This is a genomic window from [Pseudomonas] carboxydohydrogena (assembly GCF_029030725.1).
Taxonomy (GTDB): Bacteria; Pseudomonadota; Alphaproteobacteria; order Rhizobiales; family Xanthobacteraceae; genus Afipia; species Afipia carboxydohydrogena.
In genome coordinates this window covers 1,470,301-1,698,934 of the sequence record NZ_CP113162.1, presented here as the reverse complement: position 1 = coordinate 1,698,934, position 228,634 = coordinate 1,470,301, and the positions used below count along the sequence as shown (strand labels likewise).

Below are 228,634 nucleotides of genomic sequence, written 5' to 3'. Positions count from 1 at the left end.
ATTCTGCACGGTCTGGCCGATCTGCAACGTCGCCTGCCGTGTCGCCTCCGCAAGACTCTTCACTTCGTTGGCGACAACCGCAAAGCCGCGCCCGGCATCACCCGCGCGCGCCGCTTCGATGGTGGCATTGAGCGCGAGAAGATTGGTCTGCTTGGCGATGGTTTCGATAGTGCCCGACACCTTGCCGACCTGCGACAGGACCTGACTGATTGCGGCAAGCCTGTCCTCGATCCGGCTGACGGCGCTGACAAGCTCGGTAATGTTGCCGACCGCGCTGGTCACGACATCACGAGACTGCGTGATTTCGGCGGCGGCGTTGGCCGTGAACGACTGCACCGTCCGCGCCGCGCCGTCGATGTTGCGATTGGCAGCGACCATAGTGTCCGCGGTGACCTGCAAATGGCCGAACTGTTCGGACTGCCGCGAGACGCGGCTGGCGACATCGTGCAGGTTACCCAGCACATCGGCGAGTTCGACTCCGAGATTGCCGAGGCCATTGCCTAATTCATCGACCAGCTTTTCCGAGACAGTCGAGGCTTCCGGGGCAATCAGGGCTTGCGCATGAAGTGGCTGCGGATTTGTCATCTTGGATCAGGTCCATCAATACATTCGACGGTCGTGCAAATACGGAAGACGCACGAACTCGGGGCTACGAATCTCAAGCAGGATCGAAAACCTGTGGAACTGTATGCTAGACCGAAACGGTAAACATCTACTTGGCATGCATTTTAGCCCAATGGCCGATGCCCACGGCCAACCCTCCGTTCAAGACCTCGTTCTTCGAAGCGCTTCAAGGTGTTTAAACACCGCGAAACGTCAAAAGGCGGTCAATGGAGCACAGAGGTCCTTCGCTAAATCTCCTCGAACAGTACCGTCGAGAGATAGCGCTCCGCGAACGAGGGAATCACGGTGAGAATCGTCTTGCCTGCGTTTTCCGGCCGCTTGCCGAGTTCAAGCGCGGCAGCAACCGCCGCCCCCGAGGAGATTCCCCCCGCGATTCCCTCCATGCGCGCGAGAGAGCGCGACATTTCGATCGCCGCCGTGCTGTTCACGGCCACGACCTCATCGATCACCGAACGGTCGAGGATGTCCGGCACGAACCCCGCGCCGAGCCCCTGAATCTTGTGCGGCGAATGCTTGCCGCCCGACAGCACCGGGCTTTCCGCAGGCTCGACCGCGACAATCCGCAGCGATGGCTTGCGCGGTTTCAGCACCTGCCCGACGCCGGTGATCGTGCCGCCGGTGCCGACACCGGCCACGAAAATATCGAGGTTGCCGGCGGTGTCGTTCCAGATTTCCTCCGCTGTCGTCCGGCGATGCGCGGCCGGGTTGGCGGGGTTCTTGAACTGCTGCGGCATCACGGCGTTGGGCGTGGTGCGCACCAATTCCTCGGCGGTCGCGATCGCACCGTTCATGCCCTGCGCAGCCGGCGTGAGCACGATCTCCGCGCCAAGGAAAGCAAGCATCTTGCGCCGCTCGACCGACATCGAATCCGGCATCACGAGCTTGAGGCGATAGCCGCGCGAGGCCGCGACGAAGGCAAGCGCAATGCCGGTGTTGCCGGATGTCGGCTCGATCAGCACCGTGTCCTTGTTGATGGCCCCGGCCTCCTCCATGGCTTTCACCATCGCGGCTCCGATGCGATCCTTCACGCTGGTGGCCGGATTGAAATATTCAAGTTTGGCTAAAATCGTCGCCTTGACGCCGTGCTGCTCCGGCAGCCGCCGCAGCCGCACGATTGGCGTGCAACCCGCTGCATCGACGATGCTGTCATAGATTCCGCCCCGTCCGACATGGCAATGGGAAGCGGTCTTGTCCGGTGACGAATTCATGGCGCACTCCTGGCGAAATGAGTTTCAAAACAGGCGATCATTAAATCCGCCTTTTCGGGTTACGCAAAGTCTCCGAACACGCACCTGTGTGCATTGCGACAAAACAAATCGCAAAACAAACGCATTTGTGTTGCGTCTTTTTCAAATTGCCAGTGTATTTTTTCTCCCGTAGCGCCAATTGACGACGCCAAACTGAGGGAGGTCACGATGACGGCAACCGCTGAAATCCGCCCGACGCTCGCGCCGTTCTTTCCGCGCGGAGCCGAGCGCATGATTTGCGCGATCTGCGCCGACACGATGGTGGCGGCCGAGGCCTCGGCCTTTTCCGACAATGTCGTGAGCTATCTGTGGACCTGCGATACCTGCGGCCACGGTTTTGTGACCAAGCACGCGCTGAAGGATTGTCCGGACGCGCCGAAGCACGGCGATTTCTAGGCTCAATAATTTCTAGGCTTGGCAACCTTCAGCGGGGCGGAAGATCGCCCCCCGCCCAGCCTGCTTTGGTAGATGCGCGAAAATCCGCGAACGTCCCCTCCGCGATCGCCTGACGGACGCCATTCATCAGCGTCTGGAAATAGGCGATGTTGATCTCGGACAGCAGCATCGCGCCGAGCGCCTCGCCCGCCTTCACGAGATGATGCAGATAGGCGCGCGAATAGCTGCGCGCGGGCAGCCATGGGCTTTCCTCGTCCAGCGGTCGCGGATCGTCGGCATGGCGCGCGTTGCGCAGGTTGACGACGCCGCGCCGCGTGAAGGCATGACCGTGGCGACCGTTGCGGGTCGGCAGCACGCAATCGAACATATCGATGCCGCGCGCGATCGCCTCGATCATATCGTCCGGCGTGCCGACGCCCATCAGGTAACGCGGACGATCCTGCGGCAGCAATGGTGCAGACTCCTCGATCATCGAGAGCATCACTTCCTGCGGCTCGCCCACCGCGAGCCCGCCGATGGCATAACCATGGAAACCGATCTCACCGAGCGCCGCGGCGCTTTGCCGCCGCAATTGCGCGACGTCGCCGCCCTGCACGATGCCGAACAGCATATGACCGGAGGGCGCGCCCTCGAAGGCACACTTGCATCGCTCGGCCCAGCGCAAAGACAATTGCATCGCGCGCTCGACCTCGGCACCGGTCGCAGGCAGCCGCACGCACTCGTCGAGTTGCATGGCGATATCGGAGCCAAACAGGCGCTGTACTTCGATGGCGCGCTCTGGCGTGAGATCCAGCACAGCGCCGTCGATATGCGACTTGAAACGGACCCCCTCTTCCGTGACCTTGCGCAGTTTCGACAGCGACATCACCTGGAAGCCGCCGGAATCCGTGAGCATTGGCCCGTTCCAGCCGGTGAACTTTTGCAGGCCGCCAAGCGCCGCGATCCGCTCCGCAGTGGGTCGCAGCATCAGATGATAGGTGTTGCCGAGCACGATGTCGGCGCCAGTCTCGCGGATCTCGCGCCAGTGGATGCCCTTCATCGCGCCCGCGGTGCCGACCGGCATGAACGCGGGCGTGCGGACCTCACCGTGCAGCGTCGTCAGCACGCCGGTGCGCGCCTCACCGTCGCGGCCGAGCAGCTTGAAGTGATTGGCCACGCTCATGCGGCGTGGTCCGTATCAGCGAACAGCAGGCAGGCGTCGCCATAGGAATAGAAGCGATAGCCCTTCGCGATGGCGTGGGCGTAGGCCGCTTGCATCGTCTCCAGACCCGAAAAGGCAGAGACCAGCATGAACAGCGTCGAGCGCGGCAGATGGAAATTCGTCATCATCATATCGACCGCGCGAAACCGATAACCGGGCGTGATGAAGATCGCGGTTTCGCCCGTGAACGGCTGGATGGTGCCATTCTCCGTTGCCGCACTTTCGAGAAGCCGCATCGCCGTCGAGCCGACCGCGACGATGCGCCCACCCTTGGCACGCGCCTCATTCAGCGTGCGCGCCGTGTCCGCAGAAACGCTGCCCCACTCCGCATGCATCTTGTGGTCAGCGGTGTCGTCGGTCTTCACCGGCAGGAACGTGCCCGCGCCGACATGCAGCGTCAGGCGCTGGATGCCGATGCCGCGCTCTTGCAGAGTGGCCTCCAGCGCGGGCGTGAAGTGCAGGCCCGCCGTCGGAGCCGCGACCGCGCCTTCGTGTTTGGCGAACATGGTTTGATAGTCGCCGACATCCTTGTCGTCGGGCGCGCGGCGCGAGGCGATATAGGGCGGCAGCGGCGGCGCGCCGAGATCGGCGATGGCCTGATCGAGCACCGGCCCGTGAAACGCAAACGACAGTGTGATTTCGCCTGCGTCACCCTTGGCCTCGATTGTGGCATCGAGATTGCCGAGCAGACACACCCGTCCCTCGTTGCCGAAGCGCACGACATCGCCTTCGGACAATTTGCGTGCGGGCTTCACCAGCGCCTGCCAGCGCGAGCCGTCGATACGTTTGATGAGTGTTGCGTCGATACGCGGCTCGGTCGCCCCGCCAACCCTGCGCCCCGACAATTGCGCCGCGATCACCTTGGTGTCGTTGACGACAAGCTGGTCGCCCGCGCGCAGCATATCCGGCAGGTCGCGCACCGAGCGATCCTCAAGACCATCGCCGGGCCGAACCACCAGAAGCCGGGCGCTCTCGCGCGGCTCGACGGGACGCAAGGCGATGCTTTCGGGGGGAAGATCGAAATCGAACAGGTCGGTGCGCATGGTGGCCCGTTATGGCCCCACGGCCCCTGCCGGGCAACGGCTATGTTGGGGTAGCCCGGAAACAACCATGCCCGGCGCAAGGCCGGGCATGGAATACGCTAACTTCTTTGAAGGCCAGCGTTACGCGGCGTCGGCCGCCATGTGCGCCTTGACGATCTTGTCGGGGTTCTGCACCGGCTCGCCGCGCTTGATCTTGTCGACGTTTTCCATGCCGGAGGTCACCTTGCCCCAGACGGTGTACTGATTGTCGAGGAAGCGAGCGTCGTCGAAGCAGATGAAGAACTGGCTGTCGCCGGAATCCGGGTTGGCCGCGCGCGCCATCGATACCGTGCCGCGCACATGCGGCTCGGCGTTGAATTCGGCCTTCAGCTTCTGGCCGGAGCCGCCGGTGCCGGTGCCGTGCGGACAGCCGGTCTGCGCCATGAAGCCGTCGATCACGCGATGGAAAACGATGCCGTCGTAGAAACCTTCACGCACCAGTTCCTTGATGCGCGCGACATGGCCCGGCGCGAGGTCCGGACGCATTTCGATGACCACCTCGCCCTGCGTGGTGTCGAGGATCAGGGTGTTGTCGTTGTCTGCCATGGTTTTTCTTTCCTTTTGAATGGATGAAGGCGCCGCGCGCCATTCAGGAGGCGATTACTTGATGTCGGAGGCGACCTGCACCTTGAGCATCTTGTCGGGGTCCTGCACCGGCTCGCCGCGCTTGAGCTTGTCGACGACATCCATCCCCGACACGACATTGCCGATCACGGTGTATTTGCCGTTCAGCGAAGGATAGTCGTTGAACATGATGAAGAATTGCGAGTTCGCCGAATTCGGATCGGACGCGCGCGCCATGCCGACGACGCCGCGGGTGAACGGCACGTTGGAGAATTCGGCCTTCAGGTTCGGATATTTCGAACCGCCGGTGCCGTTGAAGTTCTTGCCGTCGCCAGTCTGCGCCATGAAGCCGTCGATGACGCGATGGAACGGCACGTTGTTGTAGTAGCCGTCGCGCGCGAGCTGCTTGATGCGCTCGGCGTGGCCCGGCGCGAGATCGGTGCGCAATTGCACCACGACGCGGCCCTTGGTGGTGTCGATGACAATGGCGTTGGCCTTGTCGAGGTTCGCGGGCAGCTTCTGGGCGAAGGCTGGCGCGGCCAGCATCAGGGCACCGAGAACGGCAAGCAGTCTGATCATGGAAACTCCGTTGGCGTTGGAAAAACGTAGAATGCAGGTCGCGCGAGAATGCGCTGATGACGGAAGCCGCAGCCGCGAAGGGCTACTGTGAGAATTTCGCCTTGAGACGGGTTGCAACCGCTTTCGGAACGAAAGCCGAAACATCGCCACCCATGCTGGCAATCTGGCGCACAAGCGTGGCGGTGATCGGGCGAACCGTGGGGGATGCCGGAATAAAGATGGTCTGCACGTCCGGCACCAGGGTCTGGTTCATGCCGGCGATCTGCATTTCATAATCCAGATCGGTGCCGTCACGCAGCCCGCGGATCAGGATCGAGGCACCGGCCTTCTGGGCCGCCGCAACGGTCAGATTGTCGAAAGTCACACATTCGATGCCGCAGCCCGAGGCGGCGGCCAGCGGCGCAAACACTTCGACGATCATGGCGCGGCGCTCCTCGACAGAGAACAAGGGGGACTTGCCGGGATGCACGCCAATGGCCACGATCAGCCGATCGACCAGGGTGCACGCCTGGCGCACCACATCGACGTGGCCGTTGGTGACGGGATCGAACGACCCCGGATAAAGCGCGACACGAGCCATGCCCTGTCCTAGCCCGCCCGGCGAGGGGCCGCAAGCGAGCCGGTTCCCTTACGGTTACCGATATTTTTCTGCTTTCCGCCTGAAAATCCCGCGAACCATTCCGGCCCGGCCGCGTCATCCCGCAGAGGCTGCAACGGCGGCGGGAGGAACGACATGATGCTGGAAGCAAAACTGGCGGACCCGCCGAAAATTCTGGGCGCAGCGGCTGTGGCTGGCTTCGCTGCCTTGGCTCTGATCCTTCTTCCGAGCCTTGCCCCGCAAGTGGAGGCCAGCGAGCCCGCGACCCTCGCCCGGGGCGATAAACTGGCGGTGGCGGGTGTGGATTGCGCCCGGCAGGACTGGCCGAACATTTCCGCCGTCTGCCTGCGGCGAGGGGATGCAACCCCTCGTCCCGTGCCGACCCATATCCGGATGGTGGCGACGCGCTAGGTTTACCCTTCCTGGCCCTCGCCCGAATGCTCACCTTCGTCGGTCAGATGTTCGACCGACACCACACGCTCTTCATCGGCGGTGTTGAAGACCGTGACGCCCTGCGTCGAGCGGCCCGCGATGCGGATGTCCTCGACCGGGCAACGAATGAGTTGGCCCTTGTCGGTCACCAACATGATCTGGTCGCTGTCCTCCACCGGGAATGAGGCCACGAGCTTGCCGTTACGACCGTTGACCGACATCGCGACGATGCCTTTGCCACCGCGTCCCGTGGTCCGGTACTCGTAGGATGAGGTGCGCTTGCCATAGCCGTTCTCGCTGATGGTCAGCACGAACTGCTCGTTGGCGGACATCTCGACATAGCGCTGCTCGCCGAGTTCGATCGCACCCGTCGCCTCCTCGCTGTCGGTGCCTGCCTCGTCTTCGACGCCGCCACGACGCACCGCATTGGCGCGGCGCAGATAGGCCGCGCGCTCGTCCGCGTTGACGTCCATGTGGCGCAGGATGGTGAGCGAGATCAGCTTGTCGCCGTCACCAAGGTTGATGCCACGCACGCCCATCGAGGTGCGGCCCTGGAACACGCGCACGTCCGTGACCGGGAAGCGGATGCACTGGCCGCCCGCCGCCGTGAGCAGCACATCGTCGTTTTCCTTGGCGATCTGCACGTCGACGATCGACTCGCCCTCATCGAGTTTCATCGCGATGATTCCCGAGCGGCGGACATCGACAAAATCCGACAGCTTGTTGCGCCGGACGTTGCCGCCGGTGGTCGCGAACATCACGTCGAGTTCGCTCCACGAGGATTCATCTTCCGGCAGCGGCATGATCGTGGTGATGCGCTCGCCCTGCTCCATCGGCAGGATGTTGATGAGCGCCTTGCCGCGCGCGTTCGGCGCCGCCATCGGCAGCCGCCAGACCTTTTCCTTGTAGACCTGACCGCGCGAGGAGAAGAACAGCACCGGCGTATGCGTCGAGGCGACGAACAGCCGCGAGACGAAATCCTCGTCGCGCGTCTGCATGCCGGAGCGGCCCTTGCCGCCGCGCTTCTGCGCGCGATAGGTCGAAAGCGGCACGCGCTTGACATAACCGGCGTGCGAGACGGTGACGACCATGTCCTCGCGCTGGATCAGGTCTTCGTCCTCGACCTCGCCTTCCTGGTCGACGATCACAGTGCGGCGCGGGGTCGCGAATTCGTTCTTCACGGCCGTCAGTTCATCGCGGACGATGCCCTGCACGCGGGCACGCGAACGCAGGATGTCGAGATAGTCGGCGATTTCGACCGCGAGCTTGTCGAGTTCGTCGGAGATTTCCTCGCGGCCCAGCGCGGTGAGGCGTTGCAGGCGCAGATCGAGGATGGCCTTGGCCTGCTCCATCGACAGCCGCGCGGTGCCGTCTTCGGCGATGCGATGGCGTGGATCGTCGATCAGCATCATCATGGTCTCGACATCGCGCGCGGGCCAGTCGCGCGACATCAGGGTGTCGCGCGCCGTCGCCGGGTCCGGCGAGGTGCGGATGACGCGGATGATCTCGTCGATGTTGGCGACCGCGATGGCGAGACCGACCAAAATGTGCGCGCGGTCGCGCGCCTTGTTGAGCAGGAATTTCGTGCGCCGCGAAACGACATTCTCGCGGAACGCGACGAACACCGTCAGCAGATCCTTGAGATTCATCACCTGCGGACGGCCGCCGTCGAGCGCCACCATGTTGGCGCCGAAGCTCGTCTGCAACGGCGTGAACTTGTAGAGCTGGTTCAGCACCACGTCCGGCACGGCATCGCGCTTCAGTTCAACGACAACGCGATAGCCATCGCGGTCGGATTCGTCGCGCAGGTCGGAGATACCTTCGATCTTCTTGTCGCGCACCAGTTCGGCGATGCGCTCCACCATTGTCGCCTTGTTCACCTGATAGGGAATTTCGGAAACGATGATCGCTTCGCGATCCTTGCGGATGGTCTCGATCGACACCTTGCCGCGCATCACGATGGAGCCGCGGCCGAGGTGATAGGCAGCGCGGATGCCCTGCTTGCCGAGAATGATGCCGCCGGTCGGAAAATCCGGCCCGGGCACGATATTGATGAGATCGTCGATGCCTAAACCGGGATTGTCGATCAGCGCGATGCAGGCGTCGATCACCTCGCCGAGATTGTGCGGCGGGATGTTGGTCGCCATGCCGACCGCGATGCCGCCCGCGCCGTTGACCAGCAGGTTCGGAAACTTCGCGGGAAGAACCTTCGGCTCGCGTTCGGAGGAATCGTAGTTCGGCTGGAAATCGACGGTGTCCTTGTCGATGTCGTCGAGCAACGAATGCGCGATCTTCTGCAAGCGCGACTCGGTGTAGCGCATCGCCGCGGGCATATCGCCGTCGACTGAACCGAAATTGCCCTGACCGTCGATCAGCGGCACGCGCATCGAAAAGTCCTGCGCCATGCGCACCAAGGCGTCGTAGACCGACTGGTCGCCGTGCGGATGATATTTACCGATGACGTCGCCGACCGTACGCGCAGACTTGCGGTACGGCTTGTTCCACTCGAAGCCGTTCTCGTACATGCCGTAGAGAATGCGCCGATGCACCGGCTTCAGGCCGTCGCGCGCATCAGGCAGCGCGCGCGACACGATCACGCTCATCGCGTAATCGAGATACGAACGCTTCATCTCATCGGAGATCGAAACAGGCTTGATATCGGCGGGACCAGAGCTGTCGTCCGCCGGATCTTTCGGGTCGGTCAAGTGAGCGAATCCTGAGGTGCGAAATGTACCGATTGTATAGGCGGAATCGCGTTTAAACGCCACTCCAATCGGGTTTTGGAGTGGGATAAATCACAAGCCGATTCAGCGGCTTATTGGAAGTTTTTGACCGTCTTCCATGGTACTGGCGCGGATCGGGAAAAAAGCCGCCCCGGCCACCCAGGAATGCCGCCGGCCCACTCCCGATGCCATCGAAAGCGGCCGGGTTCCGTCATGGACCCGGTGCACGTGCGTCGCCACAAAGTCTCAGAACGGAATATCGTCGTTCATGTCGTCGCGGCCGCCGGAGGCCGGAACCGAACGGCGCTGGGACGGTCCGCTGGAGCCAAAGGAGCTGCCACCGCCCTCGTCGCTGGCGAACGAACCGCCACCGCCGCCGCTGCGCCCGTCGAGCATGGTCAGCGTCGAGTTGAATCCTTGCAGCACGACCTCGGTGGAATATTTGTCCTTGCCGTCCTTGTCCTGCCACTTCCGGGTCTGGAGCGCGCCCTCGATGTAAACCTTGGCACCCTTCTTCAGATACTGCTCGGCGACCTTGCAGAGCCCTTCATTGAAAATGACGACGCGATGCCATTCGGTCTTTTCCTTGCGCTCGCCGGTGTTCTTGTCGCGCCATGTGTCGGATGTCGCGATGCTGAGATTGGCGATCGGCCGCCCGTCCTGGGTGCGCCGGATGTCGGGATCGGCCCCGAGATTGCCCACCAGAATGACCTTGTTGACGCTGCCTGCCATGACTTCAATCTCCACTGTGGCGCCAACCATGCGCCAGTCCGGCACCTAAGCCTACTCGCGCGCGCATCGAAACGCCGCGATGGAGCTTCCCTGCTCCGGGGACGCGCTTATCCACACCAATGCGGTGGGCGCTCTCGTCAGCATTTATACGTACCCGTTTTGTTCCCTGCAAGTCCTTGGACCAAAATAGCTTTTGACGCGTCGCAATAACTCACCTTTTTGTGATCAAAACCGATGGAACAAAAATACATGAATAATTAGCGTTTACAGATGCTTAAATGGAACTTTGGAACCCCAAAACATCGCGGCTGGGTGTGATATTTGCGACACGGCTTTTTCAGGGAATCCGGGTTATAGACTGGGGCAACGGAATTCACATTCCACCTGCGTGCCGCTAACCCCAGCGAACGCAATCTGGACACTTCGCGCTCTTGGGATGGACCCCTGGACGCGGTTTTTGGAGAAGAAAAAATGAAAAAGATCCTTCTTGCAGTCACCGTCGCGGCTCTGAGCTCGACCTCGGTGTTCGCTGCTGACCTCGCGGCCCGCCCCTATACGAAGGCGCCGGCTTACGTCGCTCCGATCTACAACTGGACCGGTTTCTACATCGGTGCGCACATTGGCGGCGCGTTCGGTGGCAGCAACAGCGTGACCGACTTCACCGGCACCGGCATTGCCAGCAACAACAAGAGCGCGTTCCTGGGTGGCGCGCAGATCGGTTACAACTACCAGTTCTCTCCGAACTGGGTGTTCGGCATTGAAGGTGACTTCAGCGGCCTGTCGAGCAACAACCGCACCTTCGTGACGGCCACGGATGTGTACACCGCCAAGAGCGACTGGCTGGCTTCGGTCACCGGCCGTCTCGGCTACACCTGGGGTCCTGGCATGATCTACGCCAAGGGCGGTGCGGCGTTCCGCGATAACAGCATGGCTGGAACCACTCCGTTCGTGACCACCCGCGACGACACCGGCTACACCGTCGGCGCCGGCCTTGAATACATGTTCGCTCCGGCCTGGTCGGCGAAGATCGAGTACCAGTACTACAACTTCGGCCACACCTCGGTGGCTGACGCCGTTGGTCCGGTCCTGCGCTACAGCGACGACCTTCACACTGTGAAGGCTGGTATCAACTACCACTTCAACTGGGGTGGCCCGGTTGTCGCCAAGTACTGAGATCTGAAGTACTGAGATCATCTGATCGCATCGCGATCCGACGAAAAGGCCGGCGAAAGCCGGCCTTTTTTGTTGTCCGCCTTGCGGCAGCAGGCACAGCAACTCTACCCGCCTCTCATGGATCAATCGGGGCCAAATGATTCCGGTGATCTGCCAAAGCCGACACTGGAAATTTCCATCCGTTCTTCCTACGTTCCAGTCACGGCCAACCTCTTATGCCTGACGCGCGATCCGGTTTTGCCCGGCACGGCGTTCTAGCTGTGCCCGGCCCGCTTGGAACCGATCATGGACGAAGTCATCAAGGCCAAACAACGCGGACAGGGGGCAAACGCCTCTCGCGCCATCACCATTCGCGGCGCGCGCGAGCACAACCTGAAGAACGTCGATCTCGAGGTGCCGCGCGACAAGCTCGTGGTGTTCACCGGCCTGTCCGGCTCTGGCAAATCCTCACTCGCTTTCGACACCATCTACGCGGAAGGCCAGCGCCGCTACGTGGAATCGCTGTCGGCCTATGCCCGCCAGTTCCTCGAAATGATGCAGAAGCCGGACGTCGATCAGATCGACGGTCTGTCGCCCGCCATTTCCATCGAACAGAAGACCACCTCGAAGAACCCGCGCTCGACGGTCGGCACCGTCACCGAGATCTACGACTACATGCGCCTGCTGTGGGCGCGCGTCGGCGTACCCTATTCGCCAGCGACAGGCTTGCCGATCGAGAGCCAGACCGTCTCGCAGATGGTGGATCGCGTGCTGGCGCTGCCGGAAGGCACCCGGCTCTATCTGCTCGCGCCGGTCGTGCGCGGCCGCAAGGGCGAGTACCGCAAGGAACTCGCGGAGTACCTCAAAAAGGGCTTCCAGCGCGTCAAGATCGACGGCACGTTTCATGAACTCGCCGAAGCTCCCGCGCTGGACAAGAAATTCCCGCACGACATCGACGTGGTGGTGGACCGCATCGTGGTGCGTCCCGACATGGCCCAGCGTCTCGCGGAATCGTTCGAAACCGCGCTGAAGCTCGCCGAGGGCCTCGCGGTCGTCGAATTCGCCGACAAACCCGCCGTCGCTGATGCCGAGAGCAAGAAGCCTGAAAAAAAGACCGCCAAAATCCACGACAAGAGCGGCCCCGAGCGGCTGCTGTTCTCGGAGAAATTCGCCTGTCCGGTGTCCGGATTCACGCTGCCCGAGATCGAGCCGCGGCTGTTCTCGTTCAACAACCCCTACGGCGCGTGTCCCGAATGCGGCGGCCTCGGCGTCGAGCAGCATATCGACCCCGAACTCATCATCCCGGACAAGGACCTGAGCCTGCGCAAGGGCGCGATCGCGCCGTGGGCAAAGTCGTCCTCGCCCTATTACATCCAGACGCTGCAAGCGCTCGGCAAGTTCTACAAGTTCACGCTCGACACCAAGTGGAAGGACCTGCCGAAAAAAACGCAGACCGCGCTGCTGTACGGCTCCGGCGAGGACGCCATCAAGTTCTCCTACGAGGACGGCACCCGCTCCTACGACACCAAAAAGCCGTTCGAGGGCATCATCACCAATATCGAGCGCCGCTTCGCGGAAACCGAAAGCGAATGGGCGCGCGAGGAGCTTGGCAAATACTTCGCCGACGTGCCCTGCGCGGGTTGTCACGGCTATCGGCTCAAACCCGAAGCGCTATGCGTCAAGGTCGGCGGCAAGCATATCGGCGAAATCTCGGAACTGTCGGTGAAGAAAGCCGGCGAATGGTTCGAGACCGTACCGGATCTGCTCAACAAGCAGCAGAACGAGATCGCGGTTCGCATCTTAAAGGAAATCCGCGAGCGCCTGTCGTTCCTGCTCGATGTCGGCCTGAATTATCTCACGCTGTCGCGCTCTTCCGGCACGCTATCCGGCGGCGAAAGCCAGCGCATCCGCCTCGCCTCGCAGATCGGCTCGGGCCTGACCGGCGTTCTCTATGTGCTAGACGAACCCTCCATCGGCCTGCACCAGCGCGATAACGCCCGTCTTCTCGATACGCTGAAACGCCTGCGCGATCTCGGCAATACCGTGATCGTCGTCGAGCATGACGAGGACGCCATCCGCCTCGCCGATCATGTCGTCGATGTCGGTCCGGGTGCAGGCATCAATGGCGGCCACATCGTGGCGCGGGGCACGCCGGCCGAGATCATGAAGAATCCGAAGTCTCTGACCGGCAAATACCTGACCGGCGAGAAGTTCGTGCCGATTCCCGAGCGCCGCCCGCCGAACCACCGGCGGACACTGAAAATCGTGAACGCGCGCGGCAACAATCTCAAGAACATCTCGGCGGAAATCCCGCTCGGCCTGTTCACCTGCGTCACCGGCGTGTCCGGCGGCGGCAAGTCGACACTGCTGCTCGACACGCTCTACAAGTCGATCGCGCGCAAGCTCAACGGTGCCGCCGACGCGCCCGCCCCGCACGACCGGATCGAGGGGCTGGAACATATCGACAAGATCATCGACATCGACCAGTCGCCGATCGGACGCACGCCGCGCTCCAATCCCGCGACCTACACCGGCGCGTTCACGCCGATCCGCGAATGGTTCGCGGGCCTTCCTGAATCCAAGGCGCGCGGCTACGAACCGGGCCGCTTCTCGTTCAACGTCAAGGGCGGACGCTGCGAGGCATGTCAGGGCGACGGCCTCATCAAGATCGAGATGCACTTCCTGCCGGACGTGTACGTCACCTGCGACACCTGCAAGGGCAAACGCTACAACCGCGAAACGCTCGAGGTGATGTTCAAGGGCAAGACCATCGCCGACGTACTCGACATGACAGTCGACGAGGCGGAGGAATTCTTCCGCGCGGTGCCGCGCATCCGCGAGACGTTCCGCACCCTTCAACGCGTCGGTCTCGGCTACATCCATGTCGGCCAGCAGGCGACGACGCTCTCCGGCGGCGAGGCGCAGCGCGTCAAGCTCGCCAAGGAGCTGTCGAAGCGCGCCACCGGACGCACGCTCTATATTCTCGACGAGCCGACCACCGGCCTGCACTTCCACGATGTCGCGAAACTGCTCGAAGTGCTGCACGAGCTGGTCGCTCAGGGCAACAGCGTGGTGGTGATCGAGCACAATCTCGAAGTCATCAAGACCGCCGACTGGGTGATCGACCTCGGCCCCGAGGGCGGTGACGGCGGCGGTGAGATCGTCGCATGGGGCCCGCCGGAAGACATCGTGCGCGCGCCGCGCAGCTACACCGGCAAATTCCTTGCGCCGGTGCTGGACAAGGGCCAGTCAGGCACTCTGCGCAAGAGCGACGAAGCGGCGGAATAAAATAAATCCGTTCAGGCGACCGGCAGGATCGGTCGCCTGAAGATCAAGCCCTCACCCTGTCATCCGGACAGGGTTTTATTGCCCGTGCCGGGCAAGCTCACGATCGGACAATTCCCAATCCTGCCAGAGTTTCAGCGTCGCGAGCAGGAATACGGCGCCGCCGAGGGCGGCATGCCAGAACCTCAACATGCCGTCGATCGAATATCCGAAGACGTAAGGCGACATGATCAGCCAGACGGCGAGCGCCATCTCGCAACCTTCCTCCCAGCGCCGCAAGGCGATGTATTCGAGTTGCGACAAGCCGATGATGAGGATGCCTACGACCGCGGTATTCATCAGGATCAATCCCGGATCGGACAGCAATCCGAGACCGTAGTTGCCCTCCCCGGTCATCCAGGGAGAAACGGCGATCAGGATACCGAGCAGCATCCCGACCCAGTCCTCCCACGTCCGATGAGTGCCGAAGAACCGAGCGCCAGACATGGAAACCTCCTGTTTAAAGAGGCATACGGCAGCGGCCAGAACGGGGCGGCTTCAACCATCACGACCGGTCGGCCGCAGGGTATGTCCACACAAAACCTATGAAACCCCCGAGCCTTTACAAGAGCCGCCCGCCCGGCTTTGTTGTCACAGGATGGCCTTATCCGGACCGCTCGAGGCACATTCAATCGATATGGGCCGGTCGGGAATAACCCGGAATCCGAGAATACAGATAGGTGACGCAATGGGTACGGTTCAGGACAATCCCGCGGAAAGCCGCTACGAATTGACCGTCGATGGTCATCTCGCGGGCGCCTATTACAAACTCGCGGACGGCGTCATCACCTTCGTCCACACCGAAGTGCCGAAGGAACTGGGTGGGCGCGGCATCGGTTCGCAACTGGTGAAAGGCGCGCTCGACGATGTGCGCGCGAGGCATCTCAAGGTTGTCGCGCAATGCCCGTTCGTGAAAGCCTATATCGACAAGCATGCGGATTACGCCGACCTGCTGAAGTAAGCTCACAACTGGCGACAGGAGCCCACCCATTCCAGCCGTTCGCGACAATACGGCGCTGAGCCGCTTCGAAATGGACGTGGATGGCGATGTCGCCTTCGCGCGCTACCGCCGCGAGGGTCGCACCATCGTCATTACCCATGTCGAGACGCCTGCCGCGCTGCGCGGGCACGGCATTGCGTCGCGCCTGATGGGCGGCGTTCTGGAAACGATCCGGCACGAGGAAGGAAAGGTGGGCGCGGCATGCAGCTTCGCCCGCGCCTTTCTCTCCGAACATCCCGAATATTCGGACCTGAAGCCCTGACGCTGCATAAAAAAAGCCCGCCATTGGCGGGCTTTTCTCGCTCATCAAAATCAGACGATCTTGATCGACATGTCCGGGAAGCCTGCGATCTTGGCGAGCAGCACGTCGCCCTTCACCACCGGCCCGACATTCTCCGGCGTGCCTGAATAGATGATGTCGCCGGCCTTCAACTCAAAAGCTTCAGACAGCTTGGAGATTTGTTCCGCGACGCTCCAGATCATCTTGCTCAGATCGGAATCCTGCCGGACGTTGCCGTTGACCGCGAGCGAGATCTCGCCCTTCACCGGGTGACCGACCTTGGCGGCGGGGTGGATCGGGCCGAGCACGGCGGCATGGTCGAAGCTCTTGCCGATTTCCCATGGCTTCTTCATCGCGGCCATCTCGTTCTGGAGGTCGCGGCGGGTCATGTCGAGACCGACGGTGTAGCCGAACACACAGTCCAGCGCCTTCTCCGGCGGGATGTTGGTGCCGCCCGATTTCAACGCGGCGACCAGTTCGACCTCGTGGTGGTAATTCTTGGTCAGCGACGGGTACGGATGGTCGGCGACTGTCCCCGGCTTCACGTTCTGGATCGCGTCGGTCGGCTTCTGGAAGAAAAACGGCGGCTCGCGCGTCGGGTCGGAGCCGCGCTCGATGGCGTGAGCGGCATAGTTGCGGCCGATGCAATAGATGCGGCGAACCGGAAACACCTCGCTCTGGCCTTCGATCGGAATCGTGATCTGCGCCACCTCGAACACCGTTTTAGCGCTCCCCTGCGCCGCCGCGGGAGTGGCCAGCGCCGTGCCCGCCAGCGCCACCGCGCCGCCGGCCATAACCGTGCGTCGATCAATGTTTGTCATTTGATTTTCCTTTTGTTTCCCAGCGGGCCGTTCGTCCGGCCTCGTTTGTATGCATTTCCATAGCGCGGCTGTCCGGCCGCCGTCATCTCAAAAAGCACGTTCAATCCGGGCAACCCGCCTACACATTTCCGTCAACCCGTTGCCCGGCCCACAAGCAAAAGGCCCGCCGCGCGAACGCGACGGGCCATAACCTTCCTGACATGACGTCCGTTACAGGACGTCCGTCAGATGCCGATCAATGCTTGATGTCGGCCGGCAGCTTGCCGCCATTCGCAGCGAGCTTGGTCATCACCTGCTTGTGGAGCCAGATGTTCATCGAAGCCGAATCATTGGTGTCGCCGGTGTAGTTCAACTCCTTGGCGAGTTCCTTGCGCGCGGCAAGGCTGGAGTCGATATCGAGCGCCTTCATCAGATCGACGATCGAGGTGCGCCATTCGAGCTTCTCGCCCTTGGCCTTCACGGCGGCGTCGAGGATCGGCGCCACATCGACGGTTTGCGCCGGGGCCCCGGCTGGAGCCGCACCTGCGCCTCCGGCAGGCTCCGCCGCCTGCGCACTGGTCGTGCCGAAAATAGCGCCCATGATCTTGGAAAAGATGCCCATGTCGAACTCCTTGCTTGCGATTTGAAACAAAATATCGGCGCCGCGAGCGTCACCTGATGCAAAGTCTGCCCTAAGGCGTGCAGCTTGCCAATACATCCGTCAACCTTCGACCATCATGTCAGATCGATGAAAGTTTGAAGACGGTATAAGGATGCGCCCCTTGTTTGGATTGGATTGGAACAAATTCACCGAAGCTTGAGTTTGTTCCTGTCAGGGAGGGTTTAGCCTCTCTTATCAGACGCGCGTTGCTTCCGCGTGGTCACGGTCGCGAACATCGCGTCAACCGCCATCGAACGGGAGCCTCTGTCATGTCTTCCACCTATCCCTCTTCCGGCAACACCCTGCCCGTCCCCGTCTCCCCGGCCAACGATTTGCCTGCGGTGCGGCGCATCCAGATGTCCGATCTGTCCGCCTGCCTGCGCAAAGGCTGGGACGATTTCGCCGCGTTGCCATCGCATGCGATCATCCTCGCTCTGATTTATCCGGTGATCGGCCTCATCGTCGCGCGGCTGATCCACGGCTATTCGGTATTGCCCCTGTTATTCCCGCTGGCTGCGGGTTTCACGCTGCTCGGGCCGTTCGCCGCCATCGGCCTTTACGAACTCAGCCGGCGCCGCGAGGCAGGGCAAAACCCGACGGCATCCGACGCGCTGCACGTGCTGTCATCTCCTTCGCTCGGAGCGATGCTGGCTTTGGGCCTGCTGCTGATGGTCCTGTTCGCGGCATGGGTTGCGACGGCACAAGCCATTTATATCGCCTGCTTCGGCTACGCTCCGGCCGCGCGGATTCCCGACTTCATCGGCATGGTGCTGACCACGCGGCAAGGCTGGACGCTTATCCTTCTCGGCTGCGGTGTGGGCCTCATGTTCGCGATCGTCGCCCTGTGCATCAGCGTCGTCGCGTTTCCGCTGATGCTGGACCGTCACGCCAGCGCGGGACAGGCCATGACAGTGTCGATGAAGGCGGTGGCGGAAAACCCGCAGGTAATGATGGCATGGGGACTTGTTGTCGCAGCCCTGCTGGTCATCGGATCTTTGCCGCTGTTCCTCGGACTTGCGATCGTCGTGCCCGTGCTCGGCCACGCGACATGGCATCTTTATCGCACGGTCGTCGAACCCGCGACGCAGCCCTACCGGGAGCCGTTACAACCGCCGAGAGAGAAGCGCTACGCAGCCGACTTTCCGGTCAACCTCATCTCCTGGCTGCGGTAACGGTTCAGGCCGGGAAATACGGAATGTTGCATGGCGCCATACGTTGACGGCGCGGCTGCCAGAAGCGGATGGCCCCATGCAACCGTATGTCCCCGGCACGCTGGCCCGCGAAAGCGGATCAGTTTTTCGGCGCACTCACTGCGCCAATTCCCCCGATCTGGAATGTGACTTTCAACGGTCCCGCCTTCTCGAAGTGCAGCGTGGCGTCGAACGACTGACCCTGTTCGAGCGGCTTCTTCAGGTCCATCAGCATCAGGTGATAGCCGGACGGGTTGAGAACGAGGTTTTTGCCGGGCTCGATCGTGATGCCGCCCCCCCAGCGGGCGCATGTGCATCACGCCGTCCTTCATCGACATCTCATGGATGTCCGCCTTGCCCGCAATGTCGGCCTCCACGCTGAGCAATCTGTCGGCTGTAGCACCGTTGTTCCGGACCGTCAGATAACCGGCTCCGATCTTCGCACCCTTGGGCGTCGCGCGACTCCATGGCGAGGTGACGACCAGATCGCCGGCCTTGAACTGCGCCCCGCTTGCCGCCGCAGCAGGCTGCATCGCCATAGCAGGCTTCATCGTCATCGAGGGACTCATGGTCATCGCGGGATGACTGGAATGATCCTGCGCCCAGATGGCGGAAGATGTTGCAAGCATGCCGAATACGGCTGCACCCACGAAGCTCGTTCGCAGCAGGGAGAAGCGGAGGGCCATCGGATTATCCTTGGGAATTGCCTGTAGTTCATCAGGCAGCGCTCATAGGGCACTCCTGAGTCGTGAGAGGTCTTTAGGCCGCATCATTTGGACAGCTTGAAGACGTCCGACTGTTCCCTGAAACCCAATCCAAAACAACGAGTAAAATCACATGGGTGCCCTTATGGGGTCATGAACTTGTATTCGGATGATGATTTCAGGTTCACTTGTTCATTCAAGGTTCATGCGAAATTCGCATGCATTTAAAAAGTATTGAGATGGGTCAAAAAGCGAACATACGGAACTTTTGTTTATGGAATCATAATAATTTAAAATAAGCAGGGGCTTTGGATCTTATATTTCAGTTTTAGATATGCGTAATCTGCTTAGCTGCATCGCAACATTTGCGCTGGTATGCCAGAGAAAAAGGATTATTACAGTGTTCATTCAGTCAGCAAAGACTGAATTCTAAATCAAAGGTGACTACCATGATCCTCTCTCTCGTTCGCATCATCAAGGCGTTCCGTGACTACAATCGCGCTTATCGCGAGCTTTCGGAGCTCAGCGAGCGCGAGCTGGCCGACATCGGCATTGATCGTGGCGACATCGAGCGCGTCGCTGCGGGTGCCTACCGCAAGGCCGCTTAAGACGCCTGAAACGTCAAATTCCGGAACTACGACGAACGCCCGCCTTTGAGCGGGCGTTTGTTGTTTCAGGGCTCATAAATCGCGCCTGTTCCGCCGTTGCGCTGGGGGCCTGCGGGCCTTAGTGCTGGGCCATGACCACTCCCCCTGTTGAACCCATTCACGTCATCGGCGGCGGCCTCGCCGGGTCCGAGGCCGCATGGCAAATCGCCGCGCGCGGACGCCGCGTCGTGCTCCATGAAATGCGCCCCGTTCGCACGACCGACGCCCATCGGACCGACAGCCTCGCCGAACTGGTCTGCTCGAATTCATTCCGCTCCGACGATGCCGCCAATAACGCCGTCGGCCTGCTCCACGCCGAATTGCGCAAGCTGAATTCGCTCATCATGGCCTCCGCCGATGCCCATCAGGTCCCGGCCGGTGGCGCGCTTGCGGTGGACCGCGAGGGCTTTTCGGGGGCCGTCAGTGCGGCGCTCTCCAGTCATCCGCTGATCGAGATCCGGCGCGAGGAAATCACGGGCCTGCCCCCCGCCGAATGGGGCAATGTCGTCATCGGGACCGGCCCCCTCACCTCGCCAGCGCTGGCTGATGCCGTCCGCGCGCTGAGCGGCGAGGATTCGCTGGCCTTTTTCGACGCCATCGCGCCGATCGTGCATCGCGACTCCATCGACATGTCGAAAGCCTGGTTCCAATCGCGCTACGACAAGGTCGGCCCCGGCGGCACCGGCGCGGATTACATCAACTGCCCGCTGTCGCGCGAGCAGTACGAGGCGTTCGTCGCGGCCCTGATCGCGGGCGAAAAAACCGACTTCAAGGAATGGGAAAGCAACACGCCGTATTTCGACGGCTGCCTGCCGATCGAGGTGATGGCCGAGCGCGGTCCCGAGACATTGCGCCATGGCCCGATGAAGCCGGTCGGCCTCACCAACGCGCACGAGCCCTCGGTGAAGCCCTACGCCATCGTGCAGCTTCGTCAGGACAACAAGCTCGGCACGCTCTACAACATCGTCGGCTTCCAGACGAAACTGAAATACGGCGCACAAACAAATGTGCTGCGTATGATCCCTGGCCTCGAGCAGGCCGAGTTCGCGCGTCTCGGCGGCCTGCATCGCAACACCTTCCTCAACTCCCCGAAGCTACTTGACGCGCAATTGCGTCTGCGTGTGCAGCCCCGGCTGCGCTTTGCGGGCCAGATGACCGGCTGCGAGGGATACGTGGAATCGGCGGGCATCGGCTTGCTCGCGGGCCTGTTCGCCGCGCACGAGGCGCTGGCGCGTCCGATCACGCCACCGCCGGCGACCACCGCACTTGGCGCGCTGCTCAACCACATCACCGGCGGGCATATCGAGGCGGTCGATGCGGGGCCGCGCTCGTTCCAGCCGATGAACATCAATTTCGGGCTGTTTCCGCCGCTCGCGCAGAACCCGACCAAAAAGCCGGACGGCACGCGGCTGCGCGGCAACGAAAAGACCATCGCCAAGAAGCAGGCGATGAGCGCGCGAGCGCTGGCCGATCTCGATACGTGGGTCGCGGAGACGTTGAAGGTTGCGGACGCGGCCTAGCCGCGAAACGCCCCCGACTTTGATGTCCGCCACAGCGTCCACAGCGTCCGCAGCCGTGAAGGCGGGATCGGCGCGAACGGATCGCCATTAGATTCAACGGAATCGAGGGCGCGCCGCACCAGCGCAAGCGGCAGGAAAATCCGCTTCGCGCCCGCCGGAACAGCGACCAGCAGTTCGCTCGCCTTGTCGAGATGACATCGCCCACTCGCCACCAGTTTTCCGATGACCACCTGCAACTGCGGCGTGGATCGCCCAGCGAAAATATCAGCTTCCCTCACGCCCGCTACGTTCAGCATGTCCCGTGGCAGATAAAGCTGCCTGCGCGCGGCATGCAGCGGCAGTCCTTCGATGGCCCTCAGAAGCCCCTGCGCGATACCCGCATGATGCGCCACATGCTCCACCATTCTGGACGTGCCGCCGAGAATACGCGCGCTGAGGCTGAACAATCGCGATGCCGTATCGTCGCAATAACGCTCCAGCATGTCGAGCGACAGCATCGGATCATCATAGAGATCGAACACCCGCGCATCGACCATCCGCGACAGTTCTGCCCTTGGCAGGTCGTGATTGGAGACCGCCGTCATCAGTTCGGCGGCAACGGGATTGGCCTCGACGCTGCCGCGCGCATCGCCGTCGATCAGGTCGCGCCACCATTGCAGCCTGATTTCGCCCGGCAGCGGCTGGCTGACGTGATCGCGAATCCGGCGCAGTTCGGTGTTGAAGGCGTAAAGCGCCAGCACCGGCCGGCGCGCACGCGGCGGCATGAACAGCGTTGCCGCGTAGCGCTCGAAATCATGATCGCGCACGAGTTGCGCGCAATAGGAAGCGTCGTCCGCACCGCTCACATCGGCCCCGCTCATACCGCGATCAGCGCCGCCGCCACACGGCGGCCTTCGCCCAGCATGATGTTGTAAGTGGTGATGGCCGATCCGGTCTGCATCGGGTCGAGCACGATTTGAACTGCGCGCAATGCGTCACGCAAGGCGGGATCTGGGCGCCAGACCTCGCGGCCCGTGCCCACGATGAGCGTATCAATCGCCCGCGCATTCTCGAACACGCGCACAAGCGAGGCTTCTTCGATCTCACTCGCCTGTGTCACGGACCATGCCCAGATGCCGTCCGGCAGGCATAAGAGCGAACCACGATGCGACATGTCAGCGAAACGGAACCCACCCTGCCCGTAACCATCGATCGGCGCGGGGCGCGGAAAGTGCGGAACCGCTGGCGCGGCTCGGCTCACGGCTTCGAAGGCTTGGACGGCGTGGCGGGCTTCTCGGATTTCTCGGGCTTTTCATCCGGCACGCCGGTGATGCCCATCCGGTGCGTGCCGACGCCGAGATAGATCAGCATCGGCGCGGCGATGAAGATCGACGTGTAGGTGCCGACCAGCACGACACCGAACATCATGGTCGCCGCGAACGAATGGATCGCCTTGCCGCCGAACAGCAGCAGCGCCAGCAACGCCAGCGTCACCGTGACGTGGGTGATGATCGAACGCGACAGCGTCGAGTTCACCGACTGGTTCAGCAAGTCTTCCATCGGCATCTTCTTGTAGCGCCGCAGCAGTTCGCGAATACGGTCATAGATCACGACCGTGTCGTTGAGCGAATAGCCGAGAATGGTGAGCAGCGCCGCAATCGAGGTCAGATCGAAGTCGATCTGCGTGATCGACATGAAGCCGATAGTCAGCACGATGTCGTGGACGTTGGCGACCATCGCGCCCAATGCGAACTGCCACTCGAACCGGAACCAGAGATACAGCAGGATGCCGACGATCGCGAGCATCAGGCCGATGGTGCCGTAGGCCAGCAGTTCGCCCGAGACGCGCGGACCGACCACTTCGACGCGGCGATATTCGACCTCATCTCCAAGCGCGCCGCGCACCTTTTGCACCGCCGCCTGCTGCGCGGCATCGCCGCCCGGCTGTTCGGCGATACGGATCAACACGTTCGATGGGCCACCGAACTGCTGCAACTGCACATCGCCGAGTTCGAGCTTGCCGAGATCGGTCCGTAGCTTGGCGATATCGGCCGGTCCGGATTTTTCCTGGATCTCGAGCAGCGTGCCGCCCTTGAAGTCGATGCCGAAATTCAGCCCATGGGTGAAGTACAGCGTGATCGCGAAAATCGACAGCACCGCCGAGATCGGAAAGCTGAAGCGCCGCAGATCCATGAAATGCAGCGTCGTGTCGTCCGGCACCACGCGCAGCGCGGGAATGACGCCGTAGACGCACAGCACCGTCAGGATGACGATAAAGGCCGCGAGGCCGAGAATGACGATATGAGGAATGGTCACAGCGATAATTCCCTCAAATCGGCACGGTCTGCGGCCGTTTCCATCGCACCCAGGTGGCGACGATCAGGCGCGTGACGGTGAATGCCGTGAACACGGTGGTGACGATGCCGATGCCGAGCGTCACGGCGAAGCCGCGGACCGGGCCCGTGCCGATGTAGAACAGCACGGCGGCAGCGATGAAGGTGGTGATGTTGGAGTCGAGAATGGTCGCGAGCGCGCGCGAGAAGCCCGCGTCGATCGCGGAGATCGCATTGCGGCCGTGGCGCACTTCTTCCCTGATGCGCTCATAGATCAGCACGTTGGAGTCCACCGCGATGCCGACCGTGAGCACGATGCCGGCGATGCCGGGCAGCGTCAGCGTGGCGTTGAGCAACGACAGGACGCCGAAGATCATCGCGACGTTGACCGCAACCGCGATATTGGCGAACAGGCCGAACAGGCGATAGGTCAGCGTCATGAACACGATGACGAGCACCGAGCCGACATAGGACGCAAGCTCGCCTGCCGCGATCGAGTCCTGCCCAAGGCCGGGACCGACGGTGCGCTCCTCGATGATCGTGAGCGGCGCAGGCAGCGCACCCGCGCGCAGCAGGATCGCGAGGTCGTTAGCCTGCTGCACCGTGAAGTTGCCTGAAATCTGGCCAGAGCCTCCGGTGATCGGCTCCTGAATGACAGGCGCGGAAATCACTTCATTGTCGAGAACGATCGCGAAAGGCTGCTTCACATTCTCGGTGGTCGCCTGCGCGAACTTGCGCGCGCCGCTACCGTTAAAGCGGAACGAGACGACCGGCTGGCCAGTGCGCTGATCGAAGCTCGGCTGAGCGTCGGTCAGGTCGGCGCCCGACACCAGCACCTGTTTCTTGATGACATAAGGAATATGCGGCGGCTCGCTGCCCTTCAGCACCTCGGAATCAGGCGGCACCCGGCCCTGAAGCGCCTGCTCGGGCGAGACGGTGGTGTCCACCATCCGGAAGTCCATCTTCGCGGTCTTGCCGAGAATTTCCTTGAGCCGTGTCGGGTCTTGCAGACCCGGCACCTGCACCAGCACGCGATCGACGCCCTGACGCTGGATCAGGGGCTCGACGGTGCCGAGTTCGTTGACGCGCTTCTCGATAATCTGGATCGACTGATCGACGGCCTGCCGGACGCGGTCGAGAATTGCGGCCTGTGGCACGGCGAGGCGGATCAGGCCCCCGCCCGCATCGGACACTTCGAGCGTCCGCTGGCCGCTGCTGCCGAGAATGCCGCCGATCGGCTGGGACAGTTCACGCAATTTCGTGAGCGCGGTCGGAAGATCGGCTTCCTTGACCCTGACCTCGACATTGTCGCCCTTGATGCTGAGGCCGGTATAGCCGAGCTTGGCCTCGCGCAATGTACGGCGCGCATCGTCGCGCACCTGATCGAGCTTGTCCTTCTTGACCGAATTGGCGTCGACTTCGAGCAGCAGATGCGAACCGCCCTGCAAATCGAGGCCGAGCACGAGGCGGCGCTGCGCCCAGGCCGGCCATGTCTTGACGGTCGCCTCCGGGAAGAAGTTCGGCACCGCGCACAGACATACGACCAGAGCCGTAAAAATGACCGCGAGGGCTTTCCATCGGGTAAAATAAAGCATTCGGTCAACCCGTCAGGTCACAGGAAGGCTTGCACCAGGCTTAGCTGGCGACGGCCTCTGAAGTCGGCTCGCCCTTCGAGCGGACGGCGGCGATCATCTGCCGCATCTGGCGAATGCGCACACCGTCGGACACTTCCATCTCGATCTGCTCGTCGTCGACCACCTTGGTCACCTTGCCGACGAGACCGCCATTGGTGACGACAGTGTCGCCGCGGCGGATGTTCTTCACCAGATTGGCATGCTCCTTGGCCTTGCGCTGCTGCGGGCGCAGGATCAGGAAGTACATGATCACGAAGATCATGGCGAACGGCAGCAGCGACATCAGCATAGAGTTGGTATCGCCGGCGGCACCGGCAGCCTGGGCGAAGGCAGGAGTGATGAACATACGCAGTATTCCTTGCTGGGGCTGACCGGCGGAAAGGCCGGGCGGAGGCCGTTCGGAGGGGTAAATTTGCGCGGACTATAGCGGCCAGCGCCCCAATTGCAACGCTGGCCACCCCGTCATTTCCGTGGGTTGCCGGGGCGAGGATCGCTCGCTTAGGGTGCCGCCACAATCAATGGAATCGACCGGAATCATGGCCAAAACCACGCGCAAAACGCTTCCCCGCAAAAACCGCCCGACCCCCAAGCGCGCTCCCGCCAAGAGCGGCGCGCGCAACAACAACCCGGTATTGGCCGCGGCAAAGCGCTCGGCGGCAAAACCGGAGGGAATCGAGGAGCGCATTGCCCGGGCTCTGGAGGCGATCGCGGCCGGCCTGCCGAAGTCGGCCGAGGCAGCCTCGACGCCGGAATCGCTGCGGGCGGCGGAAGCCTTCGTCTGGCAGCCGAACGGGCGCCTGTTGCCGGTCCCGAAGGTCAGCCGCGTCGACCTCGGCCTGCTGAAGGGAGTCGACCGGATGCGCGACATCCTGATCGAGAACACCGAGCGCTTCGCCCGGGGCCTGCCCGCCAACAACGCGCTGTTGTGGGGCGCGCGCGGCATGGGCAAGTCCTCGCTGGTGAAGGCCGCGCACGCGACCGTCAACAACATGGATGGCGTGCGCGGCACGCTGAAGCTGATCGAAATCCATCGCGAGGACATCGAGAGCCTGCCCGCGCTGATGGCGCTTTTGCGCCAGTCCGAATTCAACATCATCGTGTTCTGCGACGACCTGTCCTTCGACGGGCAGGACGCATCCTACAAGTCGCTCAAGGCTGTGCTGGAAGGCGGCATCGAGGGGCGGCCCGAGAACGTCATCCTCTACGCCACCTCCAACCGCCGCCATCTGCTCGCCCGCGAGATGATCGAGAACGAGCGCTCGACCGCCATCAACCCCGGTGAGGCCGTCGAGGAAAAGGTTTCGCTGTCGGACCGCTTTGGCCTCTGGCTCGGCTTCCACCGGTGCAGCCAGGATGAATACCTGGAGATGGTGAAGGGCTATTGCGCCCATTTCGGCGTGAAGCTGCCTCCGGACGAACTGGAACGCGAGGCGCTCGAATGGTCCACTACCCGCGGCTCCCGGTCGGGGCGCGTGGCATGGCAATTCGTGCAGGAACTGGCCGGACGCCATCGCGTCAAGCTGGCCAGGTAAGCTGAAACGAGTGATTTTTCGAGAGTGACGTTTACAGAGCCCGGAGCGGATCGCGCTCCGGGGCTGACAAATCAGAAGAAAGCCTGCCTCTACAGCAGGTCGCCGTTGCGGGCCTGGGTCGGCCCCATCGGCACGCAGGTGCGCTGGCGTTCCCGCCCCGCGATCGCGCCCCTGACACGCATCACCATGCCGGCACCGCACGTCTTGGTATCGACGAGTACCGAGACATAGGGCGGAAGAACCAGCGGTTCGCGTTTCAGAAAGGTCGGTTCAGCGGACGCAGGCGCGGCAAACGCCGCAGCCAGAATGAGCAAAGCCACGATACGCATGACATTTTCCTCAACCAACAGGCGCAACAAGCGCGCCTGCCGGAACTCGTTCCGAGCGGAGCGAAATAAATCCCAGACCGGGAAGATTGGCAACACTGTCGTTGAATCACGCCAGGCGCCGGCATCCCTCACCCCATTGCCGGGGCATGTCCGATGATGGCAGCCGATATACAGGCGGGCGGTGAAGAAAAGGTGACGCATCCGGAGGGTGCGTCACCTTTTCATGAAGTCGAGAAAGAACGGCGTCGATCAGGCGCCGTTGAGGAATTGAAGCGGGTCGACGGGTGAAGATCCTTTTCGGATCTCGAAGTGGAGCTGCGGAGACCCCACATCTCCCGTCTGACCGGATTTGGCAATCACCTGGCCGCGCTTGATGGTATCTCCGCGCTTGACCTCCAGCTCACTCGCGTGGGCATACGCGGTGACATAGCCGTTGGCGTGCCGCACCAGGACAAGATTGCCATATCCCTTGAGTTCGTTGCCCGCATAAGCGACGACCCCATCTTCCGCCGCCTTGACGGGTGTGCCCTCCGGCACCGCAACATTGATGCCGTCATTCTGCTTGCCGTTGGTCTTGGCGCCGTAGCCGGCGATCACACGGCCACGCACCGGCCAGCGGAAGGTCGGCAACGCATTGGTGGCCTCGGCGGTCTTCACCGGGGACTGGGCATGAGCCTGTTCGATTTCCTTGGTCTCGGTCGCCATCCGCGCCTTCTGCACCGGCTCGGCGGCGGCAGTTACCACGGGCTTCGTCGCGACGGGCGACGACTGCGGGGCCGCCGCCACGGCAGGACGAACAGCCTGCGGCGCCGGTTGCGCGACAGCCAGCGTCTTCGACGACGATGGAACGGTGATGCGATCGCCGATCTTGATCTGCGCCGTGACCGGGAGATTGTTCGCCCGCGCCAGTTCCTGGACCGAGATGTGATTGCGGCGCGAGATGTTCATCAACGTGTCGCCCGCAGCGGCGACGTGCACGCTCGATGGCATCGCGGCCGCGCGGGTCGCGGGCGCATGCGAGAGAGCCGGCGCTTCCGCGCGAGCGGCATGCCTCGGAATGATGAGCGACTGTCCGGGCGAAAGCGCCCGTGGGCCACGATAGCCGTTCGCGCGCATGATCTCGGCGGTCGAAACATTATAGCGGCGCGCGAGCCCTTCGATGGTGTCGCTGGTGCCGACGATGATCTTCATCCCGCCTTCACGCGGCGTCACGCTGCCGGTGTGTTCGATCGGGTTCGAGGCTGGCGGCGCATAGGACGACATCCCGCGTCCGCCGCCCGACGTACCCTGGGCCACCGGATACGACAGCGGGGCCGACACCACGGGGGCCGTCGCCGGGCGCGAATATTGCGGCAACTCGCGCTGGGCGTAATTGTTCTGGCGCACCGAACCGGTCGTTTCAGACCGCTGCGAGGCGAAAGGATTCTGTAAGGAGTTGTCCGAGAAGCGCGAGTCGTAATCCGCGCTACATCCGCCAAAGCTGACGGAGACCAGCGCCATCACCGCAAGAGACGGAGCGCGGCGCGCGCCTAACAAATCGAGAAGACGGGACATGGTTACTCACTGGTACGCAACTGGCACTAAATTGAGTAAACATCCGCGCAGTAAATAACCCTTTAAGCATCGCGCATGCCCTTGAACACAAAGGGGTAGCGGGAATTTATGGTTACTATTTTCGTAGCAAGCCGGGTTCCCGCCTCACAGCTCTTTCGCAAGTCCCCTGAGCGCGGGGACGAAGCGCACCGGGATCAGATCATCGCGCACGAGCCCCGCCTCGGTCTTGCGCAGCCGCACGAGTTGCTGCGCGCCATTCTGCGGACCGACCGGCGCGATCAGAATGCCGCCCGGCTCCAGCCGCTCCGTCAACGAGTCCGGAATGTCGTCCATCGCCGCCGTCACGAGGATGCGGTCGAAGGTGCCTTGCGTATCCGGCAGGTCATATCCATCGCCGAACACGACTTCGATATTGTCGTAGCCGAGCGAGGCGAAGCGGCGCCGTGCCGCATCCACCAGCGTGCGATAGCGTTCCATGGTCACGACGATCCGGCACAGGCGCGACAGCACCGCCGCCTGATAGCCGGAGCCGGTACCGATCTCGAGCGCCCGATGCCGCGGATGCGTCCGCAATTGCTCGGTCATATAGGCGACGACGTAGGGCTGGCTGATAGTCTGGCCGCAGGCGATGCCGAGCGCGGTGTCGGCATACGCATATTCCCTGTCGCGGGTATCCACGAAGAGATCGCGCGGCACCTCTTCAAGCGCCCGCAGCACCGTCTGGTCACTGATCCCGCGCCGCCGCAAGGTCAGTTGAAAATTGAGCTTTTCCCGCCCCGATTGCCCTGACGCTGCCATCATCTGCCATCCGATAAACATAGGTTATATCGGATTCTCTCGACTATTTGGTTTTGCCTGTTTTCCGTCCATTCACCGGGAACAAGAACAGGTGACGAACGCCTGAAACCCTCTTATGATCCAGCCCGCGGATCAAGCCTATCCGGCAGTTGGGGATCGAATGGCGAGCAACGGCGAACGGCGGCGATCGGTGTTCCTGGTCGAAGACGAGGTCATGATCAGGATGATGGTCTCCGACATGCTCGAGGAACTCGGCTATCATGTCGCCGCCGAGGCAGGCGATATCGATGAAGCCGTACGTCTCGTTCAGTGCACCAATTTCGACATCGCCATTCTCGACGTCAACGTCAACGGCAAGGTGATCTCCCCGGTCGCCGAAGCCGTGCAGATGCGCAATCGCCCATTCGTCTTCGCCACCGGCTACGGCGTGCAGGGATTGCCGGAAAAATTCCGCGACCGCCCCGCGCTTCAGAAGCCCTTCCAGATGGAAACGCTGGCGAAGATGATCGAGATCACGCTGCGCGGCGAAGCCGCGTAACTTCAGAACAACGTCTTCAATTCTTCCGAGAACGCAACGTCGGTGCGGTCGAGCCGCAGCGGCGTTACCGTGACGTAGTGGGCGTCGAGCGCGAACAGGTCCGTGCCCTCGGCCGGCGGATCGATTTTCTCGAACGCCTGAAAGCCGATCCAGTAATACGGATTGCCGCGACCGTCCTGACGCCCATCAATCCGCAGGAAGCCCTGATTGCGTTTGCCCTGGCGCGCCACGGCAATGCCGCGCACCTCGTCCGGCGCGCATGGCGGGAAGTTGATATTGATGACGGTGTCGCGCGGCACGCCGAGCTTCATCACCTTGCGGATGATGTCAGCGCCGAACTTCAACGCAACATCCCACGGCGGCCGCTCGCGGTTCTCGCCGCCCTCGAACGCCTGCGAGAGCGCGAACGAGGGCAGACCGAGAATGGTGCCTTCCAGCGCGCCCGCGATGGTGCCGGAATAGACGACATCCTCGGCGACGTTACGGCCCCGGTTGACACCTGAGATCACAAGGTCCGGCCAATGCGGCATAACATGGCGCGAGCCCATGATGACGCAATCGGTCGGCGTGCCGCGCACGGCGAAATGACGGTCATCAATCTCGCGCAGGCGCAAGGGATCGTTCAGAGACAGCGAATGCGACACGCCCGACTGATCGAGTTCGGGCGCCACGATCCAGACATCGTCCGACAATTGCCGCGCGATCTGCTCGTTGATCGCAATGCCCGGAGAATGGATGCCGTCGTCGTTGGTGCAGAGAATGCGCATCGTCTCAATTGTCCTTCGCGATCACTTTCAGACCGCCCATGTAAGGTTGCAGCACGTCCGGCACCGCGATCGAGCCATCCTCCTGCTGCCAGGTTTCCATCACCGCGATCAGCGCACGGCCGACCGCCGTGCCCGAACCATTCAGCGTGTGCACGAAGCGCGGCTTGTTGTCCGCGCCGCGATAGCGCGCATCCATGCGCCGGGCCTGAAAATCGCCGCATACCGAGCAGGACGAGATTTCGCGGAACATACCGCCCTCACCCTGCCCCGGCATCCACACTTCAATGTCGTAGGTCTTCTGCGAGGCGAAGCCCATGTCGCCGGTGCACAGCGTCATCACGCGATAATGCAGGCCGAGACGCTTCAGCACTTCTTCCGCGCACGCCAGCATGCGCTCGTGCTCGTTCTTCGATTCTTCGGGCGTGGTGATCGAGACCAGTTCAACCTTGGTAAACTGATGCTGGCGGATCATGCCGCGCGTATCGCGCCCCGCAGCTCCCGCTTCCGCGCGGAAACACGGCGTCAGCGCGGTGAGCCGCATCGGCAGTTCTTTTTCGTCGAGAATGGATTCGCGGACAAGGTTGGTCAGCGGCACCTCGGCGGTGGGGATGAGCCAATGAGTTTGCTCCGTCCTTAACTTACCAATCCGCTCATTGAACTCTGAAACTAAATGCTCTTTCCGCTGCCGCTTCTCTTCATCGGTCAACATTTGCAGATCTAGAAGAGATGTTTTTTCAAAGAAAAAACCGATCATTTCTTCTAGCTCAGGTTTCTTCTCTTCCAACGAAAGCTGTCTGGTCGCCTCGAACTGATCCTCCCGAAACTTCGGCAACTGTGCCGTGCCGAACATCGCATCGTCGCGCACCAAGAGCGGCGGATTGACTTCGGTGTAGCCATGCTCGCCGGTATGCACGTCGAGGAAGAACTGGCCGATGGCCCGTTCCAGCCGCGCCAGTCCCTTCTTCAAAACAACAAAGCGCGCGCCGGACAGTTTCGCCGCCGTCTCGAAATCCATGAAGCCGAGGCCTTCGCCAAGCGCGACATGCTCCTGCGGTTTGAAGGAATAGCTGCGCGCCGCGCCATAGATGTGATGCTGGACGTTGCCGTGTTCGTCGGCGCCATCGGGCACCTCGTCGAGCGGCAGGTTCGGAATCTGCGCGAGCGCGGTTTTCAGCTCGTCCTCGAAACCCTTGGCGGCAGCTTCCAGTTCCGGGAGTTTCGCCTTGAGGGTTGCAACCTCGGCCATCAGCGCGTCGGCGCGCGCGCTATCCTTGTTTTTCTTCGCCTCGCCGATTTCCTTGGAGGCTGCATTCCGCCGCGCCTGCGCCTGCTCGGATTCCTGAATGGCGCCGCGCCGCTTCTCGTCAATCGCGAGCAATGAGGCCGACAACGGCTCAAGGCCCCGGCGCTTCAGGGCCGCATCAAAGGCGGCGGGGTTGTCGCGAATGGATCGAATGTCATGCATGGCGGATATCCGTCGCGGGCCGGAAGTGGCCGCGGCTGTCAGAATACGGTGGGGTTAGAACAACTCGGCGGCGTGCGGAAGCCCGAATCGCAGGGGTTTCCGCAAGAATAGCAAAGCAGACAGGCCGGGTCTTATTCCGCCGGCGGCAGCGCTGGCGGCGTCTCGGACGGCGTTTCCGGCGGCGTCTGGGCCGCCTTTCGCTTCGCCGCGTTCTTCTCGACGATGGAGACCGCGATAATCGAGCCTTCGTAGAGGATCAGAAGCGGCAGCGCGAGCGAAGCCTGGCTGATGACGTCGGGGGGCGTCAGCACCGCCGCGATGATGAACGCGACGACGATGAAATACCGCCGCTTGCTCCGCAGTTGCGCCGCCGTCAGCACGCCGATCCGCCCGAGCAGCGTCAGCACCACCGGCAACTGGAACGCGACACCGAAGGCGAACACCAGCGACATCATCAGCGACAAATATTCGCCGACCTTGGGGAGGAGCGCGATCTGCGCCGTCTCCGCGCCGCCCATCTGCTGCATGCCGAGCGAGAAGCGGATCAGCATCGGCAGCACGAGGAAATAGACCAGCAGTGCGCCGAGTATGAAGAAGATCGGGGTCGCGATCAGGTATGGCAGGAACGCGCCGCGCTCGTGCTTGTAGAGACCGGGCGCGACGAATTTGTAAATCTGCGTCGCCACGATCGGAAACGAGATGAACCCCGCACCGAACAGCGCGAGCTTGAGCTGGGTGATGAAATATTCCAGCAGCGCGGTGTAGATGAACTTTGAATTCTCCGGCCCTGCGACCCACACGAACGGCCACACCAGCACGTTGTAGATCTGCTTGGCGAACACGAAGCACAGGATGAAAGCGAGGGCGAAGCCGAGCAGCGCCTTGATGAGCCGCGAACGCAGCTCGATCAGGTGCTCCATCAAAGGCGCCTTGCTGGCTTCGATCTCGTCGGCGCTCATGAGGCTTTGGATTCCGGCGCGGTGGGCGGCGCGTCTGGGGTCTCTTTCATCAGAGCGGATGCCTGTCCCTCAACAGGGGTCGCGGCAGGTTCGGAGGCGGAAGCCGTATCTATGGGCGGCATGTCCGCGGCAGGCGTATCGGAGGTGGCTTGCGCGGAGCGCTGCTCTTCCTGTTCGCGCTCGCGGGCGTGTTCTTCCAGCGAGGCCAGCAATTTCGTCGGGTGCAGGTCGCGCGACGCGGCGCTGATGTCGTCGAACGACTTCTTGATGTCGGCCATTTCGGCTTCGCGCATCGCCTCGTTGAACTGGCCCTGGAAGTCGGACGCCATGCGCCGGGCCTTGCCGACCCACTGCCCGATCATGCGCAATACGCCGGGCAGTTCTTTCGGACCGATGGCGATCAGCGCGACCACGCCGATGACGACCAGTTCACTCCACCCGATGTCGAACATGAATCATTCCGCTTCGCGTGAGCGCCGCTTCGCTGTCGCGATGTAAGTCCGGCGTCGCTCAGACGGCGTTGCTGCCGACATCGTGGCGCTGCGCGTTCGCCTGCGGCGTCGTGGTGCTGTCGATGGTCTTCACCGGCTCGGACTTCTCGGCCGGCTTGTCGTCGTCAGCCATGCCCTTCTTGAAGGCCTTGATGCCCTGCGCAACGTCGCCCATCAGGTCGGAAATCTTGCCGCGACCGAACAACAGAAGGACCACGCCGATGACGACGATCCAGTGCCAAATGCTCATCGAACCCATAGTGTCCTCCACCTGAACGCTTTGCCGGCTGAGCCGGCCAATTGGCTCCGAACCTAGGCGCTGGAGGGTCCGAAAACAAGGACTTAAGCCGGATTGCGACGTTCAGGCCGCGTTTCGGCGGCTCTCATTGCCCGGATCGTTAAAATCAGGACAGAAAAGGCGATTCCGCCTTCAACCAAAGGTGAAGGCAAAAGCCTGCACGCCGGGATCGAGGAACTGGATTTCAAAGGTCCGGTCGCGTACGTCGCCCTGCTGCCGGACCAACTGGTAAAGCCGTTGTCCTGTCACAGTTCCTTCGCCGTTGGCGTCGGTATCGATGCCATGATCCGCGCCGGGGCTCGCGCCATCGATCGTCACCTTGAAGCGGACAGGCTTGCCGTCCATTCCCGGCCCCAGCACGAGATGCAGGTCGCGGGCATGGAAGCGATAGCGGATCGCACCGCCCGCCGCATCGAGCGCGGCGTTTTCGGGATCGACGGTCCATCGTCCCGCGAGCGACCAGTCGTTTAGCTTCAGAACGCCCTCCGCATATTCGTGGCTCTCGTCGCGTGCCACGCCGCCCGGCGACATGAAGTTCTCCGCGCGGTCATAACCGAGATAGGTCTCGGGCGATTTGACGTTGGCCATGTCGGGCGCCGCTTCCGCGCCAGTGCCGCGCACATCCACCCGCTGCTCGGGAACATTCTTTCCCGCCTCGCGCAGCAATTGGCGGATCACCTCCTCGGATTTCGCGTACTCGCCCTCGCCGAAATGGTGATGACGGATACGGCCCTGCGCGTCGATGAAATAATGCGCGGGCCAGTACATGTTATTGAACGCGCGCCAGATGCTGTAATTGTTGTCGATCGCGACGGGATAACCGATCTTGAGATCGCCCAGCGCCTTTTTGACATTGGCAGGCTGCTTCTCGAAGGCGAATTCCGGCGTGTGCACGCCGATCACCACGAGACCGTCGTCCTTGTATTTCTCCGCCCAGGCGCGGACATAGGGAATCGTGCGCAGGCAGTTGATGCAGGAATAGGTCCAGAAATCGACCAGCACCACCTTGCCGCGCAAGGCTTCCGCCGTCAGCGGCTTCGAGTTCAACCATTCCACCGCGCCGTCGAGCGATGGAAGCTCACCTTCCACCGGCAATGCCCCGGCGCTTTCCTGCGGCGCATTCGCCTTCATCATCATGGATGGGTTTGGCTGCATCGTCCCGCCCGCGGGAGCCATCGCGGCGTTGTCCTGCCCGCGCAGTTTGTCGATCAGCGCCTGTTCGACGGCCGAAGTCTGCGCCAGCGAGACATTGGTGAGATAATTGGTGTCGACACCGAGCGCGATGGCGGCGACCGCCACCAGCACCAGCGCGCCGAGGCCGCGCCGCACCCATTCGCCCGCGCCGAGCGAACGCTTCATCGCCGTGAACACCCGCCCGCCGATCAGGAGCGCCAGCGCGAGAGATGTCGCCGCACCCGCCGCATAGGCCAGCAGCAGAAGCGTCGTCTGAACATTCGCGCCTTGCAGCGCCGCGCCGGTCAGGATCAATCCCAGCACCGGCCCCGCGCACGGCGCCCACAATAGCCCCGTCGCGACACCAAGCAGCAGCGACGGCAGAAAGCCGCCCGAGCCGTCCGCCGACTGCGACAGCCGTCCGCCGAGTGCGACCAGCGGCTGCGTTGCGCGATCCGCGATAGCGGGAAACAGCAGCGCGATGCCGAACAAAGCCAGCAGTACCAGGGCCGCGATACGGCCATACTCATTGGCGGCGACCGCCCATCCACCGGCCACGGCCGCCAGCGTCGCGACGGCGGCAAACGTCAGCGCCATCCCGATCAGCATCGGCAGGCCGCTCTTGAGGAACGGCCGGTCGGCGCGCGCAAACACAAACGGCAAAACGGGAAGAATGCAGGGGCTGATGATGGTCAGCACGCCGCCGAGATAGGCCAGGACGAAAAGAAGCATTTTCAGGACTCGCGTTCAGGGGCTTCGACAACTCTACGCAAAGCCACCCACGCGCGTTACGCGCGCGCCGATCACGCTCCCGTGGATTCCCCGGAATTGGGCTCCTCGGGGTCCGGGATCGGCGCCAGCGTCAGTTGCAGTTCGTCGCCCGATTCCAGGGGCTCCTCGTCGTCGCGCAGCGCCGGATCGTCGGACGGCGACGGCACGCTGAAGCCGGTCGGCAGGCGGGTATCGAGCAGACCCGACCCCTTCAGTTCGTCGAGACCGGGCAGATCGCCGAGTTGTTCGAGGCTGAACTGCGACAGGAATGCCTCGGTGGTGCCGAAGGTCAACGGGCGGCCCGGTGTCTTGCGACGACCGCGCGGACGAATCCAGCCCGTCTCCAGCAGCACGTCGAGCGTACCCTTCGAGGTGATGACGCCGCGAATTTCCTCGATCTCGGCGCGCGTCACCGGCTGGTGATAGGCGATGATCGCGAGCGTTTCGATGGCGGCGCGCGACAGGCGGCGCGTCTCGGTGCTCTCGCGCGTCATCAGCCACGACAGGTCGGCGGCGGTACGGAACGTCCACTTGTTGGCCACGCGCACGAGATTGACGCCGCGCATCGCGTAATCCGCCTGCAACTGTTCGAGCAGCGCCTTCACGTCCGCATCCTCCGGCAGACGCTTGGCGAGCGAAGCCACATCGAGCGGCTCGGTGGAGGCGAACAGCATCGCTTCGAGAAGACGCAATTCCTCGGGACGCGCAGCCGTCTCGGACGTGGATTCGGCCGTCTCGTGCGAGGGCGTGGTGTCCTCGACGTGCTTGGTAGCCAGATTGGTGGCCATGACGGGTTCTCCTTCTTCCACTTACTCGACCGGGGCTTGCGGCTGTGGCGCGCCCTGCCCGCCTGCCGCATGCTTACGAAAATAGATCGGCGCGAACGCATCCTTCTGGTGGATGTCCACCACGCCCTCGCGCACCAGTTCGAGCGCAGCCGCGAAGCTCGAAGCCATCACCGTGGCGCGCTGCGAGGGATCAATCACATAGGACACAAGGTATTCATCGAGCCTGCTCCAGTCCTCGGCGACGCCGACAAGCCGCTCCAGCGAAGCACGCGCTTCCGCGAGCGACCAGACCGTGCGCTTGGCCAGATGCACGCTCGCAAGTACGCGCTGCTGGCGCTGCGCGGCATAGGCCGACAGCAGATCGTAGAGCGTCGCATTCCATTGCGGATGCTTGATCTGCGCGATCTGCTCCGGCAGACCGCGCGGAAAGATGTCGCGGCGGAATTGCGGGCGCGTCATCAGGCGGTTGGCGGCTTCGCGAATTTGTTCGAGGCGGCGCAGGCGATTGGCGAGCGCGCTCGCCATGTCCTCGGCGCTCGGCCCGTCCGGCGTCGGCGGTTCGGGCAGCAACAGGCGCGATTTAAGGTACGCAAGCCACGCCGCCATCACCAGATAATCGGCGGCCAGTTCGAGCCGCAGCTTGCGCGCGGCCTCGATGAAAACGAGATACTGGTCGGCCAGCGCCAGAATGGAGATCTTGGCGAGATCCACCTTCTGCTGACGCGCGAGCGCAAGCAGAAGGTCGAGCGGACCTTCATAGCCCTCGACATCGACGACCAGCGCCGGCTCGTCCTGTGCGCGCTCGGCATTGACGGCGGGTTGCCCGGTCTCGAACGATAAAATCTCGGCGCTCATGCGATCCCCGCCTGTGCGATCAGTTCATCAAGCTCCGCGCGTCCGGCCTCGCGGTCGAACGGCTGCGGCGCCTTGCGTGCGGCCAGCGCACGTTCGGCCCGGTGCAGCGCCTCACCCGCGAGCACAGGCGCCTCGCTCGCCACCGCGCGCATCTCCTCCATCTGGCCGTTGCAGTGAAGCGCGACGTCGCATCCCGCCTTGAGGCTCGCGCGGGTGCGTTCGGCCAGCGTACCGCTCAGCGCATTCATCGAAACGTCATCGCTCATCAGCAAGCCTTGGAAATTCATCGCACCGCGAATCACCTGAGCAATGATTGTCGCAGAAGTGGTCGCCGGTTGGGCGGCATCGAGGGCGCTAAACACAACATGTGCGGTCATCGCCATCGGCAAGTCGGAAAGGCGCAAAAACGCCACGAAATCGGTGTGTTCCAGCTCCGCGCGAGGCGTATCGACGGTCGGCAGCCGCAGGTGGCTGTCGGCGGTGGCCCGGCCATGTCCGGGAATGTGTTTCAGGACAGGTAGGATACCACCATCCCGTAGCCCATCCGTCACCGCTCGCGCGATGGTGGCAACTTTCTCAGGGTTGGTGCCGTAGGCGCGATCGCCGATCACCGCGTCGGCACCCGCGACCGGCACGTCGGCCAGCGGCAGGCAATCGACGCTGATGCCCAATGCGGCGAGGTCGGCCGCGATCAGGCGGGACGACAGCCACGCCGCCCGCAGGCCCCTCTCCGGGGACTGGTCGTACAGCGCACCGAAGACCGCGCCGGCCGGATAGCGCGGCCAGTGCGGCGGCCCAAGCCGCTGCACGCGCCCGCCTTCCTGATCGATCAGTACAGGCGCATCGGGACGATCCACGGCTGCGCGCAACTCCGTAACGAGTGCCACGACTTGCGCCGGGTCCTCGACGTTCCGCTTGAACAGGATGAAGCCCCACGGCTGTTCCGCACGCAGGAATGCACGCTCCCCGTGGGTCAGGACGGGGCCGGAGACGCCGGTAATGAAAGCACGAACGGCCATAGGGGCGATTAGCCCGTGGCCGCCTCAAGGGTCAAGGAAAGTGCCGTTAATTCCTCTGGACGATGCACTTACCCCCTGCCGATTGCAGGTTCACGCAGAAATGGGTGGCCTCATCGGTCGAGGCGAACGGCCCCACGAGAGCGCGGTAGTAGACCCCCTTGGAGCCGAGATCCGCGCGGCGCACGGTCGGATGACGCGAGCCGAGGATACCCGGATATTTGCCCTGTAGCACCTTGTAGGAGGTCATCGCATCGGCTTCCGAACGCTGCGAGGAGACCTGAACGTAGGAGCCGGAGGCGGTGGGCACGCCCGCCGGGGCCGCCAGCGAAGCAACGCGGGAGCGCGTCTCTGCGGCCTGAGGGGCTGCCTGAGGCGAAAGAGCGAGCGGCGCGTTGGAAGGAACAACCGCCGGAGCCCTGGCCGGAGTCGATTGAACCGGCGCGGGCGCGGGCGGCGGGGCGGCATTCGTCTGCGAGGTCGCGTCCGTCTGGTCCGGGCGGATGCTGACGGTACGGATCCGGCGCGGGACTTCCCCGCTCAAGGTCCCGTTGGCGACCCCCGGCCCGGTGGGACGGGCCGCAGGCGAGACCGAAGCGCCGGACGGCGGCGATGGATTCTGGGTCAGCGGCGGAAACACCACGCGCGGACCGCCGGAACGGGCATCGACGTCCACCGGCTGCTCCTCGCGCGACACCATCCGCTCGCCGGACTTGTCGCCGACGCGATCGTAAATCTGCTTCTCGCCCGCCTGCTTTTCGGGAACGACCTTGTTCGGGCTGGCGTCGGCCTTGATGATCGGGGGCTCCCCGCTGCGCGGCGAACCCGCGATCGAGCGATAGGCATACGCCCCCGCCGTGCCGATCACGGCCAGCGCCAGCACGGCCGCGACCGTCATCATGCCGCCGCGGCGCTTCGGCTGCTCCTCGTCCGCATAGTGCTGATCATAGCCATCTTCGTCGTAGCCCTGATCGTAGGCGGCATAAGGCGCACTACCCTGCCGCTGACGAGGCTGCTCGCCGTACAGAATCTGATCGTAGCGGTCCTGCCCCTGACCGTACTGGCCCTGCTCATAAGCACCCTGCGCGTAGCCGCCCTGCTGGCCGTAAGCCGCCTGCCCGTAGGCATCCTGCCGGTAACCGCCATCGTCATACTGGCCGCTCTCCGCATAAGACGTTTCCTGCGCCTGGGACTCGTCAGAGCGGGAGACTTCGTAGCCAAGGCGATAGCCGGAATTGCGGTTGTAGGTGTGTTCGGGCGTTACGGCCGGATAATTGTAGTCGTCGCGCGCGGGCGCGGCCGGCGGCGCGGGATCGCGCGCGCGCATCCATGACGGCAGCGGCGGATCGTCGTGATGGGGATCGTAGCCCATATCGTCGTGCGGATCGGGCTGATCGTCATAGGCCGGCTCCGCATGAGCCGGTTGCGCCGCTGTCTGACGGCCAAAACTGGAATATGGATCGGTCTGGCCAATCAGGCGGGCCAGTTCGGCCAACGGGTCGTCCGCCCCCTGCTGAGGCGCACGGTTGTAATCCCGGTCATCGGGCGGAAAAGGCCTGTCACGATAACGATCAGACATGTGATCTCGCATCCCCTGCGGAGACGGCAGACTCACGCAACATAATCCAGTTTGCCGTTCCTGACTGCCTCCACGTTATCCCCGTGTGGAGGGACAGCCACCTTCATCGCATCTCGTTCGGAGCATGGACGCCGAGGACGGCGAGGCCGGATGCCAGGACCGAGACGACGCCTTGAACCAAGGCCAGTCGCGCGGTGGTAATTCCAGCATCATTCTCCATAATGAAGCGTAAATGAGGCGCATCGCGGCCCCTGGTCCAGAGCGCGTGAAACTCGCTTGCAAGATCATAGAGATAGAATGCGATGCGGTGCGGCTCATGGGCCAGAGCGGCGGATTCCAGCGTGCGTGGGAACAGAGCGAGCTGGCGGATCAGCGACAATTCCACCGGGTCGTTCAGCCGTTCCACCTCGGCCGAGCCGAGAAAAGCGCGCCGCTTGCCGTCATCCTCCGGCAGATCTGGAACCGTGGCACGGGCGTTCTTGAACACCGAATGGCCGCGTGCGTGGCCGTACTGCACATAGAACACCGGATTGTCCTTCGACTGTTCCAGCACCTTGGCGAGGTCGAAATCCAGCACCGCGTCGTTCTTGCGGAACAGCATCATGAAGCGCACGGCGTCGGAGCCGACTTCATCCACCACTTCACGCAGCGTCACGAAGTCACCGGCGCGCTTCGACATTTTCACCGGCTCGCCGTTGCGCAGCAGCCGCACGAGCTGGACGATCTTGACGTCGAGGTCGCCCTCGCCCGCCGTCACCGCCTTGATCGCCGCCTGCACGCGCTTGATGTAGCCGCCATGATCGGCGCCCCACACGTCCACCATGTTGCGGAAGCCGCGATCGAACTTGTTCTTGTGGTAGGCGATGTCGGAGGCGAAATACGTGTAGGAGCCGTCGGACTTTTTCAGCGGACGATCCACATCGTCGCCGAATGCGGTGGCGCGGAACAGCGTCTGTTCGCGGTCCTCGTAATCCTCGACCGGCGCGCCCTTCGGCGGCGGCAGGCGGCCTTCATAGACATCACCTTTCGCGCGCAGGCCCGCGATGGTTGCCCCGACCTGATCGGTGCCACCCGCAATAAGAGAGCGTTCCGAAAAGAATACGTCGTGCTTGATGTTCAGCGCCGCGAGATCGCCCCGGATCATCTCCATCATCATCGCGATGGATTTGTCGCGCACCAGCGGCAGCCACTCGGCCTCCGGTTGCTTTAGAATCTTGTCGCCATACTCTTTCGCGAGAGCCTCGCCGACCGGCTTCAGATAATCGCCGGGATAAAGTCCTTCCGGAATCTCACCAATGGCTTCGCCCCGCGCCTCGCGATAACGCAGAAACGCCGAGCGCGCGAGCACATCGACCTGCGCGCCTGCATCGTTGATGTAATATTCCTTGATGACGCCATAACCAGCAGACGAAAGCAGCGTCGCGAGCGCATCACCAAACACCGCGCCCCGGCAATGGCCGACATGCATCGGTCCGGTCGGATTGGCGGAGACGTATTCGACGTTGACCTTCTCGCCCGCGCCGATGTTTGAGCGGCCATATCCCTCGCCCGCGCGCAGCACCGTGCGCAGCGCCTCGAACCACGCCTCGTTCTTCAGCGTCAGATTGATGAATCCCGGACCCGCGACGCTCGCGGCCTGTACCAGCGGATCGGCGCGCAGCCTGTCGCTGATCTTGTCGGCAAGATCGCGAGGCTTCGCCCTGGCCTCTTTGGCGAGCACCATCGCGGCGTTGGTCGCCATGTCGCCATGAGTCGCGTCCTTCGGCGGCTCGACCACGATGCGCGACAGATCGATGCCGTCCGGCAGCACGCCTTCGGTGATCAGATCGCGGCAGACGCCATGAACCCGGCCCAGAATGTCCGCGAAAAGATGGGCTGGATGGGTCGGGACGGACAACGCGTTTCTCCTGTAATGGCGGCCATAATCGGCCAATTTCCCCTGCGCGCCTAACGCAATTCGAGGGTCGAGTCAAAGAGCCGCTGATGCTCGGTGATGGCATAGCCGTCGGTCATTCCGGCGATGAAATTGCCGATCCGCCGCGCGGCCTCCTCCTCGCCGTCCTCCTCGCCATGCGCCCAGTCCGCAGGAAGGTCCTCCGGATGGCGGCTGTAGCGCTCGAAAAGATCGGCGACGACACCCTCGGCTTCCCGCATCACCCGCATCACCCGTTCGTGGCGGTACATACGCCCCCACAGGAAGTCCTTGATCGCCCGCTCCGCCTCCCGTGCCTTCGGGTTGAAGGCCACGAGTTGCCCGTCGCCTTTGCGCACGTCCTCCACTGTTTGCGGCGCGGCCAATGCGATCCGCCGCATCGTCTCGGAGAACGCGGATTCGATCCAGTATGAGATCAGCTCGCGCACCAGTTCGGCGCCATGCCGCGCCTCGTCGATGCCGGGAAAGCGCGAGACGATCCGTCCGTTGAGGTCAGCAATCAGTGGAACGGCATTGAGGTCGGCGAGCGTGAACAGGCCCGCGCGCAGCCCGTCATCGATGTCGTGGGCGTTGTAGGCGATGTCGTCGGAGATCGCCGCGACCTGCGCTTCCAGAGAGGCGTAGGACGCAAGCTCAAGATCGTGCACAGCATTGTAGCTCGCAATCCCGACCGGCAGGCCGTGCGAAGCGTAATGGCCGAGCGGTTTGCCGTCCCGGCCAATCAGCGGGCCGTTGTGCTTGACGATACCCTCGAGCGATTCCCATGTGAGGTTCAACCCGTCGAACGCCGGATAGCGGCGCTCCAGCGAGGTGACGACGCGCAGCGACTGCGCGTTGTGGTCGAACCCGCCGTGATCCTTCAGGCAGGCGTCGAGCGCGCGCTCCCCCGCATGGCCGAACGGCGGATGGCCGAGGTCGTGCGCCAGCGCCAGCGTTTCGGTGAGGTCCTCGTCCAGACCCAATTGGCGGGCCAGCGCACGGGCGATCTGCGCCACCTCCAGACTATGGGTCAGCCGGGTGCGGTAGTGGTCGCCCTCGTGGAAAATGAACACCTGCGTCTTGTGCTTGAGGCGGCGGAACGCGGTGGAATGGATCACCCGGTCGCAATCGCGGCGGAAGGCGCTGCGGTGGCGGCTTGGCGGCTCATCGAAGCGGCGGCCGCGGCTCAAATCGGGGTCGCAGCGGTAGGGTGCGGCAGGCGCCGCCCGTCCCACGGCCATGGGGGACGCTCCTTTGGCGTTTGATTCTGGCGTGGCGAGTACTTAACTATGGACGGCAACAGATTCAAACCTCCGGATTCGAGGGAGAGCGGACGTGACCGCGAATGTGACCATTTCCGAGCGGGCGGCCCGGCGGATCGGCGAAATCCTCAAAAGCGAGGGCGGCGACGCCAAGCTGCGCATCAGCGTCGAGGGCGGCGGCTGCTCCGGCTTCCAGTACAAATTCGACATCGACAAGACCCAGGCCGAGGATGACCTCGTGATCGTGCGTGATGGCGCCGTGGTGCTGGTCGATCCCTCCTCGGCTCCCTTCCTCGCGGACTCCGAACTCGACTTCGTCGATGACCTGATCGGCGCATCGTTCCGCGTCAACAACCCGAACGCCACCGCCTCCTGCGGCTGCGGCACCAGCTTCTCGATCTGACGCCGCCGATGCGCATCGCGACCTGGAACGTCAACTCGGTGCGCCAGCGCCTCGACCATCTGCTGACATGGCTGAAGGAACGCGAGCCGGATCTCGTCTGCCTGCAGGAGATCAAATGCCTCGATGAGGCGTTTCCGCGCGAGCCGATCGAGGCCCTTGGCTACAATGTCGTGACGCACGGGCAAAAGACATTCAACGGCGTTGCGCTGCTGTCGAAATATCGCTTCGAGGAAACCAGGCCGCAGCTCGCGGGCGATCCTGAAGACCTGCACGCGCGCTTTCTCGAAGGCGTGGTGTCGCACAAGGACGGCACGTTCCGCCTCGCCTGCCTGTATCTGCCGAACGGCAATCCGGTGAACACCGAGAAGTATCCGTACAAGCTGCGATGGATGGACCGGCTGATCGACTACACGCGCGAGCGGCTGAAGTCAGAAGAACCGTTCGTGCTGGCGGGCGACTTCAACGTCATTCCGACCCCCGCCGATGTCTACAATCCGCAGGCATGGCTTGGCGACGCGCTGTTCCTGCCGCAGACCCGCGACAAGTTTCAGACTCTTCTCAATCTCGGATTGACGGATGCTTTCCGCGCGACGTGCGACGCCGCCCAGCAATACACGTTCTGGGATTATCAGGCGGGCGCCTGGCAGAAGAACAACGGCATCCGCATCGACCACCTTTTGATGTCGCCACCCGCAAGCGATCGCTTGCAGGCCGTCGGCATCGACAAGCACGTGCGCGGCTGGGAAAAAGCCTCGGATCACGTGCCGGTATGGGCCGATCTGGATTTTTGAGACGCTGAACAGCCTCCTGCCGTCATTGCGAGCGAAGCGAAGCAATCCAGTCTTCTTGCTAAGCGTCGTCCAGAGCTGAATACTTAAACACGCATTCGGCAGATGACGTCTCGGGGCCTACATGAAGCTGCCTGCCGTTTATATTGTCGCCAATAAGCGAAATGGAACGCTTTACACGGGCGTTACATCCGATCTCTCGCACCGAGCAGGCCAGCACCGTGATGGATATGTGGAAGGTTTCTCGCGAAAGTACGGATGTAAAATTCTTGTCTGGTACGAGGTTCACGCCACCATGACCGACGCCATTGTTCGGGAAAAGCAAATCAAAGCCGGCAACCGGGCGCGAAAGCTGGAACTGATCGAGAGCTTCAATCCTGAATGGATTGACCTTTATGAATCCTTGTTTTAGCCGCACGACAGCAAAAAGACTGGATTGCTTCGTCGCTTACGCTCCTCGCAATGACGAGCAAGCTCAATCCCTACGACCCTGCACCCAGCGCTGCAACATCTGCAAGGCCATGGCGCGGTCGTCTTCCGAGGCTTTCGTAAGCGCCTCGTTATAGCTCTGGTGAATCCACTTCTCGTCCGGCGTGGCGCTTTCCTGCGCGAGCGTCAGCCACATCAGGCCGCGCGCGGCCTGCCGCTGCAAATGATCGCCGTTGAACAGCATCTGGCCGAGCAGCGCCTGCGCTTCGTGCTGGCCCTTGTGCGCGGCGAGGCCAAGCCAGCGCACGCCGTACTTCACATCGCGCTGGATGCCTTTGCCCTCGAGATACATCCGGGCGAGGCTGTATTGCGCCTCGGCGCTGCCGAAATACGACGCGGCATAGGAGTACATCTCCCGCGCCCGCTCCGGGTCGCGCTTGATGTTGGAATTGGCGATCCCCGTGGTGTAGTAGCGCCCGAGCGCCACGAATGCATTGGCCACGATATTGGCCTGCGGCGCGCCCGGATTGTCCTCGGCGTGCTGGTTGGCAATCCGGCTGAAATAATCGAAGGCGCGCAGATCGTTGCGCTCGACGCCGACGCCATCGGCGAACATCTTGCCGAGTTTCCACTGGGCCGCGGCGTGCCCGTCCTCGGCGGCATATTGCAGGGCGGTCAGCGCATTGCTGTTCGCAGGCAGAGTCTTCTTGACCACCGCGACACCGGACGACGTGGTCACCGCTCCGAGCGGGGCGGAAGCGCTGTCAGGATCGGCCGCGCCGTCGAAGGCGTAGGTCCGCGTCATCGCGAAAACGGCGACGGTCGCACACGCAACAATGACGCAACCCTTAAATATCCGCATAGCAACTCTTTTCACCCGCCCGTCCTGGGTGGGTCACCGCCCCCTTGATCGCAGGTCCGACCTGCTGGGCGTATTTCCAGAGCGCCCCGGAACCCGTGCCGGTTTCGCGCGGTTTCCAGGCCTTGCGCCGCTCGGCCAGTTCGGCGTCGCTCAACTTCACATTGAGCGTGCCGGCCTCGGCATCAAGTTCGATGATATCCCCATTTTGGATAAGGCCGATGGGGCCTCCGATCGCGGCCTCGGGGCCGACATGGCCGACGCAGAAGCCGCGCGTGGCACCGGAGAAGCGGCCATCGGTGATCAGCGCGACCTTGGCGCCCATCCCCTGCCCGTAAAGCGCCGCCGTGGTGGCGAGCATCTCGCGCATGCCGGGGCCGCCCTTGGGGCCCTCGTAACGGATGACGATAACCTCGCCTTCTTTATAGGTCCGCTTGTCCACGGCCTCGAACGCGTCCTCTTCGCAATCGAAGACGCGCGCAGGCCCGGTGAATTTCAGGACGGACATTCCAGCCACTTTCACGATCGCGCCATCGGGAGCGAGGTTGCCCTTCATGCCCACGACACCACCGGTCACCGTGATCGGCTTGTCGGCGGGGCGCACCACATCCTGATGCGGATTCCATTTCACGCCGGCCAGGTTCTCGGCGATCGTCCGCCCGGTGACCGTCAGGCAGTCGCCGTGCAGAAAGCCGTGATCCAGGAGCGTTTTCATCAGCAGCGGGATGCCGCCAGCTTCGAACATGTCTTTGGCCACATAACGGCCGCCCGGCTTCAAATCCGCGACATAAGGTGTCTTTTTGAAGATTTCGGCGACATCGAACAGGTCGAATTCGATGCCGCACTCGTGGGCGATGGCAGGCAGGTGCAGCGCGGCATTGGTCGAACCGCCCGAGGCGGCCACCACGGCGGCGGCGTTCTCCAGCGCCTTGCGGGTGACGATGTCGCGCGGGCGGATGTTCTTGGCAATCAGTTCCATCACCTTCTCGCCGGCGGCGGCGCAGAAGGCATCGCGGATTTCATAGGGTGCTGGCGCGCCGGCCGAATACGGAAGTGCCAGCCCGATCGCCTCGGAGACGGTCGCCATGGTGTTGGCGGTGAACTGCGCGCCGCAGGCGCCCGCCGAGGGGCACGCCACGCGCTCGATTTCATCCAGATCGGCGTCGGACATCTGGCCGACCGAGTGCTTGCCGACAGCCTCGAACATGTCCTGAACCGTGACCTGCTGGCCTCGGAAATTGCCGGGCAGGATCGAGCCGCCATAGATGAAGATCGACGGCACGTTGAGGCGGCACATCGCCATCATCATGCCGGGCAAGGACTTGTCGCAGCCCGCGAGGCCGACCAGCGCATCGTAGGAATGGCCACGGATGGTCAGTTCGACGGAATCGGCGATCACCTCGCGCGAAGGCAGCGAGGACCGCATGCCCTCATGGCCCATGGCGATGCCGTCGGTGACGGTGATGGTGCAGAACTCACGCGGGGTGCCGCCGGCGGAGGCGACGCCCTTCTTCACGGCCTGAGCCTGTCGCATCAGCGAAATGTTGCAGGGCGCGGCCTCGTTCCAGCAGGACGCCACGCCGACGAACGGCTGATGGATCTGCTCGGTGGTGAGGCCCATGGCATAAAGGTAGGAGCGATGCGGAGCGCGGGTCGGACCCTCCGTCACATGGCGGCTGGGCAGTCTCGACTTGATGTTGGTCTTCGCGTCCATCTCAAAACCTTCGCCGCGGCAGCCCTTTCGCTCAAAACCCCTGAAAACAGCGGGCTTTCGCAATCGTCACGCGGCGGATCACTGCACCCACGCTACATGAACACGATTTCATGGAGGCGTGTGGCCAAATCGCGGCGCGCGCAAGAGCTTCCTACGGCGAGGGTTAAATGTTCAAAAACTGTGGCGACTTCGCAACATTTGTTGCGTTGCGGCAACGAGAGCCGCGAGCTCACCGCGTCACCCATCGAGGAGGCAATAATCGACGGGGACGATATCTGCCACCGCTGCGACAATTCGCTTTTGAAAAACAGCCCCTTTTCCCAGGCTGTGGCGGCACGACTACAGCCCGGCGCGAACCCGAACACCTAGTCTCCCAGAAGGATTCGTACCCGCCGGAGACATCATGTCCATTCGTAAACTTGCAATCGTCGCGCTGACCCTCGCTGCCGTTGGCGTTTCCACCCAATCCTCCAAAGCGGCAGCCCCTGCCCCCATCATCGCCGCGGGCGGAGCCGGTGCCGGCGCTGCTGTTGTGGGAGGAATTCTCGGATTTGCAGCCTTCGCCATCGCCTACGACCTCTATCTGAAGTCGATTGGCGTCAAGAGCTGGGATGGCGTCACGCCGCCGAAGCCAAAGGCGCGGGCGCGCTGAAGCGAACGCCTTCGCGAACCGTCATCGTAAAAAGCAAAGCCCACCCTTGAAGGTGGGCTTTCATTTTTCAATGCGACTTTGATTTTTCCGGCCCGTTACATGTTCAGCATGCGGCCATAGGCGTCGAGGACTGCTTCCTTCATCATCTCCGACAGCGTCGGATGCGGGAAGATGGTGTGCATCAGTTCTTCCTCGGTGGTCTCGAGATTCATCGCAACCACATAGCCCTGGATCAGTTCGGTGACTTCCGCACCGACCATATGCGCACCGAGAAGCTGGCCTGTCTTCTTGTCGAAGATCACCTTGACGAGACCTTGGTCCTCGCCAAGCGCGATTGCCTTGCCGTTGCCTACGAAGGGGAAACGGCCGACGCGGATATCCTTGCCTGCTTCTTTCGCCTTGGCCTCGGTCAGGCCGACGGAGGCGATCTGCGGATGGCAGTAGGTGCAGCCGGGGATCAGGAGCTTGTCCATCGGATGCACATGCAGGCCCTTGATCGCCTCGATGCAGATCACGCCTTCATGCTCGGCCTTATGAGCCAACATGGGCGGACCCGCGACGTCGCCGATGGCGTAGATGCCCGGCACGTTGGTCTTGCCGTAGCCGTCGATCACGATGCAGCCGCGGTCGGTCTTCACCCCGAGCTTCTCGAGCCCGAGGTTCTCGATGTTGCCGACGACGCCGACCGCCGAAATCACGCGGTCGGCGGTGATCTGCTCGGTCTTGCCGCCGGTCTCGATGGTGGCGGTAACGCTGTCGGCCTTCTTGTCGAGTTTGGTCACCTTCGCGCCGGTGAGAATCTTGATGCCCTGCTTCTCGAACTGCTTGCGCGCAAGCCCCGCGATCTCCGCGTCCTCGACAGGCAGGATCTGCGGCAACACCTCGACCACCGTCACCTCCGCGCCCATGGTGCGATAGAACGAGGCGAACTCGATGCCGATCGCACCGGAGCCGACCACGAGAAGCGACTTCGGCATTGTCTCGGGCACCATCGCCTCGAAATAGGTCCAGACCAGTTTCTTGTCCGGCTCAAGGCCCGGCAGCACACGCGGCCGCGCACCGGTCGCGACGATGATATGCTTGGCCTGATAGCTGCCCGCACCCAGCACGCCCTTCGGCGCATCGGCGCTGCCGCCCTTCACCGTGATCTTGCCGGGCGCGTCGATCGCCGCCTCGCCCCAGATCACGGTGATCTTGTTCTTCTTCATCAGGAAGCCGACGCCGTCATTGAGGCGCTTGGAGACGCCGCGCGAGCGCGCGACCACCGCCTTGGCGTCATAGCCGACCTTCTCGGCGGAGAGGCCGTAATCCTTGGCGTGCTGCATGTAGTGATAGATTTCCGCCGAGCGCAGCAGCGCCTTGGTCGGGATACATCCCCAGTTCAGGCAGATGCCGCCGAGATGCTGTTTCTCGACGATCGCGGTCTTGAAGCCGAGTTGGGCGGCGCGAATGGCGGTGACATAGCCGCCGGGGCCGGAGCCGATCACAACGACGTCGAATGAGGTATCAGCCATAAAACGCTCCGTTCGCCACAAGGCGCATCATTGAGAAGAATATACGAAGGCGCAAGGAGCGCCCTATTTCCTGTAATAATCCTGCACCGTCTCCCACGCGACATTTTGCAGGAAGGCGGCGGTCTTGTCGTCGAGGCCCGCGTGATACGGATTGCCCACAGGCGAGCGCTTGTAGACCGACGCCAGCACCGTGCAGGCCGCGAGATACGTGCCCGCCAGCGTCGGGTGACGCTTGTCCTCGACATTGAGAACGAGATCGGGCTGCTCTTTCCTGGCCCGCGCGAACGCAAGACCCGCCGGGATCACCAGCATATCGTTGGCATTGCCGGCGGTGGTGTAGGCGTCAGCGAGTTGTTCGGTCATCTCCGGCTTGTCGGCATAGGCCCACGACATGAACAGCACCGGGTCGGCGCCATGCTTGCGGACGATCTCGGCATCCTTCGCCACCGACTCGCCAAACAGCGACTTCAACTGCGGATGCACCGGACACTGACTGCAATCCATCATGATCGCCGCGTCGAACTTCTTGTTGCGTGTGTTCATGACGACCTCGTTGTCGCCAACGAACGAATACGACGCCATGCCGGCGGTCGAGAACAGCGACTCCACATCGTGCCAGTTCAGGCCCGAGCCGCTGATGGTCGCGGACGTCGCCTTGTAATGCGCCGCCGGGTCGGCGGCGTTCGCGAGTTTCAGTACATGATTATGTAGGCTGTTGTTGTAATAGAAGAAACTGTTGCCGATGTAGAGCGCCACCTTCGGCGCCTCGTCGAGTTTATCGACCTTCGGCTTCACCTCCGCATGAGCGGCGGTGAACGACAGTGCAAGAGTCGCTGCCAGCAGCCAGTGACCGTTCCGCAACATTGCCGACCTCGCCTTTTCGATAAGAGCCCCGTTACGAATGTGCCGCCGCGCGCAATACGAGCGCGCGCCGCACCATCCACCATTGCGAGACGATCACGACCCAGAACGGGATCGAGAGCAACAATGCGCTGCCGAATTCGAAGTTCGCATGGGCGTGAGGCGAAGCCCCCGCCGCGAAGCCGACGATGATCAGCACGACCGGAATCAGCAGCAGCAAACGCAGCGCATAGAACATGGCTGCGCGCCACTGTTTTCGCGTCGCGGCGGCAACGAAGGCCGCCGCACCGAGGGCCGCATAAAACGGCATCAGCGCGAGCATCTGGGTGCCGCCAAGAGCGCATCCGCCATGCAGGCAAGCCGCCAATGACGACAACGCGACCGTTGCCACGCCGCCGAGGAGCGCGGAAACGACGGCTGCGAGGATGATCGTGCCAAAAAACTGCATGAGCGTCTCAGGGTGCGAGGACGCCGCCTCACACCACCATCATCACCGGGTTTTCGATCAGCAGGCGGAAGGCGCTGAGCAACTGCGCGCCGAGCGCACCATCCATCGCACGGTGGTCGCAGGTCAGCGTCACCGTCATGATGGTCGCGATCTCGATCTTGCCGTCACGCACCACCGGCCGTTGCTCGCTCATGCCGACCGCGAGAATGGTCGACTGCGGCGGGTTGATGACGGCGGTGAACTGCTTCATGCCGTACATGCCGAGGTTCGACACCGCCGTGCTCGCGCCCTGATATTCCTCGGGCTTGAGCTTGCGCGCCTTGGCGCGCGCGGCGAGATCCTTCATCTCGTTGGAGATCGTCGCGACCGATTTGGCATGGGCGCTGCGGATGATCGGCGTGATGAGGCCGGTCGGGATCGACACCGCAACCGACACGTCCGACACCTTGTGGTGCAGCATCGCCTCGTCGGTCCAGGTCACGTTGGCGGCAGGCACGCGCTGCAACGCCATCGCCAGCGCCTTGATGACGAAATCGTTGACCGAGAGCTTGTAGGCGGGCTTGCCGTCCTTGTCCTTCGGCGCAAGGCCGTTGATCTCCTCGCGCGCAGCGACGAGCTTGCCGATATCACAATCGCAGGTGAGGTAGTATTGCGGCACGTCGCGATCCGCCGCCGACAGGCGCTGCGCGATCACCTTGCGCATCTGGTCGTGCGGCACCGCTTCGTAATTGTCCTTGTTGAACAGCGCCATGATCTGCGCGTCGCTCGGGCCTGGCGCGAAGCCCGGCGCGGCGGTTGCGCCACCACCGGCGGCGGCAGGCTTCAGACCCTTGCCGGATTTCGCCTCGTCGATGTCGCGGGCGACGACGCGGCCATGCGGGCCGCTGCCGTTGACGCGCGACAGATCTATGCCCGCTTCCTTCGCGAGACGGCGCGCCAGCGGCGAGGAGAACGTGCGTGCGCCGTTCTGCGCCGGTGCCGCCTGCGGCGCGGCCGGTGCCGGAGCAGCAGAAGCCGTCGGCTTCGCAGCCGGTACGGGCGCAGGAGCAGCGGCAGGCTTCGGCGCTTCAGCAGCTTTCGGAGCGTCGGGGGTTCGAGTCGTGCTCGCGCTACCAGCTCCGCTCGCGGCGGCCTTCACGTCCTCGCCGTCACCGGCGAGCACCGCGATCACCTGATTGACCGGCACGTCGGCGGTGCCTTCCGGCACCAGAATTTTCGCGATGGTGCCTTCGTCCACCGCCTCGACTTCCATCGTCGCCTTGTCGGTCTCGATCTCGGCGATCACGTCGCCGGAAGAAACCTTGTCGCCCTCTTTCTTGAGCCACTTGGCGAGGTTGCCCTTTTCCATCGTAGGAGACAGGGCAGGCATCAGAATGTTGATCGGCATAACCAGATCCTGCCCTTAGCGGTATGAGACAGCCTTGGCGGCGGCGACAACTTCCTCCACCGTCGGCAATGCGAGCTTTTCGAGATTGGCGGCGTAAGGCATCGGCACGTCCTTGCCCGATACGCGCACGACCGGCGCATCGAGATAATCGAACGCATGCTCCATCAGCCGCGCGGCGATTTCGGAGCCGACGCCGGACTGCTGCCAGCCTTCCTCAACGACGACAGCGCGCCCGGTCTTCTTCACAGACGCGATCAGCGTTTCGGTGTCCATGGGGCGGATGGTGCGAAGATCAATGACTTCGGCCTCGATGCCTTCCTTGGCGAGTTCTTCGGCCGCCTTCAGCGTCCACGTCATCGCATGCGACCACGCGATCAGCGTGACATGCTCACCGGCGCGGGCGATGCGCGCCTTGCCGATCGGCAAGACATAATCGTCGAGCTTCGGTACTTCGAAGCTCTGGCCGTAGAGAATTTCATGCTCAAGGAAGATCACCGGGTTCGGATCGCGGATCGCCGCTTTCAAGAGACCCTTGGCATCGGCCGCCGTGTACGGCGCGATCACCTTGAGGCCCGGAATCTGCGAGTACCACGCCGCGTAATCCTGGCTGTGCTGGGCGGCAACGCGCGCCGCCGAGCCGTTCGGGCCACGGAACACGATCGAACAGCCCATCTGCCCGCCTGACATATAGAGCGTCTTGGCGGCGGAGTTGACGATCTGGTCCATCGCCTGCATGGCGAAGTTGAAGGTCATGAATTCGACGATGGGCTTGAGGCCCGCCATCGCCGCGCCGACGCCGACGCCCGCAAAGCCATGCTCGGTGATCGGCGTATCGATCACGCGCCGCGCGGAGAATTCCTGCAAAATGCCCTGCGTGATCTTGTAGGCGCCCTGATACTCGGCGACCTCCTCGCCCATGATGAAGACGTCTTCATCGCGGCGCATTTCCTCGGCGATGGCATCGCGCAGCGCGTCGCGCACTGTCATCGTCACCATCTCGGTGCCTGCCGGAATATCGGGATCGGGTGCGGCCTGCGCGGCAGGTGCCGCGGGAGCAGCATCAGCCTTCGGCACCGCAGGAGCAGCCGCTGCGGCCGGAGCCGGAGCAGCATCCGCCTTCGGTGCGGGCGCGGCAGACGCCTTGCCGAGATCGGCGGCGCTTTCGCCATCGGCCAGAATGGTGGCGATCGGCGTGTTCACCGCGACATCGGCGGTGCCTTCCGGCACGAGGATCTTGCCGAGCGTGCCTTCGTCGGTCGCCTCGACTTCCATCGTCGCCTTGTCGGTCTCGATCTCGGCGATGACGTCACCGGACTTGATGGCGTCACCCTCTTTCTTCAGCCACTTGGCGAGGTTGCCCTTCTCCATCGTGGGCGACAGCGCGGGCATCAATACTTGAATCGGCATGGTCGGTTGCTCGCGCTTAACGGTAAATGTCGGTGTAGAGTTCGGACACGTCCGGCTCCGGATCGTGCTGGGCGAAGTCGGCGGCCTCGTTGACGATCTCGCGCACTTCCGCGTCGATCTTCTTTAATTCCGCCTCATCGACCTTGGCGTCGAGCAGACGCTTGCGCACCTGCTCGATCGGGTCCTGATCGTGACGGACCTTCTCGACCTCCTCGCGCGTGCGATACTTCGCGGGATCGGACATCGAGTGACCGCGATAGCGGTAGGTCTGCATTTCGAGGATGTAAGGGCCCTTGCCGTCGCGGCACCAGGCCGCTGCACGTTCCGCCGCCGCCTTCACCGCGCGCACGTCCATGCCATCGACCTGCTCGCCCGGAATGTTGAAGGCGATGCCGCGCTTGGAGAAATCGGTCTGCGCGGAGGAGCGCGTCACCGAGGTGCCCATCGCATAACGATTGTTCTCGATCACATAAATGATCGGCAGCTTCCACAACTCGGCCATGTTGAAGCTCTCGTAGACCTGGCCCTGGTTCGCCGCGCCGTCGCCGAAATAAGCGACGCTGATATTGCCGTTGTTGCGGTAGCGGTTGGCGAAGGCCAATCCGGTGCCGAGCGGCACCTGTGCGCCGACGATGCCGTGACCGCCGTAGAAGTGCTTCTCCTTGCTGAACATGTGCATGGAGCCGCCCTTGCCCTTGGAGTAGCCGTGGCGGCGTCCGGTCAGTTCCGCCATCACGCCCTTGGGGTCCATGCCGGTCGCCAGCATGTGGCCGTGGTCGCGATAACCGGTGATGATCTGGTCGCCCTGCTTCAGCACCATCTGGATGCCGGTGACGACAGCTTCCTGCCCGATATAGAGATGGCAGAAGCCGCCGATCGCGCCCATGCCGTAAAGCTGTCCCGCCTTTTCCTCGAAGCGGCGGATCAGAAGCATGTCACGCAGCGCGACAAGTTCCTGCTCCTTGGTGAATTCCAGTTTGGCGGCACCAGCCGACGTGCCTTTGGTCGCGGCTGCCGAAGGTTTTCCAGGGGGCATGAGATGTCCGGATAAGAGAGGCGATGAATCCTCTCTACTCCAACTCCGATCCGCGTGGAAGGATCGCGTAACGCCACAGGAATACAAAAGATTTTGCAGCGCAGCGACTTGAAACTTATGGCATCGCGCGCGAGCGTTTTTGAAATTTGTGTTTCCTGTTTCGTAATCGGGTCACATCGCGGCGGTACCGTTGCCTGTGCGGACACAGGCCGCCCCTCCTACACTTCGACGGGAACGGCTCTGCTTCAAGAGCGCTTCGATTCCCGCCACGAAGCGCCAACCCAACCGGCTTCTCCGCCGTTGGGCAGGTTCTCCCTTGACCAGTCCTATTTCATGAACGGATTGCGGAAGCCTCCGCTGTTTCCACCGCCCGGCGCCGTCCGTTGCGGGAATGTTTGTTCGAGATAATTGAGGACGATTTCACGATCCTTAGCCTCGAGTTCAGGCATGCCATGCCGTGCGATCATCAGGTTGATCGATTCATCCCATTGGCGGCGATTCATGCCTTGCTGAGCCACGAGTTTGAAGCCGTGGCAGGCCGTGCACGTATAAAAGGTTTCTTCGCGGCCAGAGCCTGCCGGATAATCCTCCGGCGCTTCCTCCGTTTGTGCCGCAGCCATGGTAGCCGCGGCGATACTGACGACAACAGCGAGACCAATCCGCCGCGCAAGACGCGCGGCGGACATAGTCATGGTGAAATGACGAGGCTTCGACATCAGCCGACCAGCACTGCGACACGGTGCATGGCATTGCCGCCGTAGCCTTGCGGATTCCAGACTCCCGCGAGATGCGGCTGCATCACGCCTCTGGAATCCGTGCCTCTCGTCCAGATCTCGTAATAGCCGTCGCTTGGCAGCTTGACGGTCGCGGTCCAGCGCTGCCAATCATACTTGTTCTTCGGCTTGCCGACCTTTGCCTTGGTCCACGTCGCACCGAAATCGGTGGAGACATCGACCTCCTGCACCGTCAGGTCACCGGCCCAGGCCGCGCCGCGCAGCTTGACCTCCTTGGTGCCTGCGGCGAGCTTGGCACCGTTTGCCGGACTGGTGATGATCGAGCGCACCGGCATCGACTCCAGAATCCTGAAGTTCTTCGGGTCGCCCTTGTCGCCGGGAATCATCGGCTTGATCGGCACCCGGTAGGAAAAGCCGGTCATGCCCGGCCCGTCATGCTCCTTGTCGCGAAGCGTGATGCGGTTGAGCCATTTCGCCGAGAGCGAACCCGGCCATCCGGCAATGAAAAGCCGCAACGGGCCGCCGTTGATGTTGGGAAGCGGATCACCATTGATCTGCCAGACGATCAGATTGTTTTCGTCCATCAGCTTCTTGACCGGGACACCTCGCGACACCGTCGCTTTGCTGGCATCGCCGGACAAATGCTGATCGCTGCCGTAATGCGCCGAGAACACCGCCGAGGGCTTGAGGCCCGCGCTCTTGAGAACGTCGGCAAGCCGGACGCCGGTCCATTCCGGACAACCCGCGCCACCATTGGTCCACTGATTGCCGCGCGCTTGCGGCGTGAAAAACGAACGGCCATTGCCGCCGCATTCCAGCACCATGCGTCGCGTGACCGGCTTGTATTTCGATTTCAGTTCACCGAGCGTCAGCGTCAGCTTCTTGTTGACCTCGCCGTCGATCACGAACGACCATTTGTCCGGATCTTTCGCCTCCTCCGGCGTCTGTCCGTTGTTGCGCACGAACAGTTTGTTGGTCGGCGTCGTATCGTCATCGAGTTGATCTTCCGGCGTTTCCGCGACCAGAGGCCGGTCGCCAAGCACCACGAGCTTGTCGCTCTTGCCGGGGAAGCTGAGATATTGCGGCCCCTTAGGCGCCGCGGGTGCAGCGCCCGCAGGCGGAGTCGCCGGCGGGGTCGATTGCGCGAATGCTGCCGGAATCAAACCGCCTGGCATGTTGGCGGCAAACGGAATGGCTCCCCCAACCGCCGCGCCCATGGCGGCAAGACCCGCGCCACCTAAAAAGCCGCGACGTCCCATGTCGGTCTTGCGGCCGAAAACATTCGCATCCGCTCTTTCCGGGTCGTCCTGATAAAGTTCGTCGATCGAACGTTCGCGCGCGTACTCCTTGACCTGCTTCATGGCCGCTCTCCCTGTCGTTGGTTTCGCTCCCGAAACCGACTAGCCGGCACTCGCGTCCCGAGTGCCGTTATGCTGCCTGAAGCGTATGGTGGAGAAAATTATCCTGCAACGCGACGAATAGCGCGCCAAACTCACGCTCCTGCGCGTTCAATAATGAACGAGGAGGAATACTAAAAAGCATGAGCAAAGGGCCACGGGAGAGACGCCCTCATCCAGCGCCCGTCCCGCGTGGCGTACGATATTCCAATCTCAGCGATTGAGGAGGCGAACCAGATCGCGCGGATTTCCGTACTCGAGCTGGTAGCGCGCCTCCTCGTCGAGCATGTCCGGATCGACACGATCGGAGCGCAGCAGCGCGACGTGTTTCTCTTCATCGGCGCGCTGGGCCTTGAGCCGGGCCAGTTCCGTCGTCAGCGCGGCGGCTTCCTTTTCCAGTTCGACGCGCGCGTTGAGGCCGTAACGGCCGGTATAGGCGTTGACGCCGAAATAGGTGATGAACCCGGCCGCGATCGCATAGAGCGCGAGGCCGGTCAGGATCGCCTTGAATCGTGCGCGAGAAACCATCCGCGCACGATGCCCCGGCAGGGTTAATGCCGCGCTAATACCTCAACCCGCGAGGGCTTTCTTTTGCTGTTCAACGAACGCGGCGAACGCCTCGCCATACTGGTGCAACACCTTGCCGAAGCTCTCGCTCGTGACTTCGCCCTGTTCGTTGAACGAGTTCCCGACATGAGTCAGGTAGATTTCCGGCTGACCAAGGATCGGCCCGGTGATGCCCGGCAATGAGCGCTTCAACTCCATCGCCGCGCTGACGCCGCCAAGCGGGCCCGGCGAGTTGCCGATGATGCCGACAGGCTTGCCACGAAACGCGCTCTGCCCCGAGGGACGCGACGCGATGTCGATGGCGTTCCGGAGCACACCGGAAATCGAGCGGTTGTATTCCGGCGTCACGAAGATCACCGCGTCCGACGCCTTGATCTTGTCGCGGAACGCCAGCCAGTCGGCAGGCGGATTGGCTTCAAGGTCCTGATTGAAGAACGACAGGCCATGCAGGGTCGCCACGTTCAGCTTTAGCGAGGCCGGAGCCGTCTTCGCCAGGGCGTTGGCAATCTTGAGGCTGAAGGATTCCTTGCGAAGGCTTCCGACGATGACCAGAACTTGATGGGGCATGGCAAATCCTTGAGGCAATGAGGCGGTTGGGTGCTACTGCGTGCACCTTACCCCGCGGCCACAGAAACATGCAAGTGCATGAATCTGCGGCGGCGGCACTCACGTCATCAAGTTGTTATGCGCCGATCTTCGCGGACAGCTTCAAGCCAGCGCGCGAAGCGCCGCGCGGCCCGCATAAACCGCCTGATTGTCGAGTTGCTGCTCGATGCGCAGGAGTTGGTTGTACTTCGCGGTACGATCCGAGCGCGCGAGCGAGCCGGTCTTGATCTGCCCGCAATTGGTGGCAACCGCGAGATCGGCGATGGTGGAGTCCTCCGTCTCGCCGGAGCGATGCGACATCACGGCGGTGTAGGCCGCCTTGTGCGCCATCTCCACGGCGGCGAGGGTTTCCGTCAGCGTGCCGATCTGGTTGACCTTGACGAGGATCGAGTTGCCGATCCCCTTCTTGATGCCATCGGCCAGCCGTGTGACGTTGGTGACGAACAGGTCGTCGCCGACAAGCTGGACCTTGCCGCCGATCAGATCGGTCAGTTCCTTCCAGCCTTCCATATCGTCCTCGGCCATGCCGTCCTCGATCGAGACGATCGGATAGCGGCCGGTGAGGTCGGCGAGGTACTTCGCCTGTTCGGACCGCGAGCGGGTTTTCTTCTCGCCTTCATAGACATACTTGCCGTCCTTGAAGAACTCGGTCGAGGCGCAGTCCAGCGCCAGCATCACGTCGCTGCCTGCCTTGTAGCCCGCCTTGCCGATGGCGCTCATGACGAAGTCGAGTGCTGCATCCGCAGACGGCAAGTTCGGCGCGAAGCCGCCCTCGTCGCCGACATTGGTGTTGTGGCCGGCCTTCTTCAGTTCGCCGCGCAGGGTGTGGAAAATCTCCGCGCCGCAGCGCAGGGCTTCGGCGAAGCTCGCCGCGCCCACCGGCATCACCATGATTTCCTGAAAGTCGATCGGATTGTCGGCATGCACGCCGCCGTTGACGATGTTCATCATCGGCACAGGGAGGGTGCGCGCCGAGGTGCCGCCGACATAACGATAGAGCGGCATTCCGAGCGATTCCGCCGCCGCTTTCGCGACCGCCAGCGACACGCCGAGAATGGCATTCGCGCCGAGGCGCTTCTTGTTCGGCGTGCCGTCGAGCGCGATCATCGCGTTGTCGATCTGCACCTGCTGCTCGGCTTCCATGCCGCCGATGGCGTCGAAGATCTCGCCGTTGACGGCCTCGACCGCCTTCTGCACGCCCTTGCCGAGATAGCGGCCCTTGTCGCCGTCGCGCAGTTCCACCGCCTCATGGGCGCCGGTCGAAGCGCCCGACGGCACGGCGGCGCGGCCCATCGAGCCATCCTCCAGAACCACATCGACCTCGACCGTCGGATTGCCACGGCTGTCCAGGATTTCGCGGCCAATAATATCGACGATGGCAGTCATGAGCGCCTCTTTGGAATTGGGGGTGGAAACAGGATGGCTGCCTTCTACAGCAAGGATTCCGGCGGGAAAAGCCGCATGGACGCATGGCCCGATGAATGACCGATGACGGGCGGCTTCAATTTCGCTATCACCTCCGCCATGGAGAAAAAAATGTCACGAAAGCCGCGCAAAACCTCTGCAAAGGCCCTGCTCCAGCTCGGGCGGCCGGTGGCCCCTCCCGCATCCCCAGATGAGGCGAAACTGGATCGCGTGCCCAACCCGCACCCCGGCACGGGATATCTCGTGCGCTTCGCCGCTCCCGAATTCACCAGCCTGTGCCCGATCACCGGCCAGCCCGACTTCGCGCATCTCGTGATCGACTACGTGCCCGGCGACTGGCTGGTGGAATCGAAGGCGCTGAAACTCTACCTCGCGAGCTTCCGCAACCACGGCGCGTTCCACGAGGACTGCACGGTCGCGATCGGCAAACGCCTCGTGCGCGAGATCAAGCCGCAATGGCTGCGCATCGGCGGCTACTGGTATCCGCGCGGCGGGATTCCCATCGACGTGTTCTGGCAGACCGGCAAGCTGCCGAAAAACATCTGGGTGCCGGAGCAAGGCGTGCCGCCGTATCGCGGGCGGGGTTAGTTACGACGCCTTCTTCGCCACCTGATCGAACGCCATAAGCGTCTTAAGAAGCCCCTCGAAGTCCTTGAGCGGCACCATGTTCGGCCCATCGGACGGCGCGTGGTCAGGATCGGGATGGGTCTCGATGAACACGCCGGCGACGCCGACCGCCACCGCTGCGCGCGCCAGCACCGGCACGAACTCGCGCTCTCCGCCCGATGATGTACCCTGCCCGCCCGGCTGCTGCACCGAATGCGTCGCATCGAAGATCACCGGCGCGCCGGTGGTGCGCGCGAGGATCGGCAGCGCGCGCATGTCGGAGACCAGCGTGTTGTAGCCGAACGATGCGCCGCGCTCGGTCACCAGCACGTTGGCGTTGCCGCCGCTGGTGATCTTCGCGACCACGTTTTTCATATCCCAAGGGGCCAGGAACTGGCCCTTCTTGACGTTGACGACCTTGCCGGTCGCAGCCGCCGCGAGCAGCAGGTCGGTCTGACGGCACAGGAACGCGGGGATTTGCAACACGTCCACCGCCTGCGCGACGTCTGCGCATTGCGCGGCCTCATGCACGTCGGTCAGCACCGGCAGGCCGAGGCTGTCGCGGATTTCGGCGAATATCGGCAGCGCCTTCGCGATCCCGATGCCGCGCTCGGCGGATGCACTGGTGCGGTTGGCCTTGTCGAAGGAGGTTTTGAAAACGAGACCGATCTTCAGTCTTGCCGCGATCTCCTTCAGCGCGGAAGCCACTTCGAGCGCATGCGCACGGCTCTCAAGCTGGCACGGCCCCGCGATGACCGCGATCGGCAGATCGTTGCCGAAGGTGACGTTGCCGACCGATACGGTTTTTGAAGCTGAAACCAAGGGGATGCTCCGCGTTGAGGCCCCCTTTTGCCGGGAGCGCGGGCCAAGATCAAGGCGATCCGGATACTTTCACCCCGTCAGGCTTATCGCGTTTCCTCGAAAATCAGCGTCGCGCCGAATGCATTCTCCGGCACAATCACCACGCGCCCCACCCTGCGCTGATGCGCGATGCCGCCTGCATTCAGGCGCGCTTCCAGAGCCGCGAGATCGCGCACATTGAGCCGCAGGCCGGACAATTCCGCGCCCTCGCCCGCCATCGTTTTCGTCACGCCGAACTGATCGCGGAAGCTCGGCGCTTCCATGATGTCGAGATCGCCGTGCGGCGTCACCGATTTCACACCGATGGAATTGGAATGCAGCAGCCGCACACCGGTGAAGGCGGAGAGGAACACATGATGGTCGGTCGGATTGTCGGCGACCATCACCACACCGCCAATGCCAATCGTTCCGTTCTCATGCGCCTGACGTGTCGAATTCCAGAAGTTTTGTGGAAAACGATGCTGGCAAACGGCGAAGCCCGCATGGGGCGACAGCTCATCGCGCGCGAACGCCAGCGAGAACGCGACTTTCACCGGCTTGCCGTCCGCGCCCGCACCTTCGCGCTCGAAATCGAACACCGCAAACCCGCCGATGCCCGCGTCGTCGAACAGCTTCGCATCGGCGCGCGCGTCGGTGCTGGCCAGTAGCACCATGCTGATCCCCTCGCGCGTTTTCAAAAAATCGCGCTGGAAGGCACCGAACGAAAACTGTCCCGGCGCAAAAGGCACGATCTTCTCCGGCTCCGCGACTTCGAGAAGCTCGATGAAGAAACCGGGCATTTGAATAATGCGGTTATGCGTGCCCCACGGATGGCGATTGCGTCCGCCGACCTGAAAGCCAGCGCGCGCGTAAAACTCCGCCGCCGCGTCGAGATCGCGCACGGCATGAACGACATGGTCGAGACCGCGCGGCCGCGACCATGTCTGCGTCGGCATGGTCGGACGGTCGTTCACTTCACCGAGGAGTAGGATGTCGGCGTAAGAAACGAGCTTGCGATGTTGGAAACGATCTGGCCGTCCTTCTCGGTCTCGGCGCGCTCCCTGATCCATTCGGGGTCGGACTGGAAGGCATTCCATTTCGTCTCGCGCTCGGCGAGCGAATCCCATTCCAGCAGATAGGTCAGTTCGTGATTGGACGGGCCGACGAGCGTGGTGAAGAACCCGGCCTGCTTGATGCCGTGCTTTTCCCAGATCTTCAGCGTTTTGGTCTCGAAACGCTTCGACAGCGCAGGCAAACGGCCCGGCAGACAGGTATAAACGCGCAACTCATAAATCTTCGACATGGCAAACCCCGGATTTCGATGGCGGCTTTATAGCGGCTCGCCGCGTTTCTGTCTGCGCCTCGCGCAGCCGATTTCCCTCCGCCATTCGTTGGTCTTTTGAAATCGCGTCAGCCCGCGAAGCGGTCCGTCGCCAGCTTGAGATCGAGTATCTCTTTTTCGTTGAGCCAACGGATGTCTTTCGTCGCCGACATCGCTTGCAGGATGGACGGCGATATGCCCATCTTCGTCATGTAGGCGAGAATGATGCCCGTGGTCTTTTGCGTATCGGCGACCACATCGCGGCCGAAATCCGCACTTTGCGGCGCGTCGGTGGTGAACTGGTGCACGCCGAGCGCGGAGCCGGGAAAGGCTTCGCGGACCACGCCGCCAGCGAAAACCAATACGCAGGCACTGGCGCAATAGGACGCGCGCACGCGCCCTTCTCCGTCGAGCGTGCCGACCATCGTGGTCAGGCCGCGCGCGCGGACGACCTCGCCCATGATAAGGCCCTGATCGAGACGCCCGCCCGGAGACGACAGCAGCACCACATCGCCGGACGCGAGTTTGGCTTCGTCCAGCCGCTCGCGAAACCAGCTCGCCGCGGCGGCCCCGATCGGACCCCTGACCGCGAGCACGCGCCGCGCGCGTCCGTTCACCTGCACTTCGCCGGTCGAGGACGACAGCGACGGCGAAACGAAGCGATCCTTCCAGTAGGCCCATGCCGCGGGTTGCGACAACTCCTGCCACGCCTGACCGCCCCACAGCGCGAGGATGAGAACCGCGAACAGGATCGAGGACAGCGACGCGCGACCGAACCAGCGGCGGGTTGGGCCTGACGGCGCATCGCCGAGGTTCGGTTCAGATGCTTCGGCGGCGGGTTGTCCCCATGGTCCGCCCGCATCCCTTGGCGACAGACCGGGAGGTTTGATCTTCGGAATCATGAGCGGTCCAGAGCGTCGGCCGGAGACATCCGGCGACCATTAATCTGGCGACGGTGGCGGTCAAATGGAAGTGCGGCCGATCACACCAGACGGCTCTGCACCACCGCCGCCTCGATGAAGGAGGAGAACAGCGGATGCGGGTCGAGCGGGCGCGACTTCAATTCGGGATGGAATTGAACACCGATGAACCACGGGTGATCCTCGTATTCGACGATCTCCGGCAGCACACCGTCCGGCGACATGCCGGAGAAACGCAGGCCGTGCTGCTCGAGGCGGTCCTTATAGGCGGTGTTGACCTCGTAGCGGTGGCGATGGCGCTCCGAAATCTCGGTCGCGCCGCCATAGACCTGCGAGACGCGGCTGCCCTTGCGCAGCGCCGCCGGAAAAGCGCCGAGCCGCATGGTGCCGCCAAGATCGCCCGCCTTGCTGCGCTTCTCCAGCTCATTACCGCGCAGCCATTCGGTCATCAGACCGACCAGCGGCTCTTTCGTCTCGCCGAACTCGGTGGAGTTGGCGTCCTTGATGCCGACGAGATTGCGCGCGGCCTCGATCACCGCCATCTGCATGCCGAAGCAGATGCCGAAATACGGCACGCGGCGCTCACGCGCGAACTGCACCGCCTTGATCTTGCCCTCCGCGCCGCGCTGGCCGAAGCCGCCCGGCACGAGGATGCCGTTGACGTGTTCGAGGAACGGCGCGGGGTCCTCTCGCTCGAACACCTCGCTCTCGATCCAGTCGAGATTGACCTTCACCTTGTTGGCGATGCCGCCATGCGACAGCGCCTCCATCAGAGATTTATAGGCGTCCTTCATGCCGGTGTACTTGCCGACCACGGCAATCGTCACCTGACCTTCCGGATTGCGCACGCGCTCGTTGATTTCGTGCCACGGCGCAAGCGCCGGCGGCTGCTTCGGCTCGATGCCGAACGCCGCCAGTACCTCGTCGTCGAGACCGGCTGCATGATAAGCCTCCGGCACGGCATAGATGTTGTCGACGTCGCGCGCCTCGATCACGGCGCTTTCACGCACGTTGCAGAACAGGCCGAGCTTGCGGCGCTCCTCCTTCGGGATTTCCCGGTCGGTGCGGCACAGCAGAATGTCCGGCTGGATGCCGATCGAGCGCAGTTCCTTCACCGAATGCTGGGTCGGCTTGGTCTTGAGTTCGCCCGCGCTCGGGATGTACGGCAGCAGCGTGAGGTGGATGTAGATCACGTCGCCGCGCGGCAGATCGTTCTTGATCTGGCGGATCGCCTCGAAGAACGGCAGGCCCTCGATGTCGCCCACCGTGCCGCCGACCTCGCAGAGCACGAAGTCGTAACCCTCGTTGCCGGTGACGACGAAATCCTTGATGGCGTTGGTGACGTGCGGGATCACCTGCACGGTCGCGCCGAGATAGTCGCCACGGCGCTCCTTGGCGAGAATGTCCTGATAGATGCGGCCTGTGGTGATGTTGTCGGCCTTGGTCGCCGGACGGCCCGTGAATCGCTCGTAGTGGCCGAGATCGAGGTCGGTCTCCGCGCCATCGTCGGTGACGAACACCTCGCCGTGCTGATACGGCGACATCGTGCCGGGATCGACATTGAGGTAGGGATCGAGCTTGCGAAGGCGGACCTTGTAGCCTCGCGACTGCAAGACAGCGCCGAGCGCCGCCGATGCCAGTCCTTTTCCGAGCGAGGAAACCACGCCGCCGGTGATGAAAATGTACCGCGCCATGGGAGCCTACCTTTATCGCCACGGGCGAGATTCGCAAAACGAATCGCCCTTCCCCCCGGAAAAAATCATTCCCTGTGGGTTACGTTGAATTTTAAACAAACACAGCCAGTTGGCGGCCATCGCTCAAGCGCGACAGCAGCACCGCCGGGGATGTGTCCACCGGTTTGGTCGAACCCTTACTTGGACTGCGGCGCCTGCGGAGCGGCCGGCTCTGCGGGCTTGAGCGAATCCAGAAGGTTCTTTTCCGGTGCCGGCGAGCCCGATTGCGACACCGGCGCGGGATTGATCAGCGACTTCGGCCGGTTGTCGTAACCGGCCAGCCAGGACAGAAACAGGCTGGTGATGAAGAAGCCCGCCGCCAGAATCGCGGTGGTCCGGGTCAGAAGATTCGTGGTGCCCCGGCTCGACATGAAACCGCCGCCACCGCCGCCGCCGATGCCAAGGCCGCCGCCTTCCGAGCGCTGCAACAGCACGACGCCGATCAGCGCGGCGACAATGATGAGATGGATGACGATGACGACGGTCTGCATAGTGTCTTTCCGGCACAAACAATCGCGCCCGGCGAGCCGGATACGCCAATGTCTGAGGGGTTGAGGTTGGCGCGTCTGTACACGATCGGAGCGGCGAACGCCACCCCGCCGCGCCCTGCTCTATCTGGGAACTGCCGCCGCGATCGCAAGGAAATCGGCCGCTTTCAGGCTCGCTCCCCCGATCAGGCCTCCATTGACGTCGGCCAAAGCGAGAATTTCGGCGGCGTTGCCGGGCTTCAGAGACCCGCCATAAAGCACCCGCACGCCTGCGCCGTCCGCCTTGAACCTCTCCGTCAGATTCTTGCGGATAAAGGTATGGATTTGCTCGATATCTTCCGATGTCGGGGTCAGTCCGGTTCCGATCGCCCAGACCGGCTCGTAGGCCACCACCAGATTGGCCGAGGTAGCCCCGTCCGGAATGGAGCCTGCCAACTGGCCGCCCACAACGTCCATGGCCCGTCCGGCGTCGCGCTCGGCGCGGGTTTCGCCGACGCAGACAATGGCGACGAGCCCCGCGCGCCAGGCCGCCTCCGCCTTCGCCCGCACCACGGCATCGCTTTCACCGTGGTCCGCCCGGCGCTCCGAATGCCCCACGATGACGTAGGTGGCACCGGCATCCTTCAGCATTTCGGCGGCAATATCGCCGGTATGGGCACCCGACGCCTCGGCGTGGCAGTCCTGTCCCCCGATGGCGAGTTGCGATCCTTTGGCGCGGGCGGCGAACCCCGCCACCAGCGTAGCGGGCGGGCAGATCAGCAGATCCGCGTTCCCCTTGCCGGCGGCTCCCGAACCCAGGATCGCATCCAGCTCCGCCACAGACCCTTGCAGGCCGTTCATTTTCCAGTTTCCCGCAATCAGCGGTCGGATCGTCCCCGGCATTCCTCGCCCATCCCCTTCATTGTTGTTCCTTTTCGCTAGCAGAGGGCCTGCCCCCGCGCCACCCGCCGCCGCGCCTTATCCAGCACTCCCCGGCCCGGCTGCTGGCCCGCGCCGGTTGCCCCCGCCGGAGCGGCGTTTTATACGAGACGGAACAATGCGGTGAGGGCCTTCGGCCCGGTCTGTTCCGCTTCCTCCTACAAATGTGGTGTCATGCTCCGAGGGATACGAAACGTCACGTCGAACCGGGTCGGCAAGGCGATCATGAGCGTGCTGTTCGGCATCCTCATCGTCAGCTTCGCCGTCTGGGGCATCGCCGACATCTTCAAGGGCTCGACGCAGACGACGCTCGCAACGGTCGGCAGCACCGATATTCCGCTGGAGCAATTCCGCTCGGCCTATACCGACAAGCTGCAACAGATCAGCCGCCAGATCCGCCGGCCGCTCACGCCCATCCAGGGCCGTGCCTTCGGCATCGACCGCCAGTTGCTGCAACAGACCATCGCCGAGGCGGCGCTCGACGAGGAAGCCCGCCGCATGGGCCTTCGGATGTCGGATGCCGAGATCGTGCACACCATCTCGACCGATCCGACCTTCGCCGGGCCGAACGGCAAGTTCGACCCCGCCCGCTTCGCCATGGCGATGCGCGATTACAGCTACACCGAGCAGCGCTATATCGCGGAGCAGCGCCGCCTCACCCTGCGGCGTGAGTTGATCGGGAGCATCGTCGCGGGCGCCGAGCCCTCCAAAGCCCAGATCGAGGCGATCAGCCGTTTCCAGGACGAACAGCGCACCGTCGACTATGCCAAGCTCGGCCCCGATCAGGCCGGCACCATCGAGACGCCACCGCAGGACGCGCTCAACACCTATTTCGAAGCCCACAAGGCTCAGTTCCGCGCGCCGGAATACCGCAAGGTGGTCTATCTCACGCTCTCGCCCGACGAACTCGCCAAGAAGGTCGTGGTGTCCGATGACGATGCGCGCAAAATTTACGACAGCCGCCGCGGCGACTACGTGAAGCCGGATCGTCGCGAGGTGCAGCAGATCGCCTTCCAGAGCGAGGACGCCGCCAAGGCTGCGCGCGCCAAGATCGCGGGCGGCATGTCGTTCGATGATCTCGCCAAGGAGATGAAGCTGACATCCGGCGACACAAACCTCGGCCTCGTCAGCGAGAAGAGCCTCGGCGATCCCATCATCGCCAGGGCCGCGTTCGCGCTGCCGCTCAACGAAGTCAGCGAGCCGGTGAAGGGCGCGCTTGCCACCGTGCTGCTCAAGGTCACGAAGATCGAGCCCGGCTCGACGGAGGCCTTCGAGAAAGTCGCGCCCGCCATCAAGAAGGAAATCGCCGAGCAGCGCGTGCGCGCCGACTTCGACAAGATGCGCAACGCCGTCGAGGACGAGCGCAGCGGCGGCGCCAGCATCGCGGAAGCCGCGCAAAAGAACGGCCTCGAAGCGACAACGGTCGATGTCGATCGCTCCGGCCGCACGCCGGACGGCAAGGAAGCGCCCCTGCCGAAAGGCGTCGATCTCATCACGGCGGCGTTCGGCAGCGATGTCGGCGTCGATAACGATCCCCTCACCTTCCCCGGCGGCGAAGTCTGGTTCGACGTGCTCGGCGTCACCCCCTCGCGCGATCGCACGCTCGATGAGGTCAAGGATCAGGTCACCGCGCGCTGGCGCGACGAGCAGGTCGCCACGCGCCTGCGCGCCAAGGCCAAGGAGCTTGTCGAGAAGATCAACAAGGGTGGCGTGTTCGCGACCGAAGTGAAGGCCGCCGGACTGACCGCGCAGACCTCTGCCCCGTTCAAGCGCGAGGACAAGGTCAACGGTCTGCCGGATATCGTCGTCGATACGGCCTTCCGGACAGCGAAGGGCAGCGCAGCGATGGCGGAGAACACGCCCGCCAGCAGCGGCGTGGTCGTGTTGCAGGTCGCCAATGTCACCACACCGGCAATCGATCTCAATTCGGACGAATCCAAAAAGATGAAGGAAGGTCTCGCGCAGAACCTCAGCGACGAGCAGATCGGGCAATACATCACCCATCTGGAAACCACCCTCGGCGTGAAGGTGAACGAGAACGCATTCGCGATCGCGACCGGCGCGACCGGCAACCAGTGACCGGCCTCGCCATGCGCGATTTCAAATCGATCCTCGCCAAACTCGCGGACGGCAAAGCGCTCGCGCGCGAGGAAGCCGTGGCTGCATTCGACTACCTGATGTCCGGCGAGGCCACGCCATCGCAGATCGCCGGCGCGCTGATGGCGATGCGGGTGCGCGGCGAAACCGTGGACGAGATCACGGGTGCCGTGTCGGCCATGCGCGCCAGGATGCTGCGCGTGACCGCCCCCGCAGACGCGGTGGACGTGGTCGGCACCGGCGGCGACGGCGCGGGATCGGTCAATGTCTCGACCTGCGCGGCATTCATCGTCGCGGGCGCGGGCGTACCCGTCGCCAAGCACGGCAACCGCGCGATGTCGTCGAAATCCGGCGCGGCCGATGTGCTGGCCGCGCTCGGCGTCAATATTGACCTCTCGCCCGAACAGGTCGGCGCCTGCATCGCCAAGGCGGGCATCGGATTCATGTTCGCGCCCGCGCATCACCCCGCGATCCGCCATGTCGGCCCGACCCGGGTGGAACTCGGCACCCGCACGATCTTCAATTTGCTGGGTCCGCTCGCCAATCCGGCGGACGTGACGCGGCAGATGATCGGCGTGTTCGCCAGGCATTGGGTCGAGCCTGTGGCGCAGGTTCTGAAGAATCTCGGCGCGACCTCCGCCTGGGTGGTGCACGGCTCGGACGGGCTCGACGAGATCACCCTCACCGGCCCGACTTACGTGGCCGAACTGGCCGATGGCGCGATCCGTTCATTTGAAGTCTCACCTGAAGACGGCGGTCTTTCCATCGTGAAAAACGCCGACCTCCAGGGTGGCGACGCCACCGCCAACGCGGCGGCGCTCGACGCCGTGCTCAAGGGCGCGCAGAACCATTATCGCGATGTCGCCCTGCTCAACGCCGGTGCGGCGCTTGTCGTCGCGGGCAAGGCGAAACACCTCAAGGAAGGTGTTGCGCTCGGCATCAAGTCGCTCGACAGTGGGGCCGCGTCCCAAAAACTCGCGCAACTCGTCGCCGTGTCCCGTGCTTGAGGTGGATCAACCCTTGTCCGACATCCTGCAAAAGATCGAACGCTACAAGCGCGAGGAAATCGCAGCCGCCAAGGCCGCGCGCCCGCAGGCCGAGATCGAGGCGGCGGCACGGCGCGCCGCGCCCGCGCGGGGTTTCGCCAAGGCAATCGAAAATACGATCGCGCGCGGAAATTACGCGCTGATCGCCGAGATCAAGAAAGCCTCGCCGTCCAAGGGACTGATCCGCGCCGATTTCGATCCGCCCGCGCTCGCGCGCGCCTACGAGGCAGGCGGCGCGACCTGCCTGTCGGTGCTCACCGACACGCCATCTTTCCAGGGTCATCTCGATTTCATGGTCGCCGCGCGCGAGGCGGTTTCCCTGCCGGTGCTGCGCAAGGACTTCATGTACGACACCTATCAGGTGATGGAAGCGCGCGCGCACGGCGCGGACTGCATCCTCATCATCATGGCGGCGCTCGACGATGCCACCGCGCGCGACATCGAAACTGCGGCCTTCGATGTCGGCATGGACGTGCTGCTCGAAGTTCACAATCAGGATGAACTCGAACGCGCGTTGAAGCTGCGCTCGAAGCTCCTCGGCATCAACAATCGCAATCTGCGCACTTTCGAGACGACGCTCGCCACCAGCGAGGCGCTTGCCGCCATGGCGCCGAAGGATCGCATCATGGTCGGCGAGAGCGGCATCTTCACGCCCGCCGATATCGCCCGCCTCGCCCGCGTCGGCATCTCGACCTTCCTCGTCGGCGAAAGCCTGATGCGGCAGGCCGACGTCACCTCGGCGACCCGCACCCTGCTCGCGAAGGCTTCATGAGACCATGACCAAGCTCACCCATATCGACGCCAAGGGCGAAGCACATATGGTCGATGTGTCCGCGAAGGACGCGACCGAGCGCGTGGCGGTGGCGGAAGGTTTTGTGGTGATGAGCGTGGAAACGCTCAAGCTCATCGTCGAGGGCAACGCCAGGAAGGGCGACGTGCTCGGCACCGCGCGCGTCGCCGGAATCATGGCGGCCAAACGCACCTCCGACCTCATTCCGCTGTGTCATCCGCTGGCGCTGTCCAAAGTCACGCTCGACATCGTACCCGACGACAAGCTGCCCGGCTGCCGCGTCGAGGCGAGCGTCAAGGTGAAAGGCCCGACCGGCGTGGAGATGGAAGCGCTGACCGCTGTATCGGTCGCCTGCCTCACTGTGTACGACATGATCAAGGCGGTCGAGCGCGGCGTTCATATCGAAGGCATCCGCCTTCTCGAAAAAAGCGGCGGCAAGTCCGGCGTTTACAAACATCAGAAATAACACGGACGCTTCATCATGGCGCTGATGCCCGTCGCCGACGCACTGAACTCCATCCTCGATGGCATACAGCCTCTGCCTGCGGAGAACGTCGCGCTCGACGATGCGCTTCATCGCACGCTGGCCCGCGATGTCGCCGCCCGCCGCACCCAGCCGCCCGCGCCGATGTCGGCGATGGACGGCTACGCGGTGCGCACCCAGGATGCGCTTGCGGGCGCGCGCCTCACAGTGACCGGCGAGAGCGCCGCCGGGCGTCCATGCAATCTCTCGGTCGGCCAAGGCGAAGCGATCCGGATTTTCACCGGCGGCGTGGTGCCAAATGGAGCCGACACCATCGCCATTCAGGAGGACGTCGTCCGCGAGGGCAATGTCATCACCCTGTCGGAAGCCGTGCCCGTGCCGCGCCATGTCCGCAAGGCGGGCCTCGATTTCCATGAAGGCGATATACTGCTCAAGCGCGGCACCCGGCTGTCCGATCGCGACTTGTCGCTCGCCGCATCGATGAACCACCCGACGCTGCCGGTGCATCGCAAGCCGAAGATCGCGATCGTCGCCACCGGCGACGAACTGGTGATGCCGGGCATGGAGCCGAATCCGGGGCAGATCATCTACTCCAACGCCTATGCGATTAACGCGCTGGTCCGTAACAGCGGCGCTGAAACAATCAATCTTGGCATCGCGCGTGATACGCTGGACGACACCCGCGCCGCCATCCGCCGCGCCGAGGCGCTGGGCGCCGACATTATCATCACCACCGGCGGCGCGTCGGTCGGGGAGCACGATCTCGTCAAGCCATCGTTCGAGGCCGAAGGCATCGACATCAAATTCTGGAAGATCGCGCTGCGCCCCGGCAAGCCGATGATGCACGGCCGCAAGGGAGCGATGAGCGTGATCGGCCTGCCCGGCAATCCGTCATCGTCCTACGTGTGCTCGTTCGTGTTCGTGGTGCCGCTGATCCGCGCCCTGTTGGGTCGCGCGCATGTCGCCCATTGCGTCGAAACCGCCATCCTCGGCCACGACCTGCCCGCCAATGATCATCGTCAGGAATACATGCGGGCGCGGATCGAGATCAACGGCAACGGCGTCGCCGTCGCGACAACCGTCGATCATCAGGACAGTTCGCTGCTGAACAATCTGTCGGCCGCTGACGTTCTGCTGATCCGGCCGCCGCTGGCGCCTCCCGCACCGGCGGGCGCGCGCTGCGACATCATCCGGCTGCCCAGCTGAAAAGCGGAGAGCGTCTACGCCCGCCCGACGATCTGCATATTGGTGAGATCGGGAACAGGCGGACGGCGAGCGGCGCTTTCAATTTCCGCCAGCAATATATCGACATCGGATGGCAATGGCTGCCAGCCGCAGGGACACTCCTGTGCATGATGCGTAGCGGAAGACTGCCGATAGATCGCCCCGAGCGCGGAGGCCATCATCCGCATCACCGTCATCGGCGGCAGCGCCGAACTGTCGAGCGTCCGGCAAAACGTCGTCATCATGTGGCGATCGATCTCGGCCTGCATCGGTTCGGACCCGTCGTAATCTGCCATCGGCATCCCTCCTCCTGCTCGTCGCATCACGCGAAGACGTAGGCGGTTGCCACGAAGCGCTCAACCGAACATTCCCTTCTGGAATTAGAAGATATCGAAGCCATCGCATGGGCGGCATCGCGCGGCCAAATGACAGGCACCCTGGGCGCCTCCCAAGGGCGTGCCGTTTGCCCTGCACCGGAGGGTATTCAGCGCCACTTCCGGTCCATTCCGGTATGATTTCCTAAAAACAGTACTTTCAGATTCATAAGATTTTAACTATTGCAGAACATGTATGGAACATATAGTGTATGTTCATGATTTGTTTCGAGTGAGTCTGGCACCTGTCGTGAACAAACAGGCTGCCGGGAAAACGGGCAATGACCCGCCTGGACATGAATATCCGCTGGACGATGAGATCGAGGGCTGCGCCGGATGCTGACACGCAAACAATATGAACTGCTGCGCTTCATCAACGAGCGGCTGAAGGAAAGCGGCGTGCCGCCCTCCTTCGACGAGATGAAAGATGCCCTCGACCTGCGGTCGAAGTCCGGCATCCATCGGCTTATCACGGCACTGGAAGAGCGCGGCTTCATCCGCAGGCTCGCCAATCGCGCCCGCGCCATCGAGGTCATCAAGTTGCCCGAGCCTGCCGCCAGTAGCGGCGCCCGGCGCGGTTTCACTCCCAGCGTGATCGAAGGCAATCTCGGCAAGGTGCGCAGCACCGTTCCCGGCAGTTTCGACGAAAGCGGAGAGCAGCCTGTCGCGGTCCCCGTGATGGGCCGTATCGCCGCCGGTACCCCGATCGAGGCGTTGCAGACCCGCAGCCATACCATCAGCGTGCCGCCCGACATGCTCGGCTCGGGCGAGCATTACGCGCTCGAAGTGCGCGGCGATTCGATGATGGAAGCTGGCATCCTCGACGGCGACATGGCGCTGATCCAGCGCAACGAGAATGCCGACACCGGCGACATCGTCGTGGCGCTGATCGACGAGGAGGAAGCGACCCTTAAGCGTTTCCGCCGCCGTGGCGCTTCCATCGCGCTGGAGCCCGCCAACGCCGCCTATGAGGTCCGCATCCTGCCGCCAAACCGCGTCCGGATTCAGGGCAAGCTGATCGGGCTTTACCGGAAATACTGAGGCGGCGGCCGTTTAATCGGCTACCTCCTGCTCGCCCTCCGGCGGCGTCGCGTCGACCGGTTGCGGGGACGTACGATGCCCGAGGGTTTTGTTGCTTTGCGAGCCGCGTGACGCCTCAGGAATGGCTGGCGACCACGGCCGGTCCACCTCGACGGACTGGCTTGTGACGAGGCTGTAGCCCCGCGCCGTTCTCTTTAATGCAACGCCGCCCAGCCCACGCAGATCGTCGCGATGGAAGACCCGGGCGGCGCAATCGGCGGGTGCCGGATACGGCGTGACGACGACTTTCGCCTGCGCGCAATCGTCCGCCAGCGCCTCGGGCTGCCTCGTCAGCGCGACGAGATCGCCCTCCTTCCCCTCGGCCACGCAGCCAGCCTCGTCGCACGAGACGCCTTGCGCGATGCTCGGATCGGTGACCATGCGCCCATCCGCATCCGCCGCCAGCCACTCGCGCCAGACGAAGGCGTTCTTCGCCGTATGCATGATTCGCAACCGGCCATCCTTGCCGCGCACCGCGACGCTCAAAGCGTCGCGCGCGATCAGGATGTCAGGCTCGGTCACGACAGCTGCCCATGCCACGCCGCAACCGATCAGCGCCGCTCCCATCCAGCGCAACGGCGAGCGCAACAGGCCGAGAATGACGATCCCGCAACTCATCACGATCAGCGGCCCGATACCGAAGGCATGAACACGGCCGAACGCGCCGGGCAACGCCGCCACCCATTGCGACACCGCGATCATCCAGTCGATGCCGACCTCCATCAACCGCCAAAACAGGCTGTCGAAGCCGAACGGAATGGCCATGATCCCGAGCAAACCCGCAGGCATCACCAACGCGGACACCACCGGCATCGCGACCAGATTGGCGATGACGCCGTAGGGCGCGATGCGGTGGAAATGAAACGCGGCGTATGGCGTGGTCGCAAGGCCCGCGACGAACGACGCCAGCGCCAGCACGAGAAGCTCACGTCCACCCCAGGCCGCGAAGCGGCCGAGACGTGTGTCATCACTCGCGACAAACCATTGCGGCATTCCGATCTGCGCCAGCACGACGAGACCGAAGGTGGCGGCGAACGACATCTGAAAGCTGGGATGAACCAGAGATTCCGGCGCGATCAGCAGCACCAGCATGGCCGCGAGCGCCAGCGTACGGAACGTGATCGCACGCCGGTCCGCCATCACCGCGACCAGCACCAGAGCCGTCATATAGAACGAGCGTTGCGTCGCGACCTCCGCGCCGGACAGCAGCAGATAGAACAGCGCGGCGATCAGCGCCGCCAATGCGGCCCATTTCTTGATCGCATAACGCGCGCTCAACGCCGGGTTCAACGCCAACAGCGCGCGGATCGCGAAGAACACCACGCCCGCGACCACAGCCATGTGATAGCCGGAGATCGACAGCACATGGCCGAGGCCCGAAACGAACAACGCATCGTTGTTTGAAGAGGAAATCGCATCACGGCGACCGGTGAGGAGTGCAGTCGCGATCGCGCGCTGGTCGCCACTCAGGACCGTGCGGATGCGCGCATCCACCGCATCCCTCAGTTCCTGCATCCATGCCGCGTAACGCAAGCGCCAGCCGCGCTGTTCTGGCGCATCCTGCACCTTGATCGCACCGAGCGCGAAGCCGGACGCGCCGATGCCTTGAAAATACATGTCGCGTGCAAAGTCGTAGCCGCCGGGACGAAGCGGCCGCAGCGGCGGCAACAGCCGCGCCTTCAGCGTCACATAGCTGCCCACCGCGGGCGCGGTACCCTTGCGCACCGACAGCCTCACCCGCTGCAAGTGCGGCGCGCGATGCGCCTCCATCTTCGTCACCCGCAGCACAAAACGGTCGGTACGCTCGCGTTCCTCATGCGTCTCGACGAAGCCTTCCAGCGCCGCCGAACCAACCGGCGTCAGCAGCACCGTGTGCGAGACCCAGGCGGTCTTCAGCGTCGCGGTGGCAAAACCGGCGAGCAACGCCGCAAACAGCGCGATATAGGGAAATACAGGCCTTCGCCGCACGGCCAGCGCCAACAGGCACGCCAGTCCCGCGACCGGCACCACCACCACCGCGACCGGCTCGCGCGCCGCCGTGAAATAGAGTGCAATCCCTACCCCGAACGCGACCGGAATCCACGGCAGCAACCGACCCGGGCCGGTCTCGGCGCGGATCCATCTGAGATTCAATTCGGTGAGGAATTGCCACCAGCCGGAGCCGGAAATGGCAGACGCTGCCCTCTCGCGCGGTGGCCATGCGATGGCCCTCCCCGCGCGCGGCCGCTCCTGTTTGAGTCCCCCGTCCGCCATTGCGCCGCCCGTGTCGGCTGTCCCGCCGCCATGCTAGCGGAGACGGTCAGGCTCTGAACACGGGAACGGATGGGGAATCCGCAATTGATGCGCACGCTTCATCCGAGCAGGCCGAAAACCTTGGACCTCTCCCGTGTGAAGGGAACGCTCTACCGGCTTGCGAAAGTTACCCCGCCGCCTTGGCGTAGCTGTCGCGCAGGCCGACGGTGCGGTTGAACACAAGCTTGTCGGGCGTGGAGTCGCGATCGCGCACGAAATAGCCCTGCCGCTCGAACTGCACAGCGCCCTCTCCAGCATCGGACCTGAACGCAGGCTCGACCTTGCAGTCCACCAGAATCTCCAGCGAGTTCGGATTGAGCTGCGCGGCGAAATTGCCTGCCTCCGGCTGCGGTGTCGCGAACAGGTTGTCATAGAGCCGCACTTCCGCCGGCACCGCATGCGCGGCGCTGACCCAGTGAATCGTCGCCTTCACCTTGCGTCCGTCCGGTGCGTTGCCGCCGCGCGTGGCCGGATCGTAGGTACAGCGCAATTCGACCACCTCGCCCGCCGCGTTCTTGATGACCTCGCGGCAGGTGATGAAATAGGCGTAGCGCAGCCGCACCTCGCGGCCCGGCGCGAGACGGAAGAACTTTTTCGGCGGCTCCTCCATGAAGTCGTCCTGCTCGATGTAGAGTTCGCGGCCGAACGGAATCTTCCGCGTGCCCTGTGTCTCGTCCTCGGGGTGATTGACCGCCTCGAGCTCATCGGCCTGACCTTCGGGATAATTCTCGATCACCACTTTCAGCGGACGCAGCACGGCCATGCGGCGCAACGCGGTCCTGTTCAGCGTCTCGCGGATCGCGAAGTCGAACATGCCGATATCAACGGTCGAGTTCGCCTTGGCGACGCCGATGCGCTTGACGAAATCGCGCAGCGCCTCCGGAGGCACGCCGCGCCGCTGCAACCCGGCCAGCGTCGGCATGCGCGGATCGTCCCAGCCGGAAACGTGACCCTCGCGCACAAGCTCCGTCAGCACGCGCTTGGACAACAGCGTGTAGGTCATGTTGAGACGCGCGAATTCATACTGGCGCGGATGCGACGGCACCGGCAAATTGTCGAGGAACCAGTCGTAGAGCGGGCGGTGATCCTCGAATTCCAGCGTGCAGATCGAATGCGTGATGTGCTCGATGGAATCCGACTGTCCGTGCGCGAAGTCGTAGCTCGGATAGATGTTCCACGCGGTGCCGGTGCGCGGATGGTGCGCATGCAGGATGCGGTAGAGCACCGGGTCGCGCAGGTTGATGTTGCCCGATCCCATGTCGATCTTCGCGCGCAGCACGCGCGTGCCGTTCGCGAATTCGCCCGCGCGCATCCGCGCGAACAGATCGAGGTTCTCCTCCACCGAACGGTCCCGGAACGGGCTGTTCTGCCCGGCCTCGGTCAGGGTGCCGCGCGTCAGGCGAATCTCGTCCGGCGACTGGTCATCGACATACGCTTTCCCGGCGCGGATCAGATCCTGCGCCCAGGCGTAAAGCTGCTCGAAATAATCGGAGGCAAAATGCAGATGTTCGCCCCAATCGAACCCGAGCCAGCGCACGTCACGCTGGATGGCGTCGATGAACTCCTGCTCTTCCTTGGCCGGATTGGTGTCGTCGAAGCGCAGATGGCAGCGCCCGCCGAACTCCTCGGCGATGCCGAAATTCAGGCAGATCGACTTGGCATGGCCGAGGTGCAGGTAGCCGTTGGGTTCCGGCGGAAAGCGCGTCACCACGCCCTTGTGCTTTCCCGAGGCCAGGTCCGCCGCCACAATCTCGCGGATGAAGTCGCGGCCTGCATCCGGCGTCGATTCGTCAGTCATTTGCACCCTTTCAAGTTACGCCTTATCTGCCAAATCCGCGCCGCCGCGCCAAGGGGCGCAGATCCGTTCTGGCGGCCCGTAAAAAACGAACTTTTGACCCTCCGGCGGCATTTCAGCCGGGATGCCGGGACAGTGCCCCGGCAGTATGATAAAGGCCCGCCAATTCCTCCCCCATGGACCGATCGAACCATCCGAAATGACCAAACCCGTCGTCACCCGCTTCGCCCCCTCTCCGACCGGCTTTCTCCATATCGGCGGCGGACGCACCGCTCTGTTCAACTGGCTCTATGCCCGCAAGCTCGGCGGCAAGATGCTGCTGCGGATCGAGGACACCGACCGCGAGCGCTCCACGCAGGCGGCGATCGACGCGATCCTCGACGGGCTGAAATGGCTGGGTATCGATTGGGACGGCGAGACGATCTACCAGTTCAGCCGCGCCGGGCAGCACCGCGAGGTCGCCGAACACCTTCTGGCCGAGGGCAAGGCCTATCGCTGCTACGCGACGCCCGAGGAACTGACCCAGATGCGCGAGGCAGCGCGCGCCGAAGGCCGCGCCGTGCGCTACGATGGCCGCTGGCGCGACCGCGACCCGGCGGAGGCTCCTTCCGGAGCCAAGCCGGTGATCCGCCTCAAGGCTCCCCAGACCGGGGAAACCGCGATCGAGGATCAGGTCCAGGGCCGCGTGGTCTGGCAGAACGAGAATCTCGACGATCTCGTGCTGCTGCGTTCCGACGGCACCCCCACCTACATGCTCGCGGTGGTGGTGGACGACCATGACATGGGCGTGACACACGTCATTCGCGGCGACGATCACCTCATCAATGCTGCGCGCCAGAAGCATATCTACGATGCGCTGGGATGGGATGTCCCGGTGATGGCTCACATTCCACTAATCCACGGGCCGGACGGCTCGAAACTCTCCAAGCGACACGGCGCGCTCGGCGTCGAAGCCTATCGCGCTATGGGATACCTCCCGGCGGCCTTGCGGAATTATCTGGTGCGGCTCGGCTGGAGTCATGGCGATCAGGAAATATTTTCCACGCAGGAAATGATCGAGGCATTCGATCTTGGTTCGATCGGCCGCTCCGCCGCACGCTTCGATTTCGCCAAACTCGAAAATCTGAACGGCCATTACATCCGCTCCGCAGACGATGCAGAACTTGTGAAAAGTTTCGAGGATGTCCTGCACTTCATCCCACAAGGCCCCACGTTGCAGGCCAAACTCAATGACACCACGCGCGCACAACTGTTGCAGGCGATGCCCGGATTGAAGGAGCGCGCCAAAACGCTGCTCGAGCTGGTCGAGAGCGCCAACTACATCTTCGCCGAACGGCCACTCGCGATGGACACGAAGGCGTCTGCATTGTTGACGCCGCAAACTCGCGCACTCATCGGCGAACTTCGCCGTCACCTCGCCGAGGTGACGGAATGGAACAAGGCAACGACAGAAGCGGCGATGCGTGATTACGCCGAGAAAAACAACCTGAAACTCGGAGTAGTCGCCCAGCCGCTGCGCGTGGCCCTGACCGGCAAAACGACATCCCCCGGTATTTTTGACGTCCTGGCCGTTCTAGGACGTGAAATATCCTTGGCAAGATTGCAGGATCAGAGCCAGTAACCCCTACCAAGGCTTAAGACCGCCGTCTTGCAGCGCACATAGCAATACGGTACCCCTTCTGCCGAAGATTTTGGGCGATCGGCCGACTTTGAGATTGTCCGCCGTTCGCAATCCGTACCAAGAGACATCGGGGGATCCACGATGGATGTGAAGTCCAACACAAAACAAGCCACCCTTACCGTAGGCGACAAGAGCGTGAACTTGCCTGTCTACAGCGGCACGGTGGGCCCGGATGTCGTCGACATCAGCAAGCTCTACGCCCAGACCGGTATGTTCACCTACGATCCGGGCTTTACCTCCACGGCAAGCTGCCAGTCGAAAATCACTTACATCGATGGCGACGCAGGCATCCTTCAGTACCGTGGCTATCCGATCGAACAACTCGCCGAACAGGGCGACTTCCTCGAAACCTGTTACCTGCTGCTGTACGGCGAGCTGCCGACCAAGGCGCAGAAGGACGATTTCGATAAGCGCGTCACGCACCACACCATGGTGCACGAGCAGATGGCGCGTTTCTTCCAGGCGTTCCGCCGCGACGCGCATCCGATGGCCGTGATGGTGGCCTCTGTAGGCGCGCTGGCCGCATTCTATCACGACTCGACCGACATCAACGATCCGCAGCAGCGCATGATCGCTTCCATGCGGATGATCGCCAAAATTCCGACGCTCGCGGCGATGGCCTACAAATATTCGATCGGCCAGCCGTTCGTTTACCCGCAGAACCGGCTGCACTTCGCCGAGAACTTCCTGCACATGTGCTTCGCGGTGCCGTGCGAGGAATACAAGGTCAACCCCGTTCTCGCCGATGCGCTGGACAAGATCTTCATCCTCCATGCCGACCACGAGCAGAACGCCTCGACCTCGACGGTGCGCATCGCGGGATCTTCCGGCGCCAATCCGTTCGCCTGCATCGCGGCGGGCATTGCCTGCCTGTGGGGACCTGCGCATGGCGGCGCCAATGAAGCGGCCCTCGCGATGCTCGGCGAAATCGGAACCGTCGACAAGATTCCGGAATTCATCGCCAAGGTGAAGGACAAGAACAGCAATGTCCGCCTGATGGGCTTCGGGCATCGCGTCTACAAGAACTACGATCCGCGCGCCAAGCTGATGCAGCAGGCCGCGCACAAGGTTCTGAAGGAAACCGGCCACGGCAACGATCCGTTGCTGCATGTCGCCATGGAGTTGGAAAAGATCGCGCTGAGCGATCCGTACTTCATCGACCGCAAGCTGTATCCGAACGTCGATTTCTATTCGGGCATCACGCTGAAGGCGATGGGTTTCCCGACCTCGATGTTCACCGTGCTGTTCGCGGTCGCCCGCACCGTTGGCTGGATCAGCCAGTGGAGCGAGATGATCGAGGACCCCGAGCAGAAGATCGGCCGTCCGCGCCAGTTGTTCAACGGTTCGGTCAAGCGCGATTACGTACCGCTCGATCAGCGCAAATAATCTTGCGTCTTTCTGGACTATTCAACGGCCGGAGCATTCGCTCCGGCCGTTTCGTTTTGCGGATTCAATGATACGGTCTAGGCCACGCGCACCGAGCCCATGAACTTGTTGACTTCCTGTCTGAGCCTGTTGCTGTCATGGGACAATGTTTGAGCCGCCGACAACAACTGCGAGGATGCAACTCCCGTCTCCTCCGCACCGCGCTGAAGGTTGCCGACATTCGATGACACCTGCTGTGCTCCCTGCGCCGCATGCTGGACATTGCGGGCGACCTCCTGTGTGGTTGCGCCCTGCTCCTCGATGGCCGATGCAATCGCTGACGAGATTTCCGAAAGCCTCTCAATGGAGTTGCTGATTTCATTGATCGCCGCGACAGATTCCTGCGTAGCGCCCTGAATGTCTCCGATCTGCCGGCCGATCTCGCCTGTCGCTTTCGCCGTCTGCTCGGCGAGCGCCTTCACTTCGGAAGCCACCACAGAGAAACCGCGCCCGGCTTCGCCTGCTCGCGCGGCCTCGATTGTCGCGTTGAGAGCCAGAAGATTTGTCTGGGCGGCGATGTTATTGATCATCTCGACAATATCGCCGATGCGGGCCGCGGCGTTCGACAGCGTACTGACGCGATCTGTCGCGGAACGGGCCTGATCGACTGCGGCACTCGTCATGTGCGCTGAATCCTGCACCTGCCGGCTGATTTCCTGCACCGAGGATGTCATTTCCTCCGTTGCGGTGGCGACAGAGCTGACACTGGTCGAAGCGTCCTGAGAACCGCTGGCGACGCGTGCGGCAAACTCCCGCGCATGGTCGGCAGTGGACGCAAGCGTGGTCGCGGAAGCCTCAAGCTCGGTCGCAGACGAGGCTACGGCATCGACGATTTCGCCGACCGCAGCCTCGAATGCATCCGCAACCTTCGCCATGTCTGCCTTGCGTTGAATATCCGCGCGGCGCCGGGTGGCATCAACCTCGTCGCGGGTAAAGCGAATGACGGTCTGCACGGTTTGCAGATTGCGAAGCGCCTCTCCGATCTCGTCGTCGCGCCTGATTTCGATTCGGTTATCGAGCTTGTCCTGAACGAGGTTCGTCAGAACTTCGTTCAAATGATCCATCGGACCTTGTATGGCCATAACGGTCTGGCGGCCGACAACGGCGCAAACAAGAGCGCCGATCCCGGCGAGACAAGCCATCACGACTCCCGCCATGCCGTGACCGAACACGCTCCATGCACCGAGAGCCAGCATAAAAAGCATCTGCACCGCGATCATCGTCGTCAAGCGCGCCTTCAAGGTGCGCGTGAAGATCGAAAAATGATCCACGAAAGATCGCTTGCGAATGATGCCCGCGTCGATGCGATAACGATGCGGCTTGTTTTCGCGAATGGCGGCGTAAACGTCCTCGGCCAATGCACGCTGATCGGCGGGCAGTCTCGTCCGGATCGAGGTATAGCCCGTGACCTGTCCGTTTTCGCAAATCGGCGACGCGGTCGCCAGCACCCAATAGAAACCCCCATTCTTGCGGCGATTCTTGATGGCCCCAAGCCAGGGCTTTCCCGCCTTCAGCGTATCCCAGAGATTTTCGAACGCGGCTTCCGGCATGTCCGGGTGACGAACGATATTATGTGGCTGCCCTATCAATTCGTCCGACGTGAATTCCGCCGCATCGATGAAATCGCCATTAACGTAAGTCAGCTTTCCCTTGAGATTTGTTTTCGAAACAATCAGCGTTTTATCGTCAACCGGATATTCGGCGTCGGTCACCGGAAAATTCTTTCGCATCTCTAAAACCTCAGCGAGTTTCTTTACATGCTCGGGAGGTTAAGCGAGACCGGATGGGCGTATCCGACGAATTATCATTCGTGCACCGCTCTCTCTCGATGCGCCGACGGTGCAAGAAATACATTTAATTTTATTTAAGTGCCGGGTCGAGCAGCCACGCGTACGTATTCCAACTTAGAAATATATCGTATTTGTGAAAATAATCGGCGCCTAACGGTAAATCTTATCGTCATCGAGCATGGCGATCACGACATCCGCCGCCCGTTCGCTCGGTGAACGGCCGCCGGTATCCATGATACGATCGAGTTTCGCGAAAGCCTCAATCTGGCGCTTGCGCTGCGGTGTATCGCTCAGAACATTCTGCAATGCAGACGAAAGATTTTGCGCCGTGCATTCCTCCTGATGAAATTCGGGGATGACATTCTCACCAATCACGAGGTTGGCGAGAATGATTGATGACACGCGTACGACACGGCGCGCGATCCACGCTTCCACAGCACCGCCACGATAGAGCGTCACCATCGGCACGCCGGCCAGCGCCAGTTCGAGCGTTACGGTGCCGGACTTTGCAAACGCCGCGCGCGCATTGCGAAACGCAGCCTGCTTCTCCGCCTCCGTCGTGACGATGCGCGGCCGCACTGTCCATTGCGCGGCGGCCTCGTTCACGGCGTCCAGCAGATGCGGCAAGGTCGGCAGCACGGCTTCGACCGTAACCCCCTGCTCGCGTAGCGCCGCCAGTGTTTCGCCGAACACCGGCATGTGGTGGCGGATTTCACCGCGGCGGCTACCCGGCAACAGAACGAGTATTGGCGGCGGCGTTTCCCGCCGTTGCGCCTCCTGCGCATTCGGCCGCAGCGTGTCCAGCCGCTCGATCAACGGGTGACCGATATAGGTACAGGCCGGCCCGCCGAGCTTGCGATGCTCGTCCGGCTCGAACGGCAACACCGCCAGCACATGATCGACATAGCCCGCCATCGTACGCGCGCGGCCCGGCCGCCACGCCCAGACCGTCGGCGACACATAATCGACAATCGGAATGGACGGGTCAGCCTTGCGGACCTTCCTCGCCACGCGATGGGTGAAGTCGGGACTGTCGATGATCACCAGAATGTCAGGCTTGGCCCGGACGACCGCGGAAGCCGCCTCACTGATACGCCGGAGCAACATCGGGAGCTGCCGCGCGACCGCCGCGAAGCCGACGATCGCGAGATCGCCAATCGGGAACAGCGAGGTGATCCCCTGCTCCTCCATCTCGCGGCCGCCAATGCCTGCAAGCTCAACCTCGTTGCCGAACCGATGGCGTAACTCTTTCATCAAGGCCGCGCCAAGATGGTCGCCGGAAGGCTCGGTGGCGATCAGGAAGATTTTTCGCGGTCTCCTCATGACCTTCTGCGTCATGGTCAGGGGTCCAGCCCAACGACGAAGATGCCGGCATTGTCCGCCGCCTCAACCATCGCCTGCGGTTCAGCGACAACCGAGTGCCCCGCCATTACGGCAATCCCGGCGAGGCCTGCTTCCGCGATGCCCCGGATCGTCTGCGGCCCGAGCGCGGGAAGATCGAGGCGCAGATCCTGTCCCTGTTTGGGCGCCTTGACGAGAACGCCCCGGCCAGGCTTCGCACGCAATCGCCCGCTCTCACGCAACTCCTTGATCCGTACAAGCAGCGCATCGGTCCCCGCGATATCCTCGACGCTCACCACATGGCCACCGATGACAACAACCGCCTGTCCGATATCGAACGGGCTGGTTGCCCGCAGCACCTCCCGCCCTTTCGCTGCATCGCTCAGACTCGCCGCATCGGGTGGCGCACGCGTGAGGCAGCCGGATGGCATCAGAAGATCGGGCGCAAGGTCGCGCACGCCGAGCACGCGAAAGCCGCCGTCCTCGAATACCCGCGCCGTCGCCGACAGGATATGATTGTCGCCGCCGCGCAGACCTTGCAGAATTTGCGGAAGAATCCGGACCGCGAGCCAGTCGAACCGCAGATCCTTGAACGCGGGCCGGACCAGATTGCCGATGAAGGTGATGTCGGAACATCCTTCCTCGCGCAGCGCCGCCATGATCGAGCCGAACTGGCCGACCGAAAACCAGTGATGGCGATAATTCGCGATGCGCTGCGGATCGCAGAATCCCTTGAGACCGATCAGGATCGGCTCGCGTCCCTGCGCGAGCAGGCTGTCGGCCAGCGCAAACGGAAGCACACCGCCTCCGGCAATCAATCCGACCGGGTGCTGATGATCGGCCTGATTGTCCATCGCCATCCCGTTCAGGAGTGATCCGAAGCCGACGGCATGCATAGCGGCCGGTGATTGTCGGCCGCGATGAAATCCAGAATGTCCGCAATCGCAGGGTCCGACCCTCGTTCGTCCTGCAACGCTGCAAGGCGCTCGGCAAAGACACCCGGACCGTGAAACAGCCTCTGATAAAACGCCCGCACGGTTTTCATTCGCGTATGAGTGAATCCGCGCCGCTTCATGCCGACGACATTAAGTCCCTCCAGCTTGGCGCGCTGGCCGTTGGCGATCGCATAGGGAATGATGTCCTGCGTCACGCCGCAGACGCCACCGACCATCACCTGCGAACCGATGCGGGTGAACTGATGGACCGCGGACAGGCCACCGATAAAAACGAAATCGCCGATCGTGCAATGCCCTCCGAGCGTCGCGGAGGTCGCGAAGATCACGTCCTTGCCGACATGGCAATCGTGCCCGACATGCGCATTGTTCATGAAGAATCCACGGTCGCCGACGGTCGTGACACCGCCACCCGAGACCGTGCCGATGTTCATCGTCACGCCTTCGCGGATGGTGCAGTTGTTGCCAACAACGAGTTTTGTCGGCTCGCCGCGATACCCCGTGGATTGCGGCGCCGTGCCGAGCGACGCGAATGGATAGACCGTGCAGTTCTCTCCGATCTCCGTGATGCCGGAAATGTTGACGTGGGACACAAGCGTCGTGCCCGCGCCTATCACGGCATGCGGGCCAACCACGCAAAACGGCCCAATGGTGACGTCAGCGCCAAGAACGGCGCCGGATTCAACACGCGCGGAAGGATCAATCTTGGCCATAAACTCAATCCGCCAGCATCGCGCCGACATCAGCCTCGGCGATCGTCACGCCATTCACCTTGGCGTCGCCGTGGAACCACCACATCGCACGTTTCCTGTTGATCAGCCGCAAGTGATACGAGATCACATCGCCCGGTCCCGCCGGCTTGCGGAATTTGCAGTTGTCGATGGTGAGGAAGTAGACCGCAGTCGGCCGCTCGGTCTCGGTCGATAGCATCCCGATGACGCCCGCGGTCTGCGCCATGCCCTCGATCATCAGCACGCCCGGGTAGATCGGCCGGTTCGGAAAATGGCCCAGAAAGCACGGCTCGCTCGCGGTGACGTTCTTGATGCCGATGCCGCTGAAATCCTCGCGGATGTCCACCACCCGGTCGATCAGGAGAAACGGATACCGGTGCGGCAGCGTCTTCATGATGGTGCCGATGTCCACCGACTCCAGACGGATTGGCGCCTGCGCTTCCATTATTTCTGCCCTTCTTCGTTCGCACCCGGCGATTTCGACTTGCCGCCGTTCAAACCTTCGCGGCCGAGCTTCTCGACCTCGAACAGTTCGCGGAAAAACTGCTTGATCGGTTTGGCGGGCGATCCGCCCCATTTCACATTCGCCGGTACTTCGCCGACGACGCTCGAGCGCGCCGCGAGCATCGAGCCCGCGCCGATGGTAGCATGATCGGAAACGCCGACACGCGCGCCCAGCACCGCGCCGTCGCCCAGTGTCGAGCTTCCCGCCACGCCACTCTGGCTGACGATGATGCAGCGCCGCCCGATGGTGACGTTATGGCCGATCTGCACCAGATTATCGATCTTGGTACCTTCGCCGATCACGGTGTCGCGCAGCGCGCCACGATCGACCGTGGTGCCCGCGCCGATCTCGACGTCATTCTGGATCAGAACACGCCCACGTTGGGGGACCTTCTTGTGCCCCGCCGGTCCGGAGACAAAACCGTAGCCGTCCTGTCCAATCCGGCAACCCGGATGGATGATAACGTCATTGCCGATGTAGCAATGCAGGATCGTCACGCCGGGACCGATGCTGCAATTCCGACCGATCTTGACGCCCGCGCCGATCACCGTGCCGGCCCCGATCACGGTGCCCGTTCCGATCTCGACATCGGGGCCGATCACGGCCAGAGGATCGACGATCACGCCATCCTCCAGCAATGCATCGGGATGCACCACGGCGGAGTCCGCAATCCCCTCATTGCCGAACGAGGATGCCGGCCGCAGCGTATCGGCATAAAGTACGCGGGCAACCTCGACGAAGGCCGCGTAAGGATTGGCGACGCGCAGCACGGTGATGTGTTCAGGCACGTCGGCTTGAAGGCCTGCGCTGACGAGACAGGCCCCCGCATGGGAGCGGTGCAGTTCGTCGCCGTATTTGCGCTTGTCAAAGAATGCGAGGTCTCTTGGCCCCGCCTGATCGAGCGTAGAGGTGCCGCTGACGGTCTGCCCGGCCCGCGACGGATCGGCCAATTGAGCTCCCGTCAGGGCGGCGATGTCGCCCAACGTCATGGGTTCCGGCTGCCTGAAAAAGCCCGGCTGCGTCATGCCTGCCGCCTCGCGGAATAGTGAGCCTGAAAACCCATAACGGAAGCAGTCCGGAACAAATCATCCATAAAATCAAGCGGCCGGAGGTGATCCGGCCGCTTCAATTTCGGTGAAAACGAGCTGTGTCTCAAGCCCGGATCAGAACGAAGTACCGCCACCGAACCGGAACTGCTGGACGCGGTCGCCGGTGACCTTGCTGATCGGCACGGCGTAGTCGAACCGCAGCGGGCCGAACGGCGAGGCCCAGATCAGGCCGACACCGACCGAGGAGCGGATTTTCATGGTATCGGTTCCGCCCAGATCGACGTTCTGTCCGAGATACGACTGGACGCCCTCATAGCCCCACAGCGAACCGGCATCCGCGAACACCGCACCCTTCAGGCCAGCCTCCTTCGGCAGGAACCAGAACGGCATCTGCAATTCGGCCGAAGCACCCCAGTACTTGGTACCGCCCAGCGCGTCATTCGTGGTGCCAAACGTCATGTCACGCGGTCCGATGCCCATCGGCGCGAAGCCGCGCACCAGATTCGGGCCCATCTGGAAGTTATCCAGCATGCGGACGTTGCCCCAGACGTTGCCGGCATTCGCTGCACCACCGCCGCTCCAACCGTTGAGGACACCACCCTGAACGTGGATCAGGCCGACGATGTCGGAGACGATCGGGGTGTAGAGCTTCACGTCGCCGGTCGACTTGATGTAGCGCACGTCACCGCCGAGGCCCGCGAAATCCTCGGACCATGTCGCGAGAATACCGGAGGTCGGGTTCTTGTTGTTGTCGAGGGTGTTGTAGGTCAGCGTCGCACCCGCCGCCGAGGTCAGGACACCACCGAATGCCAGACCAGCCTTGACGGGAACAGATGCCTCGCCGTCAACAAAGCAGTCTGGAATGGTATTGGGCGGAGTGATCTGGCCAAGCGGAATGCCATTATTACAGTTCTGGTACTGCGACGGCAGCGAGATTTCCTGCCGCGAAACCGAATACCGTATTTGCAACGACAGGTCTTCGCGCAACTGGAAGCCAAGGCGCGGGCTGAAACCGAACGTCTTGGATTTGTACGAGATGTAGCTGTTGGGCAGCTGCTCGCGCTGATAGAGGTCGAGACCCAGCGCGACGCGGTAGCCGAGCAGATACGGCTCGACGAACGAGAGCGTGTAGCCGCGCGCATACTGGCCGTACTGCACCGACGCCTTCGCGTACAGGCCGCGGCCCAGGAGGTTGCGTTCGGAGACGCTGACTTCCGCGAGCGCGCCGTCGGCGGTGGAGTAGCCGCCCGACACCGAGAAGTCGCCGGTCGATTTTTCTTCCACATCGACATTGACGATGACGCGATCCGGCGAGGAGCCCGGCTCCTGCGTGATCTTCACTTCCTTGAAGTAGTCGAGATTCTTCAGGCGGCGCTCGGCGCGGTCGATCAGCGCACGGTTGTAGGCGTCGCCCTCACCGATATCGAATTCACGGCGCAGCACGTAATCGCGCGTGCGCGTGTTGCCGCGGATGTTGATGCGCTCGATGTAGACGCGCGGGCCTTCCGTCACGTCGAACACGATCGAAACGGTGTGATTCTCGAAGTTACGGTCGCCGCGCGGCTTGACCTGCGCGAAGGCATAACCGCGGCGGGAGGTATCGACCGTCATGTCCTCGACCGATTTCTCGACCGCTTCGACGTTGTAGACGGAGCCGACGCTGACGCGCGACAGGGAACGCAGCGTATTCGCATCAAACGAGGGAATCGTGGAACTGTAGCTGATCGAAGCGACGCGGTACTTCTGACCTTCCTCGATCTTGAAGGTGACGATGAAGCCCTTCACCGAGGGATCGTATTCGGTCAGCGCCGCAACAACCTGGACGTCCGCATAACCGTTCTTGAGATAGAAGCGGCGAATCAGGTCGCGGTCGGCTTCCACGCGATCCGGGTCGTAAACGTCGCCAGAGGAGAGGAAGGACAGGAAATTGGATACGCGGGTCTTGATGATGTCGCGCAGGCGATAGCTCGAGAACGCGTGGTTGCCGATGAAGTTGATCGCCTGCACACCGGTCTTCTTGCCTTCCTGAATCACGAAGACCAGATCGACGCGGTTGTTCGGCTGCTCGATGTATTCGGGCGTCACCGTCACGTCATAACGGCCGGCGTGGCGATAAATCTCGATGATGCGCTGGGTGTCGGACTGCACCATGGCGCGCGACAGCGTGCCGCGCGGCTTGGACTGCACCTCGGCGTTGAGCTGCTCGTCCTTGATCTTCTTGTTGCCCTCGAACACAACGCGGCCGAGCACGGCGTTCTCGGAGACCACCACCACAAGGCGGCCACCGCGATGCTCGATTCGGACGTCGGAGAACAGGCCGGTGTTGATCAGAGCCTTGAGGCCATCATCGACCGCCGCGTTGTCGAGGCGGCCGCCCGGGCCCGGCTTGAAGTAGGAACGGATCGTATCGGCTTCGATACGGCGATTCCCCTCGACCCCAATGGAAGCAACCGTCTGGGCATAAGCCGCGGTCACGCTGAGACCGACGGCAGCCACTGTCGCAGCAGGCGCAGCAAATAGAACCAGGGCAGCAGCCAGGCCACCCCGTAGACCCCGCAATCCAACCATCATGCGCCAGGCGCCCTTATCATTCCAAAGCCGACCCTGAAAAAGAGCCGGGAGATTCCCCAAAACATTGCCCGCTTGTAGCCAATTTTAACGGCGGGGCAAACGTCCTTTAGCGTCCAAAACCCAAAATCCCACCAAGACGTTGCCTATCGGCCACGGAGGTAAAACCGTTATGATCCAGCGAGATGCAGGATGTCGTTGTAGGTGGCGAACACCATCAGCATCAGCACCAGAGCAAGACCCAGCCGGAAGCCCATTTCCTGCGACCTTTCGGACAGCGGACGCCCCCGGATTGCCTCCACCGCATAGAACAAAAGGTGACCGCCATCGAGCATCGGAACCGGAAACAGGTTCAAAAGGCCGATCGAGACCGACAGCACGGCCGTCAGATGGACCAGGGCGGCAAGGCCGATGGTCGCCACCTGCCCCGAAATCTGGGCGATTCGGATCGGGCCACCGAGCTGATCGGCGCTCGCGCGGCGGGTGAAGATGTCGCCGATGTAGAGGACCGTGCTTTTGACGACGAACCAGGTTTCCTTGACGCCAAGCCAGAGGCCCGTCGCCGGATCGACGCGCTCGATCGCATGTTCGCCCGGCGTCGAGGACCGGCTGATGCCGAGAATGCCGATCTTGTGGACGTTGTTGAAGCTGTCCTTCACCTCGCGCAGTTGCGGCGTCGCGGTGAGATTCTCGACGCGATCGCCACGCTTCACCGTGAAGTGCAGTTCCTCGCCCGCACGCGTGGAGACGATCCGCTGCATGTCCACGAAGGTTTCAATGGTCTGCCCGTCGATCGACGTGACGACGTCGCCCGGCTTGAAACCCGCTGCCGCGGCGGCACTGTTGGCCTGCACGGTATCGACCCGCGCGCTGGTGTTGGGCTTGCCATAGAATGTAAACAGGCCGCCGAAAATCACGATCGCCAGAATGAAATTCGCGATCGGCCCCGCAGCCACGATGGCAGCGCGACGCGCGACGCTCTTGTGATGGAAGCTGTCCTGCCGCTCCTTCTCCGACATCGCGGCAAGTACCTGCGGCGCAGGCGTCGAGGCCTCGCTCGCATCGCCGAAGAACTTCACGTAGCCGCCGAGCGGAATGGCGGAGAGTTTCCAGCGGGTGCCGGTGCGATCATTGAAACCGAACAGTTCGGGGCCAAAACCGAGGGAGAACGTGAGCACCCGTACCCCTGCCCAGCGTGCGACCAGGAAGTGGCCCAGCTCGTGGAAGAAAACGACGACCGTCAGGACAAACAGAAAAGGAATGAGATAGCCAATCAGACCATGGCTTAACGTATGGAAAATGTTGAAGAAAAAGTCCACGTCCGTCCCTCGCTGGCGAGCCGTACAGGCTTGCCTCCCCAATCGTCTAGGATGCCTTTAAGGCAATTTGAGGCAAGAGGCCTGCCGCGGTTTTTCGTGCGGTATGGTCAACGGCCAGAGCCTCGTCGGCGCTTTGCGGCGCCTTCGCCGTCCCCTTGGCCACCAATGCCTCAAGCGTCGCCTCGACCAGCCGGGCGATGCCGCCGAACGGGATCTTGCGATCGAGGAACGAGGCGACCGCGACCTCGTTGGCCGCGTTGAGCACGGTTGGTGCCGCGCCGCCGGTGCGCAGCGCCTCCTGCACCAGCCGCAAGGCCGGAAACCGGACCGGGTCCGGCGCTTCGAAAGTCAGTTGGCCCAAGGCGGCAAGATCGAGCCGCTGCGCCGGGCCGTCGATCCGGTGCGGCCAGCCGAGGCAATGCGCGATCGGCGTGCGCATGTCGGGCGCGCCCATCTGTGCCACCACCGAGCGGTCGGAAAATTCGACAAGGCCATGGATGATCGACTGCGGATGCACCAGCACGTCGATCTGGCCGGCCTCAAGCTCGAACAGATGAAACGCCTCGATGATCTCCAGCGCCTTGTTGAACATGGTCGCGGAATCGATGGTGATCTTCCGGCCCATGCTCCAGTTCGGATGCTTGAGCGCCTGCTCCACGGTCGCATTCTCGATCTGCTCGCGCGTCGCCGTACGAAACGGCCCGCCGGATGCGGTGAGAATGATGCGCACCAGATCCTCGCGCCTGCCCGCGCCGAGCGCCTGAAAGATCGCGTTGTGTTCGGAATCGACCGGCAGCACGGTCGCCTTGCTGGCGGCTGCGTGCTTCATGAAGGCTTCACCGGCGCAGACAAGGCATTCCTTGTTCGCCAGCGCGACGATCTCCCCGCGCCCGGCCGCTGCCATCGCGGGCTTGAGACCGGCCGCGCCGCTCATCGCCGCCATCACCCAGTTCGCGGGACGCAGCGCCGCCTCGACAAGCGCGCCCTCGCCCGCGCCCGCCTCGATGCCGGAGCCCGCGAGCGCATCCTTCAACTCGGCGTACTTCGCCTCGTCGGCAATCGCGGCAAAGCGCGCGTCAAGTTCGCGCGCGAGCTTCGCGAGTTCCGCGACATTGCTGTGTGCGGTCAGCGCCTCGACGCGATAGCGGTCCGGCACGCGGCGCACCAGATCGACGGTGCTCTGGCCGATCGAGCCGGTCGCACCGAGAATGGTGACGACACGATCGGCATGCAGCATCGGTTCGCTTTGACGTAAAGGCACAACACTCATCAGATCACCAAATCATGAAACCACGGCCGATGCCATCCGCACCGGCCCGCAAAAACCCGATCAAAGCCACGAAAACAATCGCGGCGACGAACCCGTCGAGCCGGTCCATCAGGCCGCCATGGCCTGGAATGATCTGGCTCGAATCCTTGACCCCGAAACGGCGTTTCACCGCCGACTCGAACAAATCGCCCAGTTGCGCCACCACCGACATCGCGAGCGCGAGAATAAGCAGCGGCACGAACCGCCCCCAGCCGAGCCAACTGACCACAAACGCGACCAGCGCACTGAGAACAAGCGCGCCGATCGAGCCCGCCCATGTCTTGTTCGGGCTGACGCGCGGCCAGAGTTTCGGACCGCCGATGGCGCGGCCCGCGAAATAACCGCCGATATCGCTCGCCCAGACGACGAACAGCGTGAACATCAGCGCGTAAAATCCCATCGCACCATCGAGCCGCACCATCGCCGAGGCGATAAGCGCCGCCGCAGCGTAGATGAATCCGGCCGTGGTCCAGCGCCGCTGCTCCGTCGCCATGAAGGCGATCATCGTGATGCCGAGAATGAACGCGGCCCACGCCACGCCGCCCCATCCGAACCAGAGCGCCAGGCCGATCAACTCGAGAGCAATGACACCGGCAGCGAAGGTGCGCGGGTTGCGCGCCGGATTGACGATCTCGTGCCATTCGTAAAACAGGCCGACCGCGATCGCGGTGACCAGCAGCACCCAGAGCCAGCCGCCCGCGAACACGAACATCAACGCGACCGGCGCCAGCAATGCGGCGGCGGCGATCCGCGCGATCAGGTTGCGCGATGCCTTCACGGGCAGCGTGGGCGCGGAAGAGTCCGGCATCGCGCCGTTCACGATCCTGTCTTTGCGATCAGGCCGCCGAAACGGCGCTCGCGGGTCGCATATTCGGCAATCGCTCCTTCCAGCGCAGCCTTGTCGAAATCCGGCCAATGAATCGGCACGAAAACAAGTTCGCTGTAGGCCGCCTGCCACATCAGAAAATTCGACAGCCGCTGCTCGCCGCTGGTGCGGATGATGAGATCCGGATCGGGGATATCGGGCGCATCGAGATAGCTGCCGAGCGTGTCGGCCGTGATCGTCGCCGGATCGCGCTTGCCTTCGGCGACTTCAATCGCGAGCCGCTGCGCGGCATGAGCGATTTCATGGCGCGAACCGTAGTTGAACGCCACCACCAGCGTCAGCCGCGTGTTGTGGCGCGTCAGATCCTCGGCTTCCTTCAGCAGCGCCTTGATGTCCGGCTCCAGCCCCTCGCGCTCTCCGATCACGCGCACGCAAACGCCGTCGCCGTGCAGGGAGGCAAGATCGTTGCGGATGAAGCGGCGCAAGAGGCCGAACAGATCGCCGATCTCGCTCGCGGGACGCGACCAGTTCTCCGAACTGAAGGAGAAAATCGTGAGATAGGAAATGCCGAGTTCATGCGCGGCGCGCAAAACCTTGCGCAGCGCCTCGACGCCGCGGCGGTGTCCTTCCGCGCGCGGCAGTCCACGCGCCGCCGCCCAGCGCCCGTTGCCGTCCATGATGATGGCGACATGCCGCGGCGATCCGGTGTTGTCCGGCTCCCCAGTCTGCGGCGTGTCGCCCTTCAGCATCGGCTTCTCTCAGACGGTGAGAATTTCTTTTTCCTTGGTGGCGAGCAACTTGTCGATGTCGGCAATGGCGGCATCGGTCACCTTCTGGATTTCGCCGGACGCCCGCTCCTGATCGTCCTCGGACATCTGGCGATCCTTCTCCAGCTTCTTGACGATGTCGAGGCCGTCGCGGCGAACGTGACGCACAGCGACCTTGGCAGCTTCCGCGTATTTATGAGCGACCTTCACGAGTTCCTTGCGGCGTTCCTCGTTCAATTCGGGAATCCGCAGCCGGATCACTTGTCCTTCGGTCGCGGGATTGAGGCCAAGGTTCGAATTGACAATTGCGGTCTCCACCGCCTTGACCATCGATTTGTCCCAGACCTGCACGGAGAGAAGGCGCGGTTCGGGGACACTGACGGTCGCGACCTGATTGAGCGGCATGTGGCTGCCATAGGCCTCCACCTGCACCGGCTCGACCATCGAGATCGCCGCACGCCCGGTCCGCAGGCCGCCGAGTTCATGCTTCAGCGAATCCTTGGCGCCGTCCATGCGGCGTTTCAGATCGTTGATGTCGAAACCGTTCGTCGTCATGAACTTCCGCTCCTTGTCAGCCGGCCACGATGGTGCCGTTGCCGGTGCCGTCCAGAATTGCGCCGATCGACCCGGATTCGGCGATTGAAAACACGATGATAGGCAATGAGTTCTCGCGGGCAAGCGCGAACGCCGTGGCGTCCATCACCTTGTAGCCGCCCTCGATGGCCTGGGAATGGGTCAGCCGCTCGAACCGCTTGGCGGTCTTGTCCACCTTCGGGTCGGCGCTGTAGACGCCGTCCACATTGGTAGCCTTCAGCACCGCCTGAGCGCCGATCTCGCTCGCGCGCAGCACGGCTGTGGTATCGGTGGTGAAGAACGGATTGCCGGTGCCGCCCGCGAACAGCACGATGCGGCCGTCCGCGAGATAACGCAGCGCCGCCTTGCGGGTGAACAGTTCGCACACCTGCGGCATCGCCAGCGCGCAGAGCGTGCGCGCGGATTGACCCTTGCGCTCCAGCGCCGATTCCAGCGCGAGGCAGTTCATGACGGTGGCGAGCATGCCCATAGTGTCGCCGGTCGGCCGCGACACGCCGCGCGAGGACACATCCACGCCACGGAAGATGTTGCCGCCGCCAACGACGACGGCAACCTGAATGCCGCGCTCCACCGCTGCGATGAGATCGGCCGCAACGCGGTCCAGTGTCGGTTGATCGATGCCGAAAGGCTGTGAACCGGCGAGATACTCGCCGGACAGTTTCACCACGACGCGACGATAGAGCGGCTCACCCATGACGCGTTGTTCCTTCCAGATCGGTTGAGCGGAAGTCTCCGCTCAGCCCTGTCCGGCAGCTGCGGCGACTTCGGCGGCGAAATCGGATTCTTCCTTCTCGATTCCCTCGCCGAGAGCATAGCGCACAAATCCGGCAACCTTGATAGGCGCGCCGACCTTGCCTTCGGCTTCCTTCACGGCCTGCGCGACGCTCTTGCCGCTGTCGTGAATGAAGGCCTGCTCCAGCAAGGTGACTTCCTTGTAGTAGGTCTTCAGGCCCGATTCGACGATCTTCGCGATCATCGCGTCCGGCTTGCCCTGCTGGCGGTACTTGTCGGCCATGACGTCCTTCTCGCGGGCGACAACCTGCGGGTCGAGACCGGCGGCGTCCAGCGCCTGCGGATTGGCGGCGGCGACATGCATCGCGAGCTGGCGGCCCAGGGCTGCCAGTTCGTCGGCCTTGCCGGTCGATTCGAGCGCGACGATCACGCCCATCTTGCCGAGACCATCGGTGACGGCGTTATGCACGTAGCTGGCGACCACGCCATTGCCGACCGAGAGCGTGGCGGCGCGGCGCAGCGTCATGTTCTCGCCGATGGTGGCGATGGCGTCGTTGATCGCGGCTTCCACCGTGACGGCGCCGACCTTGGCGGCCTTGATCTTTTCGACATCGGAGCCTGCGTCGAGCGCGACCTGGCCGATCATCTTGACGAGGCCCTGGAACTGCTCGTTGCGGGCCACGAAATCGGTTTCCGAGTTGACCTCGACGACAACGCCCTTGGTGCCGGAGACGATCGCGCCGATCAGACCCTCGGCGGCGACACGCCCGGCCTTCTTCGCGGCCTTCGACAGGCCCTTCTTGCGCAGCCAGTCCACCGCCGCGTCGATATCGCCATTGGTTTCGTTGAGCGCCTGCTTGCAATCCATCATGCCCGCGCCGGTCTTTTCGCGCAGATCCTTGACCATCGCTGCTGAGATCGTTGCCATTGTCCAATACCCTCTCGCCTGTAGTTCGCGGCTGCGGTGCCGCATGCCATCGTCTTACAGGGCGTTTCTTGCCTGAAAATGATGCGGCCGGCAGAGCCGGCCGCGAAGTGATCTTGAATTATTCCGCGTCGGCGGTCAGCGCCTTCGACTGGGCAACCCAGCCATCGGCACGAGCCGGAAGACCGACTTCCTCGCCGATCTTGTGCGCGGTGTCGTGGTCGAGTTCGGCGATCTGCCAGTAGTGGAAAACGCCGAGATCGTTGAGCTTCTTCTCGATCGCGCCGGACACGCCCGACAGCTTCTTGAGGTCGTCGGCAACGCCGCGCGGACCGGCGAGGCCCTGGAAACCGTCAGTCTTCGGAGCCGCCGCAGCGTCTTCCTTCGGCGGGTTGACCATGGCGCCGAGATCGACGCCGGCATCGCCCTGACCGCGCGAAATGCCGTCGATGGCCGCACGCGCGATGAGGTCGCAATACAGCGCGATGGCGCGGCCCGCGTCGTCGTTACCCGGAACGACGTAGGTGATGCCCTTCGGGTCGCAATTGGTATCGACAATCGCCGCGACCGGGATGTTGAGGCGCTGGGCCTCCTGGATCGCGATGTCTTCCTTGTTGGTGTCGATCACGAAGATCAGGTCGGGCAGACCGCCCATGTCCTTGATGCCGCCGAGCGAGCGGTCGAGCTTGTCGCGCTCGCGCTGAAGCGTGAGGCGCTCTTTCTTGGTGTACTGGTTGCCTTCGGCCGAGCCCAGCATGTCGTCGAGCTGGCGCAGGCGCTTGATCGAGCCAGACACCGTCTTCCAGTTGGTCAGCGTGCCGCCGAGCCAGCGGGAGTTGACGAAATACTGCGCCGAACGCTTCGCGGCTTCCGCGACGCCATCCTGCGCCGAACGCTTGGTGCCGACGAACAGGATACGGCCGCCCTTGGCGACAGTGTCGCTCACCGCCTGTAGCGCGCGATGCAGCAACGGAACGGTCTGGGCGAGGTCGATGATGTGGATGTTGTTGCGGGCACCGAAGATGTAATCCGCCATCTTCGGATTCCATCGGTGAGACTGGTGACCAAAGTGAACGCCAGCTTCCAAGAGCTGACGCATCGAGAAATCGGGAAGCGCCATTGTATGTATTCTCCGGTTGGTTCCTCCGGAAACGTGTGAGCAATGAGCCTCGGATCGTGCCTTCAATAGGCACTTTCGTGCGGCCCGGTTGCCACCGGACGGCCTGTGACAGCCATGTTTCCGTGTGAGATGGCGCGGCTTATACCCACGAAGGGGGCATAAAGCAAGGATTTGGGGGCATTATTTGCTCCCCGCCCGCCCCGAAAAGAAGGCCGGCGGGATGCCCGCCGGCCTGGTCTTTTTCAGCATTTCGGTGCGTTCGGCGGGCACCGCTTGGCCGGGGCCGCCCGTGGTGGCGGGGCCGCTCTTGGAGGTGCAGCCATGCGCGGCGGCGGCGCGGGCCGCGCCATCGGGGCCGGACGCGGGGGTGCCGCAGGCCGGGCCATCGGCGGCGGCCGCTGCGGAGCCATCCGGGGTGGCGGCGCCATGCGCGGTTGTGGGGCTGCCTGACGGGGCGGAGGCGCCATCCGGGGCTGCATTTGCGGGCGCATCTGGGGCGCGGGCCGTGACGGCATCGGCCGCTGGGCCTGCGGCGCGGGCCGCATCGCGGACGGCGGCGGTGCCGGCCGGGCCGATGGCGGCCTCATCGCATCCGGCCCCGGCCTGCTCATACCCGGACGGTTCATGCCCGGACGACTCGCGTCCGGCCGGTTGAGGCCGGGCCTGTTCGCATCGGGTCCGCGCTGGCCGGGAGCCGGTCCCATCCGCCCCGGTCCGCCCGCACCCGGACCACCGGCATTCGGAGCACCAGCATTGGGAGCGGCAACATTCGGAGCACCCGGGCCACCCGGACGCGCGCCGGGCTGGCCCAGTTGACCGGGCTGTTGCGGCCCGCGCATCGCGGGCGCATTCGGGACATTGCCACGACCCGGCACGGGCAGCGCATTGCGGCCCGGCATCGCAGGCGGCGTCATGGTGCGTGCACCCGGAGCGCCCGGCGGCGTGGCTACGCCGGGGCCGAACTTGCGCGGTCCCGGAAGCGGCGCGCGGCGATCGACGTTGCCGAGATTGGCGCGCGGATTGATGAGCGAGCTCGCCGGACGCTGCGCCTTGCCTTCCGAAATGAGCGTGGCGCGCCTCTGCACCGCGCCGGGCAGCACCGGCCCGGCATTGAACGGATGCTGGACCATCGGTCCCTTCCCGCCCGGCGGAATCATCGGGCCTCCCGGCCGATTGAACCCTCCCGGCCCGCGCCGGTTGATCTGGCTGTCGATCACCGCGCGGTTGTGGATGTTGGCGAACAGGAAGTCGTGCTGCGGCGGACGCACGTAGATCGGCGGACGCACGAAGATCGGGATCGGCACGAACACCGGCTGCGGCAGGACATACAGATCGTCCGAATAATACGGCGCCGGCAGGTCGATGAAATCATCCGGCGGCGGCGGCAGATAGTAAACCGGCGGCGGCGGCGGCGGCGCGAAATCGAAATCCGGATCGGAGAACATCAGCACCGGACGATCGACATAGACGATCTCGTCCGGCGGCGGCGGCGGCACGTCGTAATCGATCATCGCGAACGATTGCGGCGGCTCCAGCGCGGCGGACAGAATCGAAAGGCGGCGGCGCGCGTCGGCGGCGTGCGGGCCATGCGGGTAGCGGCGCAGATACGACCAGTAGGCATCCGGCGTGTCGGTACGATAGGTGCGCCGCCATGTGATCGCCTCGCGCCGCGCGGCCACGATGACGCGTACGCGCTTGGCCATCGGATCGCCGCCATAGGCGCCGAGGAAATCCTCATAGCCTTGCAGCGTGTCGCGCTCGAGCGCCGCGGCATAGGCATCCTGCGCGCCCATGTCCCTGATCGGCTTGTTGCGCGCGGCCTGCGCCTGTTCGGGCGAGGCCTGTGGCGGCGCGTCGGGCGCGCGGTCGAAGAACACGAACGGTGCGTCCACCTTTTGCACGTCCCATGGCACCTGCGCGCCCTTGGTGGTTTCGTTGACGCGCAGCCGCACGCGATCGAACAATTCCGGCAGCGGCAGGCCGCCCGCGCGGATCATCTCGGCCAGCGCCTGCGCGTAGGCGCCATAAGCGCCCTGCTCCTCCGGCGCGACCGTGCCCGGCGCTGCGTTGAACGCGATCAGCATCTTCGGCTCGGGATCGACCAGCGCAAGACCGCTCGCAATCTGCGCGTTCCCGTCAATGAAAGGCTGCTGGCGCGCGATATCGAGCACGACGACGCCCGCCTTCAGCGGCAACGCCGCCAACTGGCGCATGTAGTCGTTGAGGCGCAGACCCTCGGTCGGAATGTCGGTGTCGCGCTCGATCTTGGAATCGACCGGGACGAAATAGTTCTCGCCCGCGAGTTGCAGGCCGTAGCCCGAGAGATAGACCATCGCCACCGTATCGGGTCCGGAGGCTTCGGCCTTCTGGATGAAATCGCGGAAGCTGCCGCGCAGCGTGTCGCCGTCGAGATCGCGCGCGCCGATCACATCGAATCCGGCGGCCTGCAAGGTCTGCGCGACGAGACCTGCGTCATTCGCGGCGGTCGCGAGCGGCGCCTTGGCATAGGAGCCGTTGCCGATCACCAGCGCGATGCGCTTTTCCTGAGGCTGTTGCGACGGCTGCTGTTGCGCCTGACCGGATACCGGAAGCACCGCTCCGGCGAGCAAAGCGACAGCAGCAACAAATCCCACGAGACGAAACGCCATGACAGCCTCCGATGCGATACTTCGCGATCATGGCACATTCGGCACGGGCGTGTCTGAATATTGTTTGAACGCCGCCCCGGCGGGAATTTGAATGATATTAAAATCAGGCAATCTTCCAGGCCGCGCGGATTACAGCGTCTGCACATCCACCACGCCGGAGATCGCCTTCAGCGCGCCCGCGATCTGCGGCGACACCTTGAAGCGGCCGGGCAGCTTCATGTCCACCTCGGTTTCGAGGTCGAGCATCATCACCACCGTGACTTCGCCCGCGCTGCCCGAGCGTGCGGCTGCCCCCTGCGCATGATCCTCCAGACGGCGGCGGATCGATTCGACCGGCTTGTCGTCGCGCACGAATATCTTGAGCGCCATCGGCGTTTTCGCGGCTGCCTGATCGAGCAGTTCGACATTGTTGATGCGGGCGCGTACGTCCTCGCCCTGCAATTCGGCGGCAAGCTGCAACAGCACCACGAGCCCCGGTTCCAGCATGTCGCGGAACTGGCCGAGCGCCTCGGAAAACAGCACCGCCTCGAAATGTCCGGTCGGATCGGACAGGCCGATGATGCCCATCTTGTTGCCGGTCTTGGTACGGCGCTCCATGCGCGACACCACGGTGGCGGCAACCTTTCCCGCCGTGCGCCCGTTCTTCACCGCGCTGGAGAACTCCGCCCACGACTGCACGCTGAGACGCTGCAACACGACCTTGTAATCGTCGAGCGGATGGCCGGACAGGAAGAATCCGACCGCGCCGTATTCGCGTTGCAGCCGTTCGGCGGGCAACCACGGCTCGACATTCGGCAGGATCAGCGTCGGCGCACCGCTCTGTCCGCCGAACATATCGCTCTGCCCGAGCGTCACCGCGTCATTCGCGCGCTGGCAGGCAGCGAGGATCGCGTCGGCGCCCGCAAACACCGCCGCGCGGTTCGGGTTGAATTCGTCGAACACACCAGCGGCGGCAAGGCTTTCCAGCACGCGCTTGTTGATCGCGCGCGGCGGAACGCGCGCGGCGAAATCCGCGAGCGAGGTGAACGGCCCGCCGTTCTTGCGCGCCTCCACGATCATCTCGACAGCCTGCGAACCCACGCCCTTCAGCGCCGCGAGCGAGTAGAAGATGGTGTTGCCGCCGACGGTGAAGGTGCCCTCCGAGCGATTGATCGACGGCGGCTCCACCTTGATGCCGAGCCGCTGCGCCTCGGCGCGGAATTCGGACAGCTTGTCGGTGTTGCCGGTGTCGAGCGTCATCGACGCGGCGATGAACTCCACCGGATAATGCGCTTTCATGTAAGCGGTCTGGTACGACACCAGCGCGTAGGCGGCGGCATGGCTCTTGTTGAAGCCGTAGTCGGCGAATTTCGCCAGCAGCTCGAAAATCTGGTCGGCCTGCCCCTTGCTGATGCTGTGTTCGACCGAACCGGAGACGAAGCGCACGCGCTGCTTTTCCATCTCGGCGCGAATCTTCTTGCCCATCGCGCGGCGCAGGAGGTCGGCTTCGCCGAGCGAGTAGCCCGCCATCACCTGCGCGATCTGCATCACCTGTTCCTGATAGATGATGACGCCGAACGTCTCCTTCAAAATCGGCTCCAGCACCGGATGCAGATATTCCGGCTCCTCGTCGCCGTGCTTGCGCGCACAATAGGTCGGGATGTTCGCCATCGGGCCGGGACGATAGAGCGCGACCAGCGCGATGATGTCCTCGAAACGGTCGGGCCGCATATCGACCAGCGCGCGGCGCATGCCCTGACTTTCAACCTGGAACACGCCGACCACGTCGCCGCGCGTCAGCATCTCGTAGGTCGGCTTGTCGTCGAGCGGCAGGTGCGCAAGATCGACATGGATGTCGCGCTGCTTCAAAAGTTTCACCGCGACGTCGAGTACCGTCAGCGTCTTGAGGCCGAGGAAGTCGAACTTCACGAGGCCCGCAGGCTCGACCCATTTCATATTGAACTGGGTCACCGGCATGTCGGATTTCGGATCGCGGTACATCGGCACAAGTTCGGACAGCGGCCGGTCGCCGATCACGATGCCCGCCGCGTGGGTCGAGGCGTGACGCGTCAGGCCCTCGAGGCGCATGGCGATGTCGAACGCGCGCGCCACCACCGGGTCCTCGTCGCGGAAGGCTTGCAGCTTGGGCTCGCCCGCGATGGCGGCTGCGAGGGTCACGGGCGCGGCGGGATTCTGCGGCACCAGCTTGGTGAGCTTGTCGACCTGCCCATATGGCATCTGCAACACGCGGCCGACGTCGCGCAGCACGCCGCGCGCCTGCAAGGTGCCGAAGGTGATGATCTGGCCGACCTGATCGCGGCCATAGCGCTCCTGCACGTAATGGATCACCTCGCCGCGGCGATCCTGACAGAAGTCGATGTCGAAGTCCGGCATCGACACGCGCTCGGGGTTGAGGAAGCGTTCGAACAGCAGGCCGAAACGCAGCGGATCGAGATCGGTGATGGTCAGCGCATAGGCCACCAGCGAGCCCGCGCCGGAGCCGCGCCCCGGCCCGACCGGAATGCCCTGCGCCTTCGCCCACTTGATGAAGTCGGACACGATCAGGAAGTACCCCGGATATTTCATCCGCCTGATGACATCGAGTTCGAAGGCGAGGCGCGTGCGATAGTCCTCCTCGGTCTGCCCCTCCGCCATCCCGTGCTTTTCGATCCGGTGCGCCAGCCCCTCCTCGGCCTGCCGCTGCAACTCGGCCGCCTCGGCGGCGGACGGGTCTTCGTGATGCTCACTGACGGTAAAGTGCGGCAGGATCGGCTTGCGTGTTTTCGGGCGGAACGCGCAACGCCGCGCGATCTCGACCGTGGACGCCAGCGCCTCGGGCAGATCGGCGAACAGCACGGCCATCTCGGCGCGAGTCTTGAAGCGGTGGTCCGGCGTGAGATGCGCGCGCTCGGTTTCCGCGATCAGCCGCCCGCCCGCGATGCACAGCAGCGCATCGTGGGATTCGTAATCGTCGGCGGTGGCGAAATACGGCTCGTTGGTCGCGACCAGCGGCAGGCCCTTGCCGTAGGCGATATCGATCAACGCGCTCTCGATGCGCCGCTCGGTGTCGAGCCCATGGCGTTGCAGTTCGAGATAGAGGCGGTCGCCGAACAGGCCCGCCAGCGCCTCCACCCGTTGCAACGCCAGTTCCGGCTGCTCGGCGAGAAGCGCTTGCGACACCGGACCCTCCGGCCCGCCTGTCAGCGCGATCAGGCCGCTGGTGTCGTCCTTAAGCCAGTCTGCCTTGACGTGCGGGATCTGCTGCGCGGGCATGTCGAGGAAGGCACGCGAGTTGAGCCGCATCAGGCTACGGTAACCCTCCTCGTTCGCGGCCAGCATCACGATGCGCGCCGGGCCGAGCGCCTGCGCGTTGCGCGCGTTCGGATCGACGTCGCCGAAATCAATGGCGAGCGCGCAGCCGACGATCGGCTGAATCCCTGAGCTCGCAAGTTTCTCGGAGAATTCCAGCGCGCCGAACATGTTGTCGCGGTCGGTCAGCGCCAGTGCCGGCTGATGGTCCGCCTTCGCAAGCTCGGCGAGCTTGGGAATCTTCATCGCCCCCTGCAACAGCGAATACGCCGAGTGGACATGAAGATGGATAAATCCGGGGGACGCCATCCGGGCAGACTTTCATGGGCTGGGAATTTGTAAGCTGCGTGAAAGCGACTCACTGGCTCAACGGTGCCGCCCGCACTTCCCCCTGTCCATGCGGAACAGCACCTTGAGCGGCACTATCATCCCTTTCCCCAGCCTGCGGCCCGATACCCTTTGCCAAGCCATTTACAGTTGCGGAATGAGGTGCGCCCATACCGCGACGGTCCCGACAAACAGCACCAGCGAAGTCAAAGCAGCGGCTTCTTCAAAGAACATCTTCAGCATGATCGTCTCCTTGATCCCGGAAAGCCCCGGAAAACTTGGTTGGAACATACCAAGAACAATGTTCTATATCTGTTCTTTCGTCAAGCCACACTGAAACGTGTGCGAATAAACAGCCTTAACGAAGGTTTTATGGGAAAGACCGAACCCGGAGCGAACCACTGGCGTCGAAGTGTATTGACCACGGAACCGGACCCGTTCACGAACAGCCGCGTGGGACGCGAATGTTGGAATCGGACCACCAGACGATTCAGGAGAGATCGATGCGCAAATTGCTTTTCGCAGCCCTCGCGCTCAGCGCGTACGCCAGCCTCGACATCACCCCGGCGGCCGCGCAGGAATACCCCTACTGCATCCGGGGCCGCGATTACACCGGCTACGGTGAGTGCAACTATCCGAGCTACGCCGCCTGCGCCGCAGCGGCATCCGGCCGCTTCGCCTATTGCGACATCAACCCGTTCTACAATCGCGGCACGCCTGACGCGCCGCGCCGGGGCCGCCGCGTCTATCGCGAAACCTATTGAGGCAGCGCAAACAGACGCTGGAGATATCCGTCATGAACACCATGACCACACGTCGATTAGTGCTGACTTTCTCCGCGCTCGGTCTTTCCCTGTTGATGGGTGCGGCGGTTCCGTCGCCCGCGCAGGCGCTCATCGAATATCCCTACTGCATGAAGGTCTACACGCGCGCGCCGTACGAGGATTGCAGCTATTCGACGCTGGCTCAGTGTCAGATGAGCGCATCGGGCCGCTCGGCGATGTGCTACCGCGATCCGTTCTATGCGGGCCGCCCCGGCAGCCCCTATGTGATCAAACAGCCGCGCGTGCCTTATTCGCCGTTCGGCAACATTGATCCCGATTACGATCCCTATCGCGTGACTCAGGCACCGGGACCGCATCGCGCCATCCGTCACAAGCATAAGCGCAAGCATCACGCGCGCTAGGGCGCTGGATCAATCCAGTTCCACCACCTGCCCGTCCGCGAGCGAGACGCGGCGGTCCATCTGATTGGCCAACTGCATGTTGTGGGTCGCGATCAGCATCGCGACCTGCGTGGCCTTCACCAGTTGCATCAGCGCGTTGAAGACATGATCGGCGGTGTGCGGGTCGAGATTGCCGGTCGGCTCGTCCGCGAACAGAACACGCGGCGCATTGGCCACCGCACGCGCGATTGCGACGCGCTGCTGCTCGCCGCCGGACAATTCGGCAGGGCGATGCGTGATGCGGTCGCCGAGGCCGAGATAGGCCAAAATCTCCTTGGCGCGCTGCACGGTCTCCTTGCGCGGCAGGCCACGGATCATCTGCGGCATCATCACGTTTTCCAGCGCCGAGAATTCCGGCAGCAGGCGATGCGACTGGTAGACGAAGCCGATATCGGTGCGGCGGATCTGGGTGCGGTCACCGTCCGACAACGTCGAGGTCGGCGCGCCGTTGACGTAGACCTCGCCGGAATCCGGCTGCTCCAGAAGCCCCGCGATATGCAGCAGCGTCGATTTGCCGGTACCCGATGGCGCCACCAGCGCCACCGACTGCCCCGCCCATAGCGCCAGCTTGGCGCCGTTGAGAATGGTCAGCGTGGTTTCGCCCTGCCGGTACTGGCGATGGATGTCGTGGAGGAACACCACCGGCGCGTCGTTGTCTCCGTCTTGCATCGGCGCGCTCACTCGTATCTCAGGGCTTCAATGGGATCGAGCCGCGCCGCGCGCCACGACGGGTACAGCGTCGCCAGGAACGATAGCGTCAGCGCCATGATGACGACCGCCGCCGTCTCGCCGACGCTGATCTCGGCCGGCAGCTTCGACAGGAAGTACAGTTCCGGCGAGAACAGCTCGGTATTGGTCAGCCACGAGATGAACTGGCGGATATTCTCGATGTTGAGACAAATGATGACGCCGAGCAGGAAGCCGACCAGCGTGCCGACCACGCCGATGGCGGCACCCGTGATCAGGAAGATGCGCATGATCGAGCCTTGCGTCGCGCCCATGGTGCGCAGGATCGCGATATCGCTGCCCTTGTCCTTCACCAGCATGATCAGGCCGGAAATGATGTTGAGCGAAGCGACCAGCACGATCAGCGTCAGGATCAGGAACATGACGTTACGCTCGACCTGTAGCGCATTGAAAAAGGTCGAGTTGCGCTGCCGCCAGTCCACCATGAAGATCGGCCGCTGCGCCGCCTCCGTCACCGCCTTGCGGTATTCATCCACCTTGTCGGGATTGTCGGTGTAGATCTCGATGGCGGTGACATCGTTGGGGCGGTTGAAATAGGCCTGCGCTTCCTTCAGCGGCATGAACACGAAGGAGGAATCGTATTCCGACATGCCGATCTCGAACACAGCCGCGACCTTGTAGGGCTTGATGCGCGGCGTCGTGCCCATCGGCGTCACCGCGCCGCGCGGCGCGACCAGCGTCACGGTATCGCCCGCATGCAGCGACAACGAATCGGCGAGACGGCGACCAATGGCGACGCCCTGCCCGTCGTCGAAGCCTTCCAGCGTACCCTGCTTGATGTTCCTGGAAATCGAGGTGAGCTTTTCGAGGTCGGCGGCGCGGATGCCGCGCACCAGCACGCCGGAGGCGTTGAATGGCGACGATGCCAGCGCCTGCCCTTCCACAATCGGCGCTGCGAGGCGGATGCCCTGCACGCCATTGATGCGGTCGGCGACTTCCTTCCAGTCGGTCAGCGGCGATTCCAGCGGCTGCACCAGCAGATGGCCGTTGAGGCCGAGGATCTTGTCGAGCAGTTCTTTCCGGAAGCCGTTCATCACCGCCATCACGATGATCAGCGTGGCGACGCCCAGCATGATGCCAAGGAACGAGAAACCCGCGATGACCGAGATGAATCCTTCCTTGCGTCGCGCCCGCAGGTAGCGGGCCGAGATCAGCCACTCGAAAGGAGCAAAGGGGGCAGTCCGAACCGGCTCACTCATCAAATCTGTCCATCGCCCCGAATTCCATGCGAATCAGGCGAATTGTAGTCGAGGCTCACGTCCGCGCCGCCCCCGCAGCGCAATGATTCACCGTTCAATCGCACCTTCGCCGGCAATGCGACCTTAAATATCGGTCATGTCAGTGCGCGGGCTTCCATTTTGTCTGGAAATGGCGGGACGCCTCGTCGACGCTCATCATCTCACGGCTGCCGTCGGCGCGCTTCTTGATCTCGACCTTGCCCTCGGCGAGGCCCTTCGGTCCGACCAGAATCTGCCACGGAATGCCGATCAGGTCGGCGGTGGCGAACTTGCCGCCCGGCCGCTGGTCGGTGTCGTCGTAGAGCACGTCCACGCCCGCCGCCGACAATTCCTTGTAGAGCTTCTCGCAGGCGGCGTCGGTGTCGGCCGCGCCCTGCTTGAGGTTGAGCACGGCGACGCGGAAGGGCGCCACTTCCTCCGGCCACTGGATGCCGTTCTCGTCGTGGCAGGCTTCGATGATCGCACCGACGAGGCGCGACACGCCGATGCCATAGGAGCCGCCATGGATCGGCTTTTCCGTTCCATCCGAGCCGACCACCAGCGCCTTCATCGAATCCGAATATTTGGTGCCGAAATAGAAAATCTGACCGACCTCGATGCCGCGGGTGTTCACCCGCTTCTCGGCAGGCACTTCCTTTTCGTAGCGGGCCTCGTCGTGAACGTCTTCGGTCGCGGCGTAAAGTTCGGTCCACTGTTTGATGACCGGCGTGAGGTCGCCGTCGTAATCCACATCCGCGCCCGGCACCGGCAGATCGAGCACATCCTTGTTGCAGAACACGCCGGACTCGCCGGTCTCGGCCAGTACGATGAACTCGTGGGAGAGATCTCCGCCGATCGGCCCGGTTTCGGCGCGCATCGGGATCGCCTTCAGCCCCATACGGGCGAAAGTGCGCAAGTATGCGACGAACATCCTGTTGTAGGACAGCCGTGCCGCCGCCTCGTCGATGTCGAACGAATAGGCATCCTTCATCAGGAATTCGCGGCCGCGCATCACGCCGAAACGCGGACGCTGCTCGTCGCGGAATTTCCACTGGATGTGATAGAGGTTCAGCGGCAGGCTGCGATACGACTTCACGTAGGCGCGGAAGATCTCCGTGATCATCTCCTCGTTGGTCGGCCCGTAGAGAAGCTCGCGCTTGTGGCGATCGGCAATGCGCAGCATCTCCGGGCCGTAGGCGTCATAGCGGCCGCTCTCGCGCCACAGGTCGGCCAGTTGCAGCGTCGGCATCAGAAGCTCGATGGCGCCCGCGCGGTCCTGCTCCTCGCGCACGATCCGCTCGATATTCTTCAGCACCCGGAAGCCGAGCGGCAGCCAGGCATAGATGCCCGCCGCCTCCTGCCTCATCATGCCCGCGCGCAGCATCAGCCGGTGCGAGACGATTTCCGCCTCTTTCGGTGTTTCCTTGAGGATGGGGAGAAAAAAGCGCGTCAGCCGCATGGGATGCTCAGGAATCGTGGGACCGGGATGCCGCCACTGAAACCGGATTGGCGGACAAAAGACAAGGGTTTTACCGGCACAGGCAGCCTGTTTCGGCAGGTCGTCTCTAAGCCCTGTGAGCATCATGGTGGACTTTGCCACTTTGCCAGCACCGGCTCCTTGCGTTCGAACAGCCTGCCCTTTCTTTCCAATCAGGTGACACTGTGTTAAAGACCCGCACGGGATTGAGGGGATGACCACACTTCGCAAAATTCGCTTGGGGCGGTGGGCCGTGATAATCGCGGCTTATGCGTTGTTGCTCAATACAACGCTCACGACCTCGCTTTATGCCTCGCTCTCTCCCAGCAGTCTCGATCCTGCTCACTATCTCTGTCTGAACATCACGCCCGCCGCCGACGGTCCGGCTGATCACGATACGTCGCACAAGCGGCTCATTTCCTGCCCGCTGTGTCTTTCCTTCAACGCGTTCAGTTTCATCGCTCCCGGCGAACCTGTTCTCCCGACGGTTCAGCAGGCGGCGAAAATCGTCCGTGTAGCCCCCACTGAAACGCAATGCGTCGGCAGCACTCCGCTCCGGGCATGGGCCAGAGGGCCTCCCTCCTTCGTTTGATGACGCGTACTGCGCGCCGTTGATGTCCGCTGTTCAAGCGGCGGCATTCCGCGCGCCCATGATCGCCCTTCTGCGATGCGTCCGCATCCGCGGAACGATTCAACGTGAGGCCCTGTGGCCTCGTCATCGAACATCGAGATCAAAATGTCTTCTTGCACCGGCTTTTGCCGAACAATCCTCATCGCCTCAACGGCGCTCTCACCTGTGGCACTTCTGACAAGCATCATCCCGAACCCCGCATCGGCGCAAACCGCCACCGAGATTCCGCCGATCATCGTCAGTCCTGCCCGGCATCGCGCAAAGCCGAGGCACCATGCGAACTCGTCTCGCTCGAGATCGACTCGGGTGCAGTCTGCACCCGAAACTCGGCAGCCTGTTCCTGTCAGCGAACAATTGCCCCCTCCGCCGCCGACCGCTTCCATCTCCGGGCAGCAGGCGCTCTCGGCAGCACTGCGAACCAGTGACTCCGCCTCGCTTGTCACAGACCTGCCCGGCGGAGCGGTCTGGGGTGCTGGCGGCATATCGAGCCTGCCTGCGTTCAACGGTTTCGGCGCGGATCGCAACCAGGTCACGGTCAACGGCATGCTGATCAGTCCGGCATGTCCGAACCAGATGAATCCGCCGCTCTCCTTCGTCAATCCGTCGATGATCGCCGGAGCGAAAGCCTATATCGGCGTAGCGCCCGTCAGCGTCGGTGGCGACTATGTCGGCACCAGGCTCGATGTGACCACGGCACCGCCAGCCTTTACGTCAGGACCTGACTTCGTCACCAGCATCCTGATGTCAGGCTTCTATCGCAGCAACGGCAACATCTACGGCGTCGATGTCAACGCGACCATGGCCAACCGCGACACCAGTATCACCTACACCGGCGGATGGGCGCGCGCGAGCGACTACAAGGACGGCAACGGCCGCAAGATCGGCTCGACCCTATACGAGGTGCAGAACCACGCCCTGAGCATCTCGAAGCAGACGCCGGGCAACCTCTTTACCTTCGAGGTGGGCGGCCAGTTCATCCCGTATCAGGGCTTCGTCAACCAGTACATGGACATGACCTTCAATCGGGGGCTTTACGCGAACGGCCGCTATGAAGGCGTATTCGACTGGGGCAAGTTCGAGGCACGCGCCTACTACCACGACATCCGCCACACCATGGGGTTCATTCCGCCTGACAAGGTCAGCGATATGCCTATGGACACGCGCGGTCAGGATACGGGCTACGCATTGAAGGCAACGATCGTGGCCTCACCCCATGACCTTTTCCGCGTCGGCAACGAATTCCACTACAACCATCTCGACGATTGGTGGGATCCGGTCGCGGGGACGGCTCCTATGATGGGACCCGATAAGTTCATCAACATCAATAACGGCCGGCGCGGACGTCTCGGCACGTTTCTCGAATGGGAACGCCACTGGAGCCGGGAATGGACCACCGTGCTCGGCGTTCGCAACGACATGGTGTGGATGAACACCGGTAACGTACAAGGCTACAGCAACGATCCAATGGTGAGTTACGGTATGGATGCGGCGGCCTTCAACGCGCGCGACCGTGCACGAACCGATGCCAATTTCGACGGCTCTGCCCTGTTGCGTTACGAGCCGAACGAAACCAGCAATTTCGAACTTGGCTTCGCGCGCAAGACCCGCTCGCCCAATCTGTATGAGCGATACGCATGGTCAACCGAAAGCATGGCCATGAGTATGATCGGCTGGTTCGGCGACGGCAACGGCTATGTCGGCAACCTCGATCTCAAACCGGAGAAGGCCCACACCGTGACCTTCACGGCAGGTTGGCACGACCCGACCAAGAAACTGTGGGGCCTCGAGATCACGCCCTACTACTCTTACGTGCAGGACTATATCGACGTGGACCGCTGCTTCTCTCCCATGGCGATGGGCATAGGCATGGGCCCGGTCTGCGACGCGGCGAACGTGAACGCCAAAACGGGATTCGTGAACTTGCAGTTCGCCAATCACGATGCGCGGCTTTACGGCGTCAATCTCTCAGGCCACGTCGCGGTGTGGGACAATCCCGCTTACGGGCGCGGTGTCTTGCGCGGCAATTTGAACTATGTACGTGGCGAGCGGACCGACGGCATCAATCTGTATCGCATGATGCCGTTGAATGGAAAGCTGGCGCTCGATCACACGCTCGGGCACTGGACCAACAGCATCGAAGTGCAACTGGTCGGCGGCAAGACCGAGGTCAGCCAGGTGCACAACGAGTTGACGACCCCGGCCTACGCGCTGCTCAACCTGCGCACGGGCTATCAGTGGCGCAACGTAAGGCTGGATTTCGGGATCGATAACGTTCTGAACCAGCAATACTACCTGCCGCTTGGCGGCGCGGATTTGGTCGACTTCCGCTCCGTCTCGATGATGGGATCGTCTCCGATGTACGGATACAACGTTGCAGGGCCCGGCCGCTCCTACAACACGCGGCTCTCGGTCAAGTTCTGAACCAAACGTCAGACAATAAAAAACGCCGGCCCCCAAGGCCGGCGTTTTGATTCAGACAAGATCGTGTTCGCAGCGATCAATGTCCCGTGTGTGTCTTGTCCATCTTCTGCATTTTCATAGCATCCATCTTCATCGTGCCGTCCACGGGCGCACTGTCCGCCGACATCGCAGCGATGGAGTTGATCTTGAATTCGACATCCACGGCCCCTGCCTTCTCGAAGGTCAGCTTGCCCTTGACGACTTCATTCTGCTTGAGAGGCGCTTTCAGGCCCATCAGCATCAGATGATTGCCCTGGGGATTGAGCTTCACGGTCTGACCGGGCTTGATCTCAATGCCATTCGGCAATGGCCGCATCTTCATCACGCCGCCGTCCATTTTCATCTCATGAATCTCGACATGATCCGCCTCCGGAATCGACGCCCCGGTCAGGCGGTCAGCCGTCTTGCCATTGTTGGTGATGGCAAGATACGCGCCGCCGACCTTGGCGCCTGACGGCGTGGCGCGCGCCCACGGCTGCACGACCGTCAGATCACCGGCCTTGTAGTCCGTCGCGAGAGCCGGCGTGGCCACGCCAATCGCAAGAAACAGCGCGGCACCTGCGATGCCCAGTTTTGTCGTCCTCATCATTTCTTCCTTTCGCTTGCCGCCCAGTTCTCAAGGCTTAAAATTTCTGCAGATCCCTCGATCGTCTTCATCGAACCGTCCTTGCCGATCAGCACGGTACGTGGGATGTCGCCCTGCCATTTGGGATCGATCTCGTAGCGCAACCGCTCGGTGAAGGTGTCGCCGAACACCCAGTTCTCGGTGGAGGCGAGCCCCGCTTGCGACACCATCGCCCGCACGGCGGCGGGCGTGTTTGGAACCAGATCGGCATCGATCATCACCACGTTGATATCGGGATGCGCTTTGGCGAAGCGGCCGAGCTCCGGCAGTTCGACCTTGCAGGGCCCGCATGTCACGCCCCAGAAATGCACCAGCGTCGGCCGCCCGGCATGGGCCTGCCGGATCATTTGCCAGCTTCCGCGCTCAAACGGCCTGATCTCGATAGCTGCATCGGCCAGCACGGCGCGTGCGAACAGGAGCGTCGCCGCAACGGCAAACAGCCCGCCAGTCAGATGCTGTTTCATGTGACGTCTCATGTTCCCTGCCCGACCGGCTGGAAATGATAGCCGTCCTTCTTCGTCATCCACGACAGAAACACTGTATGCCCATCGCTCACCAGCAACGGATGGTCCGAGGAATCCGCCGTTGCGGCGACAGTCTTCGGCTCCGACCACGTCTTGCCGTCATCGGCGGACTGCATCATCCGCACCGTGGTCTTTTCGCCGTCGAATTCCTTCCACGCCAGATAAGTGTCTTTGGCGGTGGCAAGCACGAAGGCCCGCGCCGGATTGTGCGCGGAATCGCCGATCGCGACCGGGTCGGAGAAGGTCGCACCGCCATCGGTCGAGCGCGCGTAGAACAGGCCCTGACGATTCTTGCCGTTGGTGTACCAGGTCGCATGATAAGTGCCACCCGGTGCGATCGAGAGGCTCGGTCCCTGATGCGGACAGGCATTGACCTTCCAGTCGTCATTGCTGACACGATGAATCTGGCCCGGCGTGTTCAGGTCGCTGAACGTGACGATGGCGTGATCGCGCACACCGCCGTTAAAAATGTTACGGAAGATCACGACCGGATGTCCGTGTCCGGCGAACGCCACACCGAGGCGGCAGCATTCGCAGGTATTGTCGTGGGCAAGCTGCGCCTGCGAATAGACCGCGCCGTCTTTCGAGGTCGCGAAGAACAGAGCCGCGCCGTCATAGGCCTCGCCCTTTTTCTTCGCGGGCGCGCGATTGCGCTTGTCGAGCCAAGCCGCGAACACCGTGCCGTCGGTGTCGAGCGCGAGCGCCTCGAATCGCTGGCTGATATTGCTCGGCGTGATCGGCCTGATCGGCGCGAAGCTCGCACCGCCATCCGTCGAACGCGTGGTGAAGACCTCGCCGTTGAACGCCTTGTCGCGGAACGTCGAGAACGCCACGATCAGGTCGCCGTGCTTGTCGATCACGATCTTCGGCCGCGCATCCGGGCCCCAGTCCATGTCGAGCTTCTGATCCGTAACCGCGACAGGCTTGGTGAAATTCCGCCCGCCATCCGTCGAGGCCGCGACCGCGACATTGCCGCCCGCCAGCATTGCGATCCAGAGCTTGCCGTCCGGCCCGAATGCGGGCGTCACCTTGGTCGCGCACGCCAGCGTGACCTCGGCGCAACCGGCCTCGCCTGCGTGGCTGCGCATGTCATGCGCAAGCACTGGCGCCTGCCAAAGCATCAGCGCGGCAGCGGGAGCAATCCATTTTTTCATGATGACCTGTCTCATCGGAACGCCACCTTCATGCCGGCGATGAACGCGCGTGGCGATCCGGCGTAGACCGAGCCGGTCGAATTGGCGAGCACGCTTGCCGGATTTTGAACGCCCGCACCTGTCACGCTGTTGCCGATGTTGTTGGCTGACGCGATGTAGGTCTTATCGAACAGATTGCGGACCTCAAAGTAAACATTGAGTGTCTTGAAGACGTCCGACTTCAGGCCGGTCGTGTAATGCACGTTGAGGTTCACCAATTCGTAGCCCGGCGCTTTCAGGAGATTGGCATTGTCCATGTAGAAGGCATCCTTCCACTGGAGTTCGACGAACGCGCCAAGCCCGGCATAGACGCCTGCCATCTCGTCATAACCGAGCCGCGCCGTCAGTTCATTCGGAGAGATGCCGGGAATTTTGTTGCCAGCGCGGTTGAAGCTGAAGCTCGTGCCGTTATTCAGGATCTCGGTGTAGTCGGTGTAGATCTGGTCGAGATAGGTGTAGGCGAGCGTCGCGCGCCAGCCGGGCTGGAATCGCCAGTCGGCGGCGAGTTCAATACCGCGATGCTCCGAGCGCGGCGCGTTAAACATGAAGCTCCCGTTCGGCGCACCCACGGGCGTGGCTTGCGACACAAGCTCGTTACGGAAGAATTCGTAGAAGCCGGTGAGACTCACCTTCACCGTTTTGTTCGGCGTCCAGTCCACGCCGAGGTCGTAACCGACATTCCGCTGCGGCACGAGATTGGTGTTGTTGCCGTTCTGGCCATTGGCAAGCACGAACAGGTTGCCGACCTGCGGCGTGCCGTAGCCGGTGCCGACGCGCGCCCGCCCCTGCCATTCGTTGTTGAACTTGTAGAGCAGCGCGAATTCAGGAGCGACATTGGTGAACTGTTTGTCGGCCGAGGTCAGCGCTGTCGTTGAGGCCGGATCGTTGGCGACCGGATATTTATACGCGGTATTCACGCCCTTGAGCTCAGTATTCTCCCAGCCGATCCCGGCGATGGAGGTTAGCGCATCGGTCAGCCGCAACTCTTCGCGCGCGCGCAAGCCGAAATTGGTGTGCGTGCCGGTGACGTTCGAGGACAGGAGACCGAGCGTGGCATCGCCCCCCGGCATCACGTTGCGCGTATCGCCCGACCAGCTCAGCGTGTTGTAGAAACCGCCGAAATAGGTGGTGGAGTCGAAGCCGAACAACTGGCCGCGATGAGTGAGATCGCTCATGAAATTATAGGACGGATAGTCGCCGATCGCGCTGGTCGCGCCGGTCGGCTGGCTGATGTTGCGGTCGTCAAACACAAGCTGGTTGCGCCACGTGGTCTGGTTGTCGACGTCGTGCTCCCAGCGCGCGCCGACGATGGTGCGCCGATCCGTGCGCCCCAGCCCTGCCTGCTCGGCCGTCAGCGCGGACTTCGAGCCATTGAAGCCGTTATTGAACAGCGACACCGTCGCGCATCCCGGCGCAGCACCCGCGGCCGTTGCACAGCCGCGCTGGAAAGGATTCTGGTCAAACTGATTGAGCGACAACCGGATCGGCAGCCGCGCATCGACATTGTTGTTGATGATCTTCAGCGTGAAGCGATCGTCGGGCGTCGCCTGATAGGTGCCGAGGAAATTCACCGTCTGGGTGTTGAACCAGCTATTGCCGATGAACCCGTCGCCGCGCGCGTCGCTCGCGAACAGCGAGGCTTCGAAATTGCCGACCTTCTTTCCCACCGTGAAATAATTGTTGAGGTAGCCGAAGCTGCCGCCGTCGATGCCGTATTCGGCGCCATTGATGCTGCCGCCCGGACGGGTACGGAAATTCAGCGCGCCGCCGGTGGCATAATTGCCGTACAGCGCCGAGGACGGCCCCCTGATCACGTCGATCGCGCCATAGGCGTGCGGGTCGATCAGATCGCTTCGGGAGAGCCCGTCCGGCTGCGTCACCGGGAATCCGTCGTCGAAGATCACCATGTTGCGGATGCCGAAGCCGTTGCGCGCGTTCGAGCCGCGTATCGAGATGCCGAAATCGCGCGGTCCGTTGCCTTGCTTCACCGAAATGCCGGGGCTATCGCGCAGCACGTCGTTCACCGAGAACGACGGGCGGTTATCGAACTGGCCGTGATCGATGGTGGTCGCGGTCTGTCCCGTAGGCGCCTGCGCAAGGCCCGCAAGCGCTGCCGCCGGCGCGGCGCTGCCGCCCGTCACGATCACGCGCGGCGTAGTCGCTGGATTGGCGGCGGATCGCGAGGACCGCCGCGTCCCTGCCGCGCGCGTATTCTGCCTGCGGGCGGGCTTGGCGCGCGCCGCGCGGGGTGCTTCCACCGTGACCTCGGGAAGAACATGCCCATCAACATGATCGGCGAAACTGGATGACGCACCAGCAAACAGCGCGCCGCAAGCGGCGATAATCGTGACGCCACCAAGGGCGGGAGGCTTGAGCATTGCAATATTCCCGATAACTGCCGTGGGCAGTCACTGAACAGAAGGCAGCAGGCAAAACCCGCAGCCCGCGGACTGTCTCAATCAGGAATAGGCAGGGGGACCGCGCGCATGAGGCCGGTCATCGATTCCGCCGCGGCGGAAGGGCGTCCGGCTCTCGAGCCAGGCGACACGCTGGTAGATGCGCTGGATGGCGACATGGAGCGCAACGGGATGATCGAGCGTCGGTACGACATGCGCCACCGCGCAAAGCGGGCAGCAGTTCGTATGGGCCGCGGAAGGCGCCGTATCAGAGGCCGTCCCGTCGTGCTCGCCCGAGCAGATCACAATACCGCTGAGCGGATCATTGCTCGCGGCGGCAGCGGCGCGCATCATCGCGATCGGTGCAAAAAGCTGCACCAGAACCGCGATCATGACGATGGGAACCAGATGTCCCAACCGCTTGCGCATTGTGTCCCCCACCGGATGAAATCCGGATGTTCCTGACTAAGCACGGCAATATCGAAATGTCGATATTGTCTGTTCCACATATAGAACACCGCCGCGCAACAATAATTCAATGCCAGAGTCAAATAGGAATTTTGTTTCCAAAAATGATGACAAGAAAAAAACAATGCGGTAAAACGGCGGCGTCAGTCAGGACGGCCATTCTGCCGAACCTGCTGTGGTCTAGGTCTTGGGAGGAGGCCCGACGTGCACAACGCAGCGTCATCCCCGTCTAAACAACGATAGATCCAACTGCTCGGGGACACAGGGTCGCGACATTTCAGCAGCAGGGCTTCCGGCCCTGCTCTTTTTTTGTCCCTATTTCCGGTCCGTTTCGCCTGTCTTTATCGACCTCATCCTTGGTGGCCCGGTTCTGTTCGCATTATGCTGATCGCACGCAGAGACCCGCGCATTGCGCTGGATCAAGCGCGACGATGGCCGCGATGGGAACATACGAAGTCAGAAACGCGAGATCAGTGGATCGCGTCACGATCCAATTTTGCGGGTCAGAACGGCAGGCCGATTGCCTTGCTTATGCGATCCATATCGATAAACCCGAGCCGATATGCAAAAAAACCGCAACCGAAGATGACCGACGAGATCAGCGTGGTCCACAACAGTTTGCGGCCCATGCGTGCAAGCACCGGCGCGCCGGGATCGGTTCCCATGCTCACCTCGCCGCTTTCCTGCTGGCTGAGCACGCCGAACGGCAGCACGGCGAACAGAGTGACCCACCAGACCACGAAATAGATCGCAAACGCGGAGGAGATTGCCTGGGCCATTCTACGCCTCCTCGATCTCGATCAGTGTTCCCGAGAAATCCTTCGGGTGGAAAAATAGCACCGGTTTGCCGTGCGCGCCGATGCGCGGCGTGCCGTCGCCAAGCACCCGCCTGCCATCGGCAATGAGCCGGTCGCGCTCGGCGATGATATCATCAACCTCGAAGCAAATGTGGTGAATGCCGCCATCCGGGTGGTGCTCAAGGAATTTTGAGATCGGCGACGCCTCACCCAGAGGCTCGATGAATTCCAGCTTGGTGTTCGGCAGCGCCACGAACACCGTCGTCACTCCATGTTCCGGCTGGGCTGTCGGCACGGATACCTCGGCGCCGGCCGCGGAATACACGGCAGCCGCCGCTTTCGCGTCCCTCACCGCGATCGCCACATGGTTCAGCCGGCCCAGCATCGCGCTTCTCAGACCTCCAGAACGTGGACGACGCAGACCGTCTTCTTGCCCCATTGCTCGGCGATGGCCGAGCGCACCGCGCGCCGTATCGCTTCACCTACGGCATCGGAATCGCGCCGCTTGGCGCGCGGCAGATTGTCGAAAGTCGCAACCGCGACGTCGTAGATCAGTTCATCCATCAGTTCGCCCGCCGCGTTCCGCTCGGGGATTCCGACCAGATCGACCTGGGGGTCGTCCGCCAGTTCGCCCTGCTCCGTCAGCGCCAATGCGACGAACGCGCCACCGGCAAATGCCAGCCGCCGCCGCGCCACCACCGCGCGCGCATTCTGGTCCTCCAGAATCTTGCCGTCCTTGTAAAGGCGGCCGGACGGCACCTGTTCGACGATGGCGGGCTCGCCGGGCGCGAGCCGAACCTGATCGCCATTCCTGCACACCAGCACTTTAGGCACGCCGCAGGACCGCGCGAGGCTCGCATGTTCCGACAGATGCAACGCCTCACCATGCGCGGGGATCAAGAGTTGCGGCCGCACCCACGAGATCATGTCGCGCAGTTCGTCGCGGCGCGGATGGCCGGAGACATGGACCATATGGGTGCGGTCGGTGATGACCTTGATGCCCTGACTGACGAGACCGTTGATGATCGCTCCCACCGCCTTCTCGTTGCCCGGAATGGTGCGCGAGGAAAAGATCACGGTGTCGCCCTTGTTGAGCGTCACCTCGGGATGATCGTCATTGGCGATGCGCGCCAGCGCCGCGCGCGGCTCGCCCTGGCTGCCGGTGCACAGCGCCAGTACCTTGTTCGGCGGAAAGTGACCGTAGAGGTCCGCGCCGCGAAACGGCGCGATGCCGTCGAGATAACCGGTCTCGCGCGCCACCTGCGCCACGCGCTCCATCGCGCGGCCGATCAGTACGACTTCACGATCCGCCTCGCGCGCGGCTTCCGCCACGGCGCGCATCCGCGAAACATTCGAGGCGAAGGTCGTCACCGCCACCCGCCCCTTCGCGGCCTTGATGATCTCGGCGAGGCCCAGCGCGACTTCCCGCTCGGAGGCCGAGCGGCCTTCACGAACGGCATTGGTGGAATCGCCGACCAGCGCCAGCACACCCTCGTCGCCGAGTTCGCGCAAGCGTTTCTCGTTGGTCGGCTCGCCGATCAGCGGCGTCGGATCGAGCTTCCAGTCGCCGGTGTGAATCACCAGCCCTTCGGCGGTGCGGATCGCCAGCGCATGGGATTCCGGAATCGAATGCTGCACGGCGACGAATTCGACATTGAAAGGGCCGATGTCGATACGTCCGCCGGATTCGATCACCGTGACAGGAATATTCGGCGGGTTGCGCTCGCTCGCACACTTCGCCTCGAACAGCGCGGCGGAAAATTTCGTGGCGTAGATCGGGCATTGCAGGCGCGGCCACAGATCGATGATCGCACCGAAATGGTCTTCATGGGCGTGGGTCAGCACGAGCCCGACGAGATTCTTCTTCTCGGATTCAATGAAACGAATATCCGGCATCACCACGTCGATGCCCGGCAGATGCTCCTCATTGCCGAACGACACGCCGAGATCGACCGCGAGCCATGAACGCTGCCTGCCCTTGCCGAGGCCGTAGAGCGACAGGTTCATGCCGATCTCGCCGATGCCACCGAGCGGCACAAAACTCAATTCATCAGCACGCGCCATTACGCCGCTCCCGCGGACATCGCCGCACCGAAATAAACGTCGCCCGCCGCGACCTTGGTCGATCCGCCATCATGGGACACGACAAGACGCCCCGCCTCGTCGATGGTCTCGAACACACCGTCAATCACCCGTTCGCCTTGGCGCACCTGAATCGCCGCGCCAAGTCCCGCCGCGCGCACCAGCCATTGCGTGCGGATCGTCTCAAAGCCCCGGCCATGATCCCAGAGCGCAAACCACTCGGCCCATGCATCCGTCAGCGCTGCGAACAACGCCGCCGCATCGGTGACGATGCCCTGCGCATTCAGAGAGGTCGCGGGATACGGCGTGCCCTCCGGCGCGGCGACGACATTGACACCCATGCCGACAACCGCCGCAAGGCCGTCCGGTGTCGCTTCCGCCTCGATCAGGATGCCCGCGAGCTTCTTGCCGCCTGCCAGCACATCGTTCGGCCATTTGAGCCGGAACGAAGCCGCCTCATTGCTGACCTTCCGCAAGGCCGTCTCCAGCGCCAGCCCGGCGGCAAAGCCCAGCGTCGCCGCGCCCGCGTGATCGGTCGTGAGCGTCTCGACGACGCTGCATGCGAGGTTGCCCGGCGGCGAAATCCATGCCCGCTGCCGCCGCCCGTGCCCCGCCGTCTGGTGCGCGGTCGCAAGCCAGAGCGGCCCCTGCTCACCCGCGCGCACGCGCGTCAACGCCTCGGCGTTGGTCGAATTGAGCGTGTCGAAGCTGACAAGGCGGTATTGTGCTGATTGTGCTCGGGGTCCGAGCGCGAAGCCCATCAGAACAGCGACTTCGCCGCAGCCGTGGCCGCGCTGACCAGAGGACCGGGATAGGCGAAGTAGAGAAGGTTGAAGATGCCAGCGAGTGTCAGAACCGTCCGCAGCTCGCCCGCCATCGGATCGACCGCGCCCTTGGCCTCGTCGAAGTACATCGTCTTGATGATGGCGAGATAGTAGAACGCGCCCACCACGCTGCACAGCACGCCGATCACGGCCAGCGGGTAAAGCCCGGCCTGGATCGCCGCGAGGAAGACGTAGAATTTCGCAAAGAAGCCCGCGAGCGGCGGAATGCCCGCCAGCGAGAACAAGAGCATCGCGAACATGAAGGCGAGATACGGATTGGTCCGCGACAGGCCCGCGAAATCGCTGATCTGCTCGAACGGCTGGCCGTTGCGCTTGAGGCAAAGGATGAACGAGAAGCTGCCGAAGGTCATCGCCACATAGATCGCGACATAGATCAGCACGCCCTGCGCGCCCTGCGCCGTGCCCGCCGCGAGGCCGACCAGCGCGAAACCCATATGGCCGATCGAGGAATAAGCCATCAGGCGCTTGATATTCTTCTGGCCGATCGCGGCGAACGAGCCGAGCGCCATGGAGGCGATGGAAACGAAGGTGACGATCTGCTGCCAGTCGTGCGTCACGTTCGGGAATGCGGTGAGCAGCACGCGCACCAGCACCGCGAGCGCGGCGACCTTCGGCGCGGAGGCGAAGAACGCCGTCACCGGCGTCGGCGCACCCTCGTACACGTCCGGCGTCCACATGTGGAACGGCACGATCGAGATCTTGAAACACAGGCCGACCAGCAGGAACACGATGCCGAAGATCACACCGATGCTGCCGGTCTTGGCCGCCGCGGCGATGCCCGCGAATTCCACCGTGCCGGTGAAGCCATAGATCAGCGAGGCGCCGTACAGCATCATGCCCGACGACAGCGCGCCGAGGACGAAGTACTTCAGGCCCGCTTCCGTGGATTTCAGATTGTCGCGGTGGCTCGCCGCGACGACGTAGAGCGCGAGGCTCATCAGTTCGTAGCCGAGGTAAAGCGTGATGAGGTCGGTTGCGGAGATCAGCACCATCATGCCAACGCTGGAGAGCAAAACGAGGATCGAATACTCGAAAATCCGCGCCTGATTGGCGAGGAAGCCGCGCGAGATCACCAGCGTCACGGCGGACGCGATCAGCATCACGGTTTTCAGGAAGCGCGCGTAGTCGTCGACCACGAAGCTGCCGCCGAAGGTGGTCAGCCGTCCGGCAGGCAGGCACAATTCCAGCACCAAAACCACGGCCAGCAGCACAACAGCCAGAATGGTGACAATGCGCACCGTGCGCTCGCCGCGATAGGCACCCAGCATCAACAGCGCCATCGCGCCCAGCGCGAGCACAATCTCGGGCAGGACCGGAAGCAGCGAATAATCTGCGACGTTGACGTTCATTCGTGCGTCCTGCTCTTAAAATAGTGCCGCGGCTTTGACGGCGTGAACCGCCGCGCCGTAATTCTCGACGAGTTGATGGATCGATGCCGCCGACATATCCAGCACCGGCTTCGGATAAACGCCGAACAGAATGGTGAGGACGATGAACGGCACGAAGATCGCGATCTCGCGCCCGGTCATGTCCTTGATGCTGGCCAGCGACGATTTGGTGAGTTCGCCGAACACGATCTTGCGGTACAGCCACAGCGCATAACCCGCCGACAGGATCACGCCCGTGGTGGCGAAGATCGCGGTCGGGACCGAAACCTTGAAGGTGCCGAGCAGCGTCAGGAATTCACCGACGAAGCCGGAGGTTCCCGGCAGGCCGACATTGGCCATGGTGAACAGAAGGAACGTGAAGGCATACAGCGGCATGCGGTTGACGAGGCCGCCATAGGCCGCGATCTCGCGGGTGTGCATGCGGTCGTAGATGACGCCGACGCAGAGGAACAGCGCGCCGGACACGATACCGTGCGAGATCATCTGGAACACGCCGCCCGCGACGCCCTGCATGGTGCCGGCGAAGATGCCCATGGTGACGAAGCCCATATGCGCGACGGACGAATAAGCGATCAGCTTCTTCATGTCCTCCTGCATCAGGGCGACCAGCGAGGTGTAGATGATCGCAATCGCCGACAGCGTCCACACCAGCGGCGCGAAGTCATGCGAGGCCAGCGGGAACATCGGCAGCGAGAAGCGCAGGAAGCCGTAACCGCCCATCTTCAAAAGGATCGCCGCCAGCACCACGGAGCCTGCCGTCGGCGCCTCGACGTGCGCATCCGGCAACCACGTATGCACCGGCCACATCGGCATCTTCACCGCGAAGGACGCGAAGAACGCCAGCCACGCCCAGGTCTGGAGGCGATGCGGCAGGTTCGTCGTCATCAGCGTCGGGATGTCGGTGGTGCCCGCCTGCGCATAGAGCGCCATGATGGCGAGCAGCATCAGCACCGAGCCGAGCAGCGTATAGAGGAAGAACTTGAAGCTCGCATAGACGCGGCGCGGGCCGCCCCAGACGCCGATGATCAGGAACATCGGGATCAGGCCGCCTTCGAAGAACAGATAGAACAGCACGAGGTCCAGCGAGGAGAAGGTGCCGACCATCAGCGTTTCCAGAACCAGAAACGCCATCATGTATTCGCGCACGCGCGTCTGGATCGATTTCCAGCTCGCAATGATACAGAACGGCATCAGCGCCGTGGTCAGGATCACGAACGGCAGCGAAATGCCATCCACGCCCATGTGGTAGTTGATCGCCGCGCCCAGCCACTGGGCGCGCTCCTCAAATTGAAAACCCGGTTGCGAAGAATCAAAATGCAGCAGCAGGACCAGCGACACCGCGAAGGTGATGAGCGTGGTCCACAGCGCGATCCAGCGCGCGTTGCGGGCGGCAATGGCATCGTTGCCCCGCGCCAGCAGATACAGCAGCACCGCGCCGGCGACCGGCAGGAACGTGGTGACGGACAGAACAGGCCAGGTGGTCATTATTGCTGGCCCCCGAGACCGAACATGAACCAGGTAATGAGCCCCGCCACGCCGATCAGCATGGCGAAGGCGTAGTGATAGAGATAGCCGGTCTGTAGCTTGACGACGCCACGCGTCACATCCAGTACCCGCTTGGACACGCCGTCAGGTCCGAGCCCGTCGATCAGCATGCCGTCGCCCTTCTTCCACAGCGTGGTGCCGAGCCACTTGGCCGGGCGCACGAAGATCCAATCGTACAGCTCGTCGAAGTACCATTTGTTGAGCAGGAACTTGTAGAGCAGCGGCTGCTGGTGCGCGAGTTCGACCGGCAGATACGGCCTGGCGATGTAGAACAAATAAGCCATCGCAAGACCCGCGAACATCATCACCGTCGGCAGCAGCGCGATCCAGTGCGGGATGTGATGCATCGCCTCCATCACATGCTCGTCCACCTTCAGCGCGGAGCCGAAGAACTCGCCGACGCCGTGGCCCGCGAACAGTTCCTTGAACGGGAAACCGGCGGCGAAGGAGCCGACCGCCAGCACCGCGAGCGGAATCAGCATCACCAGCGGGCTTTCATGCGCCGCCTCGAAATGATGCTCGTCATGCGGCTTGCCGTGGAACGTCATGAAAATCAGGCGCCAGGAGTAGAACGAAGTCAGGCCCGCCGCGACCACGGTGCAGAGGAAGCCGTAGAACGCGAACGGATTGCTGTTCGCCGCGAAAGCGGATTCGATGATCGCATCCTTCGAGAAGTAACCCGCCGTCAGCGGAAAGCCGGTGAGGGCCAGCGTGCCGATCACCATGGTGGCGTAGGTGAACGGAATCTTCCGCCACAGCCCGCCCATGTTGCGCATGTCCTGCTCGTGATGCATCGCGAGGATCACCGAGCCCGAGCCTAAGAACAGCAGCGCCTTGAAGAAGGCGTGCGTGAACAGGTGGAAGATGCCGACGGAGTAAGCCCCCGCCCCCATCGCCACGAACATGTAGCCAAGCTGCGAACAGGTCGAATACGCGACCACGCGCTTGATGTCGTTCTGCACGAGGCCGATGGTCGCGGCGAAGAGCGCCGTGGTGCCGCCGATCAGCATCACGAATGCCTTGGCGTGCGGCGCCAGTTCGAACAGCGGCGACAGGCGCGCCACCATGAACACGCCCGCGGTCACCATGGTCGCGGCGTGGATCAGCGCGGAGACCGGCGTCGGGCCTTCCATCGCGTCCGGCAACCATGTGTGCAGCAGGAACTGCGCGGACTTACCCATCGCGCCCATGAACAGCAAGAGGCAGGTCAGCGTCAGCGCATCGACATCCCAATGGAACAGGTGAATGGTCTTGCCCACGAGGCCAGGCGCGCCCGCGAAGATCGTCTCGAAATCGGTCGAGCCGACCAGCGCGAAGATCGCGAAGATGCCGAGCGCGAAGCCGAAATCGCCGACGCGGTTGACGACGAATGCCTTGATCGCCGCCGCATTCGCCGAGGGCTTCTTGTACCAGAAACCGATCAGCAGATAGCTCGCGAGACCGACGCCTTCCCAGCCAAAGAACAGCTGCACCAAATTGTCGGACGTCACCAGCATCAGCATGGCGAAGGTGAACAGCGACAGATACGCCATGAAGCGCGGACGGTTCGGGTCCTCGTTCATGTAGCCGATCGAATACAGATGCACGAGCGAGGACACGGTCGTGACCACAACCAGCATCACCGCCGTCAGCGTATCGACGCGCAGCGCCCAGTTGATCTTGAGAGAACCTGAATCGATCCAGCTCGTCAGCACGATGCGCAGATCGTGATGCATCAGCGCGACATCGACGAACGTCACCCAGGCGAGCGCGGCCGAAGTGAGCAACAGAGCGGTGGTGACGATTTCGGCGAGGCGCGAGCCAGCCGCCGCCGGCTCAACCGGACCATGATGGTCGTCGTGGCCGTGGTCGTCATGATGGGCATCGTGCGCGTGGGCCGCGCCATTGGCATGGTTATGGGCATGGTCATCGTGCCCATGCGCATGGTCCATCTCATCCCCGCTCGGGCAGCGCGCATGCGCGCCGATGAGCGTGATGACGCCCGCGATCAGCGCGCCGAGAAGCGGCAGGAAAACAATCGCCTGAATCATAACGTCATTCCCCTGACCATGATCTGGTCCGAAAACCGGTGCCCACTTTTCGGGATCATGCTGGTCAGCCCTTCATCAGGTTGATGTCTTCGACCGCGATGGAGCCGCGGTTGCGGAAGTAGACGACGAGGATCGCAAGTCCGATCGCGGCTTCCGCCGCTGCCACCGTGAGAACCAGCAGCGCGAATACCTGACCGACGATGTCGTTGAGGAAGCTCGAGAACGACACCAGATTGATGTTGACCGACAACAGGATCAACTCGACCGACATCAGGATGACGATGACGTTCTTGCGATTGAGAAAGATGCCGAGAATCCCGAGCGTGAACAGGATCGCCGCGACAGCCAGATAATGTCCGAGACCGATCGTCATTTCACCCACTCCCCGGCATCGGCGTCCTGCAATCCCTGCCCTGACGGCACCTGACGCACCGCCATCGCGGTCGCCTTGCCCCGCGCGTTCTGGGCGCTGATGTTCTGCCGCTTGACGCTCGGCTTGTGGCGCAGCGTCAGCACGATGGCGCCGATCATCGCCACCAGCAGCACGAGACCGGCGAGCTGGAAGTAATGGATGTAGCGCGTGTAAAGCACGAGACCGATGGCCTCGGTGTTGGTCACGGTCGCCGGGATCGGCGCGGTGATCGAATGCGCGACGTTCGGGCTCAGCACCCAGCCGCCCGCGACCAGCAGCAGTTCTGCGAGGAAGATCGCGCCGATCAGAATGCCGACCGGCAGATACTCGATGAAGCCCTGCCGCAGTTCGGCGAAATCGACATCGAGCATCATGATGACGAACAGGAACAACACCGCGACCGCGCCGACATAGACCACGATCAGGATCATCGCGAGGAACTCGGCGTTCAAAAGCACGAACAGCCCCGCCGCGTTGACGAAGGTCAGGATCAGGAACAGCACCGAATGCACCGGGTTACGCGAGGTCACGACCATCACGGCCGAGGCGACGCAAACGCCGGCAAAGAGATAAAAGAACAGCGCGGGAAGGATCATGAGGCGTTACCTGTACGGCGCGTCTTGTTCGATGTTCTTGGCGATCTCGCGCTCCCAGCGGTCGCCGTTCGCGAGCAGCCGGGCCTTGTCGTAATAGAGTTCTTCGCGCGTTTCGGTGGCGAACTCGAAGTTCGGCCCCTCGACGATGGCATCCACCGGGCAGGCTTCCTGGCACAGACCGCAATAGATGCACTTCACCATGTCGATGTCGTAGCGCACGGTGCGGCGCGTGCCGTCATTGCGGCGCGGCCCCGCCTCGATGGTGATGGCCTGCGCCGGGCAGATTGCCTCGCACAGCTTGCAGGCGATGCAGCGTTCCTCACCGTTCGGATAACGGCGCAGCGCATGTTCGCCACGGAATCGCGGCGAGATCGGGTTCTTCTCGAACGGATAGTTCACGGTCGGCTTCGGCTTGAAGAAGTAGCGCATCGTCAGCACGAAGGCCGACGCGAATTCCCTGAGCAGAAGCGAGTTGACGGCTGATGCTATTCCCATGATGCCCTCACTTCGGCGCCAGCTGGAAGAATTGCAGGACGCCCGCGACGATCACGACCATCGCCAGCGACAGCGGCAGGAATACCTTCCAGCCGAGACGCATCAACTGATCGTAGCGGTAGCGCGGAACGATCGCCTTCGCCATCGCGATCATGAAGAAGAACGCGAACGCCTTGAGCGAGAACCAGATCACGCCCGGCACCCAGTTGAACGGCGGCAGATCGACCGGCGGCAGCCAGCCCCCCATGAACAGGATCGCGGCCATCGCACACATGGTACAGATCGCGACGTACTCGCCAAGCATGAACAGCAGGTACGGAGTCGAGCCGTATTCGGTCATGAAGCCCGCGACCAGTTCGGATTCGGCTTCGACGAGGTCGAACGGCGGACGGTTGGTTTCCGCCAGCGCCGAGACGTAGAAGATGACGAACATCGGCAGCAGCGGCAGCCAGTACCAGTTCAGGAAGCTGAGCCACGGCACGCCGAGCATGGTGGCGAGGCCGCGATGGTGCTGCGCCTCGACGATGGCGGTGAGGTTCAGCGAGCCGACGCACAACAGCACGGTGATGATGACGAAGCCGATCGAGACCTCGTAGGACACCATCTGCGCCGCCGAGCGTAGCGCCGCCATGAACGGATATTTCGAGTTCGACGACCAGCCCGCCATGATGATGCCGTAGACCGACAGCGAGGAGATCGCGAGGATGTAGAGGATACCGACATTGATGTCGGCGATCACCCAGTTCAGGTTGACCGGGATCACCGCCCAAGCCGCGAGCGCCAGCACGCAGGAGACGAGCGGCGCGAGCAGGAAGATGCCCTTGTTGGCGCCGTCCGGAATCGTCGGCTCCTTCAGCACGAACTTCAGCAAGTCGGCGAAGGATTGAAACAGGCCCCACGGGCCGACCACGTTCGGGCCGCGGCGGATCTGCACCGCCGCCCAGATCTTGCGGTCGGCAAGAAGGATGTAAGCGATCGCGACCAGCAGCACGACGAGCAGCAGCACGCTCTCCGCCAGCATGATGATCAGCGGCCAGAGGAAGTCCGTCCAGACAGAGCTTGCGAAGAATTCGGACATCAGTTCATCACTCCGCTGCGCTCAGGATTTGCCCGGAGGCAAGACGCGAACATTCGGCCATCACCGCCGATGCGCGGGCGATCGGATTGGTCAGGTAGAAGTCCGCGACCGGGCTCTTGAAGGCAGCCTTGTCGGCGTTGCCGCCCCGCCCCGCCAGCGCCTTCAGCGCGGACGCTCCATCCGACGCCTCGATCTGGTCGAGGCGCATCAGATGCGGCAGCGCCTTGAACATCGCCTGCCGCAACTGCTGCAAGGAGTCGTAAGGCAGCCGTTGCCCAAGCGTCTCCGACAACGCGCGCAGCACGGCCCAGTCCTCGCGGGCCTCGCCCGGCGGGAAGCCCGCGCGGTTGGCCATCTGCACGCGGCCCTCGGTGTTGACGTAGATGCCGCTCTTTTCGGTGTAGGCCGCGCCCGGCAGGATCACATCGGCGCGGTGCGCGCCACGGTCGCCATGGGTGCCGATATAGACAACGAATGCGCCCGCAGGCACCTCAACCTCGTCCGCGCCGAGCAGGAACAGCATGTCCAGTGCGCCGGGTGCGAGCATCTTTTCGGCATCAAGTCCGCCCTCGCCCGGCACGAAGCCGAGATCGAGCGCGCCGACCGATGACGCCGCCGTGTGCAGCACGCCGAAGCCATTCCAGCCGTCCTTGACGGCGGCAATGCCGGAAGCCAACGCCGCCGCCTGCGCGAGCAGCGCCGCGCCGTCCTTGCGGCCGAAGGCACCCGCGCCAACCAGCACGATCGGATTCTTCGCGCCCTTCAGCACGTCTGCGAACGAATGCTTGCCCGCAACGATGTCCGCCACCGTCTCGGGGCCCGCGCCGAGATGTTCGTATTTATAGGTGAGATCGACTTTCTCGCCGATCACGCCGACCTTCATCTGGCCGGTGCGCCAGCGCTTGCGGATGCGCGCGTTGACGATCGTCGCTTCCTTGCGCGGATTGGCGCCGATGATGAGCAGCGCGTCGGCCTGCTCGATGCCCGCGATGGTCGGATTAAAGATGTAGGATGCGCGGCCGAACTTCGGATCGAAGCTCGCGACATTCTGCGCGGCGATGTTGCTTGAGCCGAGCCGCGACAGCAGGTCCTTCAGCGCGAACATCTCCTCCACGGCGGCAAGATCGCCCGCGATGGCGCCGATGCGCTTACCTGTCGCCTTCTTCGCGGCGATGGCGGCAAACGCCTCGCTCCACGAAGCCGCGCGCAGCTTGCCGTTCTCGCGCACATACGGACGGTCGAGACGCTGGGTGCGCAGGCCATCGACGATGTGACGGGTCTTGTCGGAAATCCATTCCTCGTTCACCGCCTCGTTGACGCGCGGCAGAATGCGCATCACTTCGCGGCCACGGGTATCGACGCGGATCGCGGAGCCGACCGCATCCATCACGTCGACGGATTGCGTCTTGCCCAATTCCCACGGACGCGCAGCGAACGCATAAGGCTTCGAGGTCAGCGCGCCCACCGGGCAGATGTCCACGAGGTTGCCCTGCAACTCGGAGGTCAGCGCGCTTTCGAGATAGGTGGTGATCTCGACATCCTCGCCACGGCCGATCAGGCCCATCTCCGGCACGCCGCAGACTTCGTTGGCGAAGCGGACGCAGCGCGTGCACTGGATGCAACGGGTCATCACCGTCTTCACCAACACGCCGAGATACTTGTCCTCGACCGCGCGCTTGTTCTCGGCGAAACGGCTGGTATCGACGCCGTAGCCCATCGCCTGATCCTGCAAATCGCACTCGCCGCCCTGATCGCAGATCGGGCAATCGAGCGGATGGTTGATGAGCAGGAATTCCATCACGCCTTCGCGTGCCTTCTTCACCATTGGCGACTTGGTCTTCACCGATGGCAGTTCGCCGTTCGGGCCCGGACGGCAATCGCGCACGCCCCAGGCGCAACTCGCGACCGGCTTCGGCGAGCCAGCGACCTCGACAAGGCACATGCGGCAGTTGCCCGCGATGGACAGCCGCTCGTGATAGCAGAAGCGTGGAATCTCGGCGCCCGCCGCCTCGCACGCCTGCAACAGCGTGTATTCGGCCGGGACATCGATCTCTTTTCCGTCGACGAGGATCTTGGTCATCGCATTCACTCCGCCGCGACCATGTGATCGGGGTCGAGGATGCCCTGATCGTCGAGTGTAGATTTGCGCGTGAAGTCGTCGATGCGCCGTTCGATCTCCGGCCGGAAGGCACGGATCAGGCCCTGGATCGGCCACGCCGCCGCGTCGCCGAGCGCGCAGATGGTATGGCCTTCGACCTGCTTGGTGACTTCGAGCAGCATGTCGATCTCGCGCTTGTGGGCGCGGCCCTCGACCATGCGGGTGAGCACGCGCCACATCCAGCCGGTGCCCTCGCGGCACGGCGTGCACTGGCCGCAGCTCTCGTGCTTGAAGAAGTAGGAAATGCGCGCGATCGCCGCGACGACATCGGTGGACTTGTCCATCACGATGGCGCCTGCGGTGCCGAGACTCGACTTCACCGCGCGGGTGCCGTCAAAGTCCATGATGAGGTCTTCGCAATCCGCCGCCGGAATCAGCGGACAAGATGCGCCACCGGGAATGACCGCGAGCAGATTGTCCCAGCCGCCGCGAATGCCGCCGCCGTGCTTCTCGATCAGTTCCTTGAAGGTGATGCCGAGCGCGTCTTCCACCACGCAGGGCGTGTTGACGTGGCCGGAAATGCCGAACAGCTTGGTGCCGACATTGTTCGGACGGCCGATGGCCGCGAACCACGCAGCACCACGGCGCAGGATGTCCGGCGCGACCGCGATCGACTCGACGTTGTTCACCGTGGTGGGGCAACCATAGAGGCCGACATTCGCGGGGAACGGCGGCTTCAGGCGCGGCTGGCCCTTCTTGCCTTCAAGGCTTTCGAGAAGTGCCGTCTCTTCGCCGCAGATGTAGGCGCCCGCGCCGTGCGTCACGTAGAGATCGAACGGCCAGCCGTGGATGTTGTCCTTGCCGATCAGCTTCGCCTCATAGGCCTGATCGACGGCGGCTTGCAGATGCTCGCGCTCGCGGATGAATTCACCGCGAATATAAATGTAGGCGGCATGCGCACCCATCGCGAAGCTCGCGAGCAGGCAGCCCTCTACGAGCAGATGCGGATCGTGCCGCATGATCTCGCGGTCCTTGCACGTGCCGGGCTCGGACTCGTCGGCGTTGACGACGAGATAGCTCGGACGGCCGTCGGTGGATTCCTTCGGCATGAACGACCATTTCATGCCGGTCGGGAAGCCCGCGCCGCCACGGCCGCGCAAGCCCGATGCCTTCATCTCGCTGACGATCCAGTCGCGGCCCTTTTCGATGATGGCCTTGGTGCCATCCCATGCGCCGCGACGGCGCGCGCCTTCCAGCCCCCAGTCATGAAGGCCGTACAGATTCTTGAAGATGCGATCCTTGTCGTCGAGCATGTCGCTTCCTGAAGCCTCAGCTTTTCGATTGTCTGTAGGCGATGACAGCAGCAATCCCACCAAGCGCGAATGCCCAGCTCAAGCTGGTTTCAAGCCCGGTCTTGAGAAAGTAGTAGTTCAGTACGAAGAAGAACGCCGCCGCGAGCAGCGCGTGAAGAGCCACCCGGCCCCACCCGTTCGCGAGGTTGCTCATGGCTTGTCCTTCCCATCGACGCTGGTCAGCACACGCGGGCCGCCTTCGGGAGCCGAGAACTGGCGTCCGTTCTGCGGGCCCGGCTCCGGCGGATTGCCCGAGGCAAAACCGTCGAGCACCTTGTTCAGCGTCTCCGGCGTCAGATCCTCGTAGGTGTCCTTCCAGATCATCACCATCGGCGCGTTCACGCAGGCGCCGAGGCACTCGACCTCCTCCCACGAGAAGTCGCCATCGGCCGAGACGTGGAACGGATCGTGATGGATGCGATGCTTGCAGACCTCGACCAGATCCTTCGCGCCGCGCAGCATGCACGGCGTGGTGCCGCAGACCTGCACATGCGCTTTCTTGCCGACCGGCGAGAGCTGGAACATGGTGTAGAAGGTCGCGATCTCCATCACGCGGATATGCGCCATGCCGAGCAGGTCGGCGACCGCGCGGATCGCGGCTTCCGACACCCAGCCCGCGTTCTGCTCCTGGGCGCGCCACAGGATCGCGATCACGGCTGACTGCTGACGCCCTTCCGGGAATTTCGCGATCTGCTGCTTCGCCCAGGCGAGATTCTCGTCGGTGAAGACGAAGCTCGCGGGCTGCAACTCTTTCGGTGCCAAACGCCGAACGGACATTACATTCTCTCGATCGTCATGGAGCCGCAGCGCGCGAAGCTCCTGCCCAGATTGTCGATGTGCGAAGCCATCATCGATCCACCTCGCCGAACACGATGTCGAGGGAGCCGAGGATGGCGGAAACGTCGGCCAGCAGATGGCCCTTGCAGATGAAATCCATCGCCTGCAAATGCGCGAAGCCCGGCGCGCGGATCTTGCACTTGTAAGGCTTGTTGGTGCCGTCCGCGACGAGATAGACGCCGAACTCGCCCTTCGGCGCTTCCACGGCGGCGTAGACCTCGCCCGCCGGAACGTGAACGCCTTCGGTGTAGAGCTTGAAGTGATGGATCAGCGCTTCCATCGAGCGCTTCATCTCGCCCCGGCGCGGCGGCGTGATCTTGTTGTCCTCGATCACGACAGGCCCCTGCCCGTCCGGCGCACGCAGCTTGGCGATGCACTGCTTCATGATCCGTACCGACTGATGCATCTCCTCGATGCGGATGCAGTAACGGTCGTAGCAGTCGCCGTTCTTGCCGATCGGGATGTCGAAATCCATTTCGGCGTAGCACTCATAGGGCTGCGCCTTGCGCAGATCCCACGCGGCACCCGAGCCGCGCACCATCACGCCGGAGAAGCCCCACTCCCACGCCTGATCGAGCGTCACCACGCCGATATCGACGTTGCGCTGCTTGAAGATGCGGTTGTCGGTGAGCAGCACTTCGAGATCGTCGACCTTCTCGGGGAAGGCATCGCACCAGGCGTCGATATCGTCGATCAGCTTCGGCGGCAGGTCCTGATGCACGCCGCCGATGCGGAAGAACGCCGCATGCATGCGCGACCCGGAGGCGCGCTCGTAGAACATCATCAGCTTTTCGCGTTCCTCGAAGCCCCACAGCGGCGGCGTCAGCGCGCCGACGTCCATCGCCTGCGTGGTGACGTTGAGGAGGTGCGACAGGATGCGGCCGATCTCGCAATACAGCACGCGGATCAATTGCCCGCGACGCGGCACGGTAATGCCAAGCAGTTTTTCCGCCGCCAGACAGAAGGCATGCTCCTGATTCATCGGCGCGACGTAATCGAGCCGGTCGAAATACGGGATCGCCTGCAAATAGGTCTTCTGCTCGATCAGCTTCTCGGTGCCGCGATGCAGGAGGCCGATATGCGGATCGACGCGCTCGACAACCTCGCCGTCGAGTTCGAGCACGAGACGCAGCACGCCGTGCGCGGCCGGATGCTGCGGGCCGAAATTGATGGTGAAGTTGCGCGTGCCGGGAGTGTCGCGGAGCGCGTCTGCCTCGGTGATGCTCATGCGGCTACTCCCGCCTTCGCGGCCTTGTCGGAAACCCGCGCCTTGAACTTGTCCCACATCACCGCATAACGCTCGTGGCGCCCTTCCCCGATCACATCGACGCCGTCATGCGCCTTGACGGTAAAGCGCAGCAGCTTGCCCTTCACATCGGTGCATTCGACATCGACATTGATTGTAAGGCCGGGCGGGGTCGCCGCGGTATGATTGACATCAATCAATGTGCCGAGCGTGCCCTCGCCCTCCTCGAGATGAGGACGGATCATGTCCATGCAGGCCCACTCCATCAGGCCGACCATGTAGCCGGTGGCCAAGACGTGCGGCATGATCTGGAAATCGCGCGCTTCAGGAAACAGATGCGGCACGGTCTTGTTCTCCGGCACGCGGTAGGTGAAGCGGTGGGTCGATCCGGCGGTGAGCGAAGGCTTCATGGCGTGGACGCCTTCTTCTCTTCGCCCGGCGGCTTCGGCGCAGCGGCGGCCTTTTCGTCGCCCGGCAACAGATAGTCCGCGCCTTCCCAAGGCGACAGGAAGTCGAACTTGCGGAATTCCTGATTGAGGCGCACCGGGTCGTAGACCACGCGCTTTTCCTGATCGTCGTAGCGGACCTCGACGAAACCGGTGGTCGGGAAATCCTTGCGCAGCGGATGACCCTCGAAGCCGTAATCGGTCAGCAGCCGGCGCATGTCGGGATGACCGGTGAAGATCACGCCATAGAGGTCGTAGGTCTCGCGCTCGAACCAGTCCGCACCCGGAAACACCGAAATGATCGAGGGCACCTGCGTCGCCTCGCTCGCCTGGCCGCGCAAGCGAAGCCGCGCGTTCAGCGTCGGGGACATCAAATGATACACCACGTCGAACCGGTTCTCGCGCCCGGGATAGTCCACCGCCGTCACGTCGATGATGTTGACGAAGCGGCAGCGCGAATCGGTCTTGAGGAAACGCGCGACCTCGACGATGCGGGACAGATCGACCGAAATGTTGAGTTCGCCGACCTCGACCGCATGGCCGAGCGCCGCATCTGGCAGCGCACCAACAATCGTCTGACCGAGAGCGTCGAGTCTGGCGTCGTCCATCATTCAGCCTTAGCGTTCAATCGTTCCGGTACGGCGGATCTTCTTTTGCAGGAGCAGGACGCCGTAAAGCAGCGCCTCCGCGGTCGGCGGGCAGCCCGGCACATAGATGTCCACCGGGACGATGCGGTCGCAACCGCGAACCACCGAATAGGAATAGTGATAGTAGCCACCGCCGTTCGCGCACGATCCCATCGAGATCACGTAGCGCGGCTCCGGCATCTGGTCATAGACCTTGCGCAAGGCCGGGGCCATTTTGTTGGTCAGCGTTCCGGCGACGATCATGACATCGGACTGGCGCGGCGAAGCGCGCGGCGCGAAACCGAAGCGCTCGACATCGTAGCGCGGCATTGACACCTGCATCATCTCGACCGCGCAGCATGCGAGGCCGAAGGTCATCCACATCAGCGAACCGGTGCGCGCCCAGGTGATGAGATCGTCGGCTGCCGCGACGAAGAATCCCTTGTCGGACAGTTCATGATTGATCTCGAGGAAATAGCCGTCATCCGCGCCGACCGGCTTGCCGGTACGCGGATCGAGCACGCCCGTCGCCGGCTTTGAGATTTGCGGCGAGCCGGACGACACCGGGGTCGGGTTCAATCCCATTCAAGCGCACCCTTCTTCCACTCATAGGCGAACCCGATGGTCAGGACGCCGAGGAACACCATCATCGACCAGAAACCGACCGCGCCGAGCTTGCCGAACGCCACCGCCCACGGGAACAGGAAGGCGACCTCCAGATCGAAGATGATGAAGAGAATCGCCACCAGATAGAAGCGGACGTCGAATTTCATGCGAGCGTCGTCGAAAGCGTTGAACCCGCATTCGTAGGCCGACAGCTTTTCCGGGTCGGGCTGCTGATAGGCAACCAGGAACGGCGCAACCAGCAGCGCCAGACCGATGATGGCCGCTACTCCGATAAACACCACAAGTGGCAGATAGTTCTGCAAGATTCCGCCCATCGGTGGCCCTCAATCGCGGCGATCGCGTCCGCGGATTCGCGAACTCTGGAATAATTCGAAGGGGGAATAGCGCAGCCCACCGGTAAGGGCAAGACGGGCATACCGCCTAGCCGTAGCACTGCGCACGCAGAAGATTTTCCCAAAGAAGAAGCCGAATTCATGTTTCCCTTGAGGCACCCGTAGCCTAGCCGAGGATGGCCGCTACGGCCTTGCCGCAAGCCTGCGTGTTCGCGCTGCCGCCGAGATCACGGGTCCGCAGCTTGTCCTCCGAAAGCACACGCTCGATCGCGGCTATCACGGCCCCGGAGGCCTCCGCTTCGCCCAAATGGTCCAGCATCATGGCCGCCGACCAGATCTGTGCAATCGGGTTGGCGACGCCCTGTCCCGCGATATCGGGAGCCGAGCCGTGGACAGGCTCGAACAGGGATGGAAACTTCCTTTCCGGATTGAGGCTTCCCGAGGGCGCTATTCCGATGGTGCCGGTGCAGGCCGGACCAAGGTCGGAGAGAATGTCGCCGAACAGATTCGAGGCCACCACCACGTTGAAGCGGTCCGGGTTCAGGACGAAATGGGCCGCCAGAATATCAATGTGGTACTGGTCCCATTTCACGTCGGGGTAGGATTTGGCCATCGCCTTCACGCGCTCGTCCCAGTACGGCATCGTGATCGAGATACCGTTGGACTTGGTCGCGGAGGTCAGATGCTTCTTCGGGCTCTTTTGAGCGAGCTCGAAGGCATATTTCAAAATGCGGTCGACGCCGGTGCGCGACATCACCGTTTGCTGGGTGACGATCTCGCGATCGGTGCCCGGATACATCCGTCCACCAATGGACGAATACTCGCCCTCCGTGTTCTCGCGCACCACGAAGAAGTCGATATCGCCCGGCTTGCGGCCCGCCAGCGGCGACTTTACCCCCGGCATCAACCGTACCGGGCGGACGTTGGCATACTGGTCGAATTCGCGGCGGAACTTGATGAGCGAGCCCCACAGCGACACGTGGTCGGGCACGATGGCGGGCATGCCGACCGCACCAAAGAAGATCGCGTCGTGATGGATGACCTGCTCCTTCCAGTCCTCCGGCATCATCCGGCCGTGCTTCTGGTAGTAGTCGCATGAGGCAAAATCGAAATCGTCGAGTTGCAGCTCGAAACCGAATTTCTTCGCCGCCGCCTCCAGCACCCGCACGCCTTCCGGCACGACCTCCTTGCCGATCCCGTCGCCGGGAATGATGGCGAGGCGGTATTTGCGATTGGTACCGGAGCTGGGCTGGGTCATCTGGGATTCCTGAAATCAGAGGGCTGCTCGGCGGGGTATAACGCCGAACCCCGTTCCTCCGCGATAACAATAAGGTGCTGGGGGATGCACTTGCGCGCCCCTTTTTTCCCGATGTCTGCGCTCTCAAATCCGCCCCGGAATCGAAAACCCCGGCACGAGGCCGGGGCTTTCTTTCCACAAGCCGCTTACGGGCAGAACCAGACGGGGCCCGCCATCACGCAGCGCCGGGCACGCCAGTCATGCGGCCGCGCACCATAGCGGCGATAACCGCGCGGAGCCGACGAATAACGGCCACCGGGCCGGTAGACCGGGCCGCGTGCACCGCGATGATGATGTCCATGGCCGCGATACTGCACATGAACGATGGATGAGGCATCCGCCCCGTTCAGCCCCGCCGCTGAGGAGGCAGGCATGGCCGACGCCGGCGCAAGGGCGAAAAACGACGCAAAGAGCGCGGGGGCGAGATACTTCATCATCTTCATGCTGTTTCCTGACGTTGGTTTCGATGGCGACCCCGTGAGGGAATCAACAGCAAAAATATCACACCGCGATGTGGCGCGGCCGCGTCAGTTTCCCACCCGAGGCGCGGCGATCCGCCGATCAGGTCGTTATGCAAAGTCTGGATGTATCAAAAGCCCAGACACATCTGGGATCATGCCCCTTTTCAGACTTTTGCTAAGTCATTGAAAAGGTGGCGCGAGAGACGGGGCTCGAACCCGCGACCTCCGGCGTGACAGGCCGGCACTCTAACCAACTGAGCTACTCCCGCAGCGGGCCGATGTGATCGATCCGCGAGACGCTGGGACTTAAAGGAGGCCACAATCCAAGTCAAGGACATTACAGATGTCCCTATCCGCCGGACCTTTTTCCACCATTGATGCAAAAAAGACCCTGTTTATGGGCAAAACATCATGGTCAGATCCATGGCGAATCAACTAACCCTTGCGGGATAGTCAGTTCCTGAAAGCCAAGTACCACGAGGAGGGTCATCATGGCGAAGAAAGCAGCTACCCCAGCGACTGTTACGCTCAAGCACCTTGCCGCCGCTCTCGCGGAAGAACACGAATTGTCGAAGAAGACCGCTGAAGCGATCCTGACCGACATGGTCACCAAGATCACCAAGCACCTTAAGAAGGGCGAGCGCATCCGCATCGTCGGCCTCGGCATTCTCCAGGTCCGCAAGCGCGCCGCCCGCATGGGCCGCAACCCGGCCACCGGCGAAGCCATCCACATCAAGGCCAGCAAGAAGGTCGCCTTCCGCGCCGCCAAGGAGCTGAAGGAAGCCGTCTAAGCGCCTTTACGCTTTTTCGCCAAACGCCATCCCGAAACCGCATACGCGGTTTTGGGGTGGCGTTTTTCTTTATGCGCGTATCATAGAAACACGGAGCAAGGCTGCCCGGTTTGAAAACATCGCGGTCGCGCCTTGACCCTGTCCCGCTTCTTCTCAAGATAGATTCCATCTACACGCGCGGATCGAATGCCGTGCCCTGCGTATGAGGTCCGGCGCCATGTCGTCCGCCATGAAATTCAATCACACCGTGCTCGAACGCTTCCTGCGCTACGTGCGCATCGACACCCAGTCTGATCCGGAATCGCCGACCACGCCCTCCTCCGAAAAGCAGAAGGACCTCGGCCGCCTGCTCGCGCAGGAATTGCTTGAGCTGGGTCTTGCCGATGCCCATCTCGACGGGCACGGCTACGTCTATGCCACCCTTCCGGCCAACACCGGCAAAAAGGTGCCGGTGGTGTGCTTCTGTTCGCACATGGACACGTCACCCGATTGCAGCGGCAAGGACGTGAAGCCCCAGATCGTGACAAACTATCAGGGCGGCGACATCGTGCTGCCGGCGGATTCGTCTCAAATCATCCGCTTCGCCGAGCACCCCGCCCTCGCCCAGCAGATCGGCCACGACATCGTCACCACCGATGGCACCACGCTGTTAGGGGCCGATAACAAGGCAGGTGTCGCCGAGATCATGGACGCGGTGCAGGTCCTTCTCGCCAACCCTCAGATCAAGCACGGCACGATCAAGATCCTGTTCACGCCTGACGAGGAGATCGGCCGCGGGGTCGACAAGGTCGATCTGAAAAAGCTCGGCGCGGATGTCGCCTACACCATCGACGGCGAGAGCGCGGGCTCGATCGAGGACGAAAGCTTTTCCGCCGATGCCGCGACCATCCGGATTCAGGGCGTCAGCGCCCATCCCGGCATGGCGAAGGGCAAGATGGAGCACGCGATCAAGATCGCCGCGCGCATTGTCGAACGCCTGCCGCAGGATACGCTGACGCCGGAGACGACCGAGGGGCGCGAGGGCTTTCTGCATCCGGTCGGAATCACCGGCGCGCTGGAAGAGACGACGCTGCACTACATCGTCCGCGATTTCAGCGTGGCCGGACTGAAGGAGAAAGAGGCCCTGCTGGAGCGCACCGTCGCCGAGGTGATGAAGGAATTCCCGCGATCGACCTATCGCATCGATATCCGCGAGCAATATCGCAACATGAAGGAGATCGTGGACCGCCAGCCTGCAATCGTCGAGCATGCCATCGAAGCGATCCGCCGCGCTGGACTTAAGCCCGAACGCGGCAGCATTCGCGGCGGCACCGATGGTTCGCGGCTGTCGTTCATGGGCCTGCCCTGCCCCAACATCTTCGCGGGCGAACATGCCTTCCACTCTCGCCTCGAATGGGTCAGCGTGCAGGACATGGAAGCCGCGGTACGCACCATCGTGCACCTCGCCGCGATCTGGGAAGAACAGGCATAGTCCGCGTCCTGCATCCTGCCTCAAGATCGTTCCGACACGTCAGCGTGAATCGATCGTTAAATTCATAGACGCAATTGCGAACTCGCTCCTCTTCATCCGGTTAGGTTGACGACCGGACTTTGTTGCGCCGTCCAGAAACGCGGCTAAATCTTGGCGCAAATAAGAAGGAACGAAGAGGATGAAACCGTCTCTCCAGACCGTGCTGGCGGCCACCGCGATCACCGTCATCGGCATCCCGCTGGCGATGGCGACAATCGTCGCGGCGTCGATCATCAGCCTTTAGACCCTCCAGACAATTGATCACACCATTCACACGATGCCCTGCTCACCTGAGCGGGGCATTTGCGTGTTGCGACCGATGTACTGAAAGTTTTGGCGATGGTAGGCGGCGAGAGATTCGAACTCCCGACCCTCTCGGTGTAAACGAGATGCTCTAACCAGCTGAGCTAGCCGCCCGTCGCTTTCCTTTAGTCGATTACGCAGTGCTTGACTATCCCGGGCGCGGGGTCGCCGAAATACTGGTTCGCGCAAGGAATAGAGCCGTGGACGCGACGCACGACGTATTGGCCATGCGCGCCATAACGCACATTCGCGACGCCGCCAACATCACATATTTCATTTTCGTTCGCGCAAAACTGGCCACGGCCATGACCACGGCGATAGTCAGGACCGGGTCCATACTCATATCCAGGGCCAGGGCCGTAGCCCGGCCTGCCATAATATTGAGCCGAGGCTGTTTGCGTAAACAACCCCGCAAACAGCGCGAACGCCAGACCCAGCAAACAACTCCGGAGCATTTGCCTCTCCTTATCCTTGGCAGTCGATTCTAGCGAACTCGCAAAACGAAGTCATCCGCGAGCGCCTCTCGCTCCGATCCGATAAAAAAGGCGCCCGAAGGCGCCTTTTCATATCAATCAAGCCATTCTAATGCGCGGTCAGACCGCCCGCAGCCTCATCCGCTTCCGCCTTGGGAGGCACAGCGGTGTCCTCCTCCCAGACGATCGGCGTCGGAGCCCGCACCAGCGCCTTGGCCAGCACCTCGTCCATCCGGCTCACCGGAATGATCTCCATGCCGCCCTTGATGGCGTCGGAAATCTCGGTGAGGTCCTTGGCATTGTCCTCCGGAATGAAGACCGTCTTGATGCCGCCACGGCCCGCCGCGAGCAGCTTCTCTTTCAGACCGCCGATCGGCAGCACACGTCCGCGCAACGTGATCTCGCCGGTCATCGCCACGTCATGCCGGATCGGAATGCCGGTCAGCACCGAGACGATGGTGGTCGCCATCGCCACGCCAGCCGACGGGCCATCCTTCGGCGTCGCGCCCTCGGGAACGTGGACGTGGATGTCCCGCTTCTCGAACAACGGCGGCTCGATGCCGTAATTGATCGCCCGCGAGCGGACGTAAGACGCCGCCGCCGAGATCGATTCCTTCATCACGTCGCGCAGATTGCCGGTCACCGTCATGCGTCCCTTGCCGGGCATCATCACGCTTTCGATGGTGAGCAGTTCGCCGCCGACATCGGTCCATGCAAGGCCCGTGACGACGCCGACCTGATCCTCGTTCTCGATCTCGCCGTAACGGAACTTGGGCACGCCGAGCATTTCCTCGACCACGGCTTCCGTCACCTTGATCGACTTCTTGCTCGAGAGCATCAGTTCCTTGACCGCCTTGCGCGCCAGCGTGGACAGCTCGCGCTCGAGGTTACGCACGCCCGCCTCGCGGGTGTAGCGCCGGATCATCAGAAGCAACGCCGCATCGTCAATCGAGAATTCCTTCGACGACAGGCCGTGCTTGGAGATCGCGGTCGGGATCAGATGCTTGCGCGCGATCTCGACCTTCTCGTTCTCGGTGTAGCCGGCGATGCGGATCACCTCCATGCGGTCCATCAGCGGGCCGGGAATATTCAGCGTATTCGCGGTCGTGATGAACATCACGTTGGACAGGTCATAGTCCACTTCGAGATAGTGGTCGTTGAACGTCCCGTTCTGCTCGGGGTCGAGAACCTCCAGCAGCGCCGAGGACGGATCGCCACGGAAGTCCGCGCCCATCTTGTCGATCTCGTCGAGCAGGAACAGCGGATTCGCGGTCTTGGCCTTCCGCATCGACTGGATGATCTTGCCGGGCATCGAGCCGATATAGGTGCGGCGGTGACCGCGGATTTCCGCCTCGTCCCGCACGCCGCCGAGCGACACGCGCACGAATTCGCGGCCGGTCGCCTTCGCGATCGACTTGCCGAGCGAGGTCTTGCCGACGCCCGGAGGGCCGACGAGGCACAGGATCGGACCGGTCAGCTTGTTGGCGCGCGACTGCACGGCGAGATACTCGACGATGCGGTCCTTGACCTTCTCAAGCCCGTAGTGATCGGCATCGAGGATTTCCTGCGCGGCGCCGAGGTCCTTCTTGACCTTGGACTTCTTGCCCCACGGAATCGACAGCAGCCAGTCGAGATAGTTGCGCACGACGGTGGCTTCGGCGGACATCGGAGACATCTGCCGCAGCTTCTTCAGTTCGTGCTGCGCTTTCTCGCGGGCTTCCTTCGAGAGCTTGGTCTTGGCGATCTTCTCTTCCAGATCGGCCAACTCGTCGCGACCTTCGTCGTCGCCGAGCTCCTTCTGGATCGCCTTCATCTGCTCGTTGAGGTAGTACTCGCGCTGGGTCTTCTCCATCTGGCGCTTGACGCGCGAGCGGATTTTCTTCTCGACCTGCAAGACCGAGATTTCGCTTTCCATCAGGCCGAGCACCTTCTCAAGGCGCTGCGAAACCGACAGCGTCTCCAGAATGTCCTGCCGATCCGCGATCTTGACCGCGAGATGCGAGGCGACCGTGTCGGCGAGCTTGGCGAAATCGGTGATCTGCTGAACGACGCCCACCACTTCGGCGGAGATCTTCTTGTTCAGCTTCACATAGCTCTCGAAATCGGACACGACCGAGCGGCCGAGCGCTTCCGCCTCGACGCTCTTGGCGTCGGTGTCGGCGAGCGCCGTGGCTTCCGCTTCGTAGTAATCGGTGCGGTCGGAATATTTGGTGACGCGCGCGCGCTCCAGGCCCTCGACCAGCACCTTCACGGTGCCGTCGGGCAGCTTGAGGAGTTGCAGCACGCTGGCGAGCGTGCCGATCTCATAGATCGAATCCGCCGCCGGATCGTCGTCGGAAGCATTCTTCTGCGTCGCCAGCAAAATCAGCGCGTCGTTCTTCATCACGTCTTCGAGCGCGCGAATGGATTTCTCGCGGCCGACGAACAGCGGCACGATCATGTGCGGGAAGACAACGATGTCGCGCAGCGGCAGGACCGGATACTGATGGCTTTCACCGGCGACGATGGTCGGACGAGGCTTGGTCGAGGCAGTCATGCCTTACTTCCTTTTCATTGCGCCCCCTTGCGCGCAGCCCATCTCAGGATGCAACCGCAGCAAGGTGCAGAATAACCGGAAAGCAAAGGGCTCGAATGAGCCATCCGCGCGTGGCGGCCTTTCCCTCCGGGCAGTATTTTTGGCGAATCTGAGCTTTTACAAATGCCGCCGTGTCCCATTAGGTGGCTATCCCCCACGGGGGTGTCAAGCGGCTGACAAACCCCAGCCACAACAGGCTTTTTTACGCCTGGCACGAATCAAAAACGGCCGCCGGAAAACCGGCGGCCGTTCGAATATACAGAGTTCCACAGATGCGCGTTACGCGCTCGCGCTGGTCTCGCCTGCCCGGTCGCTGCGGTCGGCGTAGATGTAGAGCGGCCTTGCGGTCGCCTCCACCACTTCGCGGGAGATCACGACCTCCTCGACGCCTTCCAGACCCGGAAGATCGAACATCGTCTCCAGCAGGATGCTCTCCAGAATCGAGCGCAACCCGCGCGCGCCGGTCTTGCGCTCGATGGCCTTGCGCGCCACCGCGCCCAGAGCCTCGTCGGCGAAGGTCAGCTCGATATTCTCCATCTCGAACAGCCGCTGGTACTGCTTCACCAGCGCGTTCTTCGGCTCGACCAGAATCTTCTTCAGCGAAGCCTCGTCGAGGTCTTCCAGCGTCGCCACCACGGGCAGACGGCCGACGAACTCGGGAATGAGGCCGTACTTCAAGAGATCCTCCGGCTCGACTTCGCGGAAGATTTCGCCGGTGCGACGATCCTCCGGCGCGAGCACGCTGGCTGCGAAGCCGATCGAGGTGGTGCGCCCGCGCGAGGAGATGATCTTCTCGAGACCCGAGAACGCACCGCCGCAGATGAACAGGATGTTGGTCGTATCCACTTGCAGGAATTCCTGCTGCGGATGCTTGCGCCCGCCCTGCGGCGGAACGGAAGCGACCGTACCTTCCATGATCTTCAGAAGCGCCTGCTGCACGCCCTCGCCCGATACGTCGCGGGTGATCGAGGGATTGTCCGACTTGCGCGAAATCTTGTCGATCTCGTCGATGTAGACGATGCCGCGCTGCGCGCGCTCGACGTTATAGTCGGCGGCCTGCAACAGCTTCAGGATGATGTTCTCGACATCCTCGCCGACATAACCGGCTTCGGTGAGCGTCGTCGCGTCGGCCATCGTGAACGGCACGTCGAGGATGCGGGCGAGCGTCTGCGCAAGCAGCGTCTTGCCCGAACCGGTGGGGCCTATCAGCAGGATGTTCGACTTCGCAAGTTCGACATCGTTGTGCTTGGTCTGGTGGTTCAGCCGCTTGTAGTGGTTGTGCACCGCGACCGAGAGCACCTTCTTCGCATGGTTCTGCCCGATGACGTAATCGTCGAGCACCTTGCAGATTTCCTTCGGCGTCGGGATTCCGTCACGCGACTTCACGAGCGAGGACTTGTTCTCCTCGCGGATGATGTCCATGCACAGTTCGACGCACTCGTCGCAGATGAACACGGTGGGGCCCGCGATCAGCTTGCGGACCTCGTGCTGGCTCTTTCCGCAGAATGAGCAATAGAGAGTGTTCTTCGAGTCGCCCGTACCGACCTTGCTCATTCCTGTCTCCGTCTTCCGCTTTCCGTCCGGCTGTTCTGATCTCGGCTGGAGATAGGAACAAAACGCGTACTGAAAAGACGTTGCATTCGAGATATGCTCGAATCGTGACCCTCACCGAATCCCGATTCAAACCTGGCTCACCCTGCCAGCGAACCATGCTGGCACCCGAGGATCAAGAATTCACTAATCCCCGGAGGGCTGATTTGCGGACTCTAGCCCGATTTGCCGCGGTTTCACGACTGCCAAACCGTGATTTCACCCCGGCGTTGCGGGAATGACACGAGAAACCGGGACAGTTGGGGCCGCCGGTCCCCAACTGTTATGGCAGGCAGAATCGCCCAAACCGGCCTTGAGAGGCCACGTTAAGAGGCAGCCCTATCAGGCGGCTTTCGCTACCGGATCTTCCGGCCGCTTGTCGATCACCTTGTCGACGATGCCGAAATCGCGGGCCTTCTCGGCGGTGAGGAAATTGTCGCGCTCCAGCGCATCCTCGATGGTCTTGTAATCCTGGCCCGTGTGCTTGACGTAAATCTCGTTCAACCGCTTCTTGAGATTCAGGATTTCCTGCGCGTGCAGCATGATGTCGGTGGCCTGGCCCTGGAAGCCGCCGGACGGCTGGTGGACCATGATGCGCGAATTCGGCAGCGAGAAGCGCATGTCCTTCTCGCCCGCGGCCAGCAGCAGCGAGCCCATCGAGGCCGCCTGCCCGGTGCAGAGCGTGGAAACCGGCGGGCGGATGAACTGCATGGTGTCGTAGATCGCAAGGCCCGACGTCACCACGCCGCCCGGCGAGTTGATGTACATCGAGATTTCCTTCTTCGGATTCTCGGCCTCCAGGAACAGCAACTGAGCGACAACCAGCGTCGACATGCCGTCTTCGACCGGCCCGGTGAGGAAGATGATCCGCTCTTTCAAGAGGCGCGAGAAGATGTCGTAGGCCCGCTCGCCACGGTTGGTCTGCTCGACCACCATCGGCACAAGGTTCATGTAGGTTTCAACCGGATCGCGCATTGGTCACCTGAAGGTTTTTCGGAAAATTCGTTAAGCCGTACGGGCAAGATAAGCGAGGATCGCTCCCCGGCAAGGGATGTTCAAGCCGATTCGGCGGTCCAAACGAAGCACTCACCGGGAGTGAGGTTAACAAAAAAGTGCCGTCCCCACGCGGAGGACGGCACAAAAACCGAATTCAAACGGAAGCGGCGCTTAGGCCGCGTCCTTGTCGTCTTCTTCCTTGAGCAATTCCTCGCGCGACACCTTCTTCTCGGTGACCTGCGCGAGTTCAAGGATGAAATCGACCACCTTGTCCTCGAAGATCGGCGCGCGGAGCTGGGCCACGGCGCCCGGATTGCTGCGATAGTAATCCCAGACTTCCTTCTCGCGGCCCGGCATCTGGCGGGCGCGCTCGATCACGGCGCGGCTCACCTCGTCGTCGGTGACGGTGATCTTGTTCTTGTCGCCGATTTCGGAGAGCACGAGGCCGAGGCGCACGCGGCGGTCGGCGATCTTGCGATAGTCCTCCTTCGCCTTCTCCTCGGTGGTGTCCTCGTCGGCGAACGTCTTGCCGGAAGATTCCATCTCGGCGTTGATCGACTTCCACATCAGGTCGAACTCGTCGTTGACGAGCGATTCCGGCGGATCGAACTTGTGTGTCTCGTCGAGACGGTCGAGCAGTTCGCGCTTCAGCCGCTGGCGGGTCGCGCCGGCGTACTCCTGCGTCAGGCGCTCGCGCATCGCGTCCTTGAGCTTGTCGAGCGACTCAAGACCGAGGGTCTTGGCGAACTCGTCGTCGATCTTGGCTTCCTGCGGCGCCTCGATCAGCGATGCGGTGGTCTCGAACTCGGCATCCTTGCCGGCGAGATTGGCCGCGCCGTAGTTCTTGGGGAAGGCCACCTTCAGGGTGCGGGTCTCGCCCGCGCCGATGCCGATGAGCTGATCCTCGAAGCCCGGAATGAAGGAGTTGGAGCCGAGCACGACCGGAATGTCGCTGCCGGTGCCGCCGTCGAACGCCACGCCGTCGATGGTGCCCTTGAACGACACGGTGACGCGATCGTCCTTCTCGGCCTTGGCGCCTTCGGCCTTGGCGGCGTAGGGACGGCTCTGGTCGGCGACGCGCTTCATCGCCTCGTCGAGGTCGGCGTCGGTGACTTCGGCAACCTGCTTCTCGACCTTGAAGGTCTTGAAATCGGCGAGTTCAATCGGCGGCACGACTTCGATGGCGACCGAATAATTCAGGTCCTTCTTGCCATCGAGGATGCCCTCGATCTCGGCCTGATCGGTCGGCATCGTCACCTTGGCCTCGTTGGCGAGGCGGAAGCCGCGTTCGTTGAAAATTCGCTGGTTGGTCTCGCGGATCGTCTCCTCGAGGGTCTCGGCCGCGACCGACTTGCCGTAGACCTTCTTGAGATGGGCGACCGGCACCTTGCCGGGGCGGAAGCCATTGAGGCGGACCTTGTCCTTCATGCCGGCGAGGCGTTCGTTCACCTTGGCATCGATTTCCGCGGCCGGAATGCTGATCTGGAATTCGTGCTTAAGTCCCTCGGAGAGGGTTTCATTCACCTGCATAGCGTCAATCTTCTTCCGGCTTGCCGATCCAATGTCGGCTGTTGTCATTAATGGGATGCCGCGCGAGGCCGCATCGTGGAAAGTCTAACTTCAGTCATGCGGACCAAAGTCATGGCGGACGAGAACACGTCTTGCCGGAACCGATCGCGCGAACGAGGATTGGTGCGCTCGGAGGGACTCGAACCCCCACGTCTTTCGACACTGGAACCTAAACCCAGCGCGTCTACCAGTTCCGCCACGAGCGCGCAGCACACATCGTTGAGTGTCCCGGCACAGCCGCGAGCGGCGGGCTTATAACATGGTGCCGGCCAGACGCGGCAAGAAAAAAAGCGCTATCCGCCGCAGCCCCTGCGGGTTTACTCCTGCCTCTGAAAATGGTCCCCATCGGCCATGAAATTCTTATCGTTTTCGCGTCCACGCCGCCGCTTTCTGGAAGCCCTCGCGGGGGCTGCGATAAGCCCTGTCCTGACGGCGGCGGGCCGGGCCCAGACCCTCCCCGCGCGCAAGCCCGGAAACCCGGTCCCTTTGCGGTTCGGCCCGCAATCCCTGTATCTTCACACCGAGGGGATGGCGACGCCGGTCTGGCAGTTGGGCGACGGCCTCCCCTTCACGCGCTTTTCCGGCAGCGCTCCGCCCCAGGTCGTTTTCACCAACGAGACGGCCCAACCGGTGGCGATGGCCTTTCACGGCCTCGACGGACCCGCCAGCATCGAGCCGCTGCTGGGACAGCCTCCCCTCGCCCCGCGCGGCGGCACCGCCACATGCGAGCTGCCGTCCAGGCCCGGAACATTCCTGATCGATCCGCGACTGCTGTCGGGCGACGACGATCGCCCGGCCCTGCCGCGCGTGCTGGTGGTCGAAGGCGACGAGACCTTCGGCGCCGACCGCGACGAGGTGTTGCTGATCGAGGACTGGAAGATCGGCACGGACGGCGTGGCGCAGGTTGCGGGCCGCGACAGCGGGAACGTCCCCTCGCTGTATACGATCAACCGCAGGGTCACCCACGACATCACCGTGCGCCCCAACGAGCGCGTCCGCCTGCGGCTGGTCAATGGCTGCCAGCGCTGCGTCATCGCCCTGAAATTCGTCGATTGCGTCATCACCGTCATCTCCGTCGACAGCCAGCCGGCTGAATCGTTCGTCGCGCGCGACGGCCAGATCGTGCTCGCCCCCGGAAGCCGGGTCGATGCCCTGCTCGATGCGACGCAGCCGGTCGGCACGCGCAACGACATCCTGCTGCACGACGGCACCAGGCCGGTACCGATCAGCCATGTCGTCACATCGTTCTCGGCGCCCCCGCGCGCGGCCCCGCTGCCGCCGCCGGCAGCTCCCTCACCTCCGCCGTCGCAAATCGACCTGAAGAATGCCCAGCGTGTCGATCTCGCGCTCGAACGGGGACAGTGGCTTCCCGCGATGGCGTTCGACCCGGCGCTGCCTCCTGTTTTCCGTACCCCCACCAACCGCACCGTGGTGCTGACGATCACCAATCCGCCCGACAGCTCCGCCGCGACGTTCCATCTGCACGGCCAGCATTTCAGAGTGCTCGACCGCCTCGACGACGGCTGGAAGCCATACTGGCTGGATACGCTCGCATTCAATCCCGGCCAGACTCAGCGCATCGCGTTCAACGCAGCACATCCCGGCAAGTGGCTGATGCAATGCATGGGGACGAAGTGGAATTCGCCGCGACGGCTGAGCTGGTACGAGGTGAGCTAGAGAACGACCCCGAACCGGCGATAGAGATCGCGGAACACATTCGGCAGCACGTCCGCGAGGTCTTCCGCGATCAGGCCGGGGCCGAAGCGGCGCGCGGCCTCGCCGTGCATCCACACCGCAATCGACGCCGCCTCGAATGCCGGCACGCGCTGCGCCAGCATCCCGCCGATCATGCCGGACAAAACATCGCCCGCGCCGGCCGTCGCAAGCCATGGCGGCGCGTTCTCCGCGATCGATGCCCGCCCATCGGGTGATGCCACTACCGTGTCGGCGCCCTTGATCAGCACCACCGCGTGCGACTCCTGCGCCGCGAGCCGCGCACGCTCCAGCTTCGAGAGCGCATGGTCCCTGCCCGCGAGCGAAGCGAACAGCCGCGCGAATTCGCCCTCATGCGGCGTCAGCACCGCCTGCGCGCCGGGCTGCGAAGCGATGGCGTCGAACAATGTCTGCGGCATATCGGCAAAGCTCGTCAGCGCATCGGCGTCGAGCACCACGGCGCGCGGCCCCGACAACGCCGTGAGTGCCATGTCGCGCGTGCGCAGGCCAATGCCCGCGCCGGGGCCGATCACGCAGGCGTTGAGTCTGTCATCTTCGAGATAAGCGGCGAAATCGACGGCGGTGCCGATCTCGCGCACCATCACGGCGGTCAGCGCCGCGGCATTCACCGCCAGCGCGTCGCGCGGCGAGGCGACCGTGACGAGACCCGCGCCCGCGCGCAATGCCGCACGCGCCGCAAGCCGCGCGGCACCCGTTTCCGCCATGCCGCCCGACATCACCACCGCATGGCCGCGCCCGTATTTGTGACCGGCGATGCCTGGCACTGGAAAATGACCGCGCCACCATTCCGGAATGTTCTCGAAGGTTTTCGGATGAATAACATCGAGCACGCGCGGCGGAATGCCGATGTCGGCGACCCTGGTCTCTCCGCAATGGACACGGCCCGGCAGCAACAGATGGCCGGGCTTTTTGCGGAAGAACGTCACCGTGCGGGTGGCGTTGACCGCGACACCCATCGCCTCGCCGCTATTGCCGTTGACGCCGCTCGGCAGATCGACCGCCAGCACCGATGCGCCGCTTGCGTTGATCGCTTCGATCATCGCGCGCGGCTCGCCTTTCACCTCGCGATCCAGTCCCGCGCCGAACAACGCGTCGATGATGAGCGCGGGCCGCCCCAGCGATTCCGGCGTGAACGGCAGCAACGGGCCGCGCCATTCTTTCGCGGCGCGCGCCGCATCGCCCGTCAGTGTCTCCGGCTTGCACAGCAAGGTCACGGCGACGTTGCGGCCGCGCGCGGCGAGATCGGCGGCGGCAATGAAACCGTCGCCGCCATTGTTGCCACGCCCCGCCACCACCACGATGTCCCCGGAGGGTGCGAGCGTCTGCGCCGCAGCGGCCACGGCCTGTCCCGCCCGCTGCATCAGCGCGAAGCTGTCCCCACCGCCCTCCACCGCGAGGGCATCCGCGCAGGTCATTTCGGACACGCTCAGGAGTTCCATGATTATACCGCCCGTCTTCGAGGCAGCGCCGCCCAAAGCGACGGCAGATTGCCTGCCTTAAAACTGTGCAATTGCATATTTTGACGCCACAAACTTCGCCAAAAGCTCCAGCGACCCTCGCAGAGCGGAGATTAACAGTTTGATAATCCAATACAATCGACAGCCGCGCCAGTTGGCACGGACTCTGCTTTTAAGGGGGCAACGAACGAGGCCGCCAAACGGCCCCGAACGATCCGCGCCGCATCGGCGGCGTCCAGGAATTCTGAAATGCCGGAGGCGTGCAGGTGAAAAAAATCGAGGCGATCATCAAGCCGTTCAAGCTCGATGAGGTGAAGGAAGCCCTTCAGGAAGTCGGCCTTCAAGGCATCACCGTGACCGAAGCCAAGGGCTTCGGACGCCAGAAGGGCCATGCCGAACTGTACCGGGGCGCGGAGTACATCGTGGACTTCCTGCCGAAGGTCAAAATCGAGATCGTGATCGGCGACGAACTCGTCGATAAAGCCATCGACGCCATCCGCCGCGCCGCCCAGACCGGGCGCATCGGCGACGGCAAGATCTTCGTCTCCAACATCGAGGAGGCCATCCGCATTCGCACCGGAGAGTCCGGCGTCGACGCCATCTGACACAAGCCAATCCCGCCCGGCCCGCGCCTGCCGCATCCCGCCGGACGGCACTTCTCAACAATCCTCCATCCAAGCCACACAAGGGGTTTACATGAAGACCGCCCAAGACGTCCTGAAGGCCATCAAGGACAACGACGTGAAGTACGTCGACCTGCGTTTCACCGATCCGCGCGGCAAGTGGCAGCACGTCACCTTCGACATCTCGATGATCGATGAGGAAATCTTCACCGAGGGCACGATGTTCGACGGCTCCTCGATCGCCGGCTGGAAGGCCATCAACGAGTCCGACATGACGCTGATGCCGGACCCGGTGACCGCGACGATCGATCCGTTCTTCGCCGAGACCACCATGGTCATCACCTGCGACATCCTCGAGCCATCGACCGGCCAGCCCTACAACCGCGACCCGCGCGGCATCGCCAAGAAGGCCGAAGCCATGGTGAAGTCGATGGGCGTGGGCGACACCGTGTTCGTCGGCCCGGAAGCCGAATTCTTCGTGTTCGATGACGTGCGTTTCCAGACCACGCCGTACAATACCGGCTTCAAGCTCGACTCCTCCGAACTGCCGACCAACTCGGACACCGAGTATGAGGGCGGCAACCTCGGCCACCGCATCCGCACCAAGGCCGGCTACTTCCCCGTGCCGCCGCAGGATTCGATCCAGGACATGCGCTCGGAAATGCTCGGCGCGATGGCGCGCATGGGCGTGAAGGTCGAGAAGCATCACCACGAGGTCGCTTCCGCCCAGCACGAGCTCGGCATGAAGTTCGACACGCTGACGCTGATGGCCGACCAGATGCAGATCTATAAGTACTGCATCCATCAGGTCGCGCACATCTACGGCAAGACCGCCACCTTCATGCCGAAGCCGGTCTATGGCGACAACGGCTCGGGCATGCACGTCCACCAGTCGATCTGGAAGGACGGTAAGCCGACCTTCGCCGGCAACAAGTATGCCGACCTGTCGGACAACTGCCTCCACTACATCGGCGGCATCATCAAGCACGCCAAGGCGATCAACGCCTTCACCAACCCGTCCACCAACTCCTACAAGCGTCTGGTGCCGGGCTATGAAGCGCCGGTGCTGCTCGCCTATTCGGCGCGCAACCGTTCCGCTTCCTGCCGCATCCCCTACACCGCTTCGCCGAAGGCCAAGCGCGTCGAGGTGCGCTTCCCCGATCCGATGGCCAACCCCTACCTCGCCTTCGCGGCGATGCTGATGGCGGGCCTCGACGGCATCAAGAACAAGATCGATCCGGGTCCGGCGATGGACAAGGACCTGTACGATCTGCCGAAGGAAGAGCTGAAGCAGATTCCGACGGTGTGCGGCTCGCTCCGCGAGGCGCTGGAAAACCTCGACAAGGACCGCGCATTCCTCAAGGCCGGCGGCGTGTTCGACGACGATTTCATCGACAGCTTCATCGAGCTGAAGATGACCGAAGTCGAGCGCTACGAGATGACCCCTCACCCGGTCGAGTTCGAACTGTACTACTCGCTGTAAGCGTCAGCGGCTCTTGCCGCGTCGTCACAAGATCAGGGGCGTCCTTCGGGACGCCCCTTTTTGTTTGCGTAACGGGAGTAAAAGGCCCGCTCGATTTCAGGGAAAGACCAGCGAGCGGTGGATGGTCGCGCCCGCCCATGCGCCGTCCGCGACCGCGAGCGAAACCGAATGCGGCACTCGCGCGGCGTCGCCGCAGGCGAAGGCTCCCGGAACGCTGGTCTCCTTCATGTCGCTGGTGCGAATCTGGCTGCCGAACGGCGTCTCCACTAGCGCGCAGCCCAGCGTCGATGCGACCGGCGTGGACGGAGCATTCCGCGACGCCGTGAACATGCCCGCGAACGACAGCCGACGACCATCGGTCAGAAGAACGTCCGCCTCGCCGTCGAGACGCTGGATCGAGGTCTCCTCAATCGTCACGCCGCGCGCGACGAGGTCCGCGCGCATCGCATCATCCAGCGTCAACGCGCCGTTGGTCAGGAACGTCACCTGCCCCCATTCCGGAATCAGTTGCGCCTGGTGAACCGACATCGGCCCGGTCGCGATCACGCCGAGCGCCCCACGGTTGAGTTCGTAGCCGTGGCAGTACGGGCAATGAAACACGCTGCGGCCCCAGCGGTCCGCCAGTCCTTCAATCGGCGGCAGCGCGTCGCTGACGCCGACGGCGAACAGCAGCCTGCGTCCTTGATGGCGAGAACCGTCGCTGGTCGTCACCGTGAACGAGTCTCTTTCTCCAGCAGCGGCCTCGGCGGCGCCTTCAATCCATGTCAGCGTCGGATAGGCCTGAAGCTGCTTGCGCGCCACCCGCGCGATCTCCGCCGGGTCGACGCCATCCTGCCCGAGGAATCCGTGCGCATGGGCGGCGAAACGGTTGCGGCGTTGCCCCGCATCGATCACCAGAACGCTGCGCCGCGCGCGCAGCAATTGCAGCGCGGCGGACATCCCGGCATAGCTGCCGCCGATCACGATCACATCGTAAGTCACATCATCCCCTTTTTCTTGCGCCACACGGCATGACGGCGGCCGAGGTCGGCCACCAGATCGGCGAGCGTCACCTCCGCGAACCGCTCAAGCAGCAGCGTCTCGGTTTCCCTGAAAGCCCCGTCCAGCGCGGCGTTGACGGCCTGCTCGACAAGGCACTCCGGTTTCGGGTTGCGGTTGCCGATCGCGAAGATCGCGGGCTCACCGAGCACATGGTGCAGATCGCGCAGCGTGATGCTTCCGAGATCGGCGCGAATGCGCCATCCGCCGGAATGCCCGCGCGCGGAGGTGACGATCCCGGCCTTGCGCAACAGGCCCATCGTACGGCGCACGACCACCGGATTGGTGTCCATGCACTGTGCCAGTGCTTCCGACGTCATCGGTTCCCCGTGCCCGGCCATGTGCAGGAGCGCGTGAAGAACGGATGAAAGGCGGCTGTCCTTTTTCATGTAACTTCGATTATTACAATTTAGACCGCCGCGCAAGCCGCTTTATCCCCGCGCCATGACGGCGCAGCGCCCGATAAGGTTCGCGACCGCTCTTGATCCGGCACAACCTTTCAGAACAAAGTGCACCGCAACAGCTTTCAGAAGGATCGCCCGTGAGCGTTTCAACCGAACGGAAAAACCAGCGGCAGGATTACGCCTGGGCCATCGCCGTCGGCGGCATCGTTGCCGTCAGCTTCGCGGCACTTCTGGTTTTTGCCTGGGAATTCGCGGCGACGCTGTTCCTGATCTTTTCCGGCGTGCTGCTCGGCGTGGCGCTGACCGCGATGACCAATCTTTTGAAGAAGGTCATGCCCGGCCCGCACGCGGGACGCCTCCTCGTGATCTGCCTGCTGCTGGCGGCGATGATGGCGGGCATCTTCACGCTCGGCGGCTCGACCATCGCCCAGCAGGCGACGGCCCTCAGCGGCACGATCAAATCGCAGATCGTCAACCTCAAAACGTTCCTCGAATCCTACGGATTCGACGCGAGCTATCTCGACCTCAACACCATTTCGGCAACCGCGCCGCGTTCGCCCACGACACCGGCGGCCACGCCCGCTTTGCCCAACGTGCAGCACAATCTGCCGAGCGCGGGCGCGATCGCATCGGGCGGCGGCGCCATCGTCAGCCAGACGCTGAAGCTCATCCTCGGCACCGTTGGCGCGGTCGGAAACTTCTTCATCGTGCTGTTCCTCGGCCTCGCCTTCGCGGCCCAGCCGGGAGTTTACCGCAAGGGCCTGATCGCGATGTCGCCCCGGGCAATCCGCCCGCAGATGGAGACCGTGATCGACCGCATCGGCTCCACGCTGGAGCGCTGGCTGATCGCGCAGATGATCACGATGACCGCGGTGTTCGTGGTCACCTGGCTCGGCCTTCTGGTGATCGGCATTCCCGGCGCGTTCATCCTCGGCGTTCAGGCCGGGCTATTGACCTTCATTCCGACGGTCGGCGCGCTACTGGGCGGGCTCATTATCGTGCTGGCGAGCATTTCATCGGGCTGGGTCGCCATCGGCAGCGCCTTCGCGCTGCTGCTCGGCGTACATGCGCTGGAAAGCTACATCCTCACGCCGATCATCCAGCGCGAGGCGATCGATATTCCGCCCGCGACGCTGTTCGCGTTCCAGATCCTGCTCGGCGTGGTGTTCGGCGTCTGGGGGCTGGCGCTGGCGCTGCCGGTGATGGCCGTGGTGAAGGTGATCCTTGTCTATCTGCGCGAGGATCGCCCGAAGACCATCGCAGCGTGAGCGAAGTTCAGTACTTGCCCACCGCCGTCATGTGCTCGACTTCCGGCGGGCTTGCGAAATGCGGCCCGACCAGCGCGCGCCATTCGGTGAAGTTCGGTCCTTCGCGGAAATCCACCGTGTGGTTCTCCAGCGTTTCCCACTTGATGAAGAGACGGTAGCGCGACGGCTTCTCGATCGAGCGATGGATTTCGAGGCTGTTCCAGCCCTTGCAGCGCCTGAAGATGGTCTGCGCCATCTCCACCGCCTGCTCGAAATCCTTTTCCTGACCCGGCTTGACGTCGATCTGCACGACTTCGGTAATCATCGGCTTCCCCCTGTGGTTGCAGGAGGCTGTAGCGGACGGGAAGCCGCCGGATCAAGTCAAAATCAGGGGATGCGCCTTACAGCGCGACCAGCAGGATGCCCGACAGGATGAACACGCAGCCCAGAAGAAACATCGGCTGCCAGTCCCGCGTCTGATGATAGCGGCCCTGCGCGCGGCGCTCCGCGATCAGCGCCCGCTCATATTCATCGGAGGTCGAGAACATGCAGGCGAAACCGGCGCGCGCCGAGGCGGCGGCGGCTTCGAGGGCGGAGATATCGTTGCGGGCACGGTCGATCATGGGCCGATGCTACGCGGCGCATGGTAAACAGATCGTTTAGGGCCGACGCGATTTATCCGCTCAGGCGTGCACTTCCGGGACAAAGGCATGCACGTCTTCGTGCACGGAGCGCGATGTCTGACTCATGCCGCCCCGGCGGGAATGATCGAGCGCCAGCGGTTCCTCCATCACGGCCTCGACGCGGTTGCGCCCGCCGCGCTTGGCCCGATAGAGCGCGGTGTCGGCGGAAGCCATCAGCACGTCGAGTTCGGTGTTGGCGGGCCCGCCCGCGACGCCGATGCTGACCGTGGTGGCAAGCGGCGCACCGTCGATCGCCACGCCCGACTGCTCGAATGCCTCGCGGACGCGCTCCGCCGCCAGCAGGGCCTCGTCCATCGCGCACGGCAGCAGCGCGGCGAATTCCTCGCCGCCGACGCGGCCGACAAGGTCTGTGATACGCAGCGCGCCGACCGCGGTGTTCGCGAACACCTTGAGCACGTCGTCGCCCGTCGCATGACCATAAGTGTCGTTGACCGATTTGAAATGGTCGATGTCGAAGATCATCACCGTGATCGGCCGGCCGGCCTTGGCCTCGCGCTCGATCATGCGCCCGGTCGCTTCGCCAAACCCACGGCGATTGAGCAGGCCCGTCAACGGATCGACCGACGCCGCGACCTTGTGGATCGCCAGCGTGCGCTCCGACACCAGCATGAAGATGATGAATACGGTGCCGACCGCGTAGAACACCAGTTCGGCGGCGAACACCGCGACCCAGACGCCCGCATGCGGATTGGTGCCCGGCCCGTCCATGACATCGCCGAGCACGATCGGCAGCATCAGCACCGCGCCATGCAGGACGGGTACGAAAATCGCGGGCCAGCGCGACCGCATCGACTTGCGCCGCTCCCGCCACAACTCCGCAGCCGTCAGCGCCGCATAGATCGCGACGATACTTGCGCCAAGCACGAGACGCGCATGCTCCGACAGCGGATCGGCGAAAATGACGGCGGCAAGCCAGACGGCCGCACCCGCGACGACCCCGATGACGCTCGGCGCTCGGCCGTGGAACACCCGCGCGGCATCCCACACCAGACCGCAGGCGATGAAACCGACCGCGTTGACTGCCAGCAACAATCCAAAGCCGAGATTCTCGCCGCCTGCGATCCACAGCGCGATGGACGCCGCACCCAGCAGATAGGCCGCGCCCCACCAGCCGAGCGCCTCGATCTTTTCCTGTTGCCAGAAAAACATCAGCAGACCGCCAAGCATCGCGGCGACGAACGTTGCAACCAGATAAAGGGTTGAAATGTCGAGTGACAGGCTATTGCCGGGCATACGAACGTAGGCTCCGCTGGAGCGGCCGGAATAGCTCTCTCAGCAGGATAAAATTACCAGCCGGATATTGGCGATGTGTTTGTTTGCGGCGACAAGTTTTCTCGAAAATTGTCGATAGTTTGCGACGATCTGGAACTGGTCATTCGACGAAAAAGGGCGCCCCAAGGGGCGCCCTTTTGATTGACCGCTGCGGTTGCAGACAAGTCGAATGATTTTCTTAGCGCTTCGAGAACTGGCGCCGAAGCGCGCCTTAGCGCTTCGAGAACTGGAAGGACCGGCGGGCCTTCGCCTTGCCGTACTTCTTGCGTTCGACGACGCGGGAGTCACGGGTGAGGAAGCCACCCTTCTTGAGCACGCCGCGCAGATCCGGCTCGAAATGCGTCAGCGCCTTCGAGATGCCGTGACGCACAGCGCCCGCCTGCCCCGACAGACCGCCACCGGCGACGGTGGCGACGACATCGTACTGGCCCTGACGGGCAGCGGCGACGATCGGCTGCTGGATCAGCATGCGCAAAACCGGACGCGCGAAATAGGTTTCGACGTCGCGGGTGTTGACGGTGACCTTGCCGGAACCGGGCTTGATCCAGACGCGGGCGACCGCGTCCTTGCGCTTGCCGGTGGCATAGGCACGGCCCTGCTTGTCGACCTTCTTCTCGCGCTTGGGCGCTTCGGGCGCCGCCGTCTTCAGCGACGACAACTGGTCGAGGGACTGCATGGTATCGGACATTACGCGGCCCTCGTGTTCTTGCGGTTCAGAGAAGCGATATCGACGACTTCCGGGCTCTGGGCCTCATGCGGATGCTCGGCACCCGGATAGACGCGCAGGTTGCCCATCTGGATACGGCCAAGCGGACCACGCGGGATCATGCGCTCAACGGCCTTCTCGACGACGCGCTCGGGGAAGCGACCCTCGAGGATCGACTTCGCGGAACGCTCCTTGATGCCACCGATGAACCCGGTGTGGTTGTAGTACATCTTGTTGTCGCGCTTGCGTCCGGTGAGGACGACATGCGCGGCGTTGATGATGATGACATTGTCACCGCAATCAACGTGAGGGGTGTAGGTCGGCAGGTGCTTGCCGCGCAAACGCATCGCGACCAGGGTGGCGAGACGACCGACGACCAGACCCTTGGCGTCGATGATCACCCACTTCTTGTTGACCTCGGCCGGTTTCGCCGAAAACGTCTTCATGTGAGATATCCGTGAAAATGGCGTGCGGCGCTGTCGCCGGACTGGGCGTGTTTCTAGAGAACGCCCCCTCACCCGTCAACGTCCACTTGTGAAAATAACACCATACAAAACAATGGTTTATAAATATGGTGTTATAATACCATAAAAATCATGATGGTTTTGGAATGGAATAGGTCGCGCTCGCATGGGCGATCGGATCGGGCGACGTGCCCGACAACAGGTTCACCTCGCCGAACGCCATGCGCTTGCCGACCTTGATGAGCCGCGCCGCGGCGACGATGTCCTGCCCCGGCTGGCCCCTGCGCATGAAGCTGATGCTGAGATTGGTCGTCACCGCGAGGCCGACCGGCCCGATCGCCGACAACAGCGCCACGTACATCGCGAAATCGGCGAGCGCCATCAGCGTCGGTCCCGACACGGTGCCGCCCGGACGCAACATATGCTCGCTATAAGGCTGGCGCAGCAGACTGCTGGCACCGTCCGCGCTCTCGATCAGAATCTCGCCGGAGCTGAACGCCTGGGGAAACTCGCGGTGGAGGAACGCTTCAAGTTCAGCCACCGTCATTTTCGCATTTGTCATATGGCCCGTTTCGTCACGATCTCATATATGACGCCTGTATCACCGCGACGCGACAATAAAAACAAAGACGTGCGCCCGCTGCGGGACTAAAGACGAATATCCACACGAGGACTGCCGCCGATGGATCACGATGCGTACCCCGATAGTTATATTCGCGGCATCCTGACCAATATCAAATCCATCGCAATGGTCGGCGCATCGCCCGTCAATGTACGGCCGAGCTATTTTGCATTCAAATATCTCGACCAGCGCGGCTACGACATGATTCCGGTAAACCCCGGACAGCTCGGCAAGGTGATCGCGGGCAAGCCGTTCGTCGGCTCGCTGAAAGAGATCGGCCGTCCGGTGGACATGATCGATATCTTTCGCAGCTCGGCTCACGCCATGCCGATCGTCGAGGAAGCGCTGGCGCTTCCGGTGCTGCCGAAGGTGATCTGGATGCAACTCGGCGTGCGCGACGATGCCGCCGCCGCCAAGGCGGAGGCGGCAGGCATCAAGGTGGTGATGAACCGCTGCCCGAAGATCGAATACGGCCGCCTCACCTCCGAGATCCAGTGGGTCGGCGTGAACTCGCGCACCCTCAGCTCGAAACGCGCGCCGGTGCCAACCACCGGCATGCGCCTGTCCCTCAACCGCCCGAGCGTAACCGGCGGCTCGACGGCGGCGGCCGACCGCGCGGCACGCACGCAGGCCGACAAGGATCGCAACGGCGCGGCGTGATATCTGTCCATTTCAAGGTTTCAGTTAGCCAAAGGACGTTCCATGACTGAACAATTGCCCGGTTTCTCCACTCTCGCGATTCACGCGGGCGCGCAGCCCGATCCGACCACCGGCGCGCGCGTCACTCCGATCTATCAGACGGCCTCTTTCGTTTTCAACGACGCCGATCACGCGGCATCATTGTTCGGCCTGCAAACCTTCGGCAACATCTACACGCGCCTTGGCAATCCGACGACGGCGGTGCTGGAGGAGCGCGTCGCCGCACTTGAAGGCGGCACCGCGGCGGTCGCGGCCGCCTCCGGCCACGCCGCGCAGGTGATGGCGTTCCACACGCTGTTGCAGCCGGGCGATGAGTTCATCGCCTCGCGCCGCCTGTATGGCGGATCGATCAACCAGTTCACTCACGCCTACAAGAATTTCGGCTGGAACGTGGTGTGGGCGGATTCCGATGACATCAGCACGTTCGAGCGCGCGGTGTCGCCAAAAACCAAGGCGATCTTCGTGGAGTCGGTCGCCAATCCCGGCGGCGCGATCACCGATCTCGAAGCGGTGGCGGAAGTCGCGCGCAAGGCCAAGGTGCCGTTCATCGTCGACAACACGCTGGCCTCGCCCTATCTCCTCAAGCCCATCGATCACGGCGCGGACATCGTCGTGCACTCGCTCACCAAGTTTCTCGGCGGCCACGGCAATTCGCTCGGCGGCATCATCGTGGACGCGGGCACGTTCGACTGGACGGCGAGCGGCCGCTATCCGCTGCTCAGTGAGCCCCGCCCGGAATATCACGGCATCAAGATGCACGAGACGTTCGGCAATTTCGCCTTCGCCATCGCCGTGCGCGTGCTGGCGCTGCGCGATCTCGGGCCCGCGATCTCGCCGTTCAACTCTTTCATGATCCTGACCGGCATCGAGACGCTGGCACTGCGGATGCAACGTCACGTGGACAACACCAGGGCCATCACCGAATGGCTATCGAAGCATCCCGCCGTGTCATGGGTGAATTATGCGAGCCTGCCGGGCGACCGCTATTACAACCTCGCGCGCAAATACACGCCGAAGGGCGCGGGCGCGGTGTTCACCTTCGGCTTGAAGGGCGGCTATGAGGCGGGCATCAGCCTTGTTTCGAACGTACGGCTGTTCTCGCATCTCGCCAATATCGGCGACACCCGCTCGCTCATCATCCACCCCGCCTCGACCACGCACAGCCAGCTCACCGACGAGCAGAAAACCATGGCAGGTGCCGGCCCCGACGTGGTGCGGCTGTCGATCGGCATCGAGGACAAGGAAGACCTGATCGCCGACCTCGAACAGGCGCTCGCGGTTCCGTACTGAGCGATCGAGATACGCGAATAAAAAACGGCGCCGAATACGGCGCCGTTTTTCCTTCTTGGGGTGTTGATCGCAGCTACGCCGTGCGGGCCGCCTTGTCGCGCCGCACGAGGCGGTTGTTGCGCTGGACGACCGCGAAACTCGCCACCGCGAACAGGATCACCAGCAACTGCGCCGACACCGCTTCGAGCGTCGGATTGAGGCCGATGGTTTCCATCCAGCCGAAACCCTTCAGCGGCGTGAACGGCACGATGGCCTGCTCCTGAAATTCCTGCATCGCCTCGCCGATGAACTTGATGCCCATCAGGAACAGGAAGGCCGAAGTGACGATGAACAAGGGCCGCAACGGAATCCGCTGCGCCACCAGATTGATGAAATAGAACAGCACCGCGAGCACCAGCGTCGCCGCCGCAAGGCCGCCGAACAGTCCCCCGCTCCAGCCGCCTTCGGTCGCGGCCAATGCGGTGATGAACAGAACCGTTTCCGCGCCCTCGCGAAACACCGCCAGAAACGCAAGCAGGCCCACGGCCCAGCCGGTGTCGCGCGCCAGCGCGTGATTGGCTTTCCCGGCGAGATAGTCCTTCCAGTCCTTGGGATCCTGCTTGTTCAACAGCCAGCCGCTGACATAAAGCATCAGCGCCGCCGCGACGAGAATGACGATGCCTTCCATCAGGTCGCTGTGTTCGCCGGAGTTGAGCACGGCGAACAGCCACGCCGCGATCAGACTCGCGCCGATCGCCGCCAGCGCCCCCATATAGAGCGCGCCGATGCGATGCCCGCCATCGACCTTGCGCAGGTAAGCCGCGAGCGCCGCGATCACCAGCATGGCCTCAAGGCCCTCGCGCAGCAGGATGACGGCAGCCTGGATGAATGCGTTCGACATCGAACATGAACCTCGAAAGCGCGAATCGTCGTCCGCGCATTTCTCAATCTAGGCGCGGCACGGCCTCGTGCGAGGGGCAAACGTCTGGAATTCGTCCAGAATGTTACTGCAACACCGGCACGAGCGCCTGCCCCACCGGGCTTTGCGCATGGTGCAGACGATAGGCCTGTAGTAGCGTGAACGTCAGCACCACGATGGCGACCGCCTGATGCAGTAGGCCGAGCGAGATCGGCACCTGATGCAGCAGCGTGAAAATGCCGATCACGAGCTGAAGGCTCAGTGCGGCCATCAACCATGCAGCGCCCCGGATCACGGCGGGCGATGCCTTGCCGCGGATCACATCGACGAGATGCAGCAGCGCCACCACGAACAGCGTGTAGGCGATCATCCGGTGGGTGAACTGCACCGTCAGCGTGCTGTCGAAGAAATTGCGCCACCATGGCTGCTCGAAGAACAACTGGTCGAGCGGCGGAATGAACCCGCCATCAATGTCCGGCCAGGTGTTGTAGATCTTGCCCGCGCGCAGGCCCGCGACCAGCGCGCCGAAATACAATTGCAGGAACACCAGCCCGAGCAGAATCTTGCCGGTCAGCGCGGCCCGCGTGCTGGCGAGGACTTTCTCAATGCGCGGCGCAAGGCCGCGCATGGTCCACACGATCGCGGAGAAGATCAGTAGCGCGAGGAGAAAGTGAATCGCGAGCCGGTATTGCGAGACGGAAACGCGCGCGGTCAGTCCCGACTTCACCATCCACCAGCCCACCGCGCCTTGCAGCCCGCCGAGCGCGAACAGCACCCACAGCCGCCGCTTCAAGGCGGAGCCCAGGCCGCCGCGCATCAGAAAATACAGAAACGGAAAGAAGAACACCGCGCCGATGCTGCGCGCGAGCAGCCGATGCGTCCATTCCCACCAGAAGATCGTTTTGAACTCGGACAGGCTCATGCCCGCGTTCATTTCGCGATATTGCGGAATCTGCTTGTAGGCCGCGAATTCCTGATCCCACGCCTGGGCGCTGAGGGGCGGTATCATGCCCGAAACCGGCTTCCATTCCGTGATCGAGAGGCCAGACTCGGTCAGCCGCGTCGCGCCGCCGACGAGAAGCGTGCAGACGATCATCGCGGCCACAATTCCGAGCCAGATGCGGATCGGACGCCGCGACGGCGTGGTGGCGGAACGGGTCTCATCGAGGGTGTCGGTCATGGAGATATTAAGGTGCGCTGAGGAAGGCTTGATCGGCCGGACGCGGCCCTTATAGTCTCCCCGCCTTGCGGCGCAAGGCGCGCATCCACGCGAGCTCACGATTTCATGAAGATCAGAACGCGAAAATTCATCGGAACCATTGGCTTGCTCGTTCTCGTCGTGGTGTGGTCGCTGCTCGGAATGACGATCGCGCAAACACCCTGGCTCGCTGCCTCGCGGCTCGCGCAGGCCATTTTCTATGTTGTCGCGGGTCTGGGCTGGGTTCTGCCGGCCATGCCGCTGATTGCGTGGATGTCGCGGCCGGACGCGCCGACCGCCTGAAAGCCCCCGGCCCGGTTTCGTACCCCCTGTTTCATTACCCTTTGTTGACGTTTGTTTGAAAAGGTCGGCCTCGCCGGGGACCAGAATACTCCCCTGTCTCATCCGCCCTAAGAACAAGGTTGATTATGGCTACGCTCGCTGAGCACGAAAACCAGGCCGCTCGCGCGCGCGCTGGGGCCGTCAGCGCCGTTGCCAGCGTCGTCATTTACAGCAGCCTTGCGGAGACCGAGACCATCTGGCGCGGGATGGAGACGCCCGATCATCTCCACACGTCCTTTCAACGCTTCGATTTTCTCAACGCCTGGCAGAGCCATGCCGGCGTGCACCTGAATATAAAGCCGCTCATTGTCGTCGCTCTCGACCGCGAGGGCCACCCCTTGATGCTGCTGCCGCTTGGCTCGACGCGGGAGAATGGCGTGAACATCGCGCGCTTTCTCGGCGGCAAGCATCCGACATTCAACATGGGCCTGTGGCGGCGCGATTTCGCGGCCTCCGCCTGCAAGGCCGACATCGACACCATCCTCGCCGCGATTGCGGCCCACGGCGACCGGATAGACCTGTTGGCGCTGGCGCAACAGCCGGAGCGATGGAACGGCACTCTCAATCCGCTCGCGCACTTTTCGCACCAGCCCTCGGCAAATGCCTGTCCGCTGTTGCGCATGCCGTCCGGCGCGAAACCGGAAGACATCATCAGTTCAGGCTTCCGCCGCCGCATCCGCGCCAAGGAAAAGAAGCTGAAAACGCTTCCCGGCTATCGCTTCTTCCTCGCCAGCACCGACGAGGATATCACGCGTGCCCTCGACTCGTTCTTCGCCATCAAGCCGCTGCGCATGGCCGCGCAGAACCTGCCGAACGTATTCGCCGACGCGGGCATCGAAACCTTCATCCGCACGGCCTGCCTGTCCAAAGCCCCCACTGACGGGCGCGCCATCGTGATCCATGCGCTGGAATGCGACGATGAAATCATCGCGATGTTCGCAGGCGTCGCCGACGGCCACCGCATCTCGATGATGTTCAACACCTACACGATGTCCGAGAACGCGAAATACAGTCCCGGCCTGATCCTGCTGCGCAACATTATCGACCGTTATGCCGAACTCGGCTATGGCGCGTTCGATCTCGGCATCGGCTCGGATGACTACAAGCTCCAGTTCTGCAAGGACGACGAACCGATCTTCGACAGCTTCATTCCGCTCAGCGCCTATGGGCGGCTGGCCGCACTCGGCATGTCATCGCTCAATCATGCCAAGCGCATGGTGAAGCAGAATCCGGCCCTGGTGGCGATGGCGCACCGGCTGCGCGCAGCCCTGCATCGCTGACGCAGCAACTGCGCTTCACCCGCCGCCACACAACCCACAACCGGACTCAGGCCGCCGCGACTTCTTCCGGCGCGGCTTCGTTCAAAGCCGTGCGGTTGAGAATGCTCACCGCGACAAAGCCGGAAGCCATCAGTTGCGCGCGCATGGTCGCCTTCGCGGCCTCCGGAAGGCCGGGTGCCGGCAGGATCACGGCATGGGCCTGCGATGCGATCAGCGACGTCGGAAGGCCGATCGCGGTCCCGGCGTCGAGCACCACATGGTCGTATGTCTGCATCAGGGCATCGAGCGCCATGATGACGCGGGGCGACGTCAGCAAAGCGTGATCCGGCTGGGTGCCCGCGCCGATCATATGTACCGGCGAGCGCGTATCGCGGTTGATGATCTGCCCAAACGATGCGACGCCTCTGGCCAGATCGCTCAAGCCCGGTGTCTGCGAAACTGCATCCGCCGCCGCGGGCGACAGGCCGATCAGCAAAACCTTTGAATCCCGCGACAACTGCCGCGCCAGCGCCAGCGCCGTGTTGGAGACGTCTTCCGCGGCACCCGCGCCGATCAGCGTGATCTTGCGTGCACGCTCGCCATTCGCGCGCAGCGTTTCCGCCAATCGCTCGATCTGCGACTGCACCGACAATACGGGCTGAAGCCCACCGAACGGTTCCGACACATATGTCTCGTTCCTCGGCGCGCCCCACGGCGCCGCCATGCGCAGAAGCTCGGCGGTAGCGATATAGCCGCCGGTGAGCATCATCGTCATCAGCGTCGCGATCAGCACGATCGGCAGCTTCTTCGGATAGGCGGGCGTGTTGGAGACGATGGCGCGGGAAATGATGCGGCCATCGGCGGGTGCGGAATCGATACTCTCGCGCGCCGTCGCTTCGCGATACTTCGCAAGGTAGGTTTCCAGAAGGTCGCGCTGCGCCTTCGCCTCGCGCTCCAGCGCACGCAACTGCACTTCCTCGCCATTGCTGGAGGTGGCATGCGCCTTCAACTGGTCGAGGCTCGCATTGAGGCTGTCCATCCGCGCACCGGCGATGCGCGCATCGTTTTCAAACGCGCGCGACAGCTTGCCCGCCTCCTCGCGAATCTGCCGGTCGAGGTCGGCGATCTGCGCCTTCAATTCCTTGATGCGGGGGTGGAGGTCCATCAGCGTGGAGGATTGTTCGGCCAGTTGCGCGAGCAGCGTCACGCGCTGCTCGCTGAGCCGGCGCACCAGATCGGAATTCAGAACCTCGGAAGCCTCGATCGGCTTCCCGCTGCGCAGCATGTCGCGGATCGCGTGCGCACGCGCCTCCGCATCGGCCTTCTGCGCGCGCGCATTGTTGAGCTGCGTGTTCAACTCGCCGAGTTGCTGGTTTGACAGCGAGGTGTTGTTGGTACCGATGAACAGGTTCGATTTCGAGCGGAACGTCGCGACACGATCCTCGGCGTCGGCAACCTTCTTGCGCAAATTGTCGATTTCGCCCAACAGCCACTGGCCCGCCGCCTTGGCCTGCTCCTGCCGCCCGGCCTGCTGCATCACCAGATAGCCGTCGGCAATCGAGTTCGCGACCTTTGCCGCGAGTTTCGGATCGCGCGACTGGAATTCGATGACCATGACGCGCGACTTGTCCACCGCATAGGCGGTGAGGCGCTCGTAATAGGCGCCCAGCACCCGCTCCTCCGGCGTCATGCGGAACGGATCGCGTCCGATGCCGAACAACGACAGCAGCGATTTCAGCGGCGAAATGCCGTTCAGCACCGGATCGAATTCCGGCAACTTGTCGAGATGGTTCTTTTTGATGACGTCGATGGCGAGATCGCGCGACAGCAGCAACTGCACCTGGCTCGTCACCGCCGCATCGTCGAGCGCGGCACGTTCCTCCGTCCGCTCTCCGTTCGGACGCAGGAAGATGTTCTCACGGCCGTCGATCAGGATGCGGGCTTCGGACTTGTAGCGCGGCGTGACGACGTTGACGGCGACCATCGACAGCACGAACACCGCCGCCGTCGGCACCAGAACCCATTTGCGCTTGTCGACGAGCGCCTGCCAGATCAGTCTTAAATCGAGATCGCCAAGGCGCGGCCTGGATACAACCCTGTCCGCCGGCTTTGCGGCGGGGGCGGTCGCGGGAGCCATGTACTGGCGAAAAGCGCTTGCAGCACCTTTCAGCCGGTCACGCAAATACGCCACACGCATCAACAGCTCCCGCTACGCTCACACAACTGATACGGCGCGATTACAATCCATTAAGGTTGCTGCGCGGTTAACATCGCGCACGTCATGCTTTTTAAACGCGAAGGGGCTAAGCAAAAGCCATGCCCTTCCCTGACCGCCCTCTTCGCATTCTGCACGCCGTCCGCGCGCCGGTCGGCGGCATCATCCGTCACATTCTCGATCTCGCGGACGGACAGGCCGAGCGCGGCCATCAGGTCGGCATCCTCGCCGACAGTCTGACCGGCGGCGAACGCGCCGACGCGGCCCTGAAAGCCATCGCGCCGAAGATGAAACTCGGCATCCATCGCCTTGCCATCCGCCGCGAACCGCATCCCGCCGACCCGGTCACGGCGCTGCGCTTCCTCCAGCTCGCGCGCATGCTCAAGCTCGACGTGCTGCACGGCCACGGCGCGAAGGCAGGCGCCTTCGTCCGCCTCAAGGGCGCGTCTAAAGACACCATCCGCATCTACACCCCGCATGGTGGTTCACTGCACTACCGGCCCGAGACGCTGAAAGGCGCGTTCTATACGCGGCTCGAGCGCGCCCTGATGAACCGCACCGACCTGTTCCTGTTCGAGAGCGGCTTTGCGCGCGACACTTACGAGCGCGTGGTCGGCAAGCCGTCCGGCCTCGTGCGCTGCGTGTTCAACGGCGTCGGCGCCGATGAATTCGATCCGGTGCCGCTGGCCGAGGATGCGACCGATCTCGCCTATGTCGGGGAATTCCGCCACATCAAGGGCGCGGATCTGCTGATCGAAGCCGTGGCGCGGCTGCGCGCCAACGGCAGGCCCGTCACGCTCACGCTTGCCGGAGACGGCGAGGAAACCGCAAGCCTCAAGGCGCTCATTGCCCGGCACAGACTGGGCGACGCGGTACGCTTCATCGGCCACGTCAAGGCGCGCTTCGGTTTCTCGAAAGGCCGCCTCTTGATCGTCCCCTCGCGCGGGGACTCCATGCCCTATGTGGTGATCGAGGCCGCCGCCGCCGGCGTGCCTTTGCTCGCCGCCAATGTCGGCGGCATTCCTGAAATTTTTGGCCCCTTCTCCGAGGCGATGTTCCCGCCCGGCAATGTCGAGGCCATGGCGGACGCCATCGCGGCGGCGCTCGACAATCCCGGCGTCGCCCGCGAGCGCGCCAAGGCGCTGCGCGAGCGCATCTTCATGAACTTCTCACAGAAGGCGATGGTCGACGGCGTATTGGAAGCCTATCGAGATACCTTCAATCTTCGTTAACACCCAATTGGAATAACGGATTGTTCTGATTTGTCCGGTATCCGGTCGGGCATCGCGCAAGGCGTGACACAGGCGGATTTTCAGGCGTGGAATCGAGCGATCTTCAGGTCAAGGCGGATGCGGCCGCAGCGGGTGCTGCGCCTACGGCGGCAGGCCGTGCCTATCCATTCGAACGCCGCCGCAGGCTTTCATCCGCCGCGCTGGCCGTCGCCAACGAGAAGGTCCACTCCGCCTACTCCAGCGTCGTCATCAATGGCGTGGTCCGCACCGCCGATTTCGTCTGCCTCAGCATCGTCGGCGTCGCCTCCTATCTCGGCTATGTCGTGCCGATCGACGGCTTCTCATGGATTCCGGTCTGGGCCGTGCTGGCGATGTCGCTGGTCGCCGTCATCAGCTTTCAGGCCGCCGAGGTCTACGACATCGAGATCTATCGCGGACGGCTGCGGCAGTTCACGCGCCTGATCTCGTCATGGACTTTCGTGTTCCTGCTGTTCATCGGCGTGTCGTTCTTCGCCAAGTTCGGCGACACCGTGTCCCGCGTCTGGCTGGTGACGTTCTTCGTCTTCGGTTTCATCGCACTCAGCCTGGAGCGCATGGCGCTGCGCTCGCTGGTGCGCAGATGGGCGCGTGAAGGCAGGCTTGGCCGGCGCACCATCATCGTCGGCTCCGACGAGAACGGCGAGCATTTGATCGAGGCATTGCGCCAGCAGGACGATTCCGATCTCAAGTTGCTCGGCGTGTTCGACGACCGCAACGATGCGCGCGCGCTCGACACCTGCGCGGGCCTTCCCAAGCTCGGCAAGGTCAACGACATTCTCGAATTCGCCCGCCGCACTCGCGTCGATCTGGTGTTGTTCGCGCTGCCGATTTCCGCCGAGGGCCGCATTCTCGAGATGCTGAAGAAGCTGTGGGTGCTGCCGGTGGACATCCGCCTCTCCGCCCACACCAACAAGCTGCGCTTCCGGCCGCGTTCCTATTCCTATATCGGCTCGGTGCCGACGCTCGGCATGTTCGAGCAGCCGATCACCGACTGGGACATGGTGATGAAATGGGTGTTCGACCGTTTCGTCGGCGCCCTTCTGCTGATCCTGCTCGCGCCGGTGATGGCGCTGGTCGCGCTCGCGATCAAGCTCGACAGCCCCGGCCCGGTGCTGTTCCGCCAGAAGCGTTTCGGTTTCAACAACGAGCGCATCGACGTCTTCAAATTCCGCTCGCTCTATCATCATCAGGCCGATCCGCTGGCGGCCAAGGTCGTGACCAGGAACGATCCGCGGGTGACGCGCGTCGGCCGCATCATCCGCAAGACCAGCCTCGACGAATTGCCGCAGCTCTTCAACGTGGTGTTCAAGGGCAACCTGTCGATCGTCGGCCCGCGTCCGCATGCGGTGCAGGGCAAGCTGCAAAGCCGCCTGTTCGACGAAACCGTGGACGGCTATTTCGCGCGCCATCGCGTCAAGCCGGGCATCACCGGCTGGGCGCAGATCAACGGCTGGCGCGGCGAGATCGACAACGAGGAAAAAATCCAGAAGCGCGTCGAGTTCGATCTCTATTACATCGAGAACTGGTCGCCGCTGTTCGATCTCTACATTCTTTTGAAAACGCCGTGGGCGTTGATCAAGGGCGAGAACGCCTATTGAGCGCACCGGCGGAGGCCCGGCGATGACCTTCGCCACCGATCACCTGCTCTCCACCCATCGCCTCGCGCCGCCCCGCGTGCGCGCCATCCAGCATGCATTGATGTGGATCGTGGGTGTCGGCGGCGCGCTGGTGTTCATCGAGCCGAGTCCCTACGAACTCGCGACGCTGGCTGGCATCATTTTTTTCTACGCCACGGGCCTGCGGATGCGCCCGGTGTTCCTGCCGCTGCTCATCATGCTGGTGATGCTGAATTTCGGCTACACGATCTGCTCGATCGATCTGATGGACCAGTCCCAGATCGTGAACTGGATCGCGACCTCATGGTACATGGCGATCACCGCGTTCTTCTTCGCGCTGGTGCTTGCCGAGGACACCGAGAAGCGGCTCGATCTCCTGCAACGCGGACTGATTATCGGCGGCGTGATCGCGGGCGGCTCCGGCGTCGCCGGCTACTTCCACCTCGTGCCGGGCGGCACCGATCTCCTGACGCTGTACGGGCGCGCGCGCGGCACGTTCAAGGACCCGAACGTGCTGTCGGCCTTCCTGATCCTCCCGGCATTGCTGGCGCTGCAAAACGTCATCACGGCCCCGTTCTTCAAATCGCTCCGTAATGTACTGGCGTTCGGGATCATCGCGCTCGCTTTGCTGCTGGCCTTCTCGCGCGCAGCATGGGGCCAGCTCGTTTTCACTTCCGTTTTCATGGTGGCGCTGATGTACCTGACGAGCCGGTCGCGCTCGCAGCAAAGCCGCATCGTGCTGACCGCGATCGCCGCCGTCGCCGCGCTGGCGCTGGCGCTGGCCGTGCTCCTGTCGTTCGATTCCATCGACAGCCTGTTCAAGGAACGCGCGAGCCTGCACCAGACTTACGACAGCGGCCGGTTCGGGCGGTTCGGCCGCCATATTCTCGGCTTCCAGATGGCGCTCGACCTGCCGCTCGGCATCGGCCCGTTGCAGTTCAGGCGGTTCTTCCCGGAGGACACGCATAATTCCTTCCTCAACGCCTTCATGTCGGGCGGCTGGATTTCCGGCATCCTGTTCCCGACGCTGGTCTTCGTCACGGTGGCGATGGGCTTCCGGCTGATTTTCGTGCGCGTGCCCTGGCAGCGCACCTACCTCGCATTCTTCTGCGCATTCCTCGGCACCGTCGGCGAGGCTTTCATCATCGACGTCGACCACTGGCGGCATTTCTGGTTGATGCTCGGCGCGATGTGGGGATTTGCCGCCGCGACCTACGAATACAAGACCCGCAGCATGGCCGCACGAAGTGGCGTCGGGCTGTCACCGCCGTAGCGCGGGCAGCCGGATCGACGACAGGCGTTCACCCCATCTTGCGAACTGCGCCGTGAGATTCGCCGGCGGATCGACCACCACGCCCTTGAGGATCATCCAGATACTCACGCCTGCAACAATTATCAGCATGGCGTACTGAACGATAATCGCATCGGGACGCGAGACCGCGATGGTCGAACAGGCATATCCCGCGATACGCACCACAAGAACCAGCAGGACAAGCGCGGAGACCGCAAAATTCCGTCCCTGCCGCGTCGTCCGTGGCGGCCCCAGAAAGGCGAAAGCAAGAATCACGAACACGAACGGATAAAAACCGGCCAGCAACCGGTCATGAAGTTCGGCGCGAAATTGGCCGAGGTTACGCTGCGCAACGGCGTCGTCCTCCGGCGGCGAGATCAGATCGCCGATGAACCGCTCGCGGGCATTATAGTTGTAAGTCTGCGGCGCCTGCGAGAACTGCGACATGTCGAAGGCGTAGCTCTTGAAAGCGACGATCAGGGGATCCTTCTTGTCCGCCTGGAAGCGTTGCAGGTTGCCGTCGCTGAGCACCAGAAAAGAACCCTTGTCGGTCTTCTGCACCACGCCATTTTGCGCCGTGATATTGATGCGCTCCGCCGGATTGCGCTGATCGTCGATGAACACGCCGGTCAGCACGCCGCCGGGCCTGCGCTCCTGCACGCGCAGCACCAGCTTGTCGAGCCGGATGAACTGCCCCGGCTGCAACACGTTCGCGAGCACATCCGCGCCGATCTCGGTATGCCAGCGCCGCAGGGCGCGCAGGCATTCCGGCGCAAGGAAGATCGCGAGGAACGAAATCAGGCAGGCGACGATCACGGTCGAGACCATGAACGGGCGCAGGAACCGCCACGGCGACAGCCCGGCGGCATTCATGACGATGACCTCGGAATCGGCCGACAGGCGGTTGAGCGTGTGCGTGACCGCCAGCAGCATCGCGAGCGGCGCGATGATCAGCGCCAGTACCGGAATCGCAAGCCCGGTGATGCCGAGGAACACCAGGACGGTCTGGCCCTGCGCCGTCATCAGGTCGATGCCGCGCAACGCCTGCGTCACCCAGATCACGCCGGTCAGCGACACCAGCACGATCAGGAACGACAGCAGCGTCAGCCGCACCACATAGGCGTCGATCGCGCCCAGCAGCCGCCGCGGAGATATGAGGGACAAAGCCGTCAGGACAAAACCCTGTCTGTTGAAGGCACCTGCTTCGTGCCGTCCAGTTCCGCCATCAGGTCGCGGACCGCCGCCAGCACTTCGTCATAGGGAATATCCGCCACGCGGGTCGCACAATGCAATGCCCGATATGGCACACCGAAAGGATACCATTCGCCGTTCGCCGTATAGGAAGCCATCAGCGTCACCACCGGTTTGTTCAGCGCCGCCGCGATATGCACAATCGAGGTGTCCGGACTGATGACGAGATCGGCGCATGACAGCGCCGCCGTCATCGTCGAAAGATCGGCTGACGGCTCAAGCCACGCAACATCGGCAGCCGCGCCGATCGTCTCCATCCGGGCGAGATCCCACGGCGCACCGGCCAAGACAACCCGCACGGATGGCGATTTGATGTCACCGATCAGGCGGATGAAGTTCTCGTCGGTCCAATACTTCGCCGCAGCAACCGACAGGTTGATGACGACCAGTCTCGTCCCGTCATTTATCGGGCCGAGTTTCTGGCGGATCATTTTGGCGGCGGATTGCGGGAAAGCAACCGCGGTGCGCACTTCCTCCGGCTTCACAGTCACGCCAAGCGGCGCGATCAGCCGCAGCATTTGCATCGCCTGGTGCTCTGGCGCAGACGGGCGCGGAATCGCAATATCGTAAAATCCGGCCGCCTTGCCATCGAAACCGATATTGATGCGCGCGCCCGAGAGCGCCGTATAGCTTGCCGCCGTCATGGAATCCCCGGTCAGCATGTCGATGGCGATATCGTAGCGGCGCTCGCGCAACTGGCGGATGAGGCGCGCCTGCTCGATCGGGCTTTTCTTTACAACAAAGACGCCGTCGAGATGCGGCAGCAACGGCGCCGCCGTTTCATTCTTCCGCCCCAGCACAATATCGATCTGGGCGTCGGGAAACCTGTCGCGCAACGCCTTGAAGAAGGCCGTGGAGATGATGGCGTCGCCGATCTTGTCGGTGCGGATCAGCAGAATGCGCTCGACATTCGCGGCCGGGTCCGACGCAGCATTCCCCGTTCGCGCAAATGCGCGGCGGGAGAGCAAATAAAGCTGTCTGGTCGATCGCCAGAGTGCACGGTCAAACCGTGAGAGCGCCATGGAACGATACTATCCGTAGATCACCTTAATCATAAGGTGATCTGGCTATAGGTCATGGTCTTAAAAGACAAGGCCGATCAATGCCATCCGGCGCATATCAGCGCTCCCGCCGAACGGCGCGGAACCGTTCGGCCGATGCTTTCAATACCGCGCTGGAGCTAGCGGCGAAGCGAGATCGCAAGCCCGCTGAGGTCGGCATTCACCATCAGACCCGCCTGACGGCCCTGCATGGTCAGCACCGCGCCCTTTTCGTTGGTCAGAACGATGGCGCTGACGCCACGCACCGCCGCCACGCCCGCGCCAGCCGCGCCGTAGACGCCCGCGACATCGGAGGGCCGCCGGATGTTGCTGACGGTGCCGACGAGATCGGTCTTCGAGGCGCCGAACACAAGGCCCGCGCTCAGACCACCGATCGAGAGCGGATAGCGGCGACCCTGAAACACCAGCGTACCGCTTCCTCCCGAGGCGCCGATGAACCAGCCGCCCTTGAGCACGGAGATGCGGATCGTGCCGCTATCGGCGTGGGCCGCGGAGGCAAAACCCGCTCCAAGGACAACAGCCAACGCAACAACCCATTTTCGCAGCCGGATGGAGAGCATGGTTTTCACCTTCTGTTGGGCGCGGCAGAATCGGCACCGCTGTGGGCGAAGGATGAGCCGGTTCAGGATTCGAGGCAACTGCCAGCTCGGAGGCGCGAATGGGTACAACAAAGCGCGCCACTCGCGCAGGTGGCCTGCACCCGGCGGTGTTTCAGATCGTTCTTGGCAGGAAAATGGTCGGAGCGGCGGGATTTGAACCCACGACCCCTAGTCCCCCAGACTAGTGCGCTAACCGGGCTGCGCCACGCTCCGACAACGGGCACTGATTAGGGAAATTGGCGGCATAAGGCAAGGTGAGAACGGGCAAAATGGCCTTGGCTACCTCACCGATTTGGGGCCGAAAACCGCCATTCTCACTGGGGCGGTTCCTTCTTGCGATATTCCGGCATGATGGCCGCTGCATTCTGCGCGATAAAGAATTTTGACGCGGCAGGCGTCAGATGGCCGTCGTCGCGCGATATCGGCAGGCCGTCGCTGTCCGGAACAGTGATCAGACAGCCCTCACGATTGCACAGGGTCGCACTCGGAGAAATGAAGCTCGCGCCCTCGGCTGTCGCGACACGTTTGACCATATCCTCTGCCGCGAACGCCGGCGCATCGAGATAGTTCGAATCCCGCTCAGCCAATTTGCCGATGTGAGCCGGGCGATTGAAAACGCTGAACTGAAAATTCCGTAGCGGGATCGCGGATGGGGCCAGCTTCCAGTGCGGAAACTGCCCGAACACGACGATGTGCTGTACGCCTATGGCCTTCAGCCATTCGAGCGTCCGGGTAAATCTCTTTTCATCCATCGACGCATATCCGCGCGTCCCGTCGTAAGCCGACCATCGCGCCGCGATGATAACGGTATCGGGACGCAGCAACTCGATCTTCTGCCGCGCGAACGCATTCGCTCCGTTGCAATAGCGTGGACTCGGCGCGAGCGCGTCCACCATCGGCACACAGGCAAACGCAATGTAGCGCGCGAGACGGAAGTCCCGCCGGTCCTGTTGCAGGGCCCGCAAACCGGCGATCAGATGAAAGGCGTGTGAATCGCCCCAGACCAGAACGAGCGGCGCACCGGCCGGTCCGATCCCGTCGCATTCGGCGGATGGCCTGATGTCGGCGCCGTACACGCACACCTGAGCCGCCTCGCCATCCCTGCCCGTATCGATCACACGCTTCTGAATCTCTTGCGGGAAACGATCCGGGAGGCCGTCTTTCGCGTACACCGCCAATCCCAGACCTCCGCAGACAGCAAGAAGAATGGTAAGCGAAACCACCTTGGCGGAGAGATGCCCGCCCGAGCGGAGCGGACGCTCGATAAATTTGTATGTGAGATGCGCGAGAACACCGGCAGCAACGATCAAGCCAATCGACAAGAGAACCTTCGGCTCGTTCTGAAAGCGAATGATGCGCGCGAACACCAGAAGCGGCCAGTGCCACAGATAAAACGGATAACTGATGAGGCCGATATAAACGAGTGCGCGATGGCTCAGGATGCGATTGGCCCGCGCATTCTCGCCCGATGCAATCAGCAGAATCGTTCCCGCCACCGGCAACAACGCCCACCATCCGGGAAATGCCCTGTCGCGATCGATCGCCACCATCGCCGCCGCGAGCAGCAGCAATCCGGCCCATCCCGCCCATTCCTTCTCAAGAACCGGGCGGCCGACACGGGCATGGAGCAGCGCGAGCACCGCCCCCGCTCCCAATTCCCAGAAGCGGCTGAACGGCAGGAAGAATGCGGCGACGGGATTGCTTGCGGTTTGCGCGACATTCACGCCGAACGACAATACAGCGAGCCCGATCGCAACAGCGAGCGCCGCGCGGTGGCGCACCAGCAGCATCAGAACCAGCGGCCAGACCAGATAGAACTGCTCCTCCACGCCCAGCGACCAGATGTGCAGCAGCGGGTTGAACTCCGCGCTCGGCGCGAAATAGTTCTGTTGCAGGTACAGCGCGATGTTGGCGACAAAGCCCGCCGACGCCGCCGAGTTGAGACCCAGCGCGCGATAGGCATCGGGCAGCATGAACAGAAAGCCCATCCCCAGAGAGACGAGCAGAACGAGAACCAGCGCCGGAAAAATGCGCCTGATTCTTCGACCATAGAACGCCGCGACACTGAACCGGCCTGCGGCAACATCCTGACGGATCAGGCCGGTAATCAGAAAGCCGGAGATGACGAAGAATACATCGACGCCGACGAAGCCGCCGCGAAACACGGATGGAAAATAGTGAAAGCCGACGACGAACAGGACGGCAACCGCACGCAGGCCATCCACGTCTCGTCGGTAAGGCAATGACACGTCGATCAATCCCGCAGGCGTGACTGGTGTGCTTGTTCAAAAGTTCGCCTCATTCTCTCCGCGAACCCTTCAAGCGAACTTCTGAACATAAACCACACGAGAATCATAGACCCGCTGGCGTCCTTTCGAATCCGAAGTCGCCAGGGGGAAGTGCGCTGAGTGATGAGGAGAACTTCAGATTCGGGGTGCTAGGCCGCTATGCAGTCAGCCGCCCATGGCCCTGTCGAGCAGAGCACGCGCGCTCAGCAGATCATCGAGAACGGATTTCAGCTTGGCCTGCCCGTCGCCATGAGTCCTTGCCTGCTGGAACGCCTTCTGCTGCAAGCCACCATGTTGAAGCGTCTGGCGCACGCCCGGCGGCGCGTAGGCATCGGCTCCATTGTGATACGCAGCGGCCTGTATGACGGCCGGTTTCGTCACCGTCGCAACCGGAACATCGGGAGCACGCCTTGCAGCGGCGGCCGGCATCGGGCCGATGCGCTCCGACATCGAAGGCACGAAATCCATCGACGGCCGCAGCGGCGGACTGTCGGCCGCGACCTCGATCTCGTCCGATTCCTCCTCGGCCTCGTCCGCGTCGTCGATCTCTTCCTCTTCGACCTCGGCGGTCTCGTCCTCGTCGGAGGCGAATTCATGCGCATCGTGTCGCGGCGCCGCGTCGAACGATGGGCCGGAGAACGACGCAGGTGCGAGCACTGTCTCTTCGAGATTCTGGACGGCCTTGACGCCATGCTCGCGCAGGATGCGCTGCACGCCGCGAATGGTGTAGCCCTCGCCATACAGCAGGCGGCGGATTCCGCGCAGCAGCTCGACATCGTCGGGCCGGTAGTACCGGCGGCCGCCGCTGCGTTTCATCGGCTTGATCTGAACGAAGCGCGTTTCCCAAAACCGCAGCACGTGAGCCGGGATATCGAGATCGTCAGCCACTTCGCTGATGGTCCGAAATGCGTCCGGTGCCTTTTCCAAAAGGCAAGCCCCCTGTCAGAATCACGGCATGAATCATCCCGCCGCCGCAAGGGTAACGCTTTTTCAGATTTTCGGAAATGATTCGGTGCCGTAAGACCGGCGGCTGCCGCCTAGCCGGCCGCCGCGCTCGCGACCGTGGCATCGTCCTTCGCAACGGCACCGTTGTTGATGCGCTGCTTCAGGATCGCGGAAGGCTTGAACACCATGACCCGGCGCGGAGAGATCGGGACTTCGGTCCCGGTCTTGGGGTTGCGGCCGATGCGCTCGCCCTTCTTGCGGACCATGAAGGAGCCGAACGAGGACAGCTTCACCGTTTCGCCCTTCTCGAGGCAGTCGGTGATCTCTTTCAGAACGAGTTCGACGAACGCCGCCGACTCTGTACGCGACAGGCCGACCTTCTGGTAGACCGCCTCGCACAAATCGACTCGCGTGACTGTTTTTCCGCTCTCGCTCATGATCCGACCCCAGCTACAGCGTGCAAATTATGCTTAAAAATAAGAGGTTACTCGCAATGGGTCAACCATGCTCATCATGCAACCGCATGATATTCGGACGCAATATTCGGTTGCATTCGATCTAAATTTTTACCAGCGCAGCAGCGCCGAGCCCCAGGTGAACCCTCCGCCCATCGCTTCCAGCATCACCAGATCGCCCTGCTTGATGCGTCCGTCATCGGCCGCTGTCGCCAGCGCCAATGGAATCGAGGCCGCCGAGGTGTTGCCGTGCTTATCAACGGTCAGTACCACTTTTTGCGGCGCGATATCGAGCTTCCTGGCCGAGGCGTCGATGATCCGCTTGTTCGCCTGATGCGGAACCAGCCAGTCGATGTCATGAGCCGTTGTTCCCGTCGCGGCGAAGGCATCGACGATGACATCCGTGATCATGCCGACGGCGTGCTTGAACACCTCGCGGCCTTCCATGCGCAGATGACCGACAGTCTGAGTCGAGGACGGACCGCCATCGACATACAATTTGTCCTTGTGGGCGCCGTCCGAACGCAGATGCGTGGTGAGAATGCCCCGGTCGGCGCTGGTGCCCGACTGCTGTTGCGCCTCGAGCACCACCGCCCCCGCCCCGTCGCCGAACAGCACGCAGGTGCCACGGTCGTTCCAGTCGAGAATGCGGGAGAACGTCTCCGCGCCGATCACCAGCGCGCGCTTGTAGGTGCCCGCTTTCAGGAAATTGTCCGCCGTCGCCAGCGCGAAGATGAAGCCGCTGCACACCGCCTGGATATCGAACGCAGCACCATGGTGGATGCCGAGTCCGTTCTGGATCTGCACGGCGGTCGCCGGAAAGGTGTGGTCCGGCGTCGAGGTCGCGAGCACGATCAGGTCGATCGACTGCGCGTCGATTTTCGCGTCCGCGATCGCCGCCTGCGCCGCCTTGAGGCCGAGATGGGAGGTGAACTCGCCGTCCGCCGCGATGTGGCGCTGATGGATGCCGGTGCGCTGGACGATCCACTCATCCGAGGTCTCGACCATGCCGGCCAGCTCGGCATTGGTCATCACGCGCTCGGGCAAATATGCCCCATGGCCGATCACAACCGAACGCATCGTACTCACGAAACAGCCTCCTGCGCGGCCGGCACAAGGGTCAGCGACCCGCCGTCACGGTTGAGAGTTTGATTGATCTTTGTCAGGAGATCGTAGCGGACCATCTCATAGCCAACATCCACGGCGGACGCAAAGCCCTCGGCGTCGGTGCCGCCATGGCTTTTGATCACAACGCCGTTGAGGCCGAGGAACACCCCGCCATTGACCTTGCGGGGGTCCATCTTGTCCCGCAGCGCCTTGAAGGCGCTCTTGGCGAACAGGTAACCGAGCTTGGAGCGCCAGGTCCGGCTCATGGCGCTCCGCAGGTACTCCGCGATCTGGCGGGCGGTGCCCTCGGCGGTCTTCAGCGCGATATTGCCGGAAAATCCTTCCGTCACGATCACGTCCGCCGCGCCCTTGCCGATGCCGTCACCCTCGACGAAACCGATGAAGTCGAGTTCCGGCAGGTCCATGGAGCGCAGCAGCTCGGCCGCCTCCTTCACCTCCTCGACGCCCTTGACCTCCTCGACCCCGATATTGAGCAGGCCCACGGTCGGGCGTTCGATATCGAACAGCACCCGCGCCATCGCGCCGCCCATGATCGCGAGCGAGGCCAGATGGCGCGCATCACCACCGATCGAGGCCCCGACATCGAGCACCACGGATTCGCTGCGGATCGTCGGCCACACGCAGGCAATCGCCGGGCGGTCGATGCCGGGCAGCATCCGCAGGTTGAAACGCGACATCGCCATCAGCGCGCCGGTATTTCCCGCCGACACCGCGACGTCGGCCTCGCCCTTGCGGACGGCATCGAGCGCCAGCCACATCGAGGAGGTCTTGCGGCCCCGGCGCAGCGCCTGGCTCGGCTTTTCCTCCATGGTGATGGCGACATCGGTGTGCACGACCTTTGAGGCCGCCTTCATGGCCGGATGCTTCTCAAGCTCCCGGCTGATCGCGGTGCTGTCGCCGAACAGGATAAATTCCGTGTCGGGATGCCGTGTCAGTGAGATTCCCGCGCCCGCGACCACCACGGGGGGGCCGAAATCGCCGCCCATGGCATCGAGCGCAATGCGAACCTTCTGGGCCATGGGCAGAGTAAAAACCTGATTGTGCAGCGAGCCCGATGAGTTTGCGACTGATCGGAAAACGAACCGCGATTGGCAATGCGAGACGGCTACAGAGGGACAGTCATACCGCCGTTCCCTGAACAATAGCCGCTTCGGAAGCCGATACAATATCTTGACCGGCCTATCTCGCTCCTTGAACTTCTTGACTCAGTCCTTTTTCCGCCTTTTCGAGGCGCCTTCCGGCCCCTGCCGGAGGGCTTTCAGGGCCGCGAACGGGTGCTCCTCCGGGGCGGAGGCGTCGACCGTCGCGGTGAAAGCCGCATCCGCCTTGCGGGGATAGGGGTCGATTCCAAGGAACAGGATGTCGGTCGCGAGCCGCCCGAGGTCGATGGCCCCGTTGACGATGATTTCCGGCGGGTCCGGCTCGTCCTCGTCGATATCCACTTTCGGCGTGGCGGCCGCGGCCGAATCCGCCTCGGCGAAAATCACGTCGATGTCTTCCTCGACCCGGTTTTCCAGAGGCTCCAGCGTCACCACGCAATCCTGACCGACCAGCCCGCTGACATGCCCCCGCGCCTCGATGCCGCCGCCCCGCACATGGGTGAGATGAAAGCTCGCCTGCGCTTCCAGAACCTCCCGCAGGCCCGCGATCTCCGCCAGCGCCGCGCGCTCGGCGGCATTGGCCGCGAAGGTGACGTGCGATCCGGCAGCCGGAATCTTCGCTACCGCGACCGGATGGCTCCAGGGATTGTCACGAGGATTATCGCGATGGGGCTGATGTCCGCTCATCCGGTTATCCTTCCGCCAAACCGCCGACAGGCGGAAACTGCCATTCGCCCTGCGCGAAAGCCGCCTGATCGACCTTGTAAAGCTGCGCCAGCGCTTCCGCCACATAGGCGGCCAGCCGCTCCGCATCGGCGGCATCGGCCTCGTTGAAGATATTGCGGTTCAGCGCCGCCGCCAGCTCCGCATGGCCTTCCTCCAGCGCTGCGTCGTAGGCCGCCGAGCGGCCATAGAAAGCCTCGCCGAACTTCCGCATCCGCTTCGGGACGGTAAGATCGCCCACGCCCATCTCGCGCAGATTGTCGTCCATGTCGGTGCAGAAACGGTCGAACAGCTTCTGGGCCGGTTCCTCTCCCGCCGGGTCCTGCCGCAGCACCCGCAGCGCCATCCACAGATGCAGCAGCACCATGTCGAAGCGGCCGTCCACCGTGTCGGGGACATGGAGTGCGGCATAGAAGGCCGGCTGCCGGGCCTGCGCCACGATCATGCCATAGATGGCATCGATGGTACGCTGCGCCGGGGCCGATTTCTTGAGAAACGAGAACATCTTCCGATCCGTTGACCTGTCCGCCGGTGCGGGTATGCGGTTCTATGGTTGCAATGAAGCGTGCCGCCGGGTACGTCAACCGCTCCTGCGATGCAAGAACCTCGCGACTGCAAGAAAGGCCTTCGCCTGAGATGACGTTTCGCGCCCTCACCCCCTCCTGCCCCCGTTCCCGCTCGATATCGGGCACCCTTCGCGGCACCGTTGCCGCGCTGGCTCTCGGTCTCGTCCTTGCCGGATGCACCAGCGAGCAGTTCCAGAGGGGCTACATCCTGCCGCCCGGCGCGCTGGAGCAAGTCCAGATCGGCGCGAGCCAGGATCAGGTGCTGGTGGTGCTGGGCACGCCGTCCACCGTCGCGACACTGGACGGCGACGTGTTCTATTACATCTCGCAGCGCACGGAGCGGAAGGTCGCCTTCATGCATCAGGAGGTGATCGACCAGCGCGTCATCGCGGTTTATTTCGACAAGAACCGCACCGTCCGGCGCGTGGCGAACTACGGCCTGAAGGACGGCAAGATTTTCGACTTCATCAGCCGCACCACGCCGACCAGCGGCCAGGAGATCAGCTACCTCGCGCCGATCTTCAAGCTGGTCAGGTTCCGCGACTGATTTTCAGTGACGCACCGGTCGTGGCGGGCTGAATACGCCTCCCATTGACATGGGAGGCGAGCAGTCTCTGTCCGGGGCGTGAGCGCAACGCCGGCGGGCGTCGGCGCCGATCTCCTCGTTCATCGCAGAACCCGGATGGGCCGGCGAGCCGGACCAGAATATTCTAGTTGCCGTCAGCGATGGAAGGATCGTCGAAGAAGATGTCGGTGATCTTCGTCGCCTTCGTTTTAATCGATCCGGCCTGGTTCATGAACTGAAGGATGGACAGGAATCCCCTGGGAGTGGTCGTCCACTTGTTTTTGGGATCGCGGATGATCTTCTCGGCGTCGGCGGCCGGCATCTTGGAACTTTCCACCTTCACCCAGAGCGCGGCGATGCCCGCCGGATCGGCTTTGATCATCTCCTCGCTTTCCCGAACCGCGGCCACGACGGCTTTCGTCACCTTTGGATTGGCCTGCACGAATTTCGACGTCGCCCAGAGAATATTGTTGGAGTGTTCGCCACCGGCGACGTCGTAGCTGTTCAGAACGAGGTGCGTTTTCTTGTCTTTCAGTTCGAGCGTCTGGAATGGCTCGGTTCCGAAATGGGCATTGATTTCGGTGTGGCCGCTCAGCATCGCGGCCATGGCGTCGGGATGCCCCATGGAGACGGTCAACGGGTCGAGCTTGTTCTGCTGGCCGCGCCCGAACTGCTTTTCGGCCGCCATCTGAAGAACAACCGCCTGAATCGACGTCTTGATGGCGGGCAACGCGATCTTGTCGGACGGTGAGAAGTCGGCGATGGTTTTGATCTTCGGGTTCGTCGTGATCAGATAATAGGGCATCAGGTTCAGCCCGACGACGCCCTTCACCTTCAGATTGTTTTGCGTTTTATCCCAGATCGTGAGCAGCGGTGGAATTCCGCCCGATGCGAAATCGAGATTTCCGGCGAGAAGCGCCTCGTTCATTCCCGAACCCGCGCTGAAGCGAAGCCACTCGGTTTTGACATCGAGGCCTTCCTTTTTGGCCTGTTTCTCGATGAGCTTGTGTTGCTCCATGACGGTGAGGGTCAGATAGGAAATGCCGAATTGCTTGGCGATTCTGACTGTCGAGGTTTCGGCGGGTGAAGCCGTCGGAAACACCGCGGCGATCAGGAGAGTCAGTAAGCCAGCAAATTGCCTGCGCATCATTCCATCCTCCAAGGTTTGTCTGGCCGCCCCACGCGGCTCTTTTCGTCATTTTCTCCGTTCGATTACGACGCCGGCCGGCTCCTCGATCATTTTCACGATGACAGTGTGATCGCTGTCCGCTCCAAACCGTTCGTTGGACTTCTTCCATGTCGCGGCGACTGCCTTCGACACTTCGAGGTCGAGGCCCATGCTCTCAATTTCCTCGAGGCAAAGCCTCACATCCTTGAACATGAGGCCCGTCGAGAACCCGTGATCGAAGGTCCGATTGAGGACTGCGCGCGGAAACTTGTCTTGCGTCGCATTGTTGCGTCCGCTTGAGGCGTTGATGACCTCAACCATGATCGATGGATCGATACCTGCCTTGACACCGGCGGTAATCGCCTCGGCGGCGATCGCCATCGAGGTCGCCGCCATCAGATTGTTGCACAGCTTCATCATCTGGGCCGCACCGGGCGCTTCCCCGATGAAGGTCGGTTTGCCGAAATGAGCGAGCAGAGGCGCGATTTCCTCGAAGCTGTTCCGCGGACCGGACACCATGAGGGCGAGCGTGCCATCGACAGCTTTCGCGACACCTCCGCTCACGGGACAATCGATGAACGTCACGCCGGTCCCGACCAGCCCGTGGGCGATTTCAGCGGCGACTTTTGGTCCCGTCGTCGAGAGATCGACGATGGTTTTCATCATTCCACCGCCGCTCATCAACCCGCGCTCTCCGAGAACGACCGATTTGACGACGTCGGGCATCGGCAGGCTGACGAAAACCGTCGAAGCCTCGCGGGCGACTTGTTGCAGCGAATCGGCGTGTCTTGCGCCCGCGCGCACGAGGTCCGCCAGAGCGTCCTGCCTCGTGTCGTAAACGACTACGCCGTGACCTGCGTCGAGCAGCCGGCGAGTGAGCGGCTCGCCCATTTTGCCGAGCCCGACAAATCCCAGAACCTGTGCCATGTGCTTCTGCGGCGTCAGATGCCGCGCTCCTTGAAGAGCTGGGAGGCTCGCTTGAAGGCGTCGAGCGATGCAGGTACGCCGCAGTAGATCGCGACCTGAAGGAAAATTTCCTTGATCTCGTCCTTGCTCACGCCGTTGGTCAGCGCGCCCGCGAGATGCAGATCGAGTTCGGGACCCCGGTTAAGCGCGGCGAGCATCGCAAGATTGAGCATCGACCGCGTCTTCTTCGGCAGGCCGGGGCGCGACCAGACGTAGCCCCAGCAATACTCCGTCGTGAGATCCTGGAAGGCCATCATGAACTCGTCAGACCCCGCCAGCACCTTGTCCACGGATGCGCCCCCCTGCACCTCCTTGCGGGTTTGAAGGCCCTTTTTGAACAGGTCGCTCTTTTGGCTGAGGTCGATTCCGTCGGTGCTGTTTGCGGTCATGGCGCGCCCTTTAAATTTCATGTCATATGACATATGTCATATATATGACTTTGTGTCGAGTCGAAACCTGTGGGATTTTTCGCCCTGTCCCCGATCAATCTTTGCGAATGCACCCTTCTGTGCGAAAGGTTCATCATGAAGCGAGCTGCAACAAAGGCGTCACAAGCACAGGCGGTTCTTGAAAACCGGCCGCTCTATTTGCAAGCGCGGGACGCGCTGATGAATCAGATCGCGAAAGGGACATTGCAGCCGGGAGATTTCCTGCCGAGCGAGCAGCAACTGGCGGCCACTCTCGGTATTTCAATCGGCACGGTGCGAAAGGCGACCGAGGAACTGGTCGCGCAGGGCATCCTGGACCGGCAGCATGGCCGCGGTACCCAGATCGTGCCGCACACGAGCGATCGCTCCAGATTTCGCTTCTTCCGATTCATCCATGCGGATGGGCGGCCAGCCCGGCTGACAACCCGGCTCCTGACGCGAAAAGTCCAAAGCCCCAGCCGGGAGGAGCAGCAGCGCCTCTCCCTGGACAAAAGCGATCAGGTGACCGTCCTCACCCGGGTGCGCAGCGAGAAAGGCGTGCCGCTGGTATTCGAAAGGATTTCCATCCCGGCCAGACGCTTCGCGAGACTTTCGATCGAACCCAGCCGGGACATGGTGGAGGAAATCTACGTTCTCTATCAGAAACAGTGCGGCGAGATGATTCGCAGCGCCGTGGACGAGATCGAATACAATGTGGCCCCGCCCCCGGTCGGCAAGGAATTGGGCCTTGCCACCGGATCGCCCGTCCTGCTGGTAAAACGAGTCGCGACATCGCTCGCGAACGAACCAGTCGAGTTCAGACAGAGCTGGACTCAATCGCTTCGATACCGCTCGCGTCTCGATTAACGCGCTTCGTCGCTGATATCTTTATGGGTACAGAAGGTCGCGGCTAAACCGCGACCAGCCCGCGCGCCACGAAGTCGTACCCCTGCTCCCAGCGGGCATGCTGTTCAGTGCCTTCCGGATAGGGATTCTTGCGCGGCTCTTGATTGAAGCGCGCGAGTTTCCCCTGCTCGAACGGATCGCTGTCATCGGTCGCCATGGTTTCGCTCCCTGAGGCTTCGCTTCCTCACGCCGGTCGCTTCCGGCCCTGACCTCCAACGCAACAGGCAGGCGGTGGGTTTCCGGCAATGCCCGCAAATTTTGTCGGGCATAACCGCGTCATTGTCTTAAAATTGACGCATGGCGCGAGCGATCGGCGCGCAACAAAAAAGCCCGCGGCATGCCGCGGGCTTTTCCGTCAGTAAGATAATTTACGATCAGTGCGCCAGAATCGCGAGCAGCAGCAGCGCCACGATATTGGTGATCTTGATCATCGGGTTCACGGCGGGGCCCGCCGTGTCCTTGTAGGGATCGCCCACGGTGTCGCCGGTCACGGCCGCCTTATGCGCGTCCGAACCCTTGCCGCCGAAATGGCCGTCCTCGATGTACTTCTTGGCGTTGTCCCACGCGCCGCCGCCCGAGGTCATCGAGATCGCGACGAACAGGCCGGTGACGATCACGCCGAGCAGCATCGCGCCGACCGCGGAGAACGCGGCCGACTTGCCCGCCGCGCCACCACCCGCGATCGCGTAGATCGCGAAGTAGACAACGATCGGCGACAGCACCGGCAGCAGCGACGGAATGATCATTTCCTTGATCGCCGCCTTGGTCAGCAGATCCACGGCCTTGCCGTAGTCCGGCTTGTCGGTGCCCTGCATGATGCCCGGCTTCTCGCGGAACTGACGGCGGACCTCCTCGACGATGGCGCCCGCCGCGCGGCCGACCGCCGTCATGCCCATCGCGCCGAACAGGTACGGCAGCAGGCCGCCGAACAGGAGGCCGACCACGACATACGGGCTGTTGAGCGAGAAGTCCGGCGACACGCCCTTGAAGTAGGCGTGATGCGCGGAGTCGGCGATGAAGAACTTCAGGTCCTGATTGTAGGCCGCGAACAGCACCAGCGCGCCGAGACCGGCCGAGCCGATCGCGTAGCCCTTGGTGACGGCCTTGGTGGTGTTGCCGACCGCGTCGAGCGCGTCGGTGGCCTTGCGCACTTCCTTCGGCAGGCCAGCCATTTCCGCGATGCCGCCCGCGTTGTCCGTGACCGGACCGAAGGCGTCGAGCGCCACGATCATGCCGGCCAACGCCAGCATGGTGGTGGTCGCGATCGCGATGCCGAACAGGCCGGCAAGGCTGTAGGTGACGAGGATGCCCGCGATGATGACGAGGGCGGGAAGCGCCGTCGACTCCATCGAGATCGCGAGACCCTGGATCACGTTGGTGCCGTGGCCCGTGACCGAGGACTGAGCGATCGACTTCACCGGGCGGAAGTCGGTGCCGGTGTAGTACTCAGTGATCCAGATGATGAGGCCGGTGACGGCGAGGCCAGCCACGCCGCACAGGAACAGCGACATGCCGGTGTAGTTCACGCCCGCCAGCGGACCGAAGCCGATCAACTGGTGCACGGCGATCGCGACGCCCGCGAGCGAGAGGATGCCGGTGGCGATCAGGCCCTTGTAGAGCGCGCCCATGATCGACTGGCTGGCGCCGAGCTTGACGAAGAATGTGCCCGCGATCGAGGTAATGATGCAGATGCCGCCGATGGCGAGCGGCAGCGTCATCACCTGCGTCAGGATCGGCGTGTTGCCGAAGAAGATCGCGGCCAGCACCATGGTCGCGACCGAGGTCACGGCGTAGGTCTCGAACAGGTCCGCCGCCATCCCGGCGCAGTCGCCGACATTGTCGCCGACGTTATCGGCAATGGTGGCCGGGTTGCGCGGATCGTCCTCGGGGATGCCCGCTTCAACCTTGCCGACGAGATCGCCGCCGACATCCGCACCCTTGGTGAAGATGCCGCCGCCGAGACGGGCGAAGATCGAGATCAGCGACGCACCGAAGCCGAGCGCCACCAGCGCGTCGATCACGATGCGATCGTTCGGCTTGAGGCCGTGCTGCTGGGTCAGGTGCATGAAATACAGCGTGACGCCGAGCAGCGCGAGACCGGCAACCAGAAGGCCGGTGATGGCGCCCGCCTTGAAGGCAAGCTCAAGACCGCCCGCGAGCGACTTGGTCGCCGCCTGCGCGGTGCGCACGTTGGCGCGCACCGAGACGTTCATGCCGATGAAGCCCGCGGCACCCGACAGCACCGCGCCGATCAGGAAGCCGACTGCAACCAGAATGCCGAGGAAGTACGCGAGCAGCGCGAAGATCACGACGCCGACGATGGCAATCGTCAGATACTGGCGGCGCAGATAGGCCTGTGCGCCTTCGCGCACCGCCGCCGCGATTTCCTGCATTCGCGGGGTGCCCGCATCGGCCCCCAGAACCGATGACGTCGCCCATACCGCATAGACAATGGACAGTGCTCCGCAAAGCACGATCAACCACAAAGCTGTCATTGAAATGGCCCCTGATTTTCCCGAAAGACGGCCGTGCTCCGCAATGCGCGGACGGCGTCAAAATGAGTGCAGCTCTCGGACGATCGCTTCCCCAATTCGGCGCGAACTCTGCCAAAATCACTTTGCGGACGCAATGATGCAACCCACAGTCAAATCGTCCTGCAACCTAGAACATGCCAAAGGATTAGGTGCAGCGCAGCAATTCTAGAAATGGCTGTAGGACAATCGCTTCATGGCTATCGGCATTCCCGATACATCGAGGAATACCGGCGCGGTGTTCCCCTTCTGGACCCGGCCGATCCCGGCCACGGCAACAGCCACACGCCCGGCCGCCTCGCGGAACGCGGCCCAGCGATTCTCCGGAACGGTGCAAAGCACCTCGTAGTCGTCGCCGCCCGCGATCAACATCTCTATTCCGGCGGTGCCGGACGACAGAATCCGCCGTGCCTGATCGGACAGCGGGATCGCGGACGCTTCCACCGTGGCCGACACTTTCGAGGCCGCGCATAGCTTGGCGAGATCGCCCGCAAGCCCGTCCGAAATATCCATCGCCGCGCTGGCGTGCGTGCGGACGGCTTCGGCCAGCGCGTTGCGCGGCTGCGGGGTCCGGTAGCGCGCAATCAGCGCCTCGCAGGCCGATGCATCGTCGAGCAGTTTCTTGCCCTTGAGGCAGGCGAGGCCAAGCGCGGCGTCGCCGATGGTGCCGGTGACGGCGATGATGTCGCCGGGTTTCGCGCCGTCCCGCCGCACCATGGTGCCCGTGGGCAGCTTGCCGAAGATCGTCACCGAGATCATCAGCGGTCCGGGCGTCGAGACCGTATCGCCTCCCAGCAGCGGGCAGCCGAATGCAGCGGCATCTTCCCCGAGCGCCTGCGCAAACGGCGCAAGCCATGCCTCATTGATATCGCGCAGCGCCAGCGTCAGCACGAATCCTGCGGGTGTGGCCCCTTTCGCCGCAAGATCGGACAGGTTCACCCGCAGCGCCTTGCGCGCGAGCGTCTCCGGTGGATCATCGGGCAGGAAATGCACGCCCTCGACGATGGCGTCAGTGGTGACGACGATGTCCTCGCCCGAAGCCGCCAGGATCGCGGCATCGTCGATCAGCCCCAGCGCGCCCGCATGGGTTGCGAGCGGGCGGAAGTAACGGGCGATGAGATCGTCTTCCGCCGAGGCCATTCCCTAGCCTTTCGCGAATTCATCCGTGCGAAACTGCCGCGCGATCTGGTCGAGCACGGCATTCACCATTCCCGCCTCGTCGGCTTCGACGAAGGCGTGGGCGACATCGACATATTCCTTGATGACGACGCGCGCCGGAATATCCTTGCGGTGGCTCAGTTCATACGCGCCCGCGCGAAGCGTCGCGCGCAAAATGGCTTCGATCCGCTTCAGCGGCCAGCCGCGCGTCAGCGCCTCGTCCAGCACCGGGTCGATCTTGCCCTGATCGCGAACCACGCCGGAGACGACATCGCGAAAGAACGCGGCTTCGGCCGGGAGATATTCGTCGCCCTCGACCTCGTTGCCGAGCCAGTGGCTTTCGAACTCCGCGAAGATGTCGTTGATGCCCGCGCCCGCGATGTCCATCTGGTACAGCGCCTGCACCGCCGCGAGCCGCGCGGCCCCGCGCCGGTTCGCCTTGCCGTCGGTGGGCTTGGGTGCCTTCGTTTTTGGAGCGTCGGCCATCATGGCTTCGCCAGCTTGCGCTTGATCCGGATCATCTGGATCGCGGCGCGCGCGGCATCGCCGCCCTTGTTGAGCTTGTCAGCCTGGGCGCGTTCCCACGCCTGCTCCTCGTTGTTCACGGTGATGATGCCGTTGCCGAGCGGCACGCTGCGCGCCACCGACAGATCCATCAGGCCCCGCGAGGATTCCATCGACACGATCTCGAAATGGATGGTGTCGCCGCGCACCACGCAACCGAGCGCCACCGCGCCGTCATAGGGGCGGCCGTTCTTCTTCGCGGCATCCAGCGCGATCGCGATCGCGGCGGGAATCTCCAGCGCGCCCGGCACGCTGAGAATATCGTAATGCACACCGGCGGCATCGAGTTCGGCCCGCGCGCCTTCAAGCAGCGCGTCCTGAATGTCGTCGTAGAACCGCGCCTCGACGATCACCACGCGGGCGTCGCTGATGTCGGTCTTGTCGTCCAATTGTGCCCGGCGGGGGGTGACCATTTATTGCAACTCTCTGAACTGTCATGGCCGGGCTTCGACCCGGCCATCCATTCTTCAAGCCATCTCTTTAAGAAGATGGATGCGCGGGTCAAGCCCGCGCATGACGAATTGCCTTTGTTTACTGCATTTCTGCCAAGCGTGCCGCGTAGCGGGCCATCACGTCGATTTCGAGGTTGACCCCGCTGTCCTCCCGCCATCCCTGAAGCGTCGTGACCTCCAGGGTATGCGGGATGATGAGCACCGAAAAAACATCCCCGACCGCCGTATTCACGGTGAGAGAGACGCCGTCCAGCGTCACCGAGCCCTTGGCGGCGATGAATTTCGCAAGCTCCCGCGGCGCGCGCAGCTCGAAGCGAGCCATGTCCGGCAAATTCTCGCGCACGATGATGGCGGCGATGCCGTCGACGTGACCCGAGACGATGTGGCCGCCGAGTTCGTCGCCGATTTTCAGTGCCCGTTCGAGATTGAGCCGCCCGCCCTCGCGCCAGTCCTTGGCGGTGGTGAGGCGCAGCGTCTCCGCGGCCGCATCGGCCTCGAACCATGTCCGCCCTGCGTCAATGCCCGACCGCACCACCGTGAGGCAGATGCCGTTGCATGAGATCGACGCACCATCGGCGATGGTCGCCTGATCGTAGCCGCAGCCGATCCGCAGACGATGCAACTGCCCCTGCGCGGTGGGCTTGATGGAGAGAATATCGCCGATGTCGGTGACGATGCCTGTGAACATGAACAACACTCTTTCAGACGGAGACGGCGCGGCGATAAACCGTCAGCCTGTCGTCTCCGAACATTTCCGTTTCATCCGCAAGCGAGCCGGACGCAATAGCCGTTTCCAACTGCTGCCCGTCCAGCGCGGCCAAGCCATCGCTGCCGATGTCTTTCGCGCCCTGAAACAGCCAGAACTCATCCACCAGACCGGCCTTCAGGAAAGACGACGCAACCTTCGCGCCACCCTCGACCAGAAGCCGCGTGATCCCCTGCTCCGATAATGTATGCAGCACGGCCCTCAGGTCGAGACCCGGCGTATGATCCTCCGCCGGCAGATGAAACACATGGGCACCTGCCGCACCGAGTTTTGTCGCGGCGGCGGCTTCCGCCGTCTCGGCCGCGATGAGCCACAGCGGCGTCACCCGCGCCGAATGGATCAGGCGGCTGTTGCCCGGCAGCCGCAAGGCGCGGTCGAGCACCACGCGCACCGGCGAGCGGGTTTCCATTCCCGGCAGGCGGCAGGTCAGCAGCGGATCGTCCGCCATCGCGGTGCCGATGCCGATCAGGATCGCGTCGTTCTGCGCGCGTAGCATGTGCACCCGCGCGTTCGCTGCTTCGCCCGTGATTTGAACCGGCTTGCGGCTCGCGGCGGCGATCCTGCCGTCCGCCGAGACGGCGAGTTTCAACGTCACATAAGGGCGGCCTTCGCGCACGCGCAGAAAATGTCCAGCATGAGCACGCACCGCCTCGTCGCGGCACAGCCCGACATCGACCGCAATGCCCGCATCGCGCAGCCGCGCATGGCCCTGCCCCGCGACACGCGCGTCAGGGTCTTCGATGGCCGATACCACCCGCGCGATCCCGGCCGCGATGATGGCGTCTGCGCAGGGCGGCGACTTGCCGTGATGCGAGCATGGCTCAAGCGTGACATAGAGCGTTGCGTCCTTCGCCGCCGCGCCCGCGCGCTGCAACGCCACCGGCTCGGCATGCGGGCGGCCACCGGGCTGGGTCCAGCCGCGCCCGAGGATAACGCCATCCTTCACCACCACCGCGCCCACGGCGGGATTGGGCCAAGTCCGGCCCTGCCCGCGCCGCCCGAGCGCGAGCGCGAGCTGCATGTAGCGATAGTCCTCGGGAGAGAATGCCGCCGAAGCAGCCGTCATTTTCGCGCGTTCGCGGGAACGCCCTCGTCCGACAATTCGCCGAGCACGGCCTCGAAATCCTTGGCCTCGCGGAAATCGCGATAGACCGAGGCGAAGCGCACATAGGCAACGTCATCGAGCTTGCGCAGATGCTCCATCACGATCTCGCCGATGGCCTCGCTCGAGACTTCCGCCTCGCCGCCGCTCTCAAGCTCGCGGACGATGGCGGAGACCATCTTTTCCACCCGCTCGGGATCGACGGGCCGCTTGCGCAGCGAGATTTGCAGCGAGCGCACCAGCTTGTCGCGGTCGAACGGCACCCGCCGCCCGTTGCGCTTGATGACGGTGAGTTCGCGCAACTGCACGCGCTCGAAGGTGGTGAAGCGGAAATTGCACGCAAGGCACACGCGGCGGCGGCGGATCACGGAGGAATCCTCCGTGGGCCGTGAGTCCTTCACCTGCGTATCGAGACTGCTGCAACTGGGGCAACGCATACGTAGGCCGCCTCTCGCGTTTGATTACGAATAGATCGGGAAACGATCGGTCAGTTCGCGCACCCGCTTCTTGACCTGCTCCTCGACGCCCGGCGCGGCACCTTCCGGAGACTGCGCCACCGCATTGAGAACTTCCGCGATTAATGAGGCCACCTGCTTGAATTCGGCGACGCCGAAACCGCGCGTGGTGGTCGCAGGCGTGCCGAGGCGCAGGCCCGAGGTCACGAACGGCTTCTCGGGGTCGAACGGAATGCCGTTCTTGTTGCAGGTCAGGCCCGCGCGCACCAGCGCGCGCTCCGAGATGTTGCCCTTCAGGCCCTTCGGCCGAAGATCGACCAGCATCAGATGGTTGTCGGTGCCGCCCGAGACGATCTCGAAGCCGTGGCCGCGCAGCGATTCCGCAAGCGCCCTGGCGTTTTCGACGACGTTCTTCGCGTACACCTTGAAGTCCGGCTGCAACGCTTCCTTGAAGGCCACCGCCTTGGCGGCGATGACGTGCATCAGCGGACCGCCCTGCAAGCCGGGGAAGATCGCCGAGTTGATCTTCTTGGCGATGTCCTCGTCATTGGTGAGGATCAGGCCGCCGCGCGGACCGCGCAGCGACTTGTGCGTGGTAGTGGTGGTGACGTGGGCGTGCGGCACCGGCGAGGCATGCACCCCGCCCGCGACGAGGCCCGCGAAGTGCGCCATGTCCACCATGAAATACGCGCCGACGCTGTCGGCGATCTCGCGGAAGCGCTTGAAGTCCCACGGCCGCGAATAGGCCGAGCCGCCCGCGATGATGAGTTTCGGCTTCACCTCCTGCGCCTGCTTGGCCACCGCATCCATGTCGATCAGATGGTCCTCGCGCCGCACGGTGTAGTGCTTCGGCGTGAACCACTTGCCGGACATGTTGACCGGCGCGCCATGGGTGAGATGCCCGCCGGCGGCGAGATCGAGACCCATGAAGGTGTCGCCGGGTTGCAGCAGCGCCAGAAACACCGCCTGGTTCATCTGGCTGCCGGAGTTCGGCTGCACATTGGCGAACTGCGCGCCGAACAGCTTCTTGGCGCGCTCGATGGCGAGATTCTCCACCACATCGACCCACTCGCAGCCGCCGTAATAGCGCTTGGCCGGATAACCTTCCGCGTACTTGTTGGTGAGCACCGAACCCTGCGCCTCGAGCACGGCGCGGCTGACGATATTTTCGGATGCGATCAGCTCGATCTCATGCTGCTGACGGCCGAGTTCGCCCTTGATGGCATCGGCGATCTCGGAATCGGCCTCGTTGAGCGTGGCGGTGAAAAACGTATTGGGAGCGGAAGCGGTTTTCGCGGAAGACGACATTGGAAGAATGATCTCCACCGCGGCCGGTCACGCGGCGCGGTCAGGTGAGGATGAAAGTGGAATAAAGCGGCTGCGGCATACCATATATGGGCGTCAGGGCCAAGCTGGAGCAAAAAATGTGATATTTAGTGTGCCAGCGCAAATCGCCATTTTGGGGGATTGTGCCCCGGGACCGGAGCCGCCGCGCGCCTGAGGAATATATCCTTATGATTACGCCGCGAAGGCCGCGAGTGGCCCCAAAAATCCCGGCAGCGTTGACAGGCATCCGCAACTGACGATTCGGCCGCAGCGCGCAGCTACAGCCGCGCGCACAACGACAGCATGTTCAAAAGACAACCCGCGACCAGAGCCAGCATCAGCACGAACTGGATATGGGCACGGCTTATTCGTGGAATCGCTTTCATCATGCTGCGATGATGGAAAGAGTCCGCGCAAGAGTCCCGGGCTTTATTTTTGAAAGTGCGGGGCGGCGATTCAGGACTCGTTTACGAACCGATTCTCGCTTTCAGGCCGCCCGGCTGCCTTCCGCTCAGGAAGGCTTCGCCGCCTTGCCGCTGACGAGATAGCGCCGCTTGGCGCGCTCGCCCGCCTCCATCGCCTGCGCGCGGGCGCCGAACACAGTGCCGCCGTCGAGCCGCTCTGCACCGAGCATTAGCGACCAGTGCCACTCCTGCACCTTGCTGGACTCACCGCGGCCGTCGATCTTGATTTCCAAACGTTGCTTTGACATCGGCCACCTTTAACAGCGTCTCGCGGGTATGACCAAGGAAAAGGTGATCAGTTCGCGTGATCCGGCTTCTCGTTGTCCCGCTGCTTTTGCAGATCGTCACCGACGATGGAAATATCGGCTGCGTCCGCGCTCTTGCGCATCTGCAATGTGAGCCCCTCGTCCAGCTTCCATGTGAACGTTATCGCAGGCTCCTGCCCTTCGACGCTGACCGGCTTCTTCCTGTATTGCTCCGAGATGTCGTCCGCCAGCGCCTGCGCGGAGCCTGTCGTATCGGACAGACGCAGCGTGGCGCGCGCCACCTTCTGATCGCCGCCTGCCAGATATTCCATCGTCAGCGTGCCGCGTCCCGTCGCACAGACAAACTCGCGAGCCGCCGGACGATCCTCGCAGCCCCATTTCCGCGCCTTGCCGGCCGACTCCGCCTGCTTGTGCGTCATGCCCGGAATGACGCCCAGCAGGTCGTGCTTGTCGTAAGACTGCCGCGTCAGCCCGAATATCAGCACGGCCAGGAAAATAGCGGTGGCGATGACGCCGATCTGAATTCTGTTCATGATGCCTCCGGCGCACAGGGCTACACCGATAGACGGCAAAAGAAAACGGCCCTCTCTCGCGAGAAGGCCGTTTGAACCGGAGGGCAATCCGGCTTTACGAGCAAGAATTCGGTGGCGCGTGACCGGCTTTCCACCGGAGCACTTGAAGAACGTGAGTCCTTCCGTGCGCCTTCACGCCACCGTGCAATTTGAAATCGATCAGAGCCGGTACAGGATCTGGTCGGTCCAGAAACGCTCGAGGCGATGCAGCGACTTGTTCAGCGTCGCGAACTCGTCGTTCGAGATGCCGCCGACCTGCTCCACCGTCTTGACGTGCTTCTGATAGAGCGCATCGACGATATGGCGGACTTCCTGGCCCTGCGCGGTCAGGCTGATGCGGACCGAGCGGCGATCGACGCGCGAACGCTGGTGATCGAGGAAGCCCATCTCGACGAGCTTCTTCAGATTGTACGACACGTTCGAGCCGAGATAGTAGCCGCGCGTGCGCAGCTCACCGGCGGTCAGTTCCTTGTCGCCGATGTTGTAGAGCAAGAGCGCCTGCACCGAGTTGATGTCGGAACGGCCGCGGCGGTCGAACTCGTCCTTAATGACGTCGAGCAGACGGCGGTGCAGACGTTCGACGAGCGTGAGAGCTTCGAGATAAAGCGGCTGAACCGGCGCCGAAGTTTCGTTCGCGGCAGGCGTGACCGCCTTGGCTGCGGATTTCATCATGACACTTCCCCTGTCGTTTTTACGACTTATTCGACGAAACTTTTGTCCCGCCTGATGACCGCAACGTAAGGGGCGCGTTTGAAGATGAGCCTAAAAAACACAATAAAGAGAAGGTTTATTTGATTGAGTAAACGTTTGATTTAGCCAGTGTTTTCAGCCGCTTTTGTAATATTTGATTAAGTCAATGAGGCCCCTGTTCACGCTTCGCTCCGGAATCTGTCGCATTCTGAAGCGAAGGCGGCGCAAACCGGAAAGGTTTCGTCAATCATCGAAACCGGGGATCAAAAAAGGCCGCATCGGAAAATGCGGCCTCGAAAACAAAACATCGAAAAGGCCCTGCTCTCTATGGCGGCCGCTCCCGCGCCGCCATCCACGCCAATGCGAGATAAGCCGCGAGCAGCACCGCCGCGAACAGCACGACGAGAAAGTGTCCGCCGTAGATTGCCGGAAACATGATCTCCACCACCGCGAGCGAGACGATGGTGGTGAGCCATACCACCGCGCCCCACGGCGTCGCGAGCCACAGCCCGACCGCCGCGACGAGTTCGATCACCGCGAAGTAAACCGTCGCAGCCTGCCACTGCATCGTCTGCACCTCGAACGCGCCGTCCTGCCCGCCGAGGAACCCGGTGATCTGCGCCCAGTTGTAAAGGCCCATCACCATCGCGATCACGGCCATCGCGCGCAGGAAGATGACGAGGCGCGTGGTCCATGTGGTTTCGCCGGTCTCGACCTCGCTCGCGAGCGAGGTCAGACCGCCGTGCTGGTCCGGCCGGGCGGGATCGCTGACCCGCACCATATGAATTTTTCGCGAGGGCTCGAAATCGTCGTTCATCGCGACAGCTTTGGTCGTTCGCCGCCATAAAATCAATCCAGATATTCGGTCCTCTCGCGGTGACGCAGGCAGGCCGGGGTGGTAAAGCTCTCGCAGGAGAATAAGGACTATGGCGATCAAATTCGGACGACCGATCGAATCCCGCGACACCCCGCCCCGCCCCGATCCGGGCACTTCGGCGACGGCGCTGCATCTCACCACACGCCTGCGCCGCAACCGCAAGACCGAATGGGCGCGCCGCCTCGTCCGCGAGAACACGCTGACCACCGACGATCTGATCTGGCCCCTGTTCGTCGCCGACGGCCACAACAGGCGCGAGCCGGTTGCCTCGATGCCGGGCGTCGAGCGCCTGTCCGTCGATCAATGCGTGCGCGACGCCGAACGCGCCATGAAGCTCGACATCCCCTGCATCGCGCTATTCCCCTACACCGAAGCCGCGCTGCGCGATCCGCACGGCTCCGAGGCGCTGAACATCGACAATCTGGTGTGCCGCACCGTGCGCGCCATCAAGAAGGAATTTCCCGGCCTCGGCGTGCTGTGCGACGTCGCTCTCGATCCGTTTACCAGCCACGGCCATGACGGCCTGTTGCGCGACGACGGCGTCATCATGAACGACGAGACCGTCGCGGTGCTGGTGCGTCAGGCGCTGGTGCAGGCGGACGCTGGCTGCGACATCATCGCGCCCTCCGACATGATGGACGGCCGCGTCGGCGCGATCCGCGAGGCGCTCGACGCCGCTGGCCATCTCGACGTGCAGATCATGGCCTATGCCGCGAAGTACGCATCCGCCTTCTACGGCCCGTTCCGCGACGCGGTCGGCTCCGCCAAGGCACTCAACGGCGACAAGCGCACCTACCAGATGGACCCCGCCAATTCCGACGAGGCGCTGCGCGAGGTCGAACTCGACATCGCCGAGGGCGCCGACATGGTGATGGTGAAGCCCGGCCTGCCCTATCTCGACATCCTGCGCCGGGTAAAGGACGCCTTCGCGATGCCGACCTTCGCCTATCAGGTGTCGGGCGAATACGCGATGCTGATGGCAGCGGCGAACAACGGCTGGCTCGACGGCGAGCGCGCCATCATGGAAAGCCTCACCGCCTTCAAGCGCGCGGGCGCGGACGGCGTGCTGACCTATTTCGCTCCACTCGCGGCCGAGAAGCTGCGCGCGGGGCGCTAGCTTCCCGTTCCATTTCTTTTTGTTCACCCGGCCTCGCCGTCTTGCGCCGGAGGAAATGTATCGCCATGTCGCAGGAAGCCCCGCTTCCGGGGCGCGGAGGCGATCATGTCGGACACGCAGGGCTCAGGCGGCACGGCCTGGCGGAACAATCCCTATTCCGGTCCCTACACCTATGACGCGCAGAGCGATCTCGCGCTCTACAGCGGCGTGCTCACCAAGCGTTTCGTCGCCTTCCTGATCGACCTGTTCGTGCTGTCGGTGCCGATCTTGCTCGTGTCGATCTTCATCCTGCTGTTCGGCGTGGTGACGCTCGGGCTCGGCTGGGCGCTGTTCTGGCTGGTCTCGCCGTTCTCCATCGTCTGGGCCCTGCTGTATTACGGCCTGTCGCTCGGCGGCCCGCGCGCCGCCACCATCGGCATGCGCATGCTCGGCATCCATATGGAAATGCTGAATGGCGGGCGGCCCTATTTCCTGCTCGGCGTCGTCCACGCTGTGGCCTACTGGTTCTCGGTGTCGTTCCTCACGCCGCTGATTGTGCTGGTCGGGTTTTTCAACCGGCGCGGCCAGTTGCTGCACGATCTCGTGCTCGGCACCGTGCTGGTGAATACGGCGGCGACCGTGCCATCCAGCCGTTCGTTCTGATTGACGGGTCGCCGCGCGCGAGCGATGCTTGCGATATGAATCGAGCCGGGCGGCGGAACCCGCCCTGCTCACGATCCGGGGTTTGACGGCCTGACGTGACGCAACATTCGCGCAATACGCCGCAATTCTACCTGACGGCGCCCACTCCCTGCCCGTATCTCGAAGGGTTTCAGGAGCGCAAGGTTTTCACCCATCTGGTCGGCGACAAGGCGGGTGAACTCAACGACCTGCTCACCCATGGCGGGTTCCGCCGAAGCCAGTCGATCGCCTATCGCCCGGCCTGCGACCTGTGCCGCGCCTGCGTTTCGGTCCGCGTCATCGCCGATGAATTCCAGCCGTCGCGCAACCTGCGCAAGGTGCTCCACCGCAACGCCGATCTCGTCGGCGACATGCGCGAGGCGCTTCCGACCTCCGAACAATATTCGGTGTTTCGCGCCTATCTCGATGCGCGCCACCATGACGGCGGCATGGCCGACATGACCGTGCTCGATTACGCAATGATGGTCGAGGACAGCCACGTCAGCACCAACATCATCGAATATCGCCGCCGCACAGCCAATACCGGCATCACCGGCAAAGGCGGCGAGCTGCTCGCCGTCGCGTTGACCGATATTCTCGGCGACGGACTGTCGATGGTCTATTCATTCTACGAGCCCGGCGAGCGCGACCGCTCGCTCGGCACATTCATGATTCTCGACCACATCGCGCGCGCGCGCAGCATGGGCCTGCCTTACGTCTATCTCGGCTACTGGATCGATGGCTCGAGCAAGATGGGTTACAAGGGCCGTTTCCTGCCGCAGCAGCGGCTCGCGCCGAACGGCTGGGTGCGCGTCGATGTCAATGGCACGGGCGAGGCCGAACCGCAGGACTAGATCGCTCGCTACGATCCGGTGACGAAATCAAACACCAGCTTGGCGTTCAGCACGACGACCACAATCGCCGTCAGGGCGGCGGCGGCGGACAGCCAGCGCGGCGCCACGAACACGCCCATCTTGGCGCGGCTGCCGGTGAACATCACCAGCGGTACGATGGCGAACGGCAATTGCAGGCTCAGCACCACCTGACTCAAAATCAGAAGCTCGCCGGAGCCTTTCGCGCCGTACCAGATCGTCACCAACGCCGCCGGGACGATGGCGATGGCGCGGGTGATGAGACGGCGCAGCCACGGCGCGATGCGGATGTTGATGAAGCCTTCCATCACGATCTGGCCGGACAGCGTCGCCGTCACCGTCGAATTCAGCCCGCAGCACAAGAGCGCTACGCCGAACAGCGTCGGCGCCCAGCTTGAACCCAGCATCGGCGCCAGCAGCGCATGGGCGCGATCGAGTTCGGCGACCTCATGATTGCCCGCAGCGTTGAAAGTCGCCGCCGCCAGTATGAGGATCGAGGCGTTGATAGTGAGCGCCAGACACAGCGCGAAGGTGGAATCGATGGTGGAGAGCCTGATCGCCTCGCGCTTGTCCGCCTCGGTCGGCCCGTAGCCGCGCGTCTGCACGAGGCCCGAGTGCAGATAGAGATTATGCGGCATCACCGTCGCGCCGAGAATGCCGAGCGCGAGGTAGAGCATGTCCGGATTACGCACGATCTCGACGGTCGGCGCGAAGCCCCGGATCACAGCGCCCCAGTCGGGATTGGCCAGTGCGATCTGGATCGCGAAGCACGCCGCGATCACGCCGAGCAAGGCGACGACGAAGGCTTCCACCCAGCGGAAGCCAAGCGCCTGCAACGCGAGAATGAGGAACACATCGAGCGCGGTAATCAGCACGCCAAGTTCGAGGGGGATGCCGAACAGGAGATTGAGGCCGATGGCGGTGCCGATGATTTCGGCTAGGTCGGTGGCGCTGATGGCGATTTCCGCGAACAGCCACAGCGGCCACGCCACCCATCGCGGGTAAGCGTCGCGGCATGCCTGCGCGAGATCGCGCCCCGCGCCGACGCCGAGCCGCGCGCACAGCGATTGCAGGATGATCGCCATGATGTTGGAGATCAGCGCGACCGAGAGCAGCGCGTAGCCGAACTTCGAGCCGCCCGCGAGCGAAGTCGCCCAGTTGCCGGGGTCCATGTAGCCGACGGCGACGAGATAGCCCGGTCCGAGGAAGGCCACCAGCTTGGCCCAGAACGAGCCGCCCTGCCGGACCCGGACCGAGCCGAACACGTTGGCCAGCGACGGCTCGCGGTTGTCCGCGCGCCAGCCGCTTCCTGCGGCGATGGCGGAGGGCCTCGCCGTGGGGTTCGTCTGTGCATCCATGCCTGTAGAATGCATGAGTGCGCAGCTAGATGCAAGTGATTTGCATAAGCGTTAGCTGATGGTTTCGTCGTCGCCGGGCTGCTTCGGGGCAATCGGGGTGAAAAGGCACCGGTCGGGCTTCAGGTCGATCAGGGGCGTGCCGTCGAGGCAATCCAGCCCCTGAACCGTCACCATGTTCCCCTCCACCCGCACGAGTCTGGCAATCGAGGTGCCTATCGGGTTCGGGCGCACCGGCGAACGCAGCGAGAAGGTGCCGTGGACTTCGCTATTGCTGGCCGGGCTTTGCAGCACGAGATCGCGCCGCGACTGGTCCAGCCAGTACAACACCTCGACGGTCGAGAATTTTTCTATCCCCGTCAGCGCGATCACCCACGGCTCGAAGATCTCGATGCGGCATTCCGGGCCGTCCTGCCGCCCCTGACGTGGCGTCATCATCCGGTCGGTCCATGGGGTGTGGATGCGGCCGATGAAAGTCAGCCCGGCGTCCGTCGGCGGCGGCGGCGTGACGGCGATTTCGCCTTCGCGGATTTCGTTGCGGCGGACCATGGCGCTCTCCTGAAACATCCCGTCATTCCGGGGCGTGAGCACCGCGAACGAACCCGGAATCTCGACATGTGCGAGCAGTTTGTCAAACCGGATCATGACCCTCTCGCCCCGCTTGCGGGAAGAGAGGCAATCATAAAAGGAAACGCGGATGGAGATATTGAGTGAGCGCAACTCTACTCACCCGGATCGCCACCGTCGTAATCTGGCCCCTCCCCGTAAACGGGGAGAGGTAAGGCTGCTAGCCAATCCTCTTGCCGAACTTGTTCGACTTCGGAAAACCCTTCGGCGGCAGGCGGCCGGCGTCGGCGCGGTTGCCGCGCCATTCCGTCAGTTCTTTCCATGTCGCGGAGAATTCGCGGCCGGCAGAATCCTTCCACGTCAACCCGTCCTTGGCGGTGAACGTGGTGACGTCCGACAGGCCGCCATCCTTGTAGCGTTGCAGGCGGACGCCCTTGCCTTTCGACATCTCCGGCACCTGATCGAGCGGGAAGACCAGCATCTTGCGGTTCTCGCCGATCACCGCGACGGTGTCGCCCGCGACAGTGCAGATCGCCGCCGCCTCATTCGGCGCGGTGACGTTGAGCACCTGCTTGCCCTTGCGGGTGTTGCCGACACAATCGTCCTCATTGACGACGAAGCCCTGCCCGTCGTGACTCGCGATAAGGAACTTGCGGCCGCCGGTGTTGACGAACAGCGACACGATGTTCGCATCGCCTTCAAGATCAATGAAGCTGCGGATCGGATCACCGTGGCCGCGCCCGCCGGGCAGCTTCTGCGCATCCAGCGTGTAGAAGCGGCCATGAGTGCCGAACAGCAGCAGTTTCGAGGTTGTTTCGGCGAAGAACGAAATACCCAGATGGTCGTCGGTCTTGAAGGTGAGGTTCGACAGATCCTCGACGTGACCTTTCAGCGTGCGGACCCAGCCCTTGTCTGAAACGACGACCGTGATCGGCTCGCGTTCGACCAGCGCCTCCTCGATGGCGGCGAGATCGTGCTCCGGCGCATCGGCGAACTGGGTGCGGCGCTTGCCGAGCGGCGTCTTCGGCCCGAACAATTCGCGGACCTTTTTGACCTGCTCGCCGACCTTCTTCCACTGCTCCTCTTCGGAAGCCAGCACCGCCTTGATGCCTTTCAGTTCGGCGCGCAGCTCCTTGTCCTCGCCGCGAATCTCCATTTCCTCCAGCTTGCGCAAATTGCGCAGCCGCATGTTGAGGATGGAATCGGCCTGCAAGTCGGTGAGCTTGAAAGTCCTAATGAGGACGGGTTTCGGCTCGTCCTCGGTGCGGATGATCTTGATGACCTTGTCGAGGTTGAGATACGCGATCAGGTAGCCGCCCAGCACTTCGAGCCGATGCTCGATCTGGCTCTTGCGATGGTTGGAGCGGCGCACCAGCACGTCGCGCAGATGCTCGAGCCACTCGCGCAGACATTCGGCGAGGCCGAGTACCTTCGGGATGCGGCCCTTCACCAGCACGTTGAGGTTCAGCGGAATCCGGCTCTCGAGATCGGTCTGCTTGAACAGCGTCTCCATCAGCACTTCGGGATCGACGTTCTTCGACTTCGGCTCGATGACGATGCGGATGTCCTCCGCCGATTCATCGCGGATGTCGCCGACGAGGTGCAGCTTCTTCTCGTTGAGAAGTTCGGCGATGCGCTCGATCAGCCGCGACTTCTGCACCAGCCATGGAATTTCGGTGACGACGATGTTCCATGTGCCGCGCGCGCCGTCTTCCTGTTTCCATTTGGCGCGGACACGGAAACCGCCGCGCCCGGTGGCGTAGGCCTCGGCGATCGACTCCTGCGAATCCACCACGATGCCGCCGGTCGGAAAATCCGGGCCCTTGACGTAACGCAACAGGCCGCGCGTCTTGGTGGCGGGCTTGTCGATGAGGTGAAGTGCTGCATCGCAAAGTTCGGCGGCGTTGTGCGGCGGGATCGAGGTCGCCATGCCGACCGCGATGCCCTGCGCGCCGTTGGCGAGCAGGTTCGGAAAGCCGCCCGGCAAAACCACCGGCTCCTTGTCGCTGCCGTCATAGGTCGGGCGGAATTCGACCGCGTCCTCGTCGAGCCCGTCCAGCAGCAGGCGCGCCACGTCGGTCAGGCGCGATTCGGTGTAGCGCATCGCCGCTGGGTTATCGCCATCGACGTTGCCGAAATTGCCCTGCCCGTCCACCAGCGGATAACGCGAGGAGAAATCCTGCGCGAGGCGCACCAGCGCGTCGTAGATCGCCTGATCGCCATGCGGATGGAATCCGCCCATCACGTCGCCGACGATCTTGGCGGATTTCTTGAACGGCGAACTCGGGTCCAGCCGCAGCAGCCGCATCCCGTAAAGGATGCGTCGGTGAACCGGCTTCAGCCCGTCGCGCGCGTCCGGCAGCGCCCGGTGCATGATGGTGGAGAGCGCATAAGCGAGGTAACGCTCCTCGAGCGCATCGCGCAGCGGCACTTCCTGAATGTCGTTCGGCTCGGGGGGAATCAGTGTCTTGCCCATGCCGCAGGGGTTACCGCCTGCCGCAGGGCGGGACAAGGATGGAATGAAACCGCCGAATCATCTGGCAAGAGGCAATTTCCTCCGCCTCGCGCCGCGAACCTCATGACAAAGGCCGACGCCCTGATATTGTCAAAGAGTTCCAGTTCTATGGAACCTGAGCGGACCGGATGGGTTGCCGCACTGAAAGGACCCACAGGAGGAGAGAAATGAAACGTGTCGTTCTGACCGCCCTTGCCGCAGTCACCCTCGCGGGTACGGCCATCTTGACCAGCCCGCGTGCTGAAGCCATGACGCTGCCCGGCATCACCGGCGCACCATCGACCCAAACCGAAAACGTCGCCCTGGTCTGCCGGCGGGTCTGGAATGGCTGGCAATGGGTGCGTAGCTGCTACCGCACCGGTCCGCGGTACTATGGCCCGCGCCCGTACTACGGCCCTCGCCGCTATTATCGCCGTTGGTGACCTGACACGATACGATTTTTGAAACGGGCCGGATTTCCGGCCCGTTTTTTGTAGCCGATTGCCCTTTATCCGGCGGCCAGTTGCACCCAGGACCGCGCCACCGCCGCGATGAACCCGTCTCGCGCATCGGAATGGCCCTGCCCGCGCGGCTCCAGCACATTGCGCAGCAGGAACAGCCCGGTCAGCCGGAAGCCCTCCATCAGATCCCGTTCGCTATCGACACCGCTGTCCTCATGTCCCGCGCGCAGGAATGCCGGCAGCGGCAGCAGCCGTTCGCGCCATGGCTCTCCGGCCGCCCGCGAGACGGCGCAGCCGGACTTGGGCGACACATAGATCAGGTCGGCTTGCTCACCGGTCGCGGCGCAACTGGACAGATCAAGGCCGAAGCCGAGTTCGTCCAGCATCGCCATCTCGAAACGGACGACATGAATAGCCGCGACGACAGGCTCGTCGAAATCGTTCAGAATCGCTTCCAGCATGTCGTACATGCCGTCATGCGGCGCGCGCTCGGGCAGCAGCCGTGCCAGTGCCGCAAGATGCGTGATGCCGTAGGCGGCATGGGGGCATGCCAGCATGGTCGCCGCCCGCAATCGCGTCCCCTCGATCGCGTAATAGCCGAGATGCTCGTCGAGCCTCGCCCGCCAGACCGCGCTGACCGAATTTCCCGGCTGCAATAAGGGCCGCATCCGCGTGCCCGCGCCACCGCGCACCAGCCCGAGATGGCGGCCATGGCTGCGCGTCAGCAGTTCGACGATGGCGCTCGATTCGCCGTGGCGCCGGGTGCCGAGGATGATGCCTTCGTCGGTCCACTCCATGAGTCGAACCTTACACGATCCGGCGCTAAACCGCGTCGCCGGGATCGCCCCTCAGGCCAGAATATTATCCGCAGAGCGCCAGCACGCTGTCAGGACAGAAACCAGCCTTCCGCATCGCCGGTAAACGACAGCGAGATGCCGACGGCTGTCAGGACCGCCGAACCGATATCAATCACCGTTTCCAGTGACAGGCCCTCGTTGCGCAAGACGCTCACCAGCGTGAGTACCGACAGGCCAAGCGCCGCCATCAGCACCAGCCGCGCCCAGTTGCGGCGATGGTGGGCCGCGAGCCACACCAGATAGCAGAACAGCAGGATCAGGCTCGCGCTGAAAATCGCGGAGGCAGCCACGTTGACCGGTGGCACGTCTTCGGGGATCGAACGCAGGGGAAACGACAACGTATCCAGCAGCAGCGAGGCATAAAGACAAATTTCAAAACGCCGCACATTCTCCGGTACGACAGGCTCAAAGCCTTTCATTCCTTCGGAAACTCCAGTCCCATCTCCCGATAGCGCTCGGGATCGTCGCCCCAATTGTCGCGGACCTTCACGAACAGAAACAGGTGCACTTTCTGCCCGAGAATATCGGCGATCTCCTTGCGGGCATCCGCGCCGATCGCCTTGATGGTGGCGCCGCTTTTGCCGAGCACGATTTTCCGCTGGCTGTCGCGCTCGACGAAAATGGTCTGCTCGATGCGGACGGACTTGTCCTTCAGCTCCTTCCAGCTGTCGGTCTCCACCGTCGATTGGTACGGTAATTCCTGATGCAGATTCCGGTAGATTTTTTCGCGGGTGATTTCCGCGGCGAGATGACGCAGCGGCGCATCCGACATCTGGTCTTCGGGATAATGATAAGGCCCCTCCGGCATCGCCTCCGCCAGCGCGCGGCGCAGATCGTCAACGCCGTCGCCCGACATCGCGGAGATCATGAAGGTCTGACGAAACGATATCCGTTCGTTGGCCTTCTGCGCCAGCGCAAGCAGCTTCTCGCGCGCGACGAGATCAATTTTATTGATGACCAGAAACTTCGGATGCTTGACGCCTTCGAGCCTGTCGAAGATCGCCTCGGCTTCTTCATCCAGCCCGGCGCGCGCATCGAGCAGCACGCAAACCATGTCGGCGTCGTGCGCCCCGCTCCATGCGGTCGAGACCATCGCGCGATCGAGCCGCCGCTTCGGCGTGAAGATGCCGGGTGTGTCGATCAGCACGATCTGCGCGTGATCCTCGATAACGATGCCGCGGATCAAGGCGCGCGTGGTCTGCACCTTGCGCGAGACGATGGTGACTTTCGAGCCGACCAGCGCGTTGACGAGCGTGGACTTGCCGACGTTGGGCGCGCCGATCAATGCAACGAAGCCGCATCGGGTCGAGGAATTCTGGTCCGGCAATTCAGGCATCCTTGCCGCCGGACACGCCTTCGCGGCTCAACAGTTCCGATGCGGCCGCCTTCTCCGCCGCGCGCTTGCTTGAGCCGACACCCTCCGCCGAGTCGAGACCCGGCAGATCGACCGCCACGCGGAAACGCGGATCGTGATGCGGCCCGGTGCGCTCCACCTCGCGGTAGACCGGCGTCGGCAATCCCTTGCCCTGCGCCCATTCCTGCAACACGGTTTTCGGATCGCGCAGCGGCCGCACAGGACGGCGCATGCGCTCGGTCCAGTTGCGGAGCACGAACTGCTCGGCGGCGTCATAGCCGCCATCGAGGAAGATCGCGCCGATCACCGCCTCGCAGATGTCGCCGACAATGCTGTTGCGAAGCCGCGCGCCAACGCCAGCGCCGACCGTGCCGAGCTTGATGTTCTCATGCAGCCCGAGCGACTTCGCGACATCGACGCAGGCTTCCTTGCGCACCAGATCGGCGAGGCGTTTCGACATCTCGCCCTCGTCCGCCTTCGGGAACGCGCCGTAAAGCATGTCCGAGACGATCAGCCCGAGCACGTGGTCGCCGAGAAATTCCAGCCGCTGGTAGCTGTCGGTGCGGCTCTGCGAGGATTTCAGCGCCGACACATGCGTGAGCGCGGTTTTCAGCAGCGCCGGATTCTTGAACGTATGCCCGATGCGCTGTTCGATCTCGCGCACCAGTTCCTTCGCGCTCGGCCGGCGCGGCTTCTTCGGCTTGCCTTCAGCCGCGGGCGCGTCCGCCGCGGCCTTGCGTTCGGACGCCTTCGCCGCCGCAGGCTTCGCGTCGGGAGAATCGTCCTCCTGCACTGGCGCTGCGCTCAAGACGTCGCCGATCATCTGATGACCGAGAACAGGCGGCTCCAGCGCACACTGACCGGCCAGCGCCAGAACTGCCACGCCTGCTCGCCCCTATCGACGGAGAAGAAAATAATCTGGGCACGGCCGATCAGATTTTCCTCCGGAACATAGCCCACGCCCGACGCCACGCGGCTGTCGCTCGAATTGTCGCGGTTGTCGCCCATCATGAAGTAATGGCCTTCCGGCACGACATAGACGGCGGTGTTGTCGTAATAGCCGTTATCGACGCAATCGAGGGTCTTGTAGGTGACACCGTTCGGCAGCGTCTCCTGCCACTGCTTGACGCGCGCGGTCGCGTCTCCCGAGCCGCACGGGTCCTCCCCGACGAAATCGGCGACGCGCTCCCGCTTCACCGGCACGTCGTTGATATAGAGCAGCCCTTCTTTCATCTGGATGTGGTCGCCCGGCAGGCCGATCACGCGCTTGATGTAATCGATATTATCCTCGCGCGGAAAGCGGAACACGACGACATCGCCGCGCGCGGGCGCGGAACCGAAAACACGGCCGGAAAACAGCGGCGGCGAAAACGGCAGCGAGTAGTGGCTGTAGCCGTAGGAGTATTTCGAGACGAACAGATAGTCGCCGACCAGCAACGTCGACTCCATCGAGCCGGACGGAATGTTGAACGGCTGGAACAGGAAGGTGCGGATGATCGCCGCGATGATGAGCGCGTGAATGACAACGCGGATCGCCTCGCCAATCCCGCCTTCGGATTTGGTGCCGGATGTCGTGCTCATGTCGTGTGGATTCCCTTGAAAAAGGCGGGCACGGCACCGGCCGAAGCACCTGCGCCGCGTTTTAGACGGTTGCTGCATCTGGCGCAATCAACGGCGCCGTCCCAATCCATCAAACGATTGATATTTCTTTGGAAATTAAGGCAGAGGAATGGTCTGCGATCCGACCGGGGCCACTTTTCAGCTTAGGCCTTCGGGACCGCGGAAATGATGACAAAGGCCTGAGCCAGAGGCCAGTCATCGGTAATCGTCAGGTCGATCCGCGCCTCGTGGTCGGGGGGAAGCAGCGACTGGAGCCGTATCATCGCCCCCCCTGTCAGTTGCAGGGTCGGTCGGCCGCCGGGGAGGTTCACCACCCCCATATCCCGCCACCACACCCCTTCCCGGATACCGGTGCCCAGCGCCTTGGCGCAGGCTTCCTTGGCCGCGAAGCGCTTGGCATAGGTCGCGACGAACGCGCGCGGGGCTTTCGCCCGCCGCGCCGCCTTGGCCTGCTCGGCCTCGGTGAAGATGCGGTCGATGAACCGCGCGCCATGGCGCTCCATCACCTGTTCGACCCGGCGGATATCGATGGTGTCGGAGCCGATTCCGAGAATCATGCCTGCCCCGCTTTCGTACGCCCCCGCGCCATCGCCGCGCGCATGGTGCCGATGGCCTGCGCCAGCCCGACGAACAGCGCCTCGCCCATCAGGAAGTGGCCGATGTTCAACTCCATGATCTGCGGCAGCGCCGCGATCGTCTCGGCGGTCGCATAATCGAGGCCGTGGCCTGCATGGACTTCGAGGCCGAGCGAATGCGCGAGCTTCGCGCCCTCGACGACGCGCAGCCACTCTGCATCCGCCTTGGGGTTGCGATCCGTCAATGCATCGCACCAGGTGCCGGTGTGAATTTCGATCACCGGCGCCTTCAGCCGCGCCGCCATTTCGATCTGCGCCGGGTCCGGCGAGATGAACAGCGATGCGCGGATGCCCGCCTCGTTGAATTTTTCAATGGCCGGCGCAAGCGTCGCCTGCTGCCCCACGACATCGAGCCCGCCCTCGGTGGTCAACTCCATCCGTCGTTCCGGCACGAGGCACACCGCATGCGGTTTGGTCGCAAGCGCGATGCCGACCATCTCGTCGGTCACCGCCATCTCGAAATTCAGAGGCTTTGAAATCTCGCGCTTCAGCCGCGCCATATCAGTATCGCGGATGTGGCGGCGATCCTCGCGCAGATGCGCGGTAATGCCATCCGCTCCCGCCTCGATCGCCAGCAGCGCCGCGCGGACAGGATCGGGCAACAGCCCACCGCGCGCATTGCGCAGCGTGGCGACGTGATCGACGTTGATCCCAAGGCGGATCGGCAAAACTGGCATCGCGGTTTTCCGAAAATTAGCCGTTGACCCGTTCGACGCTCGCGACCACGGCTTTCGCGCGCAACTGGTTGATGATCCCGTTCAGATGCTTGAGGTCGTAGACCTCCAGATCGATGATGAGATCGGTGAAATCGGGCGAGCGGCGGCTCATGCCGATATTGTCGATATTGCCGTCATGTTCGGCGATCACGCCAGCGACCTGCGCGAGACTGCCCGGCTCGTTGACATTCTGCACATGCAGCCGCGCCGGAAACCGCCGTGGTACGGCTTCGTCGATATCCCAGCGCACATCGACCCACCGTTCCGGCTCCTCCTCGAAATCCTTCAAGGCAGGCGCCTGGATCGGATAGATCGTGATACCCTCGCCCGGCGTGACGATGCCGACGATGCGATCGCCCGGCACCGCACCGCCGTTCGGCGCAAACTTGATCGGCAGGTCGGAATTGATGCCGTGGATCGGAATTGCCGTACTGCTCGTGGTGGCATCCGGCGTCTTGCCCTTCGCCGCCGCGCCCTTGATGCCGCTGAGGCGCGCTTCTTCCTTGTAGTCGGGATACATCGCACGGGCGACATCGGCGGCCTTCATTTCGCCGCGCCCGACCGCAGCCATCACGTCCTCGATCGAGGTGCGCGCGAGACGCGGCAACGCGCCCTTGAGCTTGTCGTCGGCGTAGACGATCTTCGCCCGCATGAACAGGCGCTCGACGATGCGCCGCCCAAGCCCCGCATATTGATCGCGCACGGCCGCGCGGGTGGCGCGGCGGATCGCGGCCTTCGCCTTGCCGGTGACAGCCAGCGCCTCCCACGCCGAAGGCGGCGCCAGTTGCGCGCGCGAGGTCAGCACAACGACCTCGTCGCCATTGTGCAGTTCCGACGACAACGGCGAGAACTGGCCGTTGATCTTGCAGCCCACCGCGCTGTTGCCGACGTCGGTATGCACCGCATAGGCGAAGTCGATCACGTTGGCGTGGCGCGGCAGCGCGATCAGCTTTCCCTTCGGCGTAAAGCAGAACACCTGATCGTGGAACAGCTCCATCTTGGTGTGTTCGAGGAATTCTTCCGGGTTGGCGCTTTCCGCCAGCATCTCGATGGTGTGGCGCAGCCAGGCGAAGGCATTGGATTCCCGGTTCAGCATCTCGGTCGGGGAATCGACGCCCTCCTTGTAGAAGGCGTGCGCCGCGATGCCGTATTCGTTGATCTGATCCATTTCGCGGGTGCGAATCTGCAATTCGACGCGCTGATTGCCGGGGCCGATCACCGTGGTGTGGATCGAGCGATAGTCGTTCTGCTTGGGCGTCGAGATGTAATCCTTGAAGCGTCCCGGCACCACCGGCCATGTGGTGTGCACCACGCCGAGCGCCCGGTAGCATTCCTCCGGCGTCTCCAGAATGATGCGGAATCCGAAGATGTCGGACAATTGCTCGAAATTGACCGACTTGCGCTCCATCTTCACCCAGATCGAGAACGGCTGCTTGCGCCGCCCCTTCACCAGCGCCTTGAGGCCGTGCGATTCCAGACTCGCCGACAATTGCGTCTCAATCTCGCCGATCAGGTTGCGGTTGAGTTCGGTCAGCGCATCGAGCCGCTGGGAAACTACCGCGCGCGCCTCCGGATCGAGCACCTTGAAGGACAGGTCCTCCAACTCCTCGCGCATTTCCTGCATGCCCATGCGCGCGGCAAGCGGCGCATAGATGTCGAGCGTTTCCTCGGCGATGCGCTGGCGCGAGGCCGGCGGCATGAATTCCATCGTGCGCATATTGTGCAGCCGGTCGGCGAGCTTGACGAGCAGCACGCGCACATCGCTCGAGATCGCGAGCAACAGCTTGCGCAGGTTTTCCGCCTGCTTGGCTTCGCGCGAGACGAGTTCGAGCCGCTTCAACTTGGTGAGTCCCTCGACCAGCGCGCCGATCTCGGTGCCGAATTTCTGATCGATCTCCGCGCGCGTGGATTCGGTGTCCTCGATGGTGTCGTGCAGCAGCGCGGCGACGATGGTGGCGTCATCCAGCTTGAGGTCGGTCAGGATCGCGGCGACTTCCAGCGGATGGGAGAAATACGGATCGCCCGAGGCACGCTTCTGCTCGCCATGGGCCTTCATGGCGTAAACATAGGCGCGGTTGAGCAGATCCTCGTCGGTGTGCGGATTGTAGGCCCGGACCCGGTCCACCAGATCGTACTGCCGCATCATCTTCGGCCGGGCGCGCGCAGGATGCTTGGGCGCAGCCGCGGCCTCAGCCGTGGTGGCGCTTGCCTGCATCTGACCTGCGCTGCGGCGTCCAGCCGGCATTATCAAATCATCCTTCCGGATTCGGGGCTTATCCCCCAGTTGAGAATATCGCCGTCCGCGGTTCCAACCGCAAGAAAGCTTATCGTGAAATGTTGAACAGGATCAAAAGCAAAAGGCCAAAAAACAAAAGGCCCGGGTGTCCCCGGGCCTTGTGATCTACCTGTGGTGTCCGGCCCGCCTTCCGGCGCTCCGAAGTCAGGCTTATTCGTCTTCCTCGGGCTGCTCCTCCGGCGGGGCAAGCCCTTCCAGACCCTTGAGCAATTCTTCCTCGGTCATGCGCTCGACGGCGACCTCGGTGTCGTCGGCATCGACGCTCGCGCCGGCAGAGCCGATCAGCGGGATCGTGTCCGGCTCCGGCTCGTCCACTTCGACGAACTTTTGCAGCGAGTGCACGAGTTCTTCCTTGAGATCTTCCGGGGCAATGGTCTGATCCGCGATTTCGCGCAGCGACACCACCGGATTCTTGTCGTTGTCGCGATCGACCGTGATCGGCGAACCGGACGAGATCATGCGCGCGCGATGCGCGGCGAGCAGCACGAGATCAAAGCGGTTATCGACCTTGTCGATGCAATCCTCGACGGTAACGCGCGCCATAAAGCCGCTCCGTAAAACAGGTTGAAAAGTTTGTTGCGGTGCCGAAGTAAATACAAGGAATACGCGAGGATCGCAACCGCCAATTTTCCCCGGATTTGCAGGCTTTTTGCGGTGGGAACCAGACCGCATTGACGTTCTGTTCAGCTTATCGGAACGCTTTATCTACCCAGGGTAGTTATCGGCCGGTTTTACGCTGGGCGGCCAAGGTTTTGCTTCATTGCCTCACCACTATATCGTCATGAAGCACCTGCGCGAGATCAACGCGCCAATAACCTCATAACAAACGGACGAGAAATCTTTTGATGACATCGCCTTCTCATAAAATCGCGCTTTTCATAGATGGGGCCAATCTCTACGCAACCGCCAAAACTCTCGGCTTTGATATCGACTACAAACGCCTGCTGCTTGAATTCCAGAACCGGGGCACGCTGGTTCGCGCATTCTACTACACCGCCATTATCGAGGATCAGGAATACTCCTCGATTCGTCCGCTGATCGACTGGCTCGACTACAACGGCTACACCGTCGTCACCAAGGCGACGAAGGAATTCATCGATCCGAGCGGCCGCCGCAAGGTGAAAGGCAACATGGACATCGAGCTTGCCGTCGATGCCATGGAGCTTGCCGAGCACATCGACCATATGGTGCTGTTCTCCGGCGATGGCGATTTTCGCTCGCTGGTCGAGGCGGTGCAGCGGCGCGGCGTGCGTGTCACCGTGGTCTCCACCATCTCCAGCCAGCCGCCGATGATCGCGGACGAGTTGCGCCGTCAGGCGGATGTCTTTACTGATCTGGTTCAGCTCCAGTCCAAGCTCGGCCGCGATCCGGGCGAGCGCGCACCGTCGCGCGAGCCCCGGGAGCGCCAGCACACGCCGCAATTCCTGCAACGGAGCACAGGCACGATCGCATCGCGGGCCAATGAAGAAGAGTACGACGACTAAAGCCAAATCCGGCCCGAGCCCCCGTACGGTCTCGGGCCACTCCGCTTCCCCGACATCCCACCCCGACCGCGACTGCCCTCTCTGTCCCCGGCTGGCGTCCTTCCGCGAGGACAATCGCACCGCGCACCCCGACTGGTTCAACGCGCCCGTGCCGCAATTCGGCGGGGTCAATGCCGCGCTTTTAATCGTCGGCCTTGCGCCCGGCCTGCAAGGCGCCAACCGCACCGGGCGGCCCTTCACCGGAGACTATGCCGGCGACCTTTTGTACCAGACCCTGCTCGATTACGGCTTTGCCTCAGGGCATTACGAGGCGCGCCCGGACGACGGCCTGAAACTGGTGAACTGCCGGATCGGCAACGCCGTGCATTGCGTGCCGCCGCAGAACAAGCCGACGCCCGCCGAGATCAATACCTGCCGCCGCTTCCTTGTCCCCACCATCGGGGAAATGCCGCGCCTGCGCGCCATCGTCACGCTCGGGCGCATCTCGCACGACTCGACGCTGAAGGCGCTCGGCCTGCCCTTGCGCGCGGCACCTTTCAAGCATGGCGGCGAATTTCAGCACGACAGAATTCGCATCTTCAGCAGCTATCACTGCTCGCGTTACAACACCAACACCGGCGTGCTGACGCCGAAGATGTTTCACTCGGTGTTCGCGAGCGTACGGGACTATTTGAAAGATTAGGCCGGATTGGCCTTGAGCCACGCCAGGACGTCGGCGGCGTTACGGTCCGGCGGAAACACCGGGTAGAAAACGTGGGTGATGACGCCCGCATCCGCGACCAGTGCAAGGCGCTTCAGCAGCGTCTGCCCCGCAACTTCCATCGTCGGTAGCTTCAATGCCTTGGTCAGTTCGAGCCCGGCATCGGACAGAACCGGAAACGGCACGTGCAGCCGCGTCACCATCTCGCGCTGATAATCCGGGCTCTGGGTGGACAGACCGAACACGCGCCCCGCCCCTGCCGCCTTCAACTCGCCGGCGAGATCGCGGAACGAACAGGTCTGCGGCGTGCAGCCGCGCGCACCGGGGATCATGTCCCAATCCTCGGTGAGGCCGATCTTGCCTGGCTCGCCGGTGCGCGGATAGGCGAACACAACGATCCGGCCGGGCTCTCGCGACAGCACAACGCTCTCGTCGTTCGTGCCCGTCAGCGCCACATCGGGAAACCTCTGGCCGGTGAGGTGAGCGGCCGCGCCATCGTCTTGCGGAGCGGGAATCGCACTCCAATCGACACCCATCAGGTTTGGCTGGTTCATCGTCATCCTCTCGCCCGCAGCAACCGGCTCTTTTCGCGCGACCAGTCCCGCTTCTTTTCCGTCTCGCGCTTGTCGTGCAGCTTCTTGCCCTTGGCGAGCGCCAGTTCGAGCTTCAGCCTGCCCTGCTCGTTGAAATACATCTTCAGCGGAATGAGCGTCATGCCCTCGCGCTCGATCGCGCCGATCAGCCTGTTGATCTGCCGCTTGTGCAGCAGCAGTTTACGCGGACGGCGCGGCTCGTGATTGAAGCGGTTGGCCTGCAAATATTCGGGGATGTTGGCGTTGACGAGCCAGATCTCGCCGCCCTTCGAGTCCGCGTAGGACTCCGCGATGGTGCTCTTGCCGTTGCGCGCGGACTTCACCTCGGTGCCGGTGAGCATCACACCGGCCTCGATGGTGTCCTCGATGGAATAGTTGAATCGCGCCTTGCGGTTTTCCGCAACGACCTTGATCGGGCGCTCCTTTTTCTCAGCCATCGCAGCGATTTCTGGTCACAGGCGTCACTTCGCCTTCAACAGGTCACGGATCTCGGTGAGAAGTACCTGATCTTTGGTCGGTGTCGGCGGCTCCGCGGGCTTCTCCTCCTGCCGCTTGAACTTGTTGATGAAACGAATCACCACGAACAGCACGAAGGCAACGATCAGGAAGTTCAGCGTCACGGTCAGGAAGCTGCCCCAAGCGAGCACCGCGCCCTGCTTCTTGGCGTCCACGAGATTGGTCGCGGTCACGGCTTTCGACATGCCGGTGAAGTAGTTCGAGAAGTCGAGGCCGCCCGTGATCGCGCCGATCACCGGCATGATGATATCGCCGACCAGAGAGGAGACGATGGCGCCGAATGCAGCACCGATGATGACGCCGACCGCCAGGTCGACGACATTGCCCTTCATGGCGAAGTCACGGAATTCCTTGAGCATCGAACCCTCTCCTTTTCAACCAAAGCAGCGAACGGTGTTCTCTAAAACGTCCTAATTCAGCACCCCGGCATGAACCATCGCATCGCGGATGGCCCTGCCGACGAGCGGCGTCACCGGCATCAGCGGCGGACGAACCTCCTCCTCCAGCCGGCCCAGCAGCTTGAGACCGTGCTTGGCCCCCGCCACGCCCGGCTCCTTGAAGATGGCGTCGTGCAACGGCACCAGCCTGTCCTGAATTTTCAGGGCGCCTGCGTAATCGCCCTTAAGAACGGCCGACATCAGTTCGGCACACGGCTTGGGCGCGATGTTGGCGGTGACGGAAATGCAGCCATGGCCGCCCGCGGCCATGTAGGCGAGCGCGGTCATGTCCTCGCCCGACATCTGGATGAAGTCGGGCCCCATCGCGTGGCGCTGCTGCGAGACGCGCGCGAGATTGGCGGTCGCATCCTTCACGCCCGCGATGTTCTTCAACTCGAACAGCCGCGTCATCGTCTCGACCGACATATCGACCACCGAGCGCGGCGGAATGTTGTAGATGAGAATCGGAATCCCGACCGCATCGTTCACCGCCTTGAAGTGGTGATACATCCCCTCCTGCGTGGGCTTGTTGTAATAGGGCGTCACCACCAGCACGGCGTCGGCGCCGGCCTTCTCGGCGTGCCTTGCGAGGGCGACCGCTTCCGTGGTCGAGTTCGAGCCCGCGCCGGCGATCACCGGCACGCGGCCGTTCGCTTCCTTCACGCACCATTCGACGACCTTGTTATGCTCGTCATGCGTCAGGGTCGGGCTTTCGCCCGTGGTGCCGACGGGAACCATGCCGTTCGAACCTTCGGCGATCTGCCAGCTCACGAGGTTGCGAAGCGCGCCTTCATCCAGGCCTCCGCCGTTTTTGAAAGGGGTGACCAGGGCTGTGAAGGAACCGCGAAACTGAGCCATGGCCGTCATCGTCTTTCTCCAACAATCACTCTCATCCGGCTCACTGAGCCGATACGCCGCAATGTCGCGGACGGGTTTGATTAAATACCGGCTCCCGCGCTGCGATGAAAGAGCGCGGCGTCGATTTCATCTGACTTTACGGGCAATTGTGCTCCGCAAGCCCCGAATTTGCCGCCCTTCCAGGGCATGGTGACAGTTCCGATCAAATTCCTGTTTGGTGCCTGAATCCAATAGATTAGACCTGTCGCTGACGGCGACGATGTGATTCGCAGCGAAGGACGGCCGTGGCTTCTGCTCTCTTGAAAATCACAGCCCTCGCGAGTGGCGCGCTGATCCTCGCAGCACTTGCGCCTGCCGCCCTTCTCGCGGTGCCCTTGCCGAAGCCGCGCCCCGTGCCGCGCAGCGTGATCCCCAAGACCGCCAAATCGCTGTCGCAGCTTCCGGCCGCGCCGAAGCTCTCCGGGGCGCAACCCACGCCGCTGGCCGCAAAGCCGCCAGTACAAACCGCACCGCCGCCGCAGGCGCTGACGCCGAAAAAATCCCGCGCGCCGCTGGCCGTTGCCTCCACCGCGACGACATCGAAGGCCGATTTGCAGGCGCTCGAGCAGATCATCGAACTCGTCCGCGCCAAGCGCCAGTCAGATGCCACGCAACTACAAGCCTCGATCAGCGATCCGCTGGCGCGCAAGCTGTCGGAATGGATCATCCTGCGCAGCGAGGATAACGGCGCATCCTCCGACCGCTACCTCGCCTTCATCACCGAAAATCCGAGCTGGCCGAGCCAGACCTTCTTCCGCAAGCGCGGCGAAGCAGCCCTATGGGACGACCGCCGCGACGACAACACCGTGCTGTCGTTCTTCGGCAACGACCAGCCGATCACGGCCAAGGGCCGCTTCGCGCTGGCGCGGGCGCTGCTCGATCGTGGCGACCGCGCGCGCGCCGAGCGGCTGGTGCGCGAGGCATGGCATGAGGATTCGTTCTCCTCCGCCGTCGAGGAGGCAGCGCTTTCGCAATTCTCGGCTTTCCTGAGCGGCGGCGATTTCAAGCGGCGCATGGACACGCTGGCCTATGGCAGCGACGCCGATGGCGCGATGCGCGCCGCCAAGCATCTCGGCGGCGGCTATGTCGCGCTGGTCAAGGCGCGGATTGGCCTCAATCGCAAGGCGTCCAATGCAAAGGCCCTGCTCGCGGCCGTGCCCGCGAACCTGCACGGCGACCCGCTCTATATCCTAAGCCGGATCCAGTACCTGCGGCGCGAAGACAAGATCATGGACGCCGCACGGCTGATGCTGGACGCCCCGCGCGAACCGTCGCGCATCATCAACACCAACGAATGGTGGATCGAACGGCGGCTCCTGGCGCGCAAGCTCATCGATATCGGCGAGAAGCGCACCGCCTATCGTGTCGCACGCGACGCGGCGGTGCCCGAGCGCGGCATCTACAAGACGGAACGGGAATTCACCGCGGGCTGGATCGCGCTGCGCTTCCTCAACGATCCCGCCACCGCCGCCCAGCATTTCGCCCACATCGGGCTCAACACCACGAACCCCACCGCGAAGGCGCGGGCCGGATACTGGCAGGGCCGCGCGGCGGAAGCCGCCGGCCGCCAACAGGAGGCGCACGCCGCCTATCAGGCCGCCGCCAGCCATTCGACAAGCTATTACGGCCAGTTGGCGCGGGCGAAACTTCACCTTCCGCAGTTGGGCCTGAGCGGCAAGCCCGCCACGCCACGGGGCGCGGAGCGGCTGGAAATCGTACGCGCGGTCGAGATCCTCTATGCGCTGGAAGAAGAAGACTACATCATTCCGATCATGGCCGACATGGGAGAGAACGCCGACCGCGACGCGCTGGCAGCACTTTGCGAGGCGGCGGAGCGCAACAACGATCCGCGCGGCATGCTGGTGGCCGGAAAAGCCGCGCTCAATCGCGGCCTGCCGTTCGATCACTACGCCTATCCGGTCAACGGCATTCCCGCCTATCACAACATGGGACCGGCGGTGGAGAAGGCCATCGTGTTCGCCATCGCCCGGCAGGAAAGCGCCTTCAACCCTTCGATCGTGTCCCCCGCCAACGCCTACGGCCTGATGCAGGTGACGCCGGACGCCGCCAAATACGTCACCAGGAAATATGGCGGCACCTATGACCTCGCCCGGCTGAAAGGCGATCCCTCCTACAACGCCACGCTTGGTTCGGCGGAACTTGGCGGCCTGATCGACGACTATCGCGGCTCCTACATCATGACCTTCGCGGGCTACAATGCCGGGCGCGGCAGCGTGCGAAAATGGATCGAGCGCTACGGCGACCCGCGCGACTCGAACGTGGACGCGGTGGATTGGGTCGAACTGATCCCGTTCTCGGAGACACGCAATTACGTCCAGCGCGTGATGGAAAATTTGCAGGTCTATCGCGCCCGCTTCGGCGGCAGCCATCAATTGATGATCGAGGCCGACCTGCGCCGTGGCGCGGGGCAGTAACGCAAATGAGGACGCCACCTCACCTCTCCTGTGGGGTTGAGGATGCGAGAATCGACAGCAGGTTCGTCATTGCGAGCGAAGCGAAGCAATCCAGTCTGAAAAGTGCTCGCACTGGATTGCTTCGTCGCAAATGCTCCTCGCAATGACAGAGAAAAGCATGCAACCTATTCACCCTCTCCCTTTTGGGAGAGGGTTGAAAGATCGACATATGCTTCCCTTCCACGATACCTTCGCCACCTCCGCAGATGGCTTGCGGTTGCACGCGCGCGGTATCGGTCCCCTCGATGCCGCCGTCCTGCCCGTTCTCTGTCTGCCCGGCCTGACGCGAACGGCGCAGGATTTCGATGTCATCGCGCAGGCGCTGGCGGGCGATCCGCAAACCCCGCGGCGGGTGGTCGCGGTGGATTATCGCGGCCGTGGCGGGTCCGATTTCGACCCCAATCCCGCCAATTACACCGTGCCGATGGAAACCACGGACGTGCTGGCGCTGGCGGGAGCGTCTGGAATCTCCCGTGCGATCTGGCTCGGCACCTCGCGCGGCGGGTTGATCTCGATCGTGATCGCAGCCACGCGCCCGGAGCTTGTCGCAGGCATCATCCTCAACGACATCGGCCCCGAACTGGACATCAAGGGGCTGATGAAGATCAAGGGCTACCTCGCTCCGCTCGTCACGCCGCAGACGTGGGGCGAAGCCGCGCACGGACTGCAACGGCTGTTCGGCAGCGTCTTCCCTGCCCTCACCGACAACGACTGGATGGCCTGGGCGCAGCGGGCGTTCCGGCAGGATGCGAATGGGAAGCTGATCCGCACCTACGATCCCGCGCTGGCGCAGACGTTCGATGGCATTTCCCCTGAAACGCCGCCCACGCCGCTATGGGAATTGTTCGACCAGATGGTGCAGGTGCCGCTCTTGTCGATCCGTGGCGAGCTGTCGGATCTGCTCTCGCGCGCGTGCGTCGCTGAAATGAAGCGACGGCGGCCGGATATGGAAACGTGCGATGTGCCGCTGCAAGGCCACGCCCCGTTGCTGGCGGATGCGCCGACGATCGAGCGGATCAAGGCATTCTGCCGAAAGTGCGATGGGGCGGGCGGATTCTAGGCGACATATCCGATGTCGTCCCCGCCTGTGTGGGGCGACTTGCCGAAGGCCACGCGCAAGCGATCTTACCCCACACAGAGCCCCTAAAAACAAAACCCCGGCAGTTGCCTGCCGGGGTTCGTTCGATGGTTTCACCCGAAGGTGAGACGATCAGAAGTTGCGCTGAACGCGGAAGATACCCGAGAAGCGGTCCACGTCACCGTAGGTGAAGGTGCGGCCAGCGCTCACAATAGCAGCACCAGTCATGTTCTGGTCGATGTGGATCCAGCTGCCTTCAGCAATGAAGGCGAGGTCCTTCACCGGCTTCCAGGTCGTGCTCAGGCCCAACTGGCTGACGTTGAAGTCCGGGTTGCAGCCAGCACCGCAGAGGGTGAAGGACGCAGTACCGTTGTAATCAACATGCGTGTACGAACCGAAGATGCTGGACGACCAGTTACGGTTCCAGTTGTGGTTGAACGCGCCGTTGAGGCCATAGGCCTTGGTCAGCTGGATAGCGCTGCCAGGAGTAGCGCTGTAAACGCCATCGGCAACCGGCAGAGCCACGATGGAGCTGCCATCGACCATGTTGAAGTTCAGCGGGGTCGCACCGGACTGACCGAGCACGTAGCGCAGCGCGCCTTCGGTGTAGGTACCGCTGATCTTGATGTCGTCGCCGGGGCCGGTCGGCAGGTTCTTGAGCTGCAACGCACCGGTCACAGCGAAGCCCCACTTGTCGCCCGGATGACCCGATGTCGCGGTGGCCGGGATATAGTAGCTGGCATCGACCTGGTGAGCCGCGGCCGAGAACTGCAGCAGACCCCAAGCCTGATCGAGGCGGATGTTGCCGACCACGTCAACGGAGTTCGGAGCAACGTAGGCGTTGGTGTAAGCGCCAGTGGCAAGGGTAAACGCACCGAGAGCGAGGCCAGTGCGGTTAGCCTGTTCCTGACCGTCAACACCGACGCTGGCCGAAATGCCATTGCCGAACTGCCAGGTGTACTGGATGTTGTTCACGCCAGCGTCGTAGTTCGGGCCGCCCATGAGGCCGGAGTTGATGTTGCCCGGAGCGCCGTTCCACGGAAGGGCGTAAGCCGAAGCCGAACGACCGAAGGTGAAGCCAGCGAACTGAACGAACGCAGCTTCGACGCGCATGCCGCCGTTACCCTGGGTATCAGGAGCACCCGGCGTGTTAGAAGTCGCGGAAGTGAACTGCGGACCGAACGCACCGAAGGTACGGACAACGCCGTATTCGGTCGCGGTGCGGGTGTCGATGTTCACCATGATGCGGCCGCGGGTCTGATACTGGTTACCAGTACGGAGGCCCAGGGCGGAATCGCCGTTCTGGAAGGTGTTGTCCGATGCGTTACCGCCGACGGTGACTTCCGCACGCAGGTAGCCGCCGATGCGGATACAGGTGTCGGTGCCCGGGATGTAGTAGAAACCAGCGCCGTACAGGGAACAAACCTTCACGTACTCGACCGCTTTGGCCTTGACGGGAAGATCAGCCGCCTGAGCGCCACCGATCGCAACGATTGCCGCTGCCGATCCGAGGACAAGGCTCTTAATCTTGCTCATAAAACCTCCAATATGATGTGTAGGGAAGGTTCCGGCCCGCCGGTGTAAGTCACACCTGTGGTTTGGTCCCCTTGATCCCCGTGACCGCCTGGTCGCCTCGCGCTTTCGGACACTCCCGCACAAACGCGAGCGACTTAAGCGAAACTTCCAAACGGGACGACCTCGGGATGCCCCCCTCCGTCGCATAGGCAGAATTACTCAACGCCTACACACACGCAACAAAGACCCGCCACATCCGGGCCGTCTTTGGACCGTTTCCAAATAACTGTTGCACAAAAAACACTCACTGTTTTGTGAAATAAACGCACAAGCTACTGAAATATAAATGGTATCCGTAATATTGACGATCCTGGAGTGCTGCGTTGCATTTTCGCATCACCTCCCCGGCCCACAGCCTCGGCGGCGAAAATCACGAATCAAACAATGCGATTCCATGAGGCCATTTTTGTAGTGAATCCGCTGCCAAGCCCTGCTCCAGGATTCGCCGTGAGCCCTTATCCCTGTCTTTGCCGTGCATAATAATGTAAGGGCAGCCGGCCTTGATCGCTGCCTGCCGATCCCGACTTGCAGGCCACGGCATCGTCAGGCATATCGGGCGCGTGGAGACGTGGCCGAGCGGCTGAAGGCACTCGTTTGCTAAATGAGCATACCTTGAAAAGGGTATCATGGGTTCGAATCCCATCGTCTCCGCCACTCAATTCCGCTCTTCAAAACTCGCGGATTGACGCAGCCTCTACCGCCCTTCTCCGCGACTTTTGCAAATACATTTCGCCGACATCAATCCGATGGGTGGCCGGGAATCCGCGCAATACATTCGTGATAAAGAAATCGATATCCTGATCGATCTGGCAGGCCATACAGCTCACTCCGGCTTGAATGCCATGGCGTTCAAACCCGCTCCGATTCAAGTCACGTGGCTTGGCTTCCCCGGCAGTACCGGCGCGCCGTTCATGGATTACATCCTTGCCGATCCAACAGTCATTCCGGCGGAGCATGAACCGTTCTATCTGGAGAAAGTCGCCCGTCTTCCCGACACCTACCAGCCCAACGACGGCGACCTGCAAGTCGCGGCGTCTCCGTCACGCGAGGATGTCGGCCTGCCCGCGAGCGGCCTCGTGTTCTGCTGCTTCAACAACACCTTCAAGATCACGCCCGAGGTGTTCGACATCTGGATGCGCCTGCTCGGCCAGGTCGAGGGTAGCGTCCTTTGGCTGTTCGAAGGCAACGCCACCGCAAAGGCAAACCTCATCAAGGAAGCTGTCGCGCGCGGAATATCTCCTGACCGCCTCGTTTTCGCGCCGCTCGCAGATTACGCAACTTATCTCGCGCGCACGCAGCTGGCCGACCTGTTCCTCGACAACAACTATTGGAACGGTCATTCCACCGCGAGCGATGCATTACGTTGCGGTGTGCCGGTCATCACCTGTCAGGGCACCAGCTTCGCTAGCCGCGTAGCTTCTTCCCTGCTCCACGCCATCGGGATGCCGGAGCTCATCACCACATCGCTGGAAGATTACGAGACGCTGGCGCTCAGACTGGCGCGCGATCCTGCTTTACTCGCCGCCACCAAGGACAAGCTCGCGAGGAACCGCTTCACGGCGCCATTGTTCGACACCGCGCGCTTCACCCGGCATCTCGAGGCCGCCTATGTGACCATGCACGAACGTGCGCAGCGGGGCGAGCGGCCAGCCTCCTTTACGGTCACAGCCCTGCCGCCCGGGATATGATCCGAGAGCTTTAACGCGGCAGTCATCCATGCACGGGGCTTCCTGCTGGACCCATCGCCCCCAGCGACTTTAAGGCGACCCCGGCATTCCCGGTCGTCCCCCTCCCCATCCGCTTTATGAAGCCTGCTTCCCGCCCCCACGATCGTGATTTGCGATCGAATAAATCGATCAAACAAGTCATGTGAATACACCTTCATATACCATCATTCATGGACAGTGGTATATTAGAGGAAATCCAATACTCTGGAGGCCATTATGGGCAGACAAGGCAAGCAGAACTACACGCGACTGACCGAGCCGCTGGTGCGTGATAACGGTGTCCTGCGACCGGCCTCCTGGGATGAGGCGCTTGATCGCGCGGCCGAGGGTTTCCGCCGCAACCGCGAGCTCCATGGCGACAACTCGTTCGGCATGTTCGCCTGCTCCCGCTCGACCAACGAGCTGAACTACATCGCCCAGAAGTTCACCCGGGCGGTGATGGGCACCAACAACATCGACTCCTGTAACAGAACTTGACACGCTCCTAGCGTCGCCGGTCTGGTGACGGTACTCGGAGCGGGCGGTGGTACTTCTTCCTATCGCGAGATGGAAGATGCGGATCTTGTTATCTTCTGGGGCTCCAATGCCCGGGAAGCGCACCCTATTTTCTTCCATCACGTCCTGAAGGCGATCCACAAGGGCGCCAAGGTCTATGCGGTTGACCCGCGCCGTTCCAAGACGGCCGAGTGGGCTGACTCATGGCTCGGTCTGGACGTCGGCACCGACGTCGCGCTGGCCTATGGTGTCGGCCGCGAAATCATTCATGCCGGACTGGTCAACGAGGAGTTCGTCAAGAACGCGACCAGCGGATTCGAAGATTATATCGCCGCATGCGAGCCATGGACCCTGGAGGTCACCTCACGTGAGACGGGCGTGCCCGCGGAATTGATCCGTGAGCTCGCGCATGACTATGCCAAGGCGAAGCGCGCGCAGCTGTGCTGGACGCTCGGCATCACCGAGCATCACAACGGCACCGATAACGTGCGGGCCCTGTGCAACCTCGCCCTCCTCACTGGCCAGGTCGGCCGATGGGGCGCGGGTCTGGTTCCGGTGCGCGGCCAGAACAACGTTCAGGGCGGCGGCGACATGGGGGCGATCCCCAAGAACCTGCCGGGCTTCCAGAGCGTCGAGAATCCCGAGCATCGGGCGAAGTTCGAGCGCATGTGGGGCGTTACGCTGCCTCCGAAAGGCGGCTGGACGCTCTCCGAGATGATGGAGGCGATGGACGAGGGTCACCTCACCAGCGTTTACATCGTGGGCGAGAACCCGGTGCAGTCCGACGCCGACACCACGGCGGTAGCCCGCCGGCTACAGAATCTGGACCATCTGGTGGTGCAGGACATTTTCCTCACCAAGACCGCTTCGTTCGCGGACGTGGTGCTTCCCTGCGCTGCGGCGTGGTGCGAGAGCGACGGCACCTTCACCAACAGCGAACGACGGGTTCAGCTCGTGCGCAAGGCGCTGGAGCCGCCCGGAAATGCCAAGGACGACGTCGAGATCCTTCGCCTCGTTGCGAAGCGTCTGGGACATGACTGGCCGATCCAGACCGCGGAGCAGGTCTGGGACGAACTGCGCGCACTGTCTCCGGCACACCATGGCATGTCCTACCGGGTGCTTGAGGAACGCGGCGGCGTCCAGTGGCCCTTCCCTGACGAGAACGGACCTGAATCGCCGTTCCTGCACGGCCGGCTTTGGGAAAAGGACCCCGAAAAGCGCGGACGTCTGGCGCCGTTCGGAATCATCGAGCACAAGCTGCCGGTGGACAAGCTCAACGACGAATTCCCGTTGCGCCTGACGACCGGACGGCGGCTGACCGACTACAACACCGGCGTTCAGTCCGGCGGTTTCAACTCGCCGATTCGCGTCGGTGCCTGCGTCGATATCTCTCCGGAGGATATGGCTCGGCTCGGCATCAATGACGGCGAAACGGTCCGGGTGTCTTCGCGCCGCGGCACCGTGCTGGCCGCCGCACGCCGTGACCCGGGACTCCGTCCCGGACTTCTGTTCATGGCCTGCAACTTCCCCGATGAGATGGACACCAACGCGCTCACCATCGAGGCGAACGACCCGATCGCCAAAACCGCCGAGTTCAAGGCGACGGCGGTGAAGGTGGAGAAGACCAACGAACCTCTGCCCGAAGAAGATGAACTTGCTGCCAAGATTGGACACGAGAGCCAGGACAAAGAGCTCGCGACCGTAAACTAGGAAGGATGAGCTGTGGACCTGAAGTTCTCTGACGCCGAACCGTTCGCAGAGGAACGGGAGGCGGTTGATCGGCTGCTTGGACCGGCCGAGGGTGGCTGGCATGGAGGCGAACGTGACGAGCGGGATCTCCGTCGGGCGCACACGGGCCATGCGGCACGGTCCCGGCGGCATCTCGTCATGGAGGCGCTGCACGCGGTGAACGACCGCGTGGGCTGGATCAGCCCTGGTGCGCTGAATCACATCGGAAAACGGCTCAGCATGTCGGCGGCCGACGTCTACAGCGTCGCGACGTTCTATGCGCTGTTCTCCACCAATCCGCGGCCGAAGCGCATCGTGCATGTCTGCACCGACATCGCCTGCATGGCGCGCGGCTCCAAGGAAGTTTGCGCCGATCTCGAAAAGCGGCTGGGACCGGCCGGGGCCATGAACGGCTGGAAGCACAGCCCCTGCCTCGGCGTATGCGAGCGCGCCCCTGCCGCGATGGCGGTGGAGGCCGGCGATCCGCCCCATGAGCATCTGATCGGGCCCACCACTGTCGAGGAAATCGCTCTGGCGCTGAATGATGGTCCCGAAGCACTCGCTGCCGAGGCGCCCCCGATCATGGCGGTGCCGCAGGCGGGCCAGGAAGGGCTGATGCTGCTCAAGCGCGTCGGCAAGGTCGATCCGGAAAGCATCGACGACTATCTCGCGACCGACGGTTATGCCGGATTGCGGCGGGCGTTCGAAATGGAGCCCGGAAAGGTCATCAGCGAGGTCAAGGACTCCCGGCTGATGGGCCGTGGCGGCGCGGCATTCCCGGCCGGCATCAAGTGGGAGAGCACCGCCAAGCAGGCCGCGACGCCCCGCTATCTCGTCTGCAACGCCGACGAGAGCGAGCCCGGTACGTTCAAGGATCGCGCGATCCTCGAGGGCGACCCCTTCGCGCTGATCGAGTCGATGACCATCGCCGGTTACGCCTTCGGCGCTTCGCGCGGCTACATCTATCTGCGCGGCGAGTATCCGCGCGCCCACCGGATGCTGCACAACGCCATCGAAAAGGCCCGCGAACGCGGTTTCCTGGGCGAGAACATCCTCGGCAAGGGCTTTAACTACGAGATCGAAATCCGGCGCGGCGCCGGCGCCTATATCTGCGGCGAGGAAACCGCGATCTTCAACTCGATCGAAGGCTATCGCGGCGAGCCGCGCTCCAAGCCGCCCTTCCCGTTCGAGGCCGGACTCTTCAGCAAGCCGACGGTGGTCAACAACGTCGAGACCCTGTGCAACGTGCCGCTGATCATGCAGATCGGCGGCGCGGAATACGCCAAGATCGGAACCGAGGGCTCCACCGGCCCCAAACTGTTCTGCGTGTCGGGCAACCTCGTGCGCCCAGGCGTCTACGAGGTGCCGTTCGGCGCGACGCTTGGGGATGTTCTCAAGCTGGCCGGCGGAGTCCCGCAGGGCCGAAAGCTACAGGCGGTCTTGCTCGGCGGCGCTGCGGGTGTGTTCGTGCGCGCCGACGAACTCGATATTCCGCTGACCTTCGAAGGCGTCCGCGCCGCCAAGGCGACGCTGGGCTCGGGCGTGATCATGGCGTTTGACGACACCGTCGATCTGTCCGGCATCCTGCTGCGCATCGCGAGCTTCTTCCGCGACGAATCCTGCGGCCAGTGCGTCCCCTGCCGTGTTGGCACCGTGCGCCAGGAGGAAGCCTTGCTACGCCTCATGCACAACGGGCGCGATGCCGGGGCCAAGGGGCGCGATATTCACATCCTGCGCGATGTCGGCCAGGTGATGAAGGACGCCTCGATCTGCGGCCTCGGACAGGCTGCCTGGAACGCCGTCGAGTCGGCGATCGACCGCCTCGGTGTACTTGAGGAGAGCAAGAGCAGATGAACGTGCACTATATGGGTGCTACGGATACCCCCGTCCGGCAGATCACGATCACGGTCGACGGCCAGGAGGTGAGCGTCCCGGAGGGGAGCACCATCCTGACCGCCTGCAACGCCGCGGGGAAGGATACGCCGACGCTCTGCTACGGCGACACCCTTACGCCGAAGAATGCCTGCCGCGTCTGCATGGTCGAGCTCGAAGGCTCTCGCGTCCTCGTGCCGTCCTGCTCGCGCAAGGTTGCGCCCGGCATGGTGGTCAAGACCGATACGGAGCGGGTGCAACACAGCCGCCGCCTCGTGCTGGAGCTGCTCGATTCCTCGGTCGATCTGTCAACGACGCCGCACATCCCCGAGTGGAAGGAGCGCTACAGCGTCGACTCGGAGCGTTACGGCCCGAAGTCCGGCAAGAGCCTCCGGCGCGACGTCCATGAACCGGGCGAGCACCACCTGGGGAACGGCAGCGTCGCGGCCTCGATGGCCCAGCCGGACAAGATCGACAACGACCTTTACGTGCGCGAATACGACAAGTGCATCCTTTGCTACAAATGCGTGGATGCCTGCGGGACCCAGTGGCAGAACACCTTCGCAATCCAGATCGCCGGGCGCGGGTTCGACGCCCAGATTTCCACCGAGTTCGCGGTCGAGCTGCCGGAGTCCGCCTGCGTCTTCTGCGGCAACTGCGTCGAGGTCTGCCCGACGGGAGCATTGTCGTTCAAATCCGAATACGACATGCGCGCCGCAAACACCTGGGACGAGTCGAAGCAGACCCAGACCACCACGATCTGCACCTACTGCGGCGTCGGCTGTAACGTGAATCTGCATGTCCAGGACAACAAGATCGTCAAGGTCACCGGGCCCCACGATCACGACATCGGCCACGGCAATCTGTGCATCAAGGGCAGGTTCGGCTTCGCGCACGTCCAGAGCCGCAAGGAAGACGGCAGCGGCTAGAACGCTTTCGCCTTAAACGGGATTACTCTCGCGTCATGCCCGGCTTCACGCCGGGCATTTGCGTTTCGAGGAGCGAACGGGTCCGCCCCTTCACCGCACCACCTCGCGATGTTCGTCGTCGATCCGGCGCGTCATGCCGCGTCCGTCAAGATACTCCAACAACGGAATCGCCACCCTGCGGCTAGTACCAAGGGCCTGCCGTGCCTGACTGGTGGTGAAGGGTTGCGGCAGTCGCGCCAGCGCCTCTACCGCAAGCTCCGGCGCGGTCGGCAGCAACACCACGCCTCCCTGAAGACGGAACACGCGCCGGGCGCGCTCGGCCGCGGCCAGTTCGCGCACTCCCAGGCCGAGGGCCGTCAGATCCCCCGCCAACGGCGCGAGGAAGGGATTGGCGAGCAACCGCGCCTCGAGCGCGGCCACTCCGGCCTCGGCGCGTCCAAGGTCGGTGTGGACCCGTGGCAGCCGGACGTAACCGCTGTGCTGTTCAAGACCCGCGTCCGCGACAAGACGATCGACGAAATGCGCGGCAGGTGCGCCAAGGGCGTCGCGCACGGCCCCCTGCGAGACGCCGGGCGTGAGCTGATCCCGCCGGGCATCCTCCTCCACGAGGGTCCGCAGCCGCTGCCGCCACGCGTCATACGCGGGAACGTGCACCCACCAGCCGCCAAGTTCACGAACCCCGGATGGCGGCGCGACATCGGAATCGACCAGACCGATCCGGCGCAGGTCATCGACCTTCACGGCACCCTGCCCCGCCACCTTGGCCAGCACGTCGCCGCCGGGCGGCATGGCGGCCAGCACCGCCTTGCGCCTTGCGCTGTCTCCGCGGCGCAGCAGCTGTGGCGGGTCCGGGTCCAGCACACCGACACCGCCGAGTACGAGATGGCGCGCCGGATCGCGCAGCAGCAACCGGTCACCCACGATCAGCGGCAGAGGCCAGTCGAGGGTGATCCGCGCAT

The 228,634-nt window shown here is 63.0% G+C and carries 217 protein-coding genes, 5 tRNA genes and 1 pseudogene (2 of these 223 running past the window's edge); 56 read left to right on the top strand and 167 right to left on the bottom strand.

From position 1 onward, the window contains the following. Together AFIC_RS08400 and cysK are read right to left on the bottom strand one after the other, a co-directional pair. Nucleotides 1-585: the 5' portion of a methyl-accepting chemotaxis protein gene (locus AFIC_RS08400; RefSeq protein ID WP_275245803.1), read on the bottom strand. Its footprint begins 849 nt before the window's first position; 585 of the gene's 1,434 nt are visible here — the first part of the coding sequence; its start codon is at nt 583-585; the stop codon falls past the left edge of the window. A 266-nt stretch (nt 586-851) separates the two neighbouring features. Further along, entirely contained in the window at nt 852-1,832 is a 981-nt protein-coding gene (gene cysK, locus AFIC_RS08395) for a cysteine synthase A (protein ID WP_275245802.1), read from the bottom strand. 207 nt (nt 1,833-2,039) lie between these two features. Here cysK and AFIC_RS08390 point away from each other — a divergent pair, with 207 nt between their 5' ends. Then, nucleotides 2,040-2,267: a hypothetical protein gene (locus AFIC_RS08390; RefSeq protein ID WP_275245801.1), complete on the top strand. Its 228-nt coding sequence runs from the start codon at nt 2,040-2,042 to the stop codon at nt 2,265-2,267. Nucleotides 2,268-2,295: 28 nt separating this feature from the next. Here AFIC_RS08390 and tgt read toward each other — a convergent pair whose 3' ends face one another. The 5 genes from tgt to coaD form a co-directional block, all read right to left on the bottom strand. Next, on the bottom strand, nt 2,296-3,429 hold the full coding sequence (gene tgt, locus AFIC_RS08385; protein ID WP_275245800.1) for a tRNA guanosine(34) transglycosylase Tgt: 1,134 nt from the start codon (nt 3,427-3,429) through the stop codon (nt 2,296-2,298). Then, entirely contained in the window at nt 3,426-4,511 is a 1,086-nt protein-coding gene (gene queA, locus AFIC_RS08380) for a tRNA preQ1(34) S-adenosylmethionine ribosyltransferase-isomerase QueA (protein WP_275245799.1), read from the bottom strand. Before queA ends, tgt begins: the two co-directional genes overlap by 4 nt. Nucleotides 4,512-4,631: 120 nt before the next feature. Then, a complete protein-coding gene (locus AFIC_RS08375; RefSeq protein ID WP_275245798.1) occupies nt 4,632-5,096 on the bottom strand; it encodes a peptidylprolyl isomerase in 465 nt (154 codons plus the stop codon). 54 nt (nt 5,097-5,150) lie between these two features. After that, a complete protein-coding gene (locus AFIC_RS08370; RefSeq protein WP_275245797.1) occupies nt 5,151-5,693 on the bottom strand; it encodes a peptidylprolyl isomerase in 543 nt (180 codons plus the stop codon). A gap of 82 nt (nt 5,694-5,775) precedes the next feature. Beyond that, nucleotides 5,776-6,273 carry a pantetheine-phosphate adenylyltransferase gene (coaD, locus tag AFIC_RS08365; RefSeq protein WP_275245796.1) on the bottom strand — a complete coding sequence of 166 codons (498 nt, stop codon included), beginning with the start codon at nt 6,271-6,273 and terminating at the stop codon, nt 5,776-5,778. Nucleotides 6,274-6,426: 153 nt separating this feature from the next. Here coaD and AFIC_RS08360 point away from each other — a divergent pair, with 153 nt between their 5' ends. Beyond that, nucleotides 6,427-6,702, top strand: coding sequence for a hypothetical protein (locus AFIC_RS08360; RefSeq protein ID WP_275245795.1), 276 nt, complete (start codon nt 6,427-6,429; stop codon nt 6,700-6,702). A 2-nt stretch (nt 6,703-6,704) separates the two neighbouring features. On the opposite strand, the gene gyrA is transcribed toward AFIC_RS08360, so the two are convergent. Then, nucleotides 6,705-9,428, bottom strand: coding sequence for a DNA gyrase subunit A (gene gyrA, locus AFIC_RS08355; protein WP_275245794.1), 2,724 nt, complete (start codon nt 9,426-9,428; stop codon nt 6,705-6,707). 264 nt (nt 9,429-9,692) lie between these two features. Beyond that, nucleotides 9,693-10,178 (bottom strand): single-stranded DNA-binding protein, encoded by a 486-nt coding sequence (locus tag AFIC_RS08350; RefSeq protein WP_275248672.1) that lies wholly within the window; start codon nt 10,176-10,178, stop codon nt 9,693-9,695. Between the two features lie 471 nt (nt 10,179-10,649). On the opposite strand from AFIC_RS08350, the gene AFIC_RS08345 reads away from it, so the two are divergent. Further along, nucleotides 10,650-11,351, top strand: a complete 702-nt coding sequence (locus tag AFIC_RS08345; RefSeq protein WP_275245793.1) for an outer membrane protein — start codon at nt 10,650-10,652, stop codon at nt 11,349-11,351. Between the two features lie 285 nt (nt 11,352-11,636). Next, entirely contained in the window at nt 11,637-14,618 is a 2,982-nt protein-coding gene (gene uvrA / locus AFIC_RS08340) for an excinuclease ABC subunit UvrA (RefSeq protein WP_275245792.1), read from the top strand. Between the two features lie 75 nt (nt 14,619-14,693). Here uvrA and AFIC_RS08335 read toward each other — a convergent pair whose 3' ends face one another. After that, complete coding sequence (locus AFIC_RS08335) at nt 14,694-15,101, bottom strand: SPW repeat protein (RefSeq protein WP_275245791.1); 408 nt, start codon at nt 15,099-15,101, stop codon at nt 14,694-14,696. A gap of 241 nt (nt 15,102-15,342) precedes the next feature. Here AFIC_RS08335 and AFIC_RS08330 point away from each other — a divergent pair, with 241 nt between their 5' ends. Beyond that, nucleotides 15,343-15,615, top strand: coding sequence for a GNAT family N-acetyltransferase (locus AFIC_RS08330; protein ID WP_275245790.1), 273 nt, complete (start codon nt 15,343-15,345; stop codon nt 15,613-15,615). 70 nt (nt 15,616-15,685) lie between these two features. Next, nucleotides 15,686-15,916 carry a GNAT family N-acetyltransferase gene (locus tag AFIC_RS08325; RefSeq protein ID WP_275245789.1) on the top strand — a complete coding sequence of 77 codons (231 nt, stop codon included), beginning with the start codon at nt 15,686-15,688 and terminating at the stop codon, nt 15,914-15,916. A 50-nt stretch (nt 15,917-15,966) separates the two neighbouring features. Here the strand turns inward: AFIC_RS08325 and AFIC_RS08320 are convergent, their stop codons facing one another. Beyond that, entirely contained in the window at nt 15,967-16,755 is a 789-nt protein-coding gene (locus tag AFIC_RS08320) for a fumarylacetoacetate hydrolase family protein (protein WP_275245788.1), read from the bottom strand. Nucleotides 16,756-16,990: 235 nt separating this feature from the next. Beyond that, complete coding sequence (locus AFIC_RS08315; RefSeq protein ID WP_275245787.1) at nt 16,991-17,356, bottom strand: DUF3597 domain-containing protein; 366 nt, start codon at nt 17,354-17,356, stop codon at nt 16,991-16,993. 308 nt (nt 17,357-17,664) lie between these two features. Here AFIC_RS08315 and AFIC_RS08310 point away from each other — a divergent pair, with 308 nt between their 5' ends. Continuing rightward, nucleotides 17,665-18,567 (top strand): DUF2189 domain-containing protein, encoded by a 903-nt coding sequence (locus tag AFIC_RS08310; RefSeq protein WP_275245786.1) that lies wholly within the window; start codon nt 17,665-17,667, stop codon nt 18,565-18,567. Here AFIC_RS08310 and AFIC_RS15850 read toward each other — a convergent pair. Then, nucleotides 18,522-19,271 carry a copper chaperone PCu(A)C gene (locus AFIC_RS15850; protein WP_425583851.1) on the bottom strand — a complete coding sequence of 250 codons (750 nt, stop codon included), beginning with the start codon at nt 19,269-19,271 and terminating at the stop codon, nt 18,522-18,524. The genes AFIC_RS08310 and AFIC_RS15850 overlap by 46 nt on opposite strands. A gap of 467 nt (nt 19,272-19,738) precedes the next feature. On the opposite strand from AFIC_RS15850, the gene AFIC_RS08295 reads away from it, so the two are divergent. Both AFIC_RS08295 and trmFO read left to right on the top strand, forming a co-directional pair. Continuing rightward, complete coding sequence (locus AFIC_RS08295; protein ID WP_002715731.1) at nt 19,739-19,897, top strand: DUF1127 domain-containing protein; 159 nt, start codon at nt 19,739-19,741, stop codon at nt 19,895-19,897. A 131-nt stretch (nt 19,898-20,028) separates the two neighbouring features. Then, a complete protein-coding gene (trmFO, locus tag AFIC_RS08290) occupies nt 20,029-21,456 on the top strand; it encodes a methylenetetrahydrofolate--tRNA-(uracil(54)-C(5))-methyltransferase (FADH(2)-oxidizing) TrmFO (RefSeq protein ID WP_275245785.1) in 1,428 nt (475 codons plus the stop codon). On the opposite strand, the gene AFIC_RS08285 is transcribed toward trmFO, so the two are convergent. Genes AFIC_RS08285 through yajC form a run of 5 tightly spaced genes read right to left on the bottom strand, consistent with a single transcriptional unit; the run spans nt 21,453 to nt 25,748 of the window. After that, on the bottom strand, nt 21,453-22,316 hold the full coding sequence (locus tag AFIC_RS08285; protein WP_275245784.1) for a phytoene/squalene synthase family protein: 864 nt from the start codon (nt 22,314-22,316) through the stop codon (nt 21,453-21,455). The two genes, trmFO and AFIC_RS08285, sit on opposite strands and share 4 nt — an antisense overlap. Beyond that, on the bottom strand, nt 22,313-22,696 hold the full coding sequence (locus tag AFIC_RS08280; protein WP_275245783.1) for an Mth938-like domain-containing protein: 384 nt from the start codon (nt 22,694-22,696) through the stop codon (nt 22,313-22,315). Before AFIC_RS08280 ends, AFIC_RS08285 begins: the two co-directional genes overlap by 4 nt. Further along, nucleotides 22,693-23,751, bottom strand: a complete 1,059-nt coding sequence (gene secF / locus AFIC_RS08275; protein ID WP_275245782.1) for a protein translocase subunit SecF — start codon at nt 23,749-23,751, stop codon at nt 22,693-22,695. The genes AFIC_RS08280 and secF overlap by 4 nt, the downstream gene beginning before the upstream one ends. A gap of 13 nt (nt 23,752-23,764) precedes the next feature. After that, nucleotides 23,765-25,363: a protein translocase subunit SecD gene (secD, locus tag AFIC_RS08270; protein ID WP_275245781.1), complete on the bottom strand. Its 1,599-nt coding sequence runs from the start codon at nt 25,361-25,363 to the stop codon at nt 23,765-23,767. A 40-nt stretch (nt 25,364-25,403) separates the two neighbouring features. After that, entirely contained in the window at nt 25,404-25,748 is a 345-nt protein-coding gene (gene yajC / locus AFIC_RS08265; protein WP_275245780.1) for a preprotein translocase subunit YajC, read from the bottom strand. A 190-nt stretch (nt 25,749-25,938) separates the two neighbouring features. On the opposite strand from yajC, the gene AFIC_RS08260 reads away from it, so the two are divergent. Beyond that, nucleotides 25,939-26,934, top strand: a complete 996-nt coding sequence (locus AFIC_RS08260) for an ATP-binding protein (protein ID WP_275245779.1) — start codon at nt 25,939-25,941, stop codon at nt 26,932-26,934. 89 nt (nt 26,935-27,023) lie between these two features. Here the strand turns inward: AFIC_RS08260 and AFIC_RS08255 are convergent, their stop codons facing one another. From AFIC_RS08255 to AFIC_RS08245, 3 genes are all read right to left on the bottom strand, one after another. Beyond that, nucleotides 27,024-27,263 carry a hypothetical protein gene (locus AFIC_RS08255; RefSeq protein WP_009340672.1) on the bottom strand — a complete coding sequence of 80 codons (240 nt, stop codon included), beginning with the start codon at nt 27,261-27,263 and terminating at the stop codon, nt 27,024-27,026. 249 nt (nt 27,264-27,512) lie between these two features. Beyond that, entirely contained in the window at nt 27,513-28,817 is a 1,305-nt protein-coding gene (locus AFIC_RS08250; RefSeq protein ID WP_275245778.1) for a peptidoglycan DD-metalloendopeptidase family protein, read from the bottom strand. Between the two features lie 144 nt (nt 28,818-28,961). After that, complete coding sequence (locus AFIC_RS08245; RefSeq protein ID WP_275248670.1) at nt 28,962-29,615, bottom strand: protein-L-isoaspartate(D-aspartate) O-methyltransferase; 654 nt, start codon at nt 29,613-29,615, stop codon at nt 28,962-28,964. A 160-nt stretch (nt 29,616-29,775) separates the two neighbouring features. On the opposite strand from AFIC_RS08245, the gene AFIC_RS08240 reads away from it, so the two are divergent. Beyond that, nucleotides 29,776-30,153 (top strand): response regulator, encoded by a 378-nt coding sequence (locus AFIC_RS08240; RefSeq protein WP_275245777.1) that lies wholly within the window; start codon nt 29,776-29,778, stop codon nt 30,151-30,153. 2 nt (nt 30,154-30,155) lie between these two features. On the opposite strand, the gene surE is transcribed toward AFIC_RS08240, so the two are convergent. From surE to AFIC_RS08180, 12 genes are all read right to left on the bottom strand, one after another. Next, the gene (gene surE, locus AFIC_RS08235; RefSeq protein WP_275245776.1) at nt 30,156-30,920 is read right to left on the bottom strand and encodes a 5'/3'-nucleotidase SurE; all 765 of its coding nucleotides are present in this window, start codon (nt 30,918-30,920) and stop codon (nt 30,156-30,158) included. A gap of 4 nt (nt 30,921-30,924) precedes the next feature. Next, nucleotides 30,925-32,385, bottom strand: a complete 1,461-nt coding sequence (gene serS, locus AFIC_RS08230; protein WP_275245775.1) for a serine--tRNA ligase — start codon at nt 32,383-32,385, stop codon at nt 30,925-30,927. Nucleotides 32,386-32,516: 131 nt separating this feature from the next. Next, nucleotides 32,517-33,344, bottom strand: a complete 828-nt coding sequence (tatC, locus tag AFIC_RS08225; RefSeq protein ID WP_275245774.1) for a twin-arginine translocase subunit TatC — start codon at nt 33,342-33,344, stop codon at nt 32,517-32,519. Then, nucleotides 33,341-33,796, bottom strand: a complete 456-nt coding sequence (gene tatB, locus AFIC_RS08220) for a Sec-independent protein translocase protein TatB (protein ID WP_275245773.1) — start codon at nt 33,794-33,796, stop codon at nt 33,341-33,343. Before tatB ends, tatC begins: the two co-directional genes overlap by 4 nt. Before the next feature lie 58 nt (nt 33,797-33,854). Then, nucleotides 33,855-34,094, bottom strand: coding sequence for a twin-arginine translocase TatA/TatE family subunit (locus AFIC_RS08215; protein WP_009340680.1), 240 nt, complete (start codon nt 34,092-34,094; stop codon nt 33,855-33,857). 171 nt (nt 34,095-34,265) lie between these two features. Beyond that, on the bottom strand, nt 34,266-36,038 hold the full coding sequence (locus AFIC_RS08210; protein WP_275245772.1) for a cytochrome c biogenesis protein DipZ: 1,773 nt from the start codon (nt 36,036-36,038) through the stop codon (nt 34,266-34,268). Between the two features lie 71 nt (nt 36,039-36,109). After that, nucleotides 36,110-36,865, bottom strand: a complete 756-nt coding sequence (gene scpB, locus AFIC_RS08205; protein ID WP_275245771.1) for an SMC-Scp complex subunit ScpB — start codon at nt 36,863-36,865, stop codon at nt 36,110-36,112. A 21-nt stretch (nt 36,866-36,886) separates the two neighbouring features. Next, a complete protein-coding gene (locus AFIC_RS08200) occupies nt 36,887-37,720 on the bottom strand; it encodes a segregation and condensation protein A (protein ID WP_275245770.1) in 834 nt (277 codons plus the stop codon). After that, a complete protein-coding gene (gene nagZ, locus AFIC_RS08195; RefSeq protein WP_275245769.1) occupies nt 37,717-38,739 on the bottom strand; it encodes a beta-N-acetylhexosaminidase in 1,023 nt (340 codons plus the stop codon). The genes AFIC_RS08200 and nagZ overlap by 4 nt, the downstream gene beginning before the upstream one ends. A 46-nt stretch (nt 38,740-38,785) precedes the next feature. Further along, the gene (locus AFIC_RS08190; protein WP_275245768.1) at nt 38,786-40,315 is read right to left on the bottom strand and encodes an SPOR domain-containing protein; all 1,530 of its coding nucleotides are present in this window, start codon (nt 40,313-40,315) and stop codon (nt 38,786-38,788) included. 103 nt (nt 40,316-40,418) lie between these two features. Beyond that, entirely contained in the window at nt 40,419-42,212 is a 1,794-nt protein-coding gene (gene argS, locus AFIC_RS08185) for an arginine--tRNA ligase (protein WP_275245767.1), read from the bottom strand. Between the two features lie 50 nt (nt 42,213-42,262). Next, entirely contained in the window at nt 42,263-43,468 is a 1,206-nt protein-coding gene (locus AFIC_RS08180; protein WP_275245766.1) for a deoxyguanosinetriphosphate triphosphohydrolase, read from the bottom strand. A gap of 94 nt (nt 43,469-43,562) precedes the next feature. Here AFIC_RS08180 and erpA point away from each other — a divergent pair, with 94 nt between their 5' ends. The 3 genes from erpA to AFIC_RS08165 all read left to right on the top strand — a co-directional run bounded on the left by erpA (nt 43,563) and on the right by AFIC_RS08165 (nt 45,092). Beyond that, nucleotides 43,563-43,892, top strand: a complete 330-nt coding sequence (gene erpA / locus AFIC_RS08175) for an iron-sulfur cluster insertion protein ErpA (RefSeq protein WP_275245765.1) — start codon at nt 43,563-43,565, stop codon at nt 43,890-43,892. Between the two features lie 8 nt (nt 43,893-43,900). Further along, nucleotides 43,901-44,683 (top strand): exodeoxyribonuclease III, encoded by a 783-nt coding sequence (xth, locus tag AFIC_RS08170; protein ID WP_275245764.1) that lies wholly within the window; start codon nt 43,901-43,903, stop codon nt 44,681-44,683. Nucleotides 44,684-44,804: 121 nt separating this feature from the next. Continuing rightward, nucleotides 44,805-45,092 carry a GIY-YIG nuclease family protein gene (locus AFIC_RS08165; RefSeq protein WP_275245763.1) on the top strand — a complete coding sequence of 96 codons (288 nt, stop codon included), beginning with the start codon at nt 44,805-44,807 and terminating at the stop codon, nt 45,090-45,092. Between the two features lie 63 nt (nt 45,093-45,155). On the opposite strand, the gene AFIC_RS08160 is transcribed toward AFIC_RS08165, so the two are convergent. Next, entirely contained in the window at nt 45,156-45,971 is an 816-nt protein-coding gene (locus tag AFIC_RS08160) for a tetratricopeptide repeat protein (protein WP_275245762.1), read from the bottom strand. Beyond that, nucleotides 45,958-47,682, bottom strand: coding sequence for a dihydroxy-acid dehydratase (gene ilvD / locus AFIC_RS08155; RefSeq protein WP_275245761.1), 1,725 nt, complete (start codon nt 47,680-47,682; stop codon nt 45,958-45,960). Before ilvD ends, AFIC_RS08160 begins: the two co-directional genes overlap by 14 nt. Nucleotides 47,683-48,085: 403 nt before the next feature. Here ilvD and AFIC_RS08150 point away from each other — a divergent pair, with 403 nt between their 5' ends. Next, nucleotides 48,086-48,334: a hypothetical protein gene (locus tag AFIC_RS08150; RefSeq protein WP_275245760.1), complete on the top strand. Its 249-nt coding sequence runs from the start codon at nt 48,086-48,088 to the stop codon at nt 48,332-48,334. A gap of 95 nt (nt 48,335-48,429) precedes the next feature. Here the strand turns inward: AFIC_RS08150 and lpdA are convergent, their stop codons facing one another. From lpdA to eno, 11 genes are all read right to left on the bottom strand, one after another. Continuing rightward, nucleotides 48,430-49,848 carry a dihydrolipoyl dehydrogenase gene (gene lpdA, locus AFIC_RS08145; protein ID WP_275245759.1) on the bottom strand — a complete coding sequence of 473 codons (1,419 nt, stop codon included), beginning with the start codon at nt 49,846-49,848 and terminating at the stop codon, nt 48,430-48,432. Nucleotides 49,849-49,911: 63 nt separating this feature from the next. Continuing rightward, entirely contained in the window at nt 49,912-50,712 is an 801-nt protein-coding gene (locus AFIC_RS08140) for an SGNH/GDSL hydrolase family protein (protein ID WP_275245758.1), read from the bottom strand. A gap of 31 nt (nt 50,713-50,743) precedes the next feature. Then, nucleotides 50,744-51,157 carry a hypothetical protein gene (locus tag AFIC_RS08135; protein WP_275245757.1) on the bottom strand — a complete coding sequence of 138 codons (414 nt, stop codon included), beginning with the start codon at nt 51,155-51,157 and terminating at the stop codon, nt 50,744-50,746. A gap of 28 nt (nt 51,158-51,185) precedes the next feature. Next, the gene (locus tag AFIC_RS08130) at nt 51,186-52,544 is read right to left on the bottom strand and encodes a pyruvate dehydrogenase complex dihydrolipoamide acetyltransferase (protein WP_275245756.1); all 1,359 of its coding nucleotides are present in this window, start codon (nt 52,542-52,544) and stop codon (nt 51,186-51,188) included. 15 nt (nt 52,545-52,559) lie between these two features. After that, on the bottom strand, nt 52,560-53,951 hold the full coding sequence (locus AFIC_RS08125) for a pyruvate dehydrogenase complex E1 component subunit beta (protein WP_275245755.1): 1,392 nt from the start codon (nt 53,949-53,951) through the stop codon (nt 52,560-52,562). A gap of 16 nt (nt 53,952-53,967) precedes the next feature. Continuing rightward, entirely contained in the window at nt 53,968-54,987 is a 1,020-nt protein-coding gene (pdhA, locus tag AFIC_RS08120; protein ID WP_275245754.1) for a pyruvate dehydrogenase (acetyl-transferring) E1 component subunit alpha, read from the bottom strand. A gap of 326 nt (nt 54,988-55,313) precedes the next feature. Then, nucleotides 55,314-55,703, bottom strand: coding sequence for a hypothetical protein (locus tag AFIC_RS08115; protein ID WP_275245753.1), 390 nt, complete (start codon nt 55,701-55,703; stop codon nt 55,314-55,316). Further along, nucleotides 55,703-57,082, bottom strand: coding sequence for a sulfite oxidase (locus AFIC_RS08110; protein ID WP_275245752.1), 1,380 nt, complete (start codon nt 57,080-57,082; stop codon nt 55,703-55,705). Before AFIC_RS08110 ends, AFIC_RS08115 begins: the two co-directional genes overlap by 1 nt. A gap of 249 nt (nt 57,083-57,331) precedes the next feature. Continuing rightward, complete coding sequence (locus tag AFIC_RS08105; protein WP_275245751.1) at nt 57,332-57,646, bottom strand: FtsB family cell division protein; 315 nt, start codon at nt 57,644-57,646, stop codon at nt 57,332-57,334. Nucleotides 57,647-57,688: 42 nt separating this feature from the next. Further along, a complete protein-coding gene (locus AFIC_RS08100; protein WP_275245750.1) occupies nt 57,689-58,252 on the bottom strand; it encodes an NADPH-dependent FMN reductase in 564 nt (187 codons plus the stop codon). Nucleotides 58,253-58,393: 141 nt separating this feature from the next. After that, nucleotides 58,394-59,677, bottom strand: coding sequence for a phosphopyruvate hydratase (gene eno / locus AFIC_RS08095; RefSeq protein ID WP_275245749.1), 1,284 nt, complete (start codon nt 59,675-59,677; stop codon nt 58,394-58,396). 150 nt (nt 59,678-59,827) lie between these two features. On the opposite strand from eno, the gene queF reads away from it, so the two are divergent. Beyond that, the gene (queF, locus tag AFIC_RS08090; protein WP_275245748.1) at nt 59,828-60,304 is read left to right on the top strand and encodes a preQ(1) synthase; all 477 of its coding nucleotides are present in this window, start codon (nt 59,828-59,830) and stop codon (nt 60,302-60,304) included. Here the strand turns inward: queF and kdsA are convergent, their stop codons facing one another. The 7 genes from kdsA to tpiA form a co-directional block, all read right to left on the bottom strand. Continuing rightward, on the bottom strand, nt 60,305-61,144 hold the full coding sequence (kdsA, locus tag AFIC_RS08085; RefSeq protein WP_275245747.1) for a 3-deoxy-8-phosphooctulonate synthase: 840 nt from the start codon (nt 61,142-61,144) through the stop codon (nt 60,305-60,307). A gap of 83 nt (nt 61,145-61,227) precedes the next feature. Further along, the gene (locus tag AFIC_RS08080; RefSeq protein ID WP_275245746.1) at nt 61,228-62,118 is read right to left on the bottom strand and encodes a VOC family protein; all 891 of its coding nucleotides are present in this window, start codon (nt 62,116-62,118) and stop codon (nt 61,228-61,230) included. 14 nt (nt 62,119-62,132) lie between these two features. Beyond that, complete coding sequence (locus tag AFIC_RS08075) at nt 62,133-62,465, bottom strand: NIPSNAP family protein (RefSeq protein WP_275245745.1); 333 nt, start codon at nt 62,463-62,465, stop codon at nt 62,133-62,135. 107 nt (nt 62,466-62,572) lie between these two features. Then, nucleotides 62,573-63,385: a COG3904 family protein gene (locus tag AFIC_RS08070; protein ID WP_275248601.1), complete on the bottom strand. Its 813-nt coding sequence runs from the start codon at nt 63,383-63,385 to the stop codon at nt 62,573-62,575. Between the two features lie 80 nt (nt 63,386-63,465). Further along, on the bottom strand, nt 63,466-65,097 hold the full coding sequence (locus AFIC_RS08065; protein WP_275248600.1) for a CTP synthase: 1,632 nt from the start codon (nt 65,095-65,097) through the stop codon (nt 63,466-63,468). A 176-nt stretch (nt 65,098-65,273) separates the two neighbouring features. Beyond that, nucleotides 65,274-65,627 (bottom strand): preprotein translocase subunit SecG, encoded by a 354-nt coding sequence (gene secG, locus AFIC_RS08060; protein WP_275248599.1) that lies wholly within the window; start codon nt 65,625-65,627, stop codon nt 65,274-65,276. A gap of 120 nt (nt 65,628-65,747) precedes the next feature. After that, entirely contained in the window at nt 65,748-66,506 is a 759-nt protein-coding gene (tpiA, locus tag AFIC_RS08055; protein WP_275248598.1) for a triose-phosphate isomerase, read from the bottom strand. A 210-nt stretch (nt 66,507-66,716) separates the two neighbouring features. Between tpiA and AFIC_RS08050 the strand changes: the two genes are divergently transcribed. The 5 genes from AFIC_RS08050 to AFIC_RS08030 are packed head-to-tail and all read left to right on the top strand — an operon-like array spanning nt 66,717 to nt 72,165. Then, nucleotides 66,717-68,621, top strand: coding sequence for a peptidylprolyl isomerase (locus AFIC_RS08050; protein WP_275248597.1), 1,905 nt, complete (start codon nt 66,717-66,719; stop codon nt 68,619-68,621). Nucleotides 68,622-68,632: 11 nt separating this feature from the next. After that, nucleotides 68,633-69,646, top strand: a complete 1,014-nt coding sequence (gene trpD / locus AFIC_RS08045; RefSeq protein WP_275248596.1) for an anthranilate phosphoribosyltransferase — start codon at nt 68,633-68,635, stop codon at nt 69,644-69,646. Nucleotides 69,647-69,659: 13 nt separating this feature from the next. Next, nucleotides 69,660-70,457, top strand: coding sequence for an indole-3-glycerol phosphate synthase TrpC (gene trpC / locus AFIC_RS08040; protein ID WP_275248595.1), 798 nt, complete (start codon nt 69,660-69,662; stop codon nt 70,455-70,457). Between the two features lie 4 nt (nt 70,458-70,461). Next, nucleotides 70,462-70,941, top strand: a complete 480-nt coding sequence (gene moaC, locus AFIC_RS08035) for a cyclic pyranopterin monophosphate synthase MoaC (RefSeq protein WP_275248594.1) — start codon at nt 70,462-70,464, stop codon at nt 70,939-70,941. Between the two features lie 15 nt (nt 70,942-70,956). Further along, the gene (locus AFIC_RS08030; RefSeq protein WP_275248592.1) at nt 70,957-72,165 is read left to right on the top strand and encodes a molybdopterin molybdotransferase MoeA; all 1,209 of its coding nucleotides are present in this window, start codon (nt 70,957-70,959) and stop codon (nt 72,163-72,165) included. Nucleotides 72,166-72,179: 14 nt separating this feature from the next. Here AFIC_RS08030 and AFIC_RS08025 read toward each other — a convergent pair whose 3' ends face one another. Continuing rightward, nucleotides 72,180-72,479: a hypothetical protein gene (locus tag AFIC_RS08025; protein ID WP_275248591.1), complete on the bottom strand. Its 300-nt coding sequence runs from the start codon at nt 72,477-72,479 to the stop codon at nt 72,180-72,182. A 414-nt stretch (nt 72,480-72,893) separates the two neighbouring features. On the opposite strand from AFIC_RS08025, the gene lexA reads away from it, so the two are divergent. Beyond that, nucleotides 72,894-73,598, top strand: a complete 705-nt coding sequence (gene lexA, locus AFIC_RS08020) for a transcriptional repressor LexA (RefSeq protein ID WP_275248590.1) — start codon at nt 72,894-72,896, stop codon at nt 73,596-73,598. Nucleotides 73,599-73,610: 12 nt separating this feature from the next. Here lexA and AFIC_RS08015 read toward each other — a convergent pair whose 3' ends face one another. Continuing rightward, complete coding sequence (locus tag AFIC_RS08015) at nt 73,611-75,890, bottom strand: ComEC/Rec2 family competence protein (RefSeq protein WP_275248589.1); 2,280 nt, start codon at nt 75,888-75,890, stop codon at nt 73,611-73,613. Between the two features lie 166 nt (nt 75,891-76,056). Then, nucleotides 76,057-77,727, bottom strand: a complete 1,671-nt coding sequence (locus AFIC_RS08010) for a glutamine--tRNA ligase/YqeY domain fusion protein (RefSeq protein ID WP_275248588.1) — start codon at nt 77,725-77,727, stop codon at nt 76,057-76,059. Between the two features lie 196 nt (nt 77,728-77,923). On the opposite strand from AFIC_RS08010, the gene gltX reads away from it, so the two are divergent. Continuing rightward, on the top strand, nt 77,924-79,345 hold the full coding sequence (gene gltX / locus AFIC_RS08005) for a glutamate--tRNA ligase (protein ID WP_275248587.1): 1,422 nt from the start codon (nt 77,924-77,926) through the stop codon (nt 79,343-79,345). Nucleotides 79,346-79,486: 141 nt separating this feature from the next. Next, nucleotides 79,487-80,791, top strand: coding sequence for a citrate synthase (gltA, locus tag AFIC_RS08000; RefSeq protein WP_275248586.1), 1,305 nt, complete (start codon nt 79,487-79,489; stop codon nt 80,789-80,791). A gap of 77 nt (nt 80,792-80,868) precedes the next feature. On the opposite strand, the gene AFIC_RS07995 is transcribed toward gltA, so the two are convergent. The 17 genes from AFIC_RS07995 to dnaE all read right to left on the bottom strand — a co-directional run bounded on the left by AFIC_RS07995 (nt 80,869) and on the right by dnaE (nt 103,604). Then, nucleotides 80,869-82,560, bottom strand: a complete 1,692-nt coding sequence (locus AFIC_RS07995; RefSeq protein ID WP_275248585.1) for a methyl-accepting chemotaxis protein — start codon at nt 82,558-82,560, stop codon at nt 80,869-80,871. A gap of 210 nt (nt 82,561-82,770) precedes the next feature. Further along, nucleotides 82,771-83,958: a lipid-A-disaccharide synthase gene (gene lpxB, locus AFIC_RS07990; protein WP_275248584.1), complete on the bottom strand. Its 1,188-nt coding sequence runs from the start codon at nt 83,956-83,958 to the stop codon at nt 82,771-82,773. 2 nt (nt 83,959-83,960) lie between these two features. After that, a complete protein-coding gene (locus tag AFIC_RS07985; RefSeq protein ID WP_275248583.1) occupies nt 83,961-84,815 on the bottom strand; it encodes an LpxI family protein in 855 nt (284 codons plus the stop codon). A gap of 11 nt (nt 84,816-84,826) precedes the next feature. Continuing rightward, entirely contained in the window at nt 84,827-85,627 is an 801-nt protein-coding gene (gene lpxA / locus AFIC_RS07980) for an acyl-ACP--UDP-N-acetylglucosamine O-acyltransferase (RefSeq protein WP_275248582.1), read from the bottom strand. A gap of 4 nt (nt 85,628-85,631) precedes the next feature. Continuing rightward, nucleotides 85,632-86,090 (bottom strand): 3-hydroxyacyl-ACP dehydratase FabZ, encoded by a 459-nt coding sequence (gene fabZ, locus AFIC_RS07975; RefSeq protein ID WP_275248581.1) that lies wholly within the window; start codon nt 86,088-86,090, stop codon nt 85,632-85,634. Continuing rightward, nucleotides 86,090-87,175, bottom strand: coding sequence for a UDP-3-O-(3-hydroxymyristoyl)glucosamine N-acyltransferase (gene lpxD / locus AFIC_RS07970; RefSeq protein WP_275248580.1), 1,086 nt, complete (start codon nt 87,173-87,175; stop codon nt 86,090-86,092). The genes fabZ and lpxD overlap by 1 nt, the downstream gene beginning before the upstream one ends. A 138-nt stretch (nt 87,176-87,313) precedes the next feature. Then, nucleotides 87,314-89,770, bottom strand: coding sequence for an outer membrane protein assembly factor BamA (gene bamA / locus AFIC_RS07965; protein ID WP_275248579.1), 2,457 nt, complete (start codon nt 89,768-89,770; stop codon nt 87,314-87,316). 167 nt (nt 89,771-89,937) lie between these two features. After that, on the bottom strand, nt 89,938-91,086 hold the full coding sequence (rseP, locus tag AFIC_RS07960) for an RIP metalloprotease RseP (protein WP_275248578.1): 1,149 nt from the start codon (nt 91,084-91,086) through the stop codon (nt 89,938-89,940). Between the two features lie 46 nt (nt 91,087-91,132). After that, nucleotides 91,133-92,356: a 1-deoxy-D-xylulose-5-phosphate reductoisomerase gene (dxr, locus tag AFIC_RS07955; protein WP_275248577.1), complete on the bottom strand. Its 1,224-nt coding sequence runs from the start codon at nt 92,354-92,356 to the stop codon at nt 91,133-91,135. Nucleotides 92,357-92,360: 4 nt separating this feature from the next. Beyond that, nucleotides 92,361-93,203, bottom strand: coding sequence for a phosphatidate cytidylyltransferase (locus tag AFIC_RS07950; protein ID WP_275248576.1), 843 nt, complete (start codon nt 93,201-93,203; stop codon nt 92,361-92,363). Nucleotides 93,204-93,211: 8 nt separating this feature from the next. Continuing rightward, entirely contained in the window at nt 93,212-93,970 is a 759-nt protein-coding gene (locus AFIC_RS07945) for an isoprenyl transferase (protein WP_275248575.1), read from the bottom strand. A gap of 9 nt (nt 93,971-93,979) precedes the next feature. Continuing rightward, nucleotides 93,980-94,543: a ribosome recycling factor gene (gene frr, locus AFIC_RS07940; RefSeq protein ID WP_009340753.1), complete on the bottom strand. Its 564-nt coding sequence runs from the start codon at nt 94,541-94,543 to the stop codon at nt 93,980-93,982. A gap of 16 nt (nt 94,544-94,559) precedes the next feature. Then, nucleotides 94,560-95,276, bottom strand: coding sequence for a UMP kinase (gene pyrH, locus AFIC_RS07935; protein ID WP_275248574.1), 717 nt, complete (start codon nt 95,274-95,276; stop codon nt 94,560-94,562). Between the two features lie 42 nt (nt 95,277-95,318). Beyond that, the gene (tsf, locus tag AFIC_RS07930; RefSeq protein ID WP_275248573.1) at nt 95,319-96,242 is read right to left on the bottom strand and encodes a translation elongation factor Ts; all 924 of its coding nucleotides are present in this window, start codon (nt 96,240-96,242) and stop codon (nt 95,319-95,321) included. Nucleotides 96,243-96,360: 118 nt separating this feature from the next. Next, nucleotides 96,361-97,359 (bottom strand): 30S ribosomal protein S2, encoded by a 999-nt coding sequence (locus AFIC_RS07925; protein ID WP_275248572.1) that lies wholly within the window; start codon nt 97,357-97,359, stop codon nt 96,361-96,363. A 242-nt stretch (nt 97,360-97,601) separates the two neighbouring features. Then, on the bottom strand, nt 97,602-100,007 hold the full coding sequence (locus AFIC_RS07920; RefSeq protein WP_275248571.1) for a caspase family protein: 2,406 nt from the start codon (nt 100,005-100,007) through the stop codon (nt 97,602-97,604). A 129-nt stretch (nt 100,008-100,136) separates the two neighbouring features. Continuing rightward, nucleotides 100,137-103,604 (bottom strand): DNA polymerase III subunit alpha, encoded by a 3,468-nt coding sequence (gene dnaE, locus AFIC_RS07915; protein ID WP_275248570.1) that lies wholly within the window; start codon nt 103,602-103,604, stop codon nt 100,137-100,139. A 521-nt stretch (nt 103,605-104,125) separates the two neighbouring features. On the opposite strand from dnaE, the gene AFIC_RS07910 reads away from it, so the two are divergent. Both AFIC_RS07910 and AFIC_RS07905 read left to right on the top strand, forming a co-directional pair. After that, on the top strand, nt 104,126-104,386 hold the full coding sequence (locus AFIC_RS07910) for a DUF3551 domain-containing protein (protein ID WP_275248569.1): 261 nt from the start codon (nt 104,126-104,128) through the stop codon (nt 104,384-104,386). A 32-nt stretch (nt 104,387-104,418) separates the two neighbouring features. Further along, nucleotides 104,419-104,808, top strand: a complete 390-nt coding sequence (locus AFIC_RS07905; RefSeq protein WP_275248568.1) for a DUF3551 domain-containing protein — start codon at nt 104,419-104,421, stop codon at nt 104,806-104,808. Between the two features lie 9 nt (nt 104,809-104,817). Here the strand turns inward: AFIC_RS07905 and AFIC_RS07900 are convergent, their stop codons facing one another. From AFIC_RS07900 to proS, 3 genes are all read right to left on the bottom strand, one after another. Then, nucleotides 104,818-105,516, bottom strand: a complete 699-nt coding sequence (locus AFIC_RS07900; protein ID WP_275248567.1) for an ABC transporter ATP-binding protein — start codon at nt 105,514-105,516, stop codon at nt 104,818-104,820. Nucleotides 105,517-105,524: 8 nt separating this feature from the next. Then, nucleotides 105,525-106,793, bottom strand: a complete 1,269-nt coding sequence (locus AFIC_RS07895; RefSeq protein ID WP_275248566.1) for a lipoprotein-releasing ABC transporter permease subunit — start codon at nt 106,791-106,793, stop codon at nt 105,525-105,527. Between the two features lie 139 nt (nt 106,794-106,932). Next, entirely contained in the window at nt 106,933-108,270 is a 1,338-nt protein-coding gene (gene proS, locus AFIC_RS07890) for a proline--tRNA ligase (protein WP_275248565.1), read from the bottom strand. Between the two features lie 232 nt (nt 108,271-108,502). Between proS and AFIC_RS07885 the strand changes: the two genes are divergently transcribed. Both AFIC_RS07885 and AFIC_RS07880 read left to right on the top strand, forming a co-directional pair. Beyond that, nucleotides 108,503-108,880, top strand: coding sequence for a hypothetical protein (locus AFIC_RS07885; RefSeq protein ID WP_275248564.1), 378 nt, complete (start codon nt 108,503-108,505; stop codon nt 108,878-108,880). A 144-nt stretch (nt 108,881-109,024) separates the two neighbouring features. Next, nucleotides 109,025-111,340: a TonB-dependent receptor gene (locus AFIC_RS07880; RefSeq protein WP_275248563.1), complete on the top strand. Its 2,316-nt coding sequence runs from the start codon at nt 109,025-109,027 to the stop codon at nt 111,338-111,340. Nucleotides 111,341-111,416: 76 nt separating this feature from the next. Here the strand turns inward: AFIC_RS07880 and AFIC_RS07875 are convergent, their stop codons facing one another. The 28 genes from AFIC_RS07875 to AFIC_RS07740 all read right to left on the bottom strand — a co-directional run bounded on the left by AFIC_RS07875 (nt 111,417) and on the right by AFIC_RS07740 (nt 137,444). Then, nucleotides 111,417-111,968: a copper chaperone PCu(A)C gene (locus tag AFIC_RS07875; protein WP_275248562.1), complete on the bottom strand. Its 552-nt coding sequence runs from the start codon at nt 111,966-111,968 to the stop codon at nt 111,417-111,419. Continuing rightward, complete coding sequence (locus AFIC_RS07870) at nt 111,965-112,468, bottom strand: TlpA family protein disulfide reductase (RefSeq protein WP_275248561.1); 504 nt, start codon at nt 112,466-112,468, stop codon at nt 111,965-111,967. Before AFIC_RS07870 ends, AFIC_RS07875 begins: the two co-directional genes overlap by 4 nt. 8 nt (nt 112,469-112,476) lie before the next feature. Next, nucleotides 112,477-113,697 carry a sialidase family protein gene (locus AFIC_RS07865; RefSeq protein ID WP_275248560.1) on the bottom strand — a complete coding sequence of 407 codons (1,221 nt, stop codon included), beginning with the start codon at nt 113,695-113,697 and terminating at the stop codon, nt 112,477-112,479. Further along, the gene (locus AFIC_RS07860) at nt 113,694-116,099 is read right to left on the bottom strand and encodes a TonB-dependent receptor family protein (protein WP_275248559.1); all 2,406 of its coding nucleotides are present in this window, start codon (nt 116,097-116,099) and stop codon (nt 113,694-113,696) included. Before AFIC_RS07860 ends, AFIC_RS07865 begins: the two co-directional genes overlap by 4 nt. Nucleotides 116,100-116,180: 81 nt before the next feature. After that, complete coding sequence (locus AFIC_RS07855) at nt 116,181-116,546, bottom strand: DUF2946 domain-containing protein (protein ID WP_275248558.1); 366 nt, start codon at nt 116,544-116,546, stop codon at nt 116,181-116,183. 542 nt (nt 116,547-117,088) lie between these two features. Then, nucleotides 117,089-117,364, bottom strand: coding sequence for a DUF1467 family protein (locus AFIC_RS07850; RefSeq protein ID WP_275248557.1), 276 nt, complete (start codon nt 117,362-117,364; stop codon nt 117,089-117,091). A 1-nt stretch (nt 117,365) separates the two neighbouring features. Further along, the gene (gene mce, locus AFIC_RS07845) at nt 117,366-117,767 is read right to left on the bottom strand and encodes a methylmalonyl-CoA epimerase (RefSeq protein WP_275248556.1); all 402 of its coding nucleotides are present in this window, start codon (nt 117,765-117,767) and stop codon (nt 117,366-117,368) included. An 8-nt stretch (nt 117,768-117,775) separates the two neighbouring features. Further along, on the bottom strand, nt 117,776-119,446 hold the full coding sequence (locus AFIC_RS07840; RefSeq protein ID WP_275248555.1) for a ribonuclease J: 1,671 nt from the start codon (nt 119,444-119,446) through the stop codon (nt 117,776-117,778). Then, entirely contained in the window at nt 119,446-120,225 is a 780-nt protein-coding gene (locus AFIC_RS07835; RefSeq protein ID WP_275248554.1) for a biotin--[acetyl-CoA-carboxylase] ligase, read from the bottom strand. Before AFIC_RS07835 ends, AFIC_RS07840 begins: the two co-directional genes overlap by 1 nt. Then, a complete protein-coding gene (gene nuoN / locus AFIC_RS07830) occupies nt 120,225-121,658 on the bottom strand; it encodes an NADH-quinone oxidoreductase subunit NuoN (RefSeq protein WP_275248553.1) in 1,434 nt (477 codons plus the stop codon). Before nuoN ends, AFIC_RS07835 begins: the two co-directional genes overlap by 1 nt. Before the next feature lie 15 nt (nt 121,659-121,673). Next, nucleotides 121,674-123,182, bottom strand: a complete 1,509-nt coding sequence (locus AFIC_RS07825) for an NADH-quinone oxidoreductase subunit M (protein WP_275248552.1) — start codon at nt 123,180-123,182, stop codon at nt 121,674-121,676. After that, entirely contained in the window at nt 123,182-125,272 is a 2,091-nt protein-coding gene (gene nuoL / locus AFIC_RS07820; RefSeq protein WP_275248551.1) for an NADH-quinone oxidoreductase subunit L, read from the bottom strand. Before nuoL ends, AFIC_RS07825 begins: the two co-directional genes overlap by 1 nt. 64 nt (nt 125,273-125,336) lie before the next feature. After that, complete coding sequence (nuoK, locus tag AFIC_RS07815) at nt 125,337-125,645, bottom strand: NADH-quinone oxidoreductase subunit NuoK (protein ID WP_275248550.1); 309 nt, start codon at nt 125,643-125,645, stop codon at nt 125,337-125,339. After that, nucleotides 125,642-126,280 carry an NADH-quinone oxidoreductase subunit J gene (locus AFIC_RS07810; protein ID WP_275248549.1) on the bottom strand — a complete coding sequence of 213 codons (639 nt, stop codon included), beginning with the start codon at nt 126,278-126,280 and terminating at the stop codon, nt 125,642-125,644. The genes nuoK and AFIC_RS07810 overlap by 4 nt, the downstream gene beginning before the upstream one ends. A gap of 6 nt (nt 126,281-126,286) precedes the next feature. After that, nucleotides 126,287-126,775, bottom strand: coding sequence for an NADH-quinone oxidoreductase subunit NuoI (gene nuoI / locus AFIC_RS07805; protein WP_275248548.1), 489 nt, complete (start codon nt 126,773-126,775; stop codon nt 126,287-126,289). Nucleotides 126,776-126,782: 7 nt separating this feature from the next. Continuing rightward, nucleotides 126,783-127,853, bottom strand: coding sequence for an NADH-quinone oxidoreductase subunit NuoH (nuoH, locus tag AFIC_RS07800; RefSeq protein ID WP_275248547.1), 1,071 nt, complete (start codon nt 127,851-127,853; stop codon nt 126,783-126,785). 7 nt (nt 127,854-127,860) lie between these two features. Next, a complete protein-coding gene (nuoG, locus tag AFIC_RS07795; protein ID WP_275248546.1) occupies nt 127,861-129,933 on the bottom strand; it encodes an NADH-quinone oxidoreductase subunit NuoG in 2,073 nt (690 codons plus the stop codon). A 5-nt stretch (nt 129,934-129,938) separates the two neighbouring features. After that, the gene (gene nuoF, locus AFIC_RS07790) at nt 129,939-131,264 is read right to left on the bottom strand and encodes an NADH-quinone oxidoreductase subunit NuoF (protein WP_275248545.1); all 1,326 of its coding nucleotides are present in this window, start codon (nt 131,262-131,264) and stop codon (nt 129,939-129,941) included. A gap of 16 nt (nt 131,265-131,280) precedes the next feature. Beyond that, nucleotides 131,281-131,457 (bottom strand): hypothetical protein, encoded by a 177-nt coding sequence (locus tag AFIC_RS07785; RefSeq protein ID WP_275248544.1) that lies wholly within the window; start codon nt 131,455-131,457, stop codon nt 131,281-131,283. Then, complete coding sequence (gene nuoE / locus AFIC_RS07780; RefSeq protein ID WP_275248543.1) at nt 131,454-132,080, bottom strand: NADH-quinone oxidoreductase subunit NuoE; 627 nt, start codon at nt 132,078-132,080, stop codon at nt 131,454-131,456. Before nuoE ends, AFIC_RS07785 begins: the two co-directional genes overlap by 4 nt. Nucleotides 132,081-132,150: 70 nt before the next feature. Beyond that, nucleotides 132,151-133,368 carry an NADH-quinone oxidoreductase subunit D gene (locus AFIC_RS07775; protein WP_275248542.1) on the bottom strand — a complete coding sequence of 406 codons (1,218 nt, stop codon included), beginning with the start codon at nt 133,366-133,368 and terminating at the stop codon, nt 132,151-132,153. After that, nucleotides 133,365-133,796 (bottom strand): thioesterase family protein, encoded by a 432-nt coding sequence (locus AFIC_RS07770; protein WP_275248541.1) that lies wholly within the window; start codon nt 133,794-133,796, stop codon nt 133,365-133,367. The genes AFIC_RS07775 and AFIC_RS07770 overlap by 4 nt, the downstream gene beginning before the upstream one ends. Beyond that, nucleotides 133,793-134,440 (bottom strand): NADH-quinone oxidoreductase subunit C, encoded by a 648-nt coding sequence (locus AFIC_RS07765; protein ID WP_275248669.1) that lies wholly within the window; start codon nt 134,438-134,440, stop codon nt 133,793-133,795. Before AFIC_RS07765 ends, AFIC_RS07770 begins: the two co-directional genes overlap by 4 nt. 9 nt (nt 134,441-134,449) lie before the next feature. After that, the gene (locus AFIC_RS07760; RefSeq protein WP_275248668.1) at nt 134,450-135,037 is read right to left on the bottom strand and encodes a NuoB/complex I 20 kDa subunit family protein; all 588 of its coding nucleotides are present in this window, start codon (nt 135,035-135,037) and stop codon (nt 134,450-134,452) included. Further along, a complete protein-coding gene (locus AFIC_RS07755; RefSeq protein ID WP_002715621.1) occupies nt 135,034-135,399 on the bottom strand; it encodes an NADH-quinone oxidoreductase subunit A in 366 nt (121 codons plus the stop codon). The genes AFIC_RS07760 and AFIC_RS07755 overlap by 4 nt, the downstream gene beginning before the upstream one ends. A gap of 184 nt (nt 135,400-135,583) precedes the next feature. Then, the gene (locus AFIC_RS07750) at nt 135,584-136,675 is read right to left on the bottom strand and encodes a tartrate dehydrogenase (RefSeq protein WP_275248540.1); all 1,092 of its coding nucleotides are present in this window, start codon (nt 136,673-136,675) and stop codon (nt 135,584-135,586) included. 185 nt (nt 136,676-136,860) lie between these two features. Beyond that, on the bottom strand, nt 136,861-137,157 hold the full coding sequence (locus tag AFIC_RS07745; protein WP_275248539.1) for a hypothetical protein: 297 nt from the start codon (nt 137,155-137,157) through the stop codon (nt 136,861-136,863). A gap of 210 nt (nt 137,158-137,367) precedes the next feature. Continuing rightward, nucleotides 137,368-137,444 (bottom strand) — tRNA-Asp (locus AFIC_RS07740). A 222-nt stretch (nt 137,445-137,666) separates the two neighbouring features. On the opposite strand from AFIC_RS07740, the gene AFIC_RS07735 reads away from it, so the two are divergent. Beyond that, nucleotides 137,667-137,966, top strand: coding sequence for an HU family DNA-binding protein (locus AFIC_RS07735; protein ID WP_002715618.1), 300 nt, complete (start codon nt 137,667-137,669; stop codon nt 137,964-137,966). Nucleotides 137,967-138,183: 217 nt separating this feature from the next. Beyond that, entirely contained in the window at nt 138,184-139,437 is a 1,254-nt protein-coding gene (gene pepT, locus AFIC_RS07730; RefSeq protein WP_275248538.1) for a peptidase T, read from the top strand. A 379-nt stretch (nt 139,438-139,816) separates the two neighbouring features. Here the strand turns inward: pepT and AFIC_RS07725 are convergent. The 6 genes from AFIC_RS07725 to AFIC_RS07700 all read right to left on the bottom strand — a co-directional run bounded on the left by AFIC_RS07725 (nt 139,817) and on the right by AFIC_RS07700 (nt 147,188). After that, nucleotides 139,817-139,893 (bottom strand) — tRNA-Val (locus tag AFIC_RS07725). A 468-nt stretch (nt 139,894-140,361) separates the two neighbouring features. Beyond that, entirely contained in the window at nt 140,362-142,788 is a 2,427-nt protein-coding gene (lon, locus tag AFIC_RS07720; RefSeq protein ID WP_275248537.1) for an endopeptidase La, read from the bottom strand. A 318-nt stretch (nt 142,789-143,106) separates the two neighbouring features. Continuing rightward, a complete protein-coding gene (clpX, locus tag AFIC_RS07715) occupies nt 143,107-144,381 on the bottom strand; it encodes an ATP-dependent Clp protease ATP-binding subunit ClpX (protein ID WP_275248536.1) in 1,275 nt (424 codons plus the stop codon). A 378-nt stretch (nt 144,382-144,759) separates the two neighbouring features. After that, the gene (locus tag AFIC_RS07710; RefSeq protein ID WP_275248535.1) at nt 144,760-145,392 is read right to left on the bottom strand and encodes an ATP-dependent Clp protease proteolytic subunit; all 633 of its coding nucleotides are present in this window, start codon (nt 145,390-145,392) and stop codon (nt 144,760-144,762) included. Nucleotides 145,393-145,584: 192 nt separating this feature from the next. Continuing rightward, nucleotides 145,585-146,943, bottom strand: coding sequence for a trigger factor (gene tig, locus AFIC_RS07705; RefSeq protein ID WP_275248534.1), 1,359 nt, complete (start codon nt 146,941-146,943; stop codon nt 145,585-145,587). A 160-nt stretch (nt 146,944-147,103) separates the two neighbouring features. Then, nucleotides 147,104-147,188 (bottom strand) — tRNA-Leu (locus tag AFIC_RS07700). 145 nt (nt 147,189-147,333) lie between these two features. On the opposite strand from AFIC_RS07700, the gene AFIC_RS07695 reads away from it, so the two are divergent. After that, nucleotides 147,334-148,659: a multicopper oxidase domain-containing protein gene (locus AFIC_RS07695; protein ID WP_275248533.1), complete on the top strand. Its 1,326-nt coding sequence runs from the start codon at nt 147,334-147,336 to the stop codon at nt 148,657-148,659. Here AFIC_RS07695 and AFIC_RS07690 read toward each other — a convergent pair. Beyond that, nucleotides 148,656-150,155 (bottom strand): NAD(P)H-hydrate dehydratase, encoded by a 1,500-nt coding sequence (locus tag AFIC_RS07690; RefSeq protein ID WP_275248532.1) that lies wholly within the window; start codon nt 150,153-150,155, stop codon nt 148,656-148,658. The two genes, AFIC_RS07695 and AFIC_RS07690, sit on opposite strands and share 4 nt — an antisense overlap. A gap of 284 nt (nt 150,156-150,439) precedes the next feature. Here AFIC_RS07690 and AFIC_RS07685 point away from each other — a divergent pair, with 284 nt between their 5' ends. Together AFIC_RS07685 and glnA are read left to right on the top strand one after the other, a co-directional pair. Further along, nucleotides 150,440-150,778, top strand: coding sequence for a P-II family nitrogen regulator (locus AFIC_RS07685; protein ID WP_275248531.1), 339 nt, complete (start codon nt 150,440-150,442; stop codon nt 150,776-150,778). A 91-nt stretch (nt 150,779-150,869) separates the two neighbouring features. Continuing rightward, nucleotides 150,870-152,279, top strand: a complete 1,410-nt coding sequence (gene glnA / locus AFIC_RS07680; RefSeq protein ID WP_275248530.1) for a type I glutamate--ammonia ligase — start codon at nt 150,870-150,872, stop codon at nt 152,277-152,279. Nucleotides 152,280-152,375: 96 nt separating this feature from the next. Here glnA and AFIC_RS07675 read toward each other — a convergent pair whose 3' ends face one another. Both AFIC_RS07675 and AFIC_RS07670 read right to left on the bottom strand, forming a co-directional pair. Continuing rightward, complete coding sequence (locus tag AFIC_RS07675; RefSeq protein ID WP_275248529.1) at nt 152,376-153,260, bottom strand: NAD(P)/FAD-dependent oxidoreductase; 885 nt, start codon at nt 153,258-153,260, stop codon at nt 152,376-152,378. Further along, nucleotides 153,257-153,706, bottom strand: a complete 450-nt coding sequence (locus AFIC_RS07670) for an Rrf2 family transcriptional regulator (RefSeq protein WP_275248528.1) — start codon at nt 153,704-153,706, stop codon at nt 153,257-153,259. Before AFIC_RS07670 ends, AFIC_RS07675 begins: the two co-directional genes overlap by 4 nt. A gap of 152 nt (nt 153,707-153,858) precedes the next feature. Between AFIC_RS07670 and AFIC_RS07665 the strand changes: the two genes are divergently transcribed. Beyond that, entirely contained in the window at nt 153,859-154,989 is a 1,131-nt protein-coding gene (locus AFIC_RS07665) for an AI-2E family transporter (RefSeq protein WP_275248527.1), read from the top strand. 7 nt (nt 154,990-154,996) lie between these two features. Here AFIC_RS07665 and AFIC_RS07660 read toward each other — a convergent pair whose 3' ends face one another. The 6 genes from AFIC_RS07660 to AFIC_RS07635 all read right to left on the bottom strand — a co-directional run bounded on the left by AFIC_RS07660 (nt 154,997) and on the right by AFIC_RS07635 (nt 158,676). Next, entirely contained in the window at nt 154,997-155,293 is a 297-nt protein-coding gene (locus AFIC_RS07660; RefSeq protein ID WP_275248526.1) for an antibiotic biosynthesis monooxygenase family protein, read from the bottom strand. 76 nt (nt 155,294-155,369) lie between these two features. After that, the gene (locus AFIC_RS07655; protein ID WP_275248525.1) at nt 155,370-155,591 is read right to left on the bottom strand and encodes a hypothetical protein; all 222 of its coding nucleotides are present in this window, start codon (nt 155,589-155,591) and stop codon (nt 155,370-155,372) included. 60 nt (nt 155,592-155,651) lie between these two features. Then, entirely contained in the window at nt 155,652-156,905 is a 1,254-nt protein-coding gene (locus AFIC_RS07650; protein ID WP_275248524.1) for a GGDEF domain-containing protein, read from the bottom strand. Between the two features lie 250 nt (nt 156,906-157,155). Then, nucleotides 157,156-157,632: a 30S ribosomal protein S9 gene (gene rpsI / locus AFIC_RS07645; protein ID WP_275248523.1), complete on the bottom strand. Its 477-nt coding sequence runs from the start codon at nt 157,630-157,632 to the stop codon at nt 157,156-157,158. Further along, the gene (gene rplM, locus AFIC_RS07640) at nt 157,632-158,096 is read right to left on the bottom strand and encodes a 50S ribosomal protein L13 (RefSeq protein WP_275248522.1); all 465 of its coding nucleotides are present in this window, start codon (nt 158,094-158,096) and stop codon (nt 157,632-157,634) included. Before rplM ends, rpsI begins: the two co-directional genes overlap by 1 nt. A 148-nt stretch (nt 158,097-158,244) precedes the next feature. Then, entirely contained in the window at nt 158,245-158,676 is a 432-nt protein-coding gene (locus AFIC_RS07635) for a PaaI family thioesterase (protein WP_275248521.1), read from the bottom strand. Between the two features lie 120 nt (nt 158,677-158,796). Here AFIC_RS07635 and AFIC_RS07630 point away from each other — a divergent pair, with 120 nt between their 5' ends. Together AFIC_RS07630 and AFIC_RS07625 are read left to right on the top strand one after the other, a co-directional pair. Continuing rightward, entirely contained in the window at nt 158,797-159,396 is a 600-nt protein-coding gene (locus AFIC_RS07630) for a CoA-binding protein (RefSeq protein ID WP_275248520.1), read from the top strand. Nucleotides 159,397-159,438: 42 nt separating this feature from the next. Next, nucleotides 159,439-160,725 (top strand): O-acetylhomoserine aminocarboxypropyltransferase, encoded by a 1,287-nt coding sequence (locus AFIC_RS07625; RefSeq protein WP_275248519.1) that lies wholly within the window; start codon nt 159,439-159,441, stop codon nt 160,723-160,725. 73 nt (nt 160,726-160,798) lie between these two features. Here AFIC_RS07625 and AFIC_RS07620 read toward each other — a convergent pair whose 3' ends face one another. Both AFIC_RS07620 and AFIC_RS07615 read right to left on the bottom strand, forming a co-directional pair. Then, nucleotides 160,799-161,605, bottom strand: a complete 807-nt coding sequence (locus AFIC_RS07620; protein ID WP_275248518.1) for an FTR1 family iron permease — start codon at nt 161,603-161,605, stop codon at nt 160,799-160,801. Nucleotides 161,606-161,708: 103 nt separating this feature from the next. Then, nucleotides 161,709-162,803 (bottom strand): COX15/CtaA family protein, encoded by a 1,095-nt coding sequence (locus AFIC_RS07615; RefSeq protein WP_275248517.1) that lies wholly within the window; start codon nt 162,801-162,803, stop codon nt 161,709-161,711. 105 nt (nt 162,804-162,908) lie between these two features. Between AFIC_RS07615 and AFIC_RS07610 the strand changes: the two genes are divergently transcribed. Both AFIC_RS07610 and AFIC_RS07605 read left to right on the top strand, forming a co-directional pair. Next, on the top strand, nt 162,909-163,124 hold the full coding sequence (locus tag AFIC_RS07610) for a DUF2842 domain-containing protein (protein WP_275248516.1): 216 nt from the start codon (nt 162,909-162,911) through the stop codon (nt 163,122-163,124). 125 nt (nt 163,125-163,249) lie between these two features. After that, nucleotides 163,250-164,443 carry a GNAT family N-acetyltransferase gene (locus AFIC_RS07605; RefSeq protein ID WP_275248515.1) on the top strand — a complete coding sequence of 398 codons (1,194 nt, stop codon included), beginning with the start codon at nt 163,250-163,252 and terminating at the stop codon, nt 164,441-164,443. 46 nt (nt 164,444-164,489) lie between these two features. Here AFIC_RS07605 and AFIC_RS07600 read toward each other — a convergent pair whose 3' ends face one another. Next, complete coding sequence (locus tag AFIC_RS07600) at nt 164,490-166,619, bottom strand: GumC family protein (RefSeq protein WP_275248514.1); 2,130 nt, start codon at nt 166,617-166,619, stop codon at nt 164,490-164,492. A gap of 119 nt (nt 166,620-166,738) precedes the next feature. Here AFIC_RS07600 and AFIC_RS07595 point away from each other — a divergent pair, with 119 nt between their 5' ends. From AFIC_RS07595 to AFIC_RS07585, 3 genes are all read left to right on the top strand, one after another. Further along, nucleotides 166,739-167,869: a glycosyltransferase family 4 protein gene (locus tag AFIC_RS07595; protein ID WP_275248513.1), complete on the top strand. Its 1,131-nt coding sequence runs from the start codon at nt 166,739-166,741 to the stop codon at nt 167,867-167,869. 86 nt (nt 167,870-167,955) lie between these two features. After that, entirely contained in the window at nt 167,956-169,506 is a 1,551-nt protein-coding gene (locus AFIC_RS07590) for an undecaprenyl-phosphate glucose phosphotransferase (protein WP_275248512.1), read from the top strand. Between the two features lie 22 nt (nt 169,507-169,528). Beyond that, on the top strand, nt 169,529-170,797 hold the full coding sequence (locus AFIC_RS07585) for an O-antigen ligase family protein (protein WP_275248511.1): 1,269 nt from the start codon (nt 169,529-169,531) through the stop codon (nt 170,795-170,797). On the opposite strand, the gene lptF is transcribed toward AFIC_RS07585, so the two are convergent. The 11 genes from lptF to AFIC_RS07530 all read right to left on the bottom strand — a co-directional run bounded on the left by lptF (nt 170,786) and on the right by AFIC_RS07530 (nt 180,870). Beyond that, complete coding sequence (gene lptF / locus AFIC_RS07580; RefSeq protein WP_420833384.1) at nt 170,786-171,952, bottom strand: LPS export ABC transporter permease LptF; 1,167 nt, start codon at nt 171,950-171,952, stop codon at nt 170,786-170,788. The two genes, AFIC_RS07585 and lptF, sit on opposite strands and share 12 nt — an antisense overlap. A 32-nt stretch (nt 171,953-171,984) precedes the next feature. Beyond that, entirely contained in the window at nt 171,985-173,088 is a 1,104-nt protein-coding gene (locus AFIC_RS07575; protein ID WP_275248509.1) for a glycosyltransferase family 9 protein, read from the bottom strand. A 158-nt stretch (nt 173,089-173,246) separates the two neighbouring features. Continuing rightward, nucleotides 173,247-173,687, bottom strand: a complete 441-nt coding sequence (locus AFIC_RS07570) for a lipid-binding SYLF domain-containing protein (protein WP_275248508.1) — start codon at nt 173,685-173,687, stop codon at nt 173,247-173,249. Between the two features lie 174 nt (nt 173,688-173,861). After that, nucleotides 173,862-173,939 (bottom strand) — tRNA-Pro (locus tag AFIC_RS07565). Nucleotides 173,940-174,040: 101 nt separating this feature from the next. Next, nucleotides 174,041-175,975: an acyltransferase family protein gene (locus AFIC_RS07560; protein ID WP_275248507.1), complete on the bottom strand. Its 1,935-nt coding sequence runs from the start codon at nt 175,973-175,975 to the stop codon at nt 174,041-174,043. A gap of 204 nt (nt 175,976-176,179) precedes the next feature. After that, the gene (locus AFIC_RS07555) at nt 176,180-176,941 is read right to left on the bottom strand and encodes a MerR family transcriptional regulator (protein WP_275248506.1); all 762 of its coding nucleotides are present in this window, start codon (nt 176,939-176,941) and stop codon (nt 176,180-176,182) included. 110 nt (nt 176,942-177,051) lie between these two features. Next, on the bottom strand, nt 177,052-177,396 hold the full coding sequence (locus AFIC_RS07550) for an integration host factor subunit alpha (RefSeq protein WP_275248505.1): 345 nt from the start codon (nt 177,394-177,396) through the stop codon (nt 177,052-177,054). Between the two features lie 129 nt (nt 177,397-177,525). After that, the gene (locus tag AFIC_RS07545; protein WP_275248504.1) at nt 177,526-178,503 is read right to left on the bottom strand and encodes a beta-ketoacyl-ACP synthase III; all 978 of its coding nucleotides are present in this window, start codon (nt 178,501-178,503) and stop codon (nt 177,526-177,528) included. Then, nucleotides 178,500-179,561: a phosphate acyltransferase PlsX gene (gene plsX, locus AFIC_RS07540; RefSeq protein WP_275248503.1), complete on the bottom strand. Its 1,062-nt coding sequence runs from the start codon at nt 179,559-179,561 to the stop codon at nt 178,500-178,502. Before plsX ends, AFIC_RS07545 begins: the two co-directional genes overlap by 4 nt. 186 nt (nt 179,562-179,747) lie before the next feature. Continuing rightward, nucleotides 179,748-180,329: a YceD family protein gene (locus AFIC_RS07535; RefSeq protein ID WP_275248502.1), complete on the bottom strand. Its 582-nt coding sequence runs from the start codon at nt 180,327-180,329 to the stop codon at nt 179,748-179,750. Nucleotides 180,330-180,333: 4 nt separating this feature from the next. Continuing rightward, nucleotides 180,334-180,870 carry a ubiquinol-cytochrome C chaperone family protein gene (locus tag AFIC_RS07530; protein ID WP_275248501.1) on the bottom strand — a complete coding sequence of 179 codons (537 nt, stop codon included), beginning with the start codon at nt 180,868-180,870 and terminating at the stop codon, nt 180,334-180,336. 131 nt (nt 180,871-181,001) lie between these two features. Between AFIC_RS07530 and AFIC_RS07525 the strand changes: the two genes are divergently transcribed. Continuing rightward, nucleotides 181,002-181,478 carry an outer membrane protein assembly factor BamE gene (locus tag AFIC_RS07525; RefSeq protein WP_275248500.1) on the top strand — a complete coding sequence of 159 codons (477 nt, stop codon included), beginning with the start codon at nt 181,002-181,004 and terminating at the stop codon, nt 181,476-181,478. Nucleotides 181,479-181,641: 163 nt separating this feature from the next. On the opposite strand, the gene AFIC_RS07520 is transcribed toward AFIC_RS07525, so the two are convergent. Genes AFIC_RS07520 through AFIC_RS07510 form a run of 3 tightly spaced genes read right to left on the bottom strand, consistent with a single transcriptional unit; the run spans nt 181,642 to nt 184,019 of the window. Continuing rightward, nucleotides 181,642-182,646: an ABC transporter substrate-binding protein gene (locus AFIC_RS07520; protein WP_275248499.1), complete on the bottom strand. Its 1,005-nt coding sequence runs from the start codon at nt 182,644-182,646 to the stop codon at nt 181,642-181,644. Between the two features lie 45 nt (nt 182,647-182,691). Continuing rightward, nucleotides 182,692-183,591, bottom strand: coding sequence for an NAD(P)-dependent oxidoreductase (locus AFIC_RS07515; RefSeq protein ID WP_275248498.1), 900 nt, complete (start codon nt 183,589-183,591; stop codon nt 182,692-182,694). 14 nt (nt 183,592-183,605) lie between these two features. Then, nucleotides 183,606-184,019 (bottom strand): carboxymuconolactone decarboxylase family protein, encoded by a 414-nt coding sequence (locus AFIC_RS07510; protein WP_275248497.1) that lies wholly within the window; start codon nt 184,017-184,019, stop codon nt 183,606-183,608. Between the two features lie 135 nt (nt 184,020-184,154). Between AFIC_RS07510 and AFIC_RS07505 the strand changes: the two genes are divergently transcribed. Further along, nucleotides 184,155-184,904, top strand: a complete 750-nt coding sequence (locus AFIC_RS07505; RefSeq protein WP_275248496.1) for a GntR family transcriptional regulator — start codon at nt 184,155-184,157, stop codon at nt 184,902-184,904. A 43-nt stretch (nt 184,905-184,947) separates the two neighbouring features. On the opposite strand, the gene AFIC_RS07500 is transcribed toward AFIC_RS07505, so the two are convergent. The 13 genes from AFIC_RS07500 to AFIC_RS07440 all read right to left on the bottom strand — a co-directional run bounded on the left by AFIC_RS07500 (nt 184,948) and on the right by AFIC_RS07440 (nt 196,106). Beyond that, nucleotides 184,948-185,100: a hypothetical protein gene (locus tag AFIC_RS07500; protein WP_275248495.1), complete on the bottom strand. Its 153-nt coding sequence runs from the start codon at nt 185,098-185,100 to the stop codon at nt 184,948-184,950. 217 nt (nt 185,101-185,317) lie between these two features. Then, nucleotides 185,318-187,438, bottom strand: coding sequence for a sodium-translocating pyrophosphatase (locus AFIC_RS07495; RefSeq protein WP_275248494.1), 2,121 nt, complete (start codon nt 187,436-187,438; stop codon nt 185,318-185,320). A gap of 204 nt (nt 187,439-187,642) precedes the next feature. Beyond that, the gene (thiL, locus tag AFIC_RS07490) at nt 187,643-188,614 is read right to left on the bottom strand and encodes a thiamine-phosphate kinase (protein WP_275248493.1); all 972 of its coding nucleotides are present in this window, start codon (nt 188,612-188,614) and stop codon (nt 187,643-187,645) included. A gap of 3 nt (nt 188,615-188,617) precedes the next feature. Next, complete coding sequence (nusB, locus tag AFIC_RS07485; protein ID WP_275248667.1) at nt 188,618-189,118, bottom strand: transcription antitermination factor NusB; 501 nt, start codon at nt 189,116-189,118, stop codon at nt 188,618-188,620. Next, the gene (gene ribH, locus AFIC_RS07480) at nt 189,118-189,609 is read right to left on the bottom strand and encodes a 6,7-dimethyl-8-ribityllumazine synthase (protein ID WP_275248492.1); all 492 of its coding nucleotides are present in this window, start codon (nt 189,607-189,609) and stop codon (nt 189,118-189,120) included. Before ribH ends, nusB begins: the two co-directional genes overlap by 1 nt. A gap of 118 nt (nt 189,610-189,727) precedes the next feature. Continuing rightward, the gene (locus tag AFIC_RS07475) at nt 189,728-190,336 is read right to left on the bottom strand and encodes a riboflavin synthase (RefSeq protein WP_275248491.1); all 609 of its coding nucleotides are present in this window, start codon (nt 190,334-190,336) and stop codon (nt 189,728-189,730) included. Nucleotides 190,337-190,349: 13 nt separating this feature from the next. Continuing rightward, on the bottom strand, nt 190,350-191,480 hold the full coding sequence (gene ribD, locus AFIC_RS07470; protein WP_275248490.1) for a bifunctional diaminohydroxyphosphoribosylaminopyrimidine deaminase/5-amino-6-(5-phosphoribosylamino)uracil reductase RibD: 1,131 nt from the start codon (nt 191,478-191,480) through the stop codon (nt 190,350-190,352). Then, a complete protein-coding gene (nrdR, locus tag AFIC_RS07465) occupies nt 191,477-191,953 on the bottom strand; it encodes a transcriptional regulator NrdR (protein WP_275248489.1) in 477 nt (158 codons plus the stop codon). Before nrdR ends, ribD begins: the two co-directional genes overlap by 4 nt. 24 nt (nt 191,954-191,977) lie before the next feature. Continuing rightward, a complete protein-coding gene (glyA, locus tag AFIC_RS07460) occupies nt 191,978-193,279 on the bottom strand; it encodes a serine hydroxymethyltransferase (RefSeq protein WP_275248488.1) in 1,302 nt (433 codons plus the stop codon). Nucleotides 193,280-193,808: 529 nt separating this feature from the next. Continuing rightward, nucleotides 193,809-194,009 (bottom strand): hypothetical protein, encoded by a 201-nt coding sequence (locus AFIC_RS07455; protein ID WP_275248487.1) that lies wholly within the window; start codon nt 194,007-194,009, stop codon nt 193,809-193,811. A gap of 47 nt (nt 194,010-194,056) precedes the next feature. Continuing rightward, a complete protein-coding gene (locus AFIC_RS07450; protein WP_275248486.1) occupies nt 194,057-194,560 on the bottom strand; it encodes a hypothetical protein in 504 nt (167 codons plus the stop codon). Nucleotides 194,561-194,758: 198 nt separating this feature from the next. Next, the gene (gene ldtR / locus AFIC_RS07445; RefSeq protein ID WP_275248485.1) at nt 194,759-195,271 is read right to left on the bottom strand and encodes a transcriptional regulator LdtR; all 513 of its coding nucleotides are present in this window, start codon (nt 195,269-195,271) and stop codon (nt 194,759-194,761) included. Nucleotides 195,272-195,614: 343 nt separating this feature from the next. Further along, entirely contained in the window at nt 195,615-196,106 is a 492-nt protein-coding gene (locus tag AFIC_RS07440; RefSeq protein ID WP_420833374.1) for a DUF6163 family protein, read from the bottom strand. A gap of 109 nt (nt 196,107-196,215) precedes the next feature. On the opposite strand from AFIC_RS07440, the gene hemB reads away from it, so the two are divergent. From hemB to AFIC_RS07425, 3 genes are all read left to right on the top strand, one after another. Beyond that, the gene (hemB, locus tag AFIC_RS07435) at nt 196,216-197,283 is read left to right on the top strand and encodes a porphobilinogen synthase (protein ID WP_275248484.1); all 1,068 of its coding nucleotides are present in this window, start codon (nt 196,216-196,218) and stop codon (nt 197,281-197,283) included. 105 nt (nt 197,284-197,388) lie between these two features. Next, on the top strand, nt 197,389-197,925 hold the full coding sequence (locus AFIC_RS07430; RefSeq protein ID WP_275248483.1) for an RDD family protein: 537 nt from the start codon (nt 197,389-197,391) through the stop codon (nt 197,923-197,925). 95 nt (nt 197,926-198,020) lie between these two features. Beyond that, on the top strand, nt 198,021-198,797 hold the full coding sequence (locus tag AFIC_RS07425) for an arginyltransferase (RefSeq protein ID WP_275248482.1): 777 nt from the start codon (nt 198,021-198,023) through the stop codon (nt 198,795-198,797). Between the two features lie 8 nt (nt 198,798-198,805). Here AFIC_RS07425 and AFIC_RS07420 read toward each other — a convergent pair whose 3' ends face one another. The 3 genes from AFIC_RS07420 to parC form a co-directional block, all read right to left on the bottom strand. Further along, the gene (locus AFIC_RS07420; RefSeq protein ID WP_275248481.1) at nt 198,806-200,173 is read right to left on the bottom strand and encodes an Nramp family divalent metal transporter; all 1,368 of its coding nucleotides are present in this window, start codon (nt 200,171-200,173) and stop codon (nt 198,806-198,808) included. 51 nt (nt 200,174-200,224) lie between these two features. Beyond that, nucleotides 200,225-200,719 carry a tRNA (N6-threonylcarbamoyladenosine(37)-N6)-methyltransferase TrmO gene (gene tsaA, locus AFIC_RS07415; RefSeq protein WP_275248665.1) on the bottom strand — a complete coding sequence of 165 codons (495 nt, stop codon included), beginning with the start codon at nt 200,717-200,719 and terminating at the stop codon, nt 200,225-200,227. Between the two features lie 238 nt (nt 200,720-200,957). Next, entirely contained in the window at nt 200,958-203,213 is a 2,256-nt protein-coding gene (gene parC, locus AFIC_RS07410; RefSeq protein ID WP_275248479.1) for a DNA topoisomerase IV subunit A, read from the bottom strand. Nucleotides 203,214-203,419: 206 nt separating this feature from the next. On the opposite strand from parC, the gene AFIC_RS07405 reads away from it, so the two are divergent. Beyond that, nucleotides 203,420-203,674, top strand: coding sequence for a hypothetical protein (locus AFIC_RS07405; protein ID WP_275248478.1), 255 nt, complete (start codon nt 203,420-203,422; stop codon nt 203,672-203,674). Between the two features lie 65 nt (nt 203,675-203,739). On the opposite strand, the gene recO is transcribed toward AFIC_RS07405, so the two are convergent. The 9 genes from recO to rpoZ all read right to left on the bottom strand — a co-directional run bounded on the left by recO (nt 203,740) and on the right by rpoZ (nt 211,713). Beyond that, nucleotides 203,740-204,489: a DNA repair protein RecO gene (recO, locus tag AFIC_RS07400; RefSeq protein WP_275248477.1), complete on the bottom strand. Its 750-nt coding sequence runs from the start codon at nt 204,487-204,489 to the stop codon at nt 203,740-203,742. Nucleotides 204,490-204,578: 89 nt separating this feature from the next. Continuing rightward, nucleotides 204,579-204,968, bottom strand: a complete 390-nt coding sequence (locus tag AFIC_RS07395; protein ID WP_275248476.1) for a hypothetical protein — start codon at nt 204,966-204,968, stop codon at nt 204,579-204,581. Beyond that, a complete protein-coding gene (gene era, locus AFIC_RS07390) occupies nt 204,965-205,885 on the bottom strand; it encodes a GTPase Era (RefSeq protein WP_275248475.1) in 921 nt (306 codons plus the stop codon). The genes AFIC_RS07395 and era overlap by 4 nt, the downstream gene beginning before the upstream one ends. Next, entirely contained in the window at nt 205,878-206,726 is an 849-nt protein-coding gene (rnc, locus tag AFIC_RS07385) for a ribonuclease III (protein ID WP_275248664.1), read from the bottom strand. The genes era and rnc overlap by 8 nt, the downstream gene beginning before the upstream one ends. Further along, nucleotides 206,723-207,484 (bottom strand): signal peptidase I, encoded by a 762-nt coding sequence (lepB, locus tag AFIC_RS07380; protein WP_275248474.1) that lies wholly within the window; start codon nt 207,482-207,484, stop codon nt 206,723-206,725. Before lepB ends, rnc begins: the two co-directional genes overlap by 4 nt. A 182-nt stretch (nt 207,485-207,666) precedes the next feature. Then, on the bottom strand, nt 207,667-208,080 hold the full coding sequence (acpS, locus tag AFIC_RS07375) for a holo-ACP synthase (protein WP_275248473.1): 414 nt from the start codon (nt 208,078-208,080) through the stop codon (nt 207,667-207,669). After that, nucleotides 208,077-208,835, bottom strand: a complete 759-nt coding sequence (locus AFIC_RS07370; RefSeq protein WP_275248472.1) for a pyridoxine 5'-phosphate synthase — start codon at nt 208,833-208,835, stop codon at nt 208,077-208,079. Before AFIC_RS07370 ends, acpS begins: the two co-directional genes overlap by 4 nt. A 16-nt stretch (nt 208,836-208,851) precedes the next feature. Beyond that, entirely contained in the window at nt 208,852-211,119 is a 2,268-nt protein-coding gene (locus AFIC_RS07365) for a RelA/SpoT family protein (protein ID WP_275248471.1), read from the bottom strand. Between the two features lie 201 nt (nt 211,120-211,320). Beyond that, on the bottom strand, nt 211,321-211,713 hold the full coding sequence (gene rpoZ, locus AFIC_RS07360) for a DNA-directed RNA polymerase subunit omega (RefSeq protein WP_002715544.1): 393 nt from the start codon (nt 211,711-211,713) through the stop codon (nt 211,321-211,323). Nucleotides 211,714-212,015: 302 nt separating this feature from the next. Between rpoZ and AFIC_RS07355 the strand changes: the two genes are divergently transcribed. Both AFIC_RS07355 and AFIC_RS07350 read left to right on the top strand, forming a co-directional pair. After that, complete coding sequence (locus AFIC_RS07355) at nt 212,016-212,654, top strand: LabA-like NYN domain-containing protein (RefSeq protein ID WP_275248469.1); 639 nt, start codon at nt 212,016-212,018, stop codon at nt 212,652-212,654. After that, entirely contained in the window at nt 212,632-213,336 is a 705-nt protein-coding gene (locus AFIC_RS07350) for a uracil-DNA glycosylase (RefSeq protein ID WP_275248468.1), read from the top strand. Before AFIC_RS07355 ends, AFIC_RS07350 begins: the two co-directional genes overlap by 23 nt. Here the strand turns inward: AFIC_RS07350 and AFIC_RS07345 are convergent. From AFIC_RS07345 to dapA, 4 genes are read right to left on the bottom strand one after another with little or no spacing between them, the layout of a single operon-like run. Beyond that, a complete protein-coding gene (locus AFIC_RS07345) occupies nt 213,333-213,908 on the bottom strand; it encodes a peroxiredoxin (RefSeq protein ID WP_275248467.1) in 576 nt (191 codons plus the stop codon). The genes AFIC_RS07350 and AFIC_RS07345 overlap by 4 nt on opposite strands. A 2-nt stretch (nt 213,909-213,910) precedes the next feature. Further along, entirely contained in the window at nt 213,911-214,384 is a 474-nt protein-coding gene (gene smpB / locus AFIC_RS07340) for an SsrA-binding protein SmpB (RefSeq protein WP_002715540.1), read from the bottom strand. 24 nt (nt 214,385-214,408) lie between these two features. Further along, nucleotides 214,409-214,822 carry a large conductance mechanosensitive channel protein MscL gene (mscL, locus tag AFIC_RS07335; protein ID WP_275248466.1) on the bottom strand — a complete coding sequence of 138 codons (414 nt, stop codon included), beginning with the start codon at nt 214,820-214,822 and terminating at the stop codon, nt 214,409-214,411. 51 nt (nt 214,823-214,873) lie between these two features. After that, nucleotides 214,874-215,767 carry a 4-hydroxy-tetrahydrodipicolinate synthase gene (dapA, locus tag AFIC_RS07330; RefSeq protein WP_275248465.1) on the bottom strand — a complete coding sequence of 298 codons (894 nt, stop codon included), beginning with the start codon at nt 215,765-215,767 and terminating at the stop codon, nt 214,874-214,876. A 275-nt stretch (nt 215,768-216,042) separates the two neighbouring features. Between dapA and AFIC_RS07325 the strand changes: the two genes are divergently transcribed. Next, entirely contained in the window at nt 216,043-218,232 is a 2,190-nt protein-coding gene (locus AFIC_RS07325) for a transglycosylase SLT domain-containing protein (RefSeq protein WP_275248464.1), read from the top strand. A gap of 208 nt (nt 218,233-218,440) precedes the next feature. Continuing rightward, nucleotides 218,441-219,331, top strand: a complete 891-nt coding sequence (locus AFIC_RS07320; RefSeq protein WP_275248463.1) for an alpha/beta fold hydrolase — start codon at nt 218,441-218,443, stop codon at nt 219,329-219,331. A gap of 150 nt (nt 219,332-219,481) precedes the next feature. Here the strand turns inward: AFIC_RS07320 and AFIC_RS07315 are convergent, their stop codons facing one another. Continuing rightward, nucleotides 219,482-220,885 (bottom strand): porin, encoded by a 1,404-nt coding sequence (locus AFIC_RS07315; RefSeq protein ID WP_275248462.1) that lies wholly within the window; start codon nt 220,883-220,885, stop codon nt 219,482-219,484. Nucleotides 220,886-221,486: 601 nt separating this feature from the next. Here AFIC_RS07315 and AFIC_RS07310 point away from each other — a divergent pair. From AFIC_RS07310 to AFIC_RS07290, 5 genes and pseudogenes are all read left to right on the top strand, one after another. Further along, nucleotides 221,487-221,578: transfer RNA gene (locus AFIC_RS07310), tRNA-Ser, on the top strand. 92 nt (nt 221,579-221,670) lie between these two features. Then, nucleotides 221,671-222,612 carry an O-linked N-acetylglucosamine transferase, SPINDLY family protein gene (locus AFIC_RS07305; protein WP_275248461.1) on the top strand — a complete coding sequence of 314 codons (942 nt, stop codon included), beginning with the start codon at nt 221,671-221,673 and terminating at the stop codon, nt 222,610-222,612. Nucleotides 222,613-222,793: 181 nt separating this feature from the next. Then, nucleotides 222,794-224,856, top strand: a pseudogene (locus AFIC_RS07300) (molybdopterin oxidoreductase family protein). A 177-nt stretch (nt 224,857-225,033) separates the two neighbouring features. Next, a complete protein-coding gene (locus tag AFIC_RS07295; RefSeq protein WP_420833373.1) occupies nt 225,034-226,728 on the top strand; it encodes an NAD(P)H-dependent oxidoreductase subunit E in 1,695 nt (564 codons plus the stop codon). After that, complete coding sequence (locus AFIC_RS07290) at nt 226,725-227,675, top strand: 2Fe-2S iron-sulfur cluster-binding protein (RefSeq protein ID WP_275248459.1); 951 nt, start codon at nt 226,725-226,727, stop codon at nt 227,673-227,675. The genes AFIC_RS07295 and AFIC_RS07290 overlap by 4 nt, the downstream gene beginning before the upstream one ends. A 90-nt stretch (nt 227,676-227,765) precedes the next feature. On the opposite strand, the gene selB is transcribed toward AFIC_RS07290, so the two are convergent. Next, on the bottom strand, nt 227,766-228,634 hold the 3' portion of the coding sequence (gene selB, locus AFIC_RS07285; RefSeq protein WP_275248458.1) for a selenocysteine-specific translation elongation factor. Its footprint extends 931 nt past the window's final position; the window shows 869 of its 1,800 coding nt (coding positions 932-1,800); the start codon falls outside the window, past its right edge; its stop codon occupies nt 227,766-227,768.

Bases quoted from the DNA above. Each gene is read 5' to 3' on its own strand.
- cysK (WP_275245802.1), bottom strand. From the start codon at position 1,832: ATGAATTCGTCACCGGACAAGACCGCTTCCCATTGCCATGTCGGACGG.
- AFIC_RS08390 (WP_275245801.1), top strand. From the start codon at position 2,040: ATGACGGCAACCGCTGAAATCCGCCCGACGCTCGCGCCGTTCTTTCCG.
- tgt (WP_275245800.1), bottom strand. From the start codon at position 3,429: ATGAGCGTGGCCAATCACTTCAAGCTGCTCGGCCGCGACGGTGAGGCG.
- queA (WP_275245799.1), bottom strand. From the start codon at position 4,511: ATGCGCACCGACCTGTTCGATTTCGATCTTCCCCCCGAAAGCATCGCC.
- AFIC_RS08375 (WP_275245798.1), bottom strand. From the start codon at position 5,096: ATGGCAGACAACGACAACACCCTGATCCTCGACACCACGCAGGGCGAG.
- AFIC_RS08370 (WP_275245797.1), bottom strand. From the start codon at position 5,693: ATGATCAGACTGCTTGCCGTTCTCGGTGCCCTGATGCTGGCCGCGCCA.
- coaD (WP_275245796.1), bottom strand. From the start codon at position 6,273: ATGGCTCGTGTCGCGCTTTATCCGGGGTCGTTCGATCCCGTCACCAAC.
- AFIC_RS08360 (WP_275245795.1), top strand. From the start codon at position 6,427: ATGATGCTGGAAGCAAAACTGGCGGACCCGCCGAAAATTCTGGGCGCA.
- AFIC_RS08350 (WP_275248672.1), bottom strand. From the start codon at position 10,178: ATGGCAGGCAGCGTCAACAAGGTCATTCTGGTGGGCAATCTCGGGGCC.
- AFIC_RS08345 (WP_275245793.1), top strand. From the start codon at position 10,650: ATGAAAAAGATCCTTCTTGCAGTCACCGTCGCGGCTCTGAGCTCGACC.
- uvrA (WP_275245792.1), top strand. From the start codon at position 11,637: ATGGACGAAGTCATCAAGGCCAAACAACGCGGACAGGGGGCAAACGCC.
- AFIC_RS08335 (WP_275245791.1), bottom strand. From the start codon at position 15,101: ATGTCTGGCGCTCGGTTCTTCGGCACTCATCGGACGTGGGAGGACTGG.
- AFIC_RS08330 (WP_275245790.1), top strand. From the start codon at position 15,343: ATGGGTACGGTTCAGGACAATCCCGCGGAAAGCCGCTACGAATTGACC.
- AFIC_RS08325 (WP_275245789.1), top strand. From the start codon at position 15,686: ATGGACGTGGATGGCGATGTCGCCTTCGCGCGCTACCGCCGCGAGGGT.
- AFIC_RS08320 (WP_275245788.1), bottom strand. From the start codon at position 16,755: ATGACAAACATTGATCGACGCACGGTTATGGCCGGCGGCGCGGTGGCG.
- AFIC_RS08315 (WP_275245787.1), bottom strand. From the start codon at position 17,356: ATGGGCATCTTTTCCAAGATCATGGGCGCTATTTTCGGCACGACCAGT.
- AFIC_RS08310 (WP_275245786.1), top strand. From the start codon at position 17,665: ATGTCTTCCACCTATCCCTCTTCCGGCAACACCCTGCCCGTCCCCGTC.
- AFIC_RS15850 (WP_425583851.1), bottom strand. From the start codon at position 19,271: ATGGCCCTCCGCTTCTCCCTGCTGCGAACGAGCTTCGTGGGTGCAGCC.
- AFIC_RS08295 (WP_002715731.1), top strand. From the start codon at position 19,739: ATGATCCTCTCTCTCGTTCGCATCATCAAGGCGTTCCGTGACTACAAT.
- trmFO (WP_275245785.1), top strand. From the start codon at position 20,029: ATGACCACTCCCCCTGTTGAACCCATTCACGTCATCGGCGGCGGCCTC.
- AFIC_RS08285 (WP_275245784.1), bottom strand. From the start codon at position 22,316: ATGAGCGGGGCCGATGTGAGCGGTGCGGACGACGCTTCCTATTGCGCG.
- secD (WP_275245781.1), bottom strand. From the start codon at position 25,363: ATGCTTTATTTTACCCGATGGAAAGCCCTCGCGGTCATTTTTACGGCT.
- yajC (WP_275245780.1), bottom strand. From the start codon at position 25,748: ATGTTCATCACTCCTGCCTTCGCCCAGGCTGCCGGTGCCGCCGGCGAT.
- AFIC_RS08260 (WP_275245779.1), top strand. From the start codon at position 25,939: ATGGCCAAAACCACGCGCAAAACGCTTCCCCGCAAAAACCGCCCGACC.
- AFIC_RS08255 (WP_009340672.1), bottom strand. From the start codon at position 27,263: ATGCGTATCGTGGCTTTGCTCATTCTGGCTGCGGCGTTTGCCGCGCCT.
- AFIC_RS08250 (WP_275245778.1), bottom strand. From the start codon at position 28,817: ATGTCCCGTCTTCTCGATTTGTTAGGCGCGCGCCGCGCTCCGTCTCTT.
- AFIC_RS08245 (WP_275248670.1), bottom strand. From the start codon at position 29,615: ATGGCAGCGTCAGGGCAATCGGGGCGGGAAAAGCTCAATTTTCAACTG.
- AFIC_RS08240 (WP_275245777.1), top strand. From the start codon at position 29,776: ATGGCGAGCAACGGCGAACGGCGGCGATCGGTGTTCCTGGTCGAAGAC.
- surE (WP_275245776.1), bottom strand. From the start codon at position 30,920: ATGCGCATTCTCTGCACCAACGACGACGGCATCCATTCTCCGGGCATT.
- serS (WP_275245775.1), bottom strand. From the start codon at position 32,385: ATGCATGACATTCGATCCATTCGCGACAACCCCGCCGCCTTTGATGCG.
- tatC (WP_275245774.1), bottom strand. From the start codon at position 33,344: ATGAGCGCCGACGAGATCGAAGCCAGCAAGGCGCCTTTGATGGAGCAC.
- tatB (WP_275245773.1), bottom strand. From the start codon at position 33,796: ATGTTCGACATCGGGTGGAGTGAACTGGTCGTCATCGGCGTGGTCGCG.
- AFIC_RS08215 (WP_009340680.1), bottom strand. From the start codon at position 34,094: ATGGGTTCGATGAGCATTTGGCACTGGATCGTCGTCATCGGCGTGGTC.
- AFIC_RS08210 (WP_275245772.1), bottom strand. From the start codon at position 36,038: ATGCTTCTTTTCGTCCTGGCCTATCTCGGCGGCGTGCTGACCATCATC.
- scpB (WP_275245771.1), bottom strand. From the start codon at position 36,865: ATGGCCACCAATCTGGCTACCAAGCACGTCGAGGACACCACGCCCTCG.
- AFIC_RS08200 (WP_275245770.1), bottom strand. From the start codon at position 37,720: ATGAGCGCCGAGATTTTATCGTTCGAGACCGGGCAACCCGCCGTCAAT.
- nagZ (WP_275245769.1), bottom strand. From the start codon at position 38,739: ATGGCCGTTCGTGCTTTCATTACCGGCGTCTCCGGCCCCGTCCTGACC.
- AFIC_RS08190 (WP_275245768.1), bottom strand. From the start codon at position 40,315: ATGTCTGATCGTTATCGTGACAGGCCTTTTCCGCCCGATGACCGGGAT.
- AFIC_RS08180 (WP_275245766.1), bottom strand. From the start codon at position 43,468: ATGGCCGTGGGACGGGCGGCGCCTGCCGCACCCTACCGCTGCGACCCC.
- xth (WP_275245764.1), top strand. From the start codon at position 43,901: ATGCGCATCGCGACCTGGAACGTCAACTCGGTGCGCCAGCGCCTCGAC.
- AFIC_RS08165 (WP_275245763.1), top strand. From the start codon at position 44,805: ATGAAGCTGCCTGCCGTTTATATTGTCGCCAATAAGCGAAATGGAACG.
- AFIC_RS08160 (WP_275245762.1), bottom strand. From the start codon at position 45,971: ATGCGGATATTTAAGGGTTGCGTCATTGTTGCGTGTGCGACCGTCGCC.
- ilvD (WP_275245761.1), bottom strand. From the start codon at position 47,682: ATGGACGCGAAGACCAACATCAAGTCGAGACTGCCCAGCCGCCATGTG.
- AFIC_RS08150 (WP_275245760.1), top strand. From the start codon at position 48,086: ATGTCCATTCGTAAACTTGCAATCGTCGCGCTGACCCTCGCTGCCGTT.
- lpdA (WP_275245759.1), bottom strand. From the start codon at position 49,848: ATGGCTGATACCTCATTCGACGTCGTTGTGATCGGCTCCGGCCCCGGC.
- AFIC_RS08140 (WP_275245758.1), bottom strand. From the start codon at position 50,712: ATGTTGCGGAACGGTCACTGGCTGCTGGCAGCGACTCTTGCACTGTCG.
- AFIC_RS08135 (WP_275245757.1), bottom strand. From the start codon at position 51,157: ATGCAGTTTTTTGGCACGATCATCCTCGCAGCCGTCGTTTCCGCGCTC.
- AFIC_RS08130 (WP_275245756.1), bottom strand. From the start codon at position 52,544: ATGCCGATCAACATTCTGATGCCTGCCCTGTCTCCTACGATGGAAAAG.
- AFIC_RS08125 (WP_275245755.1), bottom strand. From the start codon at position 53,951: ATGCCGATTCAAGTATTGATGCCCGCGCTGTCGCCCACGATGGAGAAG.
- pdhA (WP_275245754.1), bottom strand. From the start codon at position 54,987: ATGCCCCCTGGAAAACCTTCGGCAGCCGCGACCAAAGGCACGTCGGCT.
- AFIC_RS08115 (WP_275245753.1), bottom strand. From the start codon at position 55,703: ATGTCGAAGCCTCGTCATTTCACCATGACTATGTCCGCCGCGCGTCTT.
- AFIC_RS08110 (WP_275245752.1), bottom strand. From the start codon at position 57,082: ATGAAGCAGGTCAAGGAGTACGCGCGCGAACGTTCGATCGACGAACTT.
- AFIC_RS08105 (WP_275245751.1), bottom strand. From the start codon at position 57,646: ATGGTTTCTCGCGCACGATTCAAGGCGATCCTGACCGGCCTCGCGCTC.
- AFIC_RS08100 (WP_275245750.1), bottom strand. From the start codon at position 58,252: ATGCCCCATCAAGTTCTGGTCATCGTCGGAAGCCTTCGCAAGGAATCC.
- eno (WP_275245749.1), bottom strand. From the start codon at position 59,677: ATGACTGCCATCGTCGATATTATTGGCCGCGAAATCCTGGACAGCCGT.
- queF (WP_275245748.1), top strand. From the start codon at position 59,828: ATGTCACGAAAGCCGCGCAAAACCTCTGCAAAGGCCCTGCTCCAGCTC.
- AFIC_RS08080 (WP_275245746.1), bottom strand. From the start codon at position 62,118: ATGCCGACGCAGACATGGTCGCGGCCGCGCGGTCTCGACCATGTCGTT.
- AFIC_RS08075 (WP_275245745.1), bottom strand. From the start codon at position 62,465: ATGTCGAAGATTTATGAGTTGCGCGTTTATACCTGTCTGCCGGGCCGT.
- AFIC_RS08070 (WP_275248601.1), bottom strand. From the start codon at position 63,385: ATGATTCCGAAGATCAAACCTCCCGGTCTGTCGCCAAGGGATGCGGGC.
- AFIC_RS08065 (WP_275248600.1), bottom strand. From the start codon at position 65,097: ATGGCGCGGTACATTTTCATCACCGGCGGCGTGGTTTCCTCGCTCGGA.
- secG (WP_275248599.1), bottom strand. From the start codon at position 65,627: ATGCAGACCGTCGTCATCGTCATCCATCTCATCATTGTCGCCGCGCTG.
- tpiA (WP_275248598.1), bottom strand. From the start codon at position 66,506: ATGCCGGGGACGATCCGACCGCTGATTGCGGGAAACTGGAAAATGAAC.
- AFIC_RS08050 (WP_275248597.1), top strand. From the start codon at position 66,717: ATGCTCCGAGGGATACGAAACGTCACGTCGAACCGGGTCGGCAAGGCG.
- trpD (WP_275248596.1), top strand. From the start codon at position 68,633: ATGCGCGATTTCAAATCGATCCTCGCCAAACTCGCGGACGGCAAAGCG.
- moaC (WP_275248594.1), top strand. From the start codon at position 70,462: ATGACCAAGCTCACCCATATCGACGCCAAGGGCGAAGCACATATGGTC.
- AFIC_RS08030 (WP_275248592.1), top strand. From the start codon at position 70,957: ATGGCGCTGATGCCCGTCGCCGACGCACTGAACTCCATCCTCGATGGC.
- AFIC_RS08025 (WP_275248591.1), bottom strand. From the start codon at position 72,479: ATGGCAGATTACGACGGGTCCGAACCGATGCAGGCCGAGATCGATCGC.
- lexA (WP_275248590.1), top strand. From the start codon at position 72,894: ATGCTGACACGCAAACAATATGAACTGCTGCGCTTCATCAACGAGCGG.
- AFIC_RS08015 (WP_275248589.1), bottom strand. From the start codon at position 75,890: ATGGCGGACGGGGGACTCAAACAGGAGCGGCCGCGCGCGGGGAGGGCC.
- AFIC_RS08010 (WP_275248588.1), bottom strand. From the start codon at position 77,727: ATGACTGACGAATCGACGCCGGATGCAGGCCGCGACTTCATCCGCGAG.
- gltX (WP_275248587.1), top strand. From the start codon at position 77,924: ATGACCAAACCCGTCGTCACCCGCTTCGCCCCCTCTCCGACCGGCTTT.
- gltA (WP_275248586.1), top strand. From the start codon at position 79,487: ATGGATGTGAAGTCCAACACAAAACAAGCCACCCTTACCGTAGGCGAC.
- AFIC_RS07995 (WP_275248585.1), bottom strand. From the start codon at position 82,560: ATGCGAAAGAATTTTCCGGTGACCGACGCCGAATATCCGGTTGACGAT.
- lpxB (WP_275248584.1), bottom strand. From the start codon at position 83,958: ATGACGCAGAAGGTCATGAGGAGACCGCGAAAAATCTTCCTGATCGCC.
- AFIC_RS07985 (WP_275248583.1), bottom strand. From the start codon at position 84,815: ATGGACAATCAGGCCGATCATCAGCACCCGGTCGGATTGATTGCCGGA.
- lpxA (WP_275248582.1), bottom strand. From the start codon at position 85,627: ATGGCCAAGATTGATCCTTCCGCGCGTGTTGAATCCGGCGCCGTTCTT.
- fabZ (WP_275248581.1), bottom strand. From the start codon at position 86,090: ATGGAAGCGCAGGCGCCAATCCGTCTGGAGTCGGTGGACATCGGCACC.
- lpxD (WP_275248580.1), bottom strand. From the start codon at position 87,175: ATGACGCAGCCGGGCTTTTTCAGGCAGCCGGAACCCATGACGTTGGGC.
- bamA (WP_275248579.1), bottom strand. From the start codon at position 89,770: ATGATGGTTGGATTGCGGGGTCTACGGGGTGGCCTGGCTGCTGCCCTG.
- dxr (WP_275248577.1), bottom strand. From the start codon at position 92,356: ATGAGTGTTGTGCCTTTACGTCAAAGCGAACCGATGCTGCATGCCGAT.
- AFIC_RS07950 (WP_275248576.1), bottom strand. From the start codon at position 93,203: ATGCCGGACTCTTCCGCGCCCACGCTGCCCGTGAAGGCATCGCGCAAC.
- AFIC_RS07945 (WP_275248575.1), bottom strand. From the start codon at position 93,970: ATGCTGAAGGGCGACACGCCGCAGACTGGGGAGCCGGACAACACCGGA.
- frr (WP_009340753.1), bottom strand. From the start codon at position 94,543: ATGACGACGAACGGTTTCGACATCAACGATCTGAAACGCCGCATGGAC.
- pyrH (WP_275248574.1), bottom strand. From the start codon at position 95,276: ATGGGTGAGCCGCTCTATCGTCGCGTCGTGGTGAAACTGTCCGGCGAG.
- tsf (WP_275248573.1), bottom strand. From the start codon at position 96,242: ATGGCAACGATCTCAGCAGCGATGGTCAAGGATCTGCGCGAAAAGACC.
- AFIC_RS07925 (WP_275248572.1), bottom strand. From the start codon at position 97,359: ATGGCGCTTCCCGATTTCTCGATGCGTCAGCTCTTGGAAGCTGGCGTT.
- AFIC_RS07920 (WP_275248571.1), bottom strand. From the start codon at position 100,007: ATGGCGTTTCGTCTCGTGGGATTTGTTGCTGCTGTCGCTTTGCTCGCC.
- dnaE (WP_275248570.1), bottom strand. From the start codon at position 103,604: ATGGCGTCCCCCGGATTTATCCATCTTCATGTCCACTCGGCGTATTCG.
- AFIC_RS07910 (WP_275248569.1), top strand. From the start codon at position 104,126: ATGCGCAAATTGCTTTTCGCAGCCCTCGCGCTCAGCGCGTACGCCAGC.
- AFIC_RS07905 (WP_275248568.1), top strand. From the start codon at position 104,419: ATGAACACCATGACCACACGTCGATTAGTGCTGACTTTCTCCGCGCTC.
- AFIC_RS07900 (WP_275248567.1), bottom strand. From the start codon at position 105,516: ATGCAAGACGGAGACAACGACGCGCCGGTGGTGTTCCTCCACGACATC.
- AFIC_RS07895 (WP_275248566.1), bottom strand. From the start codon at position 106,793: ATGAGTGAGCCGGTTCGGACTGCCCCCTTTGCTCCTTTCGAGTGGCTG.
- proS (WP_275248565.1), bottom strand. From the start codon at position 108,270: ATGCGGCTGACGCGCTTTTTTCTCCCCATCCTCAAGGAAACACCGAAA.
- AFIC_RS07885 (WP_275248564.1), top strand. From the start codon at position 108,503: ATGACCACACTTCGCAAAATTCGCTTGGGGCGGTGGGCCGTGATAATC.
- AFIC_RS07880 (WP_275248563.1), top strand. From the start codon at position 109,025: ATGTCTTCTTGCACCGGCTTTTGCCGAACAATCCTCATCGCCTCAACG.
- AFIC_RS07875 (WP_275248562.1), bottom strand. From the start codon at position 111,968: ATGATGAGGACGACAAAACTGGGCATCGCAGGTGCCGCGCTGTTTCTT.
- AFIC_RS07870 (WP_275248561.1), bottom strand. From the start codon at position 112,468: ATGAAACAGCATCTGACTGGCGGGCTGTTTGCCGTTGCGGCGACGCTC.
- AFIC_RS07865 (WP_275248560.1), bottom strand. From the start codon at position 113,697: ATGAGACAGGTCATCATGAAAAAATGGATTGCTCCCGCTGCCGCGCTG.
- AFIC_RS07860 (WP_275248559.1), bottom strand. From the start codon at position 116,099: ATGCTCAAGCCTCCCGCCCTTGGTGGCGTCACGATTATCGCCGCTTGC.
- AFIC_RS07855 (WP_275248558.1), bottom strand. From the start codon at position 116,546: ATGCGCAAGCGGTTGGGACATCTGGTTCCCATCGTCATGATCGCGGTT.
- AFIC_RS07850 (WP_275248557.1), bottom strand. From the start codon at position 117,364: ATGGCCCAGGCAATCTCCTCCGCGTTTGCGATCTATTTCGTGGTCTGG.
- mce (WP_275248556.1), bottom strand. From the start codon at position 117,767: ATGCTGGGCCGGCTGAACCATGTGGCGATCGCGGTGAGGGACGCGAAA.
- AFIC_RS07840 (WP_275248555.1), bottom strand. From the start codon at position 119,446: ATGGCGCGTGCTGATGAATTGAGTTTTGTGCCGCTCGGTGGCATCGGC.
- AFIC_RS07835 (WP_275248554.1), bottom strand. From the start codon at position 120,225: ATGGGCTTCGCGCTCGGACCCCGAGCACAATCAGCACAATACCGCCTT.
- nuoN (WP_275248553.1), bottom strand. From the start codon at position 121,658: ATGAACGTCAACGTCGCAGATTATTCGCTGCTTCCGGTCCTGCCCGAG.
- AFIC_RS07825 (WP_275248552.1), bottom strand. From the start codon at position 123,182: ATGACCACCTGGCCTGTTCTGTCCGTCACCACGTTCCTGCCGGTCGCC.
- nuoL (WP_275248551.1), bottom strand. From the start codon at position 125,272: ATGATTCAGGCGATTGTTTTCCTGCCGCTTCTCGGCGCGCTGATCGCG.
- nuoK (WP_275248550.1), bottom strand. From the start codon at position 125,645: ATGACGATCGGTCTCGGACATTATCTGGCTGTCGCGGCGATCCTGTTC.
- AFIC_RS07810 (WP_275248549.1), bottom strand. From the start codon at position 126,280: ATGATCCTTCCCGCGCTGTTCTTTTATCTCTTTGCCGGCGTTTGCGTC.
- nuoI (WP_275248548.1), bottom strand. From the start codon at position 126,775: ATGGGAATAGCATCAGCCGTCAACTCGCTTCTGCTCAGGGAATTCGCG.
- nuoH (WP_275248547.1), bottom strand. From the start codon at position 127,853: ATGTCCGAATTCTTCGCAAGCTCTGTCTGGACGGACTTCCTCTGGCCG.
- nuoG (WP_275248546.1), bottom strand. From the start codon at position 129,933: ATGACCAAGATCCTCGTCGACGGAAAAGAGATCGATGTCCCGGCCGAA.
- nuoF (WP_275248545.1), bottom strand. From the start codon at position 131,264: ATGCTCGACGACAAGGATCGCATCTTCAAGAATCTGTACGGCCTTCAT.
- AFIC_RS07785 (WP_275248544.1), bottom strand. From the start codon at position 131,457: ATGAGCAACCTCGCGAACGGGTGGGGCCGGGTGGCTCTTCACGCGCTG.
- nuoE (WP_275248543.1), bottom strand. From the start codon at position 132,080: ATGTCCGTTCGGCGTTTGGCACCGAAAGAGTTGCAGCCCGCGAGCTTC.
- AFIC_RS07775 (WP_275248542.1), bottom strand. From the start codon at position 133,368: ATGAGCATCACCGAGGCAGACGCGCTCCGCGACACTCCCGGCACGCGC.
- AFIC_RS07770 (WP_275248541.1), bottom strand. From the start codon at position 133,796: ATGAAGCCTTCGCTCACCGCCGGATCGACCCACCGCTTCACCTACCGC.
- AFIC_RS07765 (WP_275248669.1), bottom strand. From the start codon at position 134,440: ATGGACGACGCCAGACTCGACGCTCTCGGTCAGACGATTGTTGGTGCG.
- AFIC_RS07755 (WP_002715621.1), bottom strand. From the start codon at position 135,399: ATGGGCGGAATCTTGCAGAACTATCTGCCACTTGTGGTGTTTATCGGA.
- AFIC_RS07750 (WP_275248540.1), bottom strand. From the start codon at position 136,675: ATGACCCAGCCCAGCTCCGGTACCAATCGCAAATACCGCCTCGCCATC.
- AFIC_RS07745 (WP_275248539.1), bottom strand. From the start codon at position 137,157: ATGAAGATGATGAAGTATCTCGCCCCCGCGCTCTTTGCGTCGTTTTTC.
- AFIC_RS07735 (WP_002715618.1), top strand. From the start codon at position 137,667: ATGGCGAAGAAAGCAGCTACCCCAGCGACTGTTACGCTCAAGCACCTT.
- pepT (WP_275248538.1), top strand. From the start codon at position 138,184: ATGTCGTCCGCCATGAAATTCAATCACACCGTGCTCGAACGCTTCCTG.
- lon (WP_275248537.1), bottom strand. From the start codon at position 142,788: ATGACTGCCTCGACCAAGCCTCGTCCGACCATCGTCGCCGGTGAAAGC.
- clpX (WP_275248536.1), bottom strand. From the start codon at position 144,381: ATGAGCAAGGTCGGTACGGGCGACTCGAAGAACACTCTCTATTGCTCA.
- AFIC_RS07710 (WP_275248535.1), bottom strand. From the start codon at position 145,392: ATGCGCGATCCGGTTGAAACCTACATGAACCTTGTGCCGATGGTGGTC.
- tig (WP_275248534.1), bottom strand. From the start codon at position 146,943: ATGCAGGTGAATGAAACCCTCTCCGAGGGACTTAAGCACGAATTCCAG.
- AFIC_RS07695 (WP_275248533.1), top strand. From the start codon at position 147,334: ATGAAATTCTTATCGTTTTCGCGTCCACGCCGCCGCTTTCTGGAAGCC.
- AFIC_RS07690 (WP_275248532.1), bottom strand. From the start codon at position 150,155: ATGGAACTCCTGAGCGTGTCCGAAATGACCTGCGCGGATGCCCTCGCG.
- glnA (WP_275248530.1), top strand. From the start codon at position 150,870: ATGAAGACCGCCCAAGACGTCCTGAAGGCCATCAAGGACAACGACGTG.
- AFIC_RS07670 (WP_275248528.1), bottom strand. From the start codon at position 153,706: ATGAAAAAGGACAGCCGCCTTTCATCCGTTCTTCACGCGCTCCTGCAC.
- AFIC_RS07660 (WP_275248526.1), bottom strand. From the start codon at position 155,293: ATGATTACCGAAGTCGTGCAGATCGACGTCAAGCCGGGTCAGGAAAAG.
- AFIC_RS07655 (WP_275248525.1), bottom strand. From the start codon at position 155,591: ATGATCGACCGTGCCCGCAACGATATCTCCGCCCTCGAAGCCGCCGCC.
- AFIC_RS07650 (WP_275248524.1), bottom strand. From the start codon at position 156,905: ATGCCCGGCAATAGCCTGTCACTCGACATTTCAACCCTTTATCTGGTT.
- rpsI (WP_275248523.1), bottom strand. From the start codon at position 157,632: ATGTCCGATACCATGCAGTCCCTCGACCAGTTGTCGTCGCTGAAGACG.
- rplM (WP_275248522.1), bottom strand. From the start codon at position 158,096: ATGAAGACGTTTTCGGCGAAACCGGCCGAGGTCAACAAGAAGTGGGTG.
- AFIC_RS07635 (WP_275248521.1), bottom strand. From the start codon at position 158,676: ATGACAAATGCGAAAATGACGGTGGCTGAACTTGAAGCGTTCCTCCAC.
- AFIC_RS07630 (WP_275248520.1), top strand. From the start codon at position 158,797: ATGGATCACGATGCGTACCCCGATAGTTATATTCGCGGCATCCTGACC.
- AFIC_RS07625 (WP_275248519.1), top strand. From the start codon at position 159,439: ATGACTGAACAATTGCCCGGTTTCTCCACTCTCGCGATTCACGCGGGC.
- AFIC_RS07620 (WP_275248518.1), bottom strand. From the start codon at position 161,605: ATGTCGAACGCATTCATCCAGGCTGCCGTCATCCTGCTGCGCGAGGGC.
- AFIC_RS07615 (WP_275248517.1), bottom strand. From the start codon at position 162,803: ATGACCGACACCCTCGATGAGACCCGTTCCGCCACCACGCCGTCGCGG.
- AFIC_RS07610 (WP_275248516.1), top strand. From the start codon at position 162,909: ATGAAGATCAGAACGCGAAAATTCATCGGAACCATTGGCTTGCTCGTT.
- AFIC_RS07605 (WP_275248515.1), top strand. From the start codon at position 163,250: ATGGCTACGCTCGCTGAGCACGAAAACCAGGCCGCTCGCGCGCGCGCT.
- AFIC_RS07600 (WP_275248514.1), bottom strand. From the start codon at position 166,619: ATGCGTGTGGCGTATTTGCGTGACCGGCTGAAAGGTGCTGCAAGCGCT.
- AFIC_RS07595 (WP_275248513.1), top strand. From the start codon at position 166,739: ATGCCCTTCCCTGACCGCCCTCTTCGCATTCTGCACGCCGTCCGCGCG.
- AFIC_RS07585 (WP_275248511.1), top strand. From the start codon at position 169,529: ATGACCTTCGCCACCGATCACCTGCTCTCCACCCATCGCCTCGCGCCG.
- AFIC_RS07575 (WP_275248509.1), bottom strand. From the start codon at position 173,088: ATGGCGCTCTCACGGTTTGACCGTGCACTCTGGCGATCGACCAGACAG.
- AFIC_RS07570 (WP_275248508.1), bottom strand. From the start codon at position 173,687: ATGCTCTCCATCCGGCTGCGAAAATGGGTTGTTGCGTTGGCTGTTGTC.
- AFIC_RS07550 (WP_275248505.1), bottom strand. From the start codon at position 177,396: ATGAGCGAGAGCGGAAAAACAGTCACGCGAGTCGATTTGTGCGAGGCG.
- plsX (WP_275248503.1), bottom strand. From the start codon at position 179,561: ATGGCCCAGAAGGTTCGCATTGCGCTCGATGCCATGGGCGGCGATTTC.
- AFIC_RS07535 (WP_275248502.1), bottom strand. From the start codon at position 180,329: ATGAGCGGACATCAGCCCCATCGCGATAATCCTCGTGACAATCCCTGG.
- AFIC_RS07530 (WP_275248501.1), bottom strand. From the start codon at position 180,870: ATGTTCTCGTTTCTCAAGAAATCGGCCCCGGCGCAGCGTACCATCGAT.
- AFIC_RS07525 (WP_275248500.1), top strand. From the start codon at position 181,002: ATGACGTTTCGCGCCCTCACCCCCTCCTGCCCCCGTTCCCGCTCGATA.
- AFIC_RS07520 (WP_275248499.1), bottom strand. From the start codon at position 182,646: ATGATGCGCAGGCAATTTGCTGGCTTACTGACTCTCCTGATCGCCGCG.
- AFIC_RS07515 (WP_275248498.1), bottom strand. From the start codon at position 183,591: ATGGCACAGGTTCTGGGATTTGTCGGGCTCGGCAAAATGGGCGAGCCG.
- AFIC_RS07510 (WP_275248497.1), bottom strand. From the start codon at position 184,019: ATGACCGCAAACAGCACCGACGGAATCGACCTCAGCCAAAAGAGCGAC.
- AFIC_RS07505 (WP_275248496.1), top strand. From the start codon at position 184,155: ATGAAGCGAGCTGCAACAAAGGCGTCACAAGCACAGGCGGTTCTTGAA.
- AFIC_RS07500 (WP_275248495.1), bottom strand. From the start codon at position 185,100: ATGGCGACCGATGACAGCGATCCGTTCGAGCAGGGGAAACTCGCGCGC.
- AFIC_RS07495 (WP_275248494.1), bottom strand. From the start codon at position 187,438: ATGACAGCTTTGTGGTTGATCGTGCTTTGCGGAGCACTGTCCATTGTC.
- thiL (WP_275248493.1), bottom strand. From the start codon at position 188,614: ATGGCCTCGGCGGAAGACGATCTCATCGCCCGTTACTTCCGCCCGCTC.
- nusB (WP_275248667.1), bottom strand. From the start codon at position 189,118: ATGGCCGACGCTCCAAAAACGAAGGCACCCAAGCCCACCGACGGCAAG.
- ribH (WP_275248492.1), bottom strand. From the start codon at position 189,609: ATGGTCACCCCCCGCCGGGCACAATTGGACGACAAGACCGACATCAGC.
- AFIC_RS07475 (WP_275248491.1), bottom strand. From the start codon at position 190,336: ATGTTCACAGGCATCGTCACCGACATCGGCGATATTCTCTCCATCAAG.
- ribD (WP_275248490.1), bottom strand. From the start codon at position 191,480: ATGACGGCTGCTTCGGCGGCATTCTCTCCCGAGGACTATCGCTACATG.
- nrdR (WP_275248489.1), bottom strand. From the start codon at position 191,953: ATGCGTTGCCCCAGTTGCAGCAGTCTCGATACGCAGGTGAAGGACTCA.
- glyA (WP_275248488.1), bottom strand. From the start codon at position 193,279: ATGTCGTCTTCCGCGAAAACCGCTTCCGCTCCCAATACGTTTTTCACC.
- AFIC_RS07455 (WP_275248487.1), bottom strand. From the start codon at position 194,009: ATGTCAAAGCAACGTTTGGAAATCAAGATCGACGGCCGCGGTGAGTCC.
- AFIC_RS07450 (WP_275248486.1), bottom strand. From the start codon at position 194,560: ATGAACAGAATTCAGATCGGCGTCATCGCCACCGCTATTTTCCTGGCC.
- ldtR (WP_275248485.1), bottom strand. From the start codon at position 195,271: ATGATGAAATCCGCAGCCAAGGCGGTCACGCCTGCCGCGAACGAAACT.
- AFIC_RS07440 (WP_420833374.1), bottom strand. From the start codon at position 196,106: ATGAACGACGATTTCGAGCCCTCGCGAAAAATTCATATGGTGCGGGTC.
- hemB (WP_275248484.1), top strand. From the start codon at position 196,216: ATGGCGATCAAATTCGGACGACCGATCGAATCCCGCGACACCCCGCCC.
- AFIC_RS07430 (WP_275248483.1), top strand. From the start codon at position 197,389: ATGTCGGACACGCAGGGCTCAGGCGGCACGGCCTGGCGGAACAATCCC.
- AFIC_RS07420 (WP_275248481.1), bottom strand. From the start codon at position 200,173: ATGGATGCACAGACGAACCCCACGGCGAGGCCCTCCGCCATCGCCGCA.
- tsaA (WP_275248665.1), bottom strand. From the start codon at position 200,719: ATGGTCCGCCGCAACGAAATCCGCGAAGGCGAAATCGCCGTCACGCCG.
- parC (WP_275248479.1), bottom strand. From the start codon at position 203,213: ATGGGCAAGACACTGATTCCCCCCGAGCCGAACGACATTCAGGAAGTG.
- AFIC_RS07405 (WP_275248478.1), top strand. From the start codon at position 203,420: ATGAAACGTGTCGTTCTGACCGCCCTTGCCGCAGTCACCCTCGCGGGT.
- recO (WP_275248477.1), bottom strand. From the start codon at position 204,489: ATGGAGTGGACCGACGAAGGCATCATCCTCGGCACCCGGCGCCACGGC.
- AFIC_RS07395 (WP_275248476.1), bottom strand. From the start codon at position 204,968: ATGAAAGGCTTTGAGCCTGTCGTACCGGAGAATGTGCGGCGTTTTGAA.
- era (WP_275248475.1), bottom strand. From the start codon at position 205,885: ATGCCTGAATTGCCGGACCAGAATTCCTCGACCCGATGCGGCTTCGTT.
- rnc (WP_275248664.1), bottom strand. From the start codon at position 206,726: ATGATCGGCGACGTCTTGAGCGCAGCGCCAGTGCAGGAGGACGATTCT.
- lepB (WP_275248474.1), bottom strand. From the start codon at position 207,484: ATGAGCACGACATCCGGCACCAAATCCGAAGGCGGGATTGGCGAGGCG.
- acpS (WP_275248473.1), bottom strand. From the start codon at position 208,080: ATGATTCTCGGAATCGGCTCCGACACCATCGATATCCGCCGGGTCGAA.
- AFIC_RS07370 (WP_275248472.1), bottom strand. From the start codon at position 208,835: ATGCCAGTTTTGCCGATCCGCCTTGGGATCAACGTCGATCACGTCGCC.
- AFIC_RS07365 (WP_275248471.1), bottom strand. From the start codon at position 211,119: ATGCCGGCTGGACGCCGCAGCGCAGGTCAGATGCAGGCAAGCGCCACC.
- rpoZ (WP_002715544.1), bottom strand. From the start codon at position 211,713: ATGGCGCGCGTTACCGTCGAGGATTGCATCGACAAGGTCGATAACCGC.
- AFIC_RS07355 (WP_275248469.1), top strand. From the start codon at position 212,016: ATGACATCGCCTTCTCATAAAATCGCGCTTTTCATAGATGGGGCCAAT.
- AFIC_RS07350 (WP_275248468.1), top strand. From the start codon at position 212,632: ATGAAGAAGAGTACGACGACTAAAGCCAAATCCGGCCCGAGCCCCCGT.
- AFIC_RS07345 (WP_275248467.1), bottom strand. From the start codon at position 213,908: ATGAACCAGCCAAACCTGATGGGTGTCGATTGGAGTGCGATTCCCGCT.
- smpB (WP_002715540.1), bottom strand. From the start codon at position 214,384: ATGGCTGAGAAAAAGGAGCGCCCGATCAAGGTCGTTGCGGAAAACCGC.
- mscL (WP_275248466.1), bottom strand. From the start codon at position 214,822: ATGCTCAAGGAATTCCGTGACTTCGCCATGAAGGGCAATGTCGTCGAC.
- dapA (WP_275248465.1), bottom strand. From the start codon at position 215,767: ATGACGGCCATGGCTCAGTTTCGCGGTTCCTTCACAGCCCTGGTCACC.
- AFIC_RS07320 (WP_275248463.1), top strand. From the start codon at position 218,441: ATGCTTCCCTTCCACGATACCTTCGCCACCTCCGCAGATGGCTTGCGG.
- AFIC_RS07315 (WP_275248462.1), bottom strand. From the start codon at position 220,885: ATGAGCAAGATTAAGAGCCTTGTCCTCGGATCGGCAGCGGCAATCGTT.
- AFIC_RS07305 (WP_275248461.1), top strand. From the start codon at position 221,671: ATGGGTGGCCGGGAATCCGCGCAATACATTCGTGATAAAGAAATCGAT.
- AFIC_RS07295 (WP_420833373.1), top strand. From the start codon at position 225,034: ATGGAGGCGCTGCACGCGGTGAACGACCGCGTGGGCTGGATCAGCCCT.
- AFIC_RS07290 (WP_275248459.1), top strand. From the start codon at position 226,725: ATGAACGTGCACTATATGGGTGCTACGGATACCCCCGTCCGGCAGATC.